The 230,686-nt window shown below is 40.2% G+C and carries 204 protein-coding genes, 1 tRNA gene, 1 pseudogene and 1 riboswitch (1 of these 207 running past the window's edge); of the genes and pseudogenes, 123 read left to right on the top strand and 83 right to left on the bottom strand.

Translation table 11 applies throughout. The annotated features are described in order from the left end of the window. Positions 1-55: the 3' portion of a sigma-54 dependent transcriptional regulator gene (locus tag HWV02_RS15270; protein WP_211688539.1), read on the top strand. It extends 1,436 nt beyond the left edge of the window; only the last 55 of its 1,491 coding nucleotides appear in the window; its start codon lies off the left edge, out of view; the stop codon is at positions 53-55. Between the two features lie 97 nt (positions 56-152). Further along, positions 153-581 (top strand): tetratricopeptide repeat protein, encoded by a 429-nt coding sequence (locus tag HWV02_RS15265; protein WP_211676623.1) that lies wholly within the window; start codon positions 153-155, stop codon positions 579-581. Positions 582-791: 210 nt separating this feature from the next. On the opposite strand, the gene gltS is transcribed toward HWV02_RS15265, so the two are convergent. Further along, positions 792-2,015: a sodium/glutamate symporter gene (gene gltS, locus HWV02_RS15260; protein WP_211676622.1), complete on the bottom strand. Its 1,224-nt coding sequence runs from the start codon at positions 2,013-2,015 to the stop codon at positions 792-794. 590 nt (positions 2,016-2,605) lie between these two features. On the opposite strand from gltS, the gene HWV02_RS15255 reads away from it, so the two are divergent. The 4 genes from HWV02_RS15255 (at position 2,606) to HWV02_RS15240 (ending at position 6,898) form a co-directional block, all read left to right on the top strand. Beyond that, positions 2,606-4,768 (top strand): TonB-dependent hemoglobin/transferrin/lactoferrin family receptor, encoded by a 2,163-nt coding sequence (locus tag HWV02_RS15255; protein ID WP_211688537.1) that lies wholly within the window; start codon positions 2,606-2,608, stop codon positions 4,766-4,768. 179 nt (positions 4,769-4,947) lie between these two features. Further along, positions 4,948-5,712 (top strand): energy transducer TonB, encoded by a 765-nt coding sequence (locus HWV02_RS15250; protein WP_211688535.1) that lies wholly within the window; start codon positions 4,948-4,950, stop codon positions 5,710-5,712. Between the two features lie 2 nt (positions 5,713-5,714). Beyond that, positions 5,715-6,488 (top strand): MotA/TolQ/ExbB proton channel family protein, encoded by a 774-nt coding sequence (locus HWV02_RS15245; protein ID WP_255550375.1) that lies wholly within the window; start codon positions 5,715-5,717, stop codon positions 6,486-6,488. Then, complete coding sequence (locus HWV02_RS15240; protein WP_211688533.1) at positions 6,485-6,898, top strand: biopolymer transporter ExbD; 414 nt, start codon at positions 6,485-6,487, stop codon at positions 6,896-6,898. Before HWV02_RS15245 ends, HWV02_RS15240 begins: the two co-directional genes overlap by 4 nt. 4 nt (positions 6,899-6,902) lie before the next feature. Here HWV02_RS15240 and HWV02_RS15235 read toward each other — a convergent pair whose 3' ends face one another. Further along, positions 6,903-7,682: a hypothetical protein gene (locus HWV02_RS15235; RefSeq protein ID WP_211676620.1), complete on the bottom strand. Its 780-nt coding sequence runs from the start codon at positions 7,680-7,682 to the stop codon at positions 6,903-6,905. A gap of 353 nt (positions 7,683-8,035) precedes the next feature. Here HWV02_RS15235 and HWV02_RS15230 point away from each other — a divergent pair. From HWV02_RS15230 to HWV02_RS15125, 22 genes are all read left to right on the top strand, one after another. Continuing rightward, positions 8,036-8,111 (top strand) — tRNA-His (locus tag HWV02_RS15230). Positions 8,112-8,621: 510 nt separating this feature from the next. Then, positions 8,622-9,407 carry a beta-ketoacyl synthase chain length factor gene (locus HWV02_RS15225; protein WP_211688531.1) on the top strand — a complete coding sequence of 262 codons (786 nt, stop codon included), beginning with the start codon at positions 8,622-8,624 and terminating at the stop codon, positions 9,405-9,407. Then, on the top strand, positions 9,400-10,173 hold the full coding sequence (locus HWV02_RS15220) for a 1-acyl-sn-glycerol-3-phosphate acyltransferase (RefSeq protein ID WP_255546845.1): 774 nt from the start codon (positions 9,400-9,402) through the stop codon (positions 10,171-10,173). Before HWV02_RS15225 ends, HWV02_RS15220 begins: the two co-directional genes overlap by 8 nt. Beyond that, positions 10,166-10,429 carry a phosphopantetheine-binding protein gene (locus HWV02_RS15215; protein ID WP_211676618.1) on the top strand — a complete coding sequence of 88 codons (264 nt, stop codon included), beginning with the start codon at positions 10,166-10,168 and terminating at the stop codon, positions 10,427-10,429. The genes HWV02_RS15220 and HWV02_RS15215 overlap by 8 nt, the downstream gene beginning before the upstream one ends. A 13-nt stretch (positions 10,430-10,442) precedes the next feature. Next, positions 10,443-10,694: an acyl carrier protein gene (locus HWV02_RS15210; RefSeq protein WP_211676617.1), complete on the top strand. Its 252-nt coding sequence runs from the start codon at positions 10,443-10,445 to the stop codon at positions 10,692-10,694. Positions 10,695-10,723: 29 nt separating this feature from the next. Further along, a complete protein-coding gene (locus HWV02_RS15205) occupies positions 10,724-11,344 on the top strand; it encodes a hypothetical protein (protein ID WP_211688529.1) in 621 nt (206 codons plus the stop codon). Positions 11,345-11,347: 3 nt separating this feature from the next. Beyond that, positions 11,348-12,766: an AMP-binding protein gene (locus HWV02_RS15200; protein ID WP_211688527.1), complete on the top strand. Its 1,419-nt coding sequence runs from the start codon at positions 11,348-11,350 to the stop codon at positions 12,764-12,766. Next, positions 12,759-13,202, top strand: a complete 444-nt coding sequence (locus HWV02_RS15195; protein WP_211676614.1) for a hypothetical protein — start codon at positions 12,759-12,761, stop codon at positions 13,200-13,202. The genes HWV02_RS15200 and HWV02_RS15195 overlap by 8 nt, the downstream gene beginning before the upstream one ends. After that, on the top strand, positions 13,199-13,936 hold the full coding sequence (locus tag HWV02_RS15190; RefSeq protein WP_211688525.1) for a glycosyltransferase family 2 protein: 738 nt from the start codon (positions 13,199-13,201) through the stop codon (positions 13,934-13,936). The genes HWV02_RS15195 and HWV02_RS15190 overlap by 4 nt, the downstream gene beginning before the upstream one ends. A gap of 19 nt (positions 13,937-13,955) precedes the next feature. Continuing rightward, positions 13,956-14,900, top strand: coding sequence for an acyltransferase (locus HWV02_RS15185; protein WP_211676612.1), 945 nt, complete (start codon positions 13,956-13,958; stop codon positions 14,898-14,900). A gap of 13 nt (positions 14,901-14,913) precedes the next feature. Then, positions 14,914-16,461 carry a histidine ammonia-lyase gene (hutH, locus tag HWV02_RS15180; RefSeq protein ID WP_211676611.1) on the top strand — a complete coding sequence of 516 codons (1,548 nt, stop codon included), beginning with the start codon at positions 14,914-14,916 and terminating at the stop codon, positions 16,459-16,461. A 48-nt stretch (positions 16,462-16,509) separates the two neighbouring features. Next, complete coding sequence (locus HWV02_RS15175; protein ID WP_211688524.1) at positions 16,510-16,938, top strand: thioesterase family protein; 429 nt, start codon at positions 16,510-16,512, stop codon at positions 16,936-16,938. Beyond that, the gene (locus HWV02_RS15170) at positions 16,931-17,569 is read left to right on the top strand and encodes an outer membrane lipoprotein carrier protein LolA (protein WP_211688522.1); all 639 of its coding nucleotides are present in this window, start codon (positions 16,931-16,933) and stop codon (positions 17,567-17,569) included. The genes HWV02_RS15175 and HWV02_RS15170 overlap by 8 nt, the downstream gene beginning before the upstream one ends. Next, positions 17,556-19,985, top strand: a complete 2,430-nt coding sequence (locus tag HWV02_RS15165; RefSeq protein WP_255550367.1) for an MMPL family transporter — start codon at positions 17,556-17,558, stop codon at positions 19,983-19,985. Before HWV02_RS15170 ends, HWV02_RS15165 begins: the two co-directional genes overlap by 14 nt. Then, complete coding sequence (locus tag HWV02_RS15160) at positions 19,982-20,590, top strand: DUF3261 domain-containing protein (protein ID WP_211688518.1); 609 nt, start codon at positions 19,982-19,984, stop codon at positions 20,588-20,590. Before HWV02_RS15165 ends, HWV02_RS15160 begins: the two co-directional genes overlap by 4 nt. After that, positions 20,587-21,768 (top strand): beta-ketoacyl-ACP synthase, encoded by a 1,182-nt coding sequence (locus HWV02_RS15155; protein WP_211688516.1) that lies wholly within the window; start codon positions 20,587-20,589, stop codon positions 21,766-21,768. The genes HWV02_RS15160 and HWV02_RS15155 overlap by 4 nt, the downstream gene beginning before the upstream one ends. A 14-nt stretch (positions 21,769-21,782) precedes the next feature. Next, complete coding sequence (locus HWV02_RS15150) at positions 21,783-22,244, top strand: hotdog family protein (protein WP_211690598.1); 462 nt, start codon at positions 21,783-21,785, stop codon at positions 22,242-22,244. Continuing rightward, positions 22,237-22,962 carry a 3-oxoacyl-ACP reductase FabG gene (gene fabG, locus HWV02_RS15145; protein ID WP_211672260.1) on the top strand — a complete coding sequence of 242 codons (726 nt, stop codon included), beginning with the start codon at positions 22,237-22,239 and terminating at the stop codon, positions 22,960-22,962. The genes HWV02_RS15150 and fabG overlap by 8 nt, the downstream gene beginning before the upstream one ends. Beyond that, positions 22,962-24,188, top strand: coding sequence for a beta-ketoacyl-ACP synthase (locus HWV02_RS15140; RefSeq protein ID WP_211688514.1), 1,227 nt, complete (start codon positions 22,962-22,964; stop codon positions 24,186-24,188). The genes fabG and HWV02_RS15140 overlap by 1 nt, the downstream gene beginning before the upstream one ends. A 126-nt stretch (positions 24,189-24,314) precedes the next feature. Continuing rightward, on the top strand, positions 24,315-24,950 hold the full coding sequence (locus tag HWV02_RS15135; protein ID WP_211688512.1) for an outer membrane beta-barrel protein: 636 nt from the start codon (positions 24,315-24,317) through the stop codon (positions 24,948-24,950). 94 nt (positions 24,951-25,044) lie between these two features. Further along, positions 25,045-25,773, top strand: a complete 729-nt coding sequence (locus HWV02_RS15130; RefSeq protein WP_211688510.1) for a DNA-3-methyladenine glycosylase I — start codon at positions 25,045-25,047, stop codon at positions 25,771-25,773. A gap of 11 nt (positions 25,774-25,784) precedes the next feature. After that, entirely contained in the window at positions 25,785-26,303 is a 519-nt protein-coding gene (locus HWV02_RS15125) for a DUF1439 domain-containing protein (RefSeq protein ID WP_255550363.1), read from the top strand. 90 nt (positions 26,304-26,393) lie between these two features. Here the strand turns inward: HWV02_RS15125 and HWV02_RS15120 are convergent, their stop codons facing one another. Then, positions 26,394-28,310, bottom strand: coding sequence for a methyl-accepting chemotaxis protein (locus HWV02_RS15120; protein WP_211688507.1), 1,917 nt, complete (start codon positions 28,308-28,310; stop codon positions 26,394-26,396). A gap of 264 nt (positions 28,311-28,574) precedes the next feature. Here HWV02_RS15120 and HWV02_RS15115 point away from each other — a divergent pair, with 264 nt between their 5' ends. After that, on the top strand, positions 28,575-28,907 hold the full coding sequence (locus tag HWV02_RS15115; protein WP_211676600.1) for a PBPRA1643 family SWIM/SEC-C metal-binding motif protein: 333 nt from the start codon (positions 28,575-28,577) through the stop codon (positions 28,905-28,907). Positions 28,908-29,379: 472 nt separating this feature from the next. On the opposite strand, the gene btsR is transcribed toward HWV02_RS15115, so the two are convergent. The 3 genes from btsR to HWV02_RS15100 all read right to left on the bottom strand — a co-directional run bounded on the left by btsR (position 29,380) and on the right by HWV02_RS15100 (position 32,715). Next, positions 29,380-30,093, bottom strand: a complete 714-nt coding sequence (gene btsR, locus HWV02_RS15110) for a two-component system response regulator BtsR (protein ID WP_211676599.1) — start codon at positions 30,091-30,093, stop codon at positions 29,380-29,382. A 3-nt stretch (positions 30,094-30,096) separates the two neighbouring features. Next, on the bottom strand, positions 30,097-31,788 hold the full coding sequence (locus tag HWV02_RS15105; RefSeq protein ID WP_211676598.1) for a sensor histidine kinase: 1,692 nt from the start codon (positions 31,786-31,788) through the stop codon (positions 30,097-30,099). Positions 31,789-32,259: 471 nt separating this feature from the next. Continuing rightward, complete coding sequence (locus tag HWV02_RS15100) at positions 32,260-32,715, bottom strand: GAF domain-containing protein (protein ID WP_211676597.1); 456 nt, start codon at positions 32,713-32,715, stop codon at positions 32,260-32,262. Between the two features lie 230 nt (positions 32,716-32,945). Between HWV02_RS15100 and HWV02_RS15095 the strand changes: the two genes are divergently transcribed. The 5 genes from HWV02_RS15095 to HWV02_RS15075 all read left to right on the top strand — a co-directional run bounded on the left by HWV02_RS15095 (position 32,946) and on the right by HWV02_RS15075 (position 40,867). Further along, the gene (locus HWV02_RS15095; protein WP_211688505.1) at positions 32,946-34,340 is read left to right on the top strand and encodes a TolC family protein; all 1,395 of its coding nucleotides are present in this window, start codon (positions 32,946-32,948) and stop codon (positions 34,338-34,340) included. Continuing rightward, entirely contained in the window at positions 34,337-35,569 is a 1,233-nt protein-coding gene (locus tag HWV02_RS15090; RefSeq protein WP_211688503.1) for an efflux RND transporter periplasmic adaptor subunit, read from the top strand. Before HWV02_RS15095 ends, HWV02_RS15090 begins: the two co-directional genes overlap by 4 nt. Then, positions 35,566-38,772, top strand: a complete 3,207-nt coding sequence (locus HWV02_RS15085) for an efflux RND transporter permease subunit (RefSeq protein ID WP_370629407.1) — start codon at positions 35,566-35,568, stop codon at positions 38,770-38,772. Before HWV02_RS15090 ends, HWV02_RS15085 begins: the two co-directional genes overlap by 4 nt. Before the next feature lie 130 nt (positions 38,773-38,902). Next, positions 38,903-39,577, top strand: coding sequence for a response regulator transcription factor (locus HWV02_RS15080; RefSeq protein ID WP_211672247.1), 675 nt, complete (start codon positions 38,903-38,905; stop codon positions 39,575-39,577). 9 nt (positions 39,578-39,586) lie between these two features. Beyond that, entirely contained in the window at positions 39,587-40,867 is a 1,281-nt protein-coding gene (locus HWV02_RS15075) for a HAMP domain-containing sensor histidine kinase (RefSeq protein WP_211688501.1), read from the top strand. Positions 40,868-40,926: 59 nt separating this feature from the next. Here the strand turns inward: HWV02_RS15075 and HWV02_RS15070 are convergent, their stop codons facing one another. After that, entirely contained in the window at positions 40,927-41,979 is a 1,053-nt protein-coding gene (locus tag HWV02_RS15070) for an aldo/keto reductase (protein WP_211688499.1), read from the bottom strand. A 425-nt stretch (positions 41,980-42,404) separates the two neighbouring features. Here HWV02_RS15070 and HWV02_RS15065 point away from each other — a divergent pair, with 425 nt between their 5' ends. Continuing rightward, positions 42,405-43,259 (top strand): RNA polymerase sigma factor RpoD/SigA, encoded by an 855-nt coding sequence (locus HWV02_RS15065; protein ID WP_211676590.1) that lies wholly within the window; start codon positions 42,405-42,407, stop codon positions 43,257-43,259. Between the two features lie 75 nt (positions 43,260-43,334). On the opposite strand, the gene HWV02_RS15060 is transcribed toward HWV02_RS15065, so the two are convergent. Continuing rightward, positions 43,335-43,829, bottom strand: coding sequence for a methylated-DNA--[protein]-cysteine S-methyltransferase (locus HWV02_RS15060; protein WP_211676589.1), 495 nt, complete (start codon positions 43,827-43,829; stop codon positions 43,335-43,337). A 428-nt stretch (positions 43,830-44,257) separates the two neighbouring features. Here HWV02_RS15060 and HWV02_RS15055 point away from each other — a divergent pair, with 428 nt between their 5' ends. Continuing rightward, complete coding sequence (locus HWV02_RS15055) at positions 44,258-46,141, top strand: methyl-accepting chemotaxis protein (protein WP_211688498.1); 1,884 nt, start codon at positions 44,258-44,260, stop codon at positions 46,139-46,141. On the opposite strand, the gene HWV02_RS15050 is transcribed toward HWV02_RS15055, so the two are convergent. The 10 genes from HWV02_RS15050 to HWV02_RS15005 all read right to left on the bottom strand — a co-directional run bounded on the left by HWV02_RS15050 (position 46,138) and on the right by HWV02_RS15005 (position 59,839). Beyond that, entirely contained in the window at positions 46,138-47,649 is a 1,512-nt protein-coding gene (locus tag HWV02_RS15050; protein WP_211688496.1) for a methyl-accepting chemotaxis protein, read from the bottom strand. The genes HWV02_RS15055 and HWV02_RS15050 overlap by 4 nt on opposite strands. Positions 47,650-47,831: 182 nt before the next feature. Beyond that, the gene (locus tag HWV02_RS15045) at positions 47,832-49,559 is read right to left on the bottom strand and encodes an LruC domain-containing protein (RefSeq protein WP_211688494.1); all 1,728 of its coding nucleotides are present in this window, start codon (positions 49,557-49,559) and stop codon (positions 47,832-47,834) included. A 14-nt stretch (positions 49,560-49,573) separates the two neighbouring features. Further along, the gene (locus HWV02_RS15040) at positions 49,574-50,080 is read right to left on the bottom strand and encodes a hypothetical protein (protein ID WP_211676585.1); all 507 of its coding nucleotides are present in this window, start codon (positions 50,078-50,080) and stop codon (positions 49,574-49,576) included. A gap of 287 nt (positions 50,081-50,367) precedes the next feature. After that, on the bottom strand, positions 50,368-52,089 hold the full coding sequence (locus HWV02_RS15035; protein ID WP_211688492.1) for an LruC domain-containing protein: 1,722 nt from the start codon (positions 52,087-52,089) through the stop codon (positions 50,368-50,370). Positions 52,090-52,103: 14 nt separating this feature from the next. Then, positions 52,104-52,610, bottom strand: a complete 507-nt coding sequence (locus HWV02_RS15030) for a hypothetical protein (protein ID WP_211676583.1) — start codon at positions 52,608-52,610, stop codon at positions 52,104-52,106. 282 nt (positions 52,611-52,892) lie between these two features. Beyond that, positions 52,893-54,614: an LruC domain-containing protein gene (locus HWV02_RS15025; protein ID WP_211688489.1), complete on the bottom strand. Its 1,722-nt coding sequence runs from the start codon at positions 54,612-54,614 to the stop codon at positions 52,893-52,895. 14 nt (positions 54,615-54,628) lie between these two features. Continuing rightward, the gene (locus HWV02_RS15020) at positions 54,629-55,135 is read right to left on the bottom strand and encodes a hypothetical protein (protein WP_211676581.1); all 507 of its coding nucleotides are present in this window, start codon (positions 55,133-55,135) and stop codon (positions 54,629-54,631) included. A 336-nt stretch (positions 55,136-55,471) separates the two neighbouring features. After that, positions 55,472-55,846: a hypothetical protein gene (locus HWV02_RS15015; protein WP_211688488.1), complete on the bottom strand. Its 375-nt coding sequence runs from the start codon at positions 55,844-55,846 to the stop codon at positions 55,472-55,474. After that, complete coding sequence (locus HWV02_RS15010; RefSeq protein WP_255550361.1) at positions 55,843-56,397, bottom strand: hypothetical protein; 555 nt, start codon at positions 56,395-56,397, stop codon at positions 55,843-55,845. The genes HWV02_RS15015 and HWV02_RS15010 overlap by 4 nt, the downstream gene beginning before the upstream one ends. A gap of 253 nt (positions 56,398-56,650) precedes the next feature. Continuing rightward, the gene (locus HWV02_RS15005) at positions 56,651-59,839 is read right to left on the bottom strand and encodes a DUF3427 domain-containing protein (RefSeq protein ID WP_211688486.1); all 3,189 of its coding nucleotides are present in this window, start codon (positions 59,837-59,839) and stop codon (positions 56,651-56,653) included. Between the two features lie 148 nt (positions 59,840-59,987). On the opposite strand from HWV02_RS15005, the gene HWV02_RS15000 reads away from it, so the two are divergent. Beyond that, positions 59,988-60,788 carry an NERD domain-containing protein gene (locus tag HWV02_RS15000; RefSeq protein ID WP_211688484.1) on the top strand — a complete coding sequence of 267 codons (801 nt, stop codon included), beginning with the start codon at positions 59,988-59,990 and terminating at the stop codon, positions 60,786-60,788. Between the two features lie 55 nt (positions 60,789-60,843). Here the strand turns inward: HWV02_RS15000 and HWV02_RS14995 are convergent, their stop codons facing one another. From HWV02_RS14995 to HWV02_RS14985, 3 genes are all read right to left on the bottom strand, one after another. Continuing rightward, a complete protein-coding gene (locus HWV02_RS14995; RefSeq protein ID WP_211688482.1) occupies positions 60,844-61,398 on the bottom strand; it encodes a hypothetical protein in 555 nt (184 codons plus the stop codon). Positions 61,399-61,455: 57 nt separating this feature from the next. Continuing rightward, positions 61,456-62,751 (bottom strand): YHYH protein, encoded by a 1,296-nt coding sequence (locus HWV02_RS14990; protein WP_211688481.1) that lies wholly within the window; start codon positions 62,749-62,751, stop codon positions 61,456-61,458. A 146-nt stretch (positions 62,752-62,897) separates the two neighbouring features. Next, complete coding sequence (locus HWV02_RS14985) at positions 62,898-64,403, bottom strand: DUF1566 domain-containing protein (RefSeq protein ID WP_211688479.1); 1,506 nt, start codon at positions 64,401-64,403, stop codon at positions 62,898-62,900. 210 nt (positions 64,404-64,613) lie between these two features. Here HWV02_RS14985 and HWV02_RS14980 point away from each other — a divergent pair, with 210 nt between their 5' ends. The 4 genes from HWV02_RS14980 to HWV02_RS14965 all read left to right on the top strand — a co-directional run bounded on the left by HWV02_RS14980 (position 64,614) and on the right by HWV02_RS14965 (position 68,689). After that, positions 64,614-65,291, top strand: a complete 678-nt coding sequence (locus HWV02_RS14980; protein ID WP_211688477.1) for a response regulator transcription factor — start codon at positions 64,614-64,616, stop codon at positions 65,289-65,291. After that, the gene (locus HWV02_RS14975) at positions 65,281-66,606 is read left to right on the top strand and encodes a HAMP domain-containing sensor histidine kinase (protein WP_211688475.1); all 1,326 of its coding nucleotides are present in this window, start codon (positions 65,281-65,283) and stop codon (positions 66,604-66,606) included. Before HWV02_RS14980 ends, HWV02_RS14975 begins: the two co-directional genes overlap by 11 nt. Positions 66,607-66,675: 69 nt before the next feature. Further along, positions 66,676-66,870 carry a YwbE family protein gene (locus HWV02_RS14970; RefSeq protein ID WP_211688474.1) on the top strand — a complete coding sequence of 65 codons (195 nt, stop codon included), beginning with the start codon at positions 66,676-66,678 and terminating at the stop codon, positions 66,868-66,870. A 94-nt stretch (positions 66,871-66,964) separates the two neighbouring features. Next, positions 66,965-68,689 (top strand): methyltransferase domain-containing protein, encoded by a 1,725-nt coding sequence (locus HWV02_RS14965; protein ID WP_211688472.1) that lies wholly within the window; start codon positions 66,965-66,967, stop codon positions 68,687-68,689. Between the two features lie 43 nt (positions 68,690-68,732). Here the strand turns inward: HWV02_RS14965 and HWV02_RS14960 are convergent, their stop codons facing one another. Both HWV02_RS14960 and HWV02_RS14955 read right to left on the bottom strand, forming a co-directional pair. Further along, positions 68,733-69,353, bottom strand: a complete 621-nt coding sequence (locus tag HWV02_RS14960; RefSeq protein WP_255550359.1) for an endonuclease III domain-containing protein — start codon at positions 69,351-69,353, stop codon at positions 68,733-68,735. A 155-nt stretch (positions 69,354-69,508) separates the two neighbouring features. After that, on the bottom strand, positions 69,509-69,649 hold the full coding sequence (locus HWV02_RS14955; protein ID WP_211688468.1) for a hypothetical protein: 141 nt from the start codon (positions 69,647-69,649) through the stop codon (positions 69,509-69,511). 271 nt (positions 69,650-69,920) lie between these two features. Here HWV02_RS14955 and HWV02_RS14950 point away from each other — a divergent pair, with 271 nt between their 5' ends. The 3 genes from HWV02_RS14950 (at position 69,921) to HWV02_RS14940 (ending at position 71,789) form a co-directional block, all read left to right on the top strand. Further along, positions 69,921-70,991, top strand: coding sequence for a hypothetical protein (locus HWV02_RS14950; protein WP_211688466.1), 1,071 nt, complete (start codon positions 69,921-69,923; stop codon positions 70,989-70,991). Between the two features lie 9 nt (positions 70,992-71,000). Further along, positions 71,001-71,345 (top strand): hypothetical protein, encoded by a 345-nt coding sequence (locus tag HWV02_RS14945; protein WP_211688464.1) that lies wholly within the window; start codon positions 71,001-71,003, stop codon positions 71,343-71,345. Between the two features lie 87 nt (positions 71,346-71,432). After that, positions 71,433-71,789 carry a hypothetical protein gene (locus tag HWV02_RS14940; RefSeq protein ID WP_211688462.1) on the top strand — a complete coding sequence of 119 codons (357 nt, stop codon included), beginning with the start codon at positions 71,433-71,435 and terminating at the stop codon, positions 71,787-71,789. Positions 71,790-71,848: 59 nt separating this feature from the next. On the opposite strand, the gene HWV02_RS14935 is transcribed toward HWV02_RS14940, so the two are convergent. From HWV02_RS14935 to HWV02_RS14925, 3 genes are all read right to left on the bottom strand, one after another. Next, complete coding sequence (locus HWV02_RS14935) at positions 71,849-72,229, bottom strand: DUF2195 family protein (RefSeq protein ID WP_211688460.1); 381 nt, start codon at positions 72,227-72,229, stop codon at positions 71,849-71,851. Positions 72,230-72,591: 362 nt separating this feature from the next. Next, the gene (locus HWV02_RS14930) at positions 72,592-72,948 is read right to left on the bottom strand and encodes a hypothetical protein (protein WP_211688458.1); all 357 of its coding nucleotides are present in this window, start codon (positions 72,946-72,948) and stop codon (positions 72,592-72,594) included. Then, positions 72,945-73,343 carry a hypothetical protein gene (locus HWV02_RS14925; RefSeq protein WP_211688456.1) on the bottom strand — a complete coding sequence of 133 codons (399 nt, stop codon included), beginning with the start codon at positions 73,341-73,343 and terminating at the stop codon, positions 72,945-72,947. Before HWV02_RS14925 ends, HWV02_RS14930 begins: the two co-directional genes overlap by 4 nt. A 459-nt stretch (positions 73,344-73,802) precedes the next feature. Here HWV02_RS14925 and HWV02_RS14920 point away from each other — a divergent pair, with 459 nt between their 5' ends. After that, the gene (locus HWV02_RS14920; protein WP_211688454.1) at positions 73,803-74,717 is read left to right on the top strand and encodes a DUF726 domain-containing protein; all 915 of its coding nucleotides are present in this window, start codon (positions 73,803-73,805) and stop codon (positions 74,715-74,717) included. A gap of 152 nt (positions 74,718-74,869) precedes the next feature. Here HWV02_RS14920 and HWV02_RS14915 read toward each other — a convergent pair whose 3' ends face one another. From HWV02_RS14915 to HWV02_RS14895, 5 genes are all read right to left on the bottom strand, one after another. Further along, positions 74,870-75,688, bottom strand: a complete 819-nt coding sequence (locus HWV02_RS14915) for an alpha/beta fold hydrolase (protein ID WP_211688452.1) — start codon at positions 75,686-75,688, stop codon at positions 74,870-74,872. Between the two features lie 115 nt (positions 75,689-75,803). Beyond that, positions 75,804-76,259: a MarR family winged helix-turn-helix transcriptional regulator gene (locus HWV02_RS14910; protein ID WP_211676550.1), complete on the bottom strand. Its 456-nt coding sequence runs from the start codon at positions 76,257-76,259 to the stop codon at positions 75,804-75,806. After that, a complete protein-coding gene (locus HWV02_RS14905) occupies positions 76,231-77,250 on the bottom strand; it encodes a DUF2955 domain-containing protein (protein WP_211676549.1) in 1,020 nt (339 codons plus the stop codon). Before HWV02_RS14905 ends, HWV02_RS14910 begins: the two co-directional genes overlap by 29 nt. Beyond that, positions 77,250-78,299: an HlyD family secretion protein gene (locus HWV02_RS14900; protein WP_211676548.1), complete on the bottom strand. Its 1,050-nt coding sequence runs from the start codon at positions 78,297-78,299 to the stop codon at positions 77,250-77,252. The genes HWV02_RS14905 and HWV02_RS14900 overlap by 1 nt, the downstream gene beginning before the upstream one ends. Positions 78,300-78,489: 190 nt before the next feature. Continuing rightward, a complete protein-coding gene (locus HWV02_RS14895; RefSeq protein ID WP_211676547.1) occupies positions 78,490-79,095 on the bottom strand; it encodes a TetR/AcrR family transcriptional regulator in 606 nt (201 codons plus the stop codon). 276 nt (positions 79,096-79,371) lie between these two features. Here HWV02_RS14895 and HWV02_RS14890 point away from each other — a divergent pair, with 276 nt between their 5' ends. From HWV02_RS14890 to HWV02_RS14875, 4 genes are all read left to right on the top strand, one after another. Then, positions 79,372-80,601: an efflux RND transporter periplasmic adaptor subunit gene (locus HWV02_RS14890; protein WP_211676546.1), complete on the top strand. Its 1,230-nt coding sequence runs from the start codon at positions 79,372-79,374 to the stop codon at positions 80,599-80,601. Positions 80,602-80,603: 2 nt separating this feature from the next. Further along, the gene (locus tag HWV02_RS14885; RefSeq protein ID WP_211688450.1) at positions 80,604-83,762 is read left to right on the top strand and encodes an efflux RND transporter permease subunit; all 3,159 of its coding nucleotides are present in this window, start codon (positions 80,604-80,606) and stop codon (positions 83,760-83,762) included. Between the two features lie 368 nt (positions 83,763-84,130). After that, positions 84,131-85,678 (top strand): hypothetical protein, encoded by a 1,548-nt coding sequence (locus HWV02_RS14880; RefSeq protein ID WP_211676544.1) that lies wholly within the window; start codon positions 84,131-84,133, stop codon positions 85,676-85,678. Between the two features lie 56 nt (positions 85,679-85,734). Then, complete coding sequence (locus tag HWV02_RS14875; protein ID WP_211676543.1) at positions 85,735-86,109, top strand: hypothetical protein; 375 nt, start codon at positions 85,735-85,737, stop codon at positions 86,107-86,109. Between the two features lie 100 nt (positions 86,110-86,209). Here the strand turns inward: HWV02_RS14875 and HWV02_RS14870 are convergent, their stop codons facing one another. Next, complete coding sequence (locus HWV02_RS14870; protein ID WP_211676542.1) at positions 86,210-87,472, bottom strand: NRAMP family divalent metal transporter; 1,263 nt, start codon at positions 87,470-87,472, stop codon at positions 86,210-86,212. 677 nt (positions 87,473-88,149) lie between these two features. On the opposite strand from HWV02_RS14870, the gene HWV02_RS14865 reads away from it, so the two are divergent. Together HWV02_RS14865 and HWV02_RS14860 are read left to right on the top strand one after the other, a co-directional pair. Then, positions 88,150-89,604 carry a hypothetical protein gene (locus tag HWV02_RS14865; RefSeq protein WP_211688448.1) on the top strand — a complete coding sequence of 485 codons (1,455 nt, stop codon included), beginning with the start codon at positions 88,150-88,152 and terminating at the stop codon, positions 89,602-89,604. Between the two features lie 287 nt (positions 89,605-89,891). Continuing rightward, entirely contained in the window at positions 89,892-90,539 is a 648-nt protein-coding gene (locus HWV02_RS14860) for a hypothetical protein (RefSeq protein WP_211676540.1), read from the top strand. An 81-nt stretch (positions 90,540-90,620) separates the two neighbouring features. Here HWV02_RS14860 and HWV02_RS14855 read toward each other — a convergent pair whose 3' ends face one another. The 5 genes from HWV02_RS14855 to HWV02_RS14835 all read right to left on the bottom strand — a co-directional run bounded on the left by HWV02_RS14855 (position 90,621) and on the right by HWV02_RS14835 (position 97,935). Beyond that, complete coding sequence (locus HWV02_RS14855; protein ID WP_211688446.1) at positions 90,621-93,308, bottom strand: cytochrome c peroxidase; 2,688 nt, start codon at positions 93,306-93,308, stop codon at positions 90,621-90,623. Further along, complete coding sequence (locus HWV02_RS14850) at positions 93,308-95,089, bottom strand: DUF1566 domain-containing protein (protein ID WP_255550357.1); 1,782 nt, start codon at positions 95,087-95,089, stop codon at positions 93,308-93,310. Before HWV02_RS14850 ends, HWV02_RS14855 begins: the two co-directional genes overlap by 1 nt. Positions 95,090-95,216: 127 nt before the next feature. Further along, positions 95,217-96,071: a PfkB family carbohydrate kinase gene (locus HWV02_RS14845; RefSeq protein ID WP_211676539.1), complete on the bottom strand. Its 855-nt coding sequence runs from the start codon at positions 96,069-96,071 to the stop codon at positions 95,217-95,219. A gap of 143 nt (positions 96,072-96,214) precedes the next feature. Continuing rightward, entirely contained in the window at positions 96,215-97,060 is an 846-nt protein-coding gene (locus HWV02_RS14840) for an alpha/beta fold hydrolase (RefSeq protein ID WP_255550355.1), read from the bottom strand. A 17-nt stretch (positions 97,061-97,077) separates the two neighbouring features. Further along, entirely contained in the window at positions 97,078-97,935 is an 858-nt protein-coding gene (locus tag HWV02_RS14835) for a LysR family transcriptional regulator (protein ID WP_211688444.1), read from the bottom strand. Positions 97,936-98,053: 118 nt separating this feature from the next. Here HWV02_RS14835 and HWV02_RS14830 point away from each other — a divergent pair, with 118 nt between their 5' ends. Continuing rightward, complete coding sequence (locus tag HWV02_RS14830) at positions 98,054-98,215, top strand: hypothetical protein (RefSeq protein ID WP_211688442.1); 162 nt, start codon at positions 98,054-98,056, stop codon at positions 98,213-98,215. Positions 98,216-98,279: 64 nt separating this feature from the next. Here the strand turns inward: HWV02_RS14830 and HWV02_RS14825 are convergent, their stop codons facing one another. From HWV02_RS14825 to maoP, 4 genes are all read right to left on the bottom strand, one after another. Beyond that, complete coding sequence (locus tag HWV02_RS14825) at positions 98,280-100,247, bottom strand: bifunctional 2',3'-cyclic-nucleotide 2'-phosphodiesterase/3'-nucleotidase (protein WP_211688440.1); 1,968 nt, start codon at positions 100,245-100,247, stop codon at positions 98,280-98,282. A 176-nt stretch (positions 100,248-100,423) separates the two neighbouring features. Further along, positions 100,424-100,813, bottom strand: a complete 390-nt coding sequence (gene pspC / locus HWV02_RS14820; RefSeq protein WP_211688438.1) for an envelope stress response membrane protein PspC — start codon at positions 100,811-100,813, stop codon at positions 100,424-100,426. After that, on the bottom strand, positions 100,810-101,031 hold the full coding sequence (gene pspB, locus HWV02_RS14815) for an envelope stress response membrane protein PspB (RefSeq protein ID WP_211676536.1): 222 nt from the start codon (positions 101,029-101,031) through the stop codon (positions 100,810-100,812). The genes pspC and pspB overlap by 4 nt, the downstream gene beginning before the upstream one ends. A gap of 194 nt (positions 101,032-101,225) precedes the next feature. Continuing rightward, positions 101,226-101,603, bottom strand: coding sequence for a DUF413 domain-containing protein (gene maoP / locus HWV02_RS14810; protein WP_211676535.1), 378 nt, complete (start codon positions 101,601-101,603; stop codon positions 101,226-101,228). A gap of 245 nt (positions 101,604-101,848) precedes the next feature. Here maoP and HWV02_RS14805 point away from each other — a divergent pair, with 245 nt between their 5' ends. The 3 genes from HWV02_RS14805 to HWV02_RS14795 all read left to right on the top strand — a co-directional run bounded on the left by HWV02_RS14805 (position 101,849) and on the right by HWV02_RS14795 (position 103,405). After that, positions 101,849-102,040, top strand: coding sequence for a hypothetical protein (locus tag HWV02_RS14805; RefSeq protein WP_211672188.1), 192 nt, complete (start codon positions 101,849-101,851; stop codon positions 102,038-102,040). A 296-nt stretch (positions 102,041-102,336) separates the two neighbouring features. Continuing rightward, entirely contained in the window at positions 102,337-102,789 is a 453-nt protein-coding gene (locus HWV02_RS14800; protein ID WP_211672187.1) for an Hsp20 family protein, read from the top strand. Positions 102,790-102,958: 169 nt separating this feature from the next. Then, positions 102,959-103,405, top strand: coding sequence for an Hsp20 family protein (locus tag HWV02_RS14795; RefSeq protein WP_211688436.1), 447 nt, complete (start codon positions 102,959-102,961; stop codon positions 103,403-103,405). A 99-nt stretch (positions 103,406-103,504) separates the two neighbouring features. Here HWV02_RS14795 and HWV02_RS14790 read toward each other — a convergent pair whose 3' ends face one another. Beyond that, on the bottom strand, positions 103,505-104,350 hold the full coding sequence (locus HWV02_RS14790) for an alpha/beta fold hydrolase (protein ID WP_211676533.1): 846 nt from the start codon (positions 104,348-104,350) through the stop codon (positions 103,505-103,507). Between the two features lie 391 nt (positions 104,351-104,741). On the opposite strand from HWV02_RS14790, the gene HWV02_RS14785 reads away from it, so the two are divergent. The 3 genes from HWV02_RS14785 (at position 104,742) to HWV02_RS14775 (ending at position 108,259) form a co-directional block, all read left to right on the top strand. Further along, entirely contained in the window at positions 104,742-105,869 is a 1,128-nt protein-coding gene (locus tag HWV02_RS14785) for a M14-type cytosolic carboxypeptidase (protein ID WP_211676532.1), read from the top strand. Positions 105,870-106,080: 211 nt separating this feature from the next. After that, on the top strand, positions 106,081-106,353 hold the full coding sequence (locus HWV02_RS14780; protein ID WP_211672183.1) for an acylphosphatase: 273 nt from the start codon (positions 106,081-106,083) through the stop codon (positions 106,351-106,353). Positions 106,354-106,672: 319 nt separating this feature from the next. After that, positions 106,673-108,259 carry a phosphoethanolamine transferase gene (locus HWV02_RS14775; protein WP_211688434.1) on the top strand — a complete coding sequence of 529 codons (1,587 nt, stop codon included), beginning with the start codon at positions 106,673-106,675 and terminating at the stop codon, positions 108,257-108,259. Positions 108,260-108,277: 18 nt separating this feature from the next. Here the strand turns inward: HWV02_RS14775 and HWV02_RS14770 are convergent, their stop codons facing one another. After that, complete coding sequence (locus HWV02_RS14770; protein ID WP_211676531.1) at positions 108,278-108,577, bottom strand: MGMT family protein; 300 nt, start codon at positions 108,575-108,577, stop codon at positions 108,278-108,280. A gap of 5 nt (positions 108,578-108,582) precedes the next feature. Continuing rightward, positions 108,583-109,254, bottom strand: coding sequence for a methyl-accepting chemotaxis protein (locus tag HWV02_RS14765; protein WP_370629433.1), 672 nt, complete (start codon positions 109,252-109,254; stop codon positions 108,583-108,585). Between the two features lie 530 nt (positions 109,255-109,784). Between HWV02_RS14765 and HWV02_RS14760 the strand changes: the two genes are divergently transcribed. Next, a complete protein-coding gene (locus HWV02_RS14760) occupies positions 109,785-110,228 on the top strand; it encodes a MarR family winged helix-turn-helix transcriptional regulator (RefSeq protein ID WP_211688430.1) in 444 nt (147 codons plus the stop codon). On the opposite strand, the gene HWV02_RS14755 is transcribed toward HWV02_RS14760, so the two are convergent. Then, the gene (locus tag HWV02_RS14755) at positions 110,225-111,268 is read right to left on the bottom strand and encodes a transporter substrate-binding domain-containing protein (RefSeq protein ID WP_255550354.1); all 1,044 of its coding nucleotides are present in this window, start codon (positions 111,266-111,268) and stop codon (positions 110,225-110,227) included. The two genes, HWV02_RS14760 and HWV02_RS14755, sit on opposite strands and share 4 nt — an antisense overlap. 144 nt (positions 111,269-111,412) lie before the next feature. Here HWV02_RS14755 and HWV02_RS14750 point away from each other — a divergent pair, with 144 nt between their 5' ends. Beyond that, entirely contained in the window at positions 111,413-112,180 is a 768-nt protein-coding gene (locus HWV02_RS14750) for a DUF4377 domain-containing protein (RefSeq protein ID WP_211688426.1), read from the top strand. A 72-nt stretch (positions 112,181-112,252) separates the two neighbouring features. Here the strand turns inward: HWV02_RS14750 and HWV02_RS14745 are convergent, their stop codons facing one another. Continuing rightward, complete coding sequence (locus HWV02_RS14745) at positions 112,253-112,597, bottom strand: PilZ domain-containing protein (RefSeq protein ID WP_211676526.1); 345 nt, start codon at positions 112,595-112,597, stop codon at positions 112,253-112,255. A 229-nt stretch (positions 112,598-112,826) separates the two neighbouring features. Here HWV02_RS14745 and HWV02_RS14740 point away from each other — a divergent pair, with 229 nt between their 5' ends. The 11 genes from HWV02_RS14740 to HWV02_RS14690 all read left to right on the top strand — a co-directional run bounded on the left by HWV02_RS14740 (position 112,827) and on the right by HWV02_RS14690 (position 124,495). Further along, a complete protein-coding gene (locus tag HWV02_RS14740; protein ID WP_211672176.1) occupies positions 112,827-113,498 on the top strand; it encodes a response regulator transcription factor in 672 nt (223 codons plus the stop codon). A 56-nt stretch (positions 113,499-113,554) separates the two neighbouring features. Further along, complete coding sequence (locus HWV02_RS14735) at positions 113,555-114,892, top strand: ATP-binding protein (protein WP_255546833.1); 1,338 nt, start codon at positions 113,555-113,557, stop codon at positions 114,890-114,892. 252 nt (positions 114,893-115,144) lie between these two features. Then, a complete protein-coding gene (locus HWV02_RS14730; protein WP_211688424.1) occupies positions 115,145-117,220 on the top strand; it encodes a TonB-dependent siderophore receptor in 2,076 nt (691 codons plus the stop codon). 115 nt (positions 117,221-117,335) lie between these two features. Beyond that, positions 117,336-118,142, top strand: a complete 807-nt coding sequence (locus tag HWV02_RS14725) for a DUF3450 domain-containing protein (protein ID WP_211676523.1) — start codon at positions 117,336-117,338, stop codon at positions 118,140-118,142. Then, positions 118,139-119,608: a MotA/TolQ/ExbB proton channel family protein gene (locus HWV02_RS14720; RefSeq protein WP_211688423.1), complete on the top strand. Its 1,470-nt coding sequence runs from the start codon at positions 118,139-118,141 to the stop codon at positions 119,606-119,608. The genes HWV02_RS14725 and HWV02_RS14720 overlap by 4 nt, the downstream gene beginning before the upstream one ends. 3 nt (positions 119,609-119,611) lie before the next feature. Then, on the top strand, positions 119,612-120,154 hold the full coding sequence (locus HWV02_RS14715; protein ID WP_211676521.1) for a MotA/TolQ/ExbB proton channel family protein: 543 nt from the start codon (positions 119,612-119,614) through the stop codon (positions 120,152-120,154). Positions 120,155-120,156: 2 nt separating this feature from the next. Next, positions 120,157-120,561 carry a biopolymer transporter ExbD gene (locus tag HWV02_RS14710; RefSeq protein ID WP_211676520.1) on the top strand — a complete coding sequence of 135 codons (405 nt, stop codon included), beginning with the start codon at positions 120,157-120,159 and terminating at the stop codon, positions 120,559-120,561. Continuing rightward, positions 120,561-121,175 (top strand): energy transducer TonB, encoded by a 615-nt coding sequence (locus HWV02_RS14705; protein ID WP_211676519.1) that lies wholly within the window; start codon positions 120,561-120,563, stop codon positions 121,173-121,175. Before HWV02_RS14710 ends, HWV02_RS14705 begins: the two co-directional genes overlap by 1 nt. 44 nt (positions 121,176-121,219) lie before the next feature. Then, on the top strand, positions 121,220-122,464 hold the full coding sequence (locus HWV02_RS14700) for a lipopolysaccharide assembly protein LapB (protein WP_255550353.1): 1,245 nt from the start codon (positions 121,220-121,222) through the stop codon (positions 122,462-122,464). 373 nt (positions 122,465-122,837) lie between these two features. Beyond that, on the top strand, positions 122,838-123,137 hold the full coding sequence (locus HWV02_RS14695; protein WP_211676517.1) for a hypothetical protein: 300 nt from the start codon (positions 122,838-122,840) through the stop codon (positions 123,135-123,137). After that, the gene (locus tag HWV02_RS14690; protein WP_211688419.1) at positions 123,137-124,495 is read left to right on the top strand and encodes a PKD domain-containing protein; all 1,359 of its coding nucleotides are present in this window, start codon (positions 123,137-123,139) and stop codon (positions 124,493-124,495) included. The genes HWV02_RS14695 and HWV02_RS14690 overlap by 1 nt, the downstream gene beginning before the upstream one ends. 59 nt (positions 124,496-124,554) lie before the next feature. Here the strand turns inward: HWV02_RS14690 and HWV02_RS14685 are convergent, their stop codons facing one another. The 4 genes from HWV02_RS14685 to HWV02_RS14670 form a co-directional block, all read right to left on the bottom strand. Beyond that, positions 124,555-124,962, bottom strand: a complete 408-nt coding sequence (locus tag HWV02_RS14685; protein ID WP_255550352.1) for a hypothetical protein — start codon at positions 124,960-124,962, stop codon at positions 124,555-124,557. 46 nt (positions 124,963-125,008) lie between these two features. Next, entirely contained in the window at positions 125,009-125,824 is an 816-nt protein-coding gene (locus HWV02_RS14680; protein ID WP_211688417.1) for a sterol desaturase family protein, read from the bottom strand. Positions 125,825-125,964: 140 nt separating this feature from the next. Then, positions 125,965-126,987, bottom strand: a complete 1,023-nt coding sequence (locus tag HWV02_RS14675; protein ID WP_211688415.1) for a calcium/sodium antiporter — start codon at positions 126,985-126,987, stop codon at positions 125,965-125,967. Positions 126,988-127,090: 103 nt separating this feature from the next. Continuing rightward, positions 127,091-127,174, bottom strand: a riboswitch (yybP-ykoY riboswitch). A gap of 95 nt (positions 127,175-127,269) precedes the next feature. After that, positions 127,270-128,298, bottom strand: coding sequence for an endonuclease/exonuclease/phosphatase family protein (locus HWV02_RS14670; protein WP_211688413.1), 1,029 nt, complete (start codon positions 128,296-128,298; stop codon positions 127,270-127,272). Positions 128,299-128,595: 297 nt separating this feature from the next. Between HWV02_RS14670 and udp the strand changes: the two genes are divergently transcribed. Beyond that, entirely contained in the window at positions 128,596-129,363 is a 768-nt protein-coding gene (gene udp / locus HWV02_RS14665) for a uridine phosphorylase (protein WP_211688412.1), read from the top strand. A 58-nt stretch (positions 129,364-129,421) separates the two neighbouring features. On the opposite strand, the gene HWV02_RS14660 is transcribed toward udp, so the two are convergent. Next, entirely contained in the window at positions 129,422-130,087 is a 666-nt protein-coding gene (locus HWV02_RS14660) for a glutathione S-transferase (RefSeq protein WP_211688410.1), read from the bottom strand. A 188-nt stretch (positions 130,088-130,275) separates the two neighbouring features. Between HWV02_RS14660 and HWV02_RS14655 the strand changes: the two genes are divergently transcribed. The 5 genes from HWV02_RS14655 to can all read left to right on the top strand — a co-directional run bounded on the left by HWV02_RS14655 (position 130,276) and on the right by can (position 135,894). Then, positions 130,276-130,782 carry a type II secretion system protein gene (locus HWV02_RS14655; RefSeq protein ID WP_211676510.1) on the top strand — a complete coding sequence of 169 codons (507 nt, stop codon included), beginning with the start codon at positions 130,276-130,278 and terminating at the stop codon, positions 130,780-130,782. 298 nt (positions 130,783-131,080) lie between these two features. Continuing rightward, on the top strand, positions 131,081-132,562 hold the full coding sequence (gene zwf / locus HWV02_RS14650; RefSeq protein WP_211676509.1) for a glucose-6-phosphate dehydrogenase: 1,482 nt from the start codon (positions 131,081-131,083) through the stop codon (positions 132,560-132,562). Positions 132,563-132,584: 22 nt separating this feature from the next. Further along, positions 132,585-133,304, top strand: coding sequence for a 6-phosphogluconolactonase (gene pgl / locus HWV02_RS14645; RefSeq protein ID WP_255546830.1), 720 nt, complete (start codon positions 132,585-132,587; stop codon positions 133,302-133,304). 567 nt (positions 133,305-133,871) lie between these two features. Beyond that, positions 133,872-135,065, top strand: coding sequence for a Na+/H+ antiporter NhaA (gene nhaA / locus HWV02_RS14640; protein ID WP_211688408.1), 1,194 nt, complete (start codon positions 133,872-133,874; stop codon positions 135,063-135,065). A gap of 205 nt (positions 135,066-135,270) precedes the next feature. Next, complete coding sequence (gene can / locus HWV02_RS14635; protein WP_211688407.1) at positions 135,271-135,894, top strand: carbonate dehydratase; 624 nt, start codon at positions 135,271-135,273, stop codon at positions 135,892-135,894. Positions 135,895-136,066: 172 nt separating this feature from the next. Here can and HWV02_RS14630 read toward each other — a convergent pair whose 3' ends face one another. After that, positions 136,067-136,279 carry a cold-shock protein gene (locus HWV02_RS14630; RefSeq protein ID WP_211676506.1) on the bottom strand — a complete coding sequence of 71 codons (213 nt, stop codon included), beginning with the start codon at positions 136,277-136,279 and terminating at the stop codon, positions 136,067-136,069. Between the two features lie 678 nt (positions 136,280-136,957). Further along, entirely contained in the window at positions 136,958-137,224 is a 267-nt protein-coding gene (locus HWV02_RS14625; protein WP_211676505.1) for an acyl-CoA-binding protein, read from the bottom strand. Positions 137,225-137,678: 454 nt separating this feature from the next. Between HWV02_RS14625 and HWV02_RS14620 the strand changes: the two genes are divergently transcribed. Continuing rightward, complete coding sequence (locus HWV02_RS14620) at positions 137,679-138,494, top strand: hypothetical protein (protein ID WP_211688405.1); 816 nt, start codon at positions 137,679-137,681, stop codon at positions 138,492-138,494. Between the two features lie 48 nt (positions 138,495-138,542). Here the strand turns inward: HWV02_RS14620 and moeB are convergent, their stop codons facing one another. Both moeB and moeA read right to left on the bottom strand, forming a co-directional pair. Beyond that, entirely contained in the window at positions 138,543-139,340 is a 798-nt protein-coding gene (gene moeB / locus HWV02_RS14615) for a molybdopterin-synthase adenylyltransferase MoeB (protein WP_211690593.1), read from the bottom strand. Continuing rightward, positions 139,340-140,572, bottom strand: a complete 1,233-nt coding sequence (gene moeA, locus HWV02_RS14610) for a molybdopterin molybdotransferase MoeA (protein WP_211688403.1) — start codon at positions 140,570-140,572, stop codon at positions 139,340-139,342. Before moeA ends, moeB begins: the two co-directional genes overlap by 1 nt. Positions 140,573-140,757: 185 nt before the next feature. On the opposite strand from moeA, the gene folE reads away from it, so the two are divergent. After that, positions 140,758-141,408 (top strand): GTP cyclohydrolase I FolE, encoded by a 651-nt coding sequence (gene folE, locus HWV02_RS14605; RefSeq protein ID WP_211672151.1) that lies wholly within the window; start codon positions 140,758-140,760, stop codon positions 141,406-141,408. Between the two features lie 216 nt (positions 141,409-141,624). Continuing rightward, complete coding sequence (locus tag HWV02_RS14600; RefSeq protein WP_211676502.1) at positions 141,625-142,182, top strand: GTP cyclohydrolase; 558 nt, start codon at positions 141,625-141,627, stop codon at positions 142,180-142,182. Positions 142,183-142,279: 97 nt separating this feature from the next. On the opposite strand, the gene HWV02_RS14595 is transcribed toward HWV02_RS14600, so the two are convergent. Next, on the bottom strand, positions 142,280-144,223 hold the full coding sequence (locus tag HWV02_RS14595; RefSeq protein WP_211688401.1) for an exoribonuclease II: 1,944 nt from the start codon (positions 144,221-144,223) through the stop codon (positions 142,280-142,282). A 181-nt stretch (positions 144,224-144,404) separates the two neighbouring features. Continuing rightward, complete coding sequence (locus tag HWV02_RS14590) at positions 144,405-144,884, bottom strand: glutathione peroxidase (protein ID WP_211676500.1); 480 nt, start codon at positions 144,882-144,884, stop codon at positions 144,405-144,407. Positions 144,885-145,158: 274 nt separating this feature from the next. Between HWV02_RS14590 and htpG the strand changes: the two genes are divergently transcribed. The 4 genes from htpG to HWV02_RS14570 all read left to right on the top strand — a co-directional run bounded on the left by htpG (position 145,159) and on the right by HWV02_RS14570 (position 149,450). Further along, positions 145,159-147,069 (top strand): molecular chaperone HtpG, encoded by a 1,911-nt coding sequence (gene htpG / locus HWV02_RS14585; RefSeq protein WP_211676499.1) that lies wholly within the window; start codon positions 145,159-145,161, stop codon positions 147,067-147,069. 167 nt (positions 147,070-147,236) lie between these two features. Next, the gene (adk, locus tag HWV02_RS14580; RefSeq protein ID WP_211676498.1) at positions 147,237-147,884 is read left to right on the top strand and encodes an adenylate kinase; all 648 of its coding nucleotides are present in this window, start codon (positions 147,237-147,239) and stop codon (positions 147,882-147,884) included. 150 nt (positions 147,885-148,034) lie between these two features. Then, positions 148,035-149,015, top strand: coding sequence for a ferrochelatase (hemH, locus tag HWV02_RS14575; RefSeq protein ID WP_211688400.1), 981 nt, complete (start codon positions 148,035-148,037; stop codon positions 149,013-149,015). A gap of 93 nt (positions 149,016-149,108) precedes the next feature. Further along, the gene (locus HWV02_RS14570; RefSeq protein WP_211676495.1) at positions 149,109-149,450 is read left to right on the top strand and encodes a hypothetical protein; all 342 of its coding nucleotides are present in this window, start codon (positions 149,109-149,111) and stop codon (positions 149,448-149,450) included. A gap of 82 nt (positions 149,451-149,532) precedes the next feature. Here the strand turns inward: HWV02_RS14570 and argA are convergent, their stop codons facing one another. Beyond that, the gene (argA, locus tag HWV02_RS14565; RefSeq protein ID WP_211688398.1) at positions 149,533-150,861 is read right to left on the bottom strand and encodes an amino-acid N-acetyltransferase; all 1,329 of its coding nucleotides are present in this window, start codon (positions 150,859-150,861) and stop codon (positions 149,533-149,535) included. Positions 150,862-150,937: 76 nt separating this feature from the next. After that, positions 150,938-151,252, bottom strand: a complete 315-nt coding sequence (locus tag HWV02_RS14560; RefSeq protein ID WP_211676493.1) for an HI1450 family dsDNA-mimic protein — start codon at positions 151,250-151,252, stop codon at positions 150,938-150,940. A 194-nt stretch (positions 151,253-151,446) separates the two neighbouring features. On the opposite strand from HWV02_RS14560, the gene aroG reads away from it, so the two are divergent. Both aroG and HWV02_RS14550 read left to right on the top strand, forming a co-directional pair. Beyond that, the gene (aroG, locus tag HWV02_RS14555) at positions 151,447-152,505 is read left to right on the top strand and encodes a 3-deoxy-7-phosphoheptulonate synthase AroG (RefSeq protein WP_211672142.1); all 1,059 of its coding nucleotides are present in this window, start codon (positions 151,447-151,449) and stop codon (positions 152,503-152,505) included. Positions 152,506-152,616: 111 nt separating this feature from the next. After that, positions 152,617-153,111, top strand: coding sequence for a DUF3085 domain-containing protein (locus tag HWV02_RS14550; RefSeq protein WP_211676492.1), 495 nt, complete (start codon positions 152,617-152,619; stop codon positions 153,109-153,111). A gap of 129 nt (positions 153,112-153,240) precedes the next feature. Here the strand turns inward: HWV02_RS14550 and ylqF are convergent, their stop codons facing one another. Both ylqF and lpxL read right to left on the bottom strand, forming a co-directional pair. Next, the gene (gene ylqF, locus HWV02_RS14545; protein ID WP_211676491.1) at positions 153,241-154,167 is read right to left on the bottom strand and encodes a ribosome biogenesis GTPase YlqF; all 927 of its coding nucleotides are present in this window, start codon (positions 154,165-154,167) and stop codon (positions 153,241-153,243) included. Between the two features lie 249 nt (positions 154,168-154,416). Continuing rightward, positions 154,417-155,343, bottom strand: coding sequence for an LpxL/LpxP family Kdo(2)-lipid IV(A) lauroyl/palmitoleoyl acyltransferase (gene lpxL / locus HWV02_RS14540; RefSeq protein ID WP_211688396.1), 927 nt, complete (start codon positions 155,341-155,343; stop codon positions 154,417-154,419). A 332-nt stretch (positions 155,344-155,675) separates the two neighbouring features. Here lpxL and HWV02_RS14535 point away from each other — a divergent pair, with 332 nt between their 5' ends. From HWV02_RS14535 to HWV02_RS14525, 3 genes are all read left to right on the top strand, one after another. Then, the gene (locus HWV02_RS14535) at positions 155,676-156,818 is read left to right on the top strand and encodes a fatty acid desaturase (RefSeq protein ID WP_211676489.1); all 1,143 of its coding nucleotides are present in this window, start codon (positions 155,676-155,678) and stop codon (positions 156,816-156,818) included. 68 nt (positions 156,819-156,886) lie between these two features. Then, the gene (locus HWV02_RS14530; protein ID WP_255546829.1) at positions 156,887-157,243 is read left to right on the top strand and encodes a hypothetical protein; all 357 of its coding nucleotides are present in this window, start codon (positions 156,887-156,889) and stop codon (positions 157,241-157,243) included. 144 nt (positions 157,244-157,387) lie between these two features. Further along, positions 157,388-158,689: an inosine/guanosine kinase gene (locus HWV02_RS14525; RefSeq protein ID WP_211676488.1), complete on the top strand. Its 1,302-nt coding sequence runs from the start codon at positions 157,388-157,390 to the stop codon at positions 158,687-158,689. 132 nt (positions 158,690-158,821) lie between these two features. Here HWV02_RS14525 and dacB read toward each other — a convergent pair whose 3' ends face one another. Continuing rightward, positions 158,822-160,276: a D-alanyl-D-alanine carboxypeptidase/D-alanyl-D-alanine-endopeptidase gene (gene dacB / locus HWV02_RS14520; RefSeq protein WP_255550350.1), complete on the bottom strand. Its 1,455-nt coding sequence runs from the start codon at positions 160,274-160,276 to the stop codon at positions 158,822-158,824. A 184-nt stretch (positions 160,277-160,460) separates the two neighbouring features. Here dacB and HWV02_RS14515 point away from each other — a divergent pair, with 184 nt between their 5' ends. After that, positions 160,461-160,733, top strand: a complete 273-nt coding sequence (locus tag HWV02_RS14515; RefSeq protein ID WP_211676487.1) for a GIY-YIG nuclease family protein — start codon at positions 160,461-160,463, stop codon at positions 160,731-160,733. Here the strand turns inward: HWV02_RS14515 and HWV02_RS14510 are convergent. Further along, positions 160,730-162,517, bottom strand: a complete 1,788-nt coding sequence (locus tag HWV02_RS14510; RefSeq protein ID WP_211676486.1) for a GMC oxidoreductase — start codon at positions 162,515-162,517, stop codon at positions 160,730-160,732. The genes HWV02_RS14515 and HWV02_RS14510 overlap by 4 nt on opposite strands. Before the next feature lie 359 nt (positions 162,518-162,876). Between HWV02_RS14510 and HWV02_RS14505 the strand changes: the two genes are divergently transcribed. Next, on the top strand, positions 162,877-163,554 hold the full coding sequence (locus HWV02_RS14505) for a metallophosphoesterase (RefSeq protein ID WP_211676485.1): 678 nt from the start codon (positions 162,877-162,879) through the stop codon (positions 163,552-163,554). Positions 163,555-163,557: 3 nt separating this feature from the next. Here HWV02_RS14505 and HWV02_RS14500 read toward each other — a convergent pair whose 3' ends face one another. Together HWV02_RS14500 and HWV02_RS14495 are read right to left on the bottom strand one after the other, a co-directional pair. Then, positions 163,558-165,444 (bottom strand): DUF3413 domain-containing protein, encoded by a 1,887-nt coding sequence (locus HWV02_RS14500; protein WP_211676484.1) that lies wholly within the window; start codon positions 165,442-165,444, stop codon positions 163,558-163,560. Positions 165,445-165,527: 83 nt separating this feature from the next. Then, positions 165,528-165,758 (bottom strand): DUF1414 domain-containing protein, encoded by a 231-nt coding sequence (locus tag HWV02_RS14495; protein ID WP_019442879.1) that lies wholly within the window; start codon positions 165,756-165,758, stop codon positions 165,528-165,530. 80 nt (positions 165,759-165,838) lie between these two features. Here HWV02_RS14495 and yejK point away from each other — a divergent pair, with 80 nt between their 5' ends. Beyond that, a complete protein-coding gene (gene yejK, locus HWV02_RS14490) occupies positions 165,839-166,873 on the top strand; it encodes a nucleoid-associated protein YejK (RefSeq protein ID WP_211676483.1) in 1,035 nt (344 codons plus the stop codon). Positions 166,874-166,940: 67 nt separating this feature from the next. Here the strand turns inward: yejK and HWV02_RS14485 are convergent, their stop codons facing one another. From HWV02_RS14485 to HWV02_RS14475, 3 genes are all read right to left on the bottom strand, one after another. Then, positions 166,941-167,438, bottom strand: a complete 498-nt coding sequence (locus tag HWV02_RS14485) for a hypothetical protein (protein WP_067044041.1) — start codon at positions 167,436-167,438, stop codon at positions 166,941-166,943. Between the two features lie 290 nt (positions 167,439-167,728). Then, a complete protein-coding gene (locus HWV02_RS14480; RefSeq protein ID WP_211688395.1) occupies positions 167,729-168,142 on the bottom strand; it encodes a hypothetical protein in 414 nt (137 codons plus the stop codon). Positions 168,143-168,351: 209 nt separating this feature from the next. After that, a complete protein-coding gene (locus tag HWV02_RS14475; RefSeq protein ID WP_211688393.1) occupies positions 168,352-170,079 on the bottom strand; it encodes a choice-of-anchor I family protein in 1,728 nt (575 codons plus the stop codon). Between the two features lie 216 nt (positions 170,080-170,295). Here HWV02_RS14475 and HWV02_RS14470 point away from each other — a divergent pair, with 216 nt between their 5' ends. Beyond that, a complete protein-coding gene (locus tag HWV02_RS14470; RefSeq protein ID WP_017219590.1) occupies positions 170,296-170,595 on the top strand; it encodes a Dabb family protein in 300 nt (99 codons plus the stop codon). Positions 170,596-170,669: 74 nt separating this feature from the next. Here HWV02_RS14470 and metE read toward each other — a convergent pair whose 3' ends face one another. After that, the gene (gene metE / locus HWV02_RS14465; RefSeq protein WP_211688391.1) at positions 170,670-172,952 is read right to left on the bottom strand and encodes a 5-methyltetrahydropteroyltriglutamate--homocysteine S-methyltransferase; all 2,283 of its coding nucleotides are present in this window, start codon (positions 172,950-172,952) and stop codon (positions 170,670-170,672) included. Positions 172,953-173,167: 215 nt separating this feature from the next. On the opposite strand from metE, the gene HWV02_RS14460 reads away from it, so the two are divergent. Next, positions 173,168-174,088 carry a LysR family transcriptional regulator gene (locus HWV02_RS14460; protein ID WP_211676479.1) on the top strand — a complete coding sequence of 307 codons (921 nt, stop codon included), beginning with the start codon at positions 173,168-173,170 and terminating at the stop codon, positions 174,086-174,088. A 102-nt stretch (positions 174,089-174,190) separates the two neighbouring features. Here HWV02_RS14460 and HWV02_RS14455 read toward each other — a convergent pair whose 3' ends face one another. The 7 genes and pseudogenes from HWV02_RS14455 to HWV02_RS14430 form a co-directional block, all read right to left on the bottom strand. Next, positions 174,191-174,988, bottom strand: a complete 798-nt coding sequence (locus HWV02_RS14455) for a response regulator (RefSeq protein WP_211676478.1) — start codon at positions 174,986-174,988, stop codon at positions 174,191-174,193. A 227-nt stretch (positions 174,989-175,215) separates the two neighbouring features. Further along, positions 175,216-175,299 (bottom strand): annotated as a pseudogene (locus HWV02_RS23040) (integrase); the annotation flags it as partial. 125 nt (positions 175,300-175,424) lie between these two features. Next, positions 175,425-178,268, bottom strand: a complete 2,844-nt coding sequence (locus HWV02_RS14450; protein ID WP_211688390.1) for a TRAP transporter permease — start codon at positions 178,266-178,268, stop codon at positions 175,425-175,427. Positions 178,269-178,458: 190 nt separating this feature from the next. Next, the gene (locus HWV02_RS14445; protein WP_211676476.1) at positions 178,459-179,427 is read right to left on the bottom strand and encodes a TAXI family TRAP transporter solute-binding subunit; all 969 of its coding nucleotides are present in this window, start codon (positions 179,425-179,427) and stop codon (positions 178,459-178,461) included. A 65-nt stretch (positions 179,428-179,492) separates the two neighbouring features. Continuing rightward, positions 179,493-180,548 (bottom strand): N-acetyl-D-Glu racemase DgcA, encoded by a 1,056-nt coding sequence (dgcA, locus tag HWV02_RS14440; RefSeq protein WP_211688388.1) that lies wholly within the window; start codon positions 180,546-180,548, stop codon positions 179,493-179,495. A gap of 1 nt (position 180,549) precedes the next feature. Next, positions 180,550-181,557 carry an N-acetyltransferase DgcN gene (dgcN, locus tag HWV02_RS14435; RefSeq protein ID WP_211688386.1) on the bottom strand — a complete coding sequence of 336 codons (1,008 nt, stop codon included), beginning with the start codon at positions 181,555-181,557 and terminating at the stop codon, positions 180,550-180,552. Positions 181,558-181,655: 98 nt separating this feature from the next. Next, on the bottom strand, positions 181,656-182,570 hold the full coding sequence (locus HWV02_RS14430; RefSeq protein WP_211688384.1) for a LysR family transcriptional regulator: 915 nt from the start codon (positions 182,568-182,570) through the stop codon (positions 181,656-181,658). Positions 182,571-182,975: 405 nt separating this feature from the next. Between HWV02_RS14430 and HWV02_RS14425 the strand changes: the two genes are divergently transcribed. Continuing rightward, positions 182,976-183,224 (top strand): DUF3297 family protein, encoded by a 249-nt coding sequence (locus HWV02_RS14425; RefSeq protein WP_211676472.1) that lies wholly within the window; start codon positions 182,976-182,978, stop codon positions 183,222-183,224. Positions 183,225-183,367: 143 nt separating this feature from the next. Here the strand turns inward: HWV02_RS14425 and HWV02_RS14420 are convergent, their stop codons facing one another. From HWV02_RS14420 to HWV02_RS14410, 3 genes are all read right to left on the bottom strand, one after another. Then, positions 183,368-184,390 (bottom strand): hypothetical protein, encoded by a 1,023-nt coding sequence (locus HWV02_RS14420; RefSeq protein ID WP_211688382.1) that lies wholly within the window; start codon positions 184,388-184,390, stop codon positions 183,368-183,370. A 237-nt stretch (positions 184,391-184,627) separates the two neighbouring features. Further along, positions 184,628-186,094 (bottom strand): cell wall metabolism sensor histidine kinase WalK, encoded by a 1,467-nt coding sequence (locus HWV02_RS14415; protein WP_255546827.1) that lies wholly within the window; start codon positions 186,092-186,094, stop codon positions 184,628-184,630. Then, entirely contained in the window at positions 186,084-186,788 is a 705-nt protein-coding gene (locus HWV02_RS14410) for a response regulator transcription factor (protein WP_211676470.1), read from the bottom strand. Before HWV02_RS14410 ends, HWV02_RS14415 begins: the two co-directional genes overlap by 11 nt. 232 nt (positions 186,789-187,020) lie before the next feature. Between HWV02_RS14410 and HWV02_RS14405 the strand changes: the two genes are divergently transcribed. The 3 genes from HWV02_RS14405 to pntB all read left to right on the top strand — a co-directional run bounded on the left by HWV02_RS14405 (position 187,021) and on the right by pntB (position 191,184). Then, a complete protein-coding gene (locus HWV02_RS14405) occupies positions 187,021-187,476 on the top strand; it encodes a hypothetical protein (protein ID WP_211676469.1) in 456 nt (151 codons plus the stop codon). 628 nt (positions 187,477-188,104) lie between these two features. Then, entirely contained in the window at positions 188,105-189,646 is a 1,542-nt protein-coding gene (locus tag HWV02_RS14400; RefSeq protein ID WP_211676468.1) for a Re/Si-specific NAD(P)(+) transhydrogenase subunit alpha, read from the top strand. Between the two features lie 11 nt (positions 189,647-189,657). Then, complete coding sequence (pntB, locus tag HWV02_RS14395; protein ID WP_255546826.1) at positions 189,658-191,184, top strand: Re/Si-specific NAD(P)(+) transhydrogenase subunit beta; 1,527 nt, start codon at positions 189,658-189,660, stop codon at positions 191,182-191,184. Positions 191,185-191,286: 102 nt separating this feature from the next. Here pntB and HWV02_RS22890 read toward each other — a convergent pair whose 3' ends face one another. Continuing rightward, positions 191,287-191,418 carry a hypothetical protein gene (locus tag HWV02_RS22890; protein ID WP_255550349.1) on the bottom strand — a complete coding sequence of 44 codons (132 nt, stop codon included), beginning with the start codon at positions 191,416-191,418 and terminating at the stop codon, positions 191,287-191,289. A gap of 438 nt (positions 191,419-191,856) precedes the next feature. Here HWV02_RS22890 and HWV02_RS14390 point away from each other — a divergent pair, with 438 nt between their 5' ends. Both HWV02_RS14390 and HWV02_RS14385 read left to right on the top strand, forming a co-directional pair. Then, positions 191,857-193,047: an amino acid aminotransferase gene (locus HWV02_RS14390; RefSeq protein WP_211676466.1), complete on the top strand. Its 1,191-nt coding sequence runs from the start codon at positions 191,857-191,859 to the stop codon at positions 193,045-193,047. 360 nt (positions 193,048-193,407) lie between these two features. Then, positions 193,408-194,634 (top strand): OFA family MFS transporter, encoded by a 1,227-nt coding sequence (locus tag HWV02_RS14385; protein WP_211676465.1) that lies wholly within the window; start codon positions 193,408-193,410, stop codon positions 194,632-194,634. Between the two features lie 61 nt (positions 194,635-194,695). Here the strand turns inward: HWV02_RS14385 and HWV02_RS14380 are convergent, their stop codons facing one another. Next, positions 194,696-195,184: a hypothetical protein gene (locus HWV02_RS14380; protein WP_211676464.1), complete on the bottom strand. Its 489-nt coding sequence runs from the start codon at positions 195,182-195,184 to the stop codon at positions 194,696-194,698. A gap of 438 nt (positions 195,185-195,622) precedes the next feature. On the opposite strand from HWV02_RS14380, the gene mrcB reads away from it, so the two are divergent. The 13 genes from mrcB (at position 195,623) to HWV02_RS14315 (ending at position 217,209) form a co-directional block, all read left to right on the top strand. Next, a complete protein-coding gene (gene mrcB / locus HWV02_RS14375; RefSeq protein ID WP_255546825.1) occupies positions 195,623-197,884 on the top strand; it encodes a penicillin-binding protein 1B in 2,262 nt (753 codons plus the stop codon). A 36-nt stretch (positions 197,885-197,920) separates the two neighbouring features. Beyond that, the gene (locus tag HWV02_RS14370; protein ID WP_211676462.1) at positions 197,921-198,382 is read left to right on the top strand and encodes a tetratricopeptide repeat protein; all 462 of its coding nucleotides are present in this window, start codon (positions 197,921-197,923) and stop codon (positions 198,380-198,382) included. A 19-nt stretch (positions 198,383-198,401) separates the two neighbouring features. Further along, positions 198,402-200,279 carry a DUF294 nucleotidyltransferase-like domain-containing protein gene (locus HWV02_RS14365; RefSeq protein WP_211676461.1) on the top strand — a complete coding sequence of 626 codons (1,878 nt, stop codon included), beginning with the start codon at positions 198,402-198,404 and terminating at the stop codon, positions 200,277-200,279. 9 nt (positions 200,280-200,288) lie between these two features. Next, complete coding sequence (locus tag HWV02_RS14360; protein WP_211676460.1) at positions 200,289-201,005, top strand: 3'-5' exonuclease; 717 nt, start codon at positions 200,289-200,291, stop codon at positions 201,003-201,005. 647 nt (positions 201,006-201,652) lie between these two features. Continuing rightward, on the top strand, positions 201,653-202,453 hold the full coding sequence (locus HWV02_RS14355) for an outer membrane lipoprotein-sorting protein (protein ID WP_255546824.1): 801 nt from the start codon (positions 201,653-201,655) through the stop codon (positions 202,451-202,453). Positions 202,454-202,484: 31 nt separating this feature from the next. Beyond that, positions 202,485-203,816 carry a hypothetical protein gene (locus HWV02_RS14350; protein ID WP_211688381.1) on the top strand — a complete coding sequence of 444 codons (1,332 nt, stop codon included), beginning with the start codon at positions 202,485-202,487 and terminating at the stop codon, positions 203,814-203,816. Between the two features lie 682 nt (positions 203,817-204,498). Next, positions 204,499-206,793: an RND family transporter gene (locus HWV02_RS14345; RefSeq protein ID WP_211688379.1), complete on the top strand. Its 2,295-nt coding sequence runs from the start codon at positions 204,499-204,501 to the stop codon at positions 206,791-206,793. Between the two features lie 57 nt (positions 206,794-206,850). Further along, positions 206,851-207,783, top strand: coding sequence for a UbiA family prenyltransferase (locus HWV02_RS14340; protein ID WP_211688377.1), 933 nt, complete (start codon positions 206,851-206,853; stop codon positions 207,781-207,783). A gap of 20 nt (positions 207,784-207,803) precedes the next feature. After that, entirely contained in the window at positions 207,804-210,539 is a 2,736-nt protein-coding gene (locus HWV02_RS14335) for a phosphotransferase (protein ID WP_211688375.1), read from the top strand. A 1-nt stretch (position 210,540) separates the two neighbouring features. After that, positions 210,541-213,267: a phosphoenolpyruvate synthase gene (locus HWV02_RS14330; RefSeq protein WP_211688373.1), complete on the top strand. Its 2,727-nt coding sequence runs from the start codon at positions 210,541-210,543 to the stop codon at positions 213,265-213,267. Beyond that, complete coding sequence (locus tag HWV02_RS14325; protein ID WP_211688371.1) at positions 213,260-214,372, top strand: hypothetical protein; 1,113 nt, start codon at positions 213,260-213,262, stop codon at positions 214,370-214,372. The genes HWV02_RS14330 and HWV02_RS14325 overlap by 8 nt, the downstream gene beginning before the upstream one ends. Positions 214,373-214,391: 19 nt before the next feature. Further along, positions 214,392-216,026, top strand: coding sequence for an AMP-binding protein (locus HWV02_RS14320; protein WP_211688370.1), 1,635 nt, complete (start codon positions 214,392-214,394; stop codon positions 216,024-216,026). A gap of 1 nt (position 216,027) precedes the next feature. Beyond that, positions 216,028-217,209: a CDP-archaeol synthase gene (locus HWV02_RS14315; protein WP_211688368.1), complete on the top strand. Its 1,182-nt coding sequence runs from the start codon at positions 216,028-216,030 to the stop codon at positions 217,207-217,209. A gap of 147 nt (positions 217,210-217,356) precedes the next feature. Here the strand turns inward: HWV02_RS14315 and HWV02_RS14310 are convergent, their stop codons facing one another. Further along, positions 217,357-218,934, bottom strand: a complete 1,578-nt coding sequence (locus HWV02_RS14310; RefSeq protein ID WP_211676451.1) for a BCCT family transporter — start codon at positions 218,932-218,934, stop codon at positions 217,357-217,359. A 410-nt stretch (positions 218,935-219,344) separates the two neighbouring features. On the opposite strand from HWV02_RS14310, the gene HWV02_RS14305 reads away from it, so the two are divergent. From HWV02_RS14305 to HWV02_RS14275, 7 genes are all read left to right on the top strand, one after another. Then, positions 219,345-219,800 (top strand): isoprenylcysteine carboxylmethyltransferase family protein, encoded by a 456-nt coding sequence (locus tag HWV02_RS14305; RefSeq protein WP_211690591.1) that lies wholly within the window; start codon positions 219,345-219,347, stop codon positions 219,798-219,800. Positions 219,801-219,891: 91 nt separating this feature from the next. Then, positions 219,892-220,635 carry a GntR family transcriptional regulator gene (locus tag HWV02_RS14300; protein WP_211688366.1) on the top strand — a complete coding sequence of 248 codons (744 nt, stop codon included), beginning with the start codon at positions 219,892-219,894 and terminating at the stop codon, positions 220,633-220,635. 1 nt (position 220,636) lies between these two features. Next, on the top strand, positions 220,637-221,545 hold the full coding sequence (gene prpB / locus HWV02_RS14295) for a methylisocitrate lyase (protein ID WP_211688364.1): 909 nt from the start codon (positions 220,637-220,639) through the stop codon (positions 221,543-221,545). 292 nt (positions 221,546-221,837) lie between these two features. Continuing rightward, positions 221,838-222,962, top strand: a complete 1,125-nt coding sequence (prpC, locus tag HWV02_RS14290; RefSeq protein WP_211688362.1) for a 2-methylcitrate synthase — start codon at positions 221,838-221,840, stop codon at positions 222,960-222,962. A 191-nt stretch (positions 222,963-223,153) separates the two neighbouring features. Then, complete coding sequence (gene acnD, locus HWV02_RS14285; RefSeq protein WP_211688360.1) at positions 223,154-225,757, top strand: Fe/S-dependent 2-methylisocitrate dehydratase AcnD; 2,604 nt, start codon at positions 223,154-223,156, stop codon at positions 225,755-225,757. Positions 225,758-225,763: 6 nt separating this feature from the next. After that, entirely contained in the window at positions 225,764-226,969 is a 1,206-nt protein-coding gene (gene prpF, locus HWV02_RS14280) for a 2-methylaconitate cis-trans isomerase PrpF (protein ID WP_211688359.1), read from the top strand. A 126-nt stretch (positions 226,970-227,095) separates the two neighbouring features. Continuing rightward, a complete protein-coding gene (locus HWV02_RS14275) occupies positions 227,096-227,518 on the top strand; it encodes a lysozyme inhibitor LprI family protein (protein ID WP_211672101.1) in 423 nt (140 codons plus the stop codon). Here the strand turns inward: HWV02_RS14275 and HWV02_RS14270 are convergent. Beyond that, on the bottom strand, positions 227,515-228,729 hold the full coding sequence (locus HWV02_RS14270; RefSeq protein ID WP_211688357.1) for an NAD(P)/FAD-dependent oxidoreductase: 1,215 nt from the start codon (positions 228,727-228,729) through the stop codon (positions 227,515-227,517). The genes HWV02_RS14275 and HWV02_RS14270 overlap by 4 nt on opposite strands. 251 nt (positions 228,730-228,980) lie before the next feature. On the opposite strand from HWV02_RS14270, the gene HWV02_RS14265 reads away from it, so the two are divergent. The 3 genes from HWV02_RS14265 to HWV02_RS14255 are packed head-to-tail and all read left to right on the top strand — an operon-like array spanning position 228,981 to position 230,503. Beyond that, a complete protein-coding gene (locus tag HWV02_RS14265; RefSeq protein ID WP_211676445.1) occupies positions 228,981-229,523 on the top strand; it encodes a YqhA family protein in 543 nt (180 codons plus the stop codon). 37 nt (positions 229,524-229,560) lie between these two features. Then, entirely contained in the window at positions 229,561-229,995 is a 435-nt protein-coding gene (locus HWV02_RS14260; protein WP_255546823.1) for a GNAT family N-acetyltransferase, read from the top strand. A 4-nt stretch (positions 229,996-229,999) separates the two neighbouring features. Next, a complete protein-coding gene (locus tag HWV02_RS14255; protein ID WP_211676443.1) occupies positions 230,000-230,503 on the top strand; it encodes a GNAT family N-acetyltransferase in 504 nt (167 codons plus the stop codon). Positions 230,504-230,686: the final 183 nt, after the last annotated feature.

Genomic DNA, 230,686 nt, shown 5'->3' with positions numbered 1-230,686 from the left:
GATTTATCGGAAACGTCAGAGTTGGGCACAGTTATCATCAATTAATGCGAATTGATTAATGATCGAATTATATTTCGGTTTTGCACTAATTTAGCTTTACATGATAACGATTATCAAATATAAATGATAATCATTATTATTAAGGTGGTATTATGCAAACTTGGAAAGTGTTGATGGAAAATGGGGACAGTTGTTTTGATTCAAAATCTTGGCAAGATGCTGAGTTTTGTTACCAACATGCAGTCGAACAGATAAAGCAACAGTGGGAAAATGACCCTGAAAATGAAGAGCTGCTAATGGCTTGGATATCTGTTCAGCATAATTTAGCTGCAGTATATGAAGAACAAGGCCAACATTATACCGCACTACGCTATTTAGCCATGCCGCATCAGTGGATGATGTCATTATTACGTGGCGAGTTTGTATCAGACTCTTTTAAGGCATTAGCGAAACAAGGGGTCAAAGTTACTTTGATGCCGTTATTGGATTTTAGTCGTCGTCACCCTATCTGTGAATCTTGCTTTGATGCTTTACAAATATCACCCGAATGGCTTGCAGATCTTCACCCAACTATGCATTAGCCTTAATTACATTAAATAATCATTATCTGTTTATAGAATAGGGGGAATGATGAGTTTATTATGGACTGTACCTGTGATTCTGACGGTACTTTATATTATGATATGTGTTCGGCGTGCGAATCGAGTTAAGCCAAAACTGAAGTAACTTGGCTATATGAATATTTTTAGGATTATCAGGCCTGAGATTCACAGACCTGATACATCGGAAGTTTATCCAATAAAGCTGATATAACCTTGTAGGATAATCAAGTTAACAATATCAATGAAGAATGCGCCAACAATAGGCACGACCATAAATGCTTGTGGCGAAGGGCCGTAGCGTGAAACGAGCGATCCCATGTTCATTACAGCTGTAGGGGTTGCACCAAGACCAAAACCACAATGTCCGCCAGCAATAATCGCTGCATCGTAGTTTGAACCCATTATTTTAAAGGTGACAAAATACGAGAATATAGCCAGTACAACTGCTTGCACAGCTAAGATAATAAGCAGTGGTAATGCTAAATCAAAAATATTCCACAATTTAAGATTCATCAAAGCCATTGCTAAGAACAGCGATAGGGCAACGGTACCAAGGATATCAATGGCTTCACTGTTTACCTTATAAGTTTTGGTTACTTCTGTTGTGTTGGTGATTATCACGCCTAAAAATAATGCATAAACAAAGTCAGGAATTCTTAACCAAGAGATATTAAGCAGTGATACGGCTTGTTCGACATAGCCTGCACCGACAACACAAGTTAACAGAATAAATAGCGTTTCAATGACACTTTTACCTGTAATACGATCTTCTTCTAATTCATTGTAAGTGACGAGTTCAGGAAACTGTTCGTGGTGATTAGTACCTATACCATACTCGGACTCTAAATTATGTTTAGTTATGAGTCGCTGTGCAACAGGACCACCGATAATACCACCAATCACTAAACCAAAAGTCGCGGCTGCCATTGCTAATTCAAGGGTATTCATCCCGTACAAATCATAAAATGTTTGAGACCAAGCTGCCCCAGTGCCATGGCCACCTGACAAGGTGATTGAGCCCGCAATTAAACCTAGGATGGGATCAAGACCAAGCATCGTTGCTAAGCTCACACCAATACCATTTTGAATAATAATATAGAGTGATGCTACGGCTAAGAAAAGGAACACTTTCGATCCGCCTTTCAGTAGCTGAGTATAACTGGCGGCTAAACCGACAGTACTAAAGAACATGAGCATCAATGTACTTTGTAGCGGTAGTGAGAATTCAAGCGTGATATTTTGAAAATGTAAAATGGTAATGATTATTGCCACGAGCAATCCACCGACAATCGGTTCGGGGATATTGAAGCGTTGCAGTGCTGGGACTTTTTTATTAATGGTATGCCCTAAAAACAGCACTAAAAATGCAATTAAAAAAGATTCGAGTTCACCAATTGAATAAATAGTATTCATATTACCTCTTGGTTATTTATCAGTCTGATATGTTTTACTTAATTTGAAATGAATGTAAGTAAACAGATCATAGCGCTGATTTTATGATTGAAGTTGAAATTTAATACCGAGTAAATAGTGTGGTGGGATGAATCCTAACCATTGATATTCACAGCCTCATGATTGATGACCGGATTGTTTACTCTGAGCGTTAAACACTTATTAAATATATAAAAAAATATATTAAATACCTAGGTGCCATACCTAAGTACATAAACAAACTTTTACCGTTCTAAACGGCGAAATTTGTAGTGTAGCTATCTATTATGGATAGGTTAATTAAAAAATAGCGCCTGAATATAGCATATTTTCATTTTTATTCATTATTTATAGTTTAATGTTGATTCCTGAGCAACATAAATGACTAATAGTGCTTAAAAAACTGCACAAAACTTACGCGTAACATTAATTACAATAAAATACTTTATCCTAAACCCTAAATATGATCATTTAGTGCAAAGTAATCGTAAACATTAATGAGAATGATAGTAATTCTTATTTAGCTTTGTTAGTATGCTCACAAATTAGTTGTGACACTTGAAGGAAAAAACATGTCAGCTCAAATGAATATACTAACTAGCGCTATTTTACTCGCCATCTCAACAAATAGTTACGCAGCTGCTGTGACATCCCTTGATGAGGTTGTTGTCTCTGCAACGCGTACTGAGCAAAGTATTAATGATGTTTCAAGTACCATTAGTAGTGTGTCAGCGGGCAGCATTGATAAAACCATGGCTGCAGATATTAAAGAAGCCTTAAAAGCAACACCAGGTGTTGCGGTAAATGGTTCTGGTCGTTTTGGCATGTCTGGTATTAATATTCGTGGTATGGATGATAGCCGAGTAAAGATAATGGTTGATGGTGTCGCGCAGCCTGTACCTTATAACCCAGGTTCAAACGAACAGCGTAAATATCCGAGTTCAATAGAAGTGGATACGCTGCAAAGTATCGAAATAAACAAAGGTCCTTCATCTACTTTATATGGTTCTGATGCATTGGGCGGCGCAGTCGTTATGCGTACTAAAAACCCAGATGATGTACTAAAAACAGATGGTAATGAAAACGCATTTGGGATTAAAAGCGGCTATAAAAGTGTTGATAACAGCTTTAAAACGACTGGCACTTGGGCAATGCGTAAAGATAAGTTAGAAACGCTAGTGATGCTAACGTATAAAGACGCTAACGAATACGAGACACACAGTAATGGCGCGGATATAAATGGACGTGACCGCGGAGCCGCTAATCCTGCAGACCAGCAAGTGGGTAATTTACTGGCAAAAGCATTTTATCAATTAAATGATCAGCATCGTATTGGTCTGACAACTGAATATTATACCAATACATATGATGAAGATGAGCTTTCTGAAGAAGGCTATAATATGTTCCCTGGTCACCCAACCCTGGGTGATCAATATGTTTATGTAGATAATTATAATGAAGATTTGACTACACGTTTACGTGTTGGAATTGAACATGAGTGGGCCGCTAATAATGCAGTTTTTGATACCCTGGATTGGAAATTAAACTTCCAAAAAACTAATTCACTGTCTAAAAACTATGATACGACTAACAAGAATGGCCGTCGTATGCGTGAACGTGATGCGAATGACGAATCAATTCAATTTGATGCTCAGTTTGATAAATTAATTGAATTGGAAAATAGTTACCATCAGATTACTTATGGTACAAGTTTCTTACAGAACGATTTCGCGACTAAAAATGTTGATTACAAATATGATAAGAATTCGGTTCGCCCTGGCCACACTGATATGCCAGATGCGACCCTCACTCAATGGGGGGTATTTGCCCAAGATCAGGGCTTTTACTTAGATGAACGTCTGATCGTCACTGCGGGTTTACGTTATGATTCATTTAAAGCATCTCCAGAAACGAATGATGGCTTAGATACTGAATATCCAGATAGTTCGAGTGATGCATTTACGGCGAAGTTAGGCTCTGTTTACCACTTCACTGACAACTTCAGTGGTTTTACACAAATCAGCCAAGGTTTTAAAGCGCCGACTGTTTATGACTTATATTACTTCTACGATACAGGTGCTGTTATTGATGCTAATCCAGATCTGAAACCTGAATCAAGCGTGTCATACGAGATGGGTATTCGTACTCAAACCAATGCAGTTCGTACTGAACTTGTGGCATTTTATAACGATTACACAGATCTAATTGCCGAGGTTAAGTTAGGTAAAGTTGGTAATAAGGATCATTCGACTAAAGGCAATATAGCAAGTGCTGAAATCTATGGTGTTGAATTTAGTTCTACATTATTACTAGATGAAGCGATTAATGCGCCTGCAGGCATGTACAGTAAGTTTAGTATTGCTTATTTAGAAGGTTATAATAAAGATACGGATAAAGCATTAGACACTATTGCACCGTTAACAAGTGATTTAGGCTTAGGTTATGATGCCGCGAACGGTAAATTTGGTTCATTGTTAAACATTAACATGGTTGCAAGTAAATCCAACTGGGCTGATGACGCAATAGCATCTGTTGCTGGCTACACGGTTGTTGATGTTACTGCATATTATCGTCCTATCAGTGATGTGACACTGACTGCGGGTCTATTTAATGCCTTTGATAAGCAATATTGGTTATACGATGACGTAAGTAGCGTAAAACCTGGTGATAAAGGTGTTGACCGTAAAGCAGAAGCGGGCCGTAACTGGGGTATAGCTGTTGATTGGAAATTTTAATATCCGTTGATAAGCGTTAATTATAGACACGTATTTATGCATATATAAATACGTGTCTATAAAAACAACAAAGTGAAATCGTCCTGAATATTAAATGCAAATGATAATTGCTATTACCTATGATGTGAATGATAATAACTCTCATTGTCATTCCTGGTTGTTATTTAAGGACGATTAGTTTGAATTTAAACCGTTATTTAGTCGCAGGCGCGTTATCGCTAACATTGCACAGTGCAATGTTGTGGTCAGCACCTGAAAACACAACGTTTGCTATGCCAGTGGGTAGTAAATCTAATAGCGTATCAGTGAACTTTATGAAATCGCCAGTAGTCCCTGTTGTTGCTACAAAAACTAAAACGCAGCCACCAGAGAGGGTAAAGCAAGCGGAAAAGGAAAGACCTAACGTTGAGCCTAAGCCTAAAGTTAAGCCTGTCAAAAAAGCGAAACCAGATCCGGTCGAATCCGACGTAAAAAAGAAAAAGACAGCTATTCCCAAAGAACAAAAGCCTATTGTATCAAAGGCTCCTGAACCTGTAATTTCAGATAAAAAAGAACCGAAGCCGGTTAAGCCTGAAATAGTTGAACCCAAAAAAATAATCGAACCTGAGCCTAAAATAAGACAACAATCCAGTGCCGACGCAAAAGCCGGTGTGACTGATGTACCACAGTTAGTGAGTGAATCTCGTTTTTCTGAAACGCCACAACCACCAAGTTACCCTAGACTAGCAAAGCGTAAAGGGATTGAAGGAACAGTGGTATATGAAGTTTGGTTAGATGAGAATGGTAAGCAAATTAAGATAAAATTAAAAGATTCTTCAGGTACTCAAATGTTAGACAAAGCTGCTTCCAAAGCTATCGCTCAGTGGAAATTCTTACCTTATAAAATGAATGGTCAAGCTGTTGCCCATCGTGTTTATGTTCCGATAAAATTTAAACTGGATTAATCATGCCGAATTTCCCCGATTTACAAAGCCACCTAGAGTTAATGGCACAAACGTTTCTGGACCTACAAACCCAGTTAGGGTTAATGACGTTACCCTTATTATTATGTTCCGCGATCACGCTAACGATTGTACTTGAGCGCTTAGTTCAGTTATTTATCTTTACTCGGGTTGGGCCACATCGTATTGGTAAGCTTTTGAGCCAACACCAACCAAGTAATGATGCTGAATTAACACAGTTAGCTCAGAATTTAGGTAAAGAACAGGTTTTAATGAGTCGTGGTGTTGCGATGTTGATCCAACATCGTCATTTTACCAAATTGTTACGTGAAGATGCGGCTGGAATGTGGTTACAACAAAAACGTCAACAATTACGTGCTGGATTAAAACTATTGGCTTTGATTGGTGTATTAAGCCCATTATTAGGTTTATTAGGTACAGTCATAGGCTTAATCGATATGTTTAAAGCTGTCGCAGCAAGTTCGGGGGCGGTAACGCCTAACGATCTTGCTGATGGTTTAGGCATTGCAATGCATACCACGGCAGCAGGACTATTGGTGGCTTTACCGGCCATTGCGGCATCGCAATTATTAGGGCTTTGGGCTGATAAAGTGATCAATAAATTAGAACATGCGCTTAATTTTTGTAATCTGTGGTTAGAAGGATTACAACTCGAAGGTAAAGCTAACCCGGTCCGTCAGGATATTGAAGCGGTAAACTCTAGCACTAAAGAACAGAGTCATTCACCGATTAGCAACAATCGAGGCAGTGCAGCATGATCAGAATTAGCCAAGATAATGAGACAGAGAGCGTATTACCGGATTTAACCCCGTTATTGGATATCATCTTTATTGTCATGGTTTTTTTGCTGCTGACGGCGAGTATTAAGTTACAAACATTAGAAGTAGACCTACCGACTTCAAACAATGCCGTAACAAGTGAAGTTGATCATAAATCGGTGACGATTAATATCTTAGCACAAGCTCCTTATTGGGCACTGCAAGGTGAACAGTTTAGTGATTGGGAGTCCTTCACTACCGCGCTCGTGATGCAGGTTACGGATAAACCGGATGCTGAAATTGTGATAGCCTCAGATAAAACCGCTCAAATTCAGCACATGGTTAAGTTGCTTGCCTTTTTACAAGAGAATAAAATTAGTGCAACTCAGTTATTAATTGAAGAAGAGTAGGAGGTCACCCGAATTTCTTCTTGTGCGCTTGTAATGTATTTTCTACCTTTTTTAACGCGGATGCTATTTTATCGGCGACAGAAGGCGATGAATGTTCATTTCCTAATAAAGAGGAAGAATGCGCAGCGCATAAGTTTTCAGCATCACCCCATTGCTTAATCAATAGCGTCCCCCAATTATGGAAGTCTGTTGCTGCACCAGCTCTTTTTTCGAGAGTCTGTGGTAATGTCATGTGAAATGAGACTTCTGGCTTTTTAAGCACACCAATGATACTCGGAAACTTTAAGTACATTAAAGTATCGTCTGCGTGAATGGTTTTAGACGCTTTGTGATACGCAAGAACAGATGAAAAGTGTAGGTTTTCATTACTTGAAATAAAATCTACGCCAGCCGGTACTGAAAACTCAAAGTCATCAGCAAACAAGGCTGCAAACTCGCTTGATTCTGTGAGTTGTGATTGCCAAGGTAGTTCGGACAATTTTTCATGATGGCGCTGTGTGCCATACAGCTTGGCATTAGGATAGAGTTCATGCACCTTTTTCACATGTATGGTGTGGAAAGGGTGTAAGTTAATGATGGCTTCTAGATCTGCCCCATTGTTTGTTAGCGCATCGACTTGATTCTTTAGCTTCCCGCGTAGCGTATAGGCATCTAATAGCACAAACTTCCCATTCGCACAGCGAACTATCGAGGCATGAGTGCCAATGTTTAGTATACCGCCAATTTTAAAGTCGCCTCGAATGTTCCAGAAGTTATTCGAAATATTTATAATGTGTTCACTCATGATCTTTGTTACCTCAATATCAGTTTCGCTTTCACGGTAAGGTCATTATTTATGATGTTCGTTATGCCACAGGAAATTAGACGTATATATCTAATTGAGCATATTTAAGTTAATTAGCCACAACAAGGCAAAAATAACTATTTTTAAGACAGCATGATGGCGTTGAACATTTGGTTGGTGTACTTATTTACTACAAATCCCATTGGTTTGCTTAAATTTAAATCGAAGGGCGTGCAAAGTGTTCATGCGAAACAAGCAGGCTTGCATGTTTAATCTAACTACTGCATAATCTCTCCATCGAAACAACAGACGGTCTGGCTAATTATTTAGCGGGGTTAAGTCGAAAGTTAATGGCGGTTGTAGCTCAGTTGGTAGAGCCCCGGATTGTGATTCCGGTTGTCGAGGGTTCAAATCCCTTCAGTCGCCCCATATTAAAAAGCCTGCTTATATAAGCAGGCTTTTTTGGTTTTTAGCACTGTGAAATATCAATTACTCTCCTTCATTAATTCTTCTTCGGCACCAAGTTCCAATCGTCATTTATCATTATTCGTTTCTTAATCAGAACATAGCATTCGCACCCGTTGCATTTCAGGTTGCGCTTGATCCCAGAGGCGGGTATGTATGTTGATCAGGATACCATTTAGGCCTTGGGCATACACTGCTTGCTTGTAAGAAGAAATCATCGAATAAAACTAAAATCGACTTTGTCAGTGAACGTCAGCGAAAGTAAATGAAAGTCAGTGAAAGTAAATAAAAGCCAGTGATGTTATTGTATATATTTCAACTTGATAGCAGTTATTCCCTTACGGCGTAGAATGAATGCTCGATTATAACTTGTTGATATATAGTTATTCACATTTTTGGCTGTTGATTTATTATTGACGATTAATTACTATGGCGGCATAAATATTGTCGCTATTTTAGCTTTAGGAGAAACCATTGAAGTTATATATAGAAAGCATCAGTTCTTGGTCAGCTGCTGATGCTGGGAAAACGAAAAATATTGATGAAATAAATGAAAAGTCATTAGCTTGGCCAAAATTGGATTTTGTGCCAGCAATGCAGCGTCGTCGTTTAAGCCCTTTTGCTAAGATTGCACTCTATACTGCTGAAAATGCGCTATCAGAACAGTCTGTATCGTCAGAAGTCTCCAATCAAGTTGATATTGTATTTTCGAGCCGTCATGGTGATTTACATAAAACGGCTGAGTTACTGACTGAATTAACAGCAGACCAAGATATATCACCGACGGCATTTAGTACCTCTGTGCACAACGCTGTGCCGGGTTTATACAGTATTTTGAAACAAAATAAACAAGCGATTAATGCAATCTCTGCGGGTAAGGATAGTTTCTTTTATGCTTTTGTTGATGCTTACGCGCGACTAAAGTCCGGTCGTGCTAATAAGCTACTTATGGTGCATGTCGATCGTGAATTACCTGAGTTGTATTCACAATTTAAAGATGAGCTGCAAATAGCTCACGCGATATCTATGGTGATTACTTTAATCCCTACTGCAACCGCATTGGCCGCTATCGATGTCAGTTTTTCTGCACTCGCAACACCTGAGATTGGCAATGAGCAAGAGCCGCCAGAATTGAATTTACCTGCTGGCTTGTGTTTTATAGATTGGTTTAATCAAACAAGCATAGATTCTCCACTGAAATTTACATCAGAACGCCATATTTGGACTTGTGATTTAGTCTCTGGTTCGTCACGTGTATAAAAAGTTAAATTACCTTTGGCGCTTATTGGCCACTGCGATATGTTTTAGTTTATTTGGCGTTGGCGGCCTAATACTGACATTGTTCGTGTTCCCAGTTCAAAAACTGTGTATCACTGGTGAACAAGCACAAAAACGCACTGCACGTAAAACCGTACATTATAGCTTTCGCTTTTTTATTGCCACCATGGCGTTTACGCGAATCTTCGATTTTGATTTGCGTAATAGAGCTGAACTGGCTCAGCTACAAGGGCAATTGATCCTTGCTAATCATCCGTCATTGATTGATGTGGTCGTGTTGCTTTCTATTATTCCCAATGCCGACTGTGTGGTTAAAGCACATTTATTTAGTAATCCCTTTATTCGCGGGGTGATAAAAAATGCAGGCTATATTAGTAATGCTGACCCTGAAGCCTTGCTGGATGCATGTAAATCATCATTAGAACAGGGTAACAACCTGATCATTTTTCCAGAAGGTACACGCACAGTACCGGGGAAAGAATTGGTGTTTCAACGTGGCGCAGCCAATATTGCTTTACGTTGTCAGGTGCCAATAACATCCGTATTAATTAATGTAACGCCAAGTACATTAACTAAAGCAGAATCTTGGTATCAAATTCCAAGCGAAAAAGCGAAATTTATGTTGCAGTTGACACGTGATGTACCAACGCTTTCAGTTGCAGCTGCTACACCAATGAGCAAGCAAGTTCGCCAGTATTGTCGTGAACTTGAATGTTATTTTAAACAGGAACTACGAAGCCATGATTGATTTAAAAACAGAGCTAAAGCAGCTTATTATTACTGAACTAGATTTAGAAGATATTGAAGTTGAAGACATTAATGATGCGGATGCATTGTTTGTTGAAGGCTTAGGGCTAGACAGTATTGATGCGCTTGAATTAGGCCTGATTCTAAAGAAACATTACGACATCAAAATCGATGCAAACTCGGAAGAGATTAAACACCATTTTTCATCTATTGATGCACTAAGTGCATTTATAACTCAGACTCGTGCCACGGCTTAATTAAGGATTTCCCATGCAATCTAGAGAACACATCTACCAAACATTAGCCGACATCTTAGTTGAAGAATTTGAAATCGATGCAGACGATATCAACCTCAGTGCCCATCTATATACTGACTTAGATTTAGACAGTATTGATGCCATTGACTTAGTGATTAAATTACGCGAGATTACTAACGAAAAAATTGAACCAGAAGTGTTCAAACTAGTACGTACAGTAGAAGATGTTGTAAACGAAATCGAAAAACTAACGTTAGCGAAATAATAGCAGTACATTAGTCCACAGTGAATTATATGTTGAAGAAACTACTTACAGTGATCTTGGGGTTATGCTTATTACTTTACCCCTTTGCAGTATATTTAGGGTTAAATTACGTGAGTCCTTTTTGGCTTGGGCTCGGTTTATTAGTGCTGTTATTGTCTCGTTTAATGATGCTACGTGGTGTTTTGAATAAAATGCCTTGGTTATTACCCGCAACCGCGCTAGGCGGTTTGGCGATAGTTACCTCGTTATTCACTGATTCAGATATTGGCTTTAAGCTATATCCGCTGATGGTTAACTTTGCCATGCTGGCGGTATTTGCGTATTCATATCTTAAACCGCCCACTGTCATTGAAACATTTGCGCGGTTACAAGATCCAGATTTACCTGAACATGCGGTAAATTACACACGTAAAGTCACTTTGGTTTGGTGTGGTTTTTTCATTATTAATGCCAGTATTTCATTGTATACGGCTTTATATAGCTCATTTAAAGTGTGGACTATTTATAACGGTTTTATCGCGTACATCCTGATTGGTAGTTTATGCGCCGTTGAATTTGTTGTACGCCTATTTGTGCAGCGAAAGTATGCGAATAATAGCGACGTGATCAGTGCTAATCCAAGTATTGAAACGACGCAGAAGGAAGACTAAATAATGACAGAACTGTCGCAACGTCAGCGTGATATATGCTTTCATATAAACAAGCAAGCATATAGTTTTGAGCAGTTTAGTGCTGATATTCATGATACAAGACAAGTGGTTCGCCAAATGGATGCAGACTGTGTGTTACTGTTTCATCAATCGAGTTATCAGTTTAGCGTTGGCTTTTTCGCTCTGGCACTGGAAGGTCGTCACATTGTTATGCCACCGAATGCACAGTCGCAAACGCTCATGCATATTGCGCCACAATGTCAGGCTACGCTCGGTGATATTAAAGTCGATGGACTAGATGCGATAAATGTAGCATTAATCGACGCGCCTTTGATTAACACGAACAGTATTGCTAAGCATGATGTGATTGCTGTTCAAAGTCAGCCATTACAAGACAGATCTGCTCTGTTTACACCATTAGACTGTCAAATTACCTTCTTTACATCAGGTTCGACCGGGCAGCATAAACCGATTGTGAAACAGTTTAGCCAGCTTAACTGTGAAGTCGATGCACTCATCAACACCTTTGCTGTACGTCTAGATGCCTCACAGCTATTATTAAGCACTGTGTCCCATCAGCATATCTATGGGCTGTTATTTAAACTGTTGTTGCCGTTAAAGTCCGGCTTAGCAATTGTTAATGATACCTTTGAATACCCTGAACATATTAGTCAGCTTTTGGTCGAAGAGCTAGGTGATAATGGCCGCCCAACAGCATTATTGATCTCTAGCCCTGCGCATTTAAAACGGCTGAGCTTAGATAATGTCTTGATAGCAAATAAAGCGCAATTACAAGGTGTATTTAGTTCTGGTGGGCCATTACCTTTTACTGTCGCTCAAGAATTATTTACCCAACTATCGCAGGCGCCAATTGAAGTCTTTGGCAGCACTGAAACCGGTGGTATAGCGTGGCGACAGTGCCAAGACTCAACCCCAAGTGCGTGGCGGGTTTTCCCCGATATTAGCTATCGTATTATGCCTGAGACTGCGCAGTTGGTCTTAACATCACCTTATATCCATGATGCTAACTACGTCACCGAAGACCGGGTTCAGCGTATTGATGAACAACATTTTGAAATGTTAGGCCGTGCCGACCGCACTGTGAAGCATGAAGAGAAACGTATTAACCTCGACCATATGGAACGCTGTCTACAGCAACACGTGTTGGTTAACGAGGTTCGTGTTATCGTACTTGATGGCGCTAAAAAACAAGTGTTAGCAACAGTGATTGAATTGACCGAAGAAGGGCAAGCATTACTGAACGAACAAAGTAAGAAGTCACTGAATGATGGCTTTAAAAAGCACTTACTCGGTGAGTTTGAACGCATTTGTTTACCTAAAAAGTGGCGTTATCCAGCGCAAATGCCATTTAATTCTCAAGGTAAATTAGTGATTAAAGAATTGGAGAAATTGTTTGACTGAATTAGTGAAAGTGGATGCAACCATTCTGAGTACTGAATTTCTTAATACAAAGAACCCGGATGATAAGGTTGTATTAACCTTGCATATCCCAACAGACCTAGATTACTTTAAAGGCCATTTTGACCAAGCGCCAATCTTAGCGGGTGTTGTTCAACTGCACTGGGCGGTAGAGTATGCGAAGCAATATTTAAGCATGGGCACGGCTGATGTGATGAATATTCAAGTGTTGAAGTTTCAGGAGATGATCTTACCGGGTCAAGATGTGGTGCTGACGTTAACGAAAAAATCAGCCGAAAAAGTGCTGTTTAGTTATCAATCCACAACGTCAAACGGTGATATTAAATCTCATTCTTCTGGTCGACTTATTTTTGCTGAAACAGTTGCTGTATATAGCGCTGAACATAACGCTGAAAAGAATACGGTAGGTGGTCTGTGAGTTATTGTATTGTGATCCCTAATTACAATCACACGGTAGTGATTGATCAGTTGTTAGGGGCTTTGGCGGAATACAAGTTACCTGTGATCATGATTAATGATGGCAGCGATGCTGACAGTAGCGTATTTATGCTGACGTTAGCGGAAAAATACAGTTATGTCACTTTGATTAGCCATGAGCAGAATCAGGGGAAAGGTGCGGCAATACAAACAGGTTTAAAGTATGCAGATAGTATGGGCTTTACTCATGCTGTTCAAGTGGATGCCGATGGTCAGCATGATATTACTGATATCAATAAACTGGTTGAGTTATCACAGGCACAGCCAAGTCAGTTAATCAGTGGTCAACCGATTTATAATGAGTCTGTGCCTAAACACCGCTATTATGCGCGTTATTTAACCCATGTTTGGGTATGGATTGAAACGCTATCATTTGACATTAAAGATACCATGTGTGGCTTTCGGGTATACCCATTGGCTGAGACGCTAGGCTTGTTAGCCAAAAGTAACAATATTGGCGAATATATGGCGTTTGATACCGAAATTATGGTGCGCTTATATTGGGATGGTGTAAATACGATCTTCTTACCAACCAAGGTTAATTATCCTGAACATGGCGTTTCACATTTCCGGTTATGGGAAGATAATGTGGCCATTTCATGGATGCACACGCGTTTGTTTTTTGGCATGTTAAAACGTTTGCCGCAGTTACTATTGCGTAAGTTTAACACTTGATTAAGGGCAGAATAACGATATGACTACCACAGTTCACTGGTCAAAAATGCAAGAGCGCGGTACCTATATTGGTATGAAAACACTGCTGCTTTGTTACCGTATTCTAGGCCGTACTGGTTTGTCTATTATTCTTTACCCTGTCATTGTGTATTTGTATTTCACTGGTGGAGAAAGCAAAAAAGCATCGTTAAATTACCTTGGTAAAGTTGCAAAGCGTAAAGGCAGTTCGAAACAGCCGGGTCATCGAGAAGGTATCAAACATTTCTATATTTTTGCCCAAAGCGCATTTGATAAAATAGATGCTTGGACGGGTAAAATAACCATGGAACAAGTGGAGTGTGATTACACTGATAAATTTAGACACTTATTAGAAACGAGTCAAGGCGCGGTATTTATTGGCTCGCACTTGGGTAATTTGGAAGTATGTCGCACGCTCAGTGTCGGTAAGTATAAAACCCGTATTAATGTATTGGTATTTACTCATCACGCCGTTGAATTTAATAAAATAATGCAAAAGATTAACCCCAATGTGAATGTTAACTTCATTCAAGTGTCAGATGTGGGTGTTGATTTAGCCATTTTATTAAAACAACGTGTAGAAGCGGGTGAGAAGGTCGTTATTGTGGGAGACCGCACCAGTACGACGTCTCCTGGGCGAGTCGTTTATGCCGAATTTTTAGGCCAGAAAGCGCCGTTTTCACAAGGGCCATTTATTCTAGCTTCTTTGCTGGAATGCCCTGTGTATTATCTATTTTGTTTGAAAGACGGTGACAAATATCGCCTTATCTTCGAACATGTATCAGATAAATTGAAGTTTGCACGTAAAACCAGACAAGCCGATATTGGCGAGCTGATTAATCAATACGCACAAAGGTTAGAACACTTTTGCTTGCAGTACCCGTATCAATGGTTTAACTTTTTTGATTTTTGGCAAGAAGACCATAAAGTAGAACGTAAGAAATAGTTTGGAGAAGTCAGTGGCTACCACTAAAGCAACAATTAAGTTTGGCGAATCACGTTTAACGATTGAAGATATCGTTGCAATTGCGAAACAAGAAAAGCATGTCAGTATCAGTGATGCACCAGAGTTAACGACTAAGATCGATTCAGCGCTCGCGTTCTTAGATAGCTTATTAAAAGAAGATGGTGTTATTTATGGTGTAACCACAGGTTATGGTGATTCTGTTACAGTAAAAGTACCGCTTCATCTAGTACATGAATTACCATTACACCTTACTCGTTTTCATGGTTGTGGTTTAGGGCAATTATTTAGCACTGTTGAAGGCCGTGCTATTTTGGCTACCCGACTTAATTCTTTAGCACAAGGCTATTCTGGCGTAAGCTGGGAAATGCTGCATTTATTGGCGGCCTATTTAGAACACGATATTATTCCGGCGATCCCACAAGAAGGGTCGGTGGGTGCAAGTGGTGATTTAACGCCATTATCTTATGTTGCTGGCGCATTAGTTGGCGAACGTGATGTGTATTATAAAGACCAGATCCGCAATAGTGGTGAAGTCATGGCAGAGTTAGGTCTAACGCCATTAGTGCTACGACCTAAAGAAGGGTTAGCGATCATGAATGGCACGGCAGTAATGACAGCCGTTGCTTGTTTAGCCTTTGATCGTGCTAACTACCTCACTAAATTAGCGGCGCGTATTACTGCCATGGCGAGCTTGTCTATTCAAGGTAATAGCCATCATTTCGATGAGATCTTATTCTCGGTAAAACCACACCCAGGTCAGCAACAAGTCGCTACCTGGATCCGTAATGATTTGAATCACGCAGAACACCCACGTAATGCAGACCGTTTGCAAGATCGTTATTCGATTCGTTGTGCGCCGCACGTTATCGGAGTATTGCAAGATTCACTGCCTTGGTTCCGCCAAATGATTGAGAACGAGCTGAACTCTGCAAACGATAACCCGATTATTGATGGCCAAGGTGAACACGTATTACACGGTGGTCATTTTTACGGTGGTCATATCGCGATGGCTATGGACAGTATGAAAACAGCGGTTGCTAACCTAGCTGATCTTGCTGACCGTCAGTTAGCGTCTTTGGTTGATAGCAAATACAATAACGGCTTGCCATCAAACTTATCGATGAGTGATGAATCGCGCCGTTATATTAACCATGGTTTCAAAGCCATGCAGATTGGTGCATCTGCGTACACAGCAGAAGCATTAAAACAAACCATGCCTGCCAGTGTTTTCTCACGCTCTACTGAATGTCATAACCAAGACAAAGTGAGTATGGGCACGATTGCCTCGCGTGATGCAATGCGTGTTTTACAGCTGACAGAGCAAGTATTAGCGACGACATTATTGGCGACAGTACAAGGCCTACGTATTCGTATTGAACGTAAAGAGTTAGATTTGGCAAGTTTACCTGTCGCTGTTCAAGCTATGTATAACGACATTTGCAGCTTCTTCGAACCATTAGTAGAAGACCGACCAATGGATAGTTTATTACGCTTTACAATTGATGCGATTCAAACGCAGCGTTGGGCGCTTTATCAATAATCTTTACACAAAAAACAAGATACAAGATACAAGCAAGGTAATACATAAATGAGCAAAAATAGTCTGTTATCAGAATCCGTTATTATTGACGTACCGTTTCATGATTGCGATCCGATGCAAATCGTGTGGCACGGTAATTATGCACGTTACTTTGAAGTCGCTCGCAGCGCGCTATTACGTAAAATGAATTTTGATTATGAAGATATGAGTAAATCAGGCTATATGTGGCCAATTGTTGATATGCGCGTGAAGTATATTGCTTCGGCGCGTTATGCTCAGAAGATAAAAGTGGATGCACATTTAGTTGAAGTGGAATCTCGCTTGAAAATGGAGTATGTAATCACCTGCTTAGATACAGGTAAGAAGTTAACTAAAGCATCGACTATTCAGTTAGCTGTTGATTTAGAAACGGAAGAATTGCAATTTGTGACACCACCTGTCTTTACTGATAAGTTAAAGGGTGAACTGAATGGGTAGTTGGCTACGACTGCTGCTCTTACTGTCATTGACTGGCAATGTGTTTGCTGCCGATGATGCTAAAGATTTAAGCTCGGGTAAAATTAAAGGCTCAGCAGCACCACTGGCACTATTATCGCAGTTTAAACCGCTGGCGATAGCCAGTGGCACATTTGTGCAACACAAGTATTTCACGGTATTGAAGAATCCAGTGATCTCCAGTGGTGAACTGTTTTTAGATCAAGCTTTAGGCTTTGTCTGGCATACCAGTAAACCGATTGCCTCGACCATGATACTCAAGGAAGAAGGGCTATTTTCCATCGACCACCGTCAACAGCAAAAGCAGATCAATAATGCTACACCAATTGCAAGCGTGCTCATGAGCGCCTTGTCTGGTGATCTTGCTGCGCTCGAAACTCAATTTAGCTTAGCGACCACATCATTAACAAAAGCAGCATCTTCAAACCAAACTTGCATTGAATTAACGCCGAAAGATGCGGTGATAGCGAAAGTTATGAGGGTGATTGAGCTATGCGGGAAGGATACTGTCGATCATTTAGTATTATTTGAAACCTCTGGTAACCGTACCGAGATTGAACTTAGTTTGACTGCGGTTGATGAACTGCCAAAGGCTATTCGTGAGCAACTCTAACTTTAGTGGCTGCAATAATAAGTTTGGACTTAAATGTTACTTGCTCCAATTGGTTGTGGTATTGCTATTAGCGGGTTATCAACTTGGTTGGGGTCAATGGAAAATAGAGACGAATATACTGTCGTTATTACCGACCGACAGCCAAGCGCAAGCGAGTCAGCAGCAAGATATAAACCAAGCCAAGTCGGCCTTATTCCAACAAGCGAATCAACGGGTATTAGTGGCGATTTCAGGTGAACAAGCTATTCCTGCGTATCACCAATTAGCTAATACTATTACGTCGTTTACTGGCATTGAAAACGAATCAATGACAGTCCCTGATATCAGCGATGTGATTGCGTTTTATCAGCCTTATCGTGACAGTGTCATGACCGATGACTATCAAGCCTTGTTAACCGAACCACAAGCAATTAATAATTTTGTCTTAGGTAAACTGACGCAAGTAAGCGATCCGTTCGTTAGCGGTAGTTTAGCTATTTCCCCACGATTGAATTTGGCTGATTTTTTAGCGACAGGTTTAACCCAGTTACAATCGTTTGAAACTGAACAGGGCATTATTGTCGTTCATAAAGATGGGTTAAAACATTACATTATGCCTATTAAGGTTAATGTTGATGGTTTCTCTGTGAAGCAAACTCAAGCATTTTCGACGCAGTTACAGGCAGAATTTCAAAGATTAGAAACCAAGTTCGATGTGGATGTGCTTTATAGTGGAGTATTATTCCATACTGCAGAATCCAGTCAGCAAGCTGAATATGAAATGTCGACCTTTGGCGTGATCTCATTATTGGCTGTGTTATTAATGATTTTAGCGGTATTTCGCAGTGCAAAGCCCGTTAATCTGTCTCTGCTGGTATTAGCCATCTCGATCATTTATGGATTAACGGCGGTCGTTACTTTATTCAATCAATTGCATTTACTCACTTTAGTCTTTGCTGTGACCTTAATTGGTATTGTTATTGATTATTGTTTTCATGCCTTTGTTAGTCTCAGTGTTAGTAATAGTAATACTGGAGGCGGTATTAAATCGATTCGTACCGCCTTGTGTTTAGGGTTTATCACGACTGCATTAGGTTATGCAGCACTAATCATGTCGCCGTTATCCTTATTGAGTCAAGTTGCAGTATTCATGATCTTTGGCTTGTTTGGCGCACTGTTAACTGTGCTGCTATTACTGCCTTATTTAAATCTAAGTGGCAACATCAGCGTAACGCCAAGTGTTTGGACGTTAACAGATAAGCTAAATACCTGGTTAACAAGACTGCACCAGCAACGCCGACTCGTCTTTGCCTTACTGAGCTTAGGGTTAGTCAGTGTGATCGTCATCGATGACATTAATTTTAATGACGATATTCGGTTGCTTAATTCCAGTCCCGCATTTTTGATTGATAACGAAATCAAAATGGCGAAGCTAATGGGTTACCAACACAGTCAACGCATTGTGATTACCGCGGATGATAGCGAAACCTTATTGCAACGCCAAGAAGTCTTACTTGCACGATTGCAGCATTCACAACAGCAAGGTTTAACCGTGAAGAGTATTGCCAGCTTGTTGCCGTCCGTTGCGAAACAACAAGCAAGCAACGATCTGCTTAAAGACGCTGAGCAACAACAGATTTTCCAGCAGGGATTAGCGATCTTAGGGTTAACTGATACGGTAGATGGATTTAAGCCGTTAACGTTAGATGCGTTTAATTCTGGTCCATTACAGGCCCTATCTGCTGTGTACATTTTTCAATATAAGTATCAAAACCAAGATACCAAGAGTATAGATGAGAGTGTAGATAAGAAAGCGACGATGAAGTACGCCTTGTGGGTTGAAACCTCAGGTGTGGCATTAAATACTGACTTACAGCAATGGATCGCAGATCAACCTGACATGAGTATTGATAATAAACCTGCGGAAGTGTCTGCGGCATTAAGCCATTATCGCCAAGCGTTATTATTACTGTTCGCAGGTGCGATATTAGTGGTGACGATTGTGCTGTGTTTACGTTTTGGCTTGATGCAAGGCTTGCTAGGGTTATTAAGTATTATGGTCAGTGCTGGCGGTGCCTTGTTATTAACGCAATTAAGCTTAGGTCATCTTAATATCTTCAACCTGTTAGCGGTATTACTTATTCTCGCTTTAGCAATTGATTATGTTATTTTTTATCAAGAACATGGATTGCAGCGTAATACCGTTTTAGCGATAACTTTATCGGCTATTTCATCTGCGCTGGTATTTGGTGTACTTGCCTTAAGTGTGACACCTGCGGTAGAAAGTTTCGGCTTAACTGTTATGTTTGGGATCTTGTTAGTATTTCTATTATCGCCATTAAGTGCAAAACAAGTCACGGTTCTGAGTACCAAACAAGTTGAGACAGAAAGTCGAGGTGACGATGTGAGTAATAACAGTATTGAGGTAGTAAAATGAAGTGGACCTGTTTGCCGAGACTAAGCTTGCCGAGATTAACCGCTGTGTTATTAACGGCCTTATTATTAACTGGCTGTATTAGTATGCAACAAAGCCATTTAGTCGCGATGGCACCGGGTGTCACCTTACAACTTACTGCACCACCAGAAGCATTACAGATGCAGGCGAAAACGCAATTAATTGAAGCCGAGTTTAATGGTGAAGCCCAAAGTTTATTAGCACAAGTCGAATTTACTGAAACGCAAATTAAATTGGTGGCGATGACACCCTCAGGTATTCCGTTGTTTGATGTATTGTGGAGCGTGAATGACGAGGCTGTGATTAACCAATATGTGCCCGTACCGGGATTAGATATCAGTTATGTGATCGCAGATCTGCAATGGGTTAACTGGCCGTTGGCGCAATTACAGTCAGCGACCAATGGTTCGTTTAGAGAAGAATTTAGCAATCATGAGGGGCAAACCTCAACAGATTGGACGCGTACATTAACGAAAAATGGTCAGGTCATTTTGACGGTAGAAAAGTTCGATAATCGTTATATCCTTAAGCATTTACTGCGCGATTATCAAATAACAATAACAGAATTAAGTAAGGTGTCACTGTGAGTATCTGTCTAAAAGATTTTGGTGTGGTATGTGCTTTAGGTGATTCGAAAGCATCTGTCGCTGCTGCACTACTAAAGGGTTACCGAGGTGGATTGGTACTTGATAGCGAGTTGCCAATTGCAGAACCTCAGTATGTGGGTCGTGTCGTTGATGCAACTTTTGATAAAATACTCACCCGTAATGATAAGCTTAGTCAGTTGGCTTATTTACAAATTGCCGATACGCTTGCGCCTCTGATAACTGAGTTTGGGCAACAACGTATCGCAGTGGTGATTGGTACCAGTACTGCAGGCATTGAATACGGCGAACAAGCATTAAAGCAAAAAATGGCGACAGGCGAATACCCAGAAAACTATCATTATAAAGTGCAGGAAATGGGTACCACAGCGCAGTTTATAGCGGATTTATGTCAGGCTAAAGGACCGGTTTACAGTATTTCGACAGCCTGTTCATCTAGTGGTAAAGCGTTAGTCAGTGCACAGGCATTACTGGATGCTGACTTAGCTGATGTGGTTATTGCCGGTGGTGTTGATAGTTTAGCAAAGCTTACCGTCAATGGCTTTAAAGCATTGGCCTCAACAGCGACTGCAATGAATAACCCATTTGCGACAGACCGTGATGGTATTAATATCGGTGAAGCATCGGCGTTATTTGTCGTCACCAAAGAGCAAGGTGGCATTCAATTGTTAGGGGCGGCTGAAACCTCTGATGCCCACCATTTATCAGCGCCGCACCCAGAAGGAGAGGGCGCATTACGGGCGATGCAAGTAGCATTGGCCGAAGCGCAGTTACAAGGCTCACAAATAGATTATGTCAATCTACACGGTACTGGCACACCAAAGAATGATGACATGGAAGCTAAAGCCATGTCTAACGCTTGTGGAAGTGAAGTATTGTGTAGTTCAACAAAAGGCATGACAGGCCATACGCTAGGCGCAGCAGGAGCATTAGAGGCGGGTATTTGTTGGTTATTACTTCATGATGAATATAACCCAGAACATAAAGTGCCGGCCAATGTGAGCGATGGTGAGGTAGATAACAGCCTTGCTACGATAAACCTAGTGGATGCAAAGGCCAATGCCGATCGTACAGCTAAGAATAAGTTACAAACCTGCATGAGTAATTCATTTGCTTTTGGCGGTAACAATATCAGTTTAGTGATAGGAAAACAGCAGTGAACCAATCTACAGTAGTGAGAAAATATCCAATTGCAGATGTCTTACCGCATAGCGCACCGATGATCTTAATTGATGAGTTGGTGAGTTATGACGACGAAAACGTCTGTTGCCGAGTGACTATTACGCCCACGATACCTTTCTATGATTGCGCTAAACAAGGCGTACCAAGTTATGTCGGCTGCGAATATATGGCGCAAACCATCGCGGCTTATGGTGGTGCGCATGCACTGGATGATGCTGGTGAGGTGAAAATTGGCTTTCTATTAGGTTCTCGTAAATATAACGCCGAAGTGGGTGTATTTAGAGTAGCGCAAACCTTGTTAATTGAAGCCAAAAAACTAATTCAAGACGAATCAGGACTGTGTGTTTTTGATTGCGTTATAAAAGATGAAGACGATGCGGTGCTAGCAAAAGCTAAAATCAACGTATTCCAACCGCAGGATCCCGCACAATTTTTAAAGGATAATCATGAGTAAACGTATTTTAGTAACAGGCTCAAGTCGTGGACTGGGTAAAGCGATCGCACTGCAATTAGCAAAAGACGGCTTTGATATTACGGTTCATTGCCGTTCTGGCGTTGAAGCGGCGCAGGATACTTGTGCTCAAATTGCTGAACTGGGTCAAAGCACGAGCTTATTACAATTTGATGTGTGCGATAGAGCGGCAGCAAAAGCAAGCATCGAAGCGGACATCGCTGAACATGGCGCGTATTATGGCGTGGTGTGTAATGCGGGTATTACGCGTGATATGGCATTCCCATCAATGGAAGGCGAAGACTGGGATGATGTGATCCGTACTGGCTTAGACGGTTTTTACAATGTGATTCATCCAACGGTAATGCCAATGGTACGCGCTAGAAAAGGCGGTCGTATCGTTACTATGGCCTCTGTTTCTGGCCTCATGGGTAACCGTGGTCAAGTGAATTACAGCGCAGCAAAAGGCGGTATTATTGCAGCATCAAAAGCGTTATCGCTTGAGCTAGCAAAACGTAAGATCACTGTAAACAGTGTAGCTCCAGGGTTAATCGAATCAGACATGACCAATGACTTACCGCTCGATGAAATCAAAAAAATGATCCCATTAAAACGTATGGGTAAACCGGAAGAAGTGGCAGGTACAGTGTCATTCTTAATGTCTGATTGTGCGGCTTATATCACTCGCCAAGTTATTTCTGTAAACGGTGGGCTAATCTAATGAGAAGAGTTGTTGTTACAGGTATGTCTGCGGTCACTGCACTTGGTGACGATTGGGCGACGTTTAAAGCTGGTCTAGAAAAAGGTGAAAATGCTGTTAAAGTGATGCCTGAATGGGATTATCTTGATGGGCTTAATACCCGCTTAGCAGCACCTGTCCTGCATTTTGAAAAACCAGCCCATTATAAGCGTAAACAAGTTCGCTCAATGGGGCGCGTATCATTAATGTCGACACGTGCAACAGAGTTGGCGTTAGAGCAAGCGCAATTATTAGACCACCCAGCATTAACCGATGGTCGCACGGGTATTTCGTACGGTTCATCAGTGGGTTCGACTGAACCACTGGTTAATTTTAGCCGCATGATGGACACGGGTAACATGTCTGGCGTAACGGCGACCAGTTATATCCAAACTATGTCACACACCGCACCAGTAAACGTAGGCGTATTCTTCGGTTTGACGGGACGTGTTATTACCACAAGTTCGGCCTGTACGTCGGGTTCACAAGGCATTGGTTATGCGTATGAAGCGATTAAATTTGGTCGTCAAGATTTGATGGTTGCTGGTGGTGCTGAAGAGCTTTGTATTACCGAAGCGGCGGTATTTGATACCTTGTATGCAACAAGTGTTAAAAATGATACACCAGCGCTCACACCGCGACCATTTGATACTGATCGTGATGGCTTGGTGATTGGTGAAGGCGCATGTACGCTGATTCTAGAAGAGTTGGAACATGCCCTTGCGCGTGGCGCGACGGTTTACGCTGAGATCATTGGTTTTGGTTGTAACTCTGACGGTAAACACGTGACCCAACCAACCGCGGCAACTATGCAAGTAGCCATTGAACAAGCGGTGGAAGATGCCAAGATTGATATCGATGAAATTGGTTATGTGTGCGCCCATGGTACAGCAACGGACCGAGGCGACATTGCCGAAACCATCGCCACTGCCAATGCGTTAGGTAAAAAACCAATCAGCTCATTAAAGAGTTATTTAGGTCATACCCTTGGTGCTTGTGGCGCAATTGAAGCGTGGGCATCAATCAACATGATGCAAGACAACTGGTTCGCACCGACAATCAACTTAGATAATATCGCGCCTGAATGTGGCGATCTTGATTATATTCGCGGTGAAGGCCGTGAGATACACACTGATGTTGTGATGACTAATAACTTCGCCTTTGGTGGGATCAACACATCACTGATATTTAAACGCTGGCATAAATAGCATTTCGAGAATATAAACGCGCCTTACTTTTCATTAAGTTGCGCGTTTTTTGTAATTTTAACTGGAGTAATTGCTCTGCCTGTCGATAATAAGGTTATACCTTAACTAAGTGATGAGTAGACATTGATGTCGATTAAATCTGTTTTATCTGCGGTGAGCTTACTTGCTTTAAGCCCATTGGCTGCCGCGGAGTCTTTTTACCATAGTAATATTGAATTGAGCTATGCAGAAGACACATGGACGTTGAATACAGAAAATGAAATGTCGGAAGATGTACATTTCAAAACATTCATTGATAAAAAAAGTGACATATCAGAAGTCAGCGATGCATCGGCTAAATCAACGGATATTACGGTTGGTTTGTCAAAGACATTTAGGGTTCATGAATATGCGGAGATATATGGTTCGGTTAATCTTGGCGTTAGTGCTTTAGTCGCAAGAATTGAAGGACAAGAAAAAGATAAAACCGTTGCAATATTAACATCACCAGTATTGGGTGTTACGTATTCTACGTCACCTGAGTATGAAATAGATTTTAATGTATCATATGACCTTGTGAACCTCGATCATGAAGTGGATGCTATCCAATCTATTTATAACGCTACAAAATTTAAAGTGGGGGTTAAATACCATGTTAACTCGGCCGTCACAATCAGTGCGGGCTACCACTGGACGGTTACCGAGCAAGACAGGTTAAACCTGAACAATGTTGTATTATCATTCAGGCTTAACCTCGAGCCCGTTGTTATGTTTATGATGTAGCGTTTTTCCTTATCGTTATATTCCTGAACCTTGGTTTGTATTGCTAATTTACTGTACACTTATCCAATACATTTAAACGGTTTAGAGATACGTTATGGAATCATTCGACAAAATATACCACCGTGCCGCGGAACGTAAGGGCGGAGAACAGGCGTTAGCGTATTTATTATCGCAACCACTGACAAATGCCGAACTCGTTACTGTACAAAACAGCGATGTGTTGGCTGAGTTTACCCGTGCGATCTTTAAATCAGGGTTCGTATGGCGAATTATTGAAATTAAGTGGGCTGGATTTGAAGAGGTGTTCTGGGGCTTTGACATTGATAAGCTAATCTTAATGCCTGACGATATGTTAGAGCGTAAAGCGGCTGATGCTAAAATTATTCGTAACTATACCAAGGTAAAGACAGTTCGTGATAACGCGCTGTGGCTCAAAGATATCTGTGACGAACATGGCTCTGTTGCTAAGTGGTTAGCACAATGGCCAGCCGATGATGTCGTGGGTTTATGGCAATATATGAAAAAACACGGCAGTCGTTTAGGTGGTAATACCGGCCCGTATGCATTGCGTCGATTAGGTAAAGATACGTTTATTTTGAGCAGTGATGTGGAAGCTTATTTTCGTGGGCATCAACTCATCGATGGTGGGCTCATGACCAAACGTAGTTTAACCACGATCCAAAACACCTTTAACCAATGGCGACTAGAATCGGGTTACAGTCTGCAAGAACTTAGCCAAATTGTCGCTTATTCTGTCGGTGATAATCGCGTTGGTTTTAGTGGCGAAGTGCAGAGTAATACCGAACTAGAGAGTGTTAAATAATGAAAACTGGTATGAATAAGTTAATCATCACCTTGTTATTAATGTGCACATTTGTATTACCCGCACAGGCGTTAACGGTTAAATTTAGCGAAGCAGAGCTGCAAGAGAAAGTCTTGAGTGTCATGCCGCTAGTGAGAAAAACTTCATTTTTGACGGTTGAACTGAGCAAACCTGTATTGGCACTAGCGAAAGATAAGAATGAAATTGAGCTGCAATTAAATGTTAAACTATTAATGGCAGGATTAGAGTACAGTGGTCATACGCGACTAACGGGATCACTGAGTTATAATTCAGAAAAATCCGCGTTCTACGTAACAAATATGAAGGTGCATGAAGTTAAGGTTGAAGGTATGCCGGACTTGTTTACACCACAAGTGATCCAAATAGCAGAGCAAGTGGTAAATCCAGTACTTAACCAAATGCCAATATATAAACTTAAAGATGACTTAACCCAAACCATGATTAAAGCTGTTCTAGAGTCAATTGAAGTACGTAACAAGGAATTAGTCGCGACACTCAACGTTATTTAATGGTCAAATCTACAATAGATAATGAATAAAAAATACCGCGTAACGCTATGTTAAGCGGTATTTTTAATATATTTAGATCCAGCTAGTCCGCTATAACTTAAATACGCCTACCATATCACCAAGGCGCATCGAAAGATCGCGTAATGCATGACTTGACTTTGCTAAGCCTTCTGCAGTATCTGCTGTGCACTGAGTGATATCATTAATCTCAACGATGTTTTGATTGATTTCATTGACCACTGTTGATTGCTCTTCTGTTGCTGTCGCGACTTGTGTGTTCATGTCCGAAATATGGCCAATACGCTCACCAATAGATACTAGTGCTGTCGAGGTATCGGTTGTCGCGATTGTGCCCTGTGTGGTTAACTCACGGCTTTTTAGCATAGCTGCTACTGCGCTGCTGGCCTCATTTTGTAAGTTATCAATCATTATTTGAATTTCGTTGGTAGATTGATCGGTACGGCTTGCTAAACTACGTACTTCATCTGCAACTACGGCAAAACCACGCCCTTGTTCACCCGCACGTGCCGCTTCGATCGCAGCGTTAAGCGCCAGTAGATTAGTCTGCGCTGAAATGCTGCTTATCACCTCTAAAATGCCACCAATCGCCTGGGTATTATTGGCTAATGAGTCGATAACTTGGCTGACTTCATCCACATCACCTGCAAGCTGGTTAATCACATCACTAGCTTGGGTTACAACGTGTTGACCACCTCGGGTTTCAGTTTCTGCATTTTGGGCTTCAACGGCTGCCGCTGATGCGTTATTAGCGATCTCGTTAACTGTCGCGCCCATTTCATTAATTGCAGTGACGACCAGAAAGGTGCGGTCTCGTTGTTCATGGCTATTATCTAAAGTGATCTGCGCTTGGCCTGCCACTTCTGCTGCTGCCTCCTGGAGCGCTTCACCAGTGCGTGATACTTCTTGCATTGAATCGTGGATTTTAGTGATAAAACTATTAAAGCCCAATGACAATTGCGCAATTTCATCGTGTCCTTGAATCTCAATACGTTGACGCAGATCGCCGTCACCATTACCAAGCTCAGAAAACACACCTGCGATACGTTGAATTGGACGCGTAATGTTGTTACCTAACCAGATGGCGATGAAAGTAAAAGCAAGGGCAATTACAAATGTCCATAACATGATCTTGTTATTGGCTTGCGCTAAGCTGGCAAATGCTTCCTCGGTCGGTAACTCGGCAATCACATACCAATCCATTGATGGGATATAACTACTGGCAATTAATGTATCATGATCCGACACGGTCGTTTCCGCTAGATTGAATGCAGTTTTTTTAAGTAGGGAAGTGGCTACTTGGCTATCATATTGTTGGATTAGGCTGGTCTTACCCATAAGCGCACTGTCATTATGTAGACGGATCATGCCTGCTGCATCCACCAGATAAACAAAACCACTTTGCTCTAGCTTAAATTGATTGATAAAATCGACCATTTCATCGAGGGATTTTGACAGGCCAGACATGCCTTGCCCATTACGTTGCTGGTAGTTAATAAAGAGTTTCATTTCGCCGTTACTTTCTTTAAATACACTCACAGACTGTTGCTGACTACTGTTGGTAAAGTCAAAAAACCAGTTATCTTGTTGACGATTCAGCTGACGTAAAAACCCGTTTTGATTCCAGTAGTCACCGGTTATACGGTTAGCAAAGGAAGCATCAATAAGCTGATATTGGCTTTTTACATCGTTAAGCACTTGCACAAGCTGTGCTTCTTGCGCAGGGGTTCGTTCCGTTTGTAATAACTCAAGCATAAATCGGTTGCTCGCCACTTGCTGGGCTGCCTGCTGTAAGCTTGATATCTCTTTATCAACCTGATTGCGGATCTGCATTAATTTAGCGGGTAGTTCAGAATTGGTTAAGCGTGTTTCAATGACTTCTTTGGCTAGGTTTTGACTCACGAACCCGACGAGTAAGGTCGCGGTAATAACGGCACTAATCATAGCTATGATCAGTTTTTGCTTGATACTAAATTGACTTAAATTCATTAGGGTATTGTCCTGGCCTATCGATAAGGGAATTCAAATGTAAAATGTTGCTGGATTTCAGTAATAATCAGCACTTTAATTTGAATTATTATAATTACAGTTTAACATTATGCGTTAATTAACTTGGTTAACGGCATAAATAACGAAACCTTTAGCGATATAGACGCGGTTTTAATTAATTAACTAGCCTAGTGTTTAAAAGATGGCAGTTTTATAGTATAAGAGCCCACTGAATTAAGAATATCTAAAAATTAGGAACTGCAGATGTCTAAAATGTTTTTCAAAGGTCGTATTGACGCGAGATTAAATCACGTTAAATCTGGCTATAACACTAAACGTGATATTAAGCTTGGGACTGACGAGTTACCTTTAAATTTGACCGTGCAAACACCAGAGCGTAAAACTGAAATTGAAGTAATTTTAGCTGACACCAAATTAGTCGCGAACATTGAAGTAAATGCAGACAAAGAAGAAAACACCCGTGATTTAGACGGTATGTTAAATAAGCCAAAAACAACTGTATTCGAAAAAACGCCTAACCGTAATGATCCTTGCTCATGTGGCAGTGGTAAAAAATACAAAAAATGTTGTGCTTAATTTATAGTGACCGTCACTTAATTAAATAACGTTTGCCTTAATTGTGCATTAAGCTCTTAGCCATATGGTTAAGGGCTTTTTTTATGTCTGCCGTTTAATGTTCAATGTAACGATTAGTTTCAATAATTGAACGATTTTACCGGTAACATCGACCACTTAAGTCGCCATACAACCACTGACATAATCAACACTATTAATATAGCGTTATCTTACTAAAATTACGCCCATATAAATAAGGAGATCTATATGAGTTTGTTGTATTTTTTTTGGTGGCTTGCGTCCATCAATTAAACTCGTACAGCACTGTTGCTGACAAGGATGCAAAGGAGATTGGATATAGATCAGCCTGGCAGGGGTGAAAGAAGTGCTTCTACACATTAAGTAATGTTTCTTTATATTCAGTCTTTAGCATAAAAATAGCCTTATTCACTTTCGTGGTAAGGCTATTTTTTTGCCGTTGAATTCCGAATGCTTATACAATACCAAAGCTTTGTTTTAATAGTTTTAGGTAACGGCGGCTTACGGGTAACGTTTTACCACTTGTCGTCACGATTTCAGCTAAACTATTATCCAATAGTTGTATCTCTTTAATTGCTTTTAGATTAACAAGGTACTGGCGATGACAACGAATTAAAGGGGTCTTTTCTTCTAGTACCTTCAATGTTAATTGGCTCGTTGTTTCTTGCTGGCCGGTATTAATGTACACACCAGATAATCCGCTGTATGCAAATTCAATATCTTCAGTGGCTATAATGAGAATACGGTTGTGACCAGTGCAAGGAACTTGCGCCAACTGTTTATGCTCTATCGCAGTGTAGTTTTGCGGTGTTGTTGACTTGACTAACCTGTCTACCGTTTTTTGTAATCGCGCGGGATCGATAGGCTTAAGCAGATAATCAAAAGCGTTCTCTTCAAAAGCCTGCAAAGCATATTGATCATATGCTGTTGAAAACACAACTTTAGGCATGTTGTCAGGGTTAAGCATCGAGAGCATCTTAATGCCCGTAATCTGTGGCATCTGAATATCTAAAAATATAATGTCGGGCTTTAACTTGTTAATGAGTTGCAAGCCTTCGATTGCATTTTCTGCTTGTTGAATTACTCGAATCTGTTTGGTTTCATGTAATAATTCGATTAACTCTTCACGAGCATACTGTTCGTCGTCAATGACGATAGCATTAAGCATGAGCTAGTGTTCCTTATTATTAATTGTTATCGTGCTTATCGGTAGTAAAAATGATATTTGAGTTAGCTTATTTGCTATGCTTGAAATCTGTAAACTTGAACTGCTATTAAAATGATTAATTAGTCTTTTATCTACTATTTTCAGTCCTAACCCTTTTGAATCTTCTTTTGTTGTGACATATGTACCCGCATTGTCGGTGACAAAAATAAGCGTTCCTTTCGCTGTTTTTTTACTGTATATCTCTAATTTACCGGCTCCTAGCATAGTTGAAATACCGTGCTTGATGGCATTTTCGATGAGGGGTTGTAGAGTAAAACTCGGTAGTCTTATATCCATCAAATCTGGGTCGATATCAATATTGACCGTTAATCTATCTGTTAATCGGGCTTGTTCAATGGTCAGATAAGCGTTTACGTGAGACAGCTCTTCACGCAGGGTTACCGACTCAATGTTCTGTTTAAGATTACTACGGAAAAATTGTGACAGGTGCTGGATCAAAGCTCTGGCTTTATCTGGTTCACGACGTGTCACAGCACTAATTGTTGTTAGCGCATTAAATAAGAAGTGTGGGTTAACTTGAGCATGTAATAATTTAAGCTCAGCTTGTGTTAATAGTGTTTGTTGCTGCTGGTAGTGACCAAGTAATATCTGGCTCGACAGTAATTGTGCGATCCCCTTTGCCATCGATATATTGATATTAGACAGTAGCTTTCGGTGTAGTTCGTACAATTTAATTGTGCCTACGACCTCATTGTTACCATTACGTAACGGTAAGATTAATGCTGAGCCTAATCGGCATTTTTCATCAATAGGGCATCGGTAGATAGTTGTGCTGTTTAGGTCTACGATGCGGTTTTCATTAATCGCTTGTTGAGTATAATTTGAAATGGGCACATTCGCTTTATGATGTCGTTCACCAATACCAACAAAGGCTAGAATGTTGTGCCTATCTGTAATAGCTATCGCACCGACATTCGTTTCTTCATAAAGAATGTTTGCTATGGTTTTCGCACTTTCAGTATCAAGACCTTGATTAAGAATGCCGACACTGCGATCTGCAATTCTTAATGCGCGTTGTGAAAATGCGGTTGAATACTTTTCAAAAATAGATTTTCTATCCTCGATAATACTCATAAATAAGACTGCACCAATCGTGTTTGCGGTGATCATAGGTAGCGCTATTTGACTGACTAATGCGAGTGATTGATCGTAAGGTTTGGCGACCGCAAGTAAGATTGCCATCTGTGTTAGTTCTGCAATCAAGGTAATTAAAAAAATAACGTGTGGTTTAAATAGGTCATTAATTTTATTTTTACGTAACAGATATATGTGAAAAAAACCACCAATCAAGCCTTCTATGGATGTCGAAATAGCGCAAGCGAGATCAGTAAAGCCACCCATAAAATAACGATGTATACCACCTGTCATGCCGACGGCTAATCCAACAATAGGGCCGCCAAATAACCCCCCCATTACAGCGCCGATTGCGCGGGTATTCGCTATTGCATCTTGGTATTGCAAACCAAAATAACTACCCATGATGCAAAATATCGAAAATAAAAGATAACAGCTAAGTTTATGCTCCCAGCGTGAGGATATATTTAATAGAGGCATGAAAATAGGTGTTTTGCTGAGTAGATAAGCGAACACGAGGTAAACACACATTTGTTGTAATAGAGAGGGGATCAAATCCATAATGTCATCTCAATTTTATTGATTAATAACAAACAGTAACGATAATTATTTTCATCTTGAGTATTGAATGCGCTGTTCATTTATGAATGAGGCAGCATACTACACACTTACTAAAAAAACCTATTGAATTTAATCATTTAGCTTAGTTTAAGTTGTTTTTTGACCGAAAAATAGCAGTTAGCTTAAATCAGGAACAGTTTGCTTATACCTTTTACATAATAAGGAGTATAAAGTTAGTTATATCAATAATATATCTATGGTCTTTAGCAGGGTTAACGTAACGCGATTTGAAGAGCCATACTATCGCAGTGTATCTGGATTTAGATAATTCAAAAGGAATTAATGAAACGTTTGATCATTGAAAAGGTGACTAGATGCGGATTAACAGCTTTATAGCAGTAATAAAAAACGCAAAGTGAGCGTTAATAAGGACGTTAGCAACATAATATATGCTGCTAACGTTGAGCATCATTAGAATGCTAATTCGATATCAGCTTTCAATTGCACTAACTCACTGCATACCGATGGTGAACCTTCGTTAAAATCAAATGTTTTATCATTTAGGGCACAAATTGTCCCAACGACAACCCCTTTAGCCATCAATGGAAACCCAAGATAAACACCGAGATTAAATTTCACGTAATCTTCGTTGCCTTTCCATTCTTCATCAATACTTGCATCTGGGATAAATACCGGCTGCGCAGTATCGACAACACGTTCGCAATACAGTTCGTGGCAACCTGGCTGCCGACTTTTGGGGCCACAGTCTCCCACATTATAAATAGGTTGTTCATTGGCAACGACAACTTCCATTGTGTCGGGTTTTGACTCCATGATCAGGATTGAATGTAAGCCTGAATGATTGGCGAGCGTATTTAGACGATCTTGCCACTCAGAGAATGATTGTTTGATGTTAACAAATGGCATATTTAATTCCTTATATCCTTATTTGGAGTTAGTTTTAATTATACGTCTTAAGTGTGTTTTTTTAGTTGATTAGATCTCATTTTTACAATTTTAACAGTAAATTTTTGTCAGTTATATGATATGTGAATAAACATATATAACTGTGTTTATTGTGTTTTATTTACCCGTCTTAACCCTATCTTAACCTTCCATTTTTTATACTTGCCTTAGTAAAATTGAGGAGATAAACAATGGCTTATTCTAGTCCATCACGATATTCAGTGTTAGCACTACGTCATTCAATGTTAGCACTTACTGTTGCAGCGGTTGTTGGCTGCAGTAGCAGCACGGTTAATTATAAGCAAAGTGCTGATTCAGCGCTGACTGAAATAACACATTGGCAATATCAACAACAAGATGCCGTTGATATTACGCAATTAACTGAGCTGATCGCGATACCTGAACTGACTAGTTTAGTCGAACAAGCGATATTGCAAAACCCAAGTTTGCAACAAACTGCAATTTCTTTGCAAATTGCTTATGCACAGCAAGGTGTGGCGGAAAGTGAACGAATTCCGCAAGTGAGTGGCGGATTTAACGCTGAGAGGGCTGATGGGGATACAAGTTATAAAACTGACATTAGCGTGAGTTGGGAACTTGATATCTGGCAGACGCTCAGTGATGAAGTCGCTGCTGCAGACATGGATATTAAAAACTCAGAGGCGACTTATCAGGGCGCTCGAGATGCATTAGCGGCAAATATCATGCGCAGTTGGTTACAAATTAATTTACAGCAACAATTAATTACTATTGAAATTGCTCGTTTAGCAGTATTAGAGAACAATGAAAATTTTGTATTAAGCCGCTATCGGAGTGGTTTAGGGGCTCTTGAAGAGCTAGATAATGCACGTACAAGTAGCGCGCAGACCCGTGCAACGTTAGCAGAAAAGCAAGAAACCTTAGCGAAAAACCAACGTAACCTAGGATTGTTGTTAGGGCACTCCACTGGGATTGAAGTAGGGCGTGATTTCCCTAACGTATTGCAACCATTAGCGGGTTTACCGGAACAAAATTTAGGTCGCCGTCCCGATTTACAAGCTGCTTATGCAGAGATTAGTGCTGCACAATATCGAACGGATGTTGCTTATAAAGCCTTGTTACCGTCAATCAATTTATCCGCGTCGTTAACCGATATTGCCAATTCACCCAGTGAAGCGTTATTAACAAGTCCGGTATGGAGCTTATTAGGCCAACTTACAGCCCCTATATTCCAAGGAGGTAAGTTACGTAGCCAAATTGAAATAGCGGAATTGACGACCGAGCAAACATATTGGGCTTATCAAGAAACGCTCTTAACAGCGGTGAACGAGGTTGAAAATAGCCTGGGCCAAGAGCAGTCGTTAAAACGTCAGCAGCAACACCTTAATGACGCGTTGACGAGTGCGAAGCGTAGCGAGGCTAACTATCAAACTAAATACCGCCAAGGGCTGGTGGATATATTAGATCTGCTTACCGTACAGCAACAAACTTTTGATCTGCAATCGAAATTGACACAAGCCACCTATAACCGACTGGTTAATCGTATTGATTTAGGACTGGCCTTAGGGCTTGGCATCACAACAGACAATGCTGGAGAAGCATCATGAAAAAGAATGTTATTACTATCGCGATCACATTAGCGGCCGCAGCCAGTATTTTTGTCGTAATGAGTTATAACGGTGCCAAAATGGATACTGCGAATAGTGCTGTTCATACGCCTGTTGTTAAAGCTGTTGTGCAATTACCCGAAGTCACGGTGATGGCCGTGACTAAAGGCAGTTACCAGGCTGAAGTGATTGGTTATGGTGAGGCAAAATCGCGTTATCAATTAACCCTCACCAGTGAAGTCAGTGGTCAGGTCGAATCCCTCGGACAGAGTTTTGCGACAGGCAAGCAGTTCAAGCGAGGCGAAGCGGTTATTAAAATTAATGATATTGATTATCAGCAAGCCTTCAGCAGTGCGCAAGTGGCAGTCGCCGACGCTAAATTAGCCTTGTTAGAAGAGAAGCGTCAAGGCCAGCAAGCACGTCTGGAATGGCATAACTCCGGTATCAGTGGAGATCCTGATTCCCCGTTGGTATTACGTGAACCGCAGCTGATTGCCGCTCAAGCCACGTTTAAAAATGCTCAAAGCCAGTTAACTAAAGCACAACGTGATTTAGATAAAACCGTCATTACAGCGCCATTTTCAGCGTTAGTGGTGAGTCGAGATGTGCAATTAGGCAGTTATCTGCAAGTGGGTAATAGTATTGCGACCTTATACAGCACAGACCGCATGGAGATTGAGATCCCATTATCGGCGCATCAATGGTCAAGTTTACCGAACATCAGTGGGGCAGTAGAGGGTCAATGGCCAGTTACCTTAACGAACACTACGGGTGATAGCCAGTGGCAAGGTTACGTTGAACGTGTCGAACAGCATCTTGATAATAACAGTCGTCAACGTGCCTTGGTCGTTGTCGTTGAACAGCCGTTAGCACAGCAAACACCACTATTTCCGGGTACGTTTGTGACGGCTACAGTACAGGGTAAAGCGCTGAATGATCTATGGCAATTGCCTGCGTCGGCGATATCACAAAATGGCGAAGTTTGGTATATAGGTGCAGATGGTCACTTGGCTACTTTCACTGCCCAGCAGCAGTTTGCTCAAGGTGAATTAAGTTACATTAAGCCAATGGCGGGGATGGACAGTGCCAACATTATCATTCGTCCATTAAACAGCTATGTGCAAGGCATGCAGGTGATCGCGAAGTTAACCAATCAAAGTGATGTGCAACTTGCAGATGCCTCTGTCGTCTCTGATGTGACGATAAATAACGCGAGTGTGAAATTATGAGTGAACAACATAGTGATTTAACAACTCGTCCGTCACAACCTAGCGAATTATCTACTATGAATCCATTGCAGGGGGTCATTAACTGGTTTGCCACCAATTCCGTAGCGGCTAACTTACTACTAATTAGTATCATCCTCCTTGGGGTAATGGCATTAGGAAACTTACGCAAAGAAGCGTTTCCGAGTATTGAACCAGATACCATTCGTGTATCGGTTAACTACGACAGTGGTGACGCCAAACAAGCGGAGGAGGGCATCGCGATCAAGATTGAAGATGCGCTTGAAACCGTCGCTGGTATTAAGCGTATTACTTCGACATCTAACGCGAACGGTAGCTCGGTTAGTATTGAAAAAACCAGTGGTTATTCACTCGATACTTTACTGACTGATGTGAAAACCAATGTTGATGCGATCAATAATTTCCCTAGTGATGCTGAAAAACCTGTAATAGATAAAGCACGTCGTCAGGATCATGCTTTATGGGTGCAGCTATACGGCGATGCTGATCGCGCAACATTACAGGCTTTAGCGGAAAAATTAAAATCCAACCTGTTAGCAAAATCAGGTATTCGTGATCTAGAGATTAAAGCTAAAGTTGAACCGATGATCTCTGTTGAAGTTGATGAAGCCAAGTTACAAGCATACGGACTAACTATTGCAGATATTTCTGCAGTGATCAATGCTGAATCTGCCACGCCATTAACGACCAGTTTACGTAATGGTGAAAAAGTGATGCGCTTAAAAGCATCATCGCAGGCGTATCAGCAAAGTGAATTCGCGAGTATTCCGGTGATTACCAGTAGCAGTGGTGGTGTTATTACCTTAGCGGATATCGCGACAGTTACGGACTCGTTTGCCGATGATAGCTACACATTATCCCGTTATGATCAACAAAATGGCATGGCGATTGAGATTGTGATGGATGATAATGGTGACATTACCCAGATTGTGAAACAAGCGCAGGAAGTCGTTGATGAATGGCATGCGCGTGGGTTATTACCTGCCGATGTTGAGCTGGTGACTTGGTACGATCAAAGTAACACTATTACAGACCGCTTATCACTGTTAACCAAGAACGCGTTAACTGGTATTGCACTGGTGTTTATTGTGCTAGCGCTATTCTTGAATATCCGCGTTGCATTTTGGGTTGCTGCGGGTTTACCGTTTGTGTTATTCGGCACCCTGTTCTTTATGCAAGATGCTTTTGTTGGTTTGACGATTAACGAGATGACCACCTTTGGTTTTATCATGGCGCTCGGTATTGTGGTTGATGATGCAGTGGTGATCGGTGAAAGTATTTATACCACCCGTAAAGAAGAGGGCGATACTGTCGCCAATACGGTAAAAGGCACAATGAAAGTCGCTATCCCGACTTTGTTTGGTGTATTGACAACTGTGGCAGCGTTTGTTGCGATTGCCAATGTTGACGGTAATCTTGGTAAGATCTATGCGCAGTTTGCAGGTGTCGTGACGATCTGTTTATTGCTGTCGATGGTGGAATCTAAATTAATCCTACCGTCGCATTTAGCGCATTTAAACACCGCTCGTCAATCGACAAAGGGCATTAAAGGTGTGTGGGTACGTATTCAAAATACCGCTGATGCAGGGTTAAACTGGTTTAATGTACGTATTTACCGTAACGTGATTGAGTGGTCATTAAAATTACGTTATGCCGTTATCTTAGCCTTCATCGCATTGTTTATTCTGGTGGTTGGCTTGCCATTAACGGGCAGTGTACGCGTTACATTTTTCCCTGATATACCAGGTGAAGTAGTGAGCGCTGACATGGTGATGCAAAATGATGCCAGTTTTGGTCAAACCAACACGAATTTACTTTGGATAGAGCAAGCCGCATTACAGGCGGATAAGAATCTATTAGTTAAATACGATGTTGTGGCGACCAGCGAAAATAGCGAGATTATGAGTTTACAGGTCCTTGCTGAAGATGACAGTTCGGGTACGTTGACGGTAGAACTGGATGCTGACTCTGTTTATCCGTCAACTGAATTTACTGCAGAGTGGCAGGCGTTAGTAGGTTCACCTGAAGGGATTAAGAAGCTTAAATTTCTTGCTAGTAAACACATGGTCGATAACTTTAAAGTCGAGTTAAAATCGTGGGACAATGCGACGGTGAAAGCCGCAGGCATACAGTTTAAAACTGCGTTAGAGTCGATATCAGGTGTGAGCGGTATTGATGATAATCTTAACCCTGGTCAGCCACAGCTACGGTTTGTATTAACAGAGCAAGGCCGTAGTTTAGGCATGGATACGGCGACGTTGTCGCAACAAGTATTGCAAGCATTTGGTGGTGATATTGTACAGCGTTTCCAGCGTGATAAAGATGAAGTGAAAGTGCGTGTTCGTTATCTTGAAGCGCAGCGTCAAACATTAGCGGATATTATGCAAGCGCGTGTGCGTACGCCAGACGGTACGGTTGTGCCTCTGAGTAGTGTGGCGAGTATTAGTAGTGAATATCAAGAAGATGAGATCACCCGGATTGATAGCTTACGTACTGTGTATCTCACTGCATCGGTGGACAAATCGATATTAGCATCGAATGAGTTGGTGGCGAATTTACAGCGTGATTTAGTGCCAGAGTTAACGCGTCAATTCCCTGAGCTAAATATACATTTTGCGGGTGAAGCAGAAGAGCAGGGGGAAACAACAAGTTCGATGATCTCGGTATTTGTTGGCGCGCTGTTGGCTATTTACGTATTACTGGCTATTCCATTAAAATCGTATGTGCAACCTGTGCTTATTATGTTTGCGATCCCGTTTGGTATTGTTGGGGCTATATTAGGACATTGGCTCAATGATCTGACCATTAGTATTTTATCGTTAAATGGTATTCTGGCGCTCAGTGGCGTGGTGGTGAATGACAGTTTGTTACTGGTCTCGCGTTTTAATGAGTTGATGAAAGAGGCTAAAATGTCACTACACGATGCTATTGTGACGGCTTGTAGTAGCCGTTTACGCGCGGTGTTATTGACCTCGGTGACTACGTTTGTTGGTCTTGCGCCATTACTCGGTGAAACATCGACACAATCACAGTTCTTGATCCCAGCTGCGGCATCATTAGGATATGGTATTTTGTTTGCTACCTTGATCACCTTGGTATTGATACCTGCGTTATTGTTCATTCAATATGAAACTAAACAGTTTTTCGCTAAAATGATGGGGAAAGGTGAAACGAGTCTAGGCTAGACGCAGACTCAATTGGTCGAGTCAGTCAACAACAGCTGTTTTATGTTGGCGGACTCCCCTGATACGGGCGCTGGATTTTGTATTAGACATAGTGTGCTAAATGGTAAAATTAATTTAAGGGTAAATCAAAATGTTAAACCTGTTGTTAGTGGAAGATGATTTAGATTTAGCGACTGCTGTGGTTGATTATTTAGAGCTGGAAGACATTCAGTGTGACCATGCGGCAAACGGACTAGCAGGTTTAAACATGATCACCAATAATGATTACCAAGCGATTATTCTGGATTTAAACCTGCCTAAAATGGACGGATTAACAGTTTGTAAGCATATGCGTGAGCAGGGCATTGATACCCCGGTGTTGATGCTGACAGCGCGCGATAGTTTGGATGATAAGCTAGAGGGCTTTGATTCTGGTGCCGATGATTATTTAGTGAAACCGTTTGCGATGGCGGAGCTGATAGTGCGTATGCAGGTTTTAGCCCGCCGTCGTAGTGGTCAGGTTAAACGCTTAAGCTTGGCTGATTTAGAGTTAGACCTACAACAAAAACAGGCATACCGTGCTCAGCAGTTGTTAAAGCTATCACCCATCGCGTGGAAAATACTCGAAGTATTAATGCGTGCAACACCTAATCCTGTCTCTCGAGAAAAGTTGATGCAGGCTGTCTGGGGTGACGACCAACCCGATAGTAATAGTTTAAAGGTGCATATTTATAATTTACGTAAACAATTGGATGCGGGTGATGTGCCGCCATTATTGCATACCATATCAGGTGTCGGCTTTGCGCTACGAGTTTCCTCTAAATAGGTTTATGTTATGAAATTAAGACCCAGTTTACGATTATATTTTCTTGGCGCAATGTTGTTTCTTGGTGTCTGTATGGCCATTATGTTTTCTGCGCTCACGGTTAATTATTTTGTTGAAGGCATGGACTCGGTATTACGCGGTACTATGGTCGAAGTTGCTGATACAGAAGGGCTAGAAGTACAAGATGGCCAGCCTGAAATGTTGCTGGATTTCTATGTCTCAAGTCGCTGGCAAGATCTCCCCGCTGAGGCGAGAGACCATTTTGTAACACCACCGACGAATATGTTCGAATTAAACAAGTATATTATTAAAGATGAGTTATTTTCGCCGCCGAGTGCTGTGCACTTTTTGATGGTGATGGAAACGAAACAAGGGCAATTATTGTATATCTATAAGTCCTATTCGGGCGATTTACATGCTCGCTTGTCCGGTGGACCCGGTTCTCAGTTTTTCTGGATCCCAGTATTTGGTTTAGGTGGCATTGCGGTGTTTGCTTTGTTATTAATGATGGTGATGCGTCGTGTTGCCTCGCCTGTCGAAGCATTACGAGATTGGGCCAAGTCATTGAATACTGAAAGCTTGCAGCAACCGCCGCCAGAATTTAAATACAAAGAGCTGAACACTTTAGCGACAATTGTACATAGCAGCCTTAATTCGGTGCAAGAGAGCCTTGATCGCGAACATGAGTTTTTGCGTAATGCCAGCCATGAATTACGTACACCAATCGCGGTTATCCGTACTAATGTTGAACTGTTGAATAAAATCAACAGTAAATCACCTATGACAACCAAGCAACTGCAAGTTATTGAACGCATCGAACGCGCGGGCTTTACCATGAGTCATTTGACTGAAACCTTGCTGTGGTTGAGTCGAGATGAGTCATTATCATTAACGCCTGAACTTGTTAAATTAGACGAACAAATCATGCAAACAGTGGACGATTTAAGCTATTTATTACGCGGTAAATCAGTAACCGTTGAACTTGATACCAGTGAATGGCAAGTGGAATTACCAGCCACTGCCTGCCGAATTGTACTCGCTAATTTGATCCGTAATGCATTTCAGCACACCGATACGGGTGTTGTGACAATTCGCCAACAGCAAGGGCAGGTTGTCATTCGTAATGTGAATGACGATATTGATACTACTATGGTGAATGACAGTAGCACAAATGATTTGGGGTTTGGCTTGGGGGTTAAATTAACTGACAAACTCACTGCACGTTTTAACTGGCAACATAAGCGTGAAATAGAATCTTCTGGGCATAGAGTGACTGTTAATTTTGATTAATATTGAACATCGGACTTATTAGATTAAAGGCTATCTAGTTAACTAAATAGCCTTTTTTATTAAAACGGTGCTGGATAACGTTTAAATACCGATTCAATATCCGCTAATGCTTGTGGTGTTAGCGGCGTTGAAAAGGCAGAAATGTTTTCTTTTAATTGCGGTAGTGTTGTCGCACCAATAATGGTCGATGTGACACCATCTACTTGATCGCACCAAGCTAAAGCCAACTGTGCTGGTGTAAGACCGTGCTGGTGGGCAATATCAACATATTCTGCAGTCGCAAGGTGGGCACTTTCAGTATTTCTATATAATTTATTGCGTTGCGAGAATGTCCAGCGACTGCCTTCTGGTCGCGCATTGTTTAAATACTTTCCTGATAACATGCCTGTCGCCAGCGGAGACCAAGGTAGATAGGCGATATTTTCATGCACACAGTTTTCGATTAAGTAGGGCCAGTCTTTCGCGTGCAATAAGCTGAATTCATTTTGAATTGACACCATGCGTGGCAGGTCATATTGCTCACTGAGCTTCAGGTAAGTATTAATTCCCCAGGTGGTATCATCAGACAAACCACAAAAGCGGATCTTGCCTGCATCAACACAACGTTTTAACCCTTGTAAAATATCAAGCATTTGTGCGGTATGGTCGGCCGCATTGATATCACTAAAGCGGATCTTATTGGGACTGTGCTGACTAAAGTGCGGATTAGGGCGGTTTGGCCAGTGTAGCTGGAATAAGTCGATATAACTGGTCTGTAGACGCTTTAATGAAGCGTCTACAGCTTGAACGATAGCATCACCAGTAATCGGTCCACCGTTACGTACCCAAGGTAATCCGGGGCCTGCAATCTTAGTGGCTAACACTATGTCTTTACGACGATGTGGGTTGGCCGCTAGCCAATTTCCAATAATAGTCTCTGTTTTACCATAGGTCTCTGCTGACGGCGGCACGGCATACATCTCAGCCGTATCTATAAAGTTCACGCCCTGTGATAACGCGTATTCGATTTGTTGATTGGCGTCTTGCTGGTTATTCTGAAAACCCCACGTCATACTGCCTAAACAGACTCGGGACACAGACAAACCGCTACTACCTAGTGTTGAAAATTGCATTATCATCCTTATGCTGCTTCTTTTTCATCATTATACGACTGCTAATATCATTAATCGACCCAACAGCGAAGAAATAGTGTCGACTACGGGCTGTTTTGTTGCGGTAATTGTATGAAATAGTTAATGATACCGCTTTGTCTTTAGTATCAATGATTTACGTATTTACCATGATGTAATAAATAACCCGTTTGTCAATGCTAATTGATCTGACCAGATATTTTTGATCAGTATTATTTGAAGTACTACACATAAACGTGAAACCTTGTTACATTATTTTATTATTACATTATGAGTACCTAGTTATTGATACTCTTGAGTGTTCTAATGATTTTATAAGGTGATTGATGACAGTATTAGATCGGAATATTTATATAAGGTTTAAGCCGTTAAGCCGTTAAGCCGTTAAGACTTCATAGGACTGAAAAATGGAATTATCTCAGGAATCAAATGCATTAGATGCGTATATGCAACAAGTGAATAAAAAAAGTACGCTGCTGACAAAAGAAGAAGAATATGAAGTTGCAGTCGCTGTTGGTAAGGGGGATCTACGCGCCAAAAACCGTATGATTGAAGCCAATCTACGTTTAGTGATTAGCGTTGCTAAACGTTACCAGTATAGCGCTATTCCTTTAGTCGATATAATCCAAGAAGGGAACACAGGATTAATCCGAGCGGTTGAAAAATTTGATGCGAATAAAGGCTATCGTTTTTCTACTTATGCTATTTGGTGGATAAAAAATAACATTGAGCGCTGTATCATGAATAGCGCTCGTACCATTCGTATCCCCATTCATGTCGGTAAAATGCACAAAAGTATTGCTAAGGTTGCCAGAGAGCTCGGATTAGATGTTGGCAGTGATAATGACTTGGTTGTGATTGCTAAGGTACTCGAAACCGATGTAGATGAAGTAATGGAAATAATGTCGTATTATTTTAATGAATTGAGTCTAGATAAAGGCATTATTACGGGAAATGATTCGGTCACCACCCTTGCTGATATCATTAAAGACGACTCGGTAAGTACACCGAGTGAAGAGATTGAAGGTGGCAGCACGCGCGATTATCTTTTAGCGTTATTAGAAAATTTACCTGAATGTGAACGTCGTGTCGTTGAATTGCGGTTTGGGTTAACAGGCGAGGAGCCGTTGAGCTTGTTAGGAATTGGTGAGCGCTTATCCATTTCTCGTGAAAAAGCGCGGACTATCATTCGCTCGAATCTGAGAAGACTAAAGCCTAGACTATTAATGAATAGTGTCCAGCAACATGATTACATTTCTTAATATCAAATAACAGTAACACTGCGCTGTATCGCTTGCTGGTACACTATCCGTTGGTAACAGCAAGAAGTACTTTGATTATCTCTTTTTTTCGATAGAGAGTAGTTGCTGTTTTAATTCTAAGCCATAAGCATAGCCCACTAGTTTATTATTCGCGCCAATCACCCGGTGGCACGGAATAATAATCGGGATAGGGTTTTTGTTATTGGCCATACCTACCGCTCTTGATGCATTTGGATTACCCAGTCCCGCTGCAATGTCCTTATAACGGCGTGTTTCACCATACGGTATTTTAGTTAATTGCTGCCACGCATGACGTTGAAACACGGTACCCGCAGGGTTTAGTTCTAACTCAAAAACGTGGCGTTTATTATTGAAGTATTCACGTAGTTGTTGCTTCGCGTCATTAAAAAAAGTACTGGAGTGTTGCCAGTCGGCAGCAATGTTAATTTCTTTGGTATCATTATCAATCAATAGCTGGCTAATGCCTTTTTCATCTCCGACTAAGATGATGAGGTAATCTTGTTCATCTGAAGGGGTTGCTAGTTGGATGGTGAATTTATCGTAATACATAACGGCTTTACAACTTGAACTTAAAATTTTGAGGCCTAAAGCTTAGTTTAATTTTACAATATTTATTGTTATCTGGATCAGATAATTTGCACCGTAACCTATCCATCATAAAAATAACGTATGTGCATTTTTAATTATCAACCCTTAAGGGGTAAGTTAATATTATCCTTTTGTTCCTTTTCTTCTTTAGCAAATATTTCTAATTTGTTTATACGACTAAAGTCGGTAATTTCTTTTCCTGTGCCTCAGCCATGAGTATTAATTGATTTATTGCGATCAGTTACTGAAAAAAGCAAACCACTAAGTATTATAAAGCCTATCTAATATACCTTTTAATAAGAGGGAGGAATACCCGTTTCATAGGGCGATCTGCTGTATTGGTATTAACCTTTAGACACCTTAATTTTATTATTTAAAAGGAGTTAAATATGAACAACCTGTCGATCAAGGTAAAGCTGTCAGGTTTAGCTGGGCTTGTTTCTTTATGTCTTGTTGTCTTATCTATGATTGCACTGAGTTCGTTTAACAACATCGCAATGTTGAATGAAACATTAGTATTAGTGAAAAATAGTGAAGTTGATATGTTGCAGTTACGTCGAAATGAGAAGGATTTTTTAACCCGACTAGATGTTAAGTATCAGACCAAATTTGAGCGTAATTATGAACAGTTAACGGCTCGAATTAATCAATTAAAGCAGAAAGTTGAAGGATTAGATTGGGAGAATGGGAAAGACGCTGAACTGGTCAATCTATTACAGTATCTTAAAGATTATCAATATTCATTTTATAATATAGTCGCTATTTATCAAAAGATTGGTTTCACTTATGACACTGGTTTACGTGGCAGCTTAAGGCGATCGGTACATGATGCTGAATCATTAGTGAGAAAATCAACCCAGTTGCAGTTAACCGCTGATATTCTTATGTTAAGACGTAATGAAAAAGACTTTATGTTACGAAAACAGCAAAAGTATAAACAAAAATTTGAGCGTAATTATTTACTTTTTAATCTACATTTGAAGGAATCAGCACTTGATGTCACAGTGAAGCGAGCAATTGAATTGAAAATGACGGATTACCGTCTTAAATTTATGCAACTTTTTGATGGGTATCAGCAGTTTGGCCTATCTCCAGATATGGGGTTTCAGGGAGTGATGCGTGATTCAATACATAAAACAGAGGCTATTTATCACCAATTGACTCATGAATTAGAAACGAACATTATTGCGCAAAATGACCGTATTTATAATCAATTATTATTGATAACAATATTGCTTATTATAATCATTGTTTCTGCAGTTCTATCCATCTCTTATTCTATCAATACACGTTTGGACTTGTTGAAGTCGCACCTTCGCGATGTAGCCATAAAGTCGGGCGATTTATCCGTGTCTTTAAAAATCAGTGGCAGGGATGAAATTACGTTGATTTGCAAATACTTTAATCAATTTGTGGATAATTTAAAAAACACATTTAATCAAATACCCATTTTTTCAGAACATTTAGAACAAGCGTCTAAAATCAATGCGACAGTATCATCTCAGGCACATCAATTAGCAGTGACGCAACAAGTGGAGTCGGATCAGTTAGCTGATGCGGTATCTAAGATGGTCTCGGCGACAGAACATATTACGCAAAATATACATGTTGCCGCCAATTCTGCCGAAGAAGCGAATAAATCAGTATTACAAGGTAAAGCGACCATTCATCATGTTAGCCATTCGATTAATACGCTTGCTGAACAATTACAGTCCTCGGTAGATGTCGCGAATAATCTCGCTGAAAATGGCAATAGCATTAGTATTGTGTTGGATGTTATTCGTGACATTGCCGCACAGACTAACTTACTTGCACTCAATGCTGCCATAGAAGCCGCTCGCGCTGGAGCTCACGGACGCGGATTTGCTGTTGTCGCGGATGAAGTGAGGACACTAGCACAACGGACAGCAGCATCGACAGTACAAATTCAAGCGCTCATTGAAAATCTACAGCAAAATGTGTTTAGTACGGTTGATGTCATGCAAAACGGATCTGCGGGTGCATTAAGCACCGCGCAAGATGCAGCTAATTTTATTGAAATACTCGATGATATTAGTGATAACGTACAACAGATATTTGAATTAAATACCAATATTGCACGAGCATCCAAAGAGCAGGGCGTGATGTCGACTAAGATAAATCAGAACATCATGAGCATTAATGCAACTGTGCGAGAAACCGCGAAGCAATCCAACGAAACAAGTCAATCAAGTTCAAGGATAAAGAATATTGCCGTTGAGCTGCAAACGTTAGTCGCGACATACCAGTTTTAGTTTGCTGGAATAAAGGTTTTCGCCAAATTACTAATCGTATCAATATCGCTTTTCAATTCATCCATTTGTGCCACCACGGTGTCGGTATGTTGCCAGTTCTGTTCTGAACCTTGCTTAATATCGATAACGTGGTTGTTGATCTCATTTGATACCATGCTTTGCTCTTCAGCTGCCGTAGCAATTTGCATCGATAGCTGTGACAGTTGCTGCATCTTCTCATGAATGATGGCAATGGCTTGATCTGACTGTTCAGCTTTATCGACACACTGATCGGCATTGTTTTTGTTTTTTTTCATCATAATGAGCCAGTCATTAATTGTTTCTAGCATGGTCGATAAGCTAGAATGAATGTGTTCAGCCGTATCTTGTGTGCGTGATGACAAGGTACGTACTTCATCTGCTACCACGGCAAAACCACGGCCTTGTTCGCCTGCTCGCGCCGCTTCAATAGCTGCGTTCAATGCCAATAGATTTGTTTGGTCGGCAATCGATTGAATGTCAGTCATCAAACTCCCCACATTTTGCGCTTCGGTATTGAGCTTGTCTGCGGCGGTAGATGCTTGTTCCACTTCATTGGCGAGTTGTTTAATTTCAATCGTGGTTGTGTTAATGCCGTCTTGGGCCATTTCACACAGTTTAAAGGTGGCGGTAATTTCATCTGATGTTTCGACACTATTACGTACAATTTCATCGGTAGAGGTGAGCATTTGCGACATAGCAGTGCTTACTTCGGTTAATTCTTGTTGTTGATTTACCAAGTTCGTTCTGATTTTTTCTGTCCCGAGTGAGACGGTTTTAATCACGTTTTGCACTGGTTTAGTTGAATCTAAAGTACGTTCTAAAATGGCTTTTATTTTCGTTTTTAAAAGTCCCATATTAAAATCAAAGACGCTGGCGGTCCCTTTACCAAAATACACTTGGCGGCTGACACTATCAAACGTAGATTGCATATGTTGCGCTTTTTGTGCCATTGGGATGATGTCTTGCCAGAATACAAGCATTGGTGTTACTGCGGCAAAGAAGGCAATAACGGAGGCTGCGAAACCAAAATTATTGTAGATAAAGACTTGTGATACAAGGCTGATTAAGGTTAACAGGATAAAGCGTTGAGTACGTGTAAACTCAAACAGCAGTCCTTTACCTTGCAGGTTTTTGTAGACATTACTTGCTCGGTTTACCATTTGTGGTGTTGCAGGTGTACCGACTTCTTGATGACCAACTACTTTTCCGTTTTCAAATTGCGGGGTAATGAAGGTATCAAACCAAACATCATTGCCTTTGCTTGTTGTTTTACAAATAATTCCCTGCCAAGAGAAACCTTGCGCCAAGGTATTTCTTATTTCCTCTATCACGGATGGAGGCATGGTTGACGAGTTCAGCTCTCGGCTATTCTTTCCTAATAATACGTCTTGTGTATATCCTAATACGTCACAATAGTGATTGTTAACATACGTGTATTCACCTTTGTCGTTTACTAATGAAATTAATTGCGCAGCGCTATTAGCCATCAAATTACCTATTAATGTATACCATGGGATAAAAACCCAAAATAACATTGAACTTACTTATAGTCATCTTATAGTTACTTTTTATGTGGTTATTGTCGACGATGGATGCATATTATGCAGGTATTCGTGATGTAAAACAAAAAACGAGGGGCTCACTTCGGTTTGATGGTATTAATGCATGATTAGCATTTCCAACATTTGCCATTATTAGGGTGGTTATACCAAGATGGAGTATTCACGCCACTGCTTTCTACCCAACCTCGAAACTGAGGATAAGCGGATAATATATCAATATATTCTAATGGATGACGCCATGATGTTGTGACGTTAAGTGCCCAAGGGTGACCAGCTGCCGTTCGGTAGTAAGTCTGCGTTCCTGCATTCGAATCATCATCTCCTGTACCAAGTAAAGTGAGGTCAGCTAAATCGGACGGTGCTTTATTCGCGAGGTGGATTTCTTTACCACGTTCGCTTACACGATAGATAAATGGATTGAACGGTGCACCGCCGAGTATCGTTGCATCAACAGGATCCGTAAACACCATCTTAAATACGAGTGGCACCTGTGGTCGGTCATCCCCATCTTGACTGTTGTAAAATTGATAATCGCCTGCGGGTAATACAGCAAAAATATTGTCGATGAGCACTATAACGACTTCTCCAGTATGGCCTGCTTCAGGTGTCAGCGTGCTGCTATTGCCATCGATTATCATCGTCGCGCTTTCTATATTAACGGAATCTGTCCCCGGGAAACTAATCGCGAATGCATTCGCATACATCGCACCACGCGCCACCGCGTTACCTATCATCAAGACCTCTTTTACTTCACCTGCAGCATTCGTAATTCTATTGAATGTGTGTAGAAGTACAAAGTCATTAAGATCGTAATCCCCTTTGTCTGGCCATAGGTCTTCAAACACCAATGTGGATTGTGCCGAGAAATTATTAAAGGCGCGTTCTGGATCGCTTGGGTAATCATCTGTTGTATCTGGTACCCCATCTTCATCACAGTCGATACCTATATCGACCCAAGTCACAATCGCTTGCTCACTCATTAAACCATTTGAGTCGGTAGCGGTGACTTGCACGCGCCATGTTTCACCTGCGGCGGTTTGACTGGTTAATACGGTATCACCTTGATGATCTGTTTTACCTGCCACGTCATCATCGACTACGTTACCTTGACCTACATCCACAAACCAACGGTATGAATAGGTTACGCTATCTCCGTCTGGATCGGACGGTGTCGGGCCTGTTACATTAACCACCAAATTATCTGTAGCTTGGGTACAAGTACTTGGTGTCATTGATAGTGTTGGCTGTGATGGTGGGCTGTTGTTCGTTTCTATATAGGAGATCGTTAATAAACTGTAATCAAGAATGGTTACCCAGCCATAGTTATTCATATCAACATCGATGAAGGTATTGATTAAACCATCATCCGAGATAGAGGAGATCGGAATATCAAACGTTGTCTCTGACCATGTGTTATTTGAACCTTGCAATAAACCTGGGTTCAAATCGATGCCATCAATACTGACGCCATCATACTCACCGGTTGCACCATGAAATACTTCTGAATCAATATCATAACTACGTATCCATAACGTCGCACTTTGGATCTGAACTAAGGGGTTAGTGATAATGAGGGCGAAACTGTGTTGCCAGCCAAAATCCTGTGATGCGTTCGTGTAATAATTGAAGCCCCCATTTTGTGAGCCAATACCCGACGGCGTATAATGTGGTGCTGTACTCGATACATCAATTTTTTGTGTGTAGGTGAATGAACCATCACCATGATCGACAGTACTTTCTGTTGTGGCTAAGGCCAACGCTGAATTTGTTACTACAGAACTGGATAGTGTAAGTAGCGCAAGGTAACAGAGTTTATTGAATTTAAATGAATGCATACCTCTACCTACTTTTATAATAAATCAGAATTAATAACCACATCACAACCCAGAACTTGTGTCGCTGTTATTTGTTCTTTGTATAGTGTATTGATACAAATTAAATCAAGTAATTGGCTTTTTACTGTGATGCCTTGCCATGAATTTACAAGTGTGAGTAACACTTCGACTTCACCTTTCTCTGTGGTCATTGCTTTTAAAAATGGCGTCGTATTTGTTTTGTTATTTTCATTCAGACTGTAGATTTCGATATAATATTTACCGGTAAGTGCAAGAGGAGCGCCGTTTAACTGGGTTATATTACTGACATGTTTAAAGGTAACGGTTTTTGTACTTTGCATCTCCCAGTTGAAGTCTGTTGGTACTATGGTGTCAGGAAACATGATTGGTGTAGATGCGGTGCTCGTATTGATCCCATTTTCTCCTGCATCATTTTTGTTGCCTGCTGGGCTAGAGTCTCCATTACCACAACCCGCGACTAATATAGATGTCATAAAAAACACAAAAGGAGTTACCTTCATAATGTACACCTTATTTCATGATTATCAGTTAAAGCAAAACTCAAGGCTTTATCAATAATAAATAAGGATTAGGTTAACCTTGAACTTTATAAGGATACTTGCAAGTGGGATACCACTTATTAACTTGTGTATAAACAATAGCGTGTGGTTTTATTAACACTTTTTGGCTTATTGCCTCGCATTTTGCAATGCAAATTAGGAGTGAAGATTGGGCTAATGCTAAAAAGCCTAGGGGTTAACCTAGGCTTGGCGTATGTTATCAATTATAAGTTATCAATTATAAGTTATCAGCATTTCCAACAATACGTATTGTTAGGGAAATTATACCAAGTTGGGTGCGTTACACCGCCACTTTCTGCCCATACTTGCATTTGTGGATAAGCAAGTAATACATCGATATATTCATATGGGTGACTCCATGCTGAAGGAACGAGAATTGCCCAAGGATGACCATCTGTTGTTTGATAGTAAGTAGCCGTACCAACATCTGAAACATCATCACCTGTACTCAGTAACGCGAGATTAGCTAAATCAGTTGGCGTTTTATTCATCAGATGAATTTCTTTACCTCGTTCACCCACACGATAGATGAATGCGTTGTATGGTGCGTCGCCAAGCGCCGCGACAGTAACTGGCGTCGTAAATACAGCATTGAACGCGACTGATATTAACGACCTATCATCACCATTTTGGGTGTTGTAGTAAAGAAACGGGCCAGTCGGTAATACATCGAACACATTGTCGATCAGTACCATCACCGCTTCACCAGTATGGCCAGCTTCAGGTGTTAGGGCGCTTGCGCTACCGTCAATGGTCACATTCGAGCTTTCAATATTAGATCCTTCAGTACCAGGTAAACTAATCGCAAATGCATTTGCATAACTCGCACCACGAGCAACTGCAGAGCCTACCATCTCAATTTCTTTTATATTCCCATCCGCATTTGTGATTTTATTGAATGTATGACGAAGTACAAAATCATTGAAGTCATAATCACCTTTATCAGGCCATAGATCCTCATACCCTAGCGTTCCTTCAGGGTAATAATTATTAAAGGCGCGTTCTGGATCGGTAGGGTAATCATCGACATTATCGTCGACACCATCACCGTCACAATCGGTACTAATCGAGATCCATGTCGAGAATTCAGGATCACTCACTAGGCCGTTTGAATCAACAGCTGTAACTTGCGCACGCCATGTTTCTCCGTCGACAGTCTGACTTGATAATACAGTATCACCTTGGTGATCTGTTTTACCTGCTACTTCATCGTCAACCACATTACCTTGACCGATATCCACATACCAACGATATAGGTAGCTTACGGTATCGCCATCAGGATCTGCGGGTGTTGGACCTGTTACAGAAACAACCAGATCACTTGCAGTTGTCGCGTCGCAACTCGATGGCGACATTGATAATTCTGGTTTGAATGGTGGACTATTGCTTGTCTCCATATAGGTAATCGTGAGTAAACTGTAATCCAGTTTTGTTACCCACGAACCCGCTGTGTTCATATCAATATCGATAAATGTATTGATTAATCCATCATCCGTAATATAGGAAATAGGCACATCAAATGGGGTTTCAGACCACGTCTCATCTGTACCTTGTAATATGCCTGGGTTTAAGTCGACCCCATCAACACTGATACCATCATATTCACCGGCAAGACCATGAAAGGCTTCTGAGTCAACATCATAGGCACGAATGAGTAATGTTGCAGTTTGAATTTGCACTAAGGGATTGCTTATTACGTCTGCAAAACTGTGTTGCCAACCGAAATCTTGGTTATGCCAAGAATAAATGTTAAAACCACCAGATGCTGGAGGGGTATAGTGGGGTGCTGTACTAGAGACATCAATTTTTTGTGTATAGGTGAACGTACCATCACCATTGTTGACTGTATCTTCTGTTGTGGCCGCTGCTAAGGCCGAATTTGTTAGTACTGAGCCTGATAATGCAAGTAGACCAAGACAACAGAGCTTATTTAATTTAAATTTACGCATACCGATATCTACCTTTATAATAAGTCAGAATCAAGAGCAACGTCACAACCAAGCACTTGTGTTGCTGTTATTTGTTCTTTGTCTAATGTATTGATGCAAACTGAATCGTCGAGTTGAGTCTTCACCGTGATGCCTTTCCATGAATTTAAAAGCGTTAGCAATAGTTTTGCCTCCCCTTGTTTGTTGGTCATGGCTTTTAAGAATGGTGTTGTACTGGTCGTGTTGTTTTCATCAATACTGTAGATTTCGATATAATGTTTTCCAGAAACGCTAAGTGGAACACCAGCAGGTTGGCTAATGTTACTGACATGCTTAAAGTTAACGAATTCCGAATTTCGCATCTCCCAGTTAAATCCAGCTGGTATAATTGTGTCTGAAAAAAGGGCTGGTGTAGAAGCGGCACTACTGGTGCTTCCATTGGCTACCGAGTTACTTGCGTTACCTCCAGGGCTTGAGTCATCACCGCCACAACCGGCGAGTAATATAGATGTCATAAAAAATACAAGAGGAGTTTTCTTCATAGCTTACACCTTAATTTTATTAAGTTTCGTAAATTAAAATCCAAGAATTTTTTAGCAACAAACTAATATTACGGTTCCCTCGAATCTTGTAAGTGATATTGCAAATGAAGTGCCATCTTTATATCTGTTAATAAACAATGGGTTAAAGTTTTTATAGGGAGGGGGACGTGATTAATTTGCATTTTGCAATGCAAATTAGGGGTAGGCACTAAGCGAGTAGTTAAAAAGCCTAGGGGTTAACCTAGGCTTGGCGTGTGTTGATCAATTATCAATTATAAGTTATCAGCATTTCCAACAATACGTATTGTTAGGGAAATTATACCAAGTTGGGTGCGTTACACCGCCACTTTCTGCCCATACTTGCATTTGTGGATAAGCAAGTAATACATCGATATATTCATATGGGTGACTCCATGCTGAAGGAACGAGAATTGCCCAAGGATGACCATCTGTTGTTTGATAGTAAGTAGCCGTACCAACATCTGAAACATCATCACCTGTACTCAGTAACGCGAGATTAGCTAAATCAGTTGGCGTTTTATTCATCAGATGAATTTCTTTACCTCGTTCACCCACACGATAGATGAATGCGTTGTATGGTGCGTCGCCAAGCGCCGCGACAGTAACTGGCGTCGTAAATACAGCATTGAACGCGACTGATATTAACGACCTATCATCACCATTTTGGGTGTTGTAGTAAAGAAACGGGCCAGTCGGTAATACATCGAACACATTGTCGATCAGTACCATCACCGCTTCACCAGTATGGCCAGCTTCAGGTGTTAGGGCGCTTGCGCTACCGTCAATGGTCACATTCGAGCTTTCAATATTAGATCCTTCAGTACCAGGTAAACTAATCGCAAATGCATTTGCATAACTCGCACCACGAGCAACTGCAGAGCCTACCATCTCAATTTCTTTTATATTCCCATCCGCATTTGTGATTTTATTGAATGTATGACGAAGTACAAAATCATTGAAGTCATAATCACCTTTATCAGGCCATAGATCCTCATACCCTAGCGTTCCTTCAGGGTAATAATTATTAAAGGCGCGTTCTGGATCGGTAGGGTAATCATCGACATTATCGTCGACACCATCACCGTCACAATCGGTACTAATCGAGATCCATGTCGAGAATTCAGGATCACTCACTAGGCCGTTTGAATCAACAGCTGTAACTTGCGCACGCCATGTTTCTCCGTCGACAGTCTGACTTGATAATACAGTATCACCTTGGTGATCTGTTTTACCTGCTACTTCATCGTCAACCACATTACCTTGACCGATATCCACATACCAACGATATAGGTAGCTTACGGTATCGCCATCAGGATCTGCGGGTGTTGGACCTGTTACAGAAACAACCAGATCACTTGCAGTTGTCGCGTCGCAACTCGATGGCGACATTGATAATTCTGGTTTGAATGGTGGACTATTGCTTGTCTCCATATAGGTAATCGTGAGTAAACTGTAATCCAGTTTTGTTACCCACGAACCCTCTGTGTTCATATCAATATCGATAAATGTATTGATTAATCCATCATCCGTAATATAGGAAATAGGCACATCAAATGGGGTTTCAGACCACGTATTATTTGTACCTTGTAATATACCAGGGTTTAAGTCAACGCCATCAACACTGATACCATCATATTCACCGTAAAGACCATGGCTGGCTTCTGAGTCAACATCATAGGCTCGAATGAGTAATGTCGCAGTTTGAATTTGCACTAAAGGGTTGCTTATCACGTCTGCAAAACTGTGTTGCCAACCGAAATCGTTGTTATAACCAGATGAAATATTAAAACCGCCTGATGCTGGGGGGGTATAATGCGGAGCGGTACTGGATACATCAATTTTTTGTGTATAGGTGAACGTACCATCACCATTGTTGACTGTACCTTCTGTTGTCGCGAGGGCGAGGGCTGAGTTTGTGAATACCGAACTTGATAATGCCATTAGACCAAGACAGCAGAGCTTATTTAATTTAAATTTATGCATACCGATATCTACCTTTATAATAAGTCAGAATCAAGAATAACGTCACAACCAAGCACTTGTGTTGCTGTTATTTGTTCTTTGTTTAGTGTATTAATGCAAACTGAATCGTCGAGTTGAGTCTTCACCGTGATGCCTTTCCATGAATTTAAAAGCGTTAGCAATAGTTTTGCCTCCCCTTGTTTGTTGGTCATGGCTTTTAAGAATGGCGTTGTACTGGTCGTGTTGTTTTCATCAATACTGTAGATTTCGATATAATGTTTTCCAGAAACGCTAAGTGGAACACCAGCAGGTTGGCTAATGTTACTGACATGCTTAAAGTTAACGAATTCCGAATTTCGCATCTCCCAGTTAAATCCAGCTGGTATAATTGTGTCTGAAAAAAGGGCTGGTGTAGAAGCGGCACTACTGGTGCTCCCATTGGCTACCGAGTTACTTGCGTTACCTCCAGGGCTTGAGTCATCACCGCCACAACCGGCGAGTAATATAGATGTCATAAAAAATACAAGAGGAGTTTTCTTCATAGCTTACACCTTAATTTTATTAAGTTTCGTAAATTAAAATCCAAGAATTTTTTAGCAACAAACTAATATTACGGTTCCCTCGAATCTTGTAAGTGATATTGCAAATGAAGTGCCATCTTTATATCTGTTAATAAACAATGAATTATGATTTTCACAGGATTGTTTTTGGGTGTATTCGCATTTTGCAATGCGATATGTGAGGCATAATATAGCGTGGTGACCACTTGCCATAGTTGTTTCAACTATGTTAATTGTTTTTCACAGTTGACATGTTTGGAGGTGAAATCGAGGTAAATTATTATGTCATCGTACCTACCGTCGCAGTCCTTGCTGTGGCTAATCGAAAACGCCTAAAAAATTAAGTAATACTAATAAAGCACCTGTAAGTCCTGAAGTCATGAATAGCCAATAGAAGACGATCCCAAGAAATCGGTCAAATTTGTTGGTGTTTTCAAAAAGGATTTGAGAGTTTGCGTACATAGAGGATAGCGGGCTTTTTTCTAATTTTCGGCTCCACGAGCGTGGGAATGCCAGCGCTTGCGCTACATTAATAATGTCCCACCCACTGGCATATTCCAATCCAAGTTGATCTTTCGTTTTTGGGTTGTTTCTGAGTTTGCGTACTGTAACTTGGCCAAAAATCACATAAAGTATGCAAGCCAAAAACATAAAGATAAAAACAAAAGCTAACAGTTGTGAAAATAAACTCATTTAACCCCCAACGAATTCATAATAGAGTCATACCATCCACCACTATTTTCAGTGATGGCGTTGTTCATTCCAATTGATGCCGCCGCAGCTACACCAACCACGGCTACACCAACCACGGCTACTCCGCCAATAATTAGTCCAACCCAGCCGATAGGGGTCGCAACCATCAGAAAACCTAAAGCTGCGCTGCCTGCATTAACTACAGCTGTACCAGTTATAGCACTTAAAGCAAAACTGCTCGACTCAATAAACATCTCGCGTTCCCAGTTGCCGCCAGCTTTATAACTGTTGTGAATATTCCCAACGCGACTACCAAAGTCGATAACAGCAAGGCCATTGCCGAGGAATTTGGTATATTGGCTAAACTTAACTAAGTTACTGGTTTGAACTTGTGAAACGATGTTTAATTTTGCCACGTTACGGCTACTTCTGGCGATGTTTGTCGCGCGAGTGCCGCTGGTGAGCGGTGTGCCGCGTGCAGATTTATTCGCACCTGCTACCGCTTTTAACTCATGGTGAAATCCTTGCTGCATCTTTTGGAAAGCGGCCATTGCTTTCTGCTTAGCTAAAACCGCCAACTCGATTACCGTAAAAGCTGGTAGCAGCTCCCATCGAACCTACACACAATTACTTTTGTTCTGTTAAATCAAGTCCTTTGATTAGCTGGGAATAGTTTAGCCTAGATGTGAGTTAACATGGAAGAGCAGGGCTGTAATCTAAGAAGAAAATCAGTCTTGGCTGTTCATCAACAAGGTATTTAAAGTGCATCACTGAGAGTTGGTGCTAGCGAAGTCAATAATACGATCAAGCAATCGCTAACTTTGCTGTCTCATGCCATAAATAAGCGGGCATTTCATGAGCTAACTTCCAAGTAATACTCATTGGCTGGCTGCCTTCGTATTTTACAAAGTCCACCGGACCAAAGTTAACAAATCCCATCGTTCGGCCATTTTCATCTTTGGCTTGTTCTCTTACAAACAGTAAGACGGTTTTATTGGTTTTCTTTTGTTGAATATAACTAAGTCCTTTACCTGATGTAGGCTTAGCGCTGTTTTGTGTTTGCCAATGGAACAAACTCGGGCTAATCGCATAGTCATGATACATAGTCGTCGGTGAAAACTGCGTTTCACATTTGTTCAAGGTCACGAACAATAACTCGGTATTAATATCTGCAATATTTAATACACCTTCACGACTAGATGATTTTTTATCAAAACGACTTTCGCCAAATGCAACCAGGATATGTTCTTTTGGATAACGTACGTGCATCTTAATTGGAGATGATAGAATGTTCAAATTGTGCATGTTCGGCATCGTAAATTCATTGATATCTAAGCGCTCAATCAGTAACGAAATAACCTCGCTCAGTTCATTTTGTAAAAGTGGATGTCGTAATGTTTGTAGACTTTGTGATAATGATTTAAAGCCTAATTTTGGACCTGCTTGATCCCAAAAGTCATAGTGACACATAAGGGCAAACAATTGTGTTTGTTTATTATTTATCTCATCGTTGTTAATGGCAAAGTTGTTCTGGCATAACTTAAGTAAAAAACGTAAGTAAGAGATTGAAGTACATATTAGTAGTCGATTATTGATCGCACGATAGTAAGCACTGGCTAAGTCATCAGTTAAATCGGGTACTACTGTGGATTGACATTGTGCGACTAATCGAGACCAACCACCACATTTACCTAGTTTGACTTTATAGATATCTTCGACGGTGAAATTTGGATTAATATATAAAAAATTAGTAAGAGTTAATGGCAGACTAGTTATATGCGGATAATTATTAATTAAGTTTATTAGTCTACTTTTATTGAGCGTTGCCTTGTTAATATTTTTCAAAATCATTGCTTGAGTTTTTTCTTGTAACTCAATGCGGCAACCGATGGGTAAATGTGGGAACCCTTGCTTAATTTCTTTGTCGATAGACTGATTTATTTTACCAACTAACGCTCTAAATTTCTGTGAAAAGTCATATTCAGGGCGTGAATTTCCAACAAAGTCGAGTATAGTGCAGCATTCTTTACCCTCAGTAAGTCGTAAACCTCGTCCTAGTTGTTGCAAGAAAATAGTTAAACTTTCTGTTGGGCGTAAGAATAATAAGGTATCTAATTCTGGAATATCGACGCCTTCATTAAACATATCGACGACAAATAACACATTAATTTGTTTTGATTTAAGACGTTGCTGTTGTATTTCTCGTTCAGCGCTGTTGTCACTGGTTAATATGTCGCAAGCGATACCTTTCAGGGTGAATTTTTGCGCCATAAATGCGGCATGTTCTTTACTGACGCAAAATGCCAATGCCCGCATTTGATTAATATCTGTAACTATCTCGGTAAGACTTTGCAAGATCCGCATTACTCGGTGGTCGTTATACGTATATAAATGCGTTAACTCTGCTACATCGTAACGGCCTCGTGACCACGGAATCGAGGTTAAGTCAGTGTCATCATCGATAGCAAAGTACTGAAATGGGGAAAGGTGGCGTTGATTTATTGCTTCTGGTAAGCGGATTTCTGCCGCGATGACATTGCAAAAATCGGTTAAGATATCTTCGCCATCATGACGTTCTGGTGTCGCTGTTAGGCCGAGTAAAATCTGAGGGGTAAAATACGTTAATACGCTTCTATAGCTAGCGGCAGTGATGTGATGAACTTCATCAATAACAATATAATCGAAGTAGTCTTGACTGAGTTTCAGTGTGTCGATTTGATTATTTAGGCTTTGAATCGAGACAAACAAGTGTTGGTATTTACTGGGTTTGTTTTTACCAACCCAGAGCTCACCAAAAGTACTGTTTTTAAGTACGCCACGATATGCACCTTGTGCTTGTTTTAAGATCTCTTCTCGGTGCGCAATGAACATAAATTTGGCACTGGGATTAGCTTGATAGAAACGCGCAAAATCAAAGGCTGAAATAATGGTTTTACCTGTCCCTGTCGCTGCAACAACCAGATTTCGATAGCGCTGGTGTAATTCCCGCTCAGCTTGTAATTTAGCTAAAATAGCTTGCTGGTGGGAGTAGGGCTTAATATCGAAGTAATATTGTGTGTTATTAGAGTCAAAGTTACCTTTGGCTTCTCGTAATGCTTTAGTTAACTTTTCTCGGCTTTCTGTTTTACCGTCAAATGATTCAAAGTCGGGCGACTCCCAGTAGGTTTCAAAGGTACTTACCGATTTTTCAATAATATGAGGTATTTCTTGAGAGGTTATTTTAAGGTTCCATTCTAAGCCGTTGGTTAACGCTGAATGAGAGAGGTTGGATGAACCGATATAACCTGTATGAAATCCTGTATCACGTAGGAATAAATAAGACTTCGCGTGTAACCGTTCACGGTTTATATTGTAACTGAGTTTTACTTCGGTATTTGGCAGTGCTGCTAAAAACTCAATTGCTTTCGCATCTGTGGCACCCATATAAGACGTTGTAATTACCTTTAGTTGCTTGCCACTACGAGCAAATTCTTCAAGTTCTTTTTTAAATATACGAATACCACTCCATTTGATAAAAGAAACTAGCCAATAAATTTTGTCAGAAGATTTAATTTCACGCTGTAATTCATTATCAATAGAAGGTTCTGCATTGCTACCGCTGAAGAGCTCACTTTGGCTAAGTCCAGTTAATGGCATTATTGATTCAACATGTTTAGGTAAATCAGCGGAAATAGGATTAGCTTTATCAAATAGAGCAGTCAGGATCCTGCCTTGACTATCAAGGAGGTTATCAGAGATCAGTTCTGGATCTTTAATATGGTCGCTTAACCAATGAATAATGGTATTGGCTAATTCAATCTGTTTAGAGATGCGAACATTACTTTGTGGTACTGACTCCATCACAGTTTCGATCAATCGCGTGAGGAAGCGTGATAACCAAGTGGTGGCTTCTCCTGCCTCAAGTTGACGTTCGCCCACATAGAATGAATCTCGATTGAGGCTTTGCTCTATTAACTGGGTAATTAGTTGCTCGTAGATACCTGTTTGATTCATGATAAGCCTATGTGTGAAAATCGTGTCTGACATATATTTCGCTATAATATCAGATGCTAACAAGAGAAAACATATAGCTTATGATATTGTAGTTGTTAGCAATTTTTATCTTCAATCAATTGAACTAATCTTTTTATACGGTGGATACATGGACTTTTATTTTTTCGTTAATTTATTCATTAATGCATTATCCCAATTCTGGTTTGTGATTCCTCTTGTATTGTTTACGAGTTTATTACGCTCTCCTACGATTAAAGGATTGATTGGAGAGTGGTATGTGAATAAGAAATTAGTAAGTGCACTTGATAATCAGCAGTATAAGTTATTTAAAAATGTAACTTTACCTACAGAAGATGGTACAACCCAAATAGATCATATTTTGCTTTCTCCCTTTGGACTGTTTGTTATCGAAACAAAAAATATGCAAGGGTGGATCTTTGGTTCAGAACGACAGGCTAAATGGACTCAGCAGATATACAAGCATAAAACATCCTTTCAAAATCCACTGCGGCAGAATTTCAAACATACCGAAACATTACGGGAGCTACTATCTCTGCCGAAAGAGGCGGTACATTCTGTTGTTATTTTTACTGCGCGAGCAGAGTTTAAAACGACAATGCCTGCTAATGTTGGATACATTAATCAAGCAATCAAGTTTATTAAAAATCATGATCAGGTATGTTTTACTGAGCAGCAGCGTATTGAGCTTGCGCATAAGTTAGAGACTAAAAAGTTGCAGCCTAGTATTAAAACTCATGTCGCACACATAAAGCATGTGAAAGAGATCATCAAAGATAAAGAACAGACTAATGAAATTACCAATGTTGAGTTAGCAGCGTCACTTTGTCCTCGTTGTAATAGTGAATTAGTCCCCAGAAAAAATCGTAAAACAAAAGAAGGTTTTATTGGCTGCAGTAGCTACCCTAAGTGTAGATATATGAGCCACTGATTCAGCCTTATTCTTCTATCATTCCCCGAATGCTGACATGCTTATTACTCACAAATTAGCCCGTATTCTCCACGGGGAAACTGTCAAACCTATGCTTTATCAGTTGAGGTAAAGTATCGTCGATATAAAGCGTAGAAACGATTTTTTTCTCATCGACTGTCCAGTACATGTGACCATGATTATTCAAAGTGACCGAGACTGTATTCACACCTTGCTTAAAATGCGTTGCTGGCAAATGAACGTCTAGTCCATAAACACGCTGTATTTTAATTCCGTTAATATATAAATGAGCGTGGCCTTCGATAAAGCCTGTCTCTTGATCGCGTGTAGCCGACATTAATTCAGACATACTCACCACACCTTCTGGCGGTGGCATTAACTGGTAGCGTGCGAGTTGCAAATGCAAGTTATATCCAGACATAGCGTCTTTGGTTAGTGATAAGCTCAGTGCGGGTTTAGGTGCATTACTCGGTGCCGCAATGGGTAAATGTGAATGGTCCATTGTCATCTTCATCATACTGCTTTGTTTATTGGATTCGGTCTGAGCACTCACGTTATTAGTTATAATGGTTAGCGTCATCAGTGCCAAAATAAAATGTTTTTTCATCATATTCACCTTTCTCTGTGGTGAAAGTGGTATTCAGGTCCACTTCCACCGCTCATATTATTAACGTCTTGGAGGCGGAGACATACCACCCGAAGCGCTACACTGGCTTATTGAATTACTCGCGAGTTGACCTTTAAAATTGGGACCTATGGTATACGGGAATGCGGGTTCCAGCTTACCATTCTGCGCTTGTGTTAACGTGATATGGTAGTGATAGCCTTTACCATCATGCGTATCGTGACCGTTGTTTTGGTCAAGCTGAGCCCCTTCAACAGTGACTCCCGCGTAGTAGTGATCTTCATAGAAGTAACCATCGGTTGCAGCGAGTGTGTTACCTGATAAAGTCGTTACGTTTTCGCCGATATCCGGGCCATTCGACACATCTTTAACGCCTTTGGATACATCATAAGGGTCTACTAATACACAGCTTCGTTGACCTTCGGTATCACAACCGCCTTGGCTGGCATCTGCACCATAATCACGTACTTTCCAACCACTCACTGCCAGTGTGTTCTCACTTTCGTAAGGACCGTAAAGCGGATAACCATCAGCGGCAAACCCATAAATAGGAGAGTGAGTACTGCCATCGTCGCCCACTAAATTTGCTAAACAGCTAGTATAGAAGTGATGATGATAATCACCCGCGGCAGCATGACCGCCACAAATATCTACGTCGTATTGTTCTGCTACAGGGGCTAAGGTATACCAAAGATTGTCACCTTCACTCATGCCATCACCCCAGTTGTAAATACTAGTGCCATTGACCATCAGGCCAATTTTACCCAGCCCTGTTTCGCAACTTTCTTCACCGTCTTCAATGTTAGATGGTTCCACAGGGAAGTAGGCTTGTTTATCTTGTTGGGTCGGACACCCTGGGCCTGGCGGCCAATAACCTTCGCCACCTGTCGTCGAGCAGTTTTCTTGGCTGCTGTTATAGCCAATGTCTTCACCAAAGGTAACCACTTGTCCTTCAACCGCAAAGGTGCTGCCTGTTAGAAAGTCAGAGTCGGCTCTTGGTCGTTGATTCAGTTGTTCAACCATAACCTGAGTCATTGTTACGTCGTATTTAGGTATCCCGGTTGTTTCAACATAAACATAACCAACGTCTAAGTTGTTTTCATCTAGATTTACTATTTCAGCGACTTGTACGTTTTCGAGCGTGCTGCCTGTATCTGAATAAATATAATTGGATGTTGTTTCATTGTTCATTATCCAATTTTCAGTTTGGGCTGAGTCAGCGGGAACACTGGTATCTGCTGCATCTGTAACCTCAACTGAGTCCCTCGTATCGCCTTCGCCACAAGCGGTCAGCCCTAAAATAGGGAACATAAATAAGGCTATCATCGATTTTTTCATGCGTTCTCCTGCTAACTGTATACTGTTGTTGATGTTTGATAGGTGACAGGTTAGCAAAGCGTAGGTGAATTTTAGGTGAACGCAGCCCTATGGAAGGGGATAATAAGGGCTGCGTAAAGAACTGATTCTAAAAATAAAACGTATGATTAATCACGTTTTTGTTTACTTGGTATTTCGTCCTTAGTGAGAAAGCCATCTTTGTTCTTATCTAATCGTTTAAAGTCTTCTTTTAATGGACCTCTTGCTTCGCTGAACGAGATTTTTCCATCGCCATTTGTATCCATCATTGTTAGTGGTGACTTCTTCATCGGCATCTTTGATGTCGACTCAGTGCTCATGTTTTCTATTGTCATGGCTGCTCGTGCTTGATATTCAGGGGCCGCATTAAACGTTACGTCACCACCACTCACACAACGAACCATATTGTTTATACGGATAGAATCACCTTGAGGGCCATGACCTTGTGGATATTGGCTCGCATCGCCAACTTTAGGGTCGCTTCGTTGTGAACCCGCGCCATGTACGTCTAACCATTGGCCATTCATAAAGCCTGTTGCACGGCCAAATGAAACATACGTCGCGTTTTCGCCATCTTTCAGGTTAACGTGTGTTGTGCTACTCCAGTAGTTGGCATAATCTTTTTTGCCACCTTCATTGGTGATCGCTGTGCTACTAAATAATGGGTCTATCGCGGCAGACGAAGAGGTGTCTGGAGAGCGCGTGTAATCCACAATCGATTGCAGTTCTTTTACATTTGGTAAACGCCAATTGTTATTACCTGATACCGATAAGCTTTCACAATAGCCAAGTGCATCGGTAAAGTTCATTGTCGTTGCGCTGTCATTTTGTTGCCATACTAGGCTTGTTGCTTGGTCAACAATAGTGCCGTTGTCAGCTTTGACAAAGTCATTCTTGCCGTAGTCTGGGTTGTCTCGTACAGCAAGTACATAGAAGGTTTTAACACTGCCGTCTGGCATGCTTGTTCCATAGCCTTTAATGCGTCCGTCAATAAAGTTAACACCAAAAACAGTGTCATCACCGTGCATGGTTGTTGACACATATTTCGTGCTGGTGACAAATTGGCTATCAATCAAGCGCTCACCAGATTTGGTATCACCGGTATTAACACCAAATATTTCGTGGTCAATAAAGGGAATCAGTTGAGATTTACCCGTGTTTAATTTCACACCACTCGGGTCTTGCCCATCAAACAAGGTCAGGGAATAAAGCTCTTTAATGGTTGGTAGTCGCCAATCGCTGTAGCCTGCTAACTTTAGGTTTTTAATATAGTTAACAGCTTCTTCGAAGGTGAGCTTATCTTGGGCATTGATTTTACCGTCACCGTTAATATCGGTTGTTTGTGACCACATAAGACCTGTCACCTGATCAGACACTGTACCATTGTCGTGTTTTATGTAGCTTGGCTGGTTGCCTTGGTATTGTGCATCCTGACCAAACATCGCTTCTGTTGCTGACGGACATTCCTCTTGATCTGTAGTACCGAAACACTGTGATTGATTGGTATCGACGATTGCATATGATGGGCTAACTTGCTTGCCATCGATACTCGCAACCGCTGTGTTTATATTGCATAAAGCGGTCACAACCGAAAGGGCGATGAGGGTGAGTTTAGATGCTTTTGACTTGATCATATCGTCTCCAAATATTACTTAACGTGCGTTGTTGCTGATGAGGCATCCTAACAATCGATAGGTGAAGTTTAGGTTAAGACCTCTAAGGTGGGTTATACAGTAATGATGAAGTTAACAAATTAAGGGTGAATTTTAAGTGAATGGACGATTTTCGTGTAAGTTATACTAAAGCTGAGAGGGCATTAGGATTTAAACAAAAGGGAGTGCTTAGTGGTTGTACTTGTGGTCGAAGATAATAGCGCGTTAGCTGCCAACATGATTGAGTTTTTAGAAGCGCATGGTTTTGAATGTGATTATGCAGGCAATGGTAATTTAGGCTTGAGCTTGGCAATGAGTCAGCCATTTAACGCCATCGTGCTCGATATTATGTTGCCAGGCAAAGATGGTATGAGTATCTGCACAGCGTTAAGAGAAGCGGGTATTAACACGCCGATCCTAATGCTGACCGCAAGAGATACCTTAGATGATAAATTACAAGGCTTTCAAGCTGGCACCGATGATTATTTAGTAAAGCCTTTTGACTTGCCTGAATTGGTTGCACGCCTGCAAGTACTGACTAAACGTATTAGTAAGCGCGATGTAAAATTGAGTGTTGGTGATTTGGTGATGGATGTTAATTTAAGAAAAGTCACCCGTGCAGGTCAGGTTATTGAGCTAAATAAAGCCTGTTGGCAAATATTAGAAGTGTTATTAAAAACCAGCCCCAAAGTCGTTACCCGCCAACAAATAGAGCACATTATTTGGCCGGATCAATTGCCTGATTCTGATGTGCTTAAATCCCATATATATAAATTACGACAGCTGGTGGATAAGCCATTCGATAAGCCACTGATTCAAACCGTAAGGGGCGTTGGGCTTGTATTAAACGGTGAGCAAGATGAAGCATAGAAATAGCTTAAAATATCAGTTTAAGAAGCAGTTAGCGATTAGCATAGGTTTACTGGTTATTGTGTTTTCATTCTTACTGTATCAGATTTTTTTTGTTGCGGTTGGTACCACTATGCACCGCACTATGATGCCGATGGCCAACCATTATGCTAAGCAGGTTGAGCTAAACCAAAACGTGCCGTTACCTAGGGATGGTGCTTATTCTGTTTTTGTTGGTCGCGAGTCGATTCCCAGCGAGATAGCCAGTTTGTTTGATATTGACGGCATGAAGGACTTTGGTCTTTCAGTGAATGATGGTGATCAACTGGTCAAGCTTTCTCGCCCTGACGCTGTCTATTTTTTGCTTGTTCACCCGATAAAGCATTCCACAGACAAACTTTATTTACTTTATAACGACACGCCTCAAAAGGGGTTAGCGGGTGCTTCAAAACGAGCACCGTTATTAAATGTGCCACTTTCCATTATCTTTATTACCTTGTTAGCCATATTTTTGGTGTATTGGGTAGCGCGGCGTTTAATCAGTAAGGTGTTAAACCCATTGCATGAGCTGTCTGTGATGGCAAAAAGCCTTGACGAGAGTAACCCGGAACTGTCGTTCGCTGTCATGAATGATAAGACTGAAATTGGTGAAGTGGCGAATACATTGCACCAGACTATGGGGCGTATTCATCAATATCATCAAAGAGAAAAGCAGTTTTTGCAAAACGCCAGTCATGAGTTACGCACGCCCATTGCTGTTGTGTCTTCTGCCTTAGATATTATTGATTTAAGAACGGCCCAAGGTAAGACAAATGTTGCTGACCAATACACACATATTCGACGCGCCAATAAAAATATGGCGGAGATGACCGAAGCGCTGTTATTACTAAGCCGGAAAAGTGGTACGCCAACGCAGCTAGAAACAGTAAACCTTGAGCAATTAGCCACAGTGATTATTGATGAACACAAGTATTTGTTGAAAGGAAAAGACGTTGACGTTGAGCTTGTCGTTGATGACAGCCCATCACGTGAATTACCTTTGTCACTGTGTCGAATTGTGTTGAGTAACCTGATACGTAATGCATTTGAGCATACTTTGTCAGGTATAGTGCGGGTGCAGCTTTCGGGTCTTATTGTGTCAATTACGAATACGAGTGCTGGTTTAGCTGATTATGATCAAAATGCCACTGAACGTGGTGTGTCTCAGGGGCAAGGGTTTGGCATTGGTTTAGATATAGTCCAAAAAATTGTAGCGCAGCAAGAATGGCAGCTTCACCTTTCGTCAGACCATAATGATGGTAGCCAAGTCGTTGTTTATTTCGAACCGCGTCATTGACCTAACACCCAGTCATAAGGCAAACTCACTGCCAATATCATCTAACACTGATTTTAATAGGAAAAAAACATGAGCGGAACGAACAGATCGGATATCAAAAAGGGTTTAGCGGTATCGATTGTACTGAAACAAGACCAACGCAGTGGTAACTTGACTGACGGGATCGTGAAAGACATTCTCACTAAATCACCAAACCACCCGCACGGCATTAAAGTGCGTTTAGAAAGTGGTGATGTTGGACGTGTTAAAGTGATTAATGACTAATCAAAGGTACTGATTTAACTATATATATTTAGAATACCTATTATGCTAATCTACCTCAGTCCCCACGCATTCAAATCTGAGGTTAAGATTAGCTATGCACACCAACTTTTATGACGATCATGCTCAACAACTTGCCGATCAATACTTGTCAAAATCCTTCGAAGAAGTGCATGCTGCATGGGCTGAATTCTTACCGCCAATTCTAAACAAATCTAACGCGCGTATTCTTGACTTAGGTGCTGGGGCAGGGCGTGATAGTCGATATCTCGCTGAGCAAGGACAAGTAAGCGACATTAGTATTGTTGCTGTCGAGCCTGCTAAGTTATTAGCCGAAATAGGCCAGCAACAAACGCAGGGGTTGAATGTAAAGTGGGTTGAAGATTCTCTACCCGCTCTGGATGTTGTCAGTCGTCAAGAAGTCAGTTTTGATCTTATCCTGCTTAGTGCTGTGTGGATGCATATCCCGAAAAGCGAGCGACCGCGTGCTATTCGAAAACTAGCCAATTTACTCAAACCCGGCGCTAAATTAGTTATCTCTCTTCGTCATGGCCCCAGTGGTGATGAACGTAAAATGCATGATGTCAGTACTGGAGAGTTAGAACTACTTGCTAAGACCGTTGGTTTGTCTGTCGTGCTTAAAACAGAGCATGATAGCGACAAACTTGGACGTGATAGCGTTCATTGGCAAACCGTAGTATTGCAATTGCCTGATGATGGCTCAGGTGCATTTCCTTTTATTCGTCATGTGGCATTGAATGATGGTAAAGCTGCAACGCACAAGCTGGCATTAATGCGAGTATTGTTGCGTATTGCTGATGGTCATCCCGGCGCTGTTATTCGCCGTGAACATACACTGCAAGGAAGCCGCGTTATTTTGCCTGTAGGGCTGGTGGCTTTGTATTGGTGTCATCAATATAAAGTACTTATCGATGATAATGGTTTATTCCAGACACCAAATAAAAAACCGAACATGGGTTTTATTAAAGACGATGGCTGGCACCAATTAACGCATCGTTCTGCCACTGATTACCGTATTGGTCATCTATTTGTTGGTGAAGATGCTATCGCACTGCACCGAACATTATCCGCAGCAGTCAGCAACATTAAAGAAATGCCGTGTAAACACATCACCTTGCCGAACAGTGACATCAATGTATTTGAAGTCGATAGCAAACCTGTACGTGCCACAGACAGCTTATTTTTAGATATGGCGTCTTTATCTCAATGGGGCGAACTGTCATTGCCTGAAACAATATGGAATGCTTTTAGTCGTTACGCTTGCTGGGTTGAACCTGTTCTTGTCAGTGAGTGGATGAAAACCATGAAGGGATATCAGGGTAACAAGAACCCTGAACAACAACTCGCAATCGTTAGCTCGTTAGATTGGTTAGAGGCTAAGCGTTCAACTAACGAGAGCCGAGAACGATTTAAGCTGTTACAACAGACGCAGAGTAAGAAATGTGTCTGGTCTGGAAAGGTTTTAAAACAAAAATTTGCAATAGACCACTGCATGCCGTTTGCACGCTGGCCGAATAACGATCTGTGGAACCTGCTACCGAGTGATAGCAAAGTGAATGGTCAGAAAAGCGATAGTCTACCCACAGCCAAAAAGCTTAAAGACGCTAAATTACGTATTACAGACTGGTGGCAACAAGCTTGGACAAATGATAATACACAGTCGATTCGCTTTTTTGCCGAAGCGAATATTGCTTTACCGGGGTTAACGACGAACAACACGTCTATCGATGATCTCTTTGAAGCGCTGGAATTACAACGCGGGCGATTAAAAGAAATGCAGCAGTTAAGAGAGTGGGGTTAGGTCGGGCAAGTGCAACCCTCAAGTATTATGCCTGTATTCAGCGTCATTCAATCTTTTTCTGGCAACACTCACTAAGCGGGCAATGCTCACATTGAGGGATCTTGGTGCAGTAGCGTTTGGCGTGTTCAACCAGCAAAGCATGGTATTGCTGATAGGTTGTGATGTTTCGTGGAATGTTATGTTCTAGCATTAATCTAAGCTTATCATAACCTGTTGGCAGTTCGAGCCCTATGCGATGTAGGATGCGGCGGGTATAATTGTCGATGATGAAAAAAGGCTTATCTAGGGCATAAACAAGAATGCAGTCAGCGGTTTCTGGGCCGATACCATTAACGGCGAGTAGCTCATTCCGCAAGGTTGTCCCTTCGATGTGGCGAGCTTGGCTGATGTCAAAATTATACTCTTGATACCATAATGTCAGAGCTTTAAGTTTAATGGCCTTTTGGTTGTAGTAACCACTGGGCCGAATAAGTTGCGCCAATGTATTAAGGGGCATCGCCAGGATCTGCGGTGGTGTTAATTGTTCGCTCAGATTCGTCAGCGCTTTCTCGACATTTTTCCAGTTAGTATTCTGGGTCAGTATCGCGCCGACCATCATTTCATATTCAGAATCAGCAGGCCACCAAGCTTGATAACCATAATAGTGCTGCAGTTGAGTGAACATGTTGTTAATCATTGTTGGTTTGTTAGCTTGCCCAATATGGTTCATCTTGTTGTGAAGTCTTGTTTAAGCATAGGACTTTAAAGCAGTGTATTTTTTGACTGTTATCATAGACCGAGCAGTTGAGGGAGGGGTTAGTACTCCCTTTTAATGACCTTTTAATATTCGCCCATTGTTTCTATGCTGTCAATATCGGGTAGTACTTCGTCTATTGCTGAGGCGTGTAGATAGATTGCAGTGGGTAGCTTTTTACCCTGTTTAACAGACTTTATTAGCTCTCGGTATTGGACGAAATCCATGTCAAAAATCCCCATGTTTAAAGCAAGTACTTTACAGCTTAGTCGCAGTTAGTCTGGCTTAGTTATTGTTTAATCAGAAGTGTGAATTCAATAATTGCTTTAACCCTAATGTATTGATTTTATATGGTTAAAATTAGTACTTTAACCATACTGCGAGTAGGTGTGGCTTTAGTGTTTAAGTGGTAGCATAAAGTACAAATCGATAGAGTTCGGTATATCAGCTAATTTTTATCATGTATATGATGGTTTTCATATTTTAAAGGAATAATTTATGACCATGGACATTTGTATCAGCGCTAGAACGGGAATGATGCTGCCTTGTATTGCGAATGATGAAGATAAAAAAAATCTTTTTCTCAAAGATAATGCACATATTAATTCTGACATTATACATAAAGGCACTGCGTATATTTCGCGTTCTGATTCGAGCCATGCTTCTCGTACTCCTGTGCCACAACATTTGCAGCAAATGCTAAAGCAATTGCAATTCTTACCGCCTCAAAGCCGACAAACGATTAGCGATTTAAATGCCGCTTATGGTAGTGATTTATTGCTTTCTTTGTCTTCGTTTTACAATAACGAGATATTGCCACTGCCTGCTCAAGGCGTCGAGTTTGCGAGTAATAAAGCGCTCCCTGTCATAAAAAAAGAATCTATTGGTTTTATGGGTGCTGGATTGACAGCTGTAGACACACGTTCAACGCAGTTTGCCAAATTAATTAATGAATACCAGAAAACGTTAGAAACATTACGTGCAGCATACAAAAATAAGCTCCCAAAATTTCAATTAATGAAATTAGAGGCGATTGCCAAAGAGGCCCACCAAACGCTAAATCAGCATTTTCAGGCTGAATTAAGACGCCATATGCCCATGGGTAAAGGCCGTAAAGGTTCTATTTGGTCTAATGCGCAGCGTGGAATAGGCTTGGCTAAAGGGGCCAAAACAGATGCTCCACTGAGACTCCATAATACCAATGAAATAGCCAAATTGGGTCGTTTCAGTCAGAATGTTAAATACGCTGGAAATGGACTGCTTTTTCTTGATGCTGGTGTTCGAGGGCTTGATGTTTATTCTGATTATAATGAAGGGAAGGATTGGCAACGTAGGCTAGTGACAGAAACCGCTGGGTTTGGTCTCGGTGGCGCTGCTGGACTTTATGTAGGGCAAGCTGCAGCGGGGATCGCGACTGCTTTTTTGGTTTCAACCCCTTTAGGATGGCTAGTTGCAATTAGTATCGGTCTCGCGGCGGGTTATGGTGCTGCGAAAGTTGGAGATGCGATCGGAAAGGATGCTGCTGAATTCGCATATGATACAAGTTCTAATTTCAGATGGTTTGATTAAGGGGTTAAGATGGACTTATACCACGGTTTTCTTATTTTAAGCCTTATCTCATTTTTTATCTTTGGTATTTTGTGGATATGCTTTGCTCGTATATCTATGAAATATATTGAGTGTGAAATGAAGAAGGAGGGTAAGGAACCACCGCAATGGGACGGAATGGGGGCTCGGGCAGTGAGTTATGCAATGGCCGTTGCTTTGCCTGCAGGTGTACTAAAAAACTATATTTTAGTTGATGTTGAAGCAGCCAAGCGTTTGTCTCGTCGGTCAGATTGGAAACTTGCGGTATGGTACCTTGCTGCAGGCTTTGTGTTTATCTTGATTATATTGGTGGCATATTTCATTAAACCAGATTAACCAATCCGTATTTCAACCTTGACTATCACACTAGTTCGGCAGCGCTCATGTGAGTGTATTTATAGATGGTTTGATTAAGGGGTTAGGATGGATTTATATCATAAGTTACTTATCTCAGGGCTTATTTTCTTTTTTATCTTTGCTATTTCATGGATATGCTTCGCACGTTTATCTATGACTTATATAGAACGTGAGATGAGAAAAGAGGGCAAGGAACCGCCACTATGGGATGGTATGGGGGCGAGAATTGTCGGTTATGCTTTCGCAATTACCTTACCTAAGGATTCACTGAAAAATTATATATTAGTTGATGCTGAAGCAGCAAAGAGGCTGTCTAGGCCTTTAGATAGGAAACTTGCAGTATGCTACATTATTGCTGGTTTTGTCGTTACTATGATTGCTTTGGTTACATATTTTGTAAAACCGGATGACTTGATACTGTGAATTTAGTGCCTATTAGAAATTAGATTAACTAATCCGTATTTCAATCTTGCGCTATCACACTAGTTGGGCAACGCACACGCTAGTGTGATATTCAAATCGTAATCACCAACGATTTTTTGGCTACTTGCTATGGGAATATTGAAGCTATCTTCGGTGTTCAGAATAAATTGTCCTGAGATGATTTGAGTTTCCAAATCATCTGTAACTATAGCCGTTGAATAAGATAAAATTTTAGACTTACAACCACACTCCGAAATGTTCTTCTTTACCTGATACTTAGCTTCGAGTATTGGGACTTCATTTGTAATCGAAATGGTTTGCTGCTGCAGCTGAAAGCAACTACTCAGCTTGTTATTAATATCAATATTGAGCTGTGGGGAGGCTTGGGCGCAACCAGTGAGAATTAGGCTGATGTATAAACTACGTTTTAGTACCGCCATTTGTGGCTACTCCTTTGACATATTTAACTTTTAAAATTATCGTGTTTTTTCTAGTAGCAGTATGATGATTCCGTAATTGAAGAAAAATTTTCGTCTCAACTTCAATACAACCATGGCTGTAGCCCTTAGTCGAGTCATGTAAGTAAAAACCACCTCTCATGATAGGTTTGCATTTATTCTTTGTATCTAAGTCTGCAGGTTCCATCCTTGCTCTATTTTTCCCCCTGTTTGCCCAATATGGTTCATCTTGTTGTGAAGTCTTGTTTAAGCATAGGACTTTAAAGCAGTGTATTTTTTGACTGTTATCATAGACCGAGCAGTTGAGGGAGGGGTTAGTACTCCCTTTTAATGGCTTGCAGAGCTTACTCAACAATCTTAAGTGATTGATTGTTTATGATATAAAGCGTATCACCATCCCAGCCTTGATAGGATGATTGATTATTTATATCAAACCCATCATTTTCTTTAGGAAATATGCTCATGCGTCCCTTGTAAGCTATATCTCCTGAAGCATAAAGAATTTCACCCCAATAAACCTCTTTATCTGTACCAGTTGGTTTGGTTATTGAGATAAAAACGCCGCCATCGTGACCGCCGACCCAAATTGCACTACTGGGGATTGTTGCTGCCCTATCAGGTTCAGAATTGACGAGAACTTTGTCACCGCAACCTGCTAAGGAAAGAAATAAAGCCATTAAAAAAATATTTAGTATCTTCATTTGTATTCGACGGCCATTAATTTGCCTTTGATCTTATCAAACTCTGAACGGGGTAGAACCTGTAGATTAGGCTCTATACTAGGTAGGATAAATAAAGTTGTGCGCCAGCTATAAGGTAGGTTGTCTAATGTAGCAGTGAATGCTTTATTGCTTTCTTTATTCAGCTGTTCAAATAAACGCATAAGCTCATCTGACCCGCTTGTAAATTCAGGTATTAACCACATCTCATCTTTGAATACGAGTTGGTCGCAATTTGAATTGTTACCGACCATTTCGCTGCCACTAATGAGTGAATAGAAGCTCTCTAGATCAGAGATCTTTTGTTGGTTCTGCTTACTGTTTTTCAGGAAAAGCGAGATTGATTCATTCTTTATACTTATTTTGTGATTTGCCATTATCTGTCCTTCTATTACTAATAATGTTAATTCAAAGGTAAATCGAAGAGCAATAAGGCATTAGTATGATTTTGTGTGCATCTGCTGGTGGATGAAATAGTACAGGATAACTTATTGAGCATCACCCCATGTCCTGTCGTATGTATCCATCACATTAAATCTCGATTGTAAATTATCAGCGTCATTCAATTTTTTTGTGGCAACACTCTTTAAGCGGGCAATGCTGACGTTGAGGGATCTTGGTGCAGTCGCGAGCTGTTGCTTTAAGCATCGCGTTTTAGGTCGTTTTGTTGAAATCAGGAATGTCGCATATATCGAAGATATGTTAATAAAGATTTAAATTACGCCATAATATTGTTAATTTAGCGGCTGATATGGATATTGTCGTAGTACATGCAGACAAATCGATTAGTTTAACCATTCATTAATGCGTGTAAGATTCTTATTAGGGTATTTTTAGTGAAAAGTTTATTTGAAAGCAAACTTAATATAGCGAAAGACATCGAACCAAATGACGTATTAGTAAACCAAGTTCTGGATCAGATAAAAGGACTCTTACCTTCACATAGTCATGACGAGTTTATCGTCAGAGAGTCATCTTCAATAACATTAGCAACAGTGCGAGAAGGCGAGTCCCCTTGTATTCTTGTTATTAATGGGTATCTCTCGAAAGAGGGGAGAGACATGTCAGACTGGCTAAGTGTTGTTGATGAACAGTATCCTAAAAACAAAATCATTCATGTGCGCTGGAACGCGGGTAATGTTACCGACATCGCGCGTGATGACAGTAAAATGACGGGTGATGTGAAAGATACAGATGCAGATAAATGGTTGGCGGCTGCAAGGCTGGCAAGAGATATGAATCCTGTCGATTTTGCCGCTCTGGTTGGTGAGATTGTCACGGATAAATTTGTCGGACACTGGAAAAAATCGTTTAACGAAACATTGCATGCAGGGCATGATTTAGCGAAAGCAATACAAGATGACGAGCAATTACAGGGCGCAATCTTAATGGGTTATTCATTAGGCGCGGTCGTTGCTTATCAGGCATTGAACAACCTTGATGCAAATAAAGTCACCGCTTGTTATCTTTTGGCGGGGGCTGTGTCTGCTGAAGCGGAGCAATGGACACCTATCTTAGAAAAACACACGGATCTGCGTCTGATCAACTGCTACAGCGATAATGATGATGTATTAAAGAGTGCATACGGTGCAGGGACGATACTTGATCATAAGCCTGCTGGGTTAACTGAAATAGAAAACAGTAATCTGGAGCAAGTCGTGAATTTAAATGTAACTGAATTTTCATCTGGGCATTTGAACATTAAAAATGGAACAGTCGGTAAAGCATTGGCAGGAACTCTTAAGCCTTAAACCCTAATATGTGAATGATTTTACGTTCTATAGCTTATATCGAGTGTGTGACGAAAAGAGGGAAGGAACTGTCCCAATGGGATGCGGGCTGTTAGTGATGACAAGCACATGAAGCATGTGCTTGTTTCTTCATTATCACCAATTGGTTCAAATTATGCGGCGTGTACGCTTTCCATAAAGCTTAACAATTTTTCTGTGATGACAGCTGGTTGTTCAAGGTTCGAAATATGTCCAGCATCTTTAACCACAAGCAGTTCACTATCCGAGATCGCATCTTGCATTAGGTGCGACTCTAATGGCGGGCGAGCAACATCTTGCTCACCAACAATAATCAATGTTGGTAACGCGAATTTTTCGATATCTTCAAATGCATCACGACGTGTAATAAACATGCGACCCATTTTGGTGATTTGTTTAGCGCGCTCACCTTCCAAGCTAACAAGGTAGTTACGTAACTTTGCGACTAACTCTGGGTTTACTTCTGCTGCATTTTGCGCAAAGAACATTGGCGTAATGATATCCAGCAATGGTGCAGGAACCTGTTGTGCGTCATCAATTGCACTAAGCATGCCTAAGTATTTGGTACGCATAACTTCAGACTCAAGTCCTACGAAGCTATCCATTAATACTAATGATTTAACACGTTCTGGCGCAATAATAGTTAATTCAGCTCCCCACATACCGCCAATAGACAGACCGATAATCGAAAAATCATTAATAGCCAAGTGATCCATCAACGCCAATACATCGCGTGCGTAATCTTGCAGGCGGATTGTTTTTTCTGGCGCGTAGTCCGATTTACCATGAGCCCATAGGTCAGGAACAATGCAGCGATAATGTTGGCTTAGTGCATCAAGCTGCGGCGCCCACATTTCACTATCCCACAAATAGCTGTGACCCAAAATAAGCACAGGGCCTTGACCCTTGTCGATATAGTGCATTGTTTTATTGTCAATCGTAAACGTATTCATTTTATCTCCTTTGGCGAAAAATACTGTCTTTTAGGGCGGTGATGTAAGTCATCATTAAAGCGTAATCGTAGCAGTATAATGTATTGATACATATAAGATCAGTGTAAATATTGAGTTACTCAATACACACACCTTCTTGTACCAGTTTTTTGCATATTGACAGTAACTGATCACATTCACTACTGCTTAGTGGTGAGTAGAATTCTGCAATTGACGCATGCAGCATAATATCTGCATTTGTTTTGGTAGTGAGGCCGTCGGCAGTAAGGGCGAGATAGCGGGCTTTTTTATTTTCATCACTTTTGTGTACTTCAATAAGCCCACGTTTAATGCAGTTATCAACTAAACGTTTGGTTACTGAACGTTCTCGGTGCAGTGCGGTTGATAGGGTTTGTTGCGGTACTTTACCCAGATAATCTAATACTCGCAATGCGCCTAACATCTCTAGTGTTATATCAAATTCGGTAGTGAGTTTTTGATTCGTAATTGTGCGGAACTGCTTATAAGCGAGTCCCATCATAAAGGCTACATTCTCATTTAATTCAGGGATTAGGGTGATTTGCTTGCTCATGTTTGTCTCGTGAAATGGTTAACCGATAACCAATAAATAAGATAGTCAACGTGATAAAGAGTTGCCACGCACGTAAAAACGTATTGTCTAAACCAAAGCTATTGTTGCCCATATAAAGTTGGATTGGCAGTATCGTCGCTAATAACGTATCGGCATGAACACCACTGGTAAACCCGGTTGTTGATAGCATACTGCTCGTCAGTATAAAGATAATGCTACCAAGTGATAATGCATAAAATCCGAGCGTACTTTGATGGCCAGCCATCAGAAAGATAAATATACCAGCAATAGCACAACCTGCAATTTGAGTGATAAAACGCTGCTCTACAAGCTCAATGAACGTGCCGCGATTAAACTGAATCGCTGCTGCAATCACAGGTACCATGCAAAACGTAGCGGGTAACATATCCACAATCAGCAACAAGCCTAAACCAGAACCGATTAAAGCTAAAGAGACCAATCGGTGGCCGTACGTTACTGGCTGGGGTTTAAACTGAGGTAGTTTACCCAATTTAGATACAGGAAACAAAGTAATCATCAACTTTGTCACTGCAGCCGAAATCGCCATTGCGGCAAAGCATTCACGGAGCATACCTGGCATATCAAAATGACCGCTTTGCGAAAATATCACCATCAATACCCAGTGAAAACAAGGTAGTATCATTTTAGCTAATTTAATCGGTGTATCAGCCCGACGTCGTAGCTGATCGAAAAAGAGTAAACTGATAGTCCAAACGATAAAGGGGTGGCCATAAAATAGCTCACTGACAAAGACGGCCAATACCGCAGATATAAGCGAGGGGGCGAGAGCCCGTGACATCGCCAGCCAGGAGAAGTCTCTACCTTTAGTAATTAACATGGTTGGATATAAAGCCAGATAAACCGGGGTATTAAAGTTAAGTATTTTACCCAACACCATACACAAGGTAATTGTGAAGGTGATCCGCAGCGCCTCTTGCAGATTATTTTTCGGCTTGAGTGACCGAAACATTAATAAATATATCTAAAATAAGAAACAAAGGTGATCCAGCTGTAACCGATAGCGGACAGCAGGCTATTACTATTTTGTACGATAACACTGGCTTTTGCGCCTGACATTAATGCGGTATCAATCCCCTCAACTTGTATACGAGTACGTATTTTTTGTTGTTCGCGGATCCAGCGATTATCATTCTTCACCGTTGATAGTTGATTTGTTAAATTAGAGGCATCATAAATGGCGCTATCTTGGTTTAACAATGTGCCATTAAATACCTGCCCCGGGATAGCATCAAATACGACCGCGACTTTAGTACCTGTGCCTAGCAAGCTCATTCCTTTCTCATTAAAATCAGCGCCAAGCCAACTACTGGACTCATTAACTAAAAATAACGCCACCGAGCCTTTTGCCACATAACTACCCACCTGCAATTGCAGATTACTTACTGTACCTTGGCTTTTGGCTTTCACGTCAGTATTAGCAAGCGCAAGTTTGGCTTGATCGAGTTTGGCAATGGCAAACTCAATTTCTGCAGTATCATTGTGATCTGAAAGCGTCGATTTAATACGTTGGATCTCTGCCTTTGCAATTGCCACTGCACTTTTAGACAGATTAAAACTGAGTTGTACATCTTCAACGTCTTGCTGAGTAATAAGGCCTTTATTAAACAGTGATTGATAACGTCGTAACTTGGTATGTGCATTGTTAGATTCGGCTTGACGTTGACCTAGGGTTTGCACTGCTGATGTCAATGTTTGTAACTTCGACGAGTTGGCCTCTTGCGCCAAATGTAGTTCCGCTTCAGCTTGGCGCACTGCTAGCTTATACGCTGCCTTGTCTAAGGAAAATAAACGCTCGCCAGTATGCACGTGTTGGCCGTTCTCGACATAGACTTGAGTGATTACACCTGTTACTTCAGGCGCAATATTGGCCACATTTTTATGCAAACTCGCTTGAGTCGTAAAAGGAAGAGCATTGTCAGAAGTGACTAGAAATGCAGAAAAGCCAATGGTAACAGCCAAAACAGCATAGATAATAGATTTATAAACGATATGTTTCATTTTTGTTGCTCATACAACTAAATAGGTCATTTGATTATACATCTTTTTGTTGCAGGAGCAACAAAAAGTAAAGCGGGTATAAAAAAAGAGTGAATGAGTGAAATAAGACATTAGGAGGGGAGGCGTATCGCTGATCGCGCGATACGAAATCGTGATTAAGTATTATTGTCGTGACTGTCGTCGAATAAAATTACTCTAATCCGGGGAAGTGACTGAGGGCGAGATCGGCGATGTTCTGTAATTCCGCTGCACTGATGCAGTTCGTTGCCTGAATCGTCATACCCTGAATAATTGTCGCTAAGTATTGAGCAAGTGATTCGGCACTGTACGCCGTGGTCAAATCCCCTTGTTGTTGGGCAACTTCCAAGCGTATTTTCAGTTCGTGTTGATGATTCCGGCGGCGATCAATCAATGCCTGTCTTACTGATTTACAGGCATCACTCCCCGTTAACGCACTTTGAATAAGCATGCAGCCTTGTGGGTTAGTGTGATCAGCTAAACTTTGCGCCGCACCATTGAGCATGGCTGTAATAACCGCTTTGGCCGTCGCTTCTTCTAATGCGGGGCGGAAATAACTACAAGGTCTTTGTTCATATAAATCAACTGCTTTAAGGAACAATCCTTCTTTATTGCCAAATGTTGAATACAAGCTTGGCTTGTTGATCCCCATTGCTTGTGTGAGATCACTGAGTGACGCACCTTCATAACCTTTAGCCCAAAATACCGCTAATGCCTTCTCTAAGACGTCATTAACATCGAAGCCTTTAGGGCGACCAACGCAACTTGTTTTAGACATATTTTTTAGACCTTTTATTACCTTTATTTATGCGCATAGGATAGACAGAGTGTTGTCTTCTGTCCAGTGTCTTTACAGACGAAAACTATTGACTCTATTTGAAAAATATATAACATACCGATCGGTACATAACAATTTGTACTGGTCGGTACGTTATAATTCATACCAATTGGTATGTAATGATAGAGCAAAGCAGTGCAATAAGCGCGATATCGACTGACACTAATTATCTTGATTTGCTGATTGCAAAGCAGTGTAACGAAGGGACACCATCACATGAGAACAAGCAATATATTCCGCACATTCATGATCACCAGCTTAACAGCGCTGGTATTAACCGCATGTGGTAGTGAACAATCGCCACAATCCCAAGCCCAAAGTAGACCCGCACCCAAAGTGAGTGTTGCTAAGGTGATAAACGAGCCTGTCACGGAATGGGATGAATTTACTGGCCGCTTAGAAGCACCTGAACAGGTCACCTTGATCCCTCGGGTGTCTGGTTATATCAATTCAGTGAATTTTGATGAAGGGGCCTTAGTGAAAAAAGGCGCTATTTTATTTCAAATCGATCCCAGTGTTTTTGCGGCAGAAGTACAGCGCTTAAAAGCGAAATTAAGCAGTGCGACAGTAGCAGAGACCTTGGCGAGAAATGATTATCAACGCGCGTTTAAATTATATAAGAAAAATGCTGTTTCAGAAGAGTTAATCGATACTCGCCAAGCGAATATGCATCAAACCACGGCGGAAGTTGCCTCGGTTAAAGCCGCGCTAATGAGTGCCGAACTCGATCTTGCTTATACCCATGTTAAAGCGCCTATTTCGGGACGTGTATCTTATGCCAGTGTGACGACGGGCAACTATGTGACCGCGGGAAAAACACAGTTAACCAGTCTTGTATCAACCGCACATATGTATGCTTATTTTGATGTTGATGAACAGACTTACCTTAAATATGTGCAGCTAACGGCGCAGCATAAACGTAATGATCAACGTTCTGATGGTAACCCGGTATTTATGGGGCTGGCGAATGAAAGCGATTTTACCCATACCGGTGTGATTGATTTTGTTGATAATGCGGTTAACCGCAACACAGGTACGATCCGAGTCAGAGCGCGTTTTGCGAATCTCGACAATGATTTGTTACCGGGACTATTTACTCGATTACGTATTGCAGGTAGTGCAACTTACAGTGGTATTTTGATTGACGACAAAGCCATTGGTACTGACTTAAACAACAAATTTGTGTTAGTGGTCGGTGCTGACAATAAGCTGCAATACCGTGGTATTTCACTGGGTGAAAAAGTGCAAGGCCTGCGGATCGTGACACAAGGTTTATCTGCTGAAGACAAGATTGTGGTAAATGGACTGCAAAAAGTACGTCCAAATATGGTAATCGAACCGAATATGGTTGAGATGGCCACACCCGATAGTTTATCGGCATTACGCCATGATCAAGCAGTATTAGAGCAAGCGCGCGAATTAGTATTAACACGAGTAGCGAGATAAATATGTTTTCTCAATTTTTCATTAAAAGACCCATTTTTGCAGCGGTGATCTCATTGCTGTTTTTTATCTCGGGGGCGATATCCGTTGGTTTAATGCCGATCACTGAATATCCCGAGGTGGTTCCACCAACCGTAGTTGTATCGGCAAGTTATCCGGGGGCGAATCCTAAAGTGATTGCCGAAACGGTCGCGTCCCCCTTAGAGCAAGCCATTAACGGGGTGGAAAACATGTTGTATATGTCTTCACAAGCCACCTCGGATGGTCTGTTAAAATTAACGGTTACGTTTGAGATCGGCACCGATGTTGATAAGGCGCAAACCCAGGTTCAAAGTCGTGTTGACCGTGCGGCACCGCGATTACCTCAAGAGGTACAGCGTTTAGGTGTTGTCACAGAAAAGTCATCACCGGATTTAACCATGGTGGTGCATTTAACTGCGCCTGATAACCGTTATGACATGCTGTATTTATCTAACTATGCCGCATTAAATGTAAAAGATGAATTAGCGCGTATCGAAGGTGTCGGCGCGGTAAACTTGTTTGGGGCGAGCGAATACAGTTTACGTATTTGGTTAGATCCCAATAAAGTGGCGTCGTTGGGACTTGCCCCAGCAGATATTATAAAAGCGGTACGTGAACAGAATAAACAAGCGGCAGCCGGTAGTTTAGGTGCGCAGCCAAGTGGCGCAGATTTTCAGTTACTGATTAATGTGAAAGGGCGTTTATCGACGCAAGAAGAATTTGAAGACATTATCATTCGTGTTGGCGAGCAGGGCGAGATCATCCACTTAAAAGATGTCGCGCGTGTTGAGCTTGGTGCGCAAACGTATGCACTGCGTTCATTACTTGATAATAAAGAAGCAATTGCGATGGGGGTGTTCCAAGCATCTGGCTCTAATGCGATCCAGATATCGGATGATGTACGCGCTACCATGGCTCGTTTATCACAGAACTTCCCAGATGGTCTAGAATATTCAATTGTTTATGACCCAACGGTATTTGTACGTGGCTCGATTGAAGCGGTAGTGAAAACCTTGTTTGAAGCGGTACTACTTGTGGTGTTAGTGGTCGTGTTGTTTTTACAAACATGGCGTGCTTCTATCATTCCATTAGTTGCCGTGCCTGTGTCGTTAGTCGGTACGTTTGCATTCATGTATATCATGGGCTTTTCATTAAACGCGTTATCCTTATTTGGGTTGGTGTTAGCCATTGGTATCGTTGTGGATGACGCCATTGTGGTGGTTGAAAACGTCGAACGTAATATTGAAGAGGGCCTTGATCCTGTTGCGGCAACGCAAAAAGCCATGAAAGAAGTAACCGGACCGATTGTGGCAACGACGTTAGTACTCGCTGCGGTATTTATTCCTACTGCATTCATGAGTGGTTTAACAGGGCAATTCTATAAGCAATTTGCGTTAACGATCACTATCTCGACCTTTATTTCGGCCATTAATTCACTGACATTAAGCCCGGCATTGTCGGCGTTATTGCTAAAAGGCCGCGATGAGCCGAAAGACAGATTAACCCGTGCGATGGACAAGCTATTAGGCGGTTGGTTATTTACCCCCTTTAACCGTTTATTTAATCGAGCCTCGGAACGCTATACCTGGTTGGTACGTAAAGTCATTCGTTTTGGCGGCATTATCGGTATCTTGTATTTTGGTTTAGTGGCGTTAACGGGTGTGCAATTTTCGCAAACACCGACTGGCTACGTACCAGGACAAGACAAACAATACTTGGTGGCTTTTGCTCAATTACCTGACGCTGCATCGTTAGATCGTACCGATGCGGTGATCCGTAGAATGTCCGATATTGCCCTTGATCATCCAGGGGTATTACATTCGGTGGCGTTTCCTGGATTAAGTATTAACGGTTTCACCAACAGCCCCAATTCAGGTATTGTTTTTGTTACCTTGGATAAGTTTGAAAATAGAACTTCGGCTGATTTGAGTGCGAATGCCATTGCCCAACAACTGAACGCAAAATTTGCCGGTATTGAAGATGCTTTTATTGCCATCTTCCCCCCACCGCCAGTACAAGGGCTTGGGACGATTGGCGGTTTCCGATTACAAATTCAGGATAAAGCCAATTTAGGGTATGAAGCCTTGTATAAAGCAACGCAAGCAGTGCAATATAAGGCGTGGGCAACACCCGAACTGGCCGGGGTATTTTCAAGTTATCAAATCAATGTACCACAACTTGATTTAGATATTGACCGTACTAAAGCCAAGCAACAAGGGGTATCTTTGGATCAGGTATTCCAAACCTTGCAAACCTATATGGGCTCGAGTTACGTGAATGATTTTAACTTGTTTGGCCGAACCTACCAGGTGAAGATGCAAGCTGATGAATCCTTCCGACAAACACCGGAGCAAGTTAGTCAGCTTAAAGTACCTAATCAACAGGGTGATATGGTGCCATTGGGTTCATTTATTACCATTACGCAGTCATCAGGCCCCGATCGTGTGATGCGCTATAACGGTTATACTACCGCCGAAATTAATGGGGGACCAGCACCGGGTTTCAGCAGTGGTCAGGCGCAAGCGGCGATTGAAAAGATCCTCGATGAGACCTTACCGATTGGTATGAGCTATGAGTGGACTGAAATTACGTACCAGCAGATCATCGCAGGTGATACTGGCATGTTCGTGTTCCCATTGATTATCTTGTTAGTATTCTTGGTATTAGCAGCGCAATATGAAAGCTTGAGTTTACCATTGGCGATCATCTTGATTATCCCTATGACGATATTGTCTGCAATCAGTGGGGTACTTCTGTATGGCGGTGATAACAACATCTTCACTCAAATCGGCTTGATTGTATTAGTCGGACTGGCCACTAAAAATGCGATTTTGATTGTTGAGTTTGCCAAAGAAAAGCAGGATTCGGGTATGGATACGATGGATGCAATTTTAGAATCTGCAAGGTTACGTTTACGGCCTATCTTGATGACGTCGTTCGCTTTTATCATGGGTGTTGTGCCTATGGTATTGTCAACGGGTGCAGGCTCAGAAATGCGTCAGGCAATGGGCGTTGCTGTGTTCTCTGGTATGATAGGGGTGACCGTATTCGGTTTAATTCTGACTCCGTTATTCTATTACGCGTTAGCAAAACGCGGTAAGCGGAGTAGCATCGAAAATAATACAGCGTTAAGCTCGGATTAAGACTTAAACTGAGTAAAATAACAAGGCGATATGGTATTCATATCGCCTTTTTTGTACCTGCTATTGAGTCGCGCTACTTTCGGCATTTTAATACCTGCACCGTCATTATACTGTCATTTTAGCTGTCTACACTAGCGGTGGTCAATGTGACTGAGTAATCGTTCCCAGCTGGAATAATAAGCTGGCAGGATGAGGGTTTGACAGTAAAAACCCTTTGGATTCATACTATTGCCACTGTGGGTTGTATGTTTTAAAGTGTTGCGTGACACGTTGACATGTTAATTTGTGTGGATAGAATTTGACTCTAAAGTAATGCATCTAAAGTAATGCATCTAAAGTGGTGTGTATAAAGGGAATTAAAAATTAATATGAAAAAAATATCACATAAAGTTAGCTGTATTTTGACTTGTGTAATGGCTGGCGCTTTTACCTCGGGAGCACAAGCATTCAATTCAGAAGAGCATAAAAACATAGTCGATAATGCTATCGCGCAACTCAATATTCCAAAGACAATCAAATTACCGACAACAGTGTCGCTAAAGAGCAGAACTGATAGTTACACAAAAGAGCTCCGTGCAGCGAAACAACTGGCGGCAGGCTTTGATAGTAACGATGAAAATGACCATGATGCATATAAATATAATGTACAGGATAACTGTTATTATAGTGGCTTTGGTCAACATCATTATAATAAAGCAATCTATATTCCCAAAGACAGTCAACTGCCAACCAAACTGCTCACGCTGAGCACGAATATGGGTAGTCAGTCTGATGAGTTCACATTAGGGGAACTGGCGGCAATCTATGGTGATTACCGTCGAACGACTTCGTGTGATGCTGATGGCCAGTGTTTTTTAAGCAGTGACATTAAAGAGAATATTGTTTTCGAACACGGTTCACATCCGAGCTATTGCCCTCAGCCGGTAAAAAATACGACCTATCTGCATCATGTCGGTTCTGGTGTTGTGCCGCCATTTGGCGCACTCGGTAACCTGAATTCTAACACTGCTGGAGATGATGAGCTAGAAGAGGCCGGGTGGTGGGGAGATGAAATGATGCGGCTTGCCAACGTGAATGATTGGCATTTCTCTGACGCTGCTGTTGCTTGGTACATAGGCTTGCACCGCCAAGCGCTTTATTATGCGGACAAAGCCCGCACCGAGCCAAAATACTGGAACGTTGCCTTACATCATGAAGCCAACGCCTTGCACAGTCTAACTGATTTGTTTTCATTTGGGCATGTTGTGACGTCTCGTGAGCAATCATCATTTAACATGATAGAAAGTGCAGGTTTAAAAGAGAAAGGTACTTATCTGTGGATGGAAGCGATCATGAAACAAGCTGGTGCCACACGTGATAATGATGGCATTCTTTCGTTTGATCTCGCTGACTTACCTCCCATCACGCGAATCGCAACAGCGCCTCGAAATGACTTCATGCCTTCATACCGTGGTACCTGGATGCTGTGGGCAAAAGATGAACAAGACTTCCATAATGAGTTTAATGAGAGTGGTGCTCTTGTGCGTAACTTAAATGGTGATCGTTTTCAAATATACGGTGATAGCCACCTTAAAGAGTTGACTGACCAAAGCAAAGAAATCATCATTATGGCCACTAAAACGTCTATTCAATCTTTAATTGATGCTTACCAAGCGCTTGAAAGTGGCAGTAACATTACCGAAGTGGGTGCCGTTGGCAGTCAATTCTTTAATGCATTAAACTATTTACCTGCGTTTGTAGAAAAAGACGGTAATAATTACTTTGCTGGTACTTGGACCAGTTATGCAAATGTGATCAATACCATGACTGGTAGCGACAAGCTGTTGAATAACAAGGGTAATTGCACTATATCGACAGTGAGTGGTAAAACACGCGGCTGGCCGACAGTGCGTAGAGAAGCTTGTACGGTGTTTTAATTGATCGCGGTATTACGTAACATACACCGTTAATAATATAAGAAGAGTAAGTCGTTATGAGAAGGTATTTGTTGGTATTGGTGCTGACATTATTGAGTGGAAGTGTATTTGCTGGTACCAAGTATGCTGTTGAAGTAAAGATTGAGGATGGTGGAAAGCTCATGGTGTTTCCTCGATTTGAATTGTCAGAAGGTCAGTGGGCAGGCTCTAAAAATCAAAACTGTCGATATAAAGGTAAGTTAACCAAACACGTTGATGGTTTGCTTCTTAACGGTTCTCTGCAGTGCACATCTCCTGAAGGGGACTTTAGTTATACTACTCCCGATTTCGTGTTATTGCCGAAAGGTGGTAAGGCGAGTATAGAAATGGGTGATAATGAAGAAAACGTGTGGAAGTACTCTATTGATGTGACGGTACTAAACCAGACGTAATAGTACTATTTTACTTCTATATAATGACTACCTATGATTGATGTAAACATTATATCAATCATAGGTATAGAGCCTTTGGTTACCAACATTCGTTAGTTTTTTACATTATCCACTTCCACCAAATAAACACCACTAAGAAGCTGAACAGATAAATCAAACCCGCCCATGAAAGCAGTTTCATGCTAGTGGTGAGTTTTAACGCTTCTGGTAGCTCTGCTTGTGTCACTAAGCGATAGTTAATCAATGCAAATATCGGGGTAGTCATAAATGCTAACACCATCGCAAAGTTCAACATATCCATTAATGATGACGTAAAGAATAGTAAGATAGCCAATGCACAAGCACTGATTACAACCATCCACACTTGGTGATATTTACGTTGATCAAGTGGTTGTTTGGTGATTAATAAGTGCGACTCTGCTAATGCGCGCGCGTAGCCATCAATGACAGTGATTGTACTGCCAAATATACAAAAGAAGGCCACCAGTGCGATTAAGTTACCAGACCACTCACCAATCGTTTGTGCATACATGCTCACTAACTGATGTGAAAAACCAATACCTGAGCTTTTTAATTCAACCCCATTACCATGGAGTACCAGTGCGCCAAGCATCACAAAGGCCACAGCAAGTAATGCGGTACCTATATAGCCGATATTAAAATCAAACAGTGCTGAATCTGGCGTTACCTGTTGTTCTTTTTGCTGGTTCTTCAGCCACAGCGAGGTAATGCTTGAAATCTCAATCGGTGCCGGCATCCAACCCATCATTATCACAATAAAGCCAATTGCAGATACTTGCCAAGGAGAAGGGCTAACATAATCAGCAGGAGCAACCGCACCTTGATTCAGCGCTATTACCACAGCTGCCACGGTCGCAACAACCAGTACGGCCATTATCAGTTTAGAAAGCTTATCAAGTGCTTTAAAATGACCCGCAAGTAAGATGGCGAGGCATACCGCTAGCACAATTGCTGCAAGTGTGGTTAACGGCAGTGACCAGGGTAAAAAGTAACCCAGTAGGCTGGCACTAAAGAGTAACAGTGCCGCGGTATTCACAATCCCAGAAATGACATTGAGCCCAGTATAAAGCCATAAATAACCCTTACCTAATTCGCTATAGCCTTGAATCAAGCTTTTATTGGTCCCTAATGTGTATTGTATTCCTGCACGAAAAAAGGGATATTTGAATAAATTTACCAGTAAAATTAATCCGATTAGTTGCCAGCCATAGGTTGCGCCTGCCTTTGTTGATGCAACTAAGTGAGAGCCGCCGACGGCCGCGGTTGCCATCATAATTCCTGGACCTAAAGATTTGATTCTTTGTTGCCATACACTTGTTGTCGCTGGTAGCGTTGTTTGCATTATCACATCCTGTTGATTTTAATGTCATTGTTGTTAGTGTAACGGATTTAAAGCGTTATCGGTGTCATTATTATTGAAATAATAATACAGTTATCACTATTTCAAATTATTTAGTGGGTTGTGTAAATGTTCTGAAATAATATATTAGGGTATATTGCAAGAGGAACAGCTAAAAATCGTTACCTATATCATACATACTGTTGACTATGTGATTATTCCTGTCACTGTCGCTAATGTATAGGTTAAAATCAGCAGCATTATGCTAGTGGCAACGCCATTATCTTAAGTTGCTCAATGTCATAATAATACTGTAGGGTCGTGGATAAGTTTTGTGATGAGAATGAATTGTGGGTACCAGTTATTTGGATAGGTATATTTACCGAATAATTATATAAGCTGTTGCTGTTTTCATATTTTAAAGATGTTTATTAGTATATTGCATTTTAAACTGTTGTCATAAGCGGCATGTTGCGGTCGTTATTTGAGCATTGGTAAGCGAAAGTATGTGGGCGTAGAGTTATAGTTTTATACATGTTAATTTGTTTTAATAATAATTCTATAAACTGGCAATGTCTTTAATGAATGGAAATTGAGTGGTTATTCTTCTCACTGAAAAGTTACCTAGAAGTAGCTAAGTAGAAGTATTATTTTATTTATTATTGAGGTGTTTTAAACAAATGAGCGATATAATGGGAACTGGTCCGCATACCAGTAAAGTTAGGGATGAAGGCGAAGACTTGAGTAAACATAGTCGGTTTTTACGTAAAATCGCTTGGTTAGTCGAGATTATCGTTGTATTTATCGGTCTTTGTATTTCAATATCATTAATGTCAAGTGGTAATGATTTGTCCAGTACATTCACATTAGCTGCGCCTTTTGTGATGATCTCGTTGGTGGAATTAACCAAGATCCCTTTTGTGATCGGACTTTGGCATTCACGTAAATCATTCCTTATGTACCTGTTGATCATTAGCTTCTTGTGTCTGATCACATTTGAAACCTTACTTAATGGTTTTGAACGCGCTTTTTCATCGATTAATAGCCAAATTAACCTCAGTGAAATTGAGATCAGTAAAATTGAAAACCAGATTAAAATTAATGAAGAAAATATTGAAATTGCATTGCAAGACTACAATATTAAAACCCAACAAATTGACAACGATACCACTAAGGTCAATTCAAATTATAAATCGCAATACGCCAGTGAAGTAAGACGTAATAAGCGCTTATCAAAAAATATTCCACAGTTAAGTCGTGCTCTAGCAGCAAAAAAAGAGGAATTAATTCAGCTTAAAGTTGAAAAATCAGAGCTGCTACAAGAGCTATCACAGAAAAAAGAGCAGCGCTTTAAGTCATCGATGGAACGTACTCAAGGCAACGCTGATTTAGTACAATCCGAACGTAACCGTTTACTGGCTCAGCTTGATAAGCTCAATGCCGACAAGGTTGTTGCGTTAGATGATTCGAATTTCTTTACTTCAGCAGCAGTGAAAAAAGATTACGATGAAAAGATCCGCCGTGTTGAAACTCAGCTTAACAAAATTAATAACAACACTATTATTGTTAAAGACAACAGCCCTGATTTAGAGTCTGTTCAATTCCTTGACGATTATTATGCGGATTTACTTGGATTGAAAGATGATATGATCCAGCAGAAAAACGAAGAGGTGAAGCAACTTCGTCGTAGCTATAAAAATGCAGTGAGTGCGAGTAATAGTAATTTAGCGGTTAAGCAAAGAAAACTAGCTCAGGATAAAACTATAGCGTTACGTAACTTAGAGATTAAGCGTGATCAAGCAGATGTTCAGTTCTTAAATGAGAAAGACTACATCAAAGATATCAAGCAAATGAATATGAAGTTACGTTATGATATTCGCGTGATTGAAATAGAAGCGAACACACTGGCGTTATCTAACCAGGTTTATCGCATGGCTTCTTATGTTGATAATGTTGACCATTATAAAGAAGTGAAAACGGAAACCTTAACGCTTGTTGGTTTGGTTTGGTTTGGTTCGTTAGCCTTAATCGGTTCGATCACGGGTATTGCGTTGACTTTATCTGGATTACACCTGAGTAGCCTTGCAAGAAAGCGTGACAAAAAAACAAAGGTATATTTTGATAACGAAGCATAAGTAATACGACTAAACGTTATTGATATAAACGAAACCTGCACAATTAATATGAATTGTGCAGGTTTTTTTATTTTTAATGGGTTGGATTAATGGGGCATTACAGGGGGTCATATGAGCAGGTTATTTGTTGAACAATATTGTCAATTAAACATCACTTTTGTCTTGTCTATTATTAACATGATGCCTATAAAGAGATGATTATCTATTTTAAAGCGTAATGTTGAACAGGCCGTGCATTTTTATCCCATAATATTCTAATGAGTTGAGGGTATGAAAGGGGAATAATCATGATCCAACCGAAGCACGGCAATGATGACATTTCAAATATCACGGTGTTATCATTTATTGAACCACATCCATTATTCGTTGATATTGCGAATAATGACGATATCGATATGCAATTCATTACGGCGCAAGATGTAATCGCGCATGATGTCAATCTACTGCAATCAGATTTGATTGTTGCTATTTATCAGCAAAAAAATGTCAATCAACTTGGTTATCTTTCTCGACGTAAAATTATTGAGGATAATTTTATTGCGACTATTTGGTTGAATATCGATGAGCTTGATAAACGGGCTAGTTTAACCGCATTACGGTTTGTTAATCATATGGCGACAGTGCTGAATAAAAATCAGCTGCTTAAATTTAATATCAGTGATATTTCGTCATTGGTGTCACATTCTAAATCACTCCGTTTTTTTGAAACTTCTTGCGAAGAGAATCTATTGAATCTTGCTGCCAACGATACGATAGCGGATTCTGCCGCGATGATTATTGTAACGAAAGATCCCATTTCAATACGAAAAATAAATGCAGGTTTTGAGGTCATCAACGAGGTTTTTGAGCACGAGGTGCCTTGTTTTTACGGGGTGCATATGTCGCCTAAGTACAATGCTAAGCACACTTATCTGTATCTCGTTGGTGAGCGCTAACGTTATCGCTGTCAAGAGGCTAAATTAGTAGGTGTCTATAATAAACACCTACTAATAATTTAAGCCGATAATGTAGTTATGTTAATGGATTCCTAACTCAAATTTCGTCGCTGGCTTTTGAGGCGTCGGAGCTGTGATTGTGGTTAAAAAGGCTTGTAATGCTTCAGCTTCCGTAACCGTTAGATTTAATGGCCTAATTTTCTTTGATAATACCGGATAAGTGGGGTCATACTTATCCCAACCAAAGGGGGCATTATCTGCCATACCAGCTGAATACATTGAGATCACACCTTCCATCGTATCGAGTAAACCGTTGTGGAACCAGGGGTGATTGTTCATCACATCACGTAATGACGGTGTTTTAAATTTACCGACACTGCTTGGTTTACCATCAACATTATACAATCCCAGATCCTCATAAAAACCTTGATAATAAGTCAGTCCGACATTTTGCATTTTGTGATCCGTAAACTCAGCCCCCATGTGACAATTAACACAGCGGCCATTACGGCGGAAGATGTCTAACCCCCACAGTTCTTTATCAGAAAGTGCGCTAGTATTGCCTGCATTATCAGCCTGAACTACAAATGTATCAAAACGACTTTTGTTACTAATAATCGTTCGCTGGAATGTGGCGAGTGCCATTCCTAATTGTTGTTCGGTGATATCATTACTCATCGCATCTTCTGGAAATGCTTGTTTAAACAAGGCTGGATATTGTGCATGTGTATTGAGTCGTGAAAGTAAACGCGGTAAAGTTTCAGCCATTTCCACTGGGTCTTGAATTGGCATTAATGCTTGTTGTTCTAATGTCGCAGCGCGACTATCCCAAAACAACAGAGGTAAGAATGCACTGTTTACAATTGTAGGGGCGTTGCGCTTGCCACGTTGACGGTCATGGCCAATGGAAACCTCTTGCCCGTCTCCCCAACCTAATTTAGGGTCATGACAACTAGAGCATGACACATCACCTGCTTGAGATAAGAAAGGGTCGAAGAAGAGTTTTTCTCCTAATGCGACTTTTAGCTCACTATAAGGGTTTTCGTTAGGGAAGCTTGGTTTAGGCATAGTGCCTAGTTCTTGATAACTCGACATATCATCGACAAATGGTGCTGGCCAACGATCACTATTACTGGCGTAGTCTTGTCGTAAGCGATTGAAGTTAGGTCTACCGTGATTATTAACTGAACGGGGATCTTCTGTCGCTCTGGTTTCAAACTCTGTTGCAATTAATAAAATACGACCAGTGTCTGTGCCAGTTGTAGACTTAGGTTGTAAACTCGCCGTTGTTGGTAAGCTGTACAGGCCATAGCTAGAGCCTGTTTTAACCCAGTAATCACCGGTTTCAGGTTTGTTGAGTGATGTTTCGTATAATAAGCTGTAATCACTGTCTTGTTCACCTTTATACAGTAGCATTGCCAACTCATCAGCCGTGGGTAGACGCCAGTCATTACGGCCACAAAATTGTGCTTGATTAATGTCTGAGACAGCCTTTGGTACACTTGCCTGTATTGATAATTGCTGGCTGGTGTTAGTGATATCTTGTGGATCTGGCGTTAACCAATATACATAAGAAAACTGTTTATCGCGTAAATAAAAGTTATCACGTACTAATCCGCGCGTATCATCTAAACAACGCCAAGGTGTATCAGTGTAGTCATCATCTTGCAGTGCTTTAGCTAATGGTTGACCGCTATTATCTAACCGTATAAAGCTGTCTTTTTCAGCTTTTGGCTTCTTTTGTTCTGATGGCAGTGTTGTATCACGTTTAACGCCACTGACAAGCATCACTGATTTAGGCTTACGCTTGTTTTGCATCACTGTGTTATGACGACCAGTCATAAAATCTAACGTAGGTGCAATATTGTCAGCATGTAATAGAGGATTATCATTCGCTAACCAGTAAGTCTCAAAACCTGTTGCAGCAAAAAAGTAAGGATCAATGGCGGCTTGATTATTATCTAATGCGTAATCTTGCTCACTGATTAATCCTTTCATTTCATAGTCTGACGGTAAGCGCCAATCATCGTGGCCACACCAGTTTTGTTGATTTGCGTATTCAATAAGCGTATCTGTTGTACATGCTTGACTCTTGCCATCAGCATCTGTGAATTGACACAGTGCTTGAAAGTCAGGCAAGGTCGGCTGCCAATCACCCCAAGCATAAATTTGTATTGAAGGTTGCAGTGGGGTTGCCCAAACGACACCTTGATGAATATTGTTATCTGCTACGCATTGCCAGTCTTTATTTTTACTGCTGTCTCCAAGCGTTAATGCTGTAAAGCGAGGCGTTGGCTTATTCACTCTAATCAGCCAATTGATGGTTTCAATTTTATCGTTGGATATTATGGCTAGTTTTACATAGTCAGAGCCTTGTGCGTCCGCATTTGCTTGATAGGTAAACGTATTGCCTTGAACACTGGCATTCCCATACAGGCCTGGTTGAATAAGTCGTAACTCTTGCGTTGGCGTTAAGGTGTACTGCTGAGTCGTCGTACGCCCTTGCGTTAGCTGTATACGAGGGTTCAGTACCAGCGGTTTAGCAGAACCAGTGCCAGTACCAGAACTAGTGCCAGTACCAGAACTAGTGCCAGTACCAGAGCTAGTGCCAGTACCAGTGCTAGTGCCAGTACCAGAACTAGTGCCAGTACTAGTGCCAGTACCAGAGCTAGTACCAGTGCCAGAATCTCCACCACATGCAGCCAATAACGCACAGCCAGTGATGATCACTGACAGGCGTTGTATACTTTTAAATGTATCTTTTATCATTATTTTTGCAATCTCGTTGTTGAGATTAGGCGTACACGATGCATTTCGGTATTTGCAATCCGACTACTAGCAGACCAGCTATCTTGGAATGCGAACGCAAAGTGTTTTGTCTTTGGATTGTATGAACTGATAGTCGAAGTCCAGTAATAACTGTCATAGCCTACGTTAGTGTCATCAAACACGCTCGTTATATAGCTTGCACGTAAACTCTCCATTCCATACATAGGTGTATTTACTAATAGGCTTTTTAATTCATTTTCTGTTGGTAAGCGCCAATTAGTTTGCCCGCACAATGCTGCTTTGTTGATTTCTTCGGCGTATTCCACGGCCTGAGCGTGGTTTTTCAGTGGTTCACTTTTACTGATGCGTTGCCATAGAATCTGTGTATTTGGTAACGCGCTTCTGTATTCAAGGTCAGATGTGCAAGCCCAATCTGTGCTGTCTTGCAATGTAAGGGCTTGCCCGTGCGTACCATGCTTAACAAAACGTGATTGCCAATTAAGATTTTCGTCAACGTCAACAGCCACATTTTGTGGTGGTAATACGGTCGATATTTCTGGTACTTCATTGTCTTTTTTATCAGGAATAACAGTACCGTTTACTAACATAGTAAAGTGAGGCTCGTTTGTTGAACGCGGCGGCATGTTGGCAAAATCAAAATCGTCGCCCATCCACATCACATGTGCATCACCAACAAGGGCATTTGAACCCTGCCAGTCATTAGCAGCGGGTTTGGTGTCATGACCATTTGGATAAATAGTAAATGAATTAGTCCAATAAGCTTCGTCATAATTAGAGTCGACATAAGGGAAATAGAAGTTGTTAATTGGAGACTGTTTTGAGTCTTCATCGAAAAGTTTCTTATCTAATAATGTTTGCCATTCAGTGCGAGTTGCTAAACGCCAGCCTGAACGACCACAAAGTTGTTGTTTGTTTGCTTCTGCAACCAAGTTATCAGTATTGCAGCCACCAAGTGCACAGATTGCTTCGCTATAATCACGATTATTGATTGTTCGATCACCCCAGTAGTAGGTTGCATCAAACGCGTATGTACCACTTGCTTGAGGAACTTGCCACATCAGCTCATTTTTGTTATCTGTTATGCAACTCCAATCACTCACATTTGCTGGCCGTGCTTGGTCTTCTGGTGATAAAGGTGTGCCATCTTGACTCACTTTGCTAAAGCGTAGTGCTGGCTTATTCGATTTATCGTTATATAGCGGTAAGACAGAACCATCAAGTTGATAAATTGTATCCTCAACTTGATAGCTAATAGCAAATTTATAATCGTTCTGGGCTGCAATAATTTCAGCACTTAAAGGATTACTCGTAGAAGTAGCATATGGTTGGAAAGTGATAGCACCTGTCATTTGATCAACGTGAGCTTCACCAAAATTAGCCTTGATGTCTGTTATTTCACTGAGGTTGGTAACGGTAACACCTGGGGCGATAAAACTAACCATTGTTGGTGATACAAGTACTATATCACTGGTTTTAATATGTGCGATGATCGTCGTGACGGGATCTGGAGTGACGGGATCTGGAGTGACGGGATCTGGAGTGACTGGGTCTGGAGTGACTGGGTCTGGAGTGACTGGGTCTGGAGTGACTGGGTCTGGAGTGACTGGGTCTGGAGTGACTGGAACTGGAGTGACTGGAACTGAAGTGACTGGTGGTGTAGTCACTGATGGTGTAGTTACTTGTGGTGCTGTTGAGTTAGAATCGTCACATGCACTGAGGAATAAGCTTGCAAAAGCGATAGATAATGCTGTTTTTTTCATTTTTTTTAGTTTTTTTGTGTTTAAAATTGGGAGTAGGATAATAAAGAATCATAAAAGAAGATGCAAGTGTAAATGGTAGTAATTATCATTTACACTTGTGGTGTTGTATCTGATTCAGGTAAAAGGCTTATTTGTTTAAATGTTGTTGTAATTCAGTCCCTGGAATGGAACTTGCTGTCGCGACTGCAATTGCAGCCCATTCGGAGCCAGTTATCATAGCTTGTTTTATATCTTGGTTGGTGAGTAAGCTGTGGATTAACCCTGATGCAAATGCATCGCCAGCCCCGGTAGTATCAACGACGTTAGTTGGGATTGCTGCAATTGAAATATGCTGCTGGTGGTGATAAGCGACAGCGCCTTTTTCACCATCAGTTAGAATAAAATAACGTAAGGTTTGGCCTGCGATGGACTGACCATAGCACCATAACTCTTCGCTATTATTCACATCAATACCATGATTAAAGAGGTCTGAACGAGAGGAGATTAAGACGTGGCAAGGGCGTAAACGGTTGTCTTTAGCTAACTGAGCAATCACCAAGGTGTGTTCAAGTGCGGTTTGAGCCCAGAGTTCAGTGCCGACTGCCGATGAGTTAACGTATAGCGCTTGCCAATGTTTAAAATTGGGTGTTGGACCTAGCGTGAAAATGGGGCGTTGTGGACGAATAATAGTGCGTTCACCATCGGGTGTCATGACTAATAATAACTCGGGAGTCTCGAGTTCATTGCGTTGTAATAAGCTGCAATCTAATCCTTGGAGACTGGCTTCTGCTAATAGCCAGTCTGCGGTCTTATCATTGCCAACTTGGCTGACTAGGGCGACTTTATGCCCCGCATAAACCAAGCCTAATCCAGTATTGGCACCACCTCCGCCTAATCGACGGCCATGATCAGCATAATAGTGGCGACCACCTGTCGTTAATTGCCTATCCAGTTGTAATACTCGATCACAGTTCAAATTGGCAAGTAATAGGACGTTTGACATAGGTAATAGCCTTGGATTATGTATTGAGGGTAATTGTCTCTTATTCCGCGAAGAAAGAAAATAAAAGATGGGTAGTTGTGATATTAAAATTAGCGATATTACACACAATAATAGATGGTTTTAATTAAAGCGAGGTGGGAGATTCAATCATCAAGGATAATTTGGAGGCATTCTGTGGCATGGCTTGTTACCAAGAAGTGACTCGCGCCTTGTATTATGTATTTTTTGCTGTTTGCTAATTCACTACTCAGGTGGTTAACGATGGCTTGCGCAACCGGATTTGATGCAGAGCCACAGACTAACCTTGTTGGAATCGTTAATGCGTTTAGTGTTTTTCGATTCTGATGGATGTTCATACACAGTGTCCAGTGTCGGTTGTTATTCGCTGTTAAGGGGACCATGCCGTTTTTAATGAAGTCGGGTAGGGGGCTAAATGCACCTTCACCAGCCCAAAAGTCTATTACTTTTCCACATACATAAGGTTCATTGTTGCTAATGCCTTGACGATAGTCTTGAACAAACGCATCTACACGCGTCATCATTTCTTTATCCTCAACGGACTCGAGTACCCATGTAGATACTGGTTCAAATAGGGTTAACTCTTGTACTTCGACAGAACCTTTGAGTGCTAAGGCTAATGCAACGACACCACCAAAGGAGTGCCCAATAAGATGGATGGGCTGGTTCGTTAATTTTGCGACTACCGATTCAATAATATGAAGTTCTGTATTGATGTTTGGTGCTGAAAAATCATCGGGATCTGGCATTCCACAGTGACCTGGTAATTTAATAGAAATACAATGGTGTGTGCTTGCGAGTTGTTGGACTATTTTCTTCCACGTTGAGGTTGTTGCGTATGAGCCGTGAATAAAAACAACTGGACTACCGCTACCTTGTTGCTCATAGTAACAAGGTACTGTAGTGGTGTTTTCGTTATTATTGTTCTTTATTTGATTATTACTCATCTGACGCTTGCTGTTAGTGCTCATGGGACGTCCTGTCTTGGTTAATACTGTTTAAGTGTAGCATGCCTATACAATGCGCTTAATTGCGCTACTTCAGTTGCTGTATAATGTGGATGAGGGGTTGATGTTAGCGCTAGAACAATATCAACAGCGGCAAGTGGCGGTAAACTTGGATCATTGATGATGGTGAAATCGTCCGGTACGGTGGAAGCCACCATAGCACCAATCCCTGTACCATTTTTAATGATGGCTTTGATAGCTGTAGCACTGGGTGAAATACAAACGATGCTGTATTTACGGTTAATTTTATCAAGACCATCGACCGCTGCACAATGTACCTTACAATCTTCTTCGAAAAGAATGAGTGGTAATGTTGGCCGAGTCAGTAATTCCTTATGCCCGTAATATATCCAGACAGCTTTATCATGTTGTAATAAATAACCTTCTTGGCTTTCCGGTGCACGCGTAATAATCGCTAAGTCGACCTCGCCATTATCTAGCATAATACGTAATTTCACCGTGTTGTCGCAGTGTATACGAAATTTTTGATTCGGCGTTTTTTCTTGTATTAATTTAATAATGTTAGGTAACACACTGACCACATAATCGTCTGGGCAACCTATTATCAGCGGCCTATTATTCTTAACTGTCGCGAATTCTGTGAGCACGTCATCGTGTAATGCTAAAATTCGACGTGCGTAACTTACCAGTATTTGCCCTTCGGTTGTGAGTGATAAGTTTCGACCTTTTTTGATAAATAAGCGTTGATTCGCTTCCTGTTCCAGCTTTTTCATTTGCATGCTGATCGCACTTTGGGTTCGAAAAATTTGCTTCGCCGCCCGTGTAAAGCTGCCCGTATCAACAAATGCTATAAAGCTACGTAGTGCATCAATGTCCATTGATTAAATCCCTTTAATACATCAATAAATCGAATGTGTGATATCAAAACTATGCGTTTGTTTTAACTTAATCAAGTGATTACAGTAATAAACATCAAATTAAATAAGGGAATATAAAATGAAAAAACTATTCGTATTGTTGATGGTTTCTTTTTCAAGTATCGGTGGATTGATGTTTTTACAACAAGAAGGGGACGGTCAAAAAGAATTAGAGAATAGAGAAATAAGCATGAAGACTATTGAAGATGCTAATAATATATGTGATTGTCGCCAGTTATAAATATACCGCAGGCTGGCTGCGGTATTTTTATATCAATGTGGTACCTCAAAACGTTAAGTAAAGATTACTTTTTGTTTTGTAGGTCTAAGCTGTAGATAGCAAAACCAAGTTTATCATCTTTAATATATTGCATTGGGTATTGGCCTTTGTCCTTGATGAACTGTGCTGCTTTGTCACCCGGCGCTGTTTCAAAGGTAATGGTTAGCTTCTTGTCGCTTTGTAATGGCGTGAAGTGCCAGTTGTTATCTGCACTTGGTGTTACTTGGCCTTTCTCTTTACTGACGCGGCTAATGTAATCGGCCAGAATAGTACGGTTTTCATCTGGTGATGCAAATGCAACAAACGCTTCGCCTGTGCCCGCAAATTTACCACTGTAAGCGCGGTAGTTATTAGTCGCTACGATGAAAGGTTGGGCTGGGTTAACGGGCTTTCCTTCGAACGTTAAGTCGGTAATACGATTTGAGCTTGGGTTGATCAGTTTACATTCACCGTCATAACGTGCTGGTTGTGATAAATCGATACCGTATTTCACACCGTCAATTACGTCGTAATTGTATGTGCGGAACTCATTCCAGTTAATTAAGCCTTGTGGCGCTGTGCTGTTTAGATCGATTTGATTGAATTGACCTGCAGAGCATTCTAACCATTCTTTCACTTCTTTGCCTGTTACCTTCATGGCGACTAGCGTATTCGGGTAAAGGTAAAGATCCGCTGCGTTACGGAATGTTAACTGACCAGATTCAACTTCAGTAAAGTTAGTTGGATCGTTACCACGGCCACCCGCTTTAAATGGTGCCGCGGCAGAAAGTACTGGAATGCCTTCTAAATCAGGATCACCTTGGATAAAGCGTTCCACATAATCCTGTTGTGCAAGGTTAACGATTTGGATTGTTGGGTCGTCTTGTACTAGTGCTAGGAAGCTGTACATGACGTCATTTGCTTTACCAATAGGCTGGTTAACAAAATTACGTGTTGCTTTGTGGTCAGCTTGTACTGCAGCAACCATTTTCTTATCAGCGTCAACTAACGGCTTTTTGGTTAATTTGTCAAAAATAGGACGTGCTTCTGTTTGTGCGTCGGTTACTTTCCACGAATCACCTTGTTTGTCTAACACCAAATCCATGATACCGACGTGATCGCCCCAACGACCAGGCATAACAGCTGGGATACCGTTGATTGTGCCTTTTTCGATATTGGCACCTGGTATTTTAGCAAATGTTTTACTTGGGAATACAGCATGTGAATGACCAAATGCAATCGCATCAATACCCGGTACTTGTGTTAGATAGTACACTGAGTTTTCAGCCATTACTTTATACGGGTCAGCTGATACGCCTGAATGCGGGATCGCCAGAATAATATCTGCGCCTTCCGCTTTCATTTGTGGTACAAATCTTTCGGCGGTTTGTTTAATGTCTAACGCTTCAACTTTACCTTCTAGGTTCTTCTTGTCCCAGATTAAGATTTGCGGTGGTACAAAACCGATATAACCAATCTTAACTTGGTGTTCTACGCCGTCTGTATCTTTAAACGTATTTGTTTTGATGATGTAAGGGGTGAACATGTTTTTACCGGTTTTTAGATCGATAACGTTCGCATTAATATAGGGGAAGTTCGCGTCATTTGTCGCTTCTTGTAAGAACTCTAACCCGTAGTTAAATTCATGATTACCTAAATTACCGACTTCATAACCAAGCTGGTTCATTGCTTTATAAACTGGGTGTACATCGCCAGGTTTAAGCCCTTTATCTGCCATGTAGTCGCCCATTGGACTACCCTGTAATAAATCACCATTATCAACCAGTACGCTATTAGTTACTTCAGCGCGGGCTTCTCTTACTAATGTGGCGGTTCGCACAAGGCCTATTTTCTTTGTTGGCTTGTTTTTGTAATAGTCATAGTCCATTACATTGGTGTGAATATCCGTCGTTTCTAGAATACGCAGTTTGATGGTTTCAGCATAAGCAGGACCGGCCATAGTAAGCAGGCCACCGAGTACCGCAATAGCCACAGGTTTGATAGATAACGACATAGTTTTCTCCAAATTAATAAAAGAGTAGGTAGAAATAGATACAGAAAGCGCCAAGGTAGCATAAATATACTGAGCTTGGCGCTTTAATGTCGGCAATAGCTTGTTTTATCCCTTTTTTTATTGATTACGTTTAATTTTCTATCAAGAAATAGGGGATAAAACTGATTCGGTTGTTTTTATTTCTTCTTGAATTCACGATCCATTTTGAATGAAAAAGAAATAACATAATTTTCCATTTTCTGCAGTTCTTGATCAATATCATCGAGCTCTGCGGTAATATTATCCAGTAGTTTTTCTGCTGTATGACCTTGTTGCCATGGTTTCGTTTTCATTGAATGGTTGGCATAAATACTTCGTTGCTGCTGCTTTTCAATCGGCATTTTTTCGAGCAATAACCAGGCAATGATATAAATCAGAATGGCGAGAAAGAAACCTGTGAATAAAAACAAGGATACGAACAGTAATCGCACAAGCCAAACCTCAGCCCCGAAGGAGGCTGCTAAGCCCGCGCACACACCGCCGATCTTGCCATTTTCGGTGTCTCGATATAAGGATTTAGCGTTCATCGGTCTCTCCATTTCGGTGATTCTTCATCTAAAATTTGTTCTAACGAGATAACGCGATCTTGCAATTGCTCGGTACGGCTAATTAATGTCTGTAACTTGTCTTGGTCTTTCTTTGATAACCCTTGATTGCTTTGGCGTTTACTCCGATAGGCTAAAATTAACCACAGTGGTGCGACGAAAACTAAAAATACAGTGAGTGGTACTTGAATAAAATCCATGGAGATTCCTTATTGATGTTAGCGCACAACTAATGATGATTTATTACTGTATTTTATACATAAATAGCTTGTTTGTATTGCTTAAAACCGCAGAAATCACATTTTCTTATTCGACGGACTCTGTCTTCATTATGCTTAAAACTAAAACGCACCTTAATGAAGGTGCGTTTTTAAATATGCGATTTGAAGGTTGATTATGAATCCAGATCTAACTCGTCATAAGTGCTGTCAATTTCTTCTATTGTCGATAGTTCATCCACAAAATAATCCCGACTGGGTTGTTTTGCACTGCGTTTATGTGTCGTGTTACGTAATGAATGGGGATGAGTGATCTTATGGTTGTATTTACGCCAGCATCGCGCAAAATCAGAGGTTAATTCAAATTCACCATCAAGCTCTGCGAGAAAGAAATGTTCGTCAGCGGTGGCGGGTAACAGCTCGCCTTCTTGTAGTCGCTGCATTGTTAAACCGTAATGTTCTAATAATTTTGATTCATCTAAATTAAACGCATTTTGTTGTTGAAAACCAAGTGGAAAATGCACTTCATCTAAAAATATACCCATGCTTCTCATATCGATTACCTTTCGTTAAATTAACCGTGTAACAACAATCGTTAGCAGTATTTATGGCTGCATTGGAATCTTCATACTGTCACAGTTATGTCATATTCAATCTTTATAATTTTAATTACAGACTTTGTTGGTCTCTAAATTAACGGTGGATGTTGACAGTTTAATGACAATGGTAAATTTATTTGTAATCAAGCGTCACAATTTTATTTTTATATTATTAATGAAAGATATAAGCAGGAAATAATATGGCTAAATTAGATCAGAAGTTTAAAAAAAAATCAGCGCAACGTGTTGACGACGACGGCATTATGCCATCAGATCGTAAGGCTCATAAACGTGCTCGACGTGATAGTCGTCAAAAAGATGAGCTGTATGCGTTGATGGATAACGCTTCTGTGTATGAGAACGCATCACACGAAAATAGCATGCAATTTTAATGATAGTAATAATAGAGGTGAAAATATAAGTAATAAATTTAAGATGTTTATTGCTTGTATTTCATTGCCTTATGTTTTTGTTGGAATTAATTAAAGCTTTTTACTTGAAAACAAATCGTGTAATCCACATCTATTAATTAGGCGCTTACGAGGCCTAACGTAAAGTAAACAGCAACTGCCTAACGGAGTATGTTTTTACTTTTTACATATAAACCGGAATAAAAATACATCATGGCTAAGCGCAAAATAATTTGGCTTGGTGACTATGATAATATTGCTCAATGGAGAATATAATTATGCGTACTTTTGACTTCACTCCCCTATACCGTAGTGCAATTGGCTTTGAACGTTTAGCAGCACTTGCTGAAACGGCTGCATCAAACCGCCAATCTGGTAATAACTTTCCTCCGTATAACATCGAACAACTTGATGACAATAACTATCGCATTACGATGGCTGTCGCAGGTTTTGACGAAGCGGAAATCGATATTTCAACCCAAAATAATGAATTATTAGTAAAAGGCACGAAAGAGTCTGTGGCGAAAGAAGACGATCAACGTACTTTCTTACACCGCGGTATTGCTGAACGTAACTTTGAACGTAAATTCGAGCTTGCCGATCATGTTTTTGTCAACGGGGCAGACATGCGAAATGGCTTGTTATATATCGATTTAGAACGCCAGTTACCAGACGCAATGAAACCACGTAAAATAGCCATTAACGGCGCTAAAACCTTATCTGCAGAATAATACTGCACAAACACTGTTATAGATTGGCAGTGTCATTAACCTTATAAATTATATTCGGCTTAGTGGGAATTCTTTCATTAAGCCTGTTCCCCCCAAGTATCTGAAAGGCTTGGGTATATAAGTGCTGCTCAGCAGGCTTATAGCTATCTATTGTTTGAGGAAAATAGAGATGACTACAACGACTACATTTGATTTTGCACCCCTATATCGCCACGCGGTTGGCTTTGATCGCTTTGCTAACATGGCACAAAAATTAGTTGAACAGCAATTAGCATCACAGCGTATGTTAGATGCGAACTATCCACGTTATAACATAACTCACACAGGTGAGTTAGATTATCAGATTACACTGGCGCTAGCTGGTTTCTCACTCGAAGAGATCGATATTACTGTGACGGCTGATGAGTTGGTTGTTACCGGTAAAAAGCAGCCAGTAGAAGTCACTTCAACATTGTTGCATCAAGGCATTAATCAAGCGGATTTTAGCCGTAAATTTGCACTCGCCGACCATGTACATGTATTGGGTGCTGAAATGGCTAAAGGATTACTGACGATTAATCTACAACGTCAGGTGCCCGAAGCATTGCAACCTCGTAAGGTGACTATTGGCGCTTAAATCTGGCCAGTAAAGTTTTGTTTTAAACACGTTAAGCGCATCAATAATGATGCGCTTTTTGTTTTTTAGGCTAGGAGGATGGTAAGTTATAATTGAGGATTAAACTAAATTATCAAATGCAGTTAACGTTAAATCACAATTAAGTACTCGGCCATGTCCTTGTCCTTGTGTTGTGACTAAATCGATAGTATTTGCTTCTTTTGCGGCTAATTCTGAGGTGCTGAAATTGGCAAATTTATCATGCTCATCATGCACTATAATGGTTTTTTGCTGACGAGATATGAGTGTTTTATAGGGGTTGATCGTCTCTAGCCTATAGTCATATTGGTTTTCAATTTTTTTTATCATCTCACCAAATAATTTCATTGAATAGCCAGAACTACCAACAGTGTCATATAAGCTTTCAACATAGTTTAATACAGGTGCAATTAATAAGAAGGGTAAGGCTTGTACTTTAGGGTGACGACTCTCTAAGACGATTGTCGATCCAATGCTATGTGCAATGATACCTACTACGTCATCAATATTATCGACGATTTCATCGAATGCTTGTACAAATGCGGGCAGGTGAGCGTGACGCCCTTCACTTTGCCCGTGTGCAGGATGATCGTAGGCCAGCGCAGTAAAACCTTGTTTGGCAATATGCTCCATCAACGGAAAGAATTGACTGGCACTACCAGACCAACCGTGGCTTAAGACCCAAACGGGTCCGTTACCCATTTGATAGGTATTTAGTCGGCCTTCAGATGTCATATGTGTGGATTTTAATAATCCAACCGGATCTTCATTTTTGGATGTACTACGTACGGGGGTTAACAATAAGTTCTGCGCTGTTTTTAACGCATGAGCGGGTGCAATGCTGTGATGTAATCGAGTGCCGATATTGATCATGCTGCGGCGGATTGTGAATTTGTTTCGAGTATTAAAATAAATGCTACTGCTCATCGTAAATTCCTTAAATAACACCTTTAAGCGAACGGTCGTGCTATTTTTTATGTTTGAAACGCGTCAAAACGCGCTTAATATTTATTCTGTATGTATTTAGGATTTTCGCGTGTTTTAGCATGACCGTACTTTTAATGCTAGCGTTGAACTCACTAAGCATTTAATTTATAACTAAGTAGGTATTAAATGTGCAAGGGAGGTGCGATGTTAAATTATTTGGTATATCGGTTTATGACTTATAGATGCCCGTATCTAATTATTTATGCTGACTTCTGTTCTGTATTGGAAATTAAATAAGGTTTTTAGGGTCATTAGTAAACATCTTCTCTACCCAGTGACAGCGGGATCGTTTATGCTTAAGTTAATTTCAAAAATGAATTAAGGAAGTCGTATGCGGATCACCGCTAATTTTGATGCTGGTAATATTGAAGTCATTAATTTAGATGACAAAAATGATGTACAACTTGCAATTCGCCCTGATGTGGGTGAAGAATTTTTCCAATGGTTTAACTTCCGTATTGACGGTGTAGTCGGTGAGCAATACACACTTAATATCCTTAATGCAGGAGAAGCGGCTTACCTAGAAGGCTGGGAAAACTACCAAGCTGTTGCCTCATACGATCGTCAGCACTGGTTCCGTATTCCAACTTTTTATAAAAATGGTAAATTAACTATCATTGCTGAAATGGATTGTGAGTCAATGCAGATTGCTTACTTTGCACCGTACAGCTACGAACGTCATCTAGATCTACTTGCTGCAGTGCAAATGCACCCATTAGTAAGCTTAGAGCATCTTGGTGAAACGATTGATAAGCGTGATTTAACTTTAGTTAAGATCGGCGATGGCGCTGAAGGTAAGCGTAACATCTGGATCACTGCGCGTCAGCATCCAGGTGAAACGATGGCTGAATGGTTAGTTGATGGTTTAATGCATAGCTTACTTGATAGTGATAACCCAACGGGTAAAGCATTATTAGACAAAGCTAACTTCTACATCGTACCAAACATGAATCCAGACGGCAGCGCACGTGGTCATCTACGTACCAATGCATTAGGTGTAAACCTTAACCGTGAATGGTTAAACCCAAGTCTAGAAAAAAGCCCAGAAGTATTCCATACCATTAATAAGATGAAAGAAACTGGCGTTGATTTATTCTATGACGTACACGGTGATGAAGCTCTACCTTTTGTATTCCTTGCGGGTTCACAAGGTACGCCAAGTTATAACGACAGATTAGCGAAACTACGTGACCGTTTCTCTGACGTGTTCAAACTGGCAAGTGCAGATTTCCAATCTGAATTTGGTTATGACGTTGATGCACCAGGTACAGCCAACATGACAGTGGCAACTAACTGGGTAGCAGAAGAGTTTGATTGCCTTGCAAACACTATGGAAATGCCATTTAAAGACAATGATAACTTACCTGATCCTATGATGGGTTGGTCACCAGAGCGTTCTATTAAGCTTGGTGAAGCATCATTAGTGGCTATGCTCGCTGTGGTTGACGATTTACGTTAATCGGCTTTAGTTATTAAAGGCTAAGGCATAAAGCCCGTGCGTACTCGTTGTTTTATAAACAGTATTTACGGGCTTTTTTGTATCTAAAATTCGCGATAGTAAAGGTTTTGTGAGGCATATCGGCTTGTTGAATTAATTAACGTGGTCTAAATAGCGAATTTAGACATATACTCCATAAATACTGACCAAATTTGGTAGGGGATATGGGGTTATGTCACAAGAAGGTAACCAGATCATAGTGCATGGTAGAGTACAAATGGTCGGCTTTCGTTATGCAACAGTGGAGCAGGCGCAGCAACTCGGTTTAACCGGGCACGCAATTAACCTGAAAAACGGAGATGTCGAAGTACAGGTCTTTGGCGATAAAACTGAGCGAGATAAGCTTATTTTATGGTTGCGAGAGGGACCGGATGCAGCACAGGTCGATGCATTAGAAATCACCGCTATTGATTATAAAAAATTGCCAAATTTTACTCAGGGCTAATTAATTACCTTCCTTTTGTATGAACTATAAAGCGATTCACCTGCCTGATATGCACATCTCGGTAAGATAAGCAGACTAAACCTGCAGCTTATCGACAAAAATGTACATAAATTATGTTTAAAATAGTTATGTATCAACTCTAATCTAAAATTCAAGGGTCGAAGGAAAGGACCGTGTGCGCTTACTTAACCGCATTTACTTGGTTTATGGTCATCACTGGATAACAATGAAAAATCTACTCACAACAAAGCTAAACGTTTCCTTAACTAATATAACTAGCTGCCTTACTCAATTATGCAAATTTCGTATTAATATCAGTATGACAACGTTTTTATTACTGTATTCTTTTTATTTTGGTTTTGTACTTAATATACCTATTAGCGCACGTCTAATTGATATCACGGAACACACGAACAGTTGGTTATTTGTATATACCGCACCGGTAGTATTAAGTTGCGCCTTTTTTATTATTTTTTCGTTATTTGCAATTCCTTACTTCGCGAAACCATTTTTTATTTTTGTACTTGTATCATCCGCAATTGCTTCTTATGCAACATTAAAATATGGGGTTTTATTTGACTATTCGATGGTTGAAAATGTTATTGAAACTAACACCAGTGAAATGTCTTCCTATATAAATTTATCGTCTATTAGTTACCTATTCTTTATAGGTGTTATTCCAGCCGTATTAATCGCCTTAATACGCTTTAATACCCAAGAAACCTTACTTAAGCGTATTTTAAAACGCTTAATGTTAATTATATCGGCTACTCTCATCATCCTGTTAATTCTCGGCTTTTTTTATAAAGATTATGCTTCGGTAGGTCGTAACAACGCTTACCTGAATAAAATGATTGTGCCTGCGCATATTTTTAATAGTGTTAAATATATAAAGAAAGAAGTGTTTACTGAAAAATTCACTTATAAAACCCAAGGGACAGACGCGACGCAATTACTCGCGAGCAATGGGAAACCAACCCTGATGGTATTAATTGTCGGTGAAACCGCTCGCTCTATGAATATTGGGTATAATGGCTATTCGCGTAATACAAATCCTTATACTGAAGATATGGGCATCATTTCTTTTAAAGATGTCTCATCTTGCGGCACTTCAACCGCACATTCACTACCGTGTATGTTCTCAAACCTAAATCGTAGTAATTATGATAAAAACCGCGCTAACAGCCAAGATGATGTGCTTGATGTATTAAAATATGCCGGTGTAAACGTATTATGGAAAGATAATGATGGTGGTGATAAAGGCGTCGCAAAAAGGCTAACCAAAATTAGCATTGATGCTTCACAGTATCGTGATGTATGTGACAATTCAGTTTGTTATGATGAAATAATGTTGAAATCATTTGATGATGAAGTCGAAGAACTAAAGGGAAACAAGTTAATCGCTATGCACATAATAGGTAGTCATGGGCCTACCTATTGGAAGCGTTATCCGCAACAAAAAGAATTATTTACTCCATCATGTAACCAAAGTGATATTGAAAATTGTTCTGACGACGAAATTGTCAATACTTATGACAACACGCTCGCTTATACTGATTATGTAATTGCCGAAACAATTAAAAAATTACAAAGTTATGCAAACGATTATAACGTTGCCTTGATGTATATGTCTGACCATGGTGAGTCACTGGGTGAGAACGGCTTATACTTGCATGGCACGCCTTATTCTTTCGCTCCTATAGAACAAACACAAGTGCCTTTATTTATGTGGATACCTCAGCAATATGCCGATGCCAAAGGTATTAATAAAAACTGCTTGATAGAAAAAGCACAAGCCGGGACTTTTTCTCACGATAACCTATTTCATACGCTACTCGGATTTTACGGTGTTGAAAGTAGTGTAATAAACCAAGATTTAGATATTACTGCGAGTTGTCGTTTGTAACTAGACCCCTACATTCCCCTACAAAACTCTGTATTTCTTTAGTGAAATAGTGCCGTGCGCAGAGAGGGGAATACCTTCAGCGGCAAGCTGTTGTCTTTGATAATCACCACGGCTACCTTGCAGTGATATTTTGCCTTGGCTATTTACAATACGATGCCAAGGCAGCTTGCTGTCGGTTGGTAAGCGACTAAGCACTTTACCAACCTGGCGTGCGTGACTTGGCATGCCCGCTAACTTAGCGATATCGCCATAGGTGGCAACCTTACCTGCAGGTACTTGATACACCAGAGCAAATACTTGCAAATCAAAATTATTCATATTAATTAAAAACGCAGTTTGGTCACCAGTTGCTCACCTAAATTAACATTACTTGATGAGCCGTTAAGGGCATCTTTAGTGTCACTAATTAATGCTTCCATACCGGTTGTAATACTGTGTGAATGACTTAACTGTTGCTGTACTTGACTAATGGTTTGTTCTACTAAGCTCGAACTTGAATGAGCTTGAGATACGAGCTCTTGCAAACTTTGCATCGTCACTGTCGCGATATCAACACTGTCATCAATAATATTTGTTACCTGTTTTTGTTTATCAATGATCGCCGCTGAAATATCCATGATTTTTTTCATTTCACCTTGGATCTGGTCTGCAGATTGGTTTGCTGTATTCGCAAGAGCGCGTACTTCATCGGCCACCACGGCAAATCCACGACCATGTTCACCTGCTCGTGCCGCTTCAATTGCCGCATTTAGCGCAAGTAGGTTGGTTTGGTCGGCAATGCCTTTAATAGAGTCAACTAATTGACCAATGTTTTTATTGTTCTCGTCTAGGTTAGCGAGCAGTACGGTAAACTCAGCAATGTATTGTGCAGAGTTTGTGATGTTACCTGTCAATTCTTCAAGCTGTTGAATACCAGTCTGAGAGATATTTGCGGTACTTTGTGCAGAATTGAACGAATCATTTGAAAGGTTTTCTATACCCTTTGACTGCTCCATAAACCCTTGAATTAAATCGAAATTTTTCTCTACGTTGTTAAGTCTGTGTGCCGAGGATTGATTGACTTTGTGTGCATTTTGAGTGATTTCTTGGGCTATAGATAATAGGCCACTACTTTGTAGTTGGTCTAAAAGTTGTGCTTTACTTTGCAGTGCCACTAAGTCTGTTTCTGAGATAAGAACTTGTCCAAGAGGGACTTTATTAGTGTTAAAAAAATTAAACATAGCTTAGATCTGCCTTTTTTAGTCGTTTATAATTTATAGCGGCAAAATAGATCCCGCTGAATATTCTTAAGCAATAATTAGACCGTAAATTGTAATAAGAGATAATTTATTTTTCTTCTTATTCATTATATAGTTATTCTTTATCCTTGAGATGACTATTTGACTATAGTTAAATAGTAGTCTTTTTGTATTATCGGCATCAGCTGCGATTTACTTAATCATTCTTGTTATATTTTTTAAAACGGGTCGACATTTATAAAAAGTTAAGTATATTGTGCGCAAGGCAGTTAAGAGAGGTTACCCTGATGTCAGAAATGAATGAAGAGACGATATTGCACTTAGATAATCAGGTTTGTTTTGCCTTATACAGTGCGACGAATGCGATGGTTCGTGCATATCGACCAATGTTAAAAACACTCGATCTTACTTACCCACAGTATTTAGCTATGTTGGTTTTTTGGCAGCAAGATAAAATTAGTGTGAAGGTATTAGGTGAACAGTTACACCTTGATTCCGGTACGTTAACACCCTTGTTAAAGCGCTTAGAGTTGAAAGGGCTTATTCGTCGAGAGCGAAGTAAAGAAGATGAGCGTGCTCGTATACTGTGTCTAACAGATGTTGGCTTAGCCTTAAAGGAGCAAGCAAAAGATATTCCTATCAATATGTTTTGTCAGGCTGGCTTACCAAAAGAAGAGTTGCTGATGATGAAGGCGAGCTGCGAAGCATTGTTAGGTAATTTAACTGATTAATGTTCGGCGAAGTATTGATTAAGGGCTTGTTGCCATTCAGGGCTTTGACGAATATTGAGTAGTGCTCGGTTTAATTGCTCGGTGTAAGGGCTATTGTCTTTAATGGCCAAACCATAATTTTGTTTTTCGAATTGATAAGGTAATACTGATATTTGTTGATAACGTCCTTGTTGTTTTTCTTGTTTTAGCTTGTACTTTAAAACCGCATTATCATCAACGATAGCGTCAATTTTTCCGTCATTAAGTGCAATTAGCATATCATCAAGGTTCGTAAACGCTTGATGTATTATTCCTAAACTATCAAGATAAATAGAAGACGTGGTCGAGACTGTGGCCCCGACATTCAGCTTGATTAGATCATATGGACTTTTTATATCAGTATTGAGTAACCCCAAGGTGAAGGTACTGGCTAGCATAGCGGTAATGCTGGCAATAAATAAGGTGGATGCGATGGCTAAAAATACCGTCAATACTCGCCCACTCAAGGTTTTAAATTCAAAATAGTTGAAAGGACCTTTGGTGATGAATAGGAGGCCAAGAATAAAGGCTTCTAATAATTGTGCTCTTGCTGATGGCATTGAATACAATTTATGATTAACTTTATGTTCGAGTAGGTAAAATATCCAGCCGATAAGCCCTGCACATATGAGGATAATACCAATAGCAAATAATAATGTAGTATTGGTGATGATATCGACAAAAGAAGCGAGATAGCCTTTTTGTTTTACTGCAATGGCTAGGTGTGTCTCATAAAATGAGTGTGAAAAATCCATGAGTAGTTCACGCTCCGGCGTAATAGTAATACAGGATATTCCCACTTCTACATTGCCATTTTCAACGGCACTTAATAGCCCTTTTAAAGTGTAATCTCGCATCTCATATTGTAGGTCGATACTATCGGCTACACGTTGCCACAATAAGATGCTCAGTCCTGTGCTGGTGGATTGTGGACTACCATTTGGATGTAAGCTCATGACAAAAGGCGGGCAGTGATAACTTCCAACGTTAATGACTGAACTACTATGGCTATACGATGCCATACTGTATAAATAGCAAAAAACGCACAGTTTTATGAGCGGGTGCGAGAATGGATGCATAACAATCCTCAGAGCTTGGTCAATGAGTTAAAGTCAGTTGTTATCTACCTATCAAGTCTAGTGGAAAACGGAAAAAGGTTAATTAATATGAAATTTAAATTGCCAGTATCGTTATTATTAACGGGAATATTAAGCGGTTCACTCATTGGGTGTTCGAGTTCAAGTGATAACGGTACGAACGGTGTTGCTGAAAATAGCGATGTAACGACGAATGAAATGTATTGGGTTGCTCCTGAACGCATAGCTTGTCAGGGTATTGTGCCTATGCAGTGCTTGGTGGTCAATCAAGTGATTGATGGCAAGGTCAGTGAGTGGCAGTTATTTTATAACGATATTGCTGGTTTTGAATTTGTACCTGGGTCTTTTTATAAGTTGTCTGTGGCTAAGTCAGAAGTGGCAAACCCGGCTGCTGACGCGTCAAGTTCATCGTATACATTGATATCCGAGGTAGATAAAACACCACGTCATTATGCACCCCATACAATGTTAACTGAAAATAGAAAGTGGAACCTTAAACAACTTGTTGGCTTAGGTAACGTAAATCCAGTAATACTTGAGCAACCCGCTAATATTACTATTTCTGGTGATCGTTTGTCTGGCTTCTCAGGCTGTAATAATATGTTTGGTCAGGTACAGTATTTATTTGAAGATGAAAAATTGCAGAATACCTTATTAAAATTAGGGCCTGTCGGTTCAACGCTTATGGCTTGTGCAGATCCAAATGCGAATGCTGTAGAGCAGAAATTACAGCAAGCACTTGGTGTTGTGAACGCCATTCAAGTGCAATGGCCATTTTTAAATATGTATCAAAATGATGAATTGATGATCCAGTTTGTTGCCGAAGATTGGGATTAATCGAAACTAAAAACCTCACGTGTTTACGGTAAGAAGCACGTGAGGTTTATTATTGTCTTATATTGGCGAATATTAAGCCATATTAAGCGCGATGCGTTCTATTAATTTCATTTCTCTGCTGAATTTAATCGCAAGTAAATCTTGCTCTGGATCCCACCTCACTATTGTTGTTTTGATTACTTCCGTAAAATAGTTATCAAACTCCATGATTAAGTTTTCATCTACAGTAAATTTCCTTTTTGTTTTTACTTTTGCCAGTAATCCCGATTGCGATATGTTACGAACTTCAATGGGGATTTTAAAGAAATCAAATAGCCCTAGCTTACTCACATACAAGACTGGAAACTGTTCCCAATTGCTAAAGCGTGTGTGTCCACGGCTAATTTTTATCGATTGGTCTTTTTTTACACTAAGCATTGCATATCCATATTTTTATGTATATTTGCAAACTAGCAAACGTCTGTAGCTGCCCCCTTCAAATCTAGTTTAAAATTAATGAAATAGCCTGATAAATTATAGGAAAAAAGCAATAATATGTTTTTTATGCTGTTGATTTTCATCAAGCCTAGTTGAATGTGTGTTGTACTTCAGTCTTTTCTTCATTAAAATACTAATACGAATTGTTATTGTTAAGGTGTTTTTAACTGTGTCGCAAATTCTCATCGTAGATGATGATATACAACTGTGTGAATTACTCACTGAAGTTTTAATGGAAGATGGTTATCAGGTGCACAGTGTGCATTGTGGTGAAACTGCACTAGATTACATACAGTCTCACCCTGTTGACCTCGTATTACTCGATGTCATGCTTCCCAATATTAATGGTTTGCAAGTGGCAAGACGTATCTGCCAGCGCTTTGCGACACCTATTCTAATGTTGACTGCATTGGCGGATGAAACGGCAATGCTTGATTGTTTACAAGCCGGTGCGGATCAATATATTGCGAAACCTTATCATGTACCTGAGTTATTAACGCGTATTCAAGTGATGTTACGTCGTGTTGGTTTAGAAAAGCAAAGGCAAAACCTAGGTGGTGAAAGTTCAATCCTCACACAGCTATCACGTCTATCACTGACTGGTACAGAAGCTGAATTACTTGAGTACCTGGTGTCACGTCATGAAATTGTGGTATCGAAAGGTGAATTGCAAAAACAAGTATTAAAGAAAGATTTATGCCCATTTGATCGTAATTTGGATATGCACATTAGTAATATTCGCCGCAAAATGGTGCAATCAGGTCTGTCTAAATTACATATTAAAACGGTACGCGGCAAAGGTTATAGTTTTTTTGAACACGTCGGCAGTATAGCGATATGAGTCTCGGGTGTGTTAAAACGGCAAGGCGATTGTTTTTTTTAGGTGATAGTCAAGGATTGGCATTTCGATTATTTAGCTATTTTGCTATTACCCTTGTCTTAATTCTTAGTCTACAGAGTATCGCTGAAATGGCTTTGGTGCGAGTGTTATTGCATCTGCCCGCTAATGTTAAAGTGGAGATGTTGGATCTTGCGCAGCAAGCTGATGCATTACTTGATAATAAAGACAGTGAAGGGAATGTCGATAGAGCTAAATTAGCGGAGTGGGAAGAAGCGCAATCAAGTTATTTATTTGTACTCGACGATAACCTTGAAGAAGTGAGTACGCGGGTCATGCACCCACACTTTAAGTTCAAATTACGTTACATTCGTCCGCTCGATACAATTTTAGAGAACAAAGTTAATAAGCCCGTTATTTCGTTACCCTTGCGACCAGGCTATCAGTTAATCGTTCAGTTTTCCGATAAGCAACATCCGGCACATTACTTCCCTTATTATTTTGCGGCCATCCAATTTATCATTACTAGTATATTGCTGGTTATATTTTCATTATTACTCGCGCGGCATTTACAACAACCGTTACATCGTTTAAAAGCGGCGAGTCGCGGCCTTGCTGAAGGAGATTTTAGCATTCGGGCATCCCATAAAGTGGGCAATAGCGTGACCGAGTTTAATCAGCTTGCACAAGATCTGGATGATATGGCTGAGCATATTAATCATTTAATTGGTAAGCAGAAAAAGCTCATTACCGACGTCTCGCATGAATTAAGAACGCCACTTGCAAGGCATAGTTTGATCTTGCATTTATTACGGAAACGTTGTCCTGATGAGGTCGGTGATTTATTAGATAAACTGGATAATGAATCTGCTGAAATGAATAATCTTGTCAGTGAAATTCTGGAGTTTAGTCGCTTAGGGCATGAAAACGTATCGGTTAACTTGGTGCCAACACAGCTTGAATCCTTGTGTCAGATCCAGGTGATGCAGAATGAAATGGATTTAAAACCACAACAATCACTGCAAGTCGAGCTGGATAATACGACACCTATGGTTCTTGCTGATAGTCGTCTATGTTTAAGAGCGATAAAAAATGTGCTTGATAATGCGATTAAGTATGCGGGGGATAATGCTGCTATCGTATTAACTGTTAGCCAACAAGGTCAATATGTAGAGGTTGTTATCGCTGACGATGGCATCGGTATACCGGCACAGCAACTATGCCGTGTTTTTGATCCGTTTGTACGTATTGAACAAGCAAGAAATAAACAGTCTGGTGGTTACGGACTTGGACTTGCGATTGTAAAGGAAGCAATGCTTATCATGCGCGGTGAAGCCATTGCGGAACTAAATGTAAATAATGGCGTCACGGTGAAATTACGTTTCCCTATCCAATAATAGCTATTAATCACTCATATTTTATAAAAACGGCTTATTTCATATTGAAATAAGCCGTTTTTATGTGCGCCACTGGTTGATAAGTATCCTACTTATCTGCTTCATTAATGTTTACATTTACTACGAATGCAAAGAATGTAATTTTGATACAAATAGTAATGATTATTAATTAGACTCCTTTTCATTAAGTCGACCTACAGCAGTAGGCGTGAAATTTAAATTAATGAAAAAATGAATCGGAGATAACGGAATATGTTTTGTAAAACTCGATTAGCTGTCGTAATAGCGACAGTACTTGCAGCGCCAAGTGCTTACTCTACAGAAACGGTAGAAACAGATGAGCACATGGAAGTTGTAGGTCGTGATTATGGTTATAAAGTTGATACAAATAGTACTGCAATGCGTGTTGAAGCTACTCAGCTTGAAACTCCAGGGCAAGTAACGGTTATTGATGAGCAGCTAATTGATGAGCAAAGAGCAAGCACACTAGGTAACGTACTTAAAAATGATGCAAGTATTTCTGCTGGTGGTGTAAGCCGTAACCGTGAATCGTTCAAGTTACGTGGTTTTGATTTACAAAGTAGCAGTGGCTTCTTGCGTGACGGTAAGCAGCATTGGTCTCATTACCGTCAGCCAATTGAATTACTAGAACGTGTTGAAGTATTAAAAGGTCCAGCAGGTCTACTTTACGGTAAATCAGCACCTGGTGGTCTTGTGAACATGGTGGCTAAAAAGCCAACTTACGACACTCAAGTAAGTATTAGCCAAGATTTAGGTTCAAACAATGATTCTCGTACGACTGCGGATGTGAGTGGCTCATTAAATGATGCGCAAACATTACGTGCTCGTGCGGTTGTATCTAAGCAAAGTTACGATTCATGGCGTACATATGGCGATGGTAGCACACCATCGACAGAACGCTTTGTTGGTGGTTTGTTTGTTGATTACGACTTAAATGACAAAGTAACTTTATCTGTGCATTACGATCGAACTAACGATAACGGCAGTGTTGATTCGGGTGCTTATATTAAAGATGGTAAGCCTGTACTTGGTGAAGAGCACATCTGGGATGCACAGTGGTCAACCATTGAAAATGACGTTGAAAATGTTGGTTTTGATATTGCTGCACAGCTATCTGATAACTTGAACATGAAACTCGGTTATAACCACCAAGATTTCAGACGTCGTGATACTGAAAGTTTTACAGACCCAAAAAGTTATGACCCTAAAACTGGTGAAGTAACTTATCAAGTATACGACCGTCTTGATCATTGGGTATTTAATACTGCATTTATTGACTTTGTCGGTGAATTCGATGCATTTGGTATGCAACACCAAACATTAATTGGTGCAAACTGGTTAGGTTACTACTATTCAAAATTAAGTGAAAGTAGTGATGATTTGACTGGTGTTGTTGGTCAGCCATTTGATAAGCCAAGTGGTACAAATGCTGAAAATGATAAGACGAAATCAATAACTGAACGTGATTCATACGGTATTTATGTACAGGATATGGTAACGATTAACGATCAGTGGCAAGTACTTGCTGGTTTACGTTTTGATCGTGAAATCAATGAGAAACATACGTATAGCAACGTATTACCGAAATTAGGACTGATTTATCATCCTAAAGAGAATGGTTCGATTTATGCAACTTACTCAGAAAGCTTTGAACCAAAAGATCCAGTAAATAGCGCTAAAGATATTAATAATGGTATGGAGCTTGACCCTGTAAAAGGTACGTTATATGAGATTGGTTCTAAATGGGAATTAATGGATAACCAATTGTTTGTATCAGGTGCAATATTTGATATCACTCAAGAAAATATTGTTATTAAACAATCTATTGCAAAAAATAAAACTGAAACGACACAAGCAGGTAAGCAAGTACACCGTGGTGCTGAATTTAGTACTACAGGTTATGTCACAGAAGCATTTTCACTAAGCGGCTCGATGACTTATTTAGATGCTAAAATTCATGATGAATTTGATCCTGAAATCAATGGTAACCGTCCTGCTGATGTGCCTGAATTCTCTGCAAGTGTTTGGAGTCGTTACTCTTTCGCTAACAACACAGATGTGAACTTAGGCGCTATCTATGTTGGCGAGCGTTTCGGTGACGAGAAAAATACGTACAAGAAAGACAGCTACACTCGTTTTGATACCGGTATTGCTCATACTATCAATTACGACAAAGACATGGACCTAGTATTACGTTTCAACATCGAAAACTTGTTTGATACGGATTACTTAGCTGGTGGTAGTCAAAAGAAAACTATCATTGGTGAAGGCCGTAACTACATGGCTTCAATCCAATTACGTTATTAATAACATAATCTAAGCCTTCATAAACAGCAATAATCGACTCTTGATTCCATAGATGTCGGTTATTGCTTTTTGTGGTTTTATTCCTTTTAAATTTTAATTCGAATGTTGATTAATTATGCTTTTAAATAAATCTTACTCTCTCGTTCTCGTGGCTGCACTGAGCAGTGCTACGTTTAGTCCTTTCGTGTTTGCACAAGCTAATGATAGTGCGCAAGCGATTGATCATGCACAAGCTCTGACTCAAAAAATGAATAATACGGCGGCTAGTAGCCAGTATAAAATTGATAATAGCGCAGATCGTACTTTAAGCATGCAAGCAGAAATAGAGCGTCTGCAAGAAGAAGTCGACAACTTAGCTGTATATCGCGACCATCTTGCTAAATTAGTTAACAATCAAAACCAAGAATTAAATAGCTTAGATGAACAACTGCAAGGTATTAAAACGACTCGCCAAGGCATAGTACCTTTGATGTACAAAATGCTGACTGGTTTAGATGACATCATCAATACTGGCAAGCCAATTAAAAAAGAGCAACGCCTAGCGCGCTTAGCAAAATTAAATACCATGATGGCCCAGGCTGATGTGAGCGATGCAGAGAAATATCGTCGTATTTTAGAAGCGTACCAAATTGAAATCGACTATGGGACTAAGTTGGGTGTGTACCAAAGTAAAATTACACTTGCTTCATCAAATAAGACTATCACAGTTGATCTATTACACCTTGGGCGTATCGCATTTGTTGCGCGCAGTTTAGATAGCCAGAATTATTGGCAGTGGCATGACGAACGTAAGGTATGGGTAACGGTTTCTGAACAAACAAATGATATCGATAAAGCCTTCAAAATGGCGAATAAACAAATTGCACCCAGCTTAATTTCTCTTCCTGTGACCACTGCGCAACGTGTAGGTAATGCCCAATGAACTCTCGATTTTCAGTGAATAAAGCCAAACTATTTTTAACAAAGACATTGCTATTAAGCGCACTCACCGTTAGTGCATATCCTTTGACTGCTAATTCTGCAGAAGCTGCGGATACGCTGAAAAATGACGCGCAAGTCGTGAGTGAAAAATTACTCAAGGATACAAAACAAGATAATAAACAGCTTACAAAAGCGTTAACGCAACGAGAAGCTGGCTTTAAACTAACAGAACAAGAAATTAAACAGCAACGTCAGGCGTTATTAGCGCAACAACGTCAATTGCAAAATGAAACTGAAACGCTAAGCCAAGAGTTTACGCGTAACGAAGAAAAATTAGCGAAGCTAGAAACGGATTTACGGTTAGAAACCGGTAGTTTAGGTGAACTATTTGGTGTTGTACGTCAATCAGCAAAACAGTTAAATAGCGAAATTAGTACCGCAGTAACCGCGATTGATAGTGCAACGTTTGCGCCGATTGTAGTGGATGTGGTTGCAGCAAAAACCTTACCTTCAATGTTGCAGCTAACAGGACTGTGGTCAGCGTTATCAGAACAAATTAAAGCAAGTGGTGAAATCAAAACGGTGAATGTTGCTGAGAGTGATGGCGCAGGGCAATTAGCAGATAAACAAGCCGTGCGTATCGGTAGTATTGGACTCGTGGGTGAGAAAGGTTATCTCACTTGGAATGGTGAAAAACAAACTGCGACAGCTTACCTAAAGCAGCCAGAGAAAGGTCCTGTTGCGGCAGATCTTATCAATGCTGATGTAATCGGTAATATCCTTGTATTGGACCCATCGCGCGGTGTGATGCTAACGCAATTAGAAAATACCCCAACCTTAAAAGATCGTTTAGAAAATGGCGGTACAGTGGGCTACGTGATCATTTCATTGTTGATGGTTGGTTTGTTGATTGCACTGGTACAGGGCGTGAAGCTAATGCTTGCTCGACGTAAGATCCGACAACAACTAGCGAACCCTAGTCTGATAGGTGACAACCCATTAGGCCGTATTCTACAAGTATACGTAGATAGCAATGTTAAATCGGCATTACATAATAGCACCGAAGCGTTAGAACTGCGCTTGATGGAAGTCGTGGTCGATGAGCAACAAGGATTAGAGAAAGGCTTGTCGATGCTGAAATTGCTTGCTGCACTTGCACCTATGCTTGGCTTATTGGGGACAGTAACCGGCATGATTGAAACCTTCCAAGTGATAACGCAGTTTGGTAATGGCGATCCAAAAGTAATGGCCGGTGGTATTTCAATGGCACTGATCACGACGGTATTAGGTTTAGTTGCAGCAATGCCGTTATTACTTGCGCATAACATACTGAGTACGCAAGCCGATAATATTCGCGATATCTTAGAAAAGCAGGGCATTAGCTTAGTTGCAGAAGAAGCTGAAAAACTAGCTGTTGCAGCCGTTAATGACACGAACGTGACTCCTTTTACACAGCAAGTGGGCTAAGTTATGCATTTTGATATGACGTCAGTTGATTGGCTTGAAAGCGTCAATCAATTTATGCAACAGGGGGGACCAATACTGTATTGGCTTGCCGCTATTGTTATGTTGTGTTGGTTTTGCGTGATGGAACGGTTGTTGTATTTGTATTGTTATTTCCCTGCGTTACAAAGTGACTTGTTAGCACGTTGGCAAGTACGTTCAGAGCAAGGCTCATGGCATGCTCAAGCCATTCGGGCTGGTTGGTTGTTACAGGCACAGCAAGCATTGCAGCAAAACCTCAGCTTTTTGAAAGTGCTGGTGGCTATTTGCCCTATGTTAGGGCTGTTAGGCACAGTGACGGGCATGATTAGTGTGTTTGATGTTATGGCGACATTAGGTAGCAGTGAACCTAAGTTAATGGCAGCAGGGATTTCGTTAGCGACCTTGCCAACAATGGCGGGCATGGTTGCAGCACTTGCAGGTATGTTTGCTCATGCACGATTAACCAAAGCTTGTGATACACGATATAGCAGATTAGAAAAATTGTTAAGACTATCTATTAAGGAATGAATATGAGATTTAATCGTCGTTCAGCCGCGCGTGAAGATGCACAAATTGATATGACCTCGATGTTAGATATCGTGTTTATCATGCTGATATTTTTTATCGTAACAAGTTCATTTGTTCGTGAATCAGGTGTGGAAGTTAACCGTCCTCAGGCAAGTAATGTGGTTAGCCAAGCGGGTGCAGGTATCTTTATTGCCATTACCGCGAACAATGACATCTATATTGATAAACGTATGGTGGATGTTGAGCGTGTACAGGCAACATTAGAGCACTTGTTACTGTCTCAACCTGATGCCTCTTTAGTTATCCAAGCCGATGAACATGCGTTCAATGGCACTGTTGTTAAAGTGATGGATGCGGCGAATGGTGCGGGTGTGAGCGGTATCGCATTGGCGGTGGAGAAGTCTTAATGTTACGTTTTTTACTGGCTGTACCGCTGGCTTTAGCGATGACATTAGTTTTGTTCACCGTAATGGCATGGATGGTGGATAACGGCCATTCTGGTAAACCTGAAGAATCGACTGCACAAGCGTTCGACATTGTTATGGTCGATCAAGAGCGTGATGTTAACCGTCGTCAACGTGCGTTGCCCGAACAACCAAAAAATGCACCGCCACCCACAGACAGCATATCCGTTGCGAATGCAGAGGTTAAAGCGCTCGCATTACCTGATATGCCTGTACTTGGTATTGATATGGCCAGTATTGGTGTCGAAGTTGGCTTGCCTGCAATTGGTGAGTTTAGTGCTAACCAGCAAGCAATGCCTTTGTATCGTGTTGAACCGCGTTACCCATCACGCGCCATGAAACAAGGCGCACAGGGCTGGGTTAAACTGTCATTTACCATTGATACTTTGGGCCGTCCTATTGATATCAAAGTAATGGATGCGAAACCAAGACGTTTATTTGAAAAGTCGGCAATGAAAGCATTACGAAAATGGAAGTACCAACCCAAGTTGGAAGAGGGGAAAGCTATCATGCAAGTTAATCAGACGGTCACCTTGGAGTTTAAATTAGAACGATGATTCATTATTTAAATAAGCTGAAAAGCAGTTGGTTGTTTGTCCTGATGTGTTTTTTTACCTCATCTGTCTATGCTAATCAGCCACAGTTAACACAATTTATTGCGGGTAAGATCCAGGCCGCGCAAGCATTACAGCAGCAAGAACGCTATACAGATGCAATTGAGTTGTTAACTGAACTTACCCCGAGGCAAGCGTACGACCAAGCTTTTGTACAGCGGGTATTGGGTATCTTTCATTGGCAGCAAGAAAACACCGACCAAGCGGTTAAGTACTTATCATTGGCCGTTGAAAGTAAGTTATTACCAACGGAGCAGGCTTGGATTACGCAGCGTATGGTGGCGGATATTTTACTTAGTCAGCAAAAATACCAACAAGCGTTGCCGCATTACTATGTTCTTGTTAATACGGCTGCAAGCAGTGACAAAGAGAGCCATAAAGCGGTAACGAAACGCAAGAAAAAAGCATCAAATATTAAGACCAAAGAATTCACGGAGTTGTGGCTACGTATTGCCCAAACCCATTATCAGTTACATGAATGGGAGAAGGTACTCAGTGCGGTAGGGTCATATGAAGGTTTAAATACGCAAGGTGACCAAGTCCAGGCGCTGAATCTACAACTGACGGCGCAATCTCAATTGCAACGGTGGCCTGCTGCTATTGATACATTAGATCGTATTATTGCTGTTGAACCCGATAAGTTATTGTGGTGGCAACAGTTAGCAGGTTTGCAACTACGTACTTCACAGCCACAAGCGGCATTAACAACATTGATTTTAGCGCAGCGCCAAGGGTTCGCATTAAGTGTGCAAGAGCGCCGTACTCTGGCGCAACTATATGCACAGCAAGGTATTCCTGAACAGGCCGCACGTGAATTAAATTTGTTAGTAAAAGATATAACTGACAATGATAAACGACAAAAAATGTTAGTTGAGCAAGCGCAATATTGGCAGATGGCGAAAGAGTGGAACAAGGCCATTAGTACATGGCGTGATGTGGTTAACTTGTCTACAGATGATACTGCAGAATATCGCTGGCCATTAGCGCAATTGTTACTACAGCAGGGGCGTTATAAAGCTGCATTGGCAGAGTTAAATCACCCTCAAATTAAGCTGGATCGAAGTAAAAAGAAGCAAGCGGAAATTGAGCTCGCCAAAGTGAGAGCTTACTATAAACTTGCGCAATTTGATCGTGCGATTACCCATGCGAAGTTAGCCCAGCATATCGCCCCATCTGCAAGTGCGAAAGGCTGGATTAAGTACTTACAACAAGTACGTCAAATAAATAGTTAGTGCCTACTGTCTCGACTTACACTTGCCTGTTGTGATAGAAATGATTATTTACGTAATCGTTCTATTTATTTGTTAATGTCGGTATTATCGCCGGCATTCTTATTTACATCGTATGCTGTCGGTCACATTTTTAACTTATTATTCACATTTACAGCATCCAGCCGTTAGTACTTAAGTTCATATGGGGTAGAAGCAAATACCGCACTGTACCTGGTTGTTTTACGACCCAAACCTCTTATCTCTCATACTTCTTGATTTATCGTTCTCATGCTGTCCATTTATTGTTAGCCCTTTTTTTTAAATCGCAAATGTTAACCTTTTCTGCGGATGAATAAGGATTATTCATCGTCAAAATTAAATAAGGATATTTACCATGTTGAAGAAGTTACTTCTTGTCGTGACATTGATGAGTGGCAGTGGTCTTACTGTCGCACAACTTCAAGTCACCTCTGCGAGTTATGATAAAAATGTATTGGCTGTGATTAATGCTACAGATGGCGCTGTTGAGATAACTGTAGATGGTGAGGTGGTTCAGCTCGTTGATAGCAATTACATTATGCCGTGCTCACCGGTTTTAGGTTTTCCTAAAAAGGTGCAAGTAGCTGTTACTACTGCTGCTTATGACGAAGAAGTTACTTGCCCGGTATTTGTAACTATTGGGGAGACTGAATAATGAAAAAACTATTACTCGTAATGACACTCGGTGCACTATCTGGTTGTTTTGGTGAGTCTGATGGCACTAAAGAGCAGAGCTCTACAGTAATCAATGCTGATTTTTCTGCGGTAAAAGACAATCTAAAGGTTACCTTTACTAATACATCGACCAGTGCTGACATCCCAATAGACAGTTATTTGTGGGATTTCGGTGATGATTCAGTCAATAGTTTTGATATCAATCCAGTTTATACCTATGCAACGGCAGACACTTATAGTGTGCTACTTACTATAACGACTGAAGACGGAGGCACTGCTAGTGTGACTCGCGATGTCACTGTGGCTAAAACCTCAGGAGATCCAATCGCTGATTTTACGTATAGTTCTGAAGGCTTAACGGTAACGTTTATTGATAACTCCGCGGTTACCAATGACTCGATTGACAGCTACAGTTGGAATTTTGGTGATGCTGCACCCAGCAATACATCGACATTACCTTCACCTATCCATACGTTCACGGCATCAGGCAGTTACGATGTGACATTAAATGTTACTTCTGAACTTGGCAATAAAACGAGTACAGCGACTTATACTGTAACAGTATCGGATAATGTAATTGACCCTGTTAATCCAAAAGCTGGTTTCAGTGCAGCAGTGAATTACTTAGACGTCAGCTTTACAGATTTAACCAGTGTTGATAATGGCAGCATTGCTGATTATTTATGGGACTTTGGCGATAGCGCGTCATCAGCACTTGCTTCACCTACCCATCTTTATGCCGCGGGTGGTACTTATACGGTGAGACTCGATGTAACGGGGAGTGATGGTACAACGGCAAGTAATAGCAAAGAGGTTACCGCTTATGATCCTGCCGTTGAGCCTACCACACCTACGGTGAGCTTTACTTCTGATGCATTAGAGGCATCACCAAGTCTGACGGTTAACTTTTCGGCTGACGCAGCAAATGAAACAAGTCCCATTACTCGTTATGTATGGGATTTCGATAGCTTAGGCGCATCGACTACAGCTAATCCGACGTTCACATTTAACGATGCGGGTATATATACAATCGGCTTAACAGTGATTTCAGAAGAAGGAATTGAGAATAGTATTATACAGAGTGTTGAAGTATTCGCCCCTGTGATAGAACAGCCTGAATATATTGCCTGTCAGGTGACTTCAACCAGCACATTCGTAATCACTTCCAACCGTGATGAAGAGTTAGCAAGTTGTTTCACTAGTGATACAGCAATCCTAGATAAAAAACAGGCGGGGACTTGGTGTGCAGAACAAGTCGCGACTTATGTTACAGATATGTCTTTTTTACGTATTCGTCCGACATTAACGGCGAATGTATTAGAAACAGCGTGTCCATAAGTTAACCGTTTGGCCCTGTATTATCGAAACGATGATGCAGGGCTTTTCGTTTTACCTTTCTAACTTCTTAATAAAGCTAATAATGCTATTTCAATAAGCTGCGTATCATTGAGCTGCTTATATTTATCTTGTTGTTTCAATATTTCAAGCATATTTTTGTGTGTTTTACTGAGCTTGAGGTAGTGACTATTGGCATCTAAAGCGGCTAAATTTTGAGTTTGCAATGACTCGGTGATAATACGTAAATACGCAGGGCGTAGATGAGCGGCTAATATTTCTAAGTATTGTATAGGCTCGTTGCCTTGGTATTCTGTCACGGCTATTTGAATATCAATCGATACGTTATTATCGATAAAGATCTCATCGAGCTGTTTGGTTGCGATATCAGCAGTCACTTTACGACTGAGTTTACGTGCATCATCGTTAGAAATCGCTGGTGTTGTTGAAGTGTTTGTAGAATGAATCACGTAATTAGTACCTTTGAATGTTGTCATTACTATTATTTAATATCGTTTATTTGTTTCTGAAGGGCTGGGTTAGCATCCGCTGCACCTGACATTCCTTCGTGTCTCGAAAATAAGGTAAACCGATCTGCATTTGCTGATGGCCTAATTTGGGTTGTGCTTGATAACTGCCAAACAGATGATCCCACCACGGTAGACAAAAACCAAAATTATGATTGGTTTCGTGACCATTTACAGAATGATGAACACGGTGCATATCAGGCGTGACTAAAATGTAGCGTATATAGCGGTCAATCTTAGCTGGCAGCCTAATATTACTGTGATTAAACATGGCCGTCAGATTGAGCAACATTTCAAATAACACAACCGCTATCACGGGTACACCGAGTGCAATAATAACGGCAATCTTGATTAGCATAGATAAAACAATTTCTATGGGGTGAAAACGAATAGCTGTGGTGACATCAATATCAAGATCGCTATGGTGCATTCGGTGTAAACGCCATAGTACGGGGATATGATGGAATATCTTGTGTTGGAAATAAATGGCGGCATCAAGGAGCATGATCGAGACTATCATGATCAAAATTTGATTTGTCGAGCTTCCCAAACCGGCTAACGAAGACAGTCCCCATTGCTGTTGTTCGGCAAACATTGCGGCATCAATGGCGAGAAAAGGAACGAATAATTTAAGCACCAGGTTATTAACGAGTACCATCGCGAGGTTATTTCCCCAGCGTTGTGACTTAGATACCGTCAAAGGGCGCTTTGGTCGATAGTGTTCACTAATTGCTAATAAGATAAGCAAGCCGATAAAAGCGCTGACACGAAGTGTATTACCGTTAACGATAAGCCATTCACTCATATAGCACTCCTTATTATAATAGTTAATCGCCTTATTTTGCGGGATAATTGCTTTGTTGCCAAGCAGTATCGATAGTGGGTATTCGTGCAATACATCAAGTCAGCACTTGATGTATTGCACCCGCTAAGCTGTAAATCGCCTTAAGCGCTAAAAAGTACCCAGCTATACCCAATAAACATAATCAACAACACGGCACCTGAAAGGCGACCAAAACGGTAGTTCAGTTTACTGTCTGCTGCGATAGCTTTATCGGATTGTTGTTCTGGTGTCAAAGCTGAGCGACGTTTAGTCACCGCTATATAAGTCATGGTGAATGAGATAACCATGAATGCTGTCATGATAGATAACATTGGTACATCACGCGTTAAGACTTCAACTGGCAGTTGCAATCCATCACCAATTAATCCTGGGAATGCTAATACACCTAATAGGTTAAAGGTGTTTGAACCAATGACAGTCGCGAATGCAATTTCAGGCATACCACGGCGAACACCAGCGATAGCAGCGGCTAGTTCTGGTAAGCTCGTACCAAATGCAACAATCGTTAGACCAATCAACAAGTCGCTAACACCCATCGCTTTCGCAAGTTGTACACTACCCCAAACCATGATTTGTGAGCTGATTAATAGCATGATCAGCATGGCGATAGTTTCAACTAATGCTCGATTTTGGCTTACATCTAAAAACTCTAGCTCGTTCTCAACATCTTCCTCCGATGACGATTTAGCGAGGTATACGCAGTACAGTGCGAGTAATAGGATCAGTATAAGACTATCCCACATTGTAATAGAGCCATTGGACATTAACGCGATGACGGCGATAAGTGCGATAACTAGAATTGGTAATTCGCGTTTAATGAAGCGTACTTGAATAACAAGTGGCATAAACAGGGCACAAAGTGCCAGCACTAAACCACAGTTAATGATGTTGGAACCGATAGCATTACCGACAGCAAGACCTTCTGCACCATTAAATGACGCAATGGCGCTTACGACTAATTCTGGGAATGAAGTACCAAACGCAATGACGGTCATACCAATAAACATGACTGAAACACCAAACTGTTTGGCTAATGTTGATGATACTAAGATAAGACGGTCGGCACTTACGGTAAGTAAAATGAAGCCAACTAACACCGCGATGATGGGTAATAATAAAGACATAGGGTTCTCGTACGAGGGCATTTAGACATAAACAAGCGACACCCTGCCCTCGAAAGTAGGTGTTTACTTGTTCAAGTCTCATCAAACTTAGTTTCGGATTATTAATCTCGAACTAGATTGAATACACCATGACCTGTGGGTCAGTTATGTTGATGTACTCCCTCACTTGCGTGAAGCGACTACTCCCTCGAATAGATTGGCGCATTATAAGATAGAATCGGGTTAACGCAAGTAGAATATGTAATTTAATAACAGAATGATTTGAATCGTCTTGTGTTAGCGCTAATTTCTCAATTGTAAATTAATTTGAACAACGGCATGATCGGTACTTTCGCTATCACGTTCATAGATAGGGTTAATCAGGTGACGATCATACGTGTGGTAATCGCTGACTTCATAAAGGCTACGCTGATACTCTGCATTAAACTCACACGACAGTAAGATGTAATCTAATACTGAGCCTTTGTTGTAAAAGTAATGTGTCGCGGGACGGGGGAGTTGTGTACAACTGGGGACCGAGCCATTTGTTGCATGCTGATATAAATGCCAACTGTCTTGTAAGCTAAATAGTTTAACAATATTTTGTGCTTGTTGATCTGAATTGAAACGTAATGTATTCATCGTTAGGTGCGATAATATCCCATCGCGGTCATTATCTAATACGTCGTTAAAGTCACCCATTAACATCATTGGATTGTTAGTCGCTAGTCGACGTTGGATCATTTGTTGAAATAGTAAAGCAGCTTCTGAACCGCGTTGCATTGATGAGCCCCAACTTCCGCACATCTGCTTGGTAAAAGCATCAAGCACAGCTTTGGTTGTCGCCAGTTCACTATCTTCACTTTCTAGCATTGGCCGTTTAGATTTAAAGTGCACAACGTAGCAATCCGTTGTGCCAAGGTGTGGCAGTTCAATACTGGCGCGCAGTGGTTTACGGCTAAATTGATATTCTGATGATAATCCCATGCTAACGGCAAGATCACTCTCGGGCATAACTGCTGCGATATCTATTATCGGGTAGCGTGATGCGATAGCGACTACAGGGCTGCGGAAAATATAGTCTTCGATAATATCGGCGCTATCGACGACTTCAAAATACGGGTAATCACATTCAGCCACTAATGCTTTTAAAGAGTCAGGACTAAACACTTCTTGAAAGCCGATGATATCAGGCTGATGCACGGAAAGATAATCACGTATCCACGTCTGCTTTTTTTGCCATTGTTGCTCGTCATAGATTCGATCAAAGTCATAACAAGCAAACGGAGGTTCAATGTAGTTGAAAAGATTAAAGGTGGCGATTTTTAGCATAGGTAAGGAATACCATGAAATAGAAAGTAACAACTATGTTATAACAAGCTTAGGAGCATGGGGCAAGTTTGGTCATCGTGATTCAGGATTTTGTTGCTTTCACTTGAAGCTAAGCAGTGTGTTGTTTATAAATCGAGCACCTATTAAGCATAACGATTATATGTATCAAACATGTGACAATTATCACTTTATGGGGGCTCTCGCTGCATTATGATTACGTCTTAATTTTTACCGTTATTTTAATATCGTTATATCATTTTTATTATAATGGTTTTCTCCGGTTTTAAGGAATATGTTATGACTACTGCAAATGTTTTTCACCTTGGCGTCAACAAGTTAGATTTGAAAGGTGCCGAATTGGCAATCATTCCTGGTGATCCTGCGCGTGTCGAAAAGATCGCACTGCAAATGGAAAACCCACAGTTTTTAGCAAGTCATCGTGAATACACTGTTTATTTAGCAGAATTAGAGGGCAAGAAGGTAGTTGTATGTTCAACTGGTATTGGTGGCCCTTCGACATCGATCGCTGTTGAAGAACTTGCTCAGCTAGGCGTGACAACATTCTTACGAGTGGGTACTACTGGTGCAATTCAAGAGCACATTAATGTTGGCGATATGATTGTGACGACGGCATCTGTACGCCTTGATGGCGCTAGTTCGCATTTTGCACCAATGGAATTCCCAGCGGTTGCTGACTTTGCTGTTGCAACAGAAATGAAAGCTGCCGTTGATGCAGAGGGCATTAAAGTGCACATGGGCGTAACCGCATCAAGTGATACTTTCTACCCTGGCCAAGAACGCTATGACACATTCTCGGGTCGTGTTACTCGTCGCTTCCAAGGTTCAATGCAAGAGTGGCAAGAAATGGGTGTTCTGAACTTTGAAATGGAATCAGCAACTCTCTTTACCATGTGTGCAAGTCAAGGTTTAAGAGCTGGTTGTGTTGCTGGTGTTATCCTTAACCGTACGCAAAAAGAGATCCCAGATCAAGCTTCGATGAAAGCGGTAGAAACATCATCAATTAAAGTTGTAGTCGATGCTGCACGTCGTATGTTGACTGTATAAGAGTCGAATTAATTAAATTTAGAGCCAGACTACTTAGGTAGGTCTGGCTTTTTTATACCTAACTTGCAGATGCAAAATAAACAGCTTTATCGCCAGCAGACCACTGTAGATATTTGTACATAATATCAGTAAACAGAGGTGAGCTTGTGTGTTGTGTTAGCCATGTGCGTAATTTTGGGAAGGGGGACTGTGAAAACCAATCTTTGTCCACACTTGCAAATTGGCGGATGAAAGGAAAAATGGCAATATCAGCCAAGCTAATTTCTTCGTCAATAAGGTTACTGTGTAATGCTAGCAGGAGCTCTAACTGATTCAGGAAATGGCAGCCTTGTTCGCGATACACTGCTTCAGTATATTCTGGATGGCGATCCGCGTATTTATATTTGTCTAAAATGGCTTTAAATTCGTTATCGTTTTCATCGATCAGTAAGGTGATCTGTTTTTGTAATTGGGGCTGATTCTTACGAAGCCAATTATTACTGTCGTTTTGTGATAGCGCCCACTGCATAATATCGCGACTTTCATCAATAATCTGTTTGTCGTTCGTGACAAGAACAGGCACTGTTCCTTTTGGAGAATAAGCTAACAAGCTTGTTGGTTTATCTTTTAAAACAACTTCTCTTAGCTCAACTTCAACTTGGCTATAACGAATAGCTAGTCGTGCTCTCATTGCATATGGGCAACGTCGGAATGAATAGAAAACAGCAGGGTGGTTAGCTCTCATAAATAGGTTCCAGCATCAAATGTTTAAGGTCAATAACGTAAGATATCTCGATTTATTTACAGTATCAAATACTCACGTGAACATATATTAAAATGATGGATTAATTAGTTTGATATATCCGCCATTATCATTTTTATGTGTGTTAATATTGCCGTGTTAACTGATATTAATTAAGGTTTTACATTAAAATGAAAGATGAAATTGGCTTTTCATTGATTGAATTAACGTTTGTTATTGTAATTCTTTCTGTCCTCGCAATGTTCGCCATACCTGAATATACAAAGACACACCGAGAAGCTAAAATTGCAGTGCTTAATGATATGCGTGGCAAGTTGAATAATGCGGTCGATAATTTAAAGACAGCCTCAAATATCGATTCGCGAAAACAAACGCTTCCAAATGGACTAACCTTTATTCAATACGATACTCTTAAAAGCTACCGGGTGTCAGGTCAATTACTCTATCCAACAGAAATATGCCATATTTTAGGTTTAACGACACGCCCGCTTGTAGAAGGAGTTGAGGCGGACTCTATCGATGCCAGTTATACCTGCAAAAATGAAAATAAAAGTTATTCTTGGGTCAAGATGAATAAACTTGAATCGACAGAGTGCACGTTATCTTATAGGGCTAGATATAATGAAGACATTATCACATCTGTAGACATTAAACTTGTCGGAGAATGCCTAGAATAGTGAACCCTTGTTTGTAGCGTAGATAAACAGCACAATGTTTAGTATTTAACGCTGAGCCCTTACTTTCTAAACTTTCGTTTTTTTGTTTCATTCGAAAGCGGCTTGGGGTTTTATTCGAGATAGATTTTTACTTAAGTGCCTATTTTTAGGTATTTAAGTGATATATTGCTGAAACCATTTTAGTTTTCGATCATTTTGAGTGATAATGCCGCGCCTTAGTCTGTTATCTGTGCGTAGTACAAACGGACTAAAGCCATATATTCTAATCTTGTCGATAAAATCTTTAGGAAATAAAACCATGGTAAAACCTGAGAATAACAGTATTGTCATTTTTGGTGCTTCGGGTGATTTAACAAAACGAAAGCTACTTCCCGCGCTTTATCACCTTTATGTCAATGAACTGTTACCTGAAGATTTTTCTATTTTGGGTGCGAGTAAAACTGCATATACGGATGATTTATTCCGTGAAAAAGTAACTAATGATTTGATCAAAGGTGAAGGCGTTAATAAGCAACAAGCTGAAGATTTCTGTAAGCATTTATACTATATCTCGATGGATATGACCGATGCTGATAGTTATGGTGCTTTTAAAGCGCGCTTAGACACATTATCTGAGACGCATAATACGGTTGGTAATGCTATTTATTATATGGCCACACCTCCGAGTTTATACGCAGCAATCTCATCTAATTTAGCAAAATATAAATTGAATAAAGACCGTGATGGCTGGAAAAGATTAATCGTTGAAAAGCCATTTGGCTATGACCTTAAGTCGGCAAACGAGTTGGATTCGCATCTACATACTTGTTTCCGTGAACGTCAGGTTTACCGTATTGATCATTACCTAGGTAAAGAAACTGTTCAAAACTTATTGGTATACCGCTTCTCTAACGGCTTATTCGAACCGCTTTGGAACCGTAGCTTTATAGACTATGTTGAAATTACGGCCGCTGAAAGCTTAGGCGTAGAAGAGCGTGGTGGTTACTACGATCACTCTGGTGCAGTACGCGACATGCTGCAAAACCACTTGTTGCAAGTATTAGCACTTGTTGCGATGGAACCACCTGCGGTAATTAACGCGGATGCAATGCGTAACGAAGTTGTTAAAGTGATCCAAAGTTTACGCCCACTTGAAGAGCAAGACTTACGCGATAACCTTGTATTAGGCCAGTACACGAAGAATGTTGTGAATGGCGAAGAATTGCTTGGCTACCGTAGTGAAAATGACGTAGATGAAGACTCTCGTACACCTACGTATGTTGGCATGAAGATGATGATTGATAATTGGCGTTGGAACGGTGTGCCTTTCTATGTACGTACCGGTAAACGTATGCCAGAACGTTTAACCGAAATTGTTGTTCACTTTAAGAAAACACCACATCCAGTTTTTGGTCTGAATGCACCAGAGAATAAAATGATTTTACGCATTCAGCCAAACGAATCAATTCAGATGGACTTCGGTTTGAAAAAACCAGGTGCAGGCTTCACCGCTCAACAAGTATCAATGAGTTTTGATTATAATAGCTTGGAAGAGAATAACCTACTCACTGCTTATGAACGTTTACTGCTAGATTGTATGAAGGGCGATGCAACACTATTTGCTCGTTCTGATGCGGTTAAAGCATGTTGGGAATACGTACAACCAATTTTAGACTATAAAAAAGAAGCGAAATCTTTATTTGGTTATAAGTGTGGTACTTGGGGTCCGAACAAAGCCGATGAAATGTTAGAGAAAGATGGCCGTGAGTGGCGCTTTTCTAGCGAAGAAGTGATTAATTAATTTAAACTTTAGAAGTGGAACTATGATGGATTATCGTACTTTTGAAACACCTCAACAAGTTGTTGAGTCTTTAGCTAATTCGCTCGTTGAATACAGTAAACAAGATAAGCCTGTGCATATCTCGTTATCAGGTGGCAGTACACCAAAACTTCTATTCAAAGTATTAGCAAAGGCACCCTTTGCTACAAGTATTGAATGGGGAAACTTGCATTTCTGGTGGGGTGATGAACGTTGCGTAGCACCTGATAATGCTGAAAGTAACTTTGGTGAAGCTCAAACGTTATTATTTTCTCAAGTTGCATTACCTGCTGAGAATATTCACCGTATTTTAGGTGAAGATGCGCCAGAGCAAGAAGTTATTCGTTTTGCACAAGAAATGAAAGCATGTATTCCTGCTAAAAATGGACTGCCTTGTTTTGATTGGATCTTGCTTGGTATGGGGGGCGATGGACATACTGCATCATTATTCCCAGGCCAGACTGATTATAATGATCAACATATTGCAATTATTGCGCAGCACCCAGAATCAGGACAGTATCGTATTTCTAAAACTGCACGTCTATTAGCAAATGCAAAGCGTATTAGCTATTTAGTGATGGGTGAAGGTAAAGCACAAGTGATCAAGCAAATTCATGATAATGATGATGCCGCACTTGCATACCCAGCAGCACAAGTAAAAGCCAGTCTAGGTAAAACTGAGTGGTTTCTAGATGCGGATGCAGCTAGATTAATTAACGGTTAATCCTTATAAGTAATTTCGATAGCTCACTGAGCTTAGAGTAAAAGACCTGTTAGTTTATACTAACAGGTCTTTTTTTGTTCGTTTGTTTGTTTTTTATACTCACCTTAAATATTTAATTCCCCATTAAATTATCCTAAACGGCTTTTAAAAGATCATATAAAATTCAGCTGATATTAGTTTGAGTTGTACTTAGATCGTTTCTTAAAAAGCTATTTAAGTGGCTTGTGTGGCGGTTTTTGTTTCCATTCTGTGTTGTTTTATATTTTTGATAGGTTTTATCACTGTTTTAGCGCTGTTTGTTAGCCATTTATGGCTATTTTTTAGAACTGAGTTTGATATTTATATGTGTGATTTTTTATTATTATGTGTCATATTACTTGTCATATTATGTCGAGTTAGACGGAGGCGGTAGCAGTAGTAAAGCGTCTTAATAGCATAAAATGTAATTATGCTTTAATTTATATAAATTGATAATACTGAAATATCTTCATTCTATATTGGGTGTAATAAATATCATTGCATTGAGCTTACCCCTTATAAATGAAAATGTTGATATAAAGGAAAAATATGAACAACACACAAGAATCATTTTTATCTAGTTTCTTTAAACTAGAATCAGCGGGCGGCATTATCTTAATGTTCTCAGCTGTATTAGCTATGGTTTTAGCTAATAGCCCTGCACAAGATCTATATGCGTTATTTCTGGAAATTCCAGTAGAGATCAAGCTTGGCGGTTTAGAGATAGCGAAACCATTATTACTTTGGATTAATGATGGTTTAATGGCGGTGTTCTTCTTTTTAGTTGGACTTGAGCTAAAAAGAGAATTAGTCGAAGGGGAGTTATCTGATCCTCGAAATATTATATTGCCGGGTGTCGGTGCTATCGGTGGTATGTTATTCCCAGCGCTTATCTATGTTTACTTTAATATGGATGATCCTGCAGCGTTAAGTGGTTGGGCTATCCCAGCGGCAACAGATATTGCATTTGCGTTAGGTATCTTGAGTCTATTAGGTTCTCGAGTGCCTGTCAGCTTGAAAATATTCTTAACATCGCTCGCTATTTTTGATGATATTGGTGCGATTTTAATTATTGCTTTCTTTTATACATCGAAGATTTCAATTTCGGCGCTTATTGTTACGGCATTATGTATTCCTGTGTTGGCCTATTTCAATAAACGTAATGTTGATTCAAAAGCATTGTATATCATCGTTGGTATAGTCATGTGGGTTGCTATGCTGAAATCTGGTGTTCATGCGACATTGGCTGGTGTTATTCTTGCGCTGTTTATTCCGATGCAGTCAAAAGATAAGTCACATTCACCACTGAAGTCGATGGAACATGGCCTACACTTTGTTGTTGCATTTGTTATTTTGCCTATATTTGCCTTTGCGAATGCTGGTATTAATTTATCAGGTATTGGTCTAGATCAAATTTTACACCCTGTACCTATGGGTATTGCGTTAGGTTTATTCTTTGGTAAACAGATAGGTATCTTTGGTTTATGCTGGCTAGCAATTAAATGTAAAATTGCACAAATGCCAAAAGGTATGAACTGGTGTTCTTTATACAGTACAGCCATTCTATGTGGTGTTGGTTTTACTATGAGTTTGTTCATTGGTTCATTAGCCTTTGGGGATACAGGTATAAACCCATTATTTGATGAGCGCCTTGGTATTATCTTGGGTTCATTACTGTCTGGTATTGTTGGTTTCTTCCTGTTGAAATCATGCCTATCCAAGCAAGGGGAGGTCGCTAAATAACGTAGCGTTCACCTTGTAATTTAACAAAAAAGCATCCTTGATTGGGTGCTTTTTTATAGCTGGCTTGTACAGTGTTTTTTTTAATTTTTACACTCATAAGTCCAGTGGCTTATATTCGAAGATTAGTTATTTATCAGTTGAATATATTGATTAAACAAGCTAATTTAAGGGTTCAAAATGTAGTTACTAATCAGAGAGCGTAGTCTTGAGTACAATTAAATCGATATTTGAACGTAATCGCGCATGGTCAGAACAGATTAATGAACAGTTCCCCGACTTTTTTGAACAACTTTCTAAGCAACAATCACCTGACTATCTCTGGATCGGCTGTTCCGATAGTCGCGTACCAGCAAACCAGATCATGGCACTGCCTCCGGGGGAGGTTTTCGTGCATCGTAACATTGCTAATATTGTTGTGCATACAGACTTAAATTGTTTATCTGTGATCCAGTACGCGGTTGAGGTGCTTAAAGTTAAGCATATTATTGTGTGTGGACATTATGGTTGTGGTGGTGTTAAGGCCGCTATGGGCGATGAGCAGCATGGTTTAATTGATAATTGGTTACGTCATATTAAAGATGTCGAACGCTTCCACATGGACGACTTAAAGGATGTCAGTGAAGAAGATAAAATTGACCGTATGTGTGAATTAAACGTTGTAGAGCAGGTTAGGAATGTCTGTAATACCACCATTGTGAAGCGAGCTTGGCGCAAGGGAGAGGAGTTAACGATTCATGGTTGGATTTTTAATATCAGTAATGGTGTATTGAAAAGCTTAACTGAGAGTATTAATTCGAGAGAGAAGCAATTAGAAGTTATTGTTAAATAGTTTCAGTATTTAAGCGTGTAGTTATAGAGATAAAAAAAGCCAATGAGATATCTCATTGGCTTTTTTAGTACCTAAGTATAAATCACATAAGGAGTCATAAATTTTAGGTAATAAAAAAGGTGAACTAAGTTCACCTTTTTTGATAACTGTTTAACCTATTAATAGTAAACTATTAAGAAAGAGGTTTAACGTTCTCAGCTTGTGGACCTTTTTGGCCTTGACCTACTGTGAATTCAACTTTCTGACCGTCAGTAAGTACTTTAAAGCCATCAACTAAGATAGAGCTGAAATGTACGAATACATCTGGGCCATTTTCTTGCTCGATGAAACCGAAACCTTTAGCTTCGTTGAAGAATTTTACTTTACCGATTACTGTATTAGACATATTAAAAACCCTGTATATATATACGTTATTAAAAAAATTGTTAAAAAACCAGGGTGTAACTTATATAAACAATACAAAACACAATAATCAATACAAGTATTAACTAAAGCTTATTCTACCGATATAAACTAGCCTAATTTCTTAAGACGAATTATACATGGTTAAAGGCTCATAGCAATACACCCGCTCGTTATTTTTATGAAATTGTTGTTTTCATTAACAAAATCATTATTCCTAAGGCATACTTGATGTCTTTTTAGGCGTTGAAACACTGATTTCGTGCAATATACGGTCATATTACACCCAGTTTATATTTTGATCTAGTTTTGCAGTGGATTTAGAATTGTAGTTATTGATTATTGCTAATGTAGCTGTGTTTAAACTACAGGGTATAATTTATAAGCTTTTGATATGAAAGGTTTATATCTGGTCTGGGTATAGGTGATTTGGATTGCTTTTTGGCAGAGAATAGACATTTATTAAATGGATTTAAGGAGTGATTATGAGTAAGAGTGTGCGTAGACAGTGGTTTTTTAGCCAAAAGAAAGTAGTACAACGCTTCATTAATAAATAATAGGCCAGAGATTTAAAGTCTATTTCTTAATGAGTAGATAACCTACTCTAAAAACTGTCAGTAAATAGGCTTATTTACTGACAACATGTTATTTTATTTATCAATTAAGCCGCGTATTCTTCTTCTACACGCGCAATGTATTTTTCCATCGCTTGCTCTGTCGTTAAACCGCGTAACTTATCCCATGCCGTCCACTTAGCGAAAGCAACCATATCAAAAATAGATGGTTTCTTTGTTGCGACATCACCTTCAGTTGCTTGCTTAAATAATGAGTAAAACTCTAATTTTAATTCTTGAGAAGGTTTTTTCTTTGCTGTGCCATTTTGAACTTGCTCTACTGTTGCTTCGAATTTAACGCGTAGGTCTGTCATTCTATATTCCTTTATCTAATTGTTGAATCAATAAGTACTTAAATATCATTACAACTAGCAACGCTGTAATGCACCTACTAATGAGTAGTTAAGTCACAATTCGAATATTACATTTATTTTTGTATTAATACACTCTTTAATTTCAATTTTAGGTATGAAATTAAATAATGAAAAATCCTTATGTTTCAAACTAGTAACTATTATATAAGTATGAACCTTCTAAATTAGATGATCATTATACTGCAAAAATGATAACTCGAAGAATCTTCTAAATATTGATGTAGCGTATGAACGCTAGGGTTTTAGGTTAAAAACCAGTAATTAAGCTTGATATATATGGAATAATATATATCATTACCCATTTGTAGTTATGACCATTTGGGTGTTAGGGATATATTTATCTTTAAATACTAGAGATGGAGTGACGCTAAACTCATTTATTGTAAATTAAGATATGATCGGACAACAATCGAAGAGCCAGATAACATTATCAGAGGCAGTATTGCACAACCTAACAACCTTACAACGTTGCTCGATGTGCACTTTCGCGCTTTTAGTGATGAGTACCATTGTGTTTACCGAAAAAACGAACATAGCATCGTTTTTTTTCGCGAGCTTACCGATTGGACTTGGTTTAACAAGTAACTTTATTACACCTTTAGTTACTTTAGGTTTATTGGCGCTATCCAGTGCGGCTTATTTTGGTATTGTTTACGCGACTAAGATGCCAATACCGCGGCGGCAAGATACGAATAGTTCAGGTTTTTTATCTGAAGTACGCGTTACCTTTGTATTTGGCGCTTGCTTTGGTTTATTAACCGCTATTTTATGTAGTTTGATCTTTGTGATTGCAGAGCCGCATTTACCGCAGGCATTCCTTAAATATCATCAAATATTTGGTTCGTTAGATATTGCTTTGATTTCACTTACAGGAGCAGTTCTAAATGCCTTATATTTAGGTTTATTTATGTTACCGCTATCTCTTTTTCTCTCTCGATTGTTTGAGCGAGTCGAGAGCGTGACGCCGATTAAATTAACGACTCGAATTATTCTTACGTCATCACTTATCGCCTCGCTATTTGTCGCATTTATAATTGTTGTCATCACATCCAGCCTCTCAATAAATCTCATCTTGTTTAGTGTCACAATAACTGTGATTACATCCACAGCTTTAGGTTTACTATATTGGTTTGTAGGGTTGGAGGCGAGCATCATTGGCAATATGGTATATTGCTTATTAGTGTCTTATCTGGCAAATTTATTCTTATAATCTAGCGCGATTAACAGTCGGTTGATAACTGCGCTAGGATTATAACGGTTATACAGTTCTTGAAGAGTGACAAACCGTACAGGTAGGCAGTTTTGGTAGTTTCATTTGTTGAAATGAAAGTGTGAGACCATCGACAATTAAGATTCTCCCGGTCATTGGCTGACCAAAATTAGCAATAACTTTAATTGCTTCCAGGGCCTGCATCGCACCAATAATACCCACCATCGGCGCCATAATACCGGATTCCACACAGCTTAATGTTCCGTTACCGAATAATTGGCTTAGGCATTGGTAGCAAGGCTCATCATCGGCATAAGTAAAGACACTGATTTGACCTTCCATACGGATCGCTGCTCCCGATACTAATGGCGTGCGTAAAGCGAAACATGCACGGTTTATCTGCTCTCGTGTATCGACGTTATCAGTACAATCAAGCACGATATCATGTTGTTTGATTAAGTCTGTTAACTCATCTTCAGATAGTCTTTTAGTGATAGCCTGAACTTTACAGTGTGGATTTATTTGTTCAAGCTCATATTTAGCTGAAAGTGATTTAAATTCACCAATACGACTATCACGGTGTAGCAATTGACGTTGTAAATTCGATAATTCAATATGGTCAAAATCGACTAATGTCATCTTACCCATACCAGCAGACGCTAAATATTGGCTACTGGCACAGCCAAGACCGCCAGCACCAATAATTAATACATTGGCTTGTTTTAAGGCTTCTTGTCCGTCAAAGTCAAAGTGACGTAGAACAATTTGACGGTTATAGCGTAATTCCTCTTCCGAAGATAAGATATCTTTGGAAGGTAAGTCGCCATTAGTAGAGGGGGTTTTCATCAATTTAAGATCTCGTTAAATGGTTCGATAGTCACTGTTTCACCGATTTCCACATTACCGCGGTCCTGTTCTAAGATAGCATAACAATTAGAGTGGCTCATGCTACTAAATACGCCTGAACCTTGACTACCTGTTGATATAACTTCAAGTTGTCCGTCTGCATTAACATTATAAATGGCGCGTTGGAAGTCCATACGACCAGGTGCCTTTTTCAGTTTTGTTGCAGCAATTGCATTGAAACGTGGTGTTGGAGTGTAAACTTGGTTGGTCATTTTAGCTAATGCAGGTACAACAAGTTGATGAAAAGTTACTGTTGCTGATACTGGGTTACCTGGCAAACCAAAGAATTTACTGTTTGGTAGCGTACCGAACGCAAAAGGCTTTCCTGGTTTAATCGCTAATTTCCAAAAGCCAATCTCACCCAGTTCTTCAAGTAATATTTTTGTGTAGTCAGCTTCACCAACTGATACCCCTCCTGATGTGATCACGGCGTCTGCTGCCGCATCGGCTTTAATGAAAGTTTCACGAAGTAGGACTTCATTATCAGGAACAATACCAAAATCAATGATTTCTAAATTTAGACGTGAGAGCATTGCTGTGATGCTGTACCTATTACTGTCGTAAATCTCACCGTTAGCTAAAGGTTGGCCCAAGCTTTTAAGTTCATCCCCTGTTGAGAAAATTGCCACTTTTAAACGACGATAAACTGTGACAGCATCAATCCCAATGCTTGCTAACATCGGAATGTCACGTGGCGTGAGACGGCGACCTGTGGTTAACACTGCTTGGCCGACTGCAATATCTTCTGCTGCATTACGAATATTGTCATGCATTGGCGGTAAAGCTTCAAAAGTCACCAAATCACCATCGACTTGTGTTCGTTCTTGCATGATGACAGCTTCACAACCTGCCGGCACTGGTGCGCCTGTCATGATGCGAATACAAGTACCAAGTGGCCATACATCATTGAATGGTTGACCTGCAAATGCTTTACCTGCAAGTGGCAGTGTCATTGACTGCGTTAGATCTGAGATTCGGATAGCATAACCATCCATTGCCGAATTATCAAAAGGTGGGACATTAATTGGAGAGACGATGTCTTCAGCGAGAATATAATCGAGCGCATCAGCTAAGTTTAATGTGAGTGTTTCTTTCACTACATCGATATCGGCTAACATCTCTTGCATCGCTAAATCTAGCGGCTTTAGCCCTTGTACATCACAACATCCCATTGCATACCCTTGTTGGTTATTTTTTAAATATATAGGTAATTATGACAAACTCAGCAGGTTGACGATAGGATCTATAACAATAAAAAGCTTAATTAACGTTAATTCAGTTAATTTGTTTATCTTCTTAATTGTTAGATGTTATTATGCGCCATTATTTTAAAGTCGATCCGTTTGTGGAGTAATTAATGACCTGCCTAAGTAAAGAAGCTTTATTAGTCCGTTCAGTCTTGGAAGAGCGAGGGTTAGAAACACCTATGATCGGAACTGGGCTAACGAGCGCAGAAAAGAAAGAACGCATTGAATCGCATTTTACCGAGATTCTAACATTATTAGAGCTGGATCTAAGTGATGATAGTTTGGCTGAAACGCCACATCGTATTGCAAAAATGTACGTAAATGAAATTTTCTCAGGCCTAGATTATGCGTCATTCCCTAAAATCACTTTAATTGATAATAAAATGCAAGTGGATGAAATGGTTAAGGTGAGTGATATTACATTAACGAGTACGTGTGAGCACCATTTTGTGACTATCGATGGTAAGGCGACGATTGCTTATATCCCTCGTAGTAAAGTGATTGGTTTATCAAAGATTAACCGTATTGTGCAGTTTTTCTCACGCCGTCCACAAGTGCAAGAGCGCTTAACTCAACAAATCTTAGTTGCGCTGCAAACCTTGCTTGATTCGCAAGATGTTGCTGTTAGCATTACTGCTACGCACTATTGTGTGAAGGCTCGCGGTGTGATGGATGCAACGAGTGAAACGACAACTACATCACTGGGTGGTATCTTTAAATCACGTCCAGCAACAAGAGCTGAGTTCTTGCACTGCCGATAGAAATTGATTATTAACAGTTTAGTACGTTAACCCGAACTACAATTCTCGAGTGCTTCCACTCTGTGGTTTGGGTTTATTCATCATTTTTACCACATAATCTAACGACCATATTGCCACATTTCGTCATTATTCATCTTTTTTCATCACTTTAATGAAATTTAATCGCCACACTTACTTGGTTTAATAGCCTCATTGATGATTAATGAGTTACTTTAAATGACCCCGATATTAAAATTAAACGTACGATGGGAATTACACGACGCTCAGCAACAATTCGCGCCGTTGTTATTATTGTGCTGCTTTTTTGTTTGCTTAACGGCGACAATGAGTTTGATCATAAGTAATTCAAATAGCACTTATGCTAAGGATATGGCGTTATTGTCTATTTACGATGATAATTCGACATTGGGGATGGTGAATGTCGATGGTCTGTATGCCGACGTAATTAGCATGGACCGTCAAGCGACTGTCGATGTAGCGCTGGTGAAAGAGCAAATTAAATTTGAAGAAAAGTTAGCAGATTTAGAGTTTGTGTTACAGCAGTATCAAATGATGGAGTTACAAGCCTTTAAGTTTGTGATTGATATGCCGAAGCGTGAGCAAGTCACGACGGTTATGCTAACGCATTTAAAAAACATGCTGGCGAAGTTTACGGCGTTAAATCCGGATATTAGTGCGAATTGGCAGATAGATCCAAATGATGCGCTTAAATTAATTGTGCAATTGCACACAGAGCGACAGCGACATTGGGGTGGGGTAGGGTTTATTATTTAACGAGGGCAAGCGACCTTGCCCTCGTTAACTGTTTTGTATAAAAACAAGGCATAACAACGAATACGTTACAACTATTTGCGATTAATCGTTGTGGTGATTAACTCGCCATTTTTTCAACTGGTTTAGCAACAATGTTACGTTTTTCTTTGTTGATTTCAGCAATGTTAACGTAAATCACGTCACCTAGGCTGTATTCCACTTGATCTTTAATGCTGATTTGACCTGTTTCAACTAAGCATTTAACTTCTTTCTTATTATCATGTAATAAGCTAGCAGGGATAAATGCAACCGCACCATTTTCAAGCAAACGTACACGTAAACCACCACGGTTAACATCCATAATACTTGCTTCGAATGCTTGTTTGCTTTCTACTGCAGGCGTTAGGTAGTCAACGTATAACCACGAGGAGATATCACGTTCAGCCATTCTGTGTTGACGACGACGCTCTGACATTAAGATAACTTCATCTTCAGTCGCTGATGGCGCAGAACCATTGGTCAATGTTGCTTTGATTAGACGATGGTTAATAATGTCACCATATTTACGAATAGGTGATGTCCACGTTGCATAACCGTCTAAGCCCATCGCGAAGTGGCGTTCTGCACTTGCACTAATTATGCTATAGCTTTGCATTCGACGTAAACGACTGTCTAAAGCTGGATTGGCTTTTTCAGCGAGTGTACGTTGTAATTCAACATAACCTGGTAGTGATTGGATGTGCTCTTTAGTACATTCAATACCATGCTCAGTTAATAACTCGACAACCAGATCAATTTTCTCTGGATCGAAGCCAGCGTGGGTATTAAATACACCAACATCACCATTTTGACGGAATAAACGTGCAGCTGTAATGTTCGCAGCAACCATTGTTTCTTCGATCATTTGATTGGCAATACGGCGATGCTCTACATGAATAGCCAGTACATTACCAGTTTCATCTAGCTCAAAGCTATAATCAGGTTGGTCTGGGAATACGATTGCATTCTTCTTGCGCCACTGCTGACGATGACGTGCAAAAGTAGCCAGTGATTGTAGCTGTTCTGCTAGTTGTGCTTCAGGCTGCCAATCAGTTGATACTTCTTCAATCCAATCTGATACTTGTGTGTAAGACAGTTTATGCTGTGATGTGATCCATGCTGTGAAGAATTCAAATTCTTCAGCTAATGCGCCGTCTTCTTGGATAGTATAAGTACAGCATAATGTCGGGCGTTTTTCGCCAGCAACGAGTGAACAAACACTATCACTGAGTTCACGTGGCATCATTGGGATATTACGGCCTGGTAAATACACAGTGAATGCGCGTTCTGCTGCGATTTTGTTTAATTCTGAATCGGCAGGGATATATGACGTTGGATCGGCGATCGCCACTGTTACTTTTAAATTACCTTCAGCTGTTTTTTCAACAAGCAGGGCATCATCCATATCTTGTGTTGATGCTGAATCGATAGTGAAAAAGGCTTTATCGGTTAGGTCTACACGTGTTGTGTCATCTTTGAATTCAACCGAATCAGGCATTACAGGTACATCTTTAGCTAAGTCTTGACGTGCTAATGTTACCCACCATGGTGCATTTGGATCGGTTGCAGTCGCGACGAAGCCTGTTACTTCTGCAGAAAAATTACCGTCTTTTAATGCATGAGATTTAAGTTGTGCAACAACCCAGTCACCTTCATTCACTTTCTGGCCACCCAAGCCGACTAATTTCGCTTTGATTGGCATGTTGATAACAGGACTATCTGCAAGAATGGTGAGTTTATTTTTAGTAATACTGATACGCGCAATAAAACGCGTTAGCTTAGCTTCAACTAAGGTATCTGGTTCTGCCGATGTTTTATCACCGTTAGTTTCGATATACGCTTTAATTCTATCGCCATGCATGATTTTTTTCATGTGAGGCGGGGCAATGAAATAGCTTTCGCCATCATCCGCTTCAAGGAAACCAAAACCACGTTCAGTGCCTTTAACTGTACCTTCTACACTCGGCGTGTTTTGGCGCATATTTTGTTTTAATTGAGATAGTAGTGGATTGTCGCGAAACATGTAAAGCCTTCCTATAATGAATTGCGCATACTATACGACAGAGAAAGGCGAAACTCCACCCCTTATGAGGGTTGTTTTTTGTAAAAACAAACGAGGTTAAATAGTTAGCTTTATCTAAAAAAACCGCCTGTCACTTTACTAAGTTATTGTAACTATTAAATACTTTATTTAAAAATAAAATCTACAGTAGTTTTTCAATGTCTTTAACCATGCCTTTTGGTGACAAGGTTGGTGGAAAGCGATCGACAACATCGCCTTCACGGTTTATTAAGAATTTAGTGAAATTCCATTTAATACCTTTACTGCCTAATATGCCCTTTGCTTCTGTTTTAAGCCAATTATAAAGCGGGTCTGCATTATCTCCGTTAACATCGATTTTACTGAACATATCGAACGTCACGCCAAAGTTCAGCTGGCAAAATGAGTTGATGTCCGCATCTGAACCTTGCTCTTGTTGTTTAAATTGGTTGCAAGGGAAGCCTAAAATAGCGAATCCTTTGCTGCCATATTTCTGGTGTAACTCTTCTAATTCGGCATATTGATTAGTAAATCCACATTTACTTGCTGTATTTACAATCAACACTGCTTGGCCTTTATAATCACTGAGTTTTTTTTGTTCACCTGTGATTGTAGTTACTTCGAAATCATAAAGCTTAGTCATTTTAAGTACCTTAATAATAGAATGAGCACGAGTGCTAATGTGTATCAATTAATTTAAGTTGTGCGCAACATATTGGTGGTTAGTGTACTAATGTGCAAGGACTTTCTTATATTTAATATTATTTTGTAGTGTATTTTATAGTTGTTGCGTTAGAGGTCACAGATAAAAATTATAAACTGCCCTTGAAAACACTGATAACAAACCCATCTATCTATTAACGAATAAATTCAGATAGTTTTAATCTGAATCACCCATTAGAACAAAGGAACAAGTAATGACTGATACAGTTAATACTGAGACTCACGGCTTTCAAGCTGAAGTTAAGCAGCTACTTAAATTAATGATCCATTCTTTATATTCAAATAAAGAAATATTTTTACGTGAACTCGTCTCTAATGCGGCAGATGCAGCCGATAAACTTCGTTTTAAAGCATTATCAGACAACAGTTTATATGAAAATGACGGTGAATTACGTGTGCGTGTATCGTTTGATAAAACAGCGCGTACAATAACGATTTCTGATAACGGTATCGGCATGTCACGTGAAGATGTTATCTCACACCTAGGCACGATAGCACGTTCTGGCACGTCAGAATTCTTTAACAACTTATCGGGTGATCAAGCGAAAGATTCGCAATTAATCGGTCAGTTTGGTGTTGGTTTCTATTCTGGTTTCATCGTAGCAGATATGATGACAGTAAATACACGTGCAGCGGGCGCAGCAGCGGACCAAGCGGTACAGTGGGAATCTGAAGGTGAAGGCGACTATCGTCTTGCTGAGATCACTAAAGAAAGCCGTGGTACTGAAATTATCTTGCACTTACGTGAAGGCGAAGATGATTTATTAGATGCATGGAAACTGCGTCAAATCGTAAACAAATACTCTGACCACATCAGCATCCCTGTTGAAATGTGGAAAGAAGAACAACCTGAATCAGAAGGTCCTGACGGTGAAAAAACACCTGCAGTACCTGGTGAATGGGAATCGGTAACACGTGCAAGCGCATTGTGGACATTATCGAAAAATGAACTGAAAGACGAAGAATATCAAGAGTTCTATAAGCACATCGCACACGATTTTGAAGATCCACTAACATGGAGCCATAACCGTGTAGAAGGTAAGCAAGAATACACCAGCCTACTTTACATTCCTGCGCGCGCACCGTTTGACATGTGGAACCGTGAAAAAGAACATGGTCTAAAACTGTATGTTCAACGTGTATTCATTATGGATGACGCAGAGCAGTTCATGCCAACTTACCTGCGTTTCGTGAAGGGTGTATTAGATTCGAATGATCTACCACTAAACGTATCTCGCGAAATCTTACAAGATAATAAAGTAACAACATCATTACGTACTGCTTGTACTAAGCGTGTACTTACGATGCTTGAGCGCATGGCTAAGAATGATGATGAGAAATACCTCAAATTCTGGAATGAATTCGGTCAAGCACTGAAAGAAGGTCCAGCTGAAGATATGGCGAATAAAGAAAAAATTGCTTCTTTATTACGTTTCTCTTCAACATCTGTTGGTGGTCCTGCACAAGAAGTTGGTTTCGGTAAATACATCGAAAACATGCCAGAAGACCAAGATAAGATTTATTACATCACAGCTGATAACTACACTACAGCTGTAAACAGTGCTTACCTTGAAATCTTCAAGAAGAAAGGCATTGAAGTATTACTATTAACAGACCGTATCGATGAGTGGTTGCTATCACACTTAACAGATTTCGACGGTAAGCAATTAGTATCAGTAACTAAGGGCGATCTTGACCTTGGTGCACTCGATGATGAAGACGCTAAAAAAGCGAAAGAAGAGGCAACTGAAGAGTTTGCAAGTTTCCTTGAGCGTGCTAAATCAACATTAGGTGAAAAAGTAGCCGACGTTCGTTTAACTCATCGTCTAACTGAAACACCGTCTTGCGTGGTAACAAACGAAGATGGTATGAGCAGCCAGATGATTAAGTTGATGGAATCTGCAGGTCAAGCTGTACCACCACAAAAGTACATTTTTGAGCTAAATCCTGAGCACGAAATGATTAAACGTGTTGCTGATGAAGCAGATGAAACCGTATTTGCTGACTGGGTTCAACTATTGTTAGAGCAAGCTCAGCTTACCGAACGTGGTAGTTTAGACGATCCTGCTGCATTTATTGCACGTATGAACCGTTTAATTGGTTAATTTCGGACTTAACTTTGTGGGTATTATTTTTATCGCATTACTCACAAAGTTGTATACAAAAAAGTAACAAAACCGAGCTGGACTTGAACACATCGGATTTCCCGTGTAGTCTAGCCGTTCTGAAATTTAAGCAATTTAAACAAGCTAAGTCAATTTAAGGGCAATTTATGCGTATTATTTTATTAGGTGCACCAGGTGCAGGTAAGGGAACTCAAGCACAGTTCATCATGGAAAATTATGGTGTTCCGCAAATCTCTACTGGTGATATGCTACGAGCTGCTATTAAAGAAGGTTCTGAGTTAGGTCAAAAAGTTAAAGCTGTTATGGATGGTGGCCAACTAGTATCTGACGAACTAATCATCGAATTAGTTAAAGAGCGCGTGAAGAAAGAAGATTGTGCAAAAGGTTTCCTACTAGACGGTTTCCCACGTACTATCCCACAAGCTGACGCTATGAAAGAAAACGGTATTGACGTTGATTTCGTACTTGAATTTGACGTGCCTGATGAAGAAATCGTTAAACGTATGAGTGGCCGTCGTGTTCACGCTCCTTCTGGTCGTGTTTACCATACAGTTTACAATCCGCCAAAAGTGGAAGGTAAAGATAACGAAACTGGTGAAGAATTAACAATCCGTGTGGATGATGTTGAAGAAACTGTTCGTAAACGTTTAGGTATCTACCACGATCAAACTGCACCACTTATTGCATACTATGGCAAAGAAGCGGAAGCTGGTAACAGCAAATACGTTACATTTGACGGCACACAAGCTGTTGAAGCTGTAAGCAAGCAATTAGCTGAATTACTTGGTCAATAGATAGGGCATAACCCCTTTCGATTAATCTGTATACGGTTACTAAACCCTGAGCATGCTCAGGGTTTTTTTATAGCTAAATCTCAGTGAGTTGTTGGATCCAATGCGTTTAATCACATAGAATAGCTTTATTCGTTAAACGACATAGTGATTATGGGTAATATGACTAAGCAAAGTGTGTTATTGGTTAACCTTGGTACGCCAGAATCGGCAACACCAGCGGGCGTTAAAGCATTTTTAAAACCATTTCTTTCTGATCCTCGTGTTGTTAGTATTCCGCGATTATTTTGGTTACCACTATTAAACGGTGTCATTTTACCTTTGCGCAGTAAACGTGTTGCTAAAGCCTACCAATCAATTTGGTTTGATGATGGTTCACCTTTATTACACTACAGTCTATTACAACAAAAAGCCTTGGCTGCCTTATTCGAAGACGCGGGTCAAAATGTCAATGTTGAACTGGCAATGACCTATGGTGAACGCAGCATTAAAAATGCCATTGCTAAGCTACAACAAATGGGGTCAGAGCATATTGTTGTGTTACCGTTATTCCCACAGTATTCCTCAACAACAACTGCGCCGGTATTTGACCAAGTGGCTCATTATCTGCAAACAAGTATCGATGTGCCAAGTGTAAGCTTAGTAAAGCATTACCATAATAACGCTGCCTTTATTGATGCACTCGCACTGAGTATTGAACGACATTGGGCAGAAAAGGGCAGAGCAGAGAAACTGTTATTGTCTTACCATGGTATCCCTAAGTTCCTTGTTGAAAAAGGCGATATTTATGCTGATCATTGTGTTGAAACGACCGCGTTGCTTTGTGCGCGCTTAGGGTTAGCTGAAGATGAGGTTGTGCATTGTTATCAATCTCGTTTTGGTAAAGCAGAATGGTTACAGCCGTATACCAATGAAACCTTAATTAAATTGGCTGAAAGTGGTACTCAGTCGTTAGATGTGATTGCGCCTGCGTTTGCTGTCGATTGTTTAGAAACGTTAGAAGAAATGGCGATAGAGAATAAAGAAGTGTTTGTGGGTGCTGGCGGTGAGGATTACCGTTTTATTGCGTGTTTAAACGACGACGAAGCGCATGTCCGTGCATTACATGCCGTAGCCTGCGATTATTTACGTTAGTTTTATAACGTTACTTAGCTCGGACTAAGCCGTGTTTAGCATTCGCGTGTTGGACGCTAACCACCTCGGCCTGTTGCATAAAGGAATTTTATTATGTTCAAATTAAGACTATTCTTTATAACCGCTGTGTTTTTAATTGGTTGTACACCTGAGCATCCATCACCTACATCCAATATTTTTGAAAATAATATTCCAAAAATGGGAGTTCTATTAGAAGTATCTGAGGATGGGCAACTGATTAATATTCCCCAAGTTGAATCGTCGTTAAACGATAATCAAAAGAAAATTTTTAATTTGTCAATGCAGTGGATTGCGACTGAATCGGAAATTAAATTTATTGAGCTTAAAGGCAAATCGGCATACTTAATAATTCAGATTGCAAATTGCCTCAAGATCAATGAGAACAAAGGCGTTGATTGCATAAAATCAACGTGAGTAATATAAAGTGAAGGTTCGTTAAGCACTAGGCTTATTTATTACTCCAAAGTACACATAAAATATTACCGAACCACATCACTTATAAACGCTTCATCAATATTTTTGAACGACGTTGTAGATTATACAATTCTTGTTTTTCTAGTGGTAACTGGTCTAATTCAACAGGATCAAAACCACGCTCTCTAAACCAATGAATACTGTGTGTGGTGAGGACGAACAGATTATCCATTCCTTGCAGGTTCGCTTGTCTTTCGATTTCTTTGACTAATAAGTCACCGCGGCTTAAACGTCGATATTCTGGATGAGTAGCGACACTCGCCATTTCAGCAATATTACCAGAGAAGCAATACAGTGACGCACAGCCAATGATCGTGCCGTCGCGCTCAACCACAGTGAAGTGCTCGATATCCTTTAATAGCTGATCTCTTGTTCGTTGCACTAGCATGCCTTGATCAACTAACGGTTGTGTGAGCAACATGATACCCGCCACATCTTCAATTTTGGCTGGGCGAGTTTGCTCGGCACTTTGACGGACAATCTGGGTGCCGACACCATCACGTGAAAACAGCTCTTGCAATAGCGAACCATCGGTTTTGTAACTCACCAAATGACAACGAGGGACCCCTGCTAATGACGCATTGATTGCGGCACGTAAATAAGATGCGGTACCGCTATTAATGCCACCTTGAGCATCAATTTCGGCCAGACGTTCTTGGGCTTGCTCTGGGAACATTTCAGAAATGAGGTTACCGCTATAATCCAGCACACCTTGAGCAGAACAAAAACTGATCAGTTTGTGTGCATTTAGTTTAATAGCAATTTTGGTTGCAACTTCCTCGGCACTTAGATTGAAGCTTTCACCGGTAACGGAATAGCCGAGCGGGGGAATGACTGTGATGGCATTTTGTGCAAGTTGATATTCTAATGCATCGGTATCGACACGCCGAACACGGCCGGTATGACAAAAATCAATGCCTTCATCAACACCCATAGGTTGCGCAGTAATAAAATTACCACTGACAATATTAATTTTTACGCCATGCATCTGGGTGTTGACCAGTCCCATTGAGAATGCTGCGGTGATCTCATATTGGAGTTGGCCAATGACTTGCTTGATTAGCGGGAAAGCTTGTTCATCTGTGACTCGCTGTCGCTTGTGAAATACACTTTCACAATTGTGTTGCGCCAATATTGTGTTGATTTGTGGGCGAGCACCAAACACCAGAACGATACGAATGCCAAGAATATTTAATAAGGCGATATCATTGACGATATTAATAAAATTAGCGTGTGCAATCGCTTCACCGCCCAGTGTGAGTACGATGGTTTTATCACGATGGGCATTGACGTACGGGGCTGATTGGCGAAACCACCGTACTAACTGGTTATCTTGTTGACTCAATTCCATCTCCTTGGATTATAATGCTTATTCTAAACGTTAATATTCCTTAATTCGAAGATGAAAGCAAGTCACTAACGTTTGATTATTCAGTCTTCCAAAGAATATGGATAAAATTATCGTTAGTTTTTTTCTTAACTAGTACGCGTCCGAATACATCACTTAACAGGTCGTTGTCGTCAACAAGCCCAATATGTAATTCGCAGTACTCATTATCATTGATACCCATTGCTACGTTTACTGGCCAATCATCACCTAGGCTGACGATATCAACCGCACCTCGATCTTCGAATTGCATGGCAAATAAGATTTGATCAGCAGGGGATAACTCTGTTTGTGCACTGTCTAGGAATGTGTCATAGGCAAAGTCAATTAATTCATCTTCAGTTTTTAATCGCATGGGGTTTCCAAATTTAACTTATTTGTGGTGGATTTTACCTTAATCTCGATAAGATAAGAATATTTCTTATAATAGCCACTGAATTTTTATGTGATTTGTAATTGCTTCCGAGTGAAATAGACGTTACATTGAATGTGGACAATATAACATTAGAGTATGAATGCCCACGGGCCGAATAAAGGAATATTAGTAGTATGCATTATCAAACAGACGACGTTAGAATCCGTGAAGTAAAAGAATTATTACCGCCAATTGCAGTGTTGGAAAAATACCCTGCTTCTGATGATGTGACTAAAACAGTATTTGAATCACGCAATAGCATTAGCCAAATTCTTAAGCAAGAAGATGATCGCCTTTTAGTGATCGTTGGTCCTTGTTCTATTCATGATACAGTGGCTGCATTAGAATATGCAGAGCGACTAGTAGCATTGCGTGAGAAGTATAAAGATACGCTTGAAATTGTGATGCGTGTTTATTTTGAAAAACCACGTACAACTGTTGGTTGGAAAGGCTTAATCAATGACCCGTATCTAGATGATAGCTTCCAATTAAATGATGGTGTACGTATCGCACGTAAACTATTGCTTGATGTGAATGCAATGGGTTTACCTACTGCGGGTGAATTCTTAGATATGATCACGCCGCAATATGTAGGTGATTTAATGAGTTGGGGCGCAATTGGTGCACGTACTACAGAGTCTCAAGTGCATCGTGAACTGGCTTCTGGTATGTCTTGCCCTGTTGGTTTTAAAAATGGCACCGACGGTACAATTAAAGTTGCTATCGATGCGATTGGTAGTGCAAACGCACCGCACCATTTTTTATCTGTCACTAAATTCGGTCACTCTGCGATTATCTCAACAGCAGGTAATCCTGATTGTCATCTTATTCTACGTGGAGGCAATAAATCGACAAACTATTCTGCTGACGATGTAGCCACAATTACAACTCAGTTAGAAGCGGCTAAGCAAGACGTTAATATCATGATTGATTTTAGCCATGCTAACAGTGAAAAGAAATTCCAAAAACAAATGGATGTTTCAACTGATGTTTCTGGTCAAATTAGTGCTGGTAACAAAGGTATCTTTGGTGTGATGGTTGAGAGTCATTTAGTTGAAGGTCGTCAAGATCTTGTTAACGGTAAAGTTGAAACTTACGGTCAAAGTATCACTGATGCTTGTATCGGTTGGGCTGACACTGAAACTATGATGGCACAGCTATCTGAAGCTGTTGCGACACGCCGTACAGTTTAATAAGCAAGCGGTTAGCTGACTTGCATTACAACGCTGTTTAGGTATATAGTCCTAGCATATTATAAAGCACAAACTTTGGTTTGTGCTTTTGTCATTAAAGAGCGGACCAAAATGAAACGAATTATATTTTCTCTTGATGAAGTTTTGCCTATTGAAGCTGAAGCGTTAGCAGCAAAGACTTTTACCCCTACTTATGATGATCTTTGGGACCCTACGAAATTTAAAGGCTCTAAAGTTGTTGATGAGCACGGTAACAATGAAGTTGAAGCATTAAGTAAAGGTCTTAACTTCTGGCCAGATGTTAATCAACTGAACCCTAAAAAACTAAAAGCACAATTAACCTTGATGGCTGAGCACGGCGTTTTCATTATGAACAATGTTTCAAGTGATATCTCGCCAATCGAGCGAGGTACATTAGCGTACGCACTAGGTTGTCACCCAGATAACGATGCTGATTTTCAATTCAATCAAGATGAAGTTTTTGATGGTGAAATGGGCTCAATCACAATTCCATTAGAATGGGTGAGTCGTTCTGTAAAAGCCGGTAAGGAACAGTTCATTATTGAACTTGGTGATGATGACGATGTGCGTTTAATCATCAAATAAAGCGTTAAGTAAGATGAATACTTAGCGTTAATCAATAATAAAAAGCGCCTCTCGTTACTGTAACGAGAGGCGCTTTTTTTTAAATTACTATTTAGCAAAGGCCATTATTAATAAACGCTTAATTATAGATTAACGACGTTTTTTCTTTGGCTTACGTTTTTTAATCTTCACGCCTTCAAGGGCTAAACGTTCAATCACAGCCTGTTTTTCTGCTTCAGCCATTGCTGGCGTTTCTAAACTGATACGACAGATCTTGGCAGTACGTAACTCATTAATTAATATCGCTGCGGCTTTATTTAAATCAACAAAACCACCTGGACCTAAACAACCACGGCCACGACCAATGTCTTCTAATAATTCTATATCTGTTTTGTCTAGGTTATCTAGCTTGTAACGTGCACGCATTGCGTCTGGATAGGTTTGACATAAGTATTCTGCTGCATACATACCAATGTCATCATATTCAATCGCAGTATCTTTAATTGCGCCTGTTGATGCTAAACGGTAGCCAGAAAGTGGGTTTTGTACTTTCGGCCATAACATCCCTGGCGTATCAGACAGTACAATACCGTTGTCTAACTTGATACGCTGCTGCTGTTTCGTCACTGCAGGCTCATTACCCGTCTTAGCAATAATACGATTAGCGAGGATATTAATTGTTGTTGATTTACCCACGTTTGGAATGCCCATAATCATCGCTTTAATGACTTTATGCGCACCTTCTTTATTAGGCACTAGCGCGCGAGCGAGTTGTGGGATCTTTTTGATCTCAGCAGGCTCTTGTGTCGTAAAGGCATACGCTTTTACACCTTCTTCTAATTCTAGGTATTCTAACCATTGTGCAGTAACGATAGGATCTGCAAGGTCGCTTTTATTGAGAATCTTAATGCAAGGGGTATCACCACGTAACTCGGAGATCATTGGATTCTCGCTGCTATAAGGGATCCGTGCATCGAGTACTTCGATAATGAGGTCCATTTGCGGCATAACTTCCGCGATCTCTTTACGGGCTTTGTGCATATGCCCTGGGTACCACTGAATCGTTTGTTTACTCATTTGAAATATAAGCCTTTTATTTTATCTTTGTGTCAGATGGGTTCGTTGTGAGGTACCCCATCTTCTGTTCTGAAAGTTGGTTGCTAAAGCAGTAGGCGTACTCTTTCCTGCTATAGTCTGATAATTGGCGCTAGTTTAACGTAAATCGTGATTTCGGTCACTAATGGTTGGTGTATCTCTGCAAATTATATTGAGAACCTATAGCGTTGTTTTAAGCTCGTTATTCGAGTATATCAATACTGCATAACATTATTTATAGACGGAAGGGGAATCTTGATTTGGGCGAGTTTTAAATCGTCTGTGTAACCACATATATTGAGCCCTATCTTTATCAATGATTTGTTCGATAATGGTATTGCCTCGTTTTGCGTCTGCAGCGTGATCTTTGCTCGGGAAGTTATCGAGTGGTGGCATTATTTCTATGGTATAGCCTTTATCATCAGCATTACGTATTACGCTAAATGGCAACACTTTTGCTTTCCCAAGGTGAGCGAGTGTACTTGCACCTGTAATCGTTGCTGCATCGGGCATCGCATAAAAAGGAACAAAGGTTGCGCTGGAACGCCCGAAGTCTTGATCCGCGGTATACCAGATCACATCAAGATTGCGAAGGCTCTTAACCATTTGACGAAGATTGCTTTTAGGCACAAGTGCTTTGTTAGATCTTAGACGTCCCTTTACTTGTAGGTACTCCATTACGGGATTTTTATGCGGGCGGTAAACACCGACTCCGGGGTGGAATTGACCAAATATTCTAGCCCCCATTTCAAGTGGTAGGCAATGTACAGCGAATAAGATGACGCCGTGACCATCTGCGATGGTTTGAGCTATATGCGCTTGGCCTTTAATCGTCATATGGCGTTGAACTTTCTCGTCTGACCACCACCAAGCATTAGTAATATCGAAAATAGCTTTACCGATCTCTTCAATATTACGTTCAAGCAGGCGTTCTCGTTCTGCCTCTGGCATATCAGGAAAACAGAGCTCTAGATTTCGTTTTGCTATACTCACACGACGGCTGATAAGTTTTTTTACCAAGCGGCCGATTGCGGCTCCTAATTTCATTTGCTTGTCCAAGGGAAGGTATTGGGTTAAACGTGCCAAGCTGGCAGCAAACCAAAGCGACCAGTATTTGGGATGAAATAACTTATTTGAAAATTGCGCTTTTTCTATCAAAATAACCTCGAAACGATAATGAGAATATAACTTAAATCACATTGTAAGTATTTTTATTGGAAGATGCTATGCGGAAAACTACTGATTTTTCTTGTTTAGGATCAAGTTTATAATAACTATTAATAGTTTAGTCGATGATGCGCTAGTGGTTGTTTTTAATTGGAGCTTAGATAAATTAAAACAAGACACGTATCACAATTTTAGTTATATAAAATAAAACAGCCGATTATCGAGCTATTTTGGTAACATTGGATTGCTTTAATCAATAACTGAGCTTACACTTGTGCGCTATTATAAATGAAACTACTTCATTAGGCTTTAGAGATAGTATTATGAAAAAACCACCGTTAATTTGGTTAAATGTATTCGTTTTTGCTTCAACCTTCCTCATTGCTATAACTGCAGTGCCTTGGTATGGCTATGTATATGGTTTTGAGACCTTCGAAGTTATTGCTATGATCATCGGCATTTTCGTGTGTGGCTTATCTATTACAGGTGGTTACCATAGACTCTGGTCTCACCGCACTTATAAAGCGCATTGGTCAGTACGATTGATTTTTGCACTCGGTGGTGCGTTCGCATTACAAAATAGTGCAATCCATTGGAGTTCAGATCACCGTCGTCACCATAAACATGTTGATCATGATGATAAAGACCCGTACTCAGCAAGTCATGGCTTTTGGTTTTCGCACATTGGTTGGATGTTACGTGAATATAATGCCATGCTTTATACCGATTATACGAATGTTCGTGACTTACAAAAAGATGGTATCGCAGTATGGCAGCATAAATACTATAACGTACTTGCGCTGGTGATGAACGTTGGCGTGCCTATCTTAGTGGGTCTTCTGTACGGAGACGTTTGGGCAAGTTTATTATTGTTAGGTGTTGCTCGTTTAGTATTAAGCCATCATTTTACATTCTTTATCAACTCATGGGCACACATGTGGGGCACACAGCCTTATACAGATCGTAACACGGCTCGTGATAATGCATTATTGGCTATCTTCACTCATGGTGAGGGTTATCATAATTACCACCATATCTTTGAAACTGATTACCGTAATGGGATTAAATGGTATCAATATGATCCGACTAAATGGTTAATTAATGTTTTAGCGTGGTGCAACTTAGCAAGCGACTTACGTATGGTACCTGAAGCACGTATCGAACAGGCTAAATTGAAGATGGAATTAAAACGTCGTCACGATAAAGTGCAGCATTTACCTAATGCTGAAGAAGTTATTTTACGTCTAAATCAAGAGTACGATGTGTTATGTGAGAAACTTAACGCTTTTTATAAAGCAAAAATCGTATTATTTGAATCGAAGAAAAAATCACTGAATGATAAATTTGACAAAATTCAATTTGAGCAACAAATTCGTGATACTAAATTGCAACTAAGCCAACTTAAAGACGCGTTCCATGCACAGCGTAAAGTCTGGAATAACATGCAGCTTAGTTTTTCTCATTAGATTATAGATGTATGTAATAACAGTTAGGCTGTAATCTTAATACACCCTAACTGATTGCCAAGGATGGCATGTTAATCACGGAGGATATTTTGATCAAGCATAAAGATATGCGTAAGTATTTACTTGCGCACGATTTACTAACCAATGATTTCGGCAACGCCTCATTTTTCGCCTTTGTTGAATATGTCAGCCCATTACGCAAGTGTAGAGTCGAGACGCTTGTCAGTTTTGTTCTTGCTGGCTATTGTGAAGGTACTATTCGTATCGATCCGAATGAAGCATTAACTCAAATGGATTATATGATGAATTTCACCTGCGCTTGGCATGAATGTGAATTTGACCTTGTGAGTAATAGCTTTGTTATTCGTGGCCGTGATGAAACAAAAATGGGTGGTGATTTTGTGGTAACTATTCGACAGAATTAGGCTTAAATTTTTGTTTTTTTCGATTAAATCTATGTGATCGACCAAAATATGGTTAATAATTGGATCATTAATTTGGTTTTACTGGTATTTCAGAATTAGGCTGGTAAAATCAGCCCCCTTTTATTCTCTCATGCTGGTTCAAATATGAAATTTCCCGGTCAACGCAAGTCTAAGCATTATTTCCCTGTAAATACAGGCAATCCATTTGTCAAACCAGCAAACATTGCAAATGTAGCTCAACCTGTATTATGTGGTATTGATCAGACACTCGTTGATATTGAAGCTCATGTCGAAGATTCGTTTTTAACCCGTTTTGGGTTAAGAAAAGGCGAGTCACTGATGATCAGTGATGAAATAGCTGAGCAAATTTATACTGAGTTAAAGCAAAATGATCTTATCGTAAGTGAATTTGCTGGCGGTACTGTTGCTAATACCCTACATAACTACGCAATCCTGTCTGAATCACAGTCACTACTATTTGGTACCATGTGTGACCAAATTAAAATTGGCAGTTATGCGTACCAATATTTATGTAATACCAGCAGTAAAGTAAACCTTAATTACCTGCAACCTGTAAATGGCCCCATTGGCCGTTGCTTTACCTTTATCTCTTCTGATGGTGATCGTAGTTTCGGTATTAATGCTGGTTTAATGAATAAATTAACTAAAGAGCATTTGCCCGTTGATCAGCTGCAGAAAAGCTCTGGTCTACTTATCTCCGCTTATTTATTACGTTGTGCAGATGATGATCCAATAAAAGAAGCTGCGATGCACATGGTTGAGCAAGCTAAATTCCTTAATATTCCTATTATTCTTACACTCGGTACACGTTTCATTATTGAAGGTAATGAGAAGTGGTGGCAGAATTTCATTAACGAATATGTCACTGTGATTGCAATGAATGAAGATGAAGGTGAAGCATTAACAGGCTTTACTGATCCATTACTTGCTGCGGATGCGGCACTAGAATGGTGTGATCTTGTTCTTTGTACTGCGGGGGCTGAAGGTCTTTATATGGCGGGTTACACGGATGAAAAATATAAACGTGAAACAAGTGGCCACTTATTACCTGGTGCGATAGCTGAATTTAACCGTTATGAATACAGTCGTCCAATGCGCTTGGCTGATACGAACGAACCATTAAAAATGTATTCACATATTGCACCGTACTTAGGCGGTCCTGTCGAAATTAAAAATACCAATGGTGCGGGCGATGGTGCATTATCTGCAATCTTACATGATATGTTAGCTAACTCTTATCATAGAGATATCGTGCCTAACTCTGATAAACATTCTGCGAACTGTTTGGCTTATTCATCGCTTTCACAGCTGTGCAAATACGCAAACCGTGTAAGTTATGAAGTCTTGGCGCAACACTCGCCGCGTTTATTAAAAGGCTTGCCTGAACGTGAAGATTCATTAGATGAAGGTTACTGGTCTAGTTAATATCTTTATTGCTGATACTCGCATTATCTAGCTTTAGTGCGGGTTGATAAATAATACAAAAAATGGCGAACAACGAAACTGATACTAAGTTGAGTTGCTCGCCATTTTTTATGAGCTATTTTGTTTAAGTCACTAATAAGTAGAGACTATGGTATTAAAGAATGCGGCCGAATATTGCGTCAGAGGTGATGCTTGTCTCGGTTTATTATGCTTATCTTGCTCAATAGTCTTAGGGTTGTAACCACTCACCATCAGTACAAAAGGAACCATGTGATTTTTTTCTGTTTTTACAAAACCAACTAAATTAGATAAACCTTTTAATGAACCCGTTTTCGCGACAATCTTACCTGTTAGTTTCTTTGTCAATAACCCGCGACGATATTGCAATGTACCATCTACACCTGATATTGGCATTGTGTCTAATAATTGTAGTTCATCATCATGGCGGATGACATACTCCAGTACTCTGAACATAGTTTGTGCAGACACTAAATTGTGACGTGATAGTCCAGAGCCATCGGCAATCACATTCGATGCTAATGAGATGTCTTTTTCGGCCAAGATTAAGCGCATGGCTTTAGCGCCATTTCGGTAATTACCTGCTTGTTGGAAGTATTCTGCACCGATGGTTTTAAATAATATGTCAGCAATTAAATTATCTGACTCTTTCATCATTCTAGCGACAATTTCTGCAAGCGGTGGTGACTGGTGATTGATCACTTCGGCTGTCTTTATCGTTTTATGGCTTTCAACAACCTGGCCGGTAAATTTAATGCTCGCTTGTGCTAATTCTGCTTTAAGCAGTGCTGTAAAGTAAGTGGTCGGTTCTGAAATAGCAAATGACAAGGGAAGGTTACGTTTAGAGGGCGTAATACAGCCAAATAACGTGTAATTGTTGTCTGGATGGCGTGTGACCTCTAAATCACAAAACTGTGCCTTCTGCTGCTCTTTAGTGACGATATTAACTTGGCTCGTTAATACTATCGGTTCATAGTCCGGAATGTAAACAGTTGCTTTTTCAAGTTCGGCAGAGCGCTTTAAATTTCCTAATACACAATTACTGTTGATGACCAAGGCTGACGCTTGTGTGGCATAACAGACAGCTTGATCATTCCATACCTGACCATTGCCCCAATTATAACCGTTAAAACGGCTTTGATTAAGCGTGATATCACCGTTAATATGTGTGATCCCTTTGGCTTTTAATTGCTTAAGCATTTTACGTAAATCTTTTCTGGTGAAAGTTGGGTCACCCGTAAAATTAAACTCCATTTCGCTTAATGTCTGTTTATAAATATTGCCATGTAAGCTGGTCTTAAAGATATACTCGTCTGTAAGGTAAAGCTTGGCTGCTAATGCTGTTAGTAGCTTTTGTGTTGATGCTGGCGTTAATAAGAGGTCGGCATTATGTTGATTGATGGTGTTACTATTGATTTTTTCAGTTGCATTGAAAGGTTGACCAATAATATAGGCAACATTTGTACCTGGCGGGAGCAGTTTTTCTAAAGGCGCTATTTCATCGGTATTAGCGTTGGCATTCATGCTGATGAAGTAGAGAGTAGTACAATAAAGGAAAGTTCGTAACATATTATTTTTTAATATTGATTGCTGTATGGATGATTATTCTATCTGAGATTGCAAAGCAATAAAATGCGTATAATTAAATTACACAAAATATTCATACATGCGATATTACTACACGAGTGATATTTTAAATGAGAAAGCATAGTCATGTATTGATTGTGATGGCTATAAAAGTAAAGGCTAAGTCGTGATAAAAGCAGTAGAACGGTTATGGATTGTTTACCTTATTGAAACTGATGCGGGCCTGTATTGTGGTATAACTACCGATATGGAAAGACGTTATCAGCAGCATTGTAAAGGAACGGGTGCGAAATTTTTTCGTCGAGCGAAACCGATACGGATTGCATATACAGAAATCCAACCCGACCGAAGTCGGGCCAGTAAACGAGAGTACGCGATTAAACAGTTACCGCGGAAACAAAAACTCGCTTTAATCAAGTCTGCGAGTTTTTGCGATTAAATCGCTTTGGTTAGGATCTCAGGCATACCAGCTGCTTGGATTGCTGACGGATTACCGTCGAGGGCTGCTGAAAAATGAATCGGTTTAATCTTAGCCGCTCTTTCGGCATCGAATACTGGGATCTGCGCCATCGCATGTTCAGTTAGAGCCAAAATTGTAAGCGATGGATTTACGCCTAAGTTACCAGCAATAATTGAACCATCGAGAATACGCAGGTTCTTATAGCCATAAGCCTGGCCTGTACCATCAAGTACCGCTGTTTTTGGATCCTTGCCCATTATTGCTCCTCCCATCATGTGAGCTGTGATAGGGGTGCCCACAATGACTTCTAAGGCGAGATTACCGGCATCACCACCGGAACGCTTCACGTAATGTTCAGCTACTTTATGCGCAATAGGGAAGTAGTTTCTGAGTTTTTCGTCACCTTTGTGTTGCACAGGTATCCATGTTGGTTTGAACGGTGAGTACCAAGCACGTTTACTTTCTAGGTGAATGTGGTTTTGTGCTGTCTGCATCACTAATAAGATAATCGTGTCTTTCGCTTTACCAACTGGGTTTGCCATTTTAAGGGTTTTAATGGGTTGCTTAGCGATATTAATGAGCATGCTCACAGAGCGGGGAATTCCAGACTGTTTTGACGTTAGTGGTACTGACATGCCTCCTGTAAATGCAGCGTCACTGCCTTTTGCATAACGCACAATTTCAACCTTGGTTTCATCATCTGGAGAGAAGATCGAGGTAATAGCACTGCCATTCCAAACTTCTTCTTTTTGTTCTTGTTGGGTCAGGCGATTGTGTGAAACTGTTAATAATGTTTCTGAGTTTGTTAGTACGTTCTGACCAAGGTTTGGACTTAGATTTGGTAATGTCTTTTCGACATCCCGCATTCTGAGCAGCAATGGCATGGTGCCAAAGACACCACCTGAAACGATGACGCCACGTGTTGTTAAGGTGTATTTTTTCTTATTAAATAAACCTAAACCTTCGGTTACATGGATTGTGTAGCCCGCATTACCATCTTTTACGCCGTTTTCATCGGCAATCGGTTCAATCTTAGTGACATTTGATTCTGGACGGATTTCTGCACCATTACGTTCAGCGAAGTAAAGATAGTTTTTATCGAGACTATTTTTAGCATTGTGACGGCAACCAGACATACAGTTACCACAATAGGTGCAGCTATTTCGTTTTGGGCCATCGCCATTAAAATAGGGGTCGCCACGATCTTCACCTAAACGTTCAACATCTATATTTTGTGAAACCTTATTTTCACCTTTTGGATAGAGCAGGCCGCTATATACAGTTTTAAAGGTATCTTCACGTCCCATATCCTTTGCAACATCTTTTAAAATAAGGTCGGCAGGACCAAAGAATCGGTTTTGTTGTACGCCAATCATACGCTGTGCTAATGCATAATAAGGAGATAAACGTGTATGCCAGTCTTCATGCATACCTGTCCATGATGGATGAGTAAAGATCTCAGGACCCGGGATAAGGTGAGTGTTTCCGTAAACAAGTGAACCTCCCCCAACCGCGCTACCATGAACCAAGTTAATTTTACGTGTGATAGAGAGTGTAAATGGTCCTGTAAGGCCTAATTGAGGCAACCACATAAAACGCTTTAAATTCCAACTCGTTCGTGAGAACTCTTTCGTCCTAATGCGTTTACCACGCTCTAATACTAATACTCGAAATCCTTTTTCTGTTAAACGCAATGCGCTGGCGGCCCCACCAAAACCAGATCCAATGATTATCTGGTCAAAATCAAAGTTAGTATTTGACATATATTACCCCTACTGCTAATCCGTTAGTATCACACCAAGACTGTACTTTAAGCACTATATTTGTTTTAGAATATCTTGGGTGTGCTCATTAGGTTAATTAAGATTAATGACTGAAATATGTTATCAAGAGTTGTTATCATTGTATGCACCATACTGTAGGTATGTCGCGGAACATTTTCTTTAATTAATTGTTAATGTTGTATTTAATCTATATTAAATAATACTAGTAAAATTATCAGGCTGTTATGTTTCGAGACGTTTTCATTGATTAAGCTGTTGTGGCGTTGACTTATGATAGCGCTAACGTGAACGCAATCGCAAAAATAAAATATTGTCATGTATACCTAATGAGGTAGAAAATGCGAATACATAAAAATATACCAATCAACCATAAAGGGCGGGACTTCTTTGTGGGAGACATTCACGGTGAATATAATTTGTTATTAGCGACATTAGCGCAGTGTCAGTTTGATTTTGAGTGTGACCGTTTGTTTTCTGTTGGGGATATTGTGGATCGTGGTCCTGACTCAATAGCATGCCTTGAATTGCTTAAAAAACCTTGGTTTTATGCCGTTAGGGGAAATCACGAAGAAATGTTATTCGCTGATAGTAATAGTGAGTTGGCTCGAATTCATCGTAATGTAGGTGGAGAGTGGTTCTTTCAGTGTTCAAGAGACGAGCAAGCTAGGTTAAAACTACTAATAGAACAGTATTGTCCAATCGCATTTACTATCGAGTCAGAATTTGGCAAGATTGGCGTCTGCCACGCAAATGCACCATTAAGTTGGTTATCGTTACAAAATGCAGGTATAGATGACATGGAATTATTAAAGGAATGCGTTTGGTCGACTAAACAATATAAGCAGGTGAAGCAGGGAGAAATATTTCATATTCAAGGGGTTAACTTGGCAATACATGGCCATGTAAATTGCACGCGAGTCACAACTAATTCGAATCAATTATGGATTGATACATTAATGCGGACAAGACGATTAACCATCTTATCCGCACAACAAGCATACATGGTGGTAGCTTAATTCTTAATCCTGTGTCTGCGCTGGCGCTGCTTTAAAAAAGTAATTTAATTCACTAAGTACCTGATTAAATGTAGCTTCATGCATCGTCGTTCGTGGAACAGACTTGTAAGAGTTACGATTACGTACATCATGGTTACCCTGGCGACTAAATATACCTTGATAAGAAAATAATGTGATCGTGTCTTCTTGAAGGATAACAAAGTTATTCTCATCGCCGAGTAACTGCCATGTTTTAAAGTTACCCGCAAATAAATCAATACCATTACTGTAATCTGAAATCGGGTTCTTTACAGCGGATAGGTTACTCAAAATAGTCGGAACCAAATCTGTGTGGTTTGTGTCTTGTTCTATGACACTTGGTTCCTTTCCTGGCCACACGATAAATAATGGTACTTGAGTTTGATAGATAGAATAAGAACTTCCATAACCCCATGAATGGTTTTCTGAGTCATTAAACTCAGTGCCATGGTTAGACGTAAATACGATAACCGTATTATCAAACTGGCCTGTCTGCTTTAGCTCATAGACTAATTTTGAAATGGCTTTATCGACATAACTAACACTGTTTCGATAGCTGTTAAATAATGCTAGTTGGCGATTACTGGCCTGGCTATTTAGATCTTGAATATTCGGGTAAAACATAGCTGGAAAACCATTCGGAGTTTTCATGTTTTGCACTGAGTTCAGACTGACATAGCTGAACCAAGGCTGTGTATCTTGTTGCTTACCTAACCACTTTATTGTTGCATCGATAGTTTCATTGTCACTATTTGATCCTTCAACAATGGTTGTCTGTGGTGATTCTAAATTAATAAACGCCGTTTGTTTTTGTCGATAAGACGCTAAATCATCAGTACTAAATATACCAAGGTTATAGTTTGCTTGAGTGAAATAGTCGAGCATAAACGGAGGTTTCGCTGAGGTTTGGATATCATCCCAGTATTGTGATGCAAGGCCATACATCATGCTGAAGTTACCCAAAATGTTATCATTGCTGGTACTAAAGTGATGGGTAAACAATTGAGCTTGTTGTGATAACTTTGTCATTTCAGGCATGACGCTACTATTAAGCATATCTGCTCGAAGCGTACTTATATTAACGAATAAAACGTTAAGTTTCTGACTCTCGTTATTAATTACCAACGGACTTTTAGGATAGTCGAGACGTGAATCTGATAGTTTATCTGTATCTGTCACACGCTTGTCAAATGCTTTTTTATCTAACCAGCCGTATTTAGCAAGGAAGGTTCTTGCTGTCATAGGGTAAGCCAGTGGGAAATTTGCTTTTTGTGCGGTAATAGGGCGGTACACTGCCGCATCAGCCCACATGTGTAGCAGGTGTCCCGTTAAGAAACAGCTGAAAAAGAAGATCGCAATAATAGGACCAAGTTTAAAACGGCTTAAACGTCTTAATCTGTGCCACAGAAAACTTGAGATAAGTAATTCAAATAAGAATAAGAAAGGTACGAAAACAAAGAACGATTGCCAATCGGAGTTAAGTGTTTGTTCGTTCTCTCCAAGTAATATCTCAAATATAATTGGATTTATATGTAAATTATAGAGCTTAAATATTTCTGTATCGATAATTAACAGCGATATTCCCAACGTGGAAAATAGGACTGTTAAAAAACGCAGTGTACGTGGAAACGGTATCAGAAAACTGACGGGGAAGATGACCACCAGATATAATATGAAAATGATAAAACTAAAATGACCCAGCAAGCTGATAAGGGAATAAACTTGACCTAGCATCGTTTCAGGCCATTCGGCGATGAAAAGGTAACGTGATGCAACAATGATTGCCAGTAAGATATTGGCTAAGCTAAACCAATGACCCCAACTGATAATTTTGGAGACCTGATCGCGATAATGATGTCCTGTTTCTAGCATAAGTTAAACTGCTGTCTCATATAGTATTTTTATAATGTAATGGCGAATAATAAATGACAAGGCATCCTTGCCTATCATTTTAATTAATGTGATGTATCTTTACTCTTTACTGATGCAACAAGTGCTTTAGCAAATTTTTCAGCAACCGCTTGGCGCTGTTTTGGTGATAAAGAAGCATTGATGATATTTGCAGCTGCATTACCAAGTACCATTAAACCAAGGTCTAGTGGCGCGTCGTGCTTTTCTAGTACATCAATAACTTCATCAATAACTTTTTCAACTTTATCACTTTTGTATTTAGAAACTATAGGCATAATTTAATCTTTTAATGTATGAATGGGCAAAGATGATTATAATACCTCACAGAATTCATTAACTCTAATACTTTAAATATATGCAGCTAAAATTAAATAACATTATTCTACATTCGTTAGCCTTTAATACAGAAGGTGAGCTGAAATGTTACCCTCGTAGTGAAGAATTGGTTAATTCACAGCCTGTTGAAGAGCTTGCGAGTGAATTACATCGAATCTACAATGCCAAACCAGCGAAAGGTTTTGGTTATTTTAAATGCGCAGAAGAGGACAATAGTCGTCTACCTTTTGAAATTGAACTTCGCAAATTTATGGATGAAGAAAGTAATTTTGTTGATTTTTCAAGCTCTGCTTCAAACTTGTTGGTGGGTGAACTACTCAAATATGACTTTGTGACACAAGGTATTCTGTCGTTTGTTCATTATAATTGGATGGCATCTGATTACCTTATCGTTGCGTTATTAGAAAATAAAGACAGTGTAATGGTTACTGAACAACTCGATCTCAGTAATACGCATTATCTTGAACTGTCTAAAGTACAGCTTGCAGCTAAAATTGATTTGACTGAGTGGCGACAAAATAGCGATTCGAAACGTTACTTATCATTTATTAAAGGCCGTGCTGGTCGTAAGGTATCAGATTTTTTCTTAGATTTTCTTGGCTGTACAGAAGGAATGGATGCAAAATTACAAAATGCAGGCTTAATGCGTGCTGTTGATGAGTTTTGTCATGTAGCAGAGCTAGATGCTGAAGAGTCGATACAAGCACGTGAGCAAGTCGCACAGTACTGTAATGAGCAAATCAAAGAAGGTAATGAGATTGAAGTTAAAGATCTATCCGATCATCTAGGTGATGTGACATCTCGTGACTTTTATCAGTACGCGTCAGAAGCCTATGAACTTGAAGATAGTTTTCCTGCAGATCGTGGCGCTGTACGTAAACTGACTAAATATGTCGGGCAAGGCGGTGGTCTTAGTGTTAGTTTTGATCAAAAATTGATGGGTGAACGCATTACTTATGATGCACAAACGGATACGTTAACAATTGTTGGTATTCCGCCTAATTTGCGTGAGCAGCTTATACGTCGTGGCAGCTCTGTTGATGATAACGAATAGTATTTAACTCGTTATTTGTTGTAAATGCAGATGATGGTAATGACGATTATCATCATTTGTTTAAGTCTCATTCAATCAATTTGTTTTCTATAGATCTCGCTTGTTTTAATCCCCATTCTCCTTTGACCGCTACTTTTATCATCATATCTAAAAATATATGCAAGCCGTTATTATCGAGGTCAAGACAAATACCATGGCTTTCTCGAGAATAAATATATAAGGCGACAAGATTATCAGGTTTTTTATCAAGCGAGATTCGTGTCGTTAGCAGCGCATCGGGTTTTGCCGGTGTCGATTTTTTCTGTATTTCGGTTCGCCCTGCAGCATCATGTAATGCTTGCTGATGTTTATCTGCGAAAGACGCTTCTTGGATCGTTTTGTTTTCTTTGTATAAAGATTGAATTTTATCTAGCTCATATTGCAGTGTTAACTCAGCATTTAGCATTTCTAATAATTTCTTGCACATGTGACGAGTTAGCCACCACTGAGGATGATTTATATTATTAGAAACGATGAGTAACATGCGATCTTCAACTGGGTTATAAGTTAAGCTAACTTGGCTCATTCGTTATCCTTAGGGGATGATGTACATTGTATTGATATTACTTAATAGTAGTTTTTACGTCGTAAAGTGCAAATACAAATGGTAAACACTTTTAGGGTAATTTTAATGCAGATGTTGAGAGTGTGTACTAAACGGCATAGTGCAGAATTATGACTATATCTAAATGAGAAGTATGATTAAATTAAATTAAATCAATAGATAAGATGAACATGAAGGGAGTTGGGATGGAAAGTTAGAATAAAAAAGGGAGGAGAAGGCCTCCCCCTAACCATTAAGTTATCAAAGCTTAATTAAGCTTCAGCAGTTGCTTTTGAAGCTGCAGCTTTAACCACTTTTTGTACTTTTGCTGGTTCAGTTTTTAATTCGCTGATCATTTGAGCAAGTAGGTCGATTTTGCTTTCTACTTCATTCAGCTTTTGACCTTGAACACCAGTAAAGCGACCAGTAATGCTTTGTGCTTTAGTTTCAATTGATTCTAAAGAGATTTTTTTGCTAAAAATAGCAGACACTTGCTCTTTAATTTGTGGTTCAACTTGAGTGCCACGTTCAACTAAAGATTCAAATAGTTGAGTTGCTTTATCTGATGACTTTGCTGCTTCATCAATGATTGTGCCGTAAACACCAAAACCTGCAGTGATAGATGTTTTTGCTGTTTCTTTTGCGACATTGTAGATAGTTTCTACTTGGTTTAGTAAGTTAGCCATTGTAATCACTCCTAGTGAAAGTATTTTAGGTTAAGGTTTGTTTCCAACTGAGTTAATCATATTGGTTTTATTTAGAAATCACATTCCAGAGGGAAATAAAACATGGCTAACTTGTAAATAAAAATGCACCACCGTAAGTGATGCATTTCACTAACCTTATTTGCGGTTTATCACTTAGCTCGAAGAGCCTACAATATATACCAGAGGGATTATTTTTTCAGTTGATATACTACGGTTGTTCCGCTTACTTCATTTGCCACGAGTAATAGAGGTTTACCGTTTGGACTCTTGTTCTCTGGAATAAACTTCATACCTTCAGGACCTAGATCACCAATAGCATGAGGGTTGCCCTTTGTTATTACACCGTCTTCAACTTCAAATTTAGGTGTAAAATTACGGTTAATAATGTAATCGATGAAATAAGCCTGCTGTGGCACGGTAATATCATAAATCATAAAGCCAGATGTACGCTCTAAACCAATAAAGGCATATTGACGTCCATTAATTTCGCCAATCGCTAATGCTTCTGGCTCTGCGCCTTTATCATCACTGCGGCTATCTCCTTTGTTTTTACTGTTATGGTTATTGAAGTTGATACCTAAGCGGTCCGCAGTGATACGTTCAAAGTCATTACCACTGTCAAATACTTGTTTGCCTTGTGCATCCCAAATAGAGAAAGATCGTGAACCGTAGCTGTAGATCTTATCTATGTCTCCGTCATTATCAGTATCACCAATACTGGTTGTTACTTTGAGTCGTCCTAGCTGTTTTTTATCTTGGATGGCATCAAATTGAGGGTGGTTTTTATCAAGTGTTAACTTACCTGCGCGGGTTTCTTCTGAGAACCCTGCGTAATCACGCGCATCACCTTCGTTGGCTGTGACGATGAAATCAGCGCCTTCAATGCTGTAGCTAGCGATTGTATCAGGCTGGTAAAGACCGTACACACCAGGGTAAGATTGGATATTTATTTCTCCATCCTTATCACTGGCATCGATAGCGTTTTTCACTAGACCATAATCCTTGCAGCCTAAATCAATAATACGCTCAACGCGTTGTGACTTGAGGTCTATCACTGCAATTGCATTATTTTCTTGTAATGATACAAACGCTTGCGAGTTATCGTGAGATATGGCGATATATTCAGGTTCAAGGTCTTGGCTAACGGATGATTTTGGACCGTTTACCTTTACACCTTTTGGTAATTCATGATGACGTGCTGACTGTGTATCAAAGTCGTTAAAATTGATATTAATTGCTTGTTTTACTGGCACATTGTTATTGATGTTGATGATGGAAATTGAGCCTTCAGGATCGACGGTATAATCATTACTTGGTTCACCTTCGTTGGCTACAATCACTTTATTGCCGTCATGGGTGAAAACAACATTATCGGGTAGGTAACCGACTTCGACAGCGCGTAAATAAGTCGCTTTTCCTGTGTTGTCTAGACTATAGAAACCAATGAATCCACGGTCTTGCACTGAATTTCCTTTGTCGTCACCACGTTCGATCGCAACAGCAAGTAAATTATCATAAATAGCAACGCTGTTCACAGAACCTAGGCGTGTTAGATTTAGATCTGAAGCGAGGTTTAACGTGGATTTTTTAATTAAATTATTAAGTGTTAATGGGTCAACAGTGGTTTTTGTCGTGTTATTAGCGGTATTTTTTATGGTACTAATTATACTGGCATCGAGAATATCAACTTGACCACTTTTAGCGTTAACCACAAAAATAGATTTACTTTGTGCATGATAATCTAAGATCTCTGCTGCACTAACACCATATTGACCTGATTCATAACGTGCAAGCATTGTTACTGTAAGAGGCGGTTTTATGAGTTGTTGCGATGTGTCCCTTGGTTTTGCTATACAAGCTGTTATGGCTGTCGTTAGTGCAAGGGCGATGGTTGTGCTTATCAGAGTCTTTTTCATTTGATTCACTTATTTTATTGTTTTTATGAATACGCATGTGTGTATATTGATAAATATAGGGTAGTTGTAATGCACATTTGTGATACTCATATGACATCTTTGTGAAATATTGATATTCATCCACCTAAATATGACATTTAAAGTTATACTTTCACTTCTTCAAATCCCCAAGTTGGTTGGGTGAATTATTCGTTTGTTAAAAAGGATGGAACAATCATGGCGTTCAAACATATTGTGATGTGGACTTTACTCGACACTGCCAATGGTAATGATAAAAGCACAAATGCTAAATTAGCGAAAGAAGCTCTTGAAGCGCTTAATGGTCAGATTCCAGGGTTACAACGTTTGGAAGTTGGTATTGATTGTCTGCAAGGTGCAGGCTCTTACGATTTAGTATTAATTGCTGATCTCGATTCTCGTGAAACGTTAGATGTATATCAAGATCACCCAGCACATCAAGCTGTGTTACCTATGATGAAAAGCATCACTAGCCAGCGTGCAGCTGTAGATTATTAATACCTAATTTATACAAAATAGATGAAAAAAGGAGAGCGTTCGCTCTCCTTTTTAGTAAGAAAATAGATATTAGCTTAGTTAGAGAATGTATCGCGTAAGTTATGCGCTGCTGTCACCATGTTCTTCAATGCTGCTTCTGTTTCTTTCCAGCCACGTGTTTTAAGACCGCAATCAGGGTTAACCCATAAGCGTGCCACATCAATGTATTCACTGGCATTGGTGATTAACTGTGTCATCCATTCAACACTTGGTACGTTTGGAGAGTGAATATCATAAACCCCCGGACCAATATCATTTGGGTAACTAAAATCAGTAAAGGCAGATAACAGTTCCATGTTAGAGCGTGACGTCTCAATCGTGATAACATCCGCATCTAATGCGGCAATTGACGGCATAATGTCATTAAATTCACAGTAACACATGTGTGTATGGATCTGAGTATTGTCTCTTACACCTGATGCACTGATACGGAAAGCTTTAGTCGACCAATCTAAATATGCTTGTTGTTCACTGTGACGCAGTGGAAGTCCTTCACGCAGCGCAGGCTCATCAATTTGAATTACTTTAATACCAGCCTTTTCTAAATCAACGACTTCATCACGAATAGCCAGTGCGATTTGATTAGTTTGTTCTTCACGACTGATATCATCACGGGTAAATGACCAGCATAAAATCGTCACTGGGCCTGTCAGCATGCCTTTCATTAGCTTGTTGGTTTGCGCTTGTGCATATTGGCTCCAAGCTACTGTCATTGGGGCTGGGCGTGAGATGTCGCCAAAGATGATTGGTGGTTTAACGCAACGTGTACCATAACTTTGTACCCAACCATTTTTTGAGAATGCGAAACCATCGAGTAATTCACCAAAGTATTCAACCATGTCATTACGCTCTGGTTCACCGTGTACAAGTACATCTAGCCCGAGTGCTTCTTGGCGTTTTACGACATCTTTGATCTCTGCTTGCATCTTGGTGATGTATTGGTCTTGGCTGATCACATTTTGTTTAAATTGATTACGCGTCTGACGAATATCGCTGGTTTGTGGGAATGAACCAATCGTTGTCGTTGGAAATAATGGTAAATTCAATTCTTGCTGTTGGCTTACTATACGTTGCGTAAATTGACTATGACGTTGTGCATCCTGGTCGGTAATTGCTGCAACACGGGCTTTAACGGCGGCGTTATGAATGCGAGATGATGTAGCTCGAGATGATACTACCGCTGTTGATTCAGTGAGTTGTGCTATTAATTCATCAGAACTGTCACCGCTTAAAAGCGCATTGATAGTGCTAATTTCAGTCAATTTCTGGGTCGCATACGCTAGCCAAGATTTTAGCTCTGAATCGAGTTTAGTTTCATTATCTAGGTCAACGGGGCTATGTTGTAATGAGCATGAAGATGCAATCCATAAACGCTCACCTAACTGTGCTTTAGCTTGCTGTAATGCGCTGATTGATTGCGCAAGATCGTTACGCCAAATATTGCGGCCATTAACAATACCAGCAGATAAAATAGCATTATCAGGGAGTAATGCTAATGCCGACTCTAATTGCTGTGGCGCACGAGATAAATCAATGTGGAAGCCATCAACAGGCAATGAGAATGCTAACTCAGCATTGTCACCTAGCGCACCAAAATAACTGGTGAGTAGTAGTTTGTTGCTACCTTTCGCTAATTCAGTATAACTGGTTGTCAATGCCTGTTGCCATTCGCTTGTTAGATCTTGAACGAGAATAGGTTCTTCAATTTGCAGCCATTCAACACCTTCAGTTGCGATGTTAGCAAGTAGTTGCTTATACGTTTCAACAAGTTGAGGTAGTAATGTCAGTTTATCAAAATCACTGTTGGTTTTACTTAACCAGAGGTAGCTTACCGGACCTAGCAAATTGGCTTTAATTGGGAAACCAAGTGCTTTTGCTTCTTGGATCTCTTCAACAAGTTGGTTGTAGCTTAATGCGAAATTTTGGTCTTCGTTTAGTTCTGGAACAAGATAGTGATAATTAGTATCAAACCATTTCGTCATTTCACATGCCGCAGCTTGTTGACCACAGCAAGGGCTAGAACCTCGCGCCATATTGAACAGTGTATCAAGGGTGATCGTTTCTTCTTGATGACGCTCTGGGATAACACCTAACGTCGCTGACAATGCCAATACTTGGTCGTACCAAGCAAAGTCACCCACAGTGATGAAGTCTAAACCCGCATCAATTTGCTGTTGCCAATGTTTAGCGCGGAGTTGTTTACCAACGGTTTCTAGCTCAACTTTGGTGATGTCATTTTTCCAATATGACTCAATTGCTTTTTTTAATTCGCGGTCTGCACCGATACGGGGGAAACCTAATATGTGTGATTTAGCCATCTTTAACTCCATTTTCTTAGATGTATTTTTTTGCTTGAGTCTTAAACTTTAAATTAAAACGGTAAACTTAATGTATAGACGCTTAGCTGTTTAGATGGCTAAAGTATTGAACATTATCTCACATGAATCAAATTCATATTTTTACTGATTAAGTTGAAATTAATTGATGTTGGCATTATGCTGAACTTAGCCATCCGTTTAAAAGGGAATTAACGATGCTCGAAGTTAAGCATTTGAAAACTATAATTGCATTAGAAAAGACAGGTTCATTAGTCGAAGCATCTGAAAGTCTCTATATGACGCAATCAGCGTTATCACATCAGATAAAAGATCTTGAAGACCGTTTAAATACGGCGTTATTTATTCGAAAAACAAGACCGCTACGCTTTACTGTAGCAGGGGAGAGGGTGCTTAAACTTGCGAAATCAGTATTACCTATGTTTGCTAATACTGAACGTGATATTAGCCGTTTATTATCGGGTAATGCAGGGCGTTTACACATGGCAATCGAATGTCACAGTTGCTTTCAGTGGTTAATGCCGGCGATTGATGTGTTCCGTGACCAGTGGCCTGAAGTCGAGCTTGATTTAACCTCGGGCTTTAGTTTTGCGCCTTTACCAGCATTAAAGCGGGGAGACCTAGACTTAGTGGTGACCTCTGATCCACAAATATTATCAGGTATTCATTACGAACCGCTGTTTAGCTATCAGCCGATGCTTGCGGTCAGTCGCCATCATGCTTTAGCAGATAAAGCGTATATAGATCCAGAGGATTTGAGTGATGAAACGTTGATCACGTACCCTGTAGAGCAGGAACGATTAGATATTTTTAATTTATTTTTAGATCCTGCAGGTGTTTCCCCTCATGCCATTCGACATGCGGAATTAACCATCATGATGTTACAGCTGGTGGCGAGTGGGCGCGGTGTTGCGGCATTGCCAAATTGGGCGTTAACAGAGTACTTAGAAAAAGATTATATCCTAGCTAAACCACTCGGTGAGGAAAGCTGTTGGACAACCTTGTATGCGGCCATTCGTATTGAACAACTTGAAATGCCGTACATGGTTGAGTTTTTAAAAGATGCGAAAGAAAGTTCATTTCAGCAGCTGAAAGGGATAAAAGCAGTGAACGGATAGTCTTTTAATGGTTAAAAAGGGAATGAGCTTGGTGAGTTGTTCATCCCCTTGATGAATCTACTCTATGTTAAGAGTAGTCTTCAAACTACGAGTAGACCTGTACTATTGTTCATTCAATAACTGCTGCACAAGCATTCTGACCGTATCAATATCAAAAGGTTTATCACATAGTGCCGAGACACCAGCTTGTTTTACAGCGGTTAACTGGGCGCAGCCTTCTTCAGATGTCACCATCAAAATGGGTAAGTAAGATAATTCTGGGTTCATTCTGATCTTTTCAATTAACTCTTTGCCATCCATTTCCGGCATGTTGTAATCGGTAACGATCAAATCGAATGTATTTTGTGCTAGATATTCCAGTGCTTCGACACCATTTTCTGCTGTGGTGATATTCACAATACCCATGCTATTGAGTACGCGACAGATGTGTTTTCTCGCTGTCAGGCTGTCATCAACTACCAGTATTTTTAATGTGGTTACATCGTATAAATCCAGTTCCATTTCTTCTGGTTCAATGTAACTCAGTGTGGCATTGAGGGCGCGTTGCAAGTCTACAAACTTAAATGGCTTGGGCAAAATTGCGATAGCGCCAGCTTGTTTCACTTGATCTAAGACAGAAAATCGTTGCTCGCTAGAAATGAGCATAAAGGCAATATTTTCAGTCAGCACATTAGATTTAACGAACTCCGCCAATTCCGCGCCAGAGCCATCTTCAAAATACATCGCGCTGATAATCAAATCCGGAATAAATCCGGTTAAACTTTGCTTTGCCTGCTCGATTGAGACAAGGCATTCGATGTTATCAACACCAGCGTCTTGTAATTGTGTAGTAATGAATTTACGTTGTGTGCTAGAAGGCTCAATTAATAAAATTGACAGGTCACGAACTTCAAGACTCATATTATTCCTTGTAACATATTATGTTGCTTTAATTTAAGTGTTTGATATTAGTGGTTTTAACTTATATCCGATATTTTATAATAGCCGTATTAAGCATATATTTGTATGATTTAGTCTATGTTTTTACTTGGTGCGCCACTTTTTTATCACCTTTGACGAAAAATACTGTCTTTTAGGGCGGTGATGTAAGTCATTGTTGCGTAGCAATAAGCACTCTGTTTTGTTATTAATACTAATATATTTCCGCAGTTCATCATAAAGTGAGCTGCAAATGTGTGACGTAGAACGTGTATTGTTTGCCCTTTAGGCAGGCGCAATGGAAGCCGTTATTTATACCGTGGTAGGGATCGACAGATGAGCATATACCCAAATCAGGTGATAATACCGGTTTGTATATATGCTCATCTGGGTTAGCGCAAGACACATTATTTTAGGGTTACTTGTCCGTTATTGCATTAACATACGGCGTAGCTTGCGCCGATACTTTTAATCGACGACGCTGAGTAAAGCCAATTAAGCCCAACAATAGTAATGCCGGAATATAGAACCATTGACGAGCAGGCCGTTCAACCGGTACTCCAACGCTAGCGATCACCTGGTCAAAATCGAAGCCTACTTTTGATGCAGGGCTATCAAAGCTAACGTTATCGATCATGATGTCACCATTGTCTTGTACCAGTAATTCTAACCCATAAGCTTCGACGCGCTCTTGCCCTGTCGCTTCATCACCAACGGCGATTAGCATCGTGAGGGTGACAGGATCACCAACATCATTTTGGCCGTTTACTAGGATCCGTAGTTCCTGCCCCGGCTCGACATCAGCCATCGCCTGTGCCAAACCAGCACCACCGCGTTCATCATAAGGAGGCTCCACATAATCCATCCAGAATCCAGGGCGGAATAAGGTGAAGGCGATTAACATTAATGCCATCGATTCCCACACTTTTGATTTAGCCAAGAAGTAACCCTGAGTACCCGCGGTAAAGATCAGCATTGCGGCTGTTGCGACAATGAAGATAAGTATGCCTTCGGTAAAGGTGATATCAATTAACAACAAATCCGTGTTGAAAATAAACAGGAATGGTAATAAGGCGGTTCGTAACGAATAGAAGAAGGCAATGAAGCCAGTGGTCATTGGCTTACCTCCAGAAATCGCCGCCGCCGCAAAGGAAGCGAGTCCCACTGGTGGAGTCACATCGGCCATTATACCAAAATAGAAGACGAACATGTGCACTGCAATTAACGGTACGATCAAGCCATTTTGCTGACCAAGACTAACAATAACTGGCGCTAATAACGAGGATACAACGATATAGTTAGCCGTCGTTGGCAGACCCATGCCTAAAATAATACTCAGGATTGCGGTCCATAATAAGATCAATATGATGTTACCCATCGACAAGAACTCAACCAATGCAGCCAGTTTTAGTCCAACTCCGGTTTGAGAAACTGCACCCACGATAATACCAGCCACCGCCGTGGCGATACCGATACCTATCATGTTTCTGGCACCAGCAATCATTCCGTCGATCAGTTCATCAAAGCCTAACTTAAAACGGCCTGACGTTGTTTGATCGCGGAAAAAAGCAAACACATAACGCTGGGTCAGCAAAATGAAAATCATCAATATGGTGGCATAGAAAGCCGAGAGGCCAGGAGATAACCGCTCAACCATCAGACACCAAATCAGTACAATTACCGGTAGTAAAAAATGCAGTCCAGCCATTACCGTTGGTTTTGTTTCAGGTAATTGAAGGACCGGAGAGTTCGGATCGTCAAGTACCAAATCAGGGTAAGCAGAGCTTAGTTTTGCCAAGAAGATATAGGCCACTACGGTGATTGCGCCCATAACCCAAGGCGTTAAGTTTTTACCAAAGGTATCCTGAATCATATCGACCAGGAAGAATAAACCAAAGGCGCCAACCACAATGTTGCACAATACCATAGCGCCTGTAGAGACGATTTTGGTATAGCTATTTTCTGCGGCGCGCGATTTTAGGCCTTTAAGTACCAGGAATTGAATGAGTAATACCGCAATAATCCCCGTCAGACGAGCCCCAGAGGATGCCATGACCTGATAAACTTCAGATAAGTAGTAGAGCCCACCACCCATAGCCAGAATAGCCGATACTGTCATCGCCCAAGACAGCATCATATATTTAGCAGGCTTGCTTTCACCTCGCTTAGTCAAGCCTTGCATATTAGATTTCATCGCCTCTAAATGGACTATGTATACTAGGGCAATATAAGAAATCATCGCGGGTAAGAACGCATGTTTAACCACTTCGAAATAAGAAATGTTAACGTATTCCACCATCAGAAAGGCCGCCGCTCCCATCACGGGAGGCATGATCTGACCGTTTACCGACGAGGCAACTTCAATCGCACCAGCTTTCTCAGCGCTAAAGCCAACTCGCTTCATCATTGGAATTGTAAAGGTACCCGTAGTGACCACGTTGGCAATTGAAGATCCCGAAATTAACCCGGTCATACCGGACGCAACTACCGCTGCTTTTGCAGGCCCACCCCGGAGGTGTCCCATCATTGAAAAGGCTATTTGAATAAAGTAATTACCCGCGCCAGCGCGATCTAATAAGGCCCCAAATAATACGAACAAGAACACTAATTCGGTCGAAACACCCAGTGCGATCCCGAAGACCCCTTCAGAGAATAACCATTGGTGATCCATAGTGCCACCAAAAGAAGAACCTTTCCAAGCTAGTAGTCCAGGGGCATAGGGTCCTAGAAAGGTATAAGCTAAGAATACAATGGCGACGACCATTAAGGGAGCACCTAAGGCGCGCCGCGTTGCTTCGAGCAACAGAATGATGCCAATAACCGAGAACACAATGTCTATGTTATTGGGGTTTGCGGGGCGGTCAGACAATCGACTACCGAACAGCGTCTCGATCAATGCCAAATCGGCGATAAACGGATAAAGTGCGCAAAAGGCACCGACTATCGCTAAGCTCCAATCGAACGGTGAAATATGCATCCGCGAAGAACTTTTCAGTGCCGGATAGACCATGAAAGTAAGAAAAATGGAGAATGCCAAGTGAATTTTACGAGCTTCATCTCCTGAGAATACGCCCCAGCCAATGGTAAATGGTACTGGTGACGCGATCCAGACTTGAAATATCGACCAGGCTAGTGCTGTCGCTGCAAGTAGTTTAACAATAACTTTATTGGACGGCGTTCGAGCGCCAGTGTCACTTGATGCAACCAGTTCCTGAATATCTCCATCACTCATTTTTGATGTGTTGGTATTATATGCACTCATCCCTTTCCCTCTCTGGCGAACTCCAACCCTAAAATGTTGATAACATATCGCATTATTAATGAAATTTTGGCTTAACTTTATTGTTTTTCACCACTGCGGATATTTCAGAAACGCAATCAGGCGAAAGTGCGCTAATACTTTCGCCTTAGTTGATTGCTGAATTAAAATTCAGCCGTAGTCGTTTGTTCGATTATATCCAACCACGTTCTTTGTAGTAACGGATCGCACCGTCGTGAAGTGGTGCTGATAGGTTATCAATGATCATGTTGCTTTCTTTCAGGTGAGCAAAAGCAGGGTGCATTTTCTTGAAACGTTTGAAATTTTCAAACACTGCTTTTACGATCTGGTAAATAGTTTCGTCGTCAGTCGCTGTTGAACTAACAAAGGTCGCGGCAACGCCAAAAGTAGCTGTATCGGTAGCTGAACCTTTATACATGCCCCCTGGAATTGTAACCATTGCATAATAATCATTGTCAGCAGCTAGCTTCTTAGCTTGTGCATTGTCTACCGGAACTAATATCGAGTCACAAGACGTGGTCGCTTCTTTGATTGAACCATTGGGGTGGCCAACAGCGTAAACGATGGCATCCACCTTCCCGTCACAAAGCGCTGCCGCTTGTTCTGATGACTTTAATTGTGATGCCACAGCGAAGTCATCCATGGTCCAACCCATTTTAGCCATGATAACTTCCATGGTGCCACGCGAGCCTGAACCTGGGTTACCAACATTGACTTTTTTACCTTTAAGATCGGCAAATGTCTTGATGCCTGAATCGGCACGAGCAACAACGGTGAAAGGTTCTGGATGAACCGAGAATACCGCTCGTAATTCTTTGTATGCTCCGTTTTGGAACTGGTCTGGCGCGGTGCCGTTATACGCATGGAATTGCCAATCCGATTGGGCCGTCCCCATGTCAATATCTCCGGCACGAATACCGTTAAGGTTAGTTATTGAACTACCTGTTTTATGAGTACAGTTAATATCGTGATCGGCAGTGCCTTTGTTAACTAGGCGACAGATCGCACCACCAACTTGATAATAAACTCCCGTTTGACCGCCGGTACCAATTACCACATGTTTAGTTTCTGCAAACGCAGATGTTGTCATCATGGCCGCGACACCAACGATGGCAGTGAGGGCTAGCTTTTTGATTAACATTCTTATCTCCTTTTTTTTATATTTATACAATTAGCAGGTAGCCAAAACGGGATAACGCCAGTTATTTAAACCGGGATATTGTTATCCATAGCCATGGCTATTTTCTTTAATTCCTGGTTATTGCCATTGCTGGCCCCGCCCCATAGTTCACTCGACAATAATTGCATATCGCCCTGTTCAAAGTTGAAGGCATGGTCGCGATCTGTTGCTAACAACAGCGGCCCGTCAAGGTCAACAAAAGAAGCGCTTTGAGCGATTAAGAAAGCGGGAGCCATGGCTAATGAGGTACCAACCATGCAACCGGTCATCACGATAAAACCTTGTTGCTGCGCAGCGGTTAGTAACCGTAAGGCTTCGGTTAAGCCACCGGTTTTATCAAGCTTAATATTAATTGCCTGATAGAGCCCAGCCAAACGCGGTAAATCATCGCTGGTATGGCAAGATTCATCGGCGCAAAGCGGTATCTCAGACTTAAATTCTGCCAGCTGATGATCGTCTGCGCTGGGCAGCGGTTGTTCAATTAGGGCAACATTAAGTTGCTTTAATCGCGGGAGTAACTGCTTTAACAAGTCGATATCCCAGGCTTCGTTTGCGTCAATAATAAAACGAGAGTCCGGTGCAGCCAAAGCAATGGCACACATGCGCTCTAGTACCAGTTCGCGATCTAATTTTACTTTTATTAGTGGTCGTTCGCTAAGGCTTGCCGCCTCGCTGGCCATCTTGTCTACTGTATCTAAACTCAGAGTTTGCGCCGTGACCTGAGGTATTGGAGTCGTGATATTGACTAACTGCGCCACAGGTAACTGGTGTTGTTTAGCAGTTAAGTCCCACAGGGCGCAGTCTAGGGCATTGCGGGCGGCGCCAGGCGGTAACAGTGCTAACAAGTCTTGGCCCGTGGTCGTGTGAGTTAGCTGTGGCATTATTTGCGATATTTGCGACATCACAGACTCGACTGTTTCGTCATAACGGGCATAAGGGACGGCTTCGGCCCAGCCTGTATGCTGGCCGTCGCTTAATGTAACTACCACCACATCTGCCTGGTTTTTTACCCCGCGTGAAATTCTAAATTCTTTGGCTAACCGCCATTGCTGCTTGGTTATAGTGCAATTAAGTTGGCTCATCCTAGATCTCCGAACACAAGTTATCGATAATGGAGTCAACGCCATGACGCATAGGGTCTACACAAGGTAAGCCGAGTTCTAGCTCGATAGTGCGACAGATATCAAGCGCCTCGCCATCACTGACACTGGAAGTATTAAGGGTAATGCCAACCACCTGTGCTTGGGGGTTTGTGACTCGTGCTGTGGCAACATTTAGCGTGATGGTGTCTGCAATTGAAGGTAGTGCGCGATTTTTAATACCACGCATTGACTCTCGGTTAATGGCATGACAAACCACAATTGCATCTGCCTGAGCACCGTGCAGTAAACCAAGGCTAACCCCTGCAAATGCGGGATGCGATAATGATCCCTGACCTTCAACGACATCCCAATGCTCTGGGTCATTGGCTGGTGATACGCTCTCACTAGCACCTGCAATGAAATCTGCTACGACGCAATCAATGGCAACGCCATTACCAGCAATCAAAATGCCACATTGGCCGGTGGCACGAAAGTCCACAGCTAAGCCACGCTGTTTCATTGCCTGTTCAAGGCTTAGTGAGGTATACATCTTACCAACCGAACAATCAGTACCAACGGTGATTAACCGTTTACCGCTGCGTTGCTCGCCAGTGCCAGTGTTAAATTTTTGCTGTGGATGTCGAATATCAATTAGTTGTAGATTTAGCTTTTCTGCGAGCTGTTTAATTTGTGGAATATCACTTAATTTATCATGTAAACCACTGACAATATCAAAACCGTTATTTAGCGCATCAACAATAAATGGTATCCACTTTTTATCGATAGTTCCGCCGCTGTTAGCAAAACCGAGCACAAACGTTTTTGCGCCAGCTTGTTTTGCTTCTGCGATACTCATATCTGGTTGATTGGCTGTGACGCTACAGCCATCTAAGCGGAATTGACCTGTACAAAGCTCAGGGCGCCAATCGGCAACCCCTTTAGCCATTTTAATTGAAAGGTTATCGGTGGCATCACCTAAAAAAAGTAAGTATGGCGCTTGTATCTTCATGGGGCTATTTCCATCTTAGGGTTAGTGTTGTTTGGAGAACTAACCTTAAGCGAGCAAACAAAAAACTGGAAATAGTAAAAACTACCCAGCCTATAACCTTAGGTTATAGGCTGGGATTCTGGCGTGTGGTGTTTAGCATTGGAAAACTCAATCACCAGTTCAAGAAAATCATTGGCTATCTGCGAAAGATTTTTATCTTCAAGTCGTAACACGGTTAAATTAAAATTAAGTGCTGGTTTAATGGCCGCTATAGCAACCTTATCGCTGAGATTACCCCGAGCGGTAAATTCATCAATAGCACACACACCGATATTTTGAGCAACCAAACGTGCGGCAATAAAATAGGTTTGAACCGTGATATTAGTATTAATGGCAATATCATCTTCAGTTAATCGATGCCAGAGTAAATCACCTAAGGGACCACTGTCGCCAATACCAATCACTTCCTGATGTTCAAATTGATCTAGGCTAACATGAGTCGGTATCTCGGGTAGTAAATCACGTGGGTACATCATGACCAACTGTGACAAACAAACGAGCTGCTGTTTAATTCCAGGCTGTGGCGGCGGTGAGAACATCAATGCAAAATCAATTTTGTGCTCAGTGAGGGCCTGACGAACCTCGTCATGGTGCATCGTTTGTAGGTGTATATGGACTTGCGGGTTAAGTTTATTATAACGCGCGACAGCCTGCGGAATAAGTTCGAACCCTAAAGCAGGTGCTAGACCAATGGTTATTTTACCACTGCTTTTATTTTTAAGATTAAGCGCACAATGACGAACCGAGCGGAGCTGTTGATACATTTTGTCTACCTCACCAAAAAGCAAGTTCGCCTCTTCGGTGGCAATCAACCGTCCTTTTATCCGCTCAAATAACGCAAAGCCTAGTTGCTGCTCGGCATGAGCTAACACTTTGCTGACCGATGGCTGCGACACATGCAAAAACTCAGCCGCATTAGTCACCGAACCAGTCATATAAATGGCATGAAATACTTCAATATGGCGTAAACGCATGGTAAATTCCGTTTAGTTAGTTCCGTGTGATTAGTCAATCTTTTGCGTGGGGCTCACTGCTTAGCATCACTAAGGCGTAGCTTAGCATTTACTAGACTGGTGGAATAGCGCCGTAGCCGATTGTTGCTCTCCCACATCACGTTAGCTGTGAAAAGGTTAAACGCATAGCGAAAACAATCGTGGTGAGCCACTTTAATTTTACTGACTATAATCTGTGCTGAATGAAAACGGTACGATAGATTAATTGATGCACTGTTATTGATACTTTGGTAAAGCTACCACGGTTTCTGTCACGAGTTATCCGTTACGATAGGTATTTTTAGAAACATTTATTACCGCAGCCCTTGAGCGTTAGGCCTATATTGTCTACAATAGCGCACTTTTTATTTACTACAGGTCACGAACATGAACGATATTAAATCGAAACCAGCTTTACCGGATCGCCTTTCGGGTAATCCCCGCAGCCCACATCATATAGAAGAAGTTTTCCAGCACGACATTGGTATTATACTTAATGGTAAAGAGCGTTTCGATGTTGAAGAATATTGTATCAGTGAAGGTTGGGTAAAAGTACCGTCACATAAAGCGTTGGACCGTCGCGGTCAACCGCTTTTGATGACGATAAAAGGAACTGTTGAATCGTTTTATCGTTAAGACGTGTCAATAACTTAGTTAAGGGTCATCCCTCCTATTGAGTTGGCGCAATTGTGACGTATTTTTGCAATGCCACTTATTATTGGAATCTAAGTCATCGCAAAAAGGGCCTAGAGAAATTTAGGCCCTTTTTGCTGTAAAAGCTAATTATCAAGGTCGCTTAACGTACGTTGCTTATAAGCCGTACCTGCATCTGTTGTTTCAAACTTTGCTAACTTAGCAGTAAGCTCGAGTTCAAACGTTTGCACTTGAGCCTTGTATGACAAGTTTGATAGGTCTTGACCGATAAACTTAGTACCTAATCCTTCTAGTGTGGCGCGGTAGTGTAAAACAATCTGTTCACGTTGTTTTATATCAAGTCCATTTATCCAGCTTACATCTGTCGTTATATGCTCCGCACGTTGAATCCCATTTTCGATTAAGCTCGCTGTTGTTGTCAGCAAATCTGTATCACGAGGGCTGGTAATGATAATGGTATTAAGCCGTTGTAAACCCTGCGATACGTTATTGTAGCTTAGCGGAATTAATTGCTGATTTAGCAGTTTGAATTGTTCTTCAAGTGGAGAGTAATAGTTTGCTGTAACTATATTTATTTCGAGAGCACTGATTTTTTTCTGTAACTTAGCACGCTCAAATTCTTGTCTTGAAACTAAATAATCATCCTCAATCATATTTATGATGTGGTTTAAATCTTCATTAATAATCGCGAAATCTCTTTGCCATACATTGTCTATTTTGGGGGTTAGATATTCAATATCAGCCAAGGGTTGAGATAAAAATGTAGTTACCTGATTTTTTATTTTTTGCGCTTTAATTAATCCATCATTGACCTCTGAAATCCCTTCTAAAACAGTACTTTCTGATGGGCCACCAAAAAAACCTTGATCATTGGGATCGAATCTATTCACGAGTTTGCGCATACTGACTAAATCTTTTTGAACTGACTCCCAAGTACTTGGGGCATAGGTAGCAAAGTTTTCATCTTTCACCTTTAGGTAAGTTTGCTCAACGTTCGTCACGGCATCGTTTACGCGTTGATTGAGGCGTGTATTACTGACTTTAATTTGTTGGAGTTCTACTGTCGTCGATGACTTTTTTTCAAAGCTGGCACAACCTGTGATAAGGGTGATAAATACAAGGGTATGAGTGAGTTTAAATATGTGCATGTTCATCCATCCTAAAGGGTGTATTGAGGGGTGAATAACCGTAATTTAACGGTTTGTATAAGACTAGTGTGGGTTAATATATTTGTGGTGAAAATAATGATAAGTAGTGATAACTATTTGAAAAATTTGATCTAGAGTGAATAAAATCGGAAGGGGATGTGGGGAGGTTGTGTTATTCAAAAATAATTAAAGGTAAGATCTGCAGCTTAGTTGACTAGCACTTAGCTGCAAGTAAGTCTATATTCTCACATTGGTCGGTAAGCTAAAGCTGAACGTTGTACCTTGGCTTAACACGCTAGAAACCGAGATCTTGGCATGATGCAGTGAAAGTAGTTTGGCAACGATAGCAAGTCCTAACCCCGAGTTTCCTTGCTGACCATTGACGGTATTTTTAGCCCTAAAATGAGCGTCAAAAATCCGGTCAACATCTTCCTTCGGAATACCCACGCCAGAATCGGCAATACTAATGATTAGCTGGTTGTCTTTCGGTTGCAGATGGATCTTAATACTGTCACCGGATTGACAGTGTCTTAGGGCGTTATCAATAAGGTTGGTTAGTACTCGCTCCAATTTAGCAATATCGGCAATGGCTTGTAGACTTGGATCTTTAGGTTCAACTGACAGGGTAATATTTTTCTGTTGTGCTTGTAGCTGAAATTTACTTAATACATCTTGTGCCAGCTCGGCAACTGCGACAGGTTCTTGATATAGGCTTACCGTATTACTGTCGAGTTGAGCGAGCTCGATGATTTGTTCGACAAGGCGTTGTAATTGATTCGCGTTCTTTTGTGCCACTTGAATAAAGTCACTTCCGGCCGTTTCTGGATATTGTAACAACCAGGTTTCAAGATAACCTTTTAAGGAAACTAGCGGTGTTTTTAGATCATGGGAGATATGCGAAAGCATTTCTCGACGCAGTTGCTCCGTCGATTTAATCTGTGTAAGTTGCTTGTGTATCTTCTCTTCTAATGACGAAAAATTATTGTGTAGATTGATAATCTCATTCGCAGCATACTGATGCGGTGTTGATGTTGAGACCGTTGAGAAATCATTTTTAACAAAATTAGTCATGTCTTGATCAAGTTGTATTATCGGCCTCACGACTCGTGCAAAAATGAATACTAATAGCGCAAAAGCAAGTGCGAAGAATACAATAAGTGCCGCAAGGGTCTTATACATACCGCTATCGAACGATAAGTTTTTTACGATGCTATCGTATTTATCGCCACCGAGAATGACAAAGACATAGCCAATTTGTTGGTTATCTTTAAATATAGGGGCTGTTGAAAAGAGCTTTTGTTGATCTAGACTTCTAGGGTTATCGGCATAAATAGGGTAGGTAGCGCCTTTTATAAAATGGTCTAATGGTTTTGTATCAATCGATTCCCTTTTTATTTTATTCGGTTCTGCTGCATAGACGAGTAATTTACCTTGGTTATCTGTGATGTATATTTCGTAGCTGGGGCCAAGCAACATTAAACTGTGGAAGGCGGGTTTTAGTGCTGTAAGACTAATCTCGCCTTGCTGTAAATCTTCAGAATAGTGGATGATTTGCTGCGCTAAATTTTTGTGTAGTGTTTGTTCTACGCGGGCTGAGTTTGTATCCGTAATGACACAATAAATAAAAAACAACCCGGCAGCCATAGTGGTAAACAAAATAATTAACGGGAATGTAATTTGTCCTAATAAAGATCTATGTGACATCGCTGACCTCCAGTTTGTAGCCAACGCCCCACACTGTTTTAATGTATGTAGGTTCTGCAGGGTTCGGCTCTATTTTGTTTCTTAATCTATTCATGTGTGAATTTACCGTATGTTCATAACAGTCGTTATGATAATCCCATACTTCAGCAAGCAATTGCTCTCTGCTATACACACGGCCAGGCGATTTGGCTAAAAATAATAGCAAAGAAAATTCAGTACTGGTTAAAGAGATGAGTTCCTTATTCCGATGAACACTATGCGTCGCTTGATCTATGACTAAGTCTGCAATCTTGATTTGTTCTGGTTCAAGGTTATTTGCAGCTTGTACATTACTGCGGCGAAGTAAGGCTTTTACACGGGCTTGTAATTCTAATACGCTAAATGGTTTGGCAAGGTAGTCATCTGCACCAGCTTCTAACCCTTGAACTCGATCTAATTCTTCTGTGCGAGCGGTTAACATCATAATAGGAACAATCGCATCATTGGTTCTTATTTTTTTGCATATATCTAACCCATCCATATCTGGTAGGTTTAGATCTAATAATATAAGCTGGAACACATTGCTACGTAGCTGTTCAAATGCATCTTTAGCGTTATGGCAACAAGTCACTTTTTTGCCGATCATCTCTAAATTGATTCGAATTAAATTTGCGATATCTTGTTGGTCTTCTACCACCAATACGTGTGTATCCATTGTGTCCTTACCTCTTATATCGTCTTAATAATATGCTTATTTAGGGCCTAACTGCGCGTAGATACTAATCGCAACAATAAAAGTAGGGCATATTAAATCTTAGTTAGTGCGATCTATGCTTGATTTTTTTGTAAGCGGCTGTATTGATATCATACATATGCACATTTATTTATGCATTTTTATTTATCTTGGCTACCGTTACATTATACCCCATGTTTAAGAGTCTAACAGTATGCTTGGCCAGATAACTGAAATCGATAAATTAATCTTGTTATACAAGTATGAAACTCAGGGGACGTTAGAGGCAGAATCGGTGCTTGATATATCTGACGAAGAAGCGCGTTTTATCCGTACTTCGGGTGAATATATCTTGTGGGAGGCGGGTAAGCGAGACTTTGATTATCCCGAAATGGCCAATTCACATTGGTTAGAAACCACCTATCGCGGTCAAGCGGCTAAGTTAGATTGTTTACGAACTCGTGATGCGGTCTTATGTCCATTGTTTTTGAGAGATCAATTTTATGGTGAATGGCACATACATAATGGCTTCTTACGAATGAGTATAGAATCAGCACATCATCATATTGAGTTATTCTCTGTGGCGAATTATGGCAGTAATATTCATCCAATATTGTTGTTTAAGGACAAGGAGCTAGTCGGTTCTGCAAATATAACGTTAATGGTGTAGAAATTGTGGGGATTACAGATAATATTTTCACTGTTTGATATGTAAAACCATTTAATTTGATAGTTATAGTTGATCAATCATCATCAAACGCATGTTTAAATTATGGATTCGTTAGTTTTAGGTTATTATATTTTAACCTTTAGTGCTGTAAAATTAGCCATGAATCACTCATGATAAGTATAAAACTACACTTTATAATAAAAAGTAACAACATATGTCTATTTGTTTCATCGTGTCATTTTTAGGCATTATACCATTTTAATATTCCACTTCATTTCAAACGAAACCCTTTCATGTTAGTCATGTAAACCGTTGAAGATTAAACTAATTTAATCTTGTCAACTGAACTTCAAAGATGCTTTAATTCGATCTAAGAATTATTTACTTTACGTTTAATCTACATTTTAGATTCTAATTTCCATTTAAAATGGGGTAAGTTAATATAAATTGTTGTTGCGTTAAGTCACATTTTTGTGAACAATCGTTAGTGACAAATGACACTCTTCATTTTGAATATGAAGGGTTAAATCCGATATTTTGTACTGATGCTTCTCCGTACCTCATGCTATATGAGTACACATGGAACGTAGTATTTTATCTTTGATGTTGAAACAGACAGGAACAGATGATGCAAATAGGTATACCAAGAGAGAGTCTCAAAGGTGAAACTCGAGTTGCTGCAACACCAGCAACGGTTGAGCAGTTACAAAAATTAGGCTTTTCAGTATTGGTTGAAAGCAATGCTGGTAAATTAGCTAATTTTAGTGATGCTACTTTTGAGGCGGCTGGAGCAACGATATCGGAAGATACCAAACAAGTTTGGGCTTCTGACATTGTACTAAAAGTTAATGCGCCAGCGAACGACAAAGAAATTAAGTTATTACAAAAAGGCACTTCATTAATCAGCTTTATTTGGCCAGCCCAAAATGAAGCACTTTTAGAGAAACTTGCAAAACGTGAAATCAATGTTTTAGCAATGGATTCTGTGCCACGTATTTCACGTTCACAGTCACTTGATGCATTAAGCTCAATGGCTAATATCGCCGGTTACCGTGCAGTAATCGAATCAGCAAATGAATTTGGCCGTTTCTTTACCGGTCAAATTACCGCTGCTGGCAAAGTAGCACCTGCCAAAGTACTGATTATTGGTGCTGGTGTTGCTGGTCTTGCTGCTGTAGGTGCAGCAGGCAGTTTAGGTGCTATTGTTCGTGCGTACGATACGCGTCCTGAAGTTAAAGAACAAATCACCAGTTTGGGTGCTGAATTCTTAACGGTAGACTTTGACGAGTCTGCGGGATCTGGTGATGGTTACGCGAAAGTAATGAGTGACGACTATAAGGTTCAAGAGCAGAAAATGCTTGCTGAGCAAGTTGCTGATGCGGATATCATCATTACCACTGCATTAATTCCTGGTCGTCCAGCACCACGCCTAATTAGCCAAGAAATGGTTGATGCAATGAAAGCGGGTAGTGTGATTGTCGATTTAGCTGCAGTGAACGGTGGTAACGTTGAACCTAGTGTGGTTGATAAAGTTATTACGACTGACGGTGGTGTTAAAGTCATCGGTTATAACGAAATGGCTCGTCGTCTACCAGCACAAGCATCACAGCTTTACGGTACCAACTTAGTTAACTTACTTAAATTACTTACACCAGAAAAAGACGGCGAAATGACCATCAATTTTGATGATGTCGTTCAACGTGGTGTGACGGTAATTAAAGACGGTGAAATTACTTGGCCTGCGCCACCTATTCAAGTTTCAGCTGCTCCTCAAGCGGCGAAACAAGAAGAAGTGAAAGAAGCGCTAGTTAAACCTGAAAAGAAAAAAACAGGTATCTATAAGGCATTATTAGCCGGTGGCGGTATCTGGGCATATTCAGCGCTGGCAAATTATGTTCCTGCTGAATTTTTAAATCACTTAATGGTATTCGCACTGGCTTGTGTGATTGGTTATTACTTGATTTGGGATGTGGCTGCGTCATTACATACGCCGCTGATGAGTGTAACGAATGCGATTTCAGGTATTGTTATTCTTGGTGCTTTCTTCCAAATGGGCGCAGAGAGTGGTCTTGTAACCTTACTCGCATTCCTCGGCACATTTATTGCCACTGTCAACATCGCCGGTGGTTTTGCCGTTACTGAGCGTATGTTGAAAATGTTCCGTAAATAAGGATTTTTATAATGTCTCAAGAATCAATTGAAGCTGCACAACATGCTATCAATGCTGCGCAAGTAGCGGTAGATGCAGCAACACAAGCCGCGCAATTGGCACAGATTGCAGTTGCAGAACAAGCTCCTGTCGCTGTTGACGTGGTACAGGAAGTTGCAGGTGGTAAAAGTATTTTAGAAGCCGCATATATCGCGGCAGCGGTACTGTTTGTACTTGCTCTTGCTGCGTTATCAAAGCAAGAAACGGCACAGAAAGGCATTTATGTCGGTATTCTGGGTATGATTGTAGCGGTTGTTGCAACATTATTTAGTAGTGACGTAACAAATATCGGTTATATCATTGCTGCTATGCTTGCTGGTGGTGCATTTGGTGTGCGCTGGGCAAACAAAGTCGGAATGACTGAAATGCCAGAAATGGTTGCGATCCTAAACAGCTTCGGCGGTTTAGCGGCTGTATTTATCGGTTACAACAGTTATATTGAATACAATATTACAGATCCAGTTATGTTAAGTATTCACTTAACATTAATCTTCCTGGGTGTATTCATTGGTATCGTTACATTTGTTGGTTCATTAATTGCCTGGGGTAAATTAAACGGTCGTGTTAAATCGAGCGCGTTAATGCTACCACACCGCCATAAAATGAACTTAGTTGCATTACTTGCTACTATTTATCTAATGTTCTCGTTTGTTGGTGCTGGCTTTGAAGGTAACACAACAGCATTAGTATTAATGAGTCTTATCGCAATCGTATTTGGTGCGCATTTAGTGCTATCAATTGGTGGCGCAGATATGCCAGTTGTTGTATCTATGCTTAACTCTTATTCTGGTTGGGCTGGTGCAGCTACAGGTCTTATCTTAGGTAATGATCTGTTAATCGTAACAGGTGCGCTCGTTGGTTCTTCAGGTGCAATCTTAAGTTATGTAATGTGTAAAGCGATGAACCGTTCGTTTATCTCTGTTATTGCAGGTGGCTTCGGTAACGACGTTGTTGCGCCAACAGGAGATGAAGAGCAAGGTGTTCACGTTGAAACATCTGCAGCTGAAGTTGCTGAAATGCTAATGGGTTCTAAGCGTGTAATCATCACTCCGGGTTATGGTATGGCTGTAGCGCAAGCGCAGTATCCTGTATTTGCAATCACGAAGAAATTGCGTGACGCGGGTGTTGATGTACGCTTTGGTATTCACCCTGTAGCGGGTCGTTTACCTGGTCACATGAACGTATTACTTGCTGAAGCAAAAGTACCATACGATATCGTATTAGAGATGGATGAGATCAATGATGATTTCAACGACACTGATACTGTACTTGTAATTGGTGCGAATGATACGGTTAACCCAGCAGCGAAAGAAGAAAACTCGCCAATCTCAGGTATGCCTGTACTAGAAGTATGGAATGCAACGAACGTTGTTGTATTCAAACGTAGTATGGCAACTGGTTATGCTGGTGTTCAAAACCCATTATTCTTCAAAGAGAATACAACTATGCTGTTTGGCGATGCTAAAGAAAGCGTAGAAGAAATCTTCAAAGCAATGTAATTGCGATGTTAGTATCGGTTAAATGATACAAGATTTTTTGAAGATTGAAGGAGCCGAAAGGCTCCTTTTTTTGTTTTTAAATAAGCCTCAGAGCCAAACTTTTTAGGCTCTAATTATTGGAGTATTAACTAACTCTGTATGAGCATTTTCATCAGTAACTATGGTCTTTTTTATCACTTTACCAAGAGTGAGTAATAAAAATATTGAGGCTAATAAAAATAAAGAATTGGCCATAAAATAATACCTTCCATTATTGTTACAAGGCGTTATTTTTGATGACTCTTAATAACATGTCAATTTTTGTTCATGATTCGTCAGTAAATCTGATGAATTGTGGGTTATTCTATATTTTCGGCATCGCTTTCTACTCACCACAGATAACGTTGAGTAAATCAATTGATTAATTATCTTATCTATATGATTTATTTGAAGTATTAACACCTAAATGCTAAATAGTAATTGAAATGTGATCGCGCAAGCTAAATTGGACAAGTCGTTTGTTTTATAGTGAAGTAATGGAACATCGATTTAATGCAATTCATCTCTGACATTATTTGTTATATCTCAGCCATTTTTTTGCCACATCGCTATGAATTTAGGGGTTGTGATGGTATAAATAAGTGAAATGTTAGGTTTAATACGTAGTTTAATTACAAGCAGATAGGGAATACCATGTTTGAGAAAATCGTTACAGCAGCAGCAGATCCAATTTTAGGTTTAACTGAAGCATTTGCTAAAGATCCACGCGCCGAAAAAATCAATTTAGGTGTGGGTATTTATAAAGATGAAACAGGTCAAACGCCTATCTTAAAATCAGTTAAATTAGCAGAGCAAAAGTTAATTAATGAAGAAAAAAGTAAAAGTTATTTAAGTATTGAAGGCCATAAAGCGTATGCGTCAGCAGTACAAAAACTATTATTTGGTGCTGATAGCGAGGTTGTAACAAAGCAACGCGCAATCACAGCACAAGCACCGGGTGGTACTGGTGCACTACGTACAGCTGCTGATTTTATCAAGAATCATTTAACAAGTGATCGTATTTGGGTAAGTAATCCAACATGGGCAAATCATGGTAATGTTTTTAATACTGCGGGTTTAGAAGTTAAGCAGTATGCTTATTATGACGCTGAAACACGTGGTTTAGATTTCAACGCAATGCTCGCATCTCTAGCTGAAGCAGAAGCGGGTGATGTCATACTTTTCCACGGTTGCTGCCATAACCCAACGGGTATTGATCCAACGCTTCAACAGTGGACGACACTTGCGCAATTATGTGCGAACAAAAAACTATTACCCTTGTTTGATTTTGCATACCAAGGTTTTGCAACAGGTGTAGAAGAAGATGCAGCAGGTCTACGTGTATTTACAGAGCATTGTGAAGAACTATTAGTTGCGAATTCTTTCTCTAAAAACTTTGGTTTGTACAACGAACGTGTTGGCGGTCTAACGCTAGTGGCGAAAGATCAAGATGTTGCGGCTGCAGCATTTAGTCAAATTAAATCTGGTATTCGTGCAAACTACTCAAACCCACCGGCACATGGTGCGGCGGTTGTTGCGATTATTCTTGATGATGAAATATTACGTAATCAATGGGTTGCAGAAGTCGCTGAAATGCGTGTTCGTATCCATGAAATGCGTGAGCTATTTGTAGCAACACTTGCAGAAATGGGTGTGACTGGTGACTATAGCTTTATTACTCGTCAGAACGGAATGTTCTCATTCTCAGGTCTTACTAAAGAACAGGTTGCTACATTGAAAGATGAGCACGCTGTTTACATTGTCGGTTCTGGCCGTATCAGTGTTGCTGGTATGACCAAAGACAATATGCAGCCTTTATGTAAAGCGATTGCTGCAGTACTTTAATCAGCAATAAATGATTAATGACTAAATGGGTGCTTCGGTGCCCATTTTTATACATTTTTATACATTTTTAGTTTGTAATAATACAAGTTAGGCCTAGCGCTATGGCTCAAACAAAGACTCATATGCTACTTTTAATGATGGTGATAAGTTTATTTTTGGTTTGTAGTGTTAAAAATATATCTGAAAGACTTATAATTGCAACGTTAACCATTAATGTATTGTTATTTATATATATTTAAATTTCCCCTCTCTTTTCTAGTAATGCTTCATATCAACAAAAGTAATATATTTTGAATTAAAAGTTGTACCTAGATCACAAAACGTGTAGATTGCCGCAATCTTTGTAATTTTGAGGCAATAATGAGTAATAAACCACTGCAAATCCTATTAGCTGGCATCGGCATTAACCTAACTATCGGTATCCTATACGCATGGGGGGTCTTTACTGTACCTCTCGCTGAAGCGTTAAACGTTGATGCGTCAGATGTAAAAGCACCGTATAAAATTGCTGTGTTCACATTTGCTACTTGTTTACTTATTGCTGGTATTTTACAAGACAAGATTGGACCTCAAAAAGTGGCCATGCTTGGTGTGACTCTCGTTGGTCTTGGTCTCATTGCTTCAGGTTACACTACGACTTTGGTAGAACTTGAATTTACCTTTGGCGGTATTGTTGGTGCCGGTATCGGTTTCTCATATGCATGTATTAGCCCAAGTGCGATGAAATGGTGGCCCAAAGGTAAAAAAGGTTTAGTAAGTGGTTTAACTGCGGGTGGTTTCGGACTTGCGTCTGTATACCTAGCGCCATTATCTACAAGCCTTATCGAAAACTACGGTATCTACGACACATTCAAAATCTTAGGTGCAGGCCTATTAGTAATCGCTATTCCATTAGCGTCTCTGCTTGTTGCGCCTCCTGCAGGTTATGTTGCTGACCCATCTGAAGCGAAAGCGGTTGCATCAAGCGATGATATCAATCTTAGCTGGCAACAAATGCTGAAAACGCCTCAATTTTACCAGTTATGGGTAATGTTCATGGTTTCAGCTGCTGCAGGTATCATGCTTATTGGTAGTATTGGTAACATCAGTAAATCAATCGGCCTGACATCAGAGCAAATTGCATTCAGCGTTGTTTTACTTGCTATCTTTAATACAGGTGGTCGTGTCGTTGGTGGTTTAATTTCTGATAAGATTGGCCGTGTAAATACACTTGCTTTAGTATTTATGCTTCAAGCAGGTAACATGGCATTCTTCACTACTATTACAACGCAAATACCGCTGATGGTTGCGATTGCAATAGGCGCGATGTCATACGGTGCACTATTAAGTGTATTCCCTACAATTACTGCTGATAACTACGGTCTAAAAACTTACGGAACTAACTTCGGCATCCTTTATTCTTCATGGGGTGTATCTGGTTTCTTCGGTGGTTTCTTAGCAACTGTTGCCGGTTCAACTAATAATACTTATTTTGCTTTTGCAGCACTACTAGTGGCTGTTACTGTCATTGCTTTCTTTACTAAACCAGTAGATAAAGCGGCTGTATTAGCAAGAGAAGCAAATAAATTAAAAACTGCTAAAGCTTAATCGTTAGCATTTACTAATTTGTGTCAAAGGGATAGCTCAAGAAATTGACTATCCCTTATTGTTAAAAATGAACATTGCCGCCTAAACTAAAATATTTCAAATCTGCTTGAATGACGGTATAGCCCGCTTCTACCGTGAATGCATCACCAAGCTCAATGCCAAATATTATACCGCCAGAAAAACCATCTTCGTCCCATTTTTTTGTGTCTGACTTTAGTGTCCCTTCTAAATAACCAGCCCTTAATTTTGCATAGTATGTACCTGATGTACGATATGTCCCATAGATAGCGTATGACTCATATTCCAAATCAATACTGTTTTTATCCATATCGACAAAAGTACCTTCAAACTCTAAACCAAAACTACTTTTTTGAATTCCTACAAGAAAAGTAGCGGGTATTTTAGAATCTAGTTTGTCAAATGCAGTATATATATAACCTGTTTTAGCGCCGAGGTAAAAGTCGATATCGCCAGATGTTTTATCTTCTGCCGTGGCTGAGGTTGTTGCGATTGTTGCGAGTGATAAAATGAGAGGGGTTAATTTTTTCATCGTTTATCCTTGTTTTATGTGAACTATGCCGTGTTTTTTTAATCATAGTTACAAGAATCATTTTCGCTATAATATAAGTTGTATATCAGTCGATTATCTAATAAATCAAACGATGTTAGTGATATTGATCTACTGCTTTGGGTGTTATTAAAGTTGATTTAGTAAGGAGAAAATGTTGTTTTCCAATACAATCACTTGTGGTTTCACTTGAAGGCAGTGGGGGTGGGGTTAATCGTCGTGTTATAACAAATTTTGTAGTAAAGGTTATGATTTTAATGCGCTTTTAAAATGCTCATTTAAGTCTAACTTACAATTTAAAGTAGCGATTATTACTTTAAATTCAATATCGATTAGAGTGTATTTACTATGTTATTATTCGAATATAGTAACGAATTTAATGAGTTGTCATTAACGGTGAAATGATAGCGAGAGGTGCTTGTGAGTAAGAATGTAAAAGGTCGTGGTTTATGGTGGAAGTTATTACTCATCCCAGTGTTTATCGGGTTAGCTGTAATGATTTATTTAGATATTATTATTCGTTCAACATTTGATGAAAATAAGTGGGCTGTACCATCGACGGTTTACGCACGTCCGCTCGAATTATACGAAGGCGCGGCTTTAACTGCAGCTGATTTAAAAACGGAACTCAGTTTATTAGGTTATAAATTTGTTGCTCGTCCGACTAAACCTGGACAAGCAAATATACGAGGTAATGAGGTTCGTATTTATACGCCCGGATTTCAATTTAGTGATGGATTAGAGCCCCCACGTAATATTTCGTTGATATTGAATGATGGCATGGTTGCTAAACTGGATACTGACGATGGTGTCGGCCTTTTACGATTAGAGCCTGTTGTTATTGGTGGTATTTATCCTGCACATAACGAAGATAGACTGCTAGTACAGTTATCCGAAGTACCTGCGTCGTTACAAGCAATGTTAGTGGCGGTTGAAGATGATAGCTTCTATGAACATTTTGGTATTTCTGTTCGTGGTATCGCCCGTGCATTAGTGGCGAATATTAAACAAGGTGGTATTTCCCAAGGCGCGTCAACACTGACTCAGCAACTGGTTAAAAATTATTACCTGAGTTCTGAACGTACTTTTAGCCGCAAAGCAAAAGAAGCATTGATGGCAATCTTACTTGAACTCCATTTTTCGAAGGAAAAGATTTTAGAAGGGTATATTAACGAAATTTATCTTGGTCAGGATGGCCCTCGTGCTATCCATGGCTTTGGCTTAGCGAGTCAGTATTACTTTAAAACCCCACTTGCAGATTTACCGATCGATAAGCAAGCCTTATTGGTCGCATTAGTGCGTGGTGCAAGTTACTACAATCCTTGGCGAAACCCTGAACGAGCACTTAAACGTCGTGATTTAGTGTTAGATATTGCGGTTCGAGAAGGTCGTTTAGACAGTGAGTTAGCGGCGGCTGCAAAAGCGCAACCGTTAGGAATGGGTGATCAAACAGCGAGTAGCACCAAGCGATTTCCTGCTTATCTTGATTTAGTTCGCCGCCAATTACAGCGCGACTATAAAGTTGAAGATTTAAGTGAGAATGGTTTGTCTATTTTTACGCATTTTGACCCACTTGTGCAAAGTAGCGCAGAATCAAGTCTCACGAAATCCATTGCACGACATAAACGTAATGGCTTGAGTGCTAAACTTGAAGGTGCCGTGGTGATAACTAGACCAAATACAGGCGCTGTTATTGCTATTGTTGGTGGCGCGAATGCGCGTTATGCTGGTTTTAATCGCGCCATCGATGCTAAGCGTCAAGTGGGCTCATTGATTAAACCAGCTGTGTACCTGACAGCATTAGAACAGCCAGAGAAGTATAATCTGTCCACCTTGATCAGTGATGATGAATATAACCTAAATCTACCCAATGGGGATATTTGGTCACCTAAAAACTACGATAAGAAAGATCATGGTGAGGTATTGTTATATAAAGCGCTTGCTAAGTCTTATAATCAAGCTACAGCACGCTTAGGCAATGAGATTGGGTTAGATAAGGTCATTAATACGATCCATGGTCTTGGTGTCGAACAACGTATAGCGGCTTTGCCATCGGTCACCTTAGGTGCGGTCGATATGACGCCATTAACCGTTGCTCAAATGTATCAAACATTATCTGCGGATGGTTTTTATACACCTTTATTAGCAATTAATGCAGTTGTCGATCCAAAGGGTAATGTGTTGAAGCGTTATCCGTTAGCCGTTGATAAGCGCTTTGATGCTGGTTCTGTGTACATGCTGCGTCATGCGATGCAAGCTGTTACGCATGAAGGCTCGGGGAGAGCCCTCGAATGGTTGCTACCAAACTTTGAAGTCGCAGGTAAAACGGGAACAACGAATGATCTAAGAGACAGTTGGTTCGCTGGATTCTCTGGTGACATGATGGCCGTTGTATGGATGGGACGTGATGATAATGTGACGACTGGTTTAACAGGTTCGAGTGGGGCTTTGCGTGTTTGGGCGGACATTTTACGCCAACGTTCAGCATTGCCGATTCAGAACTTGCCACCACAGAATATTACAGTCGGTTGGGTTGATAGTGATACTGGTCAAGGTAGCCAAGGTAGCTGTCTTAACTCGATCCCGCTGCCTTTTATGAGTGGTTATGAACCTGAAATTGAATTACGTTGTAATCAAGGGGTTAAGCGAGTGATTGAGTGGTTCCGTGATCTTGTCGAATAATGCGATTTGTCATTAAAAATTAACTTTGGAAGTAACATGAAAATAATAAAACGCGCGTGTCTGTTCGCATTGCCATTACTTTTAACAGCCTGTGGGACAATACCTACGTATAATTCCAATGGTACGCAAGTGCAAGAGACGAATAATACTGTCCCAGTTTCGGGTGAACAAAGTAAACCGGAACCAAAAGCTAAGCCAAAACCAGCACTGGTAGATGATACAGCTCAAGCACCAGCAGCGGTATTATCACTCATTAAACGAGCTGAAAAACAGGTAAATAGTGGTGATAATCGTGCTGCGATGGCATCATTAGAGCGTGCTATCCGAATCGCGCCACGTTATCCAGACACTTATTTCCGTTTAGGTGAGCGTTATTTCTATCAAGGTAATTATAAACAAGCCCGCTCACTGGCTGAAAAGTCGATAACATTGGGTGCAGACTGGCTGTTACGTCGACAAGCAGAATCTTTAATTGAACGTGCTGCGGCATATTTATAATTTATAAATAGAGTAAAGAATGGAAATCGAGCTACTAGAAATTAAAAACTTTATCAGCCAGTATCAACCTTTTGATCAACTTCCTGAAGAAGCGTTAGAGGAAGTGGTTAAAAGTATTGAGATCTCATACTTCCGTGCAGACTCGATGATTATTGAGTATGGCGACAAGATCCATGATCTGTATTTTATTCGCAGTGGCGTGGTGGAAATATACCGCCGCAAAGGTGAACTATATAACCGTCTTGATCAAGGCGAAATATTTGGCCAGATGGGTTTACTCGCCAATAATAAAGTTCGACTTCCAGCAAAAGCGGTTAAAGACACGCTTGTTTATTGTATTCCTGAAGCACTCTTCCATGATTTTTGTGAACGTTATGAAGCGTTTTCTGATTTCTCGGAAGTTGAAGGCACGATTCGATTAAAGCAAGCTGTTGAAGATAATAACGATGATGCGAACTCATTAACCACTTCAAAAGTTAAGACATTATTAAGTCGAGACTTAGTAATGTTAAAAAATACGACGTCAATTCAAGATGTTGCCAAGGTAATGGCAGAAGAGAGTGTGTCCGCGGTACTGATTAATGATCCGACCATTATCCATGAAGATGGGAGTAATTTTGTCGGTATTATTACTCAGCATGATTTATGTGCAAAAGTGATTGCGACGGGGATGAGTGTTGATAATCCTGTTTCTGATGTAATGTCGACAGAACTTATGTCACTCGATCATAATGCCTATGTCTCAGAAGCGATGCTGATGATGTTACGATATAATGTCCATCATTTACCTATCTTAAAGAACAAGCAACCTATTGGCCTCATTGAAGTTGCTGATATTATTCGTTATGAATCTCAAAATAGCTTGTTGTTGTCGGGTAGTATCTTCCAGCAACAAAATATTGAAGATCTCGTTTTACTCTCTGAGCAGCTCAAAGATTGTTTTGTACGTATGGTCAATGAAGATGCTAATTCACATATGATTGGTAGTGCGATGTCCGAGATTGGTCGCAGTTTTAAACAGCGATTACTCGAACTTGCCGAAGAAGAATTAGGTCAGCCTCCAGTTCCTTATTGCTTCCTAGCTTTGGGCTCAATGGCACGTGATGAGCAATTGATTGTAACAGACCAAGACAACGGTATTATTTTAGATAATAGTTATGATAATGAGAAGCACTGCGCATATTTTGAAAAATTATCTAAGTTTGTATGTGATGGATTAGCCGCTTGCGGCTATACCTATTGTACAGGCGATATTATGGCAACTAATCCTGAGTATCGTAAAACCCAAGCTGAATGGGAAGATTGTTTTGCTGACTGGATTGATAACCCGAATCCACAAGCATTATTAAATTGTTCTATCTTCTTTGATTTAACTGGCGTGTATGGTCGGGTTAAATGGGCTGAGCAGCTAAATGCCTTTATTTTACGTCGCGCCAAGAAAAATAACCGATTCTTAGCTTGTTTAGCACGTAATGCATTAAACCGTACGCCGCCACTGGGTTTCTTCAAAAATTTTGTGATGGAGAAGGACGGTCGTCATAATAATTCAATTAACTTAAAACGTCGTGGTACAGCACCGCTGGCAGATTTAATCCGCGTACATGGACTGGCAATTGGCTCTCAATCGCAAAATTCATTTGAACGTTTGGAAGATATTATTGAAGCGGGTATTTTACCAGCATCAAAAGGACAGGACTTACAGCATGCGATGGAGTTTATTTCCTTAGTTCGTTTACGTCACCAAGCGTTAGATGTGGAGTCGGAAATTGAACCGGATAATAATATTGAACCAGAAAATATGTCGGAATTTGAGCGACGTAATCTTAAAGATGCTTTTTTGGTTTTAAGTAACGCACAGAACTTTTTAAAATATCGTTATACCGCCAATAAAATGTAGGGGTTATTAATGCATAATTTTATCAATAAAGAGATTTTAAACTGGGGTGCGTTTTATCAAGTTAAGGTAGCCCAAAGTAAGGATGAACGTTTAAAGTCTTTTTACCAGACTGGTATGTATCATGATGAAACGAAGTTAAGTGATATTGATTTTGTCGCGTTAGATTTTGAAACGACAGGGCTGGATTCACAACAAAATAGCATTATTAGCATTGGCTTGGTGCCGTTTAATTTGAAACGTATTTTTTGTCGGCAAGCACAGCATTGGTATATTGATCCAGAGGATAAGTTACAAGAAGATTCCATTATTATTCACGGTATTACCCATACAGATCTAAAAGGTGCACCCGATTTATTACGGATACTAGAGCCTGTATTAGAGGCATTAGCGGGAAAGGTTGTTGTGGTTCATTACCGCCGTATTGAACGTGATTTTTTTGATAGTAATTTACGTAGTTTAATTAATGAAGGTATTGTGTTCCCTGTTGTTGATACAATGCAGATAGAAGCAGATGTGCAAGATGCGCAAGCCAAGGGCTTTTTCAGTTTATTTAAACGTAAACGTCAGGATTCTATTCGTCTTGCAAATAGCCGTTCTCGTTATCATTTACCTGTGTATCCACCACATGATGCATTAACAGATGCAATTGCGACTGCTGAACTATTACAAGCCCAGATTCATTATCACTTTTCGCCAGATACACCGATTAAAAGGCTTTGGCTGTAGGTAGTAGATAGTCGTTGTAATCAGTGAGCGTTTTAAAAAATAGCGCGTTAATATTATATTAACGCGCTATTTTTTTTTATTAGACTCTGTTTTTATTTCTTATTTTAACTAGGATACATCAAGTCCTTGCTGCCAAAATGCAATTTCCATACGATTGGCGTTGATATGTTTGTTTTAACCTTTAGCATAAATATCCCTAGAGCTGGCGCACAGGAACTTTATCAAGCCAAAGATTGAGAGACGCGAAGGTCAAATCATGAGAAGCAAGATCGATAGTTCCCTACGTCAGTGTTAACTGAATCAGGTTCAACGGGTCTCGCAATCAAACAATTAAGCCATTGATATAATCGTTCGAATTTTAACGTCTTTGATAATGGATAATGTTGTTTCCAATCTCTCATGCCATTTCATCGTAAAGCTAATACTATTATCACGTTTCATTGCGCTCAATTTTGTTTTTGATAGCCCTTACAAAACAGATTGTTACGTTATATTTGTAAGGTTTGAGCTAGTCATGTGATAACCTAAAATTCGTAAGCTGTTGTTTGTGTTAATAAACAAGTTGATAACTTTGGACGTATCATTTTAGTTTGTCTTATCGACCAAAAGGGCTCAGATAAGTGTTGGGAAAAATAAAGGGAATTATTATGTTGGATAAAAAATATACCGCAGGTGTCTTAGCTATCTCTGTGTTTATGACAAGCGGTTTTATTACTGCTCAAGCTCAAACGTCAGAAGAAAAAGGTTTTGCTATAGCCAAAGAGCGTAAGGTAAGGGATTCTGGGTGGAATGATAGTATCCAACAAACCACTATGGCACTGCGTAATGCAAAAGGGAAAGAAAGTATTCGAGAAATACGGATAAAAAGTCTAGAAGTTATTGATGATGGTGATAAAGGTTTGACTATTTTTGATAAACCCGCAGACCTTAAAGGTACTGCTTTTCTTTCTTTTTCACATATCAATAAAGCGGATGATCAATGGCTTTATTTACCTTCATTAAAACGAGTTAAGCGTATTTCCTCTCGCAACAAAGCGGGTCCTTTTATGGGAAGTGAGTTTTCATATGAAGATCTATCCTCATTCGAGCTAGAAAAATTTAAATTTAATTATCTGAAAGATGACACGTTTAACGGTAATCAAATGTTTGTGATTGAAAGCTTCCCTACCGATAAATATTCTGGATATACCAAGTTGATTAGTTGGGTGGATCAAGACCAATATTTGGTACACAAAGTTGATTTTTATGATCGTAAATCGACAAAATTTAAGACGCTTACTGCAAATAACTACAAGCTATATCTTAATAAATTTTGGCGAGCTGAATCGATGACCATGATTAATCACCAAACTGGGAAAAGTACGACAATGACTTACCATGATGTGAAGTTTAATCAAGGGTTAACAGAACGCGATTTTAATAAAAACTCATTAAAGCGTGCGAGATAAGTTTAATCGTATGAGATATTTAGAGACTCCGTTGAAATATAATAATAAGTCCTTAGTTGCTGTATTAAGTTTAATTATCTCCACTAGTTCATTTGCTGCGATAGACCTAAGTGGCTTGGTGGGCCTAGAAACTCGATATTTTATACAAACACCAGTTGACTCGGAACAGACTGATGAGCAGGTATCACTAAATTTTAGCCCTGAGCTTTATTGGGAAGGGGACGAGCAAAGCGTTCTCTTCAAACCTTATGTTCGTTTAGACAGTGTGGACTCTAACCGTTCACATTTTGATATTCGAGAAGCGATCTATTCTACATATCACGATACTTTTGAATTGAAAGTGGGTATCGGTAAGGTTTTTTGGGGGGTAACAGAAACGCTTAATTTAGTTGATGTAGTTAATCAAAATGATGCAATAGATCGATTTGATGAAAACGAAAAATTAGGTCAGCCTATGTTTCATTTTTCAACCTTTAGTGATTGGGGAAATGTAGAACTACTGATATTACCTTTTTTTCGACCTGTTATTTTTCCTGGTGATAAAACACGTTTTCGCCCAACCCCTATCGTATTAAGTGCACTTAATTCAGGGCGCTCTAATGGTATAGGGCCTCCATATATAGATATAAGAATAGATAATAGTGATCCGACATATGAAGCGAAAAATGATGAATCACATATAGATCTAGCAAGCCGTTGGTCAAACAGTATCGAAAACTGGGATTTAGGGGTAAGTTGGTTTAACGGTACATCAAGAGACCCTAGTTTTAACGTATCGATTGATTCCGATGTATTATCGACTGGACAGGTAACATTGAAGCCATTTTATCCATTGATTAATCAGTTTGGCATTGATACTCAGTACATTTATGATGATTGGATACTTAAGTTAGAAAGTATTAATCGAAGTGGCGATAAAATCAAAAATTACACTGCATTTGTTACGGGGTTTGAATATAATTTTTATAGTATTCAAGACTCAATGGTCGATATAGGGATGATCGTTGAATATGCATGGGACTCACGTGACAAGATCAAAAATTTAAATGAAAATATGAGTAATCTAGAAGACATTAAACGTCAAATAGAGAGTAATAATCTCAGCATTAACCGCAATAACATATCTGTTGCATCAAGGTTTACATTTAATGATGCAGAGTCGAGTGAACTACTGATCGGAACAAACCAGAACCTTGATTATAAAGGTTCTCGAACAATATTTATTGATATAAGCACCCGAGTAGGTGAGTCCACTAAAATATCTGCAAACGCGACGTTTATTTGGAGTGACGATCCATTTGATCCTGGCTATATGTTCCGACAAGACGACTACATTCAAGTCACGGCCGAGTATTACTTTTAATAAAATGAGCCTTTCAAGGGCTCATTTTAGCTGTGTTAGTCACTTAATTTAATTCCACCATATTCATACAGTTAAGTCCCTCCTTCACTGTTTTATTTGAACTCCTGTACTTTTTATCTATGTTTTCGTTATTGAACCTTTCAGGTTTTCCTGTTCGTTATCGACCGTTTATGGCAGTTAAAACGGACACTGAATTTTATAGATGTATTAATAAAAAAAGTATTTCAATACTACTATTTGAATATCACATTTATGGTAATTTTAATGACCTATGTTATCCAATGTCGGCTAATTCTTTTATTTACAATGATTTATGCTCGCGTCGTAGGCGGGTTATTTTATTTTCAATGATTTAATATACCCACTTTGACTAGTAGGTTTTAGTGCTTTTAACTAAAATTTAGTTCCCATAAGGAGTTGTTCAATGGTGTCTGAAGCTTAATCCGACTATATGCCTGCAAAACACCCTAATATGACACGCCGTCATTCATGTTGCTTCATTATATCTTGAAAATCAACGACTTATACGTTGAGGTCAACCGTTCTAAATGTTATCTTTTTAAATGTTAACGAAAAGTAATGTATCAAACGTACCAGAAAGTAAATTTAAAAATTTACCCTGAAATGTTCGTTCGCTCATTATTGTGGTTCTTGTACTATATATTTAGGATGGATATTGTAAATGGAAGTCATAAAAACCTCTTTACTGATTAACTTTGTTATAAAAAGGCCAAAACTAACAATTTGTTTGTTCACATGTCTAATCTTTGTTTCAATTTTTGGTGCTGTAAACCTCAGTTTTACGTCTGATTTCAGATCTTATTTTAGTTCAGACAATCCTCAGTTAAAAACATTTGAACAACTTGAAACTGACTTTAATAAACAAGACACACTGACTTTTCTTGTTGAAAGTTCGAATAATAACCCCAGTATCTACCAGCCAGAAATTATTCATTATCTTGAATTATTAACCGATGAAGCATGGGCTATTCCTTATTCTCGGCGTGTTGATTCACTGATTAATTTTCAAAAGATGAGCGTAGATGAAAATGATTTACAAATAAATGATTTAGTACCCGGAAACAGTCATTTGACACCGTCTTTTTTACTCGAATTAAAACAGTATGCAGAAACTCAACCTAGACTACTTAACAATTTAGTCAGTGTGGATGGGACGCTTGCAATCGTTCAGGTTACCCTCACTTTACCTGAAAGTAATGAGTCCGCGACTCCAGAGCTAATCAGTTATGCCCGAAATAAGCTTGAAGAGATAAGTAATAATAATGTAAAAGTTCAACTCTTTGGTACTTCAGTTATTAATATTGCGTTAATGGAAGCGGTTGAACGTGATATGGCGCTACTTATCCCGAGTAGTTATTTATTAATTTTCGCTGCGATATATTTCTTATCTCGCTCTATCTCTGGCGCTACTCTGTCTCTTGGTGTGACCCTAATGACAGTATTATCAGTGTTTGGTATTTTTGGCTGGCAAGCGCATCAACTCACTCCAGTAGTTGGTGCTGTACCTTCAATGATTATGGTCATTGTCGTTGCTGATTGCATGCATTTACTTGTCTCTTATCAATATCATATACGGCAAGGCCTTAAGCAAGTTTCTGCAATTAGAGAGGCGCTAACAACCAATATTAAACCTATTGTTATTACTTCAGTCACAACAGCGATAGGGCTTCTTTGTTTAAACTTTAGTGAGTCACCACCTTATCGAGATCTTGGTAACCTCGTTGCTTTGGGTGCGATTATCGCCTGTTTTTTGAGTTTGACTTGGTTTCCGGCTGTTTTATTACTATTGCCCGAACCGAAGAAACTGCCGAATATTGATAACGGATGGTTACACTCCATTATTATGAAATTTAGTCAGCTGCTGACAACACATACAAAGTCATTGTGGTTATTCACTGTTGTGCTTCTTTTGGCTGGTGGTTTTGGCGCAACTAAATTAGAACTAAACGATCAATGGCATCAGTATTACGATGAAACATTTGATGTTCGTCAAGCAATTGAAACTCAAAATGATAAATTAAATGGCGTTAATTTCATTCAATACTCTGTTGCGTCAGGTGGTGAGCAGGGCATATTAACGCCTGAATATCAAAAAGATTTAGATAAGTTAATTCAATGGGTTCGCACACAAAAGAATGTCGGATATGTTGATGGGTTTAGTCTACAAGTTAAGGAGTTAAGCCAAAAACTTAATCAAGATAATCCTGATTTTTATCAGGTACCAAACAGTAAAAACGCGATAGCTCAATCTGTGTTGCTTTATGAAATGTCACTCCCTTACGGTATGGGCGTTGACGAGCAGGTTAATTTTGATAAATCAGCGACACGATTAACAATCAATTTACATAAAATATCCTCTAAAGAATTATCAGCATTTGATCTGAAATTAATAACTTGGGCTGCAGAGAATACACCTGCGCTGTTGCTAACAGAGGGATCTGGCGTTGATATGATGTTTGCAAAAATTTCAGATCGTAATAGTGAGAGCTTGCTGAAAGGAACGGCGCTTGCGTTGATCTTAATTTCAGTATTACTGAGCTTCTTGCTGCGCTCTTGGAAGCTAGGCCTTATTAGTATCATCCCTAATATTATTCCGATTATTATGGCTTATGGTATATGGGGGCTTATGGATGGCCACATTGACCTAGGGCTTAGTATCGTCGCAAGTATGGGGATAGGGCTTGTTGTTGACGATACGGTTCATTTTTTATTTAAATATCGTTACGCGAAACAAAATAATGCGACAACGCCAGAAGCGGTTGAATATGCATTTAATACCGTTGGTATAGCCATCATTATTACCTCGATTGTTCTCACTTTAGGTTTTGGCCTACTGACATTATCACACTTCTCACCGACCTACGGGATGGGAGCATTACTTGCCTTAACAGTGATGTTTGCTGCAATTATTGATTTCATTTTATTACCGCTACTTTTACTCAAGTTCGACAAATAACTCAATGGATGAGCCCATTAATAAATAGGCTCTAATAATATTAAAAGGACTTTAATCATGACACAAATGTTAACCCTTAACGACCCTATCCAAAAAAGAATACTTGGGTGGATTGATGAACGTTTTCCACTTCCTAATGCAGTATTATTTTTTATTTTGTATTTGCTTTCTGCCGTCGTTGCGAGAGCGACGCATAATGGTGAATCGAGTCTTGTTCTGTTTGATATTGTAAGCTGCTTAGTCACTTGGCTATTATTCTTACTTGTTCGTATTTTCGATGAGCATAAAGATTACGAGTTAGATGTACTTAATCATCCTAAACGCGTACTTCAAAGTGGGCTTATTACGCTAAATCACTTAAAAGTATTAGGCGTTATTTCTATCGTTGCTCAGATACTGCTTTCACTGTATCTAGATGCATTTAATTTTGGACCTATTACCCTCGCTTGGGCAATTATGTTTGTTTATTTATGCTTAATGGGCGTTGAGTTTTTTTGTGGTGAATGGTTAGAGAAACGTCTTACGCTTTACGCTTTTTCTCATATGTTACTTATGCCTATTACCGTTTATTGGTTGGCTAACTTAGCTGTACCTGGGATTGAACTAAATACGCCACTAATATTGACTATGCTGTTGTCATTTGTGAGTGGTTTTTGCTTTGAAATAACACGTAAAACCAGAGGACCTGAAGAAGAGAGGGAGACGGTCGATTCATACTCAAAAATATTTGGTACTAAAGGTTCGGCATTTGTCATTATTTTACTGCTATCAGGCATGCTTTTATTACAAATATTATTACTACTTAGTTTAGACGTTTCAACTGTTTGGATTTATGTTATCGCGTCATCTGCAATGTTTGTTTATTCCTTGAAATTCATTTTAAGTTTTATTCGTTATCCAACTTTAGCTGCTCGAGAAAAGAATGAAACTGCTATCGGTCTTAACCTGCTTGTTGGTTATCTTATCGTCATTATCGCAACGTTTATTTAAGCTCAAGGGAGGATTATAGTATGAGAACCAGCAGTGAAAATATCGTTAGTTACAGCATGAATGATGTAGCCAATACAAAGAGTACTATGTGTGTCGACAAGAATGTCTGGGCTGTGACACTGCTTAATGTGTCTAAATGTCAGTTAACGCTTTCCTGTAAAGAGTATCAATTTAGTGGTGTTGGACAGCTTATTGATAGTATTCAAATATCTATTCTAGGTCATACCTTCCAGTTAAATAATTTATCTGTTTATCAGTTCGACCAAAATAATGGTGGTGTTGCACAAGTCGAATTACGAAATGAAGCTGATAGCGACACTAAAAAAGTGTTGTGGAAAATATGCGATATCTTGCACCTTATACAAGAGCAAGAAAGCAATGGAAGGTTGTCTCAATTACCATTACCAAAAGTACCAGGGCGAGGTTTATACACGCAAGAAGCAAGATTAGACCGTCTCGAATATGTGCGTAGTCATACAGATGCAAAGCTTGAAATGGTAGCTCAGACTACGCTTAACGAATCTTCGCTAAAGAGTAATATCGAAGCACTAATCGGTTCTGTCGAAATACCTTTAGGTGTTGCAGGTCCACTGCTAATTCGAGGTAAACATGCTCGTGGATTATTTAATGCGCCGATGGCAACCTCTGAAGGTGCATTGATTGCTTCAGCCACGCGAGGTGCTACGGCATTATCTCAAGCTGGCGGGGTGAGCGTTCGTGTATTAGGACAGCGCATGTATCGAGCACCCATTTTTGTGTTCAGTGATTTATCCTCAGCCTTATTCTTTACCGATTGGGTGAAAGATCATTATCAGGAGCTTGTTAAGCAAACGCGTCAATATTCAAATTATGCCGATCTTGTTGAAGTTTCGACTGAATTAATGGGTCGTGCTGTACATGTTCAATTTATTTATGAAACAGGTGATGCAGCCGGGCAGAATATGACGACAACCTGTACTTGGCAGGCTTGTCAGTGGATTTTAGATCAGCTCAAAGAGTTTGAGAATTTAAAATTACAGAATTTCGTGATTGATGGAAATACTTCGAATGATAAAAAAGTCACTTATCATTCATTTTTGAAGGGTCGAGGAATTAGAGTCGTCGCAGAGTGCGTATTAACTGAAGAAATATGTAAAAAAACATTAAAAGTAACGCCACTACAATTGATTACGGCTTATCACTATATCCTTAACGGTGCAATTGCATCGGGTACTATCGGTATTAATATTAATATTGCTAATGTGATTGCCGCGATGTTTGTCGCTACAGGTCAAGATATTGCGAGTGTTCACGAATCATCGATAGGTAATTTGCATTTAGAACTGAACGAAAATAATGACATTTACATTACGCTTCAATTACCTTCTCTGGTCGTTGGCACTGTGGGTGGTGGTACCAACCTGACGCAACAAAGAGAGTGTTTAGAAATACTCGGTTGTGCGGGATCGAACAATTCACACAAGCTTGCAGAGATCATCACTTCATTCTGTTTGGCATTAGATCTATCCACTTTATCTGCGTTAGCCAGTGATCAATTTGCGAGAGCGCATGAGAAAATGGGGCGTAATAGGCCGATTGAATGGTTGATGTTGAAAGACCTAGACAAAGATTTCTTCACTAAAGGGATGCAAAGGTATACTCAAAACAACAGGGTTATTGTAGCGAAAGCGGAGCCCTTAGAAATAGAAAAAACGGGTTGCAGTATTATCTGTGATTTAACAGCTGAAAGAGTTAACAAGATTATTGGGCATCACCCTTATCAGTTAACTCTTGAAGGAGAAATAAAGCCTGTAAATGTAATGGTCAAAATAAAGCCATTAGATACCGAAGTTATTTTAATGGTGAATGGCATTATGTCGATGGGGCACCCTGGATTGGCCACATCATATAATCAGTTCAAAAAAAGTATGGGATTTAGAGGTTGCCATATAAGAGAATTGGCTATCATGTCACAAACAGATCCTCGGTTTGTTCGCAATGCGCCTAAAACATATATGACCGTTCAGGATGATACCCGAGAGTCTTATGTATTAGTTCAAGAACTTATGGAAAACATGGAACTAATGGATAGCGCCGACGATACTTCTGGCTGGACTCCTGAGCATATTAATACTGCAATTGAAGGTATCGCTGAAGTTCATGCAATTTGGTATGGCCGTGAAGATGAGCTAGCCAAAAAAGAGTGGATCATGGATGTGCCTAACAGCGAAAACATGCAGGAAAAAATTTACCTGTGGGAAATGCTAGGCACACATGCGACAGAAGATTTCCCCGAATGGTTCTGTGAAAAAGACATGGTTCGTTTTATCAATCGTGTTAATACATTAAAAGATTGGTATCGCGAGATAGATGCGATGCCAAAAACATTAATTCATAATGATTTTAATCCAAGAAATATCACTTTCCGCCGTGAATACGGTGAATTACGTCTTTGTGCCTATGACTGGGAACTGGCTACAATTCAAATACCTCAACATGATTTAGCTGAGTTATTAGCCTTTACCCTACAGCCTGACTTCGATCAAAATGATGTCGAACAATATATCGAAAATCATCGTCAAGCGTTACAGCAACAAACCAATTCAGAGATAGACCCAATCCAATGGCGTAGAGGGTTTACGTTGTCTTTATTTGATCTCGTGATTAACCGTATACCTATGTACATAGTGAGTCATAGCTTCCGTCACTATGAATTTATGGAGCGAGTACAAATGACATTACGTAAACTTTTAGATCATGAAGGAGCAGTAGAATAACATGACCACAAAATATATTTTAGATGCCGTAGAAGCGGCACAAGTGGATACCGATTTACTCGGTGGTAAAGCTGAAAATTTAGCATTGTTAACACGTAATGGATTCACTGTTCCTAAGTGGTGGGTACTCACAACTCAAGGTTTTTCAACACAACTTGAGCAGCTTGGTATTAAGGGTTGGGTTGAAGCTAAAGTTAAATTATTAGCGGGTGAAAAAAATAACAAGGTTATTGCAGGCATTGCGCAAGAGATTCAAGCAGAGATCGGCAAGCAGCAATTAAATGACGAAATAATACAGGGTATCCGTAGTTCAATCCCGGATGACGTATTAGCCAATACATCTTTTGCTGTACGCTCATCTGTTGTGGGGGAGGATGCTGAAGGTGCATCTTTCGCAGGACAGATGGATTCATACTTATATCAAAGTGGCGAAAATGCTATTTTCACCTCGATTATTAAAGTGATGCAAAGTGCATTTAATCATCGGGCATTAGCCTATAGGATCCAAAAAGGGCTCGATCTTAGCGATATTCGGGCAGCGGTGATTATTCAAGAAATGGTCGATGCTGACGTTGCAGGGGTTATGTTTACAGCTCAGCCTATTACAGGTAGTCGCCAGCACGCTTTAATTTCATCAACATGGGGTTGTGGCGAAGGGATTGTTTCTGGTATTTGTAATACAGATGAAACAACAGTTGCTCTGTATAACGATGATGTAGATACGATCATTAATGATAAAGACACAGCTTTAATATTTGATGCAGGCGGTACACACGGCACAACAGAAGTGCCTGTTGATGATGGGCGTCGGAACATCGCATGTTTGGAAAAACAACAGATATTAGTGTTACGTGATATTGGTTTGAAAATTGCTGAAAGTTACCAAATGCCTCAAGACATCGAGTGGTGTTTAAAAGGTGGTCATTTTTATATTTTACAAACGCGTCCAATTACCTCTTTACCACCTATTAACGCTGCTACAGATGATGTACAAGTTTGGGATAATTCTAATATTCAAGAGTCTTATTGTGGCGTAACAACGCCATTAACCTTTAGTTTTGCCAATAGAGCTTACAAACATGTTTACGAGCAAACATTCAGGTTGCTTGGCATTAGTGAAAAAGTAGTGCAAGAAAATCAGGATATGCTAAATAACATGCTGGGTTTAATAAATGGCCGAGTCTATTACAACATCAATAATTGGTATTTAGGGTTACAGTTCCTTCCTTCATTTAAAACGAATAAGGCTGATATGGAACGTATGATGGGGTTAACTGATCCTGTTGATATGATCCAAGATAAACAGCTTTCTTTTAATGAGAAATTAAAAAAGGTACCACAAATATTTAAAGCATTATTTGCCTTGCTCAGTCGATACAGAAAGATGGATACACTAGTAGCAGAATTTAGAGCGCGTTTTCAACAAGTCTATAGCGCAATCAATAGAGAGCAGTTACACACGTTGACGATTGGTCAACTTATTAATAAAAGCAAGCAGCTAGATGCAGATATATTTTTAAACTGGACGTCACCAATTGTTAATGACTTTTATGTAATGACGATGAACGGAAAGGTGCATCGTTGGTTAGAAAAGGTGAGTGTAGAATACCCAGATGTAGTGCAAAACAATTTACTCTCGGGTGAAGAGGGGATTGAAAGTACTGAACCAACGAAGTTCTTGCTACGTATGTGTGGCTATTTACGTCAACATGAAGAGATGAAAAATCTAGTCCTTGAGGGTGAAAACAGTAAATTACTTGGTTTAATACAGACTCGTGACCCTCAATTCTATTCACAGTGTATGGACTACATCGAGCGTTTTGGTGACCGAACTATAGGTGAGTTAAAACTTGAATCTATCACACTGCGTCAAGATTCCTCGTTCATGTTTGCTATATTAAAAAACTTCTTAGCAAACCCTGATTTAAGCCTTGAGTCTTTGGCCAAAAATGAGAGTAAATTTAGAAAAGAAGCGGAAGAATTAGTTTATCCATTAATTGAAAGTAAATTAGGACGTCGATCATTAAGGAAATTCAAAATAGACCTTGGAAAGCTGAGAGATGCTATTCGGAATAGAGAAAATATGCGTTTGGCACGTACACGAGCCTTTGGTTTATTTAGAAGTATTTACTTAGAAATTGGCGAACAGCTTGCGTTTTACGGCAAGATAGACGAACCAAGAGATATATTCTTTCTAAGTATCGAAGAAATTTATGCTTATAAAGAAGGTCGTTCCATACATACCAAACTCGATACTCTTATTGCCCCACGTAAGCAAGAGTTTGCATCGTACGAAGATAGTGACTTACCACATCACTTTTGGACTAAAGGTGCGGTTTATTGCAATAACGTCTATGAGTATCCGCATCAAGATGAAGACCTTGATCTAAATTCTGAACATTTAAAGGGAACAGGCTGTTATCCAGGTGTTGTAGAGAAAAACATACGCTTGATTTTCTCTCCTGATGACGAGCTAAGTCTAGATGGTCAAATCCTCTGTACTGTAAGAACCGATCCCGGCTGGGCTCCATTATTTCCAACTGCTGGTGGTATTATCGTCGAGCGGGGTTCAACATTGTCGCATTCTGCTGTTGTCGCTCGCGAGCTTGGAATTCCGGCTATCGTTGGTGTGCCTAATTTAACTAAAATCCTAACCGATCATGAAAAGATCCGCATGGATGGTACGTCTGGAAAAATTGAGCGAATTGAGGTATCGGATAATGATTAATCATCAATCATGGATACCTGAAAATACATTGCCGAATGCATTTTTTGATGTTGCAGCCAAGATATATCAGAATAAAGCTTACTGGATTAAAGAAAGTGAAGCTCAAATTCGCCAGCAGTTTAGTGCTGATAATCCTTATTTTAAACACTGCGAAGCAAAGGTTATTGTCTATGAAAATGAAGCAAGAGTTGTTGCTTTCTTCAATCCGAATCAACAAATAGATGGGGAGACCGTCGCCTATTTTGGATTTTGGGAAACGGTTAATAATGTTGAGTTAAATCGAGTTCTATTCTCTCAAGTAGAGACATGGGCAAAATCGAAAGGTGCAACTCGATTATATGGACCGATTGACTTCAGTACATATGGTGAAAATCGTATACGGATAAATAGTTTTACCAGTCCTGCATTTATTGGTGAACCCTTTAACCCTGATTATTACCCAGACCTATTATCACAATTAGGGTTCGGGATTAAATATAACTATGTTTCTCGTATTCACGATAAATTATCAGAGTTCGCGTTACAGGTTCGTCCTTTTTATGACGGACTAATGACTAAAATTGGTCACGAATTTACTATTACGCAGTTAACACCTGAGATATGGCTGGATAAACTAGACCAGTTTTACCCCATGATTGACCAAAGTTTCAAAGATAATTTTGCGTATACGCCCGTAACTTGGACTCACTTCAAACATCACTTTGGTGAGAAGTTCGCTGCCAAGTTATGTCCTAAAACATCAGTACTTGTACTCGATAAACAAGGGGGAATAGCCGTATTTTTACTCTGCTTTCCCGATTACGGTGAACTTGTGAATCAACAAGGTGAGCAACTGGATGTGGCTGAACTTAATTACAGCACACATTACGACGCTTTAAGTCGTCCAAGGCTTTTACTGATGAAAACCGGTGGTGCCGACCCTAAATATCGTTCTAAAGGGTTGTCGACACTTGTTGCGATGCAAACCTCCATTTGGGCTAATGAATATTACGAGCAGCTTTCAGGCGCGATGGTACGAGAAGACAACCGTAGCTTGGCTTTTCTCAAAGATTGGGAAATTGAAAGGAAGTACGCTTTATTCAGTAAATCATTGGATAACTCTTAATAACAAAAGGGCGTTTAGGATGAATGAGACTTATCATAATGGAAATATGGCCGCCGATTTTATGTATCAAGCGAATCGATTTCCCAACAAATTAGCATTAAAAATTCCTGTGATGGATAAACAAGATTATTTGTCAGAAGAATCTTGTACGTATGCGGAATTATTGAATCTTGTTAACCGCTATCAACAGCTATGGCGAAGTAAGGGCTGGAAGGCTACTGATAGGGTGATTATTATTTTAAAACCCAGCCAGCATTTATATGCAATTGCGCTGTCTATGACAGCAATTGGAATCATACCTGTATTTATTGATACGGGGATGGGTAGAAAAAAAATACAAATGGCGATCCAAGATGCAAATGCAAAAGCCATTATTAGCTTTTCGGCCTTAATAAAATTGTTTTGGTTTATCCCCTCGCTATGGCGGCTTGAGCGTTTGGCTGTAGATAATCCGGGAATTGGCTATGGGTGTATTTTACAACAATTGGCGTTAAAAACGACAGCTGTGCCGATATGCATAGCACGGAATAATACTGACCATGGATTAATCACGTTTACTTCTGGTAGTACAGGTCGGCCGAAAGGGGCTGACCGTACACACTGCAGTTTAGTTAACCAGCATCGAGCCATCAGCCTGTTAGAAGGAGATGGTGAGAATGCTATTGATAGTCCTTGCTTCCCAATGATTGTCTTGCATAACTTAAGTTGTGGTATGAGCACAATTATTCCTAAGGTTGACTTTGCTGATCCTGCAGGCGTGAATGCTGGCATTGTGATTGAACAACTTAAGCAAGCTGACGTAACACAAATATCAGGCGCACCTGCTTATATTTCTAAATTGGTTGATTGGTTATTAAGTCATAATCAATCAATGACGGATATTGGGCAGGTCGTTGTAGGTGGTGCCACTGTGCCGGTTGAACTTGCTAAACGAATACTGCAGGCATTTCCAAATGCTCATGGCATCATCATTTATGGTTCGACAGAGGCTGAGCCAATTTCAACTATCGATATGAAAACGTATATCACAGACCATAATCATGCCGATGGTTACTTAGTGGGTATGCCACATGAATTTTGTGACGTCTTAATTGCTGATGTGAGTGATGATTGTTGCCATGAGTCATCTCTTGGTTTAGGCATCAAAAAACAGGGTCAAGTAGGAGAGATACTCGTCAGTGGAGAGCATGTTCTTCAGCAATACCTTGATAATCCAAGCGCAAATAGGGAAAACAAAATCCCGCGTAATAATGGGTTGGTTTGGCATAGAACAGGCGATACAGGGCTATTAGATAGGCAAGGAAGACTTTGGCTAACTGGACGTGTAAAAGATATTATTTATGTAAATAATGAGTCTTTACAAGCATATCCAATCGAGCGTGCACTTGATGCATTAAAAGACGTGACACGTGCAGCTTTAATTTCACATGAGAGTCGTGTTTATTTGTTCTTACAACTCAAGACTGAAATCAACATTGGTTTACAGGAGCAAATTCAGCAAATATTACGTCAGTCGGGTATTCAGCTAGTCCTGTCTTTAGTCCTGCCTAAAATCCCTGTTGATGGTCGGCATAATAGTAAAATTGATCGCCCAATGTTACGAGAGCACATTTTAAGTCGTAAGACGTCTAATGCAGAAACATGGAGTTGTTAATATGATTGAAAAAATAGAATCACCTTATATTATAAAGTTAAATCGCGTTGACTTATTAACGTTAACAAGCGTGTTTACCACTTTTACTGCATTGATTAGTGCGATTGATGGACGTCCATATTTTGCAATGGTACTGCTATTCATTGCGATGATAGCTGATGCATTAGACGGCATTCTTGCGAGAAAATGGGGACTAGAACGTGATTTTGGCCGTTATCTTGATGGTTTTATGGATATGCAAATATACTTAATTACACCTGGAGTCGTCATGTACCAATGGGGTTTTGATGGCTATTGGTCTCTTTTCATTATGGCGATGATAACCAGTGGGAGTGTCAGGCTTGCCGCGTTTAATCAAACTGGCAATATAAAAGAGGAGAATGGATTAAGTTATTTAGGGATGCCTGTCTTCTGGAGTATTTTTATTCTTTCTGCTGCTTTTGTTATTGAAAGGCTTTTTGGGTCATTTTCAGCATATATTTCACTTGCTGTGGGGTTATCTTTGTTTAGTTATTATATGGTCGTAAGAAAGCCCTTCTTTAAGTTTAAATCGATCAGCCAAATTGTAAAAATTACATTAACAGGTATATTATTTTTTACGATTTTGGAACTTTTAAATCATGATAAGGGTTCTCCTATAATGGATATATTACTCGCTTTATATCTTCTGATTCCTGCCGCTTTGGGAGGTGTATTACATATGATGTTTGTGAGTAAAAATAGACTGAGTTTTTTAGTTGTCCCTGTTAGCAAATCATTATTTGGTGCAAACAAAACATGGCGAGGGGTCATACTTGTACCTTTGTTAACCATGGTTAGTGCTCTGGTATTGATGCTCTTGGAGTTCGTATTAACAAACGTATATGGAGAAGGCCTATTACCCAATATCAACATTTTGTTTTTGGGCTTTATCACTGGTGTGGGGTATATATTGGGGGAGTTCCCAAATTCTTACTTTAAGCGTTATTTGGGTATCGGGCCTGGAGAATTACCTAAAAAGAACAAGTACTGTTTCATGGCGATAGATCAGTTGGATTCAGCCATTGGCATCGTAATTATGTACAGTTTAGTATTTGGTTTCTCTTTTGAAATATTATGGGTGTACGTACTTTGTTTCCCAATCACAGCACTTTTAGTAAAAAGATGGCTGTTCAATAACAAGTTGAAATCAAGTGCAGTGTAACTAAAATAATGATGGTACGCTTTCGTATCATCATTATTCGTAGTAACTTTTATGTAGCGAAAGGTTAACAATTGAGTGGTGGGAATGTTTGAAAGCTGCCAATACGAAGGTACTGACAGCTTATATTGATTACGCTAGATATTAATCTTAGCGATTACGCTGTTCTGTTCTCAAACCCATAATCAAGCTCACACACATCACTAATAAGATAATAGTGAAGGGGAGGGCTGTTGAAATCGCACCAGCTTGTAGCGCTTCAATTGCTTGTGTACCACCAACCCAAAGGAGACCTGTAGCAATTGCACCTTCAATTAATGCCCAGAACACACGCTGTGGAATCGGAGCATCAACTTTACCGCCCGCAGTAATACTGTCGATAACCAAAGAGCCTGAATCAGAAGAAGTAATGAAGAAAACTAATACCAGTATGATCGCAAGTATTGATAAAAAATTACCTAAAGGTAAAGAATCAAACATTTGGAACATAGCTAAAGGTACTTCTGTTAAGCCTTCACTACCTAAAGTACCAATATTATTCACAATTTGATCAATGGCTACGCCACCAAATACAGACATCCATAAGATAGTCACAGCGGTTGGAACAAGTAATACCGCAGTCAGGAATTCACGAATAGTACGGCCACGTGAAATACGCGCAATGAACATACCAACGAATGGTGACCATGAGATCCACCATGCCCAATAGAACACTGTCCAGCCGTGCATCCATGCTTCATCAGCTCGGTCCATAGGGTTGCTGAGTGGAATGATATTCTTAACATAACCCATGATTGTCATTGGGATGGTGCCCATAGAAACAGCCAGGGTAACTAAAGCAACAAAAACAAGTAACACAATGGCAAGTAGCATATTGATATTACTAATTACTTTTACGCCGCCATCAATACCACGTACCACAGAGCCGACCGCAATCAGTGTGACAACAATGATAATGGTGATCTGTAAACCCAGGCTATCAGCAATACCGAACACGTGATGGAAACCACTCGCAGCTTGTTGTGCACCTAAACCAAGTGATGTAGCAAGACCAAACAAGGTCGCTATTACCGCAAGAATATCGACAATGTGACCAGCCCAGCCCCAAGTACGATCCCCTAGTATTGGATAAAACACAGAGCGCATTGAAAGTGGAAGGCCTTTATTATAAGCAAAGAAAGCCAGTGCTAATGCGACGACACCGTAGATTGCCCATGGGTGTAAGCCCCAGTGGAACATCGTTGCGCCTAATGCAAGCTGAGCTGCTTCAGGTGTGTTAGCTGCCACATTGAGAGGCGTGTGATACGAGCCTGTATAATAAGAAACGGGCTCAGCAACCCCCCAAAACATAAGACCGATACCCATGCCAGCAGCAAATAACATAGCTAACCATGACATACGGCTATAATCAGTTTTAGCGTCATCACCACCTAAACGAATTTTACCGTATGGCGAGACAATTAGCGCTAGGCAGAAAATAACGAAGATATTTGCAGACCACATGAATAAGCCATCAAAACTGGCGATGATTTGCCATTTAATACCATCTAGAAATGATTTCGATGTTTCAGGTTCTACTAATAAAATAGCGACCAAGAATAGGCCAATTAACGATGCACTAATACCAAATACTGGGTTATGTACGTCAAACCCCCATTTTTGAACGTTATCTTGTCCAACAGTATAATCAGTATTATCAATACTGTATTTATCCCTATTAATACTCATTAGTCCTCAGTTAGAACAGTCCTGTTCTATATTGGTGTATTTATTTATTATGGGTTAGTTTAGCAAATTTAGAGTTAAATATCAGAAGAATAAAAGGTTATAAAGTATAAAACCGCCTAATAAGCGGTTTATCTGTGATGGAAAAGTGTGAAAAGCGCGTCGAGAATTAGCTAATACAGGGTTCTGCTTCTTTCTCGTTGACCACGCTTTAAGCCCAGAAACTGACGTGGTTGCTATATCTACCTCACCTCTAAGGTCTATTGGTAGAAAAAAACGCTCTTCATTGTTTAGTATAGATCAGGTTGAATAACTGTCCAGTTCACAAAATTATGATATTGAGTTATTTTCAAGAAGATTAAATAACGTATTCTATAACAATCATTTAAGTTATTTGGAGCGATACGATGTCGATACTTGAAAACAAAATTCCACCACCTGTTATTACTTTATTATTTGCCGTACTTATGTGGGGAGTATCACTTATTACTCCAAGTTTGACATTTAGTTCAACACTGCGGTTACCCTTGTCCTTGCTAATCGTTGCCTTAGGTAGTTTCTTTTGTGTCGCAGGTGTGGTGTCTTTTAAAAAGGCGGCTACGACAGTTAATCCATTAAAGCCAGAGACTGCATCATCATTAGTGAATTCTGGTATTTACAGAATATCTCGAAATCCTATGTATGTTGGTTTTGCTTTGTTTTTACTTTCTTGGGGCGTTTACTTATCCTCTCCTTGGACTATTTTTGTCATAGTGGGCTTTGTTTTTTATATGAATAAGTACCAAATCATTCCAGAGGAGAGGGCGCTCACCACAATATTTGGCGCTGAATTTACTGCGTACTTATCACAGGTTCGTCGTTGGTTATAAATTTATTAATCGACCATTTGGTTGCGCCAATGTTGACAAAATGTAAAAATTCAATAATATTGAATGAAATTCAAACATTGTCGACAATCTTATGCCTTTAGAAGATCCAACAAAAATAGTCGCTGTGACTACAGCCGATAAAGTTTTTGAGCTAATGCAGCGTGCCATTGTAGATGGTGAAATACTTGCTGGTAGTAAGATTAGTGAACCCGAGCTCGCAAAGCGCTACCAAGTTAGTCGCTCTACCCTTCGTGAAGCGTTAAACCGATTAGAAAAATGCCATTTAATTGAGCGTAAAGCGAATGTCGGTTCACGGGTAGTACAGTGCACAACTCAAGGTCTACTCGATCTTTACTTTGTACGTGAAGCGTTAGAAGGCATGGCATGCAGACAAGCGGCTGAAAACATGACAGATAATGAAATTGTCGACATGAAAGCCATGCTTAATCAACATGCGTCAGTACAAGCATTGAAAGATGGTGTCGCTTATTATCAAGAAGAAGGTGATTTAGACTTTCATTATAAAGTGATTCTGGGTAGTCATAATGCTCAACTCATTCATTTGATATGTGGTCAGCTCTATCATTTAGTTCGCATGTACCGCTGCCAGTTTGGTATGCACAGTCCCAGAGCCAGCCGCGCTTTTTCAGAACACGCCCAAATCATCGAAGCCATCAGTGACCGCGATGGAGAATTAGCCGAAATGCTAATGCGCCGTCATATTGCTGCTTCACGTAAAAATATTGAAAATAAAATTGCACTTCAACTAGAAATAGAATTAAAGACAAAAGCAGAATTAAAGACAGACACTACACCAGTTCAAGGAGAGAAATAATATGTCTATAGAATCAGCTTCGCCTAAACGTTTATCCCCAGGCGCTAAGTTTCGTTTAGCACTGACCAATAATAAACCCCTGCAAGTCGTCGGTACTATTAATGCGTATTGCGCAATGATGGCAGAGCAGCTGGGTCATCAGGCTATCTATCTGTCAGGTGGCGGTGTTGCCAATGCGTCTTACGGTTTACCTGACTTAGGTATGACCTCATTGAATGATGTGATCGCCGATGTACAGCGTATTACTGCCGCATCGAGTTTACCTTTGTTGGTCGACATTGATACGGGCTGGGGCGGTGCATTTAACATTGCTAAAACCATTCGTGATATGGAAAAAGCGGGCGCGGCAGCTGTTCATATTGAAGATCAAGTAGCACAAAAACGTTGTGGTCATCGCCCGAATAAAGAAATTGTGTCGACAGAAGAGATGGTTGACCGTATTAAAGCAGCGGTTGATGCGCGTATTGATGCTGATTTTTTCATTATGGCGCGTACCGATTCATTCGCACAAGAGGGTTTAGAAGCCGCGATTGCCAGAGCACAAGCGTATGTTGAAGCGGGTGCTGACGGTATTTTTGCTGAAGCTGTGAAAACCGAAGCGCATTATCGTGCGTTCTCGGCGGCGTTAGATGTACCTATTTTGGCGAATATCACTGAGTTTGGGCAAACCGAATTATGGAATAAAGAGCAGCTTGGAGAGTGGGGTTGCGCCATGGTGCTTTATCCATTATCTGCATTTCGTGCGATGAATAAAGCGGCTGAACAGGTTTATAAAACCTTGCTAGCTGACGGAGACCAAAAAGCCGTAGTTGATAACATGCAAACGCGTATGGATTTATACGATTATCTCGGTTACCACGATTATGAGAAAAAACTTGATAGTCTATTTTCCGAAGGAAAAAATAAATAAAAAGTCGAAGGAAAAAATAAATAAAAAGTCGAGGGAAAAAATAAATAAAAAGCCGAAGGAAAAAATAGTCCGCGTAATCATCGACTAAAATTACTTACATTAGACATAAAACGATACACATAAAATATAGGCATTACATATATAGAAATTAAATCATCAAGCGAATAGTAGTGAACAGGATGTTGCAATGTGAGCCAACTGTAGTCAAGGACAGTTGAGTATGTAGAGTTGCTATTAACCGTTTGAAATTAACTGTTTTACATTAATCAAAATAATAATTAAAGGAATAATTATGACAGATAAAAAATTATCAGGCGCTGGCTTACGTGGTCAAAGCGCAGGTGAAACAAAATTATGTACGGTTGGTAAATCAGGTAGTGGCTTAACGTATTGTGGTTATGACATAGCCGATCTAGCCGAGCACGCTACATTCGAAGAGGTTGCTTACCTATTGTTTAACGGTGAATTACCGACACTTGATCAGCTTGAAACATACAAAGCTGAATTGGACACCCTACGTGATTTACCTCAATCGTTAAAAGAAGTATTACAGCACATTCCTGCAGATACGCATCCAATGGACGTTATGCGAACGGGTTGTTCATTCTTGGGTAACATTGAACCTGAAACGGATTTTTCCGTGCAAAACAAAGCGGCAAACCGTCTACTGGCAGCATTCCCTGCAATCATGTGTTATTGGTATCGTTATTCTCATGATGGTGTAGAAATTGACTGTACTACTGATGAAGAATCTCTTGCTGGTCACTTTCTTAAATTATTGCGCGGTGAAACCCCCTCAGAACAGCATCGTCGAGTGATGGATGTATCGCTGATCCTTTATTCCGAACATGAATTTAATGCTTCAACCTTTACTGCACGCGTGTGTGCATCAACATTGTCGGATATGTTCTCGTGTGTAACGGGTGCTATTGGTACATTACGTGGGCCATTACACGGTGGTGCAAATGAAGCTGCAATGGACATGATTCAGGCGTTTACTTCACCTGCAGATGCGAAAACGCAGATGGCTGGCATGCTTGAACGTAAAGAAAAAATTATGGGCTTTGGTCATGCAATTTACCGCACTTCCGATCCGCGTAATGTGATCATCAAAAAATGGTCAGAAAAACTAGCTCACGAACACGGCGATACTTCGTTATACGATATTTCGGTGGCATGTGAAGAGTTCATGTGGGACAGCAAAAAATTATTCTGTAACGCCGATTTCTTCCATGCGTCGGCTTATCATTTCATGGGCATTCCGACTAAATTATTTACCCCAATTTTTGTCTGCTCGCGTCTAACTGGTTGGGCTGCGCACGTGATGGAACAGCGTAATAACAACCGTATTATTCGCCCAAGTGCAGATTATATTGGTGCAGAGCCTAGAGTGGTAACACCTATTGCAGACAGATAACTAAAGACAGAATAGTAACTGTTATTAAAGCATTCATACAGAATGAGTAAATAACACTGTATTGCGTGATCTACTTGTTTTCATTATTGATAAAATGAGCAGGTCACAATGTTAGTTTTGATTAAAAGAGGGAGGAGTAAAGCCGGTTTTTTGTGCTTTACCTCAGCCCCATTTATTTAATGGATTAAGTTATGAACATTAACTATCGTAAACCGTTACCGGGCAGTGAGCTCGATTATTTTGATACCCGTTCTGCAGTTGATTCAATCCAACCCGGTGCGTATGCCACTTTGCCTTATACTTCACGCGTATTTGCAGAAAACTTAGTACGTCGCTGTGATCCTGAGATATTAGAAGATTCGTTAAAGCAGTTAATTGAACGTAAACGCGATCTAGATTTTCCTTGGTTTCCTGCGCGTGTCGTTTGTCATGATATTTTAGGTCAAACCGCATTAGTTGATTTAGCGGGATTACGTGATGCGATTGCTGAAAAAGGTGGAGACCCATCTAAGGTTAATCCAGTCGTCCCAACACAATTGATTGTTGACCATTCATTAGCTGTTGAACATGCAGGTTTTGAAGCTGATGCATTTGAAAAAAACCGTGCAATTGAAGATCGTCGCAACGATGATCGTTTCCACTTTATTAACTGGACGAAAACAGCCTTTAAAAACATTGATGTTATTCCTCCAGGTAACGGTATCCTGCATCAGATTAACTTAGAGCGCATGTCACCTGTGATCCAATCACGCAATGGTGTGGCATTTCCAGATACCTTAGTGGGCACAGATAGTCATACGCCTATGGTTGATGCATTAGGTGTAATTGCAATTGGTGTGGGCGGGCTTGAGGCAGAAAGCGTGATGCTTGGTCGAGCGTCATATATGCGTTTACCCGATATCATTGGTGTTGAGCTGACTGGTAAACCACCTGCGGGCATGACGGCAACAGATACCGTTTTAGCATTGACCGAGTTTTTACGCGCACAGAAAGTAGTATCAAGTTATTTAGAGTTTTATGGTACGGGTGTTGCGCATCTGACCTTAGGCGATCGGGCCACCATTTCTAATATGACACCAGAATATGGTGCTACAGCGGCGTTGTTCTCAATCGACGAACAAACTATCGATTACCTTAAGTTAACTGGTCGTGAAGACGAACAAGTTAAGCTGGTGGAAACTTACGCCAAAGAAACGGGTCTATGGGCCGATGACTTAGCAAACGTTGAATATGAACGTGTACTTACATTCGATTTATCGACTGTGTGCCGTAACATTGCTGGACCATCTAATCCGCATAATCGTGTTCCTACCTCTGAATTAGCCAAGCGTGGCATCAGTGGCAAGGTCGAAAATATACCAGGTAAAATGCCAGATGGTTCAGTGATCATTGCTGCAATCACTAGTTGTACCAATACCAGTAATCCGCGCAATATGATTGCGGCAGGTTTGATTGCTCGTAACGCCAATAAGCTTGGGTTAACACGTAAACCTTGGGTTAAAACCTCATTGGCTCCAGGTTCAAAAGCGGTGGAACTCTACCTACAAGAAGCCGATTTATTGCCGGAACTAGAGCAACTTGGCTTTGGTATTGTGGCGTTTGCCTGTACGTCTTGTAATGGTATGAGTGGGGCACTTGATCCCGTTATTCAGCAAGAGATTTTAGATCGTGACCTGTATGCGACCGCTGTGTTATCAGGTAACAGGAACTTTGATGGTCGTATTCACCCACATGCCAATGAGGCCTTTATTGCGTCCCCACCTTTAGTGGTTGCTTATGCGATTGCTGGTACTATCCGTTTTGATATTGAACGTGACACTCTTGGTTTAGATCAAGCTGGTAACGCAATCACACTGAAAGACATTTGGCCGAGCGATGAAGAAATTGATGCTGTGCTTAAGGCAAGTGTGAAACCAGAACAATTTCGTCAAGTCTACAACCCGATGTTTAGTAGTGATATAGAGTGTAGTGTTGATTACGGTGAGAAAAATAACCCGCTGTATGACTGGCGTGAAATGAGTACCTACATTCGTCGTCCGCCTTATTGGGAAGGTGCATTAGCAGGTGAGCGTAGCCTTAAAGGTATGCGTCCTCTAGCGGTATTGGGCGATAATATTACTACCGACCATTTATCTCCTTCTAACGCCATCATGCTTGATAGTGCGGCAGGTGCGTATTTAGATAAAATGGGTTTGCCGGAAGTTGACTTTAACTCATACGCTACCCATCGAGGTGATCACCTTACGGCGCAACGAGCGACCTTTGCAAATCCTAAATTGAATAATGAAATGGTGCTAGAAAACGGCAAAGTTAAACAAGGTTCATTAGCACGAGTTGAGCCTGAAGGGAACGTAATGCGCATGTGGGAAGCGATTGAAACCTACATGGAGCGTAAGCAACCTCTGATTATCGTCGCAGGTGCCGATTATGGCCAAGGCTCTTCACGTGACTGGGCGGCGAAAGGCGTTCGTTTAGCGGGTGTAGAAGCGATTGTTGCAGAAGGGTTTGAACGTATTCACCGTACTAACTTGGTTGGTATGGGCGTACTACCACTTGAGTTTAAAGCGGGTGAAAGCCGTAAAACTTATGCAATTGATGGCAGTGAAACTTTTGACGTCATTGGTGAGCCAACCCCGCTTGCAGCCCTAACGCTAGTCATAACTCGTAAAAATGGTGAAGCCCTTGAAGTGCCTGTGACTTGTCGTTTAGATACGGCAGAAGAAGTATCTATCTATGCGGCAGGTGGTGTACTACAACGCTTTGCACAAGATTTCCTTGAATCGAGTGAGGCCTAGCTATTTATGATGAAAAACAACATAGGGTATTTACCACAGCTTAGGATACCTGCCACTTATATGCGGGGCGGCACCAGTAAGGGGGTATTCTTTAATCTCCAAGACTTGCCTGTCTCCGCACAAACCGCGGGGGCTGCGCGTGATGCATTATTACTGCGTGTTATTGGTAGTCCCGATCCCTATGGTAAGCAAACAGATGGTATGGGCGGAGCAACATCGAGTACCAGTAAGACTGTGATCGTGTCTGCAACCGATAAACCCGATCACGATGTTGATTACCTGTTTGGGCAGGTATCGATTGATAAACCGTTTGTGGATTGGAGTGGTAACTGTGGCAATCTATCCGCCGCAGTGGGCTCTTTTGCCATTAACTGTGGATTGGTGGATGCCAGTCGTATTCCAGAAAATGGTGTCGCGGTTGTCCGTATTTGGCAGGTGAATATTGCTAAAACAATTATCGCCTATGTGCCAATTACTAATGGTTTAGTGCAAGAAACTGGTGATTTTGAGTTGGACGGCGTCACTTTTCCAGCAGCTGAAGTACCAGTGGAATTTATGGAACCAGCAGATGGCGAAGGATCTATGTTCCCCACAGGTAATCTGATTGATGACTTGATTGTACCGGAATCAGTTGTCCTTAGTGGGCAGTTAAAAGCGACAATGATTAATGCGGGTATCCCAACCATCTTTATTAATGCCGAAGATGTTGGTTATACAGGTACAGAACTGCAAGATGCCATTAATAATGATGCTGAAGCGTTAACTATGTTTGAAACTATTCGTGCTTACGGTGCGGTGCAGATGGGATTGATATCAAACATCGCAGAAGCCGTGCAGCGTCAGCATACCCCTAAGGTCGCGTTTGTCGCTAAGTCGGCAGATTATGTGTCTTCAAGTGATAAGCAAGTCGTCGCGAGTGATATTGATTTGTCGGTGCGCGCCTTGTCTATGGGCAAACTGCATCACGCGATGATGGGGACTGCGGCTGTTGCAATTGGTGCTGCAGCAGCAGTTCCGGGGACATTGGTTAATTTGGCTGCAGGTGGTGGTGCGCGTGACTCGGTGAATTTCGGCCATCCATCAGGAACATTACGCGTTGGTGCACAAGCAACCGAAATTAATGGTGAGTGGACGGTAACTAAAGCAAGTATGAGCCGCAATGCTCGTATCTTAATGGAAGGCTGGGTGCGTATTCCTGCCGATAATGGTTAATCAGTATTCTTATGGATAACATTCAGTCTAGAATGCCAAACTAATCAAACCAGTTAATAGAATAATTGGATTAATTTTAATATACCGTTATATTGTCAGCCTATTTATTTCTAGGTTGGTTCTATAATGGTAAAGGTAATTACATTCTTACTGATAAGTGTTTGCAGTTTTGCAGCGATGGCGACGTCAGTGAACTGCGATAAAGCGTTTAATACGTTAGAAATTAATTACTGCGCTAAAGTAGAATTAGATAAAGCAGAAGCCGAAATGCAGCGATACCTCGATAAAAGTATTGCGCAATATACCGCTGACATTCATATTCTTGAGTCGATCAGCATCGCACAATCGGCGTGGCAGTCGTACAGTAAATCACAGTGTGATTCGGTATTTACTATGTACAGAGATGGGTCGATGCGCGTTGTGATGACATTAAGCTGTCGAACTAAACTTACTCAACAACGCACCCATGAACTTTGGTCACAGTACTTAACATATATGGACAGTTCAGAGCCGGTACTGCCAGAACCAGCTGCATCCGATTTAGGTTAAAAGCTTTTATAATAGGGATTTAGCATCGCTTTGATACGTTTTAGTACCACAAGTGCTGTTACGCGTCCCCAGCTAAATAGCACCCGTTGGTGTAAACGAAATATCGTATCGTATAAATGTCGGATTAAACGTCCTTTCAATACGATCCTATTATTCATTAAAGCACCAACGGCATTGCCGTTCCCGACAGCGACAACCATACCACCATCGTTATAGATAAACGGCTGTAGCGGTTTGTCTTTTAGCATTCGATTAAACTGTTTTGCTAAATGTGTCGCCGCTTGGTTAGCTGCTTGCGCACGCGGTGGCACAAAACTACCGTCAGGTTGCGTGCACTGCGCATTATCACCTATCACAAAAATACTGTCATCAAGGTTCGACTGTAGGGTTGGATTAACGATTAATTGGTTTAAACGGTTTGTTTCTAATCCGTCGAGCTTGGTTAACCATTCCGCACATTTAATACCTGCAGCCCATATCTGTAAATCCGCGGGAATAATCTCGTTTTCCGATGTGATTAATTTACCTGTTTCAGCACGTTGAACACGCGTTTCGGTGCGAATTGTGATGCCTTGTTTTTTAAGGGCTTCCTGCACCTTTTCTGACATGCATTCTGGACTACTGGGTAACACCCGGCCTGCCGCTTCGACTAAGGTAATTTCAAATTTTGATGCTTGTCTATAACGCTGTAATTTACGACTTACCTTCGCGAGTTCTGCGGCGAGTTCTACGCCTGTTGCGCCAGCACCAACAATAGATATACGACGTGTACCAGTGGCTTTTAGTTGTTGTTTGATTTGTTGCCAAGCCAGTTCAGCTTGCCCTGATGAATCTAAAAACAAACAATGTTCACTCACACCTGGGGTTTTAAAATCATTACTGATCGCACCAACAGCCATGACTAAGTAATCGTATTGCAGTTTCGTTGGAGCACTATTCATACCACGTAAATGGATGATTTTACTGTCGCGGTCTAATCCTGTCATCGCATCTTGAATGTGGGTATAGCCATTACATTCGGCATGTTGGAAATAACTCACTGCATCCAACTCGGTATCAAAGGTACCCGCCGCGATTTCATGTAGACGAGGTTTCCAGAAGTGATGTGAAGACGGTTCAACGAGTATGACTTCGTGGCGTTTATTACGGCCTAATCGAGTCACTAATTCAAGGCCAGCTGCGCCACCACCTACAACAACAATTCTTAACATAATACGCTCTACCATTCTGTGTAACTAAATCTGATGGCAGCATTATATCTATGTCTCAAATATTGATAATCCCTATAAATAGTAAATTACTATTACTCAGCTGTAATAGTCTTCGAGACTAATATCAGCTATACTTCACTGGATTAATTAATCTTGTTCAAGAACGAAAAACGCTATATATTGCCCGCTATTAACGCGATAGTTCGCTGTTTAGACACATGAAATAGTAATAACTAATAATTGGAGTAAAAATGAAAAACCACAGTGTTAAAAGAATGAAGGATGTATTCTTTATCTTCAGATTTATAAGTTGGATAGCAATTATCTGTTCATTATTTGGTTCTTTACTACTGTTTGGTGTGGGAGCAATCAAAACGTATTATGCCTTTACTGCCGTTGCGTTTGGCTATATACCAAATGAAAGTTTGGCTCATCTTGATTCAGCGGATATTGCCACCGCCTACTTGATTAAAGGCTTAGATACTTTCTTGATTGCCTTGGTATTATTTATCTTTGCGCATGGTGTATTTACGTTATTTATCACGGATAAAAAACTAAACAATATTCCCACCGTATTAAGCTGGATAAAAACCCCTGATATTGGCCATTTAAAGAATATTTTAGGTGAAGTAATCGTTATTATTTTGTTTGTTAAGTTTTTAGAAATGATCTTAATTAACTTGAATGACTTAAGCTGGGAAATATTGATTTTACCTATTTCGATTTTACTCTTAGCGCTAGCATTAAAGTTCTTGGATTTGAATGACAAGAACAGTAGCCATAAAGACGAGTAGGGTGTAGTCGGTGGTAAAAATAAGACAAGTTTCTAGTGTGGATTGGGAGCATATCTACGAACTGATAGAAGCAAACATGTTCTCAATGCAACAAGAATTGGGACTCGATTGGAATAGAGAGTCGATCATTAAGCATTACATGTCTAAGACGGTATTAGTTGCTGAGTTTGGACGTCATGTTATAGGGTTTATTGCTTATGATGTGTCAACCAACAACCAAACTATTCACTCACTTCAAATATCTCGAGAATATCAAAATGGTTTGTGTGGATTTCGTTTGTTAAAAGCGGTACTTACAACAGAGCTGGATTATGTTGACCACGACTCTCAAGTGTCATGCTGTGTCTTCGAAAATAACGTGGCGAAAGATCAGTATTTTTCGCTGGGATTTAAGGAAGTAGACAGAAACAAAGGCGTACTAAGTTTAGAGATTAAGCGCCACCAGTTACTTGAACGTTTGAGGCTTGGATAGCAGTATGATTGAAACAGAACGGCTGATATTAAAACCCGTCACAATAGTAGATTTTGATATCTATAAAGACATAATGTCTTGTCCGATGATGAGCTTATATCTTCCAAAAGGTGAACCCTACGATGATGAAGAAATTCTCCAGCATGTGTCGAAAAGAGTCGAGCATTGGAAGCAAGGTTTTGGTTCATTTGTTGTATACCTAAAGCATCATCCAAACGTTAAGCTTGGTTATGCGGGAATAGAAGTTTCTCCTAATTTTGAATGCAGTGATATTCGATTTGGGTTTAAGCAAGACGCTCAAGGTAAAGGTTATGCGTATGAAGCTGCAAAATCTGTTTTAGAGCATACTTTTGCTTTAGGCCTGCATACGAAAATATATGGCGTGGCTGTAAAAGAAAATATCCCATCGATTAAAATTCTAGAAAAGCTAGATATGAATGCTGATTATTCAGTTGTGCTCTATGACGACGAAAGATTAGTGACTCTATCTGTGGGTAAATCGGCATAATAAACTAAGTTGTTAATAGAGCTGCTATCAGTGGTCGCTGACCGTTTACCTTGTTGAATTAAATTGGTAAGGTGTTGTTCATAAAGACAATTAAATCACAGTCGCTGTGAACGATTCCTGTCGTATTGTTCAATAAGGATAAGTTGTGGAAAATTATTTAATGTATGTTGCCGTGGCAGCTCT

Source organism: Moritella sp. 28 (assembly GCF_018219435.1).
Taxonomy (GTDB): Bacteria; Pseudomonadota; Gammaproteobacteria; order Enterobacterales; family Moritellaceae; genus Moritella.
Note: the sequence above shows the minus strand (reverse complement) of the source record. Positions and strands in the feature narration are given on the sequence as shown.

Bases quoted from the DNA above. Each gene is read 5' to 3' on its own strand.
- HWV02_RS14340 (WP_211688377.1), top strand. From the start codon at position 206,851: ATGACACAAATGTTAACCCTTAACGACCCTATCCAAAAAAGAATACTT.
- HWV02_RS14480 (WP_211688395.1), bottom strand. From the start codon at position 168,142: ATGGCTAACTTACTAAACCAAGTAGAAACTATCTACAATGTCGCAAAA.
- HWV02_RS14845 (WP_211676539.1), bottom strand. From the start codon at position 96,071: ATGTCAAACGTCCTATTACTTGCCAATTTGAACTGTGATCGAGTATTA.
- HWV02_RS15105 (WP_211676598.1), bottom strand. From the start codon at position 31,788: ATGGATTTGATCCCCTCTCTATTACAACAAATGTGTGTTTACCTCGTG.
- htpG (WP_211676499.1), top strand. From the start codon at position 145,159: ATGACTGATACAGTTAATACTGAGACTCACGGCTTTCAAGCTGAAGTT.
- HWV02_RS15120 (WP_211688507.1), bottom strand. From the start codon at position 28,310: ATGAATTTAAGTCAATTTAGTATCAAGCAAAAACTGATCATAGCTATG.
- HWV02_RS14990 (WP_211688481.1), bottom strand. From the start codon at position 62,751: ATGAAAAAATCGATGATAGCCTTATTTATGTTCCCTATTTTAGGGCTG.
- HWV02_RS15010 (WP_255550361.1), bottom strand. From the start codon at position 56,397: ATGGCCGCTTTCCAAAAGATGCAGCAAGGATTTCACCATGAGTTAAAA.
- prpF (WP_211688359.1), top strand. From the start codon at position 225,764: ATGATGAAAAACAACATAGGGTATTTACCACAGCTTAGGATACCTGCC.
- HWV02_RS14905 (WP_211676549.1), bottom strand. From the start codon at position 77,250: ATGTTTCGGTCACTCAAGCCGAAAAATAATCTGCAAGAGGCGCTGCGG.
- HWV02_RS14570 (WP_211676495.1), top strand. From the start codon at position 149,109: ATGTTCAAATTAAGACTATTCTTTATAACCGCTGTGTTTTTAATTGGT.
- HWV02_RS14895 (WP_211676547.1), bottom strand. From the start codon at position 79,095: ATGTCTAAAACAAGTTGCGTTGGTCGCCCTAAAGGCTTCGATGTTAAT.
- HWV02_RS15185 (WP_211676612.1), top strand. From the start codon at position 13,956: ATGACTACCACAGTTCACTGGTCAAAAATGCAAGAGCGCGGTACCTAT.
- HWV02_RS14995 (WP_211688482.1), bottom strand. From the start codon at position 61,398: ATGATGAAAAAACATTTTATTTTGGCACTGATGACGCTAACCATTATA.
- HWV02_RS14360 (WP_211676460.1), top strand. From the start codon at position 200,289: ATGCATAATTTTATCAATAAAGAGATTTTAAACTGGGGTGCGTTTTAT.
- HWV02_RS15050 (WP_211688496.1), bottom strand. From the start codon at position 47,649: ATGGCTAATAGCGCTGCGCAATTAATTTCATTAGTAAACGACAAAGGT.
- HWV02_RS14835 (WP_211688444.1), bottom strand. From the start codon at position 97,935: ATGGACATTGATGCACTACGTAGCTTTATAGCATTTGTTGATACGGGC.
- HWV02_RS14460 (WP_211676479.1), top strand. From the start codon at position 173,168: ATGCTCGAAGTTAAGCATTTGAAAACTATAATTGCATTAGAAAAGACA.
- HWV02_RS15065 (WP_211676590.1), top strand. From the start codon at position 42,405: ATGGAATTATCTCAGGAATCAAATGCATTAGATGCGTATATGCAACAA.
- HWV02_RS14860 (WP_211676540.1), top strand. From the start codon at position 89,892: ATGATCCAACCGAAGCACGGCAATGATGACATTTCAAATATCACGGTG.
- HWV02_RS14420 (WP_211688382.1), bottom strand. From the start codon at position 184,390: ATGCACATATTTAAACTCACTCATACCCTTGTATTTATCACCCTTATC.
- HWV02_RS14915 (WP_211688452.1), bottom strand. From the start codon at position 75,688: ATGAATACGTTTACGATTGACAATAAAACAATGCACTATATCGACAAG.
- dacB (WP_255550350.1), bottom strand. From the start codon at position 160,276: ATGTTACGAACTTTCCTTTATTGTACTACTCTCTACTTCATCAGCATG.
- HWV02_RS15215 (WP_211676618.1), top strand. From the start codon at position 10,166: ATGATTGATTTAAAAACAGAGCTAAAGCAGCTTATTATTACTGAACTA.
- HWV02_RS14730 (WP_211688424.1), top strand. From the start codon at position 115,145: ATGTTTTGTAAAACTCGATTAGCTGTCGTAATAGCGACAGTACTTGCA.
- HWV02_RS14720 (WP_211688423.1), top strand. From the start codon at position 118,139: ATGAACTCTCGATTTTCAGTGAATAAAGCCAAACTATTTTTAACAAAG.
- HWV02_RS15045 (WP_211688494.1), bottom strand. From the start codon at position 49,559: ATGCATTCATTTAAATTCAATAAACTCTGTTACCTTGCGCTACTTACA.
- HWV02_RS14965 (WP_211688472.1), top strand. From the start codon at position 66,965: ATGCACACCAACTTTTATGACGATCATGCTCAACAACTTGCCGATCAA.
- ylqF (WP_211676491.1), bottom strand. From the start codon at position 154,167: ATGAGTAAACAAACGATTCAGTGGTACCCAGGGCATATGCACAAAGCC.
- btsR (WP_211676599.1), bottom strand. From the start codon at position 30,093: ATGCTTAATGCTATCGTCATTGACGACGAACAGTATGCTCGTGAAGAG.
- HWV02_RS14985 (WP_211688479.1), bottom strand. From the start codon at position 64,403: ATGATCAAGTCAAAAGCATCTAAACTCACCCTCATCGCCCTTTCGGTT.
- HWV02_RS14265 (WP_211676445.1), top strand. From the start codon at position 228,981: ATGAAAAACCACAGTGTTAAAAGAATGAAGGATGTATTCTTTATCTTC.
- HWV02_RS14535 (WP_211676489.1), top strand. From the start codon at position 155,676: ATGAAAAAACCACCGTTAATTTGGTTAAATGTATTCGTTTTTGCTTCA.
- HWV02_RS15235 (WP_211676620.1), bottom strand. From the start codon at position 7,682: ATGAGTGAACACATTATAAATATTTCGAATAACTTCTGGAACATTCGA.
- moeA (WP_211688403.1), bottom strand. From the start codon at position 140,572: ATGGGATGTTGTGATGTACAAGGGCTAAAGCCGCTAGATTTAGCGATG.
- HWV02_RS14930 (WP_211688458.1), bottom strand. From the start codon at position 72,948: ATGAAGATACTAAATATTTTTTTAATGGCTTTATTTCTTTCCTTAGCA.
- HWV02_RS14890 (WP_211676546.1), top strand. From the start codon at position 79,372: ATGAGAACAAGCAATATATTCCGCACATTCATGATCACCAGCTTAACA.
- HWV02_RS14780 (WP_211672183.1), top strand. From the start codon at position 106,081: ATGTCACAAGAAGGTAACCAGATCATAGTGCATGGTAGAGTACAAATG.
- HWV02_RS15015 (WP_211688488.1), bottom strand. From the start codon at position 55,846: ATGAGTTTATTTTCACAACTGTTAGCTTTTGTTTTTATCTTTATGTTT.
- HWV02_RS14960 (WP_255550359.1), bottom strand. From the start codon at position 69,353: ATGTTCACTCAACTGCAGCACTATTATGGTTATCAAGCTTGGTGGCCT.
- HWV02_RS14710 (WP_211676520.1), top strand. From the start codon at position 120,157: ATGAGATTTAATCGTCGTTCAGCCGCGCGTGAAGATGCACAAATTGAT.
- HWV02_RS14430 (WP_211688384.1), bottom strand. From the start codon at position 182,570: ATGCGTTTACGCCATATTGAAGTATTTCATGCCATTTATATGACTGGT.
- HWV02_RS14270 (WP_211688357.1), bottom strand. From the start codon at position 228,729: ATGTTAAGAATTGTTGTTGTAGGTGGTGGCGCAGCTGGCCTTGAATTA.
- HWV02_RS14700 (WP_255550353.1), top strand. From the start codon at position 121,220: ATGTGTTTTTTTACCTCATCTGTCTATGCTAATCAGCCACAGTTAACA.
- HWV02_RS22890 (WP_255550349.1), bottom strand. From the start codon at position 191,418: ATGGCCAATTCTTTATTTTTATTAGCCTCAATATTTTTATTACTCACT.
- HWV02_RS14275 (WP_211672101.1), top strand. From the start codon at position 227,096: ATGGTAAAGGTAATTACATTCTTACTGATAAGTGTTTGCAGTTTTGCA.
- HWV02_RS14625 (WP_211676505.1), bottom strand. From the start codon at position 137,224: ATGACAGACCTACGCGTTAAATTCGAAGCAACAGTAGAGCAAGTTCAA.
- HWV02_RS14805 (WP_211672188.1), top strand. From the start codon at position 101,849: ATGGCTAAATTAGATCAGAAGTTTAAAAAAAAATCAGCGCAACGTGTT.
- HWV02_RS14400 (WP_211676468.1), top strand. From the start codon at position 188,105: ATGCAAATAGGTATACCAAGAGAGAGTCTCAAAGGTGAAACTCGAGTT.
- HWV02_RS14475 (WP_211688393.1), bottom strand. From the start codon at position 170,079: ATGAAAAAGACTCTGATAAGCACAACCATCGCCCTTGCACTAACGACA.
- HWV02_RS15130 (WP_211688510.1), top strand. From the start codon at position 25,045: ATGGAATCATTCGACAAAATATACCACCGTGCCGCGGAACGTAAGGGC.
- HWV02_RS14470 (WP_017219590.1), top strand. From the start codon at position 170,296: ATGGCGTTCAAACATATTGTGATGTGGACTTTACTCGACACTGCCAAT.
- HWV02_RS14745 (WP_211676526.1), bottom strand. From the start codon at position 112,597: ATGCTTAGTGTAAAAAAAGACCAATCGATAAAAATTAGCCGTGGACAC.
- HWV02_RS14680 (WP_211688417.1), bottom strand. From the start codon at position 125,824: ATGAGTGAATGGCTTATCGTTAACGGTAATACACTTCGTGTCAGCGCT.
- HWV02_RS14300 (WP_211688366.1), top strand. From the start codon at position 219,892: ATGCCTTTAGAAGATCCAACAAAAATAGTCGCTGTGACTACAGCCGAT.
- HWV02_RS15090 (WP_211688503.1), top strand. From the start codon at position 34,337: ATGAAAAAGAATGTTATTACTATCGCGATCACATTAGCGGCCGCAGCC.
- HWV02_RS15030 (WP_211676583.1), bottom strand. From the start codon at position 52,610: ATGAAGAAAACTCCTCTTGTATTTTTTATGACATCTATATTACTCGCC.
- HWV02_RS14345 (WP_211688379.1), top strand. From the start codon at position 204,499: ATGGAAGTCATAAAAACCTCTTTACTGATTAACTTTGTTATAAAAAGG.
- acnD (WP_211688360.1), top strand. From the start codon at position 223,154: ATGAACATTAACTATCGTAAACCGTTACCGGGCAGTGAGCTCGATTAT.
- HWV02_RS14875 (WP_211676543.1), top strand. From the start codon at position 85,735: ATGAGAAGGTATTTGTTGGTATTGGTGCTGACATTATTGAGTGGAAGT.
- HWV02_RS14765 (WP_370629433.1), bottom strand. From the start codon at position 109,254: ATGGAGCAGTCAAAGGGTATAGAAAACCTTTCAAATGATTCGTTCAAT.
- metE (WP_211688391.1), bottom strand. From the start codon at position 172,952: ATGGCTAAATCACACATATTAGGTTTCCCCCGTATCGGTGCAGACCGC.
- HWV02_RS14975 (WP_211688475.1), top strand. From the start codon at position 65,281: ATGAAGCATAGAAATAGCTTAAAATATCAGTTTAAGAAGCAGTTAGCG.
- HWV02_RS14495 (WP_019442879.1), bottom strand. From the start codon at position 165,758: ATGCCTATAGTTTCTAAATACAAAAGTGATAAAGTTGAAAAAGTTATT.
- HWV02_RS14505 (WP_211676485.1), top strand. From the start codon at position 162,877: ATGCGAATACATAAAAATATACCAATCAACCATAAAGGGCGGGACTTC.
- HWV02_RS14850 (WP_255550357.1), bottom strand. From the start codon at position 95,089: ATGAAAAAAACAGCATTATCTATCGCTTTTGCAAGCTTATTCCTCAGT.
- HWV02_RS14630 (WP_211676506.1), bottom strand. From the start codon at position 136,279: ATGTCTAATACAGTAATCGGTAAAGTAAAATTCTTCAACGAAGCTAAA.
- HWV02_RS14885 (WP_211688450.1), top strand. From the start codon at position 80,604: ATGTTTTCTCAATTTTTCATTAAAAGACCCATTTTTGCAGCGGTGATC.
- HWV02_RS14785 (WP_211676532.1), top strand. From the start codon at position 104,742: ATGCGGATCACCGCTAATTTTGATGCTGGTAATATTGAAGTCATTAAT.
- HWV02_RS14590 (WP_211676500.1), bottom strand. From the start codon at position 144,884: ATGACTAAGCTTTATGATTTCGAAGTAACTACAATCACAGGTGAACAA.
- pntB (WP_255546826.1), top strand. From the start codon at position 189,658: ATGTCTCAAGAATCAATTGAAGCTGCACAACATGCTATCAATGCTGCG.
- nhaA (WP_211688408.1), top strand. From the start codon at position 133,872: ATGAACAACACACAAGAATCATTTTTATCTAGTTTCTTTAAACTAGAA.
- HWV02_RS14755 (WP_255550354.1), bottom strand. From the start codon at position 111,268: ATGGCATCGTATAGCCATAGTAGTTCAGTCATTAACGTTGGAAGTTAT.
- aroG (WP_211672142.1), top strand. From the start codon at position 151,447: ATGCATTATCAAACAGACGACGTTAGAATCCGTGAAGTAAAAGAATTA.
- HWV02_RS15245 (WP_255550375.1), top strand. From the start codon at position 5,715: ATGCCGAATTTCCCCGATTTACAAAGCCACCTAGAGTTAATGGCACAA.
- HWV02_RS14325 (WP_211688371.1), top strand. From the start codon at position 213,260: ATGATTAATCATCAATCATGGATACCTGAAAATACATTGCCGAATGCA.
- dgcN (WP_211688386.1), bottom strand. From the start codon at position 181,557: ATGAAGATACAAGCGCCATACTTACTTTTTTTAGGTGATGCCACCGAT.
- zwf (WP_211676509.1), top strand. From the start codon at position 131,081: ATGGTAAAACCTGAGAATAACAGTATTGTCATTTTTGGTGCTTCGGGT.
- HWV02_RS15085 (WP_370629407.1), top strand. From the start codon at position 35,566: ATGAGTGAACAACATAGTGATTTAACAACTCGTCCGTCACAACCTAGC.
- HWV02_RS14855 (WP_211688446.1), bottom strand. From the start codon at position 93,308: ATGATAAAAGATACATTTAAAAGTATACAACGCCTGTCAGTGATCATC.
- maoP (WP_211676535.1), bottom strand. From the start codon at position 101,603: ATGAGAAGCATGGGTATATTTTTAGATGAAGTGCATTTTCCACTTGGT.
- HWV02_RS14455 (WP_211676478.1), bottom strand. From the start codon at position 174,988: ATGAGTCTTGAAGTTCGTGACCTGTCAATTTTATTAATTGAGCCTTCT.
- HWV02_RS14955 (WP_211688468.1), bottom strand. From the start codon at position 69,649: ATGGATTTCGTCCAATACCGAGAGCTAATAAAGTCTGTTAAACAGGGT.
- HWV02_RS14510 (WP_211676486.1), bottom strand. From the start codon at position 162,517: ATGTCAAATACTAACTTTGATTTTGACCAGATAATCATTGGATCTGGT.
- HWV02_RS15055 (WP_211688498.1), top strand. From the start codon at position 44,258: ATGAACAACCTGTCGATCAAGGTAAAGCTGTCAGGTTTAGCTGGGCTT.
- HWV02_RS14335 (WP_211688375.1), top strand. From the start codon at position 207,804: ATGAGAACCAGCAGTGAAAATATCGTTAGTTACAGCATGAATGATGTA.
- HWV02_RS14935 (WP_211688460.1), bottom strand. From the start codon at position 72,229: ATGGCGGTACTAAAACGTAGTTTATACATCAGCCTAATTCTCACTGGT.
- HWV02_RS14945 (WP_211688464.1), top strand. From the start codon at position 71,001: ATGGACTTATACCACGGTTTTCTTATTTTAAGCCTTATCTCATTTTTT.
- HWV02_RS15200 (WP_211688527.1), top strand. From the start codon at position 11,348: ATGACAGAACTGTCGCAACGTCAGCGTGATATATGCTTTCATATAAAC.
- HWV02_RS15115 (WP_211676600.1), top strand. From the start codon at position 28,575: ATGTCTAAAATGTTTTTCAAAGGTCGTATTGACGCGAGATTAAATCAC.
- prpB (WP_211688364.1), top strand. From the start codon at position 220,637: ATGTCTATAGAATCAGCTTCGCCTAAACGTTTATCCCCAGGCGCTAAG.
- HWV02_RS15125 (WP_255550363.1), top strand. From the start codon at position 25,785: ATGAATAAGTTAATCATCACCTTGTTATTAATGTGCACATTTGTATTA.
- HWV02_RS14725 (WP_211676523.1), top strand. From the start codon at position 117,336: ATGCTTTTAAATAAATCTTACTCTCTCGTTCTCGTGGCTGCACTGAGC.
- hemH (WP_211688400.1), top strand. From the start codon at position 148,035: ATGGGTAATATGACTAAGCAAAGTGTGTTATTGGTTAACCTTGGTACG.
- HWV02_RS14690 (WP_211688419.1), top strand. From the start codon at position 123,137: ATGAAAAAACTATTACTCGTAATGACACTCGGTGCACTATCTGGTTGT.
- HWV02_RS14870 (WP_211676542.1), bottom strand. From the start codon at position 87,472: ATGCAAACAACGCTACCAGCGACAACAAGTGTATGGCAACAAAGAATC.
- HWV02_RS15080 (WP_211672247.1), top strand. From the start codon at position 38,903: ATGTTAAACCTGTTGTTAGTGGAAGATGATTTAGATTTAGCGACTGCT.
- argA (WP_211688398.1), bottom strand. From the start codon at position 150,861: ATGGAATTGAGTCAACAAGATAACCAGTTAGTACGGTGGTTTCGCCAA.
- HWV02_RS14940 (WP_211688462.1), top strand. From the start codon at position 71,433: ATGGATTTATATCATAAGTTACTTATCTCAGGGCTTATTTTCTTTTTT.
- HWV02_RS15075 (WP_211688501.1), top strand. From the start codon at position 39,587: ATGAAATTAAGACCCAGTTTACGATTATATTTTCTTGGCGCAATGTTG.
- HWV02_RS14425 (WP_211676472.1), top strand. From the start codon at position 182,976: ATGAACGATATTAAATCGAAACCAGCTTTACCGGATCGCCTTTCGGGT.
- HWV02_RS14600 (WP_211676502.1), top strand. From the start codon at position 141,625: ATGACCCCGATATTAAAATTAAACGTACGATGGGAATTACACGACGCT.
- prpC (WP_211688362.1), top strand. From the start codon at position 221,838: ATGACAGATAAAAAATTATCAGGCGCTGGCTTACGTGGTCAAAGCGCA.
- HWV02_RS14410 (WP_211676470.1), bottom strand. From the start codon at position 186,788: ATGGATACACACGTATTGGTGGTAGAAGACCAACAAGATATCGCAAAT.
- HWV02_RS14695 (WP_211676517.1), top strand. From the start codon at position 122,838: ATGTTGAAGAAGTTACTTCTTGTCGTGACATTGATGAGTGGCAGTGGT.
- pgl (WP_255546830.1), top strand. From the start codon at position 132,585: ATGATGGATTATCGTACTTTTGAAACACCTCAACAAGTTGTTGAGTCT.
- fabG (WP_211672260.1), top strand. From the start codon at position 22,237: ATGAGTAAACGTATTTTAGTAACAGGCTCAAGTCGTGGACTGGGTAAA.
- HWV02_RS15205 (WP_211688529.1), top strand. From the start codon at position 10,724: ATGTTGAAGAAACTACTTACAGTGATCTTGGGGTTATGCTTATTACTT.
- HWV02_RS14910 (WP_211676550.1), bottom strand. From the start codon at position 76,259: ATGAGCAAGCAAATCACCCTAATCCCTGAATTAAATGAGAATGTAGCC.
- HWV02_RS15170 (WP_211688522.1), top strand. From the start codon at position 16,931: ATGGGTAGTTGGCTACGACTGCTGCTCTTACTGTCATTGACTGGCAAT.
- HWV02_RS14775 (WP_211688434.1), top strand. From the start codon at position 106,673: ATGACAACGTTTTTATTACTGTATTCTTTTTATTTTGGTTTTGTACTT.
- HWV02_RS14450 (WP_211688390.1), bottom strand. From the start codon at position 178,268: ATGAGTGCATATAATACCAACACATCAAAAATGAGTGATGGAGATATT.
- HWV02_RS14925 (WP_211688456.1), bottom strand. From the start codon at position 73,343: ATGGCAAATCACAAAATAAGTATAAAGAATGAATCAATCTCGCTTTTC.
- adk (WP_211676498.1), top strand. From the start codon at position 147,237: ATGCGTATTATTTTATTAGGTGCACCAGGTGCAGGTAAGGGAACTCAA.
- HWV02_RS14485 (WP_067044041.1), bottom strand. From the start codon at position 167,438: ATGAGCCAAGTTAGCTTAACTTATAACCCAGTTGAAGATCGCATGTTA.
- HWV02_RS14880 (WP_211676544.1), top strand. From the start codon at position 84,131: ATGAAAAAAATATCACATAAAGTTAGCTGTATTTTGACTTGTGTAATG.
- HWV02_RS14255 (WP_211676443.1), top strand. From the start codon at position 230,000: ATGATTGAAACAGAACGGCTGATATTAAAACCCGTCACAATAGTAGAT.
- HWV02_RS14525 (WP_211676488.1), top strand. From the start codon at position 157,388: ATGAAATTTCCCGGTCAACGCAAGTCTAAGCATTATTTCCCTGTAAAT.
- HWV02_RS15025 (WP_211688489.1), bottom strand. From the start codon at position 54,614: ATGCATAAATTTAAATTAAATAAGCTCTGCTGTCTTGGTCTAATGGCA.
- HWV02_RS14560 (WP_211676493.1), bottom strand. From the start codon at position 151,252: ATGCGATTAAAAACTGAAGATGAATTAATTGACTTTGCCTATGACACA.
- HWV02_RS14310 (WP_211676451.1), bottom strand. From the start codon at position 218,934: ATGAGTATTAATAGGGATAAATACAGTATTGATAATACTGATTATACT.
- HWV02_RS14795 (WP_211688436.1), top strand. From the start codon at position 102,959: ATGACTACAACGACTACATTTGATTTTGCACCCCTATATCGCCACGCG.
- udp (WP_211688412.1), top strand. From the start codon at position 128,596: ATGACTACTGCAAATGTTTTTCACCTTGGCGTCAACAAGTTAGATTTG.
- HWV02_RS14355 (WP_255546824.1), top strand. From the start codon at position 201,653: ATGTTGGATAAAAAATATACCGCAGGTGTCTTAGCTATCTCTGTGTTT.
- HWV02_RS15140 (WP_211688514.1), top strand. From the start codon at position 22,962: ATGAGAAGAGTTGTTGTTACAGGTATGTCTGCGGTCACTGCACTTGGT.
- HWV02_RS14950 (WP_211688466.1), top strand. From the start codon at position 69,921: ATGACCATGGACATTTGTATCAGCGCTAGAACGGGAATGATGCTGCCT.
- moeB (WP_211690593.1), bottom strand. From the start codon at position 139,340: ATGAAAACCCCCTCTACTAATGGCGACTTACCTTCCAAAGATATCTTA.
- HWV02_RS14380 (WP_211676464.1), bottom strand. From the start codon at position 195,184: ATGAAAAAATTAACCCCTCTCATTTTATCACTCGCAACAATCGCAACA.
- HWV02_RS15210 (WP_211676617.1), top strand. From the start codon at position 10,443: ATGCAATCTAGAGAACACATCTACCAAACATTAGCCGACATCTTAGTT.
- HWV02_RS14365 (WP_211676461.1), top strand. From the start codon at position 198,402: ATGGAAATCGAGCTACTAGAAATTAAAAACTTTATCAGCCAGTATCAA.
- pspC (WP_211688438.1), bottom strand. From the start codon at position 100,813: ATGAACGCTAAATCCTTATATCGAGACACCGAAAATGGCAAGATCGGC.
- HWV02_RS14500 (WP_211676484.1), bottom strand. From the start codon at position 165,444: ATGCTAGAAACAGGACATCATTATCGCGATCAGGTCTCCAAAATTATC.
- HWV02_RS15040 (WP_211676585.1), bottom strand. From the start codon at position 50,080: ATGAAGGTAACTCCTTTTGTGTTTTTTATGACATCTATATTAGTCGCG.
- HWV02_RS15095 (WP_211688505.1), top strand. From the start codon at position 32,946: ATGGCTTATTCTAGTCCATCACGATATTCAGTGTTAGCACTACGTCAT.
- HWV02_RS15240 (WP_211688533.1), top strand. From the start codon at position 6,485: ATGATCAGAATTAGCCAAGATAATGAGACAGAGAGCGTATTACCGGAT.
- HWV02_RS15000 (WP_211688484.1), top strand. From the start codon at position 59,988: ATGGACTTTTATTTTTTCGTTAATTTATTCATTAATGCATTATCCCAA.
- HWV02_RS15175 (WP_211688524.1), top strand. From the start codon at position 16,510: ATGAGCAAAAATAGTCTGTTATCAGAATCCGTTATTATTGACGTACCG.
- pspB (WP_211676536.1), bottom strand. From the start codon at position 101,031: ATGGATTTTATTCAAGTACCACTCACTGTATTTTTAGTTTTCGTCGCA.
- HWV02_RS15160 (WP_211688518.1), top strand. From the start codon at position 19,982: ATGAAGTGGACCTGTTTGCCGAGACTAAGCTTGCCGAGATTAACCGCT.
- HWV02_RS14715 (WP_211676521.1), top strand. From the start codon at position 119,612: ATGCATTTTGATATGACGTCAGTTGATTGGCTTGAAAGCGTCAATCAA.
- HWV02_RS14900 (WP_211676548.1), bottom strand. From the start codon at position 78,299: ATGAAACATATCGTTTATAAATCTATTATCTATGCTGTTTTGGCTGTT.
- dgcA (WP_211688388.1), bottom strand. From the start codon at position 180,548: ATGAGCCAACTTAATTGCACTATAACCAAGCAGCAATGGCGGTTAGCC.
- HWV02_RS14800 (WP_211672187.1), top strand. From the start codon at position 102,337: ATGCGTACTTTTGACTTCACTCCCCTATACCGTAGTGCAATTGGCTTT.
- HWV02_RS14825 (WP_211688440.1), bottom strand. From the start codon at position 100,247: ATGTCGTTATCTATCAAACCTGTGGCTATTGCGGTACTCGGTGGCCTG.
- HWV02_RS14620 (WP_211688405.1), top strand. From the start codon at position 137,679: ATGATCGGACAACAATCGAAGAGCCAGATAACATTATCAGAGGCAGTA.
- HWV02_RS15005 (WP_211688486.1), bottom strand. From the start codon at position 59,839: ATGAATCAAACAGGTATCTACGAGCAACTAATTACCCAGTTAATAGAG.
- HWV02_RS14415 (WP_255546827.1), bottom strand. From the start codon at position 186,094: ATGTCACATAGATCTTTATTAGGACAAATTACATTCCCGTTAATTATT.
- HWV02_RS14330 (WP_211688373.1), top strand. From the start codon at position 210,541: ATGACCACAAAATATATTTTAGATGCCGTAGAAGCGGCACAAGTGGAT.
- HWV02_RS14705 (WP_211676519.1), top strand. From the start codon at position 120,561: ATGTTACGTTTTTTACTGGCTGTACCGCTGGCTTTAGCGATGACATTA.
- gltS (WP_211676622.1), bottom strand. From the start codon at position 2,015: ATGAATACTATTTATTCAATTGGTGAACTCGAATCTTTTTTAATTGCA.
- HWV02_RS15070 (WP_211688499.1), bottom strand. From the start codon at position 41,979: ATGCAATTTTCAACACTAGGTAGTAGCGGTTTGTCTGTGTCCCGAGTC.
- HWV02_RS14530 (WP_255546829.1), top strand. From the start codon at position 156,887: ATGTTAATCACGGAGGATATTTTGATCAAGCATAAAGATATGCGTAAG.
- HWV02_RS14595 (WP_211688401.1), bottom strand. From the start codon at position 144,223: ATGTTTCGCGACAATCCACTACTATCTCAATTAAAACAAAATATGCGC.
- yejK (WP_211676483.1), top strand. From the start codon at position 165,839: ATGCAGCTAAAATTAAATAACATTATTCTACATTCGTTAGCCTTTAAT.
- HWV02_RS14675 (WP_211688415.1), bottom strand. From the start codon at position 126,987: ATGTCTTTATTATTACCCATCATCGCGGTGTTAGTTGGCTTCATTTTA.
- HWV02_RS14315 (WP_211688368.1), top strand. From the start codon at position 216,028: ATGATTGAAAAAATAGAATCACCTTATATTATAAAGTTAAATCGCGTT.
- HWV02_RS14760 (WP_211688430.1), top strand. From the start codon at position 109,785: ATGTCAGAAATGAATGAAGAGACGATATTGCACTTAGATAATCAGGTT.
- HWV02_RS15020 (WP_211676581.1), bottom strand. From the start codon at position 55,135: ATGAAGAAAACTCCTCTTGTATTTTTTATGACATCTATATTACTCGCC.
- HWV02_RS14830 (WP_211688442.1), top strand. From the start codon at position 98,054: ATGAAAAAACTATTCGTATTGTTGATGGTTTCTTTTTCAAGTATCGGT.
- HWV02_RS14790 (WP_211676533.1), bottom strand. From the start codon at position 104,350: ATGAGCAGTAGCATTTATTTTAATACTCGAAACAAATTCACAATCCGC.
- HWV02_RS14405 (WP_211676469.1), top strand. From the start codon at position 187,021: ATGCTTGGCCAGATAACTGAAATCGATAAATTAATCTTGTTATACAAG.
- HWV02_RS15060 (WP_211676589.1), bottom strand. From the start codon at position 43,829: ATGTATTACGATAAATTCACCATCCAACTAGCAACCCCTTCAGATGAA.
- HWV02_RS14670 (WP_211688413.1), bottom strand. From the start codon at position 128,298: ATGCTAAAAATCGCCACCTTTAATCTTTTCAACTACATTGAACCTCCG.
- HWV02_RS14660 (WP_211688410.1), bottom strand. From the start codon at position 130,087: ATGAGAGCTAACCACCCTGCTGTTTTCTATTCATTCCGACGTTGCCCA.
- HWV02_RS14865 (WP_211688448.1), top strand. From the start codon at position 88,150: ATGAGCGATATAATGGGAACTGGTCCGCATACCAGTAAAGTTAGGGAT.
- HWV02_RS14750 (WP_211688426.1), top strand. From the start codon at position 111,413: ATGAAATTTAAATTGCCAGTATCGTTATTATTAACGGGAATATTAAGC.
- HWV02_RS14550 (WP_211676492.1), top strand. From the start codon at position 152,617: ATGAAACGAATTATATTTTCTCTTGATGAAGTTTTGCCTATTGAAGCT.
- folE (WP_211672151.1), top strand. From the start codon at position 140,758: ATGACCTGCCTAAGTAAAGAAGCTTTATTAGTCCGTTCAGTCTTGGAA.
- HWV02_RS14445 (WP_211676476.1), bottom strand. From the start codon at position 179,427: ATGTTAATCAAAAAGCTAGCCCTCACTGCCATCGTTGGTGTCGCGGCC.
- HWV02_RS15100 (WP_211676597.1), bottom strand. From the start codon at position 32,715: ATGCCATTTGTTAACATCAAACAATCATTCTCTGAGTGGCAAGATCGT.
- HWV02_RS14390 (WP_211676466.1), top strand. From the start codon at position 191,857: ATGTTTGAGAAAATCGTTACAGCAGCAGCAGATCCAATTTTAGGTTTA.
- HWV02_RS14655 (WP_211676510.1), top strand. From the start codon at position 130,276: ATGAAAGATGAAATTGGCTTTTCATTGATTGAATTAACGTTTGTTATT.
- HWV02_RS14770 (WP_211676531.1), bottom strand. From the start codon at position 108,577: ATGAATAATTTTGATTTGCAAGTATTTGCTCTGGTGTATCAAGTACCT.
- HWV02_RS14970 (WP_211688474.1), top strand. From the start codon at position 66,676: ATGAGCGGAACGAACAGATCGGATATCAAAAAGGGTTTAGCGGTATCG.
- HWV02_RS14320 (WP_211688370.1), top strand. From the start codon at position 214,392: ATGAATGAGACTTATCATAATGGAAATATGGCCGCCGATTTTATGTAT.
- HWV02_RS15035 (WP_211688492.1), bottom strand. From the start codon at position 52,089: ATGCGTAAATTTAAATTAAATAAGCTCTGTTGTCTTGGTCTACTTGCA.
- HWV02_RS15135 (WP_211688512.1), top strand. From the start codon at position 24,315: ATGTCGATTAAATCTGTTTTATCTGCGGTGAGCTTACTTGCTTTAAGC.
- HWV02_RS14370 (WP_211676462.1), top strand. From the start codon at position 197,921: ATGAAAATAATAAAACGCGCGTGTCTGTTCGCATTGCCATTACTTTTA.
- HWV02_RS15265 (WP_211676623.1), top strand. From the start codon at position 153: ATGCAAACTTGGAAAGTGTTGATGGAAAATGGGGACAGTTGTTTTGAT.
- HWV02_RS14840 (WP_255550355.1), bottom strand. From the start codon at position 97,060: ATGAGCACTAACAGCAAGCGTCAGATGAGTAATAATCAAATAAAGAAC.
- HWV02_RS14385 (WP_211676465.1), top strand. From the start codon at position 193,408: ATGAGTAATAAACCACTGCAAATCCTATTAGCTGGCATCGGCATTAAC.
- HWV02_RS15255 (WP_211688537.1), top strand. From the start codon at position 2,606: ATGTCAGCTCAAATGAATATACTAACTAGCGCTATTTTACTCGCCATC.